Raw genomic sequence first — 230,686 nt, 5'->3', positions numbered from 1 at the left:
TTCCAAAAGCCACGATCGCCAAACTCACCGACCAAGTTAACGTTTTTCATATTTCCTAGCCACGCATTCGGAATAGGCACGCCCATTAAGCTCACGCCAACTAGCGCAACAACTGGACGACGATTAGCATCAAGATGAATATCAAGCCCAGTATTCACGCGTAAAATCTCCCCAGCCATAATCGGAAAGTCGTCTGGGATCGGGATAAGCATTTTGGCACTGGCTAAGTTATTAGAAAAATCAATTGCGACACGCTGAGCAAAATCAGGATTACGACCAATCATCGAATTCACTTCTTTCTCACTAAATGTCACTTGCCGATCAGCGTCAAACTCACGATACGCTTCAGGGGTTAACTCATCACTATCTGCACTAGCATTATTAGCTGCACGGGAATCACCACTTGATGCAGTAACCGTTGAGCGAGGTTCAACTTGCCAACCTAACTGAGTCAACTTTTGATCCAATTGTTGCTCTTCTTTAGCATTTAAGCTGACTGGGGTAAGCGGTGACGGGAAGATATAAGTGCGGATAATAAAAAATGTCAGCCCTGCTGTAACAAGCATTGTTGCTGCAATAATCAGTAACAGTTTGGCTCCAGAGGCTCCACGTTGCAGACTGAGTGGTGGTGATCCATTGATTGATAAAGCTCGCATGATATGCCCTTTGCTATTCTCTTATTGTGCATCATGGTAATGCCCTGCTCGACTAAACAGCAAATAAAAATCAGTTTTATGGTTAGATCTAAAATACACATGGTTAATAATTTGTTAATTAAGTGGGTTTTATGTTACAAAATAAATGTAGAAATAGTTTAACTGCTGAAGACTAAGATCCAGAGATGTGATCCAGAGATGTCTATAAAGCAGAGTTAACAACCACAAAATAATAACAAATAGGAATGCTTACTCTATGAAACTATCAACCATTTCAATGTCACTATTAGCTCTTGGACTTACAGCAACGGCCCATGTACAAGCAAGCGACGACCGTTATGTCATTCAAGTTGACCCGCAAAAAAAAGGGATTGTAAAAGCTCTTGCCAAAAAATTAGGTGCACAAATTAATGTTGATGGTGAAGGTTTTATCGCCGCGACATTTACCGGCAAAGATTTAGATCAAGTTAGGGGATTACTCAATAACCCACACGTTAAGTTAGTTGAAGAAGATCAACGACGTCATTTAATGGGTTTTGCTGACGACATTGGTAACCCAATGGCAACCCAAATAACACCTTATGCAGTTTACCAATCGCAAGCAAATCAGGTCACCTTTAACCCTAATGCAGGCATCAAGGTATGTGTAATCGACTCAGGTCTCGATCGCAGTAATGCTGATTTTGTGTGGAATAATATTACCGGTAACAACGACAGCGGTACGGGCAACTGGGACGAAAATGGTGGCCCACACGGCACACACGTAGCCGGAACCATTGGCGCTGCAGATAACGGTTTTGGCGTTATTGGCATGGCTCCTGGTGTTGATATGCACATCATCAAAGTCTTTAACGCCGACGGATGGGGTTACTCATCTGATTTAGCTCAAGCTGCAAATCTTTGTTCACAAGCGGGCGCCAATATCATTAGCATGAGTTTAGGTGGCGGCGGTTCAAACTCAACAGAATCAAATGCATTCCAAAGCTTCAGCGATGCAGGTGGACTCGTCATTGCCGCTGCAGGTAACGATGGCAATAATGTACGTTCATACCCTGCAGGTTATTCGTCAGTGATGATGATTGGTGCCAATGATAGTAATAACGTTATTGCAGATTTTTCTCAGTTCCCGACATGTACATCGGGTAAAGGTCGCAGAGTCACAACTGATGAAACCATTTGTGTTGAAGTTTCTGCCGGCGGTGTAGATACCCTTTCAACCTATCCAGCAGGACAAGCTACTGCGTCAAATTTATCAGCAGACGGATTTGCACTTTCGTCATCGGCAATGGAAAACGCCGGTTCAGTTGTGGGTAACACTTTTTATATGGGTACCGCTGAGTCAACTAACTCAGGTGCTAACGGCAATATATGTGTGATCGACCGTGGTGTAATTTCGTTTTACGATAAAGTCGCTAACTGTGAAGCATCTGGTGGTGTCGGTGCCATTATTATTAATAACGAACCAGGCATGTTATACGGGACATTAGGCGATACTAATGCCACAAGTATTCCTGCTGTTGGGGCTGCATTTGAAGACAGATCAGCCTTAGTGAATGCGGCAACTGCAAATATTGATATTGGTACATCGGACTTTGGCTTTATGAGTGGTACTTCAATGGCCACTCCTGCTGTGTCGGGAATTGCAGCTTTAGTATGGTCACAACATAACGAATGTACGGGCAGTGAAATCCGTGCAGCACTTAAAGCCACAGCGTTAGACGCCGGAGCATCAGGTAAAGATGACTACTTTGGTTATGGTATTGTGCAAGCTGCTGCTGCAGATGCTTATTTATCAAGTAATGGCTGTGCAGGCGGTGGGGTAACTCCGCCACCAACGGGCGGCGATATTACATTGTCACTTAATGGTTATAAATCGAAAGGCGTTAACCAAGTTGATTTAGCCTTTGGCGGTGCAAGTTCAGCCAATGTAGACATTTTCCGCAACAACAGCAAAGTAACCACTACGGCAAATGACGGTAGCTATACAGATAGCATTTCAGCAAAAGGCGGTGGAACATACACTTATCAAGTATGCGAATCATCTACAGCCACTTGTAGTGCAGAAAAAAGTGTCACGTTTTAATTAGCTAGAAACAATCGTTATTAATGAGGCTATAGCTTAAATAATCCGAACAAAAAATCATCTCAATTTGAGATGATTTTTTATTTTTAAACCACTAAATGTCACACCTCAATTGTGCTTTGCTGATCCTATAAAAGCCCCATTAACATCACGTTAATAGTCATAACCCTGCATAACATAACAAGTACCAAGCGGTAATACCAAGCCCTTATTGCAAGCATGTTAAATCGTAGAAACAACCTTAAAAACGCAGTGCAAAACCCAACATTCACCACAAAATAATCTAGCTTTTTTATATCCCTTTCTTGTCATTAGGCGTATTGAAATGCTAGTACAACATCGGCAGCTGAATAATGAGCTTTATGCTGAGTAAAGGCTAACCAAACAACCAAGCTCCACCTTTGATCAACAGACAAACTCCTGCACCCATCATAAATAAATAGCCAAAAATAAAACCAACGGCCCCACTAGAAGGACCGGTCCCATCTAAGCGAATAATTATTCCACTGATATAAAACAAGATAAAAAAGTTTAGCATCATACTCAACATAAAATAGTCGCCCATGACGGGAAGCGCGCCACCGATAACACTACAAATGAGTAGCAAAAAGTCGCTAAATTTTTCTTTGGTTATATATTTTTTCTCTAAGACTCGGACAAAAAATACCACCAGCATAATCGCTAAATAAAGCAGTGAAATTGATAATGCGGAGTACATTCCTTGTTGTATTGTTACCGCCGTAACTTCTGGTGTTACAGCGATGTCTGGACTTGAGTCTGTAAACAAACTTGCAATAAAATGACCTATGCCGAATATTATCAACCACGCAATACCGAATGAGATGAGATCATCTCGAACAATAGGATGACTTGCCTTATGATTAACCATTTTGGCCAATAGCAGACCGAATAACGTGACTGCAGCCAGTAAACTTAACGCATACCAATATTGGTCTAGATAGAAGAAAGCAAAGCTGGGGGGAATAACTAAAAAGGATTGATAAAACTCGTTTTTTTTCGTTGTCAGACCGGTATCTTTATAAAATGCCAAATACACAATTAACGGTTGAGAAATAACAACGGTAATACAAAGGGTAACAATATCCATATAAAACATCCGTGTAGTTAAACAAAACATACAGCACCATGCCATACCGGGCTTAGTATAAACGCCAATATTGTAAACTCAATCAATAATTCATCGCCGTTAATATAGGCATGATGAACTATCACTATAATCCCTCAACTCAACACCAAGCAGGCATGAATAAGCCTATGAATTATTACAGATCTTTATTCATGTAGTTATTTCAAGTAGTTGATATTTTGTAGAGTAATAAGACAGAGCAATTAAGATAGAGTCATGAAGCATAGAGACGAGACTGAATCACTAGACTGACGTTAATAGTAGCGGCTGCTCAGAGGCCTTAAACATTACATCAATCATATCGACAGTTATCATGAATAGATAATGAGGCTTGCACCAGTATTGTGAAAACGTGATAAAATCACAACTTAGTCCATTAACATTACAAGGTATAGCAATGAACCCGATTCTTGCCATCTTCAAAGAACACAATATCAGTGACGTACAAATTAATGAGTTGTTCCAGACGTTAACTGAAAACCCATTCGCAGCAATGGCAACTATTGGTCAATTAGGTATTCCTGCAGAAAAGCTACAACAGTTGATGGGCATGGTGATGCAAAACCCAGCCTTAATCAAAGAAGCAGTTGAAGAGTTAGGACTAGATTTTTCTAAAGTTGAAGCAGCAAAAGCGCAGCTACAACCATAAGTACTAAGCCATTAAAAATGCACAAACAACAACGGCCAGTATCTTAAGATGCTGGCCGTTTTTGATTTATCCGATCACGACTGCTATTGATTACCTTCAAAGCCTGCTAACCAGGTTTTGAATAATTGGTTAAGCTCGGGCTGTTCAATGTCAGAAAGATTTGCCACCAGTTGGTGTTGAACCTTTACATGCTCCTCAATCGCTTCATCTATTGTGGCAAGACCTTTTTTAGTCAAAGCTACCGATACACTGCGCCTGTCTTCAGTGCTGTGTACACGGGCAATTAAGTCTTTAGATTCAAGCTTATCTAAGCGATTTGTCATCGCGCCAGAGGTTAACATCATCGACGATAATAACGCTGAAGGGGTTAAGGTGTAAGGTTTACCATTACGTCTTAATGTCGCCAGCACATCAAACTCACCCATGGTCAGGTCAAACTGCTTATGACAAGTTGATATTTCAGCCTCAATATGTTTTTGCAAACGCAAAAAACGCCCAAGAATCGCCATTGGCTCGGTATCTAAATGCGGCTTTTGTTCGCCCCATTGCGCTACGACTCTATCAATATCCTCCATACCTCACCCTTATCATTTTGCACTCAAAACATAACTTAAAAACTTAACGTAAAGATACTTCATAAAAAGGTACTTTACAAAAATAACTTATCAGTCCAGAATTAGCACTTATCTTTACATGAAGATATTTAATATAAAGGTAGTTTATGAATATTTTACTGGCCATGATCCCTGCATTTTTTTGGGGTACCACCTATGCGATGACCCAGCTTACTTTGCCAGACTGGCCACCATTATTACTCGGTGCCCTTCGTGCGCTGCCTGCTGGGCTTATCTTACTGGCGATTAAACCGAGCCGACCGCACAAAACCGACTGGTCTATTTTAATTAAACTCGGTGCCATTAACATTGCAGTGTTTTTCAGTTTGATTTTTATCATGGCACTGACGCTGCCATCGGCTATTTCTGGTATCGGGATGATTTCAGTACCGGTTTTTGCGATGTTATTTCATTGGGTAGTCAGTAAAAAACGTCCTAATTTGCTACAAGCACTTTCTGGTGCGGTGTTAATTGGCTTAGCTTGGATGCTGTTTGACCCTAGCTCCATTAGCTTAAACCCCATAGGATTAGTCGCAATGTTTGCCGCAATCAGCTGCATAATTATCGGCAGCACAATGACCAAAGCGTTAGGGTCGCGCATTCATTGGTGGACGATACTCACCTGGCAATTGATTATCGGCGGTACATTGCTATTCGTTGTCGCTGGTATTCAGGCGCTATTTTCACCACAACAATATCTCAATGTGGTCAGCCAATTTAGCCTGACCAATGGCTTCGGTATAAGCTGGATAATATTGCTCAACACCGTACTCGGTTACAGTATGTATGTGTGGTTACTGCAACGTATGTCTGTGGTCGACTTCACATTTGGCGGCATTGCCAATCCGATAGCGGGCATCGTCTGTGGCCTAGTATTAATAGGCGAATCATATACATCACACCAATATTTATTAATGAGTGGGATGATTTTAGCCTCTATCGCGCCAACATTAATTCAGCTACTGCGCCCAAAAAAGCTCAGTACTACCGCGAGCGATTAACTGAGCCTATGGGCGAGTCATTGAGCTAATAACTAAAGCAGAGCTCTTAACTGATTGAGCGCATCGACAGAGAAGCCTTGGTCATAAAAGTAAATGACTTTACCTTGCGCATTGAGCAACACGACTCGAGTATTATTTGGATTTTCATTACCGGTAAAGGCTTGTACTTGGTCGCCATCTTTATAGATGGTGACCACACCTTTCCATAATGGTTTAGGTATGCCTGCACGCATGCCATTATTAATCAGAGGACTGAACATTCTAGGAAACAATCCCTGAATAGTCGGAACTTCATATACCGACACTTGAGTTTGAGTCATGTCTAAGCCAATCAACCAGCGATCAATATCAAACTGTGAATCTTGCTTGTAACCAATCAACAACAGCGACAATTTACCTTGTAAATCCTCAGGTAAAGCCATCGACTCGTTTTCAAGTGTTTGACCTGTTACCGATGGAAAATCTTGCCCTGTAATAGACTGATTGGGATAACTGGTGCTACAAGCACTCAGCAGTAAAACGGCAATAATCATTAAAAAACGCATCTGTAATCCTTGTTTATAAATATCCGATTCTTTTATACGCAGCCAAATGGCAAAAGGATTGCTTGTTGCCAAATTCAAATAATAATTCACAGCATTAAAAAGCTAATGTGATTACTGTACCCTCATTTTACCCAAAGCAAAATACCATAAGCATCTCATTAGCTAGCTATTCTCTAGCTGCCATTCCTCGATGGCTTCTTTAGCAGCCCGAAAAGCCTCAATACCAGACGGCATGCCGCAATAAACGGTTGAATGCAGCAATACTTCCTGAATTTCTTCAATAGAACATCCATTACGTAATGCCCCTCGAACATGGCCCTTTAATTCAGTTGGCGCCTTTAATGCTGCCAATGTTGCAATAGTGATTAGGCTGCGCGTTTGCTTAGAAATAACATCACGCACCCAGACTTCACCCCAACAATTTGCAGTGACTAACTCTTGCAATGGTTGAGTAAAATCAGTGACATTACTAAGCGCTTTATCGACATAAGCGTCCCCCATCACCTGGCGACGTACCTCAAGCCCTTTTTGGTATTGTTCATCATTCATCTGTGGCCCCTTCTATTTTCACTTTTGGTCAATTCATTAAAAATAATCCTGCCTATATACACGTTAAACTTAATCTTAAATAACACCACGCTTTTGTTGTAGCCAGTTGATAATTTGCCCAAGTAGATATCAGTTCAGTTTTTACCTTAGCAGGTAAGCGTAGCGGATATATTTTATGACTCTATCTATAAACTCAATCAAATTACTGGCTAAAACACTGCAGTTATAGGTATTATGTTACTGATTTAAAAGCATGATTCTACATCATGATTTTTATTAACTTAATGACTATCAAGGATATGGTATCGCCATGGAAAGAGGCACGTTAGTTCGTTGGAATACCGAAAAAGGCTTTGGTTTTATCAAGCCAGAAACCGGTGAAAATCAAGATGTCTTTATTCACATCTCAACCCTAAAGCACATGGCCAGAAAGCCTATTGTTGGCGATGAGATACTATTTCATCGCGAGAACCAACCCGATGGCAAAGTCAAAGCAGTAAAAGCCAGTATTGAAGGCGTGGCTGTTATGTCTAACACAACCCGTCCAGCTTCTCACACTGGTCAACATCATCGAAACAGCCCATCTCATCAAGACGAAAACTACCGTTCAAGCCCCGTACTTGGCCGCGTAATCATGCTTATTATCCTACTTGGGGTTGGTATTTTCGGTTATAAACAATATCAAAAAATGACCGCTACGCCAGTGCTGACCAATGAGAATGTTGAACAGATGGAGTGGACACCAACCGTATCAAAACCAAGCTCAATCAATCTACAACCACAGTTCAGATGCGAAGCCGGTAAAACACACTGCAGCCAAATGCGCTCATGTGCAGAAGCAACCTTTTACACCCGCAACTGTCCAGGAACTGAAATGGATGGTGATGGGGACGGAGTCCCATGTGAAAGGCAGTTCTGTAATTAAACATTAAGGAATAAGTCATAGAAAGCAGGTTTTGGCTAACCGCTTGCTTGGGCACTAGAGTGCTAAATCCTAGACCCTAGGTATGAGTCTTTAGATTCTAGGCTGAGGCATAAAGTTCCAGCTAGCCTTTATCTATTTGGCACAGGCGGCTATCGTTATTTTTTCGCCTGCTTTCGATACTGGCTTGGGGTCATATTTTTACAGCGTTTAAAGCTGTGACTAAAATTAGCCCCATCACTAAAACCAAGGCGTTCGGCTATTTCATCAAGTTGCATCGGCGTTAATAATAGCGCTTCGGCTATGCCAAAACGCACATCGTCACGCACTTGGCGCCAACTGGTTTGTTCTAGTGTGAGTTGACGATGTAAAGTGCGAGTCGTTCGAGCTAAATGCTGGGCGATATCTTCCATTGATGCTGTTAAGCCTAAGTGTACTAAGGTGTCTTTAACCAACTTAGCGATAGGTTTCCAGTTTTGCTTTTGTTGCAGTAGCTGGTTGCATTGCGCCTCACATAGTCTGGCGGTGGCTTCATTGGCTTTTAATAATGGCATATCTAATAGCGGTGCTAATCCAGTAAAACCGTTATAGCTGGCATTAAACTCAATCTCAGCACCCAGTCTTTGCTTTATATCCTCGAGTGACAAGCCTGCGGGCTGAGGCGACGTAAACTGCAATTTTATCGGTAAGCTGTTACTTTCAAATACTTCTCGTTGGATCATCGCAGCGCCCAACATGTCTCTGACTAACACCAGTTCACCTAACTCACCAGGAATGTCGCATGAGAACCTTAGAGATAAATCATCTTTAAGCTCAGTTAATGTTATCTGTGAAAAAACATAGGTTAAATCTAGATAACGTAAGCCTAATTCAATCGCCTTTCTCGCAGTGCTGCTCGCCAATAGAGCATAACCCATGATGCCATAACTGGTCAGGTGATAACGGCAACCTAACTCCATTCCGACCTTAAATGGGCATGAAGTATTGAGCATGAGGTTATTTAACACCTGTAATTCTTGTTTTTCTTCAACCAATTGCTCGTGATCGGTTAATTGGGCCTCCACCAAACCAGACCCTTGCAGCAACCGCTCTTGCTCAATGCCCAGCTCAATACCATAGGACACAATAATTTGCACACTGGTAATGCTGCGAAATGTCATAACTGAGGGCTGCTATGTCTTAAAATCACAAATATACGTCCCTTTAGCGCGTAGATCAATGAACAATAGTTTCCTATGCTGGATAGATAATACAATTTATTAACAACGTTTGAATGATCCGTTATCCAGAAAGAATGCTCAACGTAACAAGTAAAAATAGCGATGGCTAATAACAAAAGCTAACAACAAAAGCTAACAACAAAAGCTAATCACAACAACCAAGCTCGTTGATAAATAACCATAACAAGAATAGAGGGCATCATGACCCAAGTGAAACGAAATCCTACAGTGGTGATCATTGGTGCAGGTATGACGGGCATCTTAATGGACATTAAACTGCGCCAAGCTGGCATCACCGATATTGTAGTACTGGAGAAAAAAGACTGCGTGGGCGGAACGTGGCGAGAAAATACCTACCCTGGAGCTGCCTGTGATGTACCCGCTCACATGTATACCTATTCATTTGAACCTAATCCAAATTGGAGCCGCTTTTTTGCCCATGGACCAGAGATTAAACAATACTTTGAGCACGTAGCAGATAAATATGATGTTAAACGAGACATTCGCTTTAACGAAGCCGTTACCGATGCACAATATGCCAATGGCAAATGGACGGTAAAAACCAGCCAACAGCAAACCTACATCGCTGATTTTATTGTGTGCGCCACCGGCATTTTGCATCATCCACAATTTCCAGATATTCCCGGATTAAAAGATTTTAAAGGTACAACATTCCATACCGCCCAATGGAACCACAATGTCGACATATCCGCCTCAACCCGTGTTGGAGTTATCGGTACTGGGTCAACGGCCGCACAGGCCATACCCGAATTGATTAAAACCGGTGCTAAGGTGTCAGTTTTTCAGCGCACACCACAATGGCTAATGCATCTGCCTGATTTTACTTTTTCAAAAACCAACAGAAAGTTAATGGCTCGCTTTCCCATCATCACCAAAATTCATCGCAATATGGGCAAGTTTTTTCTAGAACATTTTTTTACCAAAGCAGTCACGGGACACTTTATCCAAAAGCATGCGTTAAATTTTTTGTGTAAAGCCAACTTACGATTAAGCATTAAAGACAAAACCTTACGCGAAAAGCTACGACCTCATTATCAAGTAGGCTGCAAACGGGTCATTATCAACACCACCTTTTATAAAGGCATTCAAAAATCCAATGCTGAGTTAATAACAGAAGGCATTGAGCACATAACTGAAACAGGCATTATCACTAAAGACGGTAAACATCACGACCTCGATGTATTGGTATTATCGACCGGTTTTAATGCATTTAATTTTATGCGCCCAATGAATCTCATTGGGCGCAACAATTTGCACATTGATAAAGCCTGGGCTCATAAAATCAAAGCCTATCGATCAATGTTACTCAGCGACTACCCTAACTTTTTTTTAATGCTCGGCCCCAACACACCTATTGGTAATTTTTCAGTTATCGCCATGAGCGAGGTTCAAACTGACTACGTTATTAAACTGATCGATAAATGGCGTGAGCATGAATTTGATGAGTTTGAAGCCAAGCAACAAGCCATTGACGACTTTAATGCCTACGTAAAGGAAGGGTTAAAAGACACTAGCTGGGTTGGAGGATGCCAAAGCTGGTATTTAGATGCCGATGGCGACCCAATTTTATGGCCCTACACCTGGCAACGATGGGTTGATGAAATGAAACAGCCGCAGATGGAACACCTTAATACCCGATCATTTTAGTTGGCTTATCCACCTTTCACCCTTACATATCCACCCGTATTGATTCACTCGTGCTGATTGACTCATACTAGAAACAACCAGGTTTATGATGAATAAAAACACTATATTTATTACCGGCGCAGCTTCCGGCATTGGCTTAGCGACGGCAAAACACTTTCACAAAAAGGGCTACTGGGTCGGTATGGCCGACATCAATTTGGCGCAATTAACACAAGCCACCGATATATGGGATAGAACTCGAATAAGGTTGTTTCAACTGGATGTCAGTGATTTTTCACAAGTACAACACGCTATGGCTAAATTTTGTGCTGAACATAATAACTGCCTGGCCATATTAGTTAATAATGCCGGCATATTGGAGATAGGCCCCTTTGAAGAAATCCCTATCGAACATCATCAGCGCACATTAAGTGTCAATGTCATTGGAGTAATGAACCTATGCCATGCTGCATGGCCATATCTACACAACAATGGCACAAGTACGATTATCAATATGTCATCAGCCAGCAGCGATTATGGTGTACCAGAATTAGCCAGCTATTCGGCCAGTAAGTTTGCCGTAAAAGCACTGACCGAGGCGCTGGAACTTGAGTGGAAAAAGTATGGCATCAGCGTATGCGATGTCATGCCGCCCTTTGTGGCAACCAATATGCTTAAGGCACAGAAAAACAGCGCCAAAGTCATGCAACGACTCGGCGTGAATATCACTGCTGAACACGTAGTCGCTGTGATTGATAAACAAGTGAAACACCCTAAAACCCATAGAACAGTCAGTGTTTTTTATGGCCTATTTCATAGATTAAGTAACGTATCACCGGCATTTATCAATCGCCTAGCGATGAAGTGGCTAAGTCGATAAAACATGTGGTTCTAATCAGTTAACAATAATAAAAGGCCATAAAAATGGATAACATTAATAAGCCAACACCATTGTCACAAGACACATCATCATCTGACAAACCGTCACTAAACGAACCACTGCAAGGCGAACCGCTACAAGGCAAACGTCTACAAGCGCCCAAGCTTGAAGCGAAACAATTAATGGTCGCCAAGTGGTTGTCATTAGCGCCGTTATACAAGTTACCAGTCACATTATTCAGATATGTATTTCTAGCGATGGACCGAGTACTTGGGCTGACTAAAATTGAAATGGATAAGGTGATTAATTTAACGGTTCCAGTGAGCGCTGGCGCTCCTTTTATGGGCACTATTCCTTTGAACGAACATAGCGCCAGCGATAGCAGCCATACCATCGCTAACAGAATAAACCTTCGCATCTACCATCCTAGCGCCACCAAGCCTCAAAAAACCTTAGTGTACTTTCACGGTGGCGGCGGCGTTATTGGCAGTATTAACACTCATGACCACTTTTGCCGCTATCTGGCGAAACATGGCAACATGAACATTATCTCAGTCGATTATCGACTGGCTCCAGAACATAAATTCCCCATCCCGATTTGTGATGCTATCGAAGCGTGGAACTATATCAATGCCAACCATCAACAACTTAATATTAATCCACAGCACGTAGGCGTGGGTGGTGACAGCGCAGGCGGATATCTAGCGTGTATCATCGGTTTACATTCACTGCAAACATCACTACCAGTACAGGCAAAAGTAACACCCGCATTTCAGTTTTTGATCTACCCAATGGTAGATTTACAAGGCTTAACCGAGTCTTATCGCCGTTTCAATAAACAGTTAATACTCACCCGCGATTTAATGGATTATTTCAGGTTAAAATATTTACACTCTCTCGACGAAGTCACTCTGCCATTAGTGAGTCCACTACAAGCAGCAGACATTAGCGAATCGCCAAAAAGCTACATCTTAACCCTTGGGTTCGATCCATTAAGGGACGATGGCATTGCATATGCCCAGCGCCTAAAAGCGGCAGGCATCAATACACAACATCAGCATTTTGATGATTGCATGCATGGCTTTATTTCAATCACAAAACTCAGCCCGCGCGCCAAACAAGCCACTCATAACATCGCAATGGCATTAAACAGCTTTAATGAATGATCGTTATAGGTAACTGACAGCAAAACCGACTCTAGAAATCGCCAACAGATGATAAAGTTTACTCAGACGCCATGTATTACAGGCTAACAAGCCAACTTATGCTAAAATGCGCCGATCAGCTTTATGAATGTGCAATTCTCATTTGTTTGACTGAGCGTAGTGAACCCTACCGTGATTAACTAATGAGGATACACCAATGAGTAAGTTAAATGCCGAAGAGCGTAAAGCTCGAGATAACGATCGTTTTTCAAAACGAGTGGATGAACGCAGAGTAAAAGGCGAAGATGTCGTTGCGTATGCACTTGCCAATGAAAAAGCGTTTAAGTTTCTGACCAAAGATGAGAAACACAGTCTTAAAGAAAGACAAGCGGCACTTGTAGAAGAAGTCAGTATTAAAAAACAGCAACAAGTTGAGCTTAAAAATCAGCAAGAATTAGACAAGGTTCAAGCTGAATTTACTGATACCGCTCAGTAAAACCCCATCAACAGCCATTGTTAATGATGATGGCTGACCACATTCAAATACCGATTTTTATACATTCTAGCCTATAAAAATCGGTATTTGAAAGCTGGTGAAGTTCCACAGGCATGCGACTAAATTGAATCCACTCACTCCAATTCGACTTTCGCAGTTTAATGGTCCATGTTTAAAAGTATTAGTCTGAACCACTTATTTATAGTCTAAAGATCAACGTTTCATTCCGGCTTATCAGCATTATCGCTTAAAAACCTTAGTAAATAGCAGCTAAAAACTTAACCACTAAATCTCACGTTTCGTACACACAAACAAGGCATTGCCAGACGCTAAATCCCAAGGGATGATTTTGTCGTAATCGTGTTCAAATATTTGAATATCGAAATACGGGCTTAACAATGCTTCAAGTTCAGTAAAACTAGTGGCGACCATCGCATGCGAATCTTGCCATAACTGCGTCGCATCAGACTGAGTTTTACCAATACTTAGATTGAGCGACTGCATCTCACCTTCACCGCTATAATGCCAACCCGATTCAAACACAAACTGACTATCTTCAAATTCGGCACTGTGTCTCACTAACGCCTTGTTATTGATTTTATGTTTATCAACGGTGTTAAAACAAAACAAGCCGCCGGTATTTAATGCCTTATGCACACTGGCAATACAGGCTTTAAGTGCCTCGATACCTGGAGAATAGTGAATGGAGTACAAAAAGCAGGTAATCAAATCGAGTTTTTCTTCTACATAAAACTCAGTCATATTTTGCAAACTAAACTGCGCTTCAGGGCAACGACGCATAGCAATATCGAGCATGGGTTGATTGATATCGAGGCCACTACTTTGAAAACCTAAATCGATAAAATGCCTAACATGAGGCCCAGTTCCACAGGCTAAATCTAAATGCTGTTTACCACTGTTACCCAAAAACTGATGCAAGCGCACTATGCTATTGCTTTGCTGCTGGTAATTAATGTCACAACACATTAAATCGTAATAAGCGGACAAATCGGTGTAAAGGGCATTGGTAGACATAAAAAGGGATCGGCGACATAGGCAAATTTAGGGTGGCGCATCATATATCAAATCGTACAATTGAGAAATAAGGAGTGAGAAATAAAGAGTGAGAAATAAGCAATCAGAAATGAAAATTCGCTAACAGCTATAATCTAGCAAGCCTTCACTCACTAAAATACTTAAAGAAGCCGCTACGCCGTTTAATAACAGGGCATTTAGGGTAATCATCAATGAATAAAAATCTTGTACTGAACAGTTTAGAAAATAGTTTATTGGGATCTCGCATGCCCCAAAAAAGTGTACTTACATACACTTTCCAGGGCGCAAAGCCGTCAACTAGCCATAAAGTGTAGCTTCATACACTATTGATTAGTTCAGCTATTAAAAAGCCTCAATACAATTAAATATCGAGGCTTTATAAAATAGTGTTGAAGCAACGCAGTTATTGCGGCTTTAAGTCAGATGAAACGTTTAAGCAGACCCACTGACTCTCTCCACTGACTCCCTCACTTAATCTCTCGCTAATCACAGATGGCGATCACGCTAAAATGACTAGCGTACCCACCGCATCAGCTCATTCGCATCTATCACCGCACGCTGTCTTTTAATTAGGCTTCCTGCTGAGTCAAAGAGTAATAGTTCAGTTACGCGTGCGTTATGCTTGGCGATAAACGCATCGCCCTCAGGCGTTGCTGTTCTAGCAAGCAGAAAGTACACGTTATCACCAAGATGAGACCGAGCTTCATTCATCTGCTCTGTTTGGGTGATACTTGAAACAAGGTTAGGATCATAGACAAATACTACCGCAGGTTTGCCCGTACCAATTTGTTCAAGATTAGACGTAAACCCCTTGGGCATCAGCATTAACAACAGCCCAAACAGCAATACTATGGATGCTATGACACTTATCGCAACCCAAGGCATTTTACGAGGCGCGTTGGTAGGTTTATCCATAATGACAGATCTCTCTTTTAAGTGTTGAAATACATACCCAAGCAAAACAGTATAATCAATAAACCTGAGGCTTAGATTAAAAACGTCTGGGATGAATAGACAATAGGTGATTTAGACGGCAATAACGTTTACTCTGCCCTCACTAAATATCTACCACTAAGAACATAATGCAATACACTGTGCATTATGCAAAGTGTACAGGCAACACATCATCACGTGTGCCAGTGCATGTCGGCGCAGTTAACGTTAATTTTGTTATTGTTTTAGAATGAGTGACTTGAGTTATTTTTACGTATTTTATCTGAAGGATTAATTTTTAATGGAAAAAGTGTTTGAAAGATTGATGTATGCATCACGCTGGATCATGGCGCCGATTTATTTGGGATTAAGCCTAATCTTATTCGCCTTAGGCATAAAGTTCTTTCAAGAGATCTTTCATATTATCCCCAATATTTTCTCGATAAAAGAAGTCGATTTGGTGCTAATCACCCTATCGTTAATCGACATCACTTTAGTCGGTGGTCTACTCATCATGGTGATGTTTTCAGGTTACGAAAACTTCGTCTCACAACTCGATGTGGGTGAAGGTAGTGAAAAACTCAACTGGCTTGGCAAGATGGACGCAGGCTCGCTAAAAAACAAAGTAGCAGCGTCTATTGTGGCGATTTCGTCTATTCACTTACTCAAAGTATTTATGAATGCCGAAAATATCGCTAACGACAAAATCATGTGGTATTTGCTCATCCACATCACCTTCGTGTTATCAGCCTTCGCCATGGGATATTTGGATAAAATCACCCGCAAGTAATAGCAGATTTACGTCCTAGAAATAGCATAGACAATATCGTGGGGCAGAAACCTTACTCTGCCTCACTGATTTAGAATGAAACCCCAAACGAAGTGCATAAAATAGCCAGTTGGGAGATCCAACAAGCTTAATAAAAATCATCAACCTATTTTAGGAGCAAATATTTACCTTACTCGGGCAAATACCTAACAAAGTCACCATCATCTAGAACATTTTGCAATACCGAGGGTGAGATTGGGATCAAACCTACGTTTAAACCAAAAGGCTTAAACACTTTATTCAAAACCACAACGCTTGGGTTGCTTCTATTATTTTCTATATCAGAAAGCTTTTTACGAGAAACGTTAACTAACTTTGCATATTTTTCTTGGTTCAAACCGAGCACCTGTATGCGTAACTGAATTAAGGCATCTCCTTGTGTAATGTTAGAAAATAGTAATTTAGTTATAACATTATTAATAACTGCCCTACGTAACTTAGCATCCTTAATAGCCGTTTTCGTAGACGAACGTTGCCTAGTTTGAGTTTTATCACTAGTTGTTACGTCGCTTGCAAATGACTTACCTCTAGGAGCTCCCTCCAATCTAGGGTGCGGGCCTCTCTGAACAACAACAGGTTTTCCAGCATCTCCAACAGTCATATGGACAACGCTGTTATCAACTCGATTCGTTATAATTTGGTCGCTTCTAGTCTGTATACGTTCCCCCTCGCTGTTAAATTTCATATTGCTATCAGAATTATGTTTTTTTAAGAAGTTAACTGTATTCGTTAAATTTTTCTTTTTCATAATAATTCCCATTGTTTCAATTTTTCATCTAGAAAATCAAACCCAAATGTTGGCATATTCACTATTTGATCAGGAACACCACGATCGATTAGCCTTTGCTTTAAACCGACTAGTTGATGTGCTGTTGTCCTTAGTTCATTTATCAATAGTTCTGGATCAATTAAATCACTTAAGGAGTAAGCAATCTCAATAAAATTAAATTTACCACCAAGTTCAAGATCTGGAGCAGCCCATTTCGTTGTTCTTGGTATACCATCTGGATCAGCTTTCATAGGCGCAAAGTCATAAATGGGGGTTAACCTTATACCCTTGTCATCTTTATAGAATGAAGTATTTCGTCCGTGGTTATCGCTATTACCAAACGCAATATTTAATAAGTCACGGCGAACCCATTCAATAATAAATGCCTCAACATCAAAATGCAGGTGCTTCTCTTTGACTGTATTACTCTGAGTGATCAGGTCAACCAACTCACGTATTGTCTCGCCATGATCTAGAATAGTAGCTGGCGGTTTTTTTAACATTGAGTACACAGATTCCATACCATAACGTTTGGTAGTCCCATCTACTTGAGTCTCTATATCGAACCTTGGCAACCAAAGTGAATGATAGTTTTCACCTTTTTCTAGTTTCATGTCTGCTACAGGTATAGTACTAAAACCCATAGCGGTTAACTCATGATAATAGTGGTATTCGGCAACTAGCACCGCATCATTAACTCCCCTTCTATTCCCTCTTGGGAATTTAACGAGGTAATACATATCATCAATATTTGTATTGTCTTGATAGGTATCTATCCACACGACATCGTTTTTGCTACGTCTTAGTAGCAGTTTTGGGGCTTCTCCACCTGCTCCAGTAGCTCCACCAGCAGCGGCCCCCCGAGTTTGTGCGTAACTCAAAAAGTCTGCACCTCTACTTGCTACGTCTGAAACTTCAAAGTATTGATTAGGAACTCTATTAACTGCTTCTATAGATTCTTTGATACGCAAATTTCCAATGGGAGAAATAGTGCCATATGCTAGCAACACGAACTTTTGTTGATTGGCTGACATCCCATCTGTATCTATTTGAGTCAGCCAGTACTTTCGGCTTGAGCCACTAGGGATGATGTCGTCAATGAACTTCAACCAACCTTGTTGTCCATTGTCATCAAAATAAAATTCAACAGGGTGATTTATAGATACTGCATGGTGATCATCCGCAGAAAGATTAGCAATTATATAGTCAAGTTCATAATCGACTTCGGTAGCGTCAAATGTGTAATCAGCATTATTCGGGAATGTAATCGTCGCAATATCCTTCCATGAGTTATCAATGAAAGCTTGTACAGTTAGTTCATTTAAATTTTCAAGATTAATATCTTCCATTGAATACTCTTTTTTATACTTAATGAATACTATTGTACTCAAAAACATGTAAACTCTCAATAAAAGTAACTTATAGTACTCAATAATTATTATCACCTTCAATTACTGAGTACTATAAGACTCATTTAGTTGTTTGTTCTTGTCGTTAATTTGGATAATTAGAAGATTGCTACGCTGATAGCTAATACGTCTTATAATACTCAAAAGCTATCGGGCCGGTTTATTATTGAGTTGTATAATACTCAGTAATGAGCCATAACACTACGTATTGAGCATTATATAACTCAATAATCGCATGTTTACATAACATCCTTTAAATGCTTGGCTGACTAAACTTAAATAAAACGCCAAACAACAAATTGAACGCTTATTTAAGAAAAATAAATTCGACCTACACTTATGAATACGAGATAAATATCAGTCTTATCGGTATTCGTCATTGGATATTTGGATAAAATTACCCGTAAATAACAATCCATCACAAAATAAAAAGCCCCGATACATAACAGCATCAGGGCTTTTTATTTACTATCGATTAGTACCACACTTTAGGATCAGCGTTATGATTCTGCGCGACATCAATACTAATCCCCAGACCATTAAGAATTTTAAACACTGTCGAGATATAAACATCATTACCTTTTTCGACACGAATTAACGTCTTTTTGGTCACGCCACACAGCATCGCCGCCACATCTTGAGTCAATGCCGCATTGTTTCTGGTTTCTTTAATGAGTAAGCCCAAGGATTGTTGATTGAGTGCAGATGCCATAACGTTAGTCCAAAGTGTCTAGGTTGTTAAATGAGTTAAAGTGTAAGTTGTTACACTATACGATTATTTCGTGATTTGCTGATTAAATGTAATCACTACAGACTGTGAAATTGACCCGAAGATTGATAGAAATCAATATCGCTAACGACAAAATCATGTGGTATTTGCTCATCCACATCACCTTCGTGTTATCGGCCTTCGCCATGGGATATTTGGATATTTAGGCAGAAATTTTGATCTGACCCTACTTGTTACAGCATACAGGCTCGCCATGACCTATTTGTTTCATTAGAAGTCGTCGACACGCAGCGCTTTTGATTTAAATCAGAGTCATCCGCGGCTCTTGATTTCAAATACAGTCGAACACCCCGTCGATGGGTCGGACGGTCATCTCGCAAACATTCATGCCTCACCTTCTCAGCATCAGCGTAACCTGCTGACTTTAGAGCTTACCTCCAAGATTTAACAATGCGTGGCACTGTTAAATTCGTTACTGAAATAGCCTTGAAACACTATCTAATAATTGTGGCGCACCAAAATAAGTCATTATAAAAAAACCATAGCTTCTAACAGTTTTTGTAAGGCTATAGAGTTCTTTGATTACTATTTTTAGCTGCCGTAAATGTGCTGCCCAACGCTCACCCCAATCGGGAGTTTTATTAATTTGCTTTCGTAATGTCATTATATTCGCCCATCTATGGGTTAACATACAACCTGATAAAAATCAGGAGCGAAAGCAGTATTTGTAAATAAAGCACGGCTTTACCCACTGTCACGGACAAGTTGATTAAACAAATTCTGCAAAAGTGTAGCGAGGTACGACCTCAAAAGAGTTTACAGGCACGGCCTGTAGCTAAAGCACGGCTTTAGACTTGAAAGGGGCGAAGTACGACTTCTTTTTGTGATTATACTCGGGCTAATTTTTTATGCAACTTGTGGGCAATTACCAGCCAAAACTATGGATAAAGTAGGCTGACTCCATACTTATCGCGCATACCTCAGTTTCAAATCATTAATCGATTTTCCGGCATTTTCTTTCTTCATAGATAAGCCTTCATAACGAGAGCTCATTTCAAAATTGCTCATTTTCGGTGTGAAAACTCGAGCATTTTTCGGTGTTTTATCTGCTGTTGAATTTGCCATTATACCCTCCGCAATAAGCCTATATTATAACCTAGTCTAGCCTACTCTTCTATATAGCATAGCCCAGTCTTTATCCATGAGATAAACGCCCTTCCCCAGAACAACAAAAAAGCCTCGATACCGTTAGGTATCGAGGCTTTCTCTTTTCTTTTACAAGAAGTTTGGCTTTAAGCTTTTAGGCTTGAAACAACACTTGATCTAACGCAGGAAAAATCAGCTTAGAGCAAGGCTTTTTGTCACGAAGCGTAGTGTTTTTCTACGTGAGTGGCAAAGTAACGCCGCTATAACTGATTTTAACCAGTTAGATTACATCATGCCGCCCATTCCGCCCATACCACCCATTCCGCCCATATCTGGTGCAGAATCTTGTGGTACATCAGCAATCATCGCTTCTGTTGTGATCATAAGACCAGCAATAGATGCGGCGAACTGTAGCGCACTACGAGTCACTTTAGTTGGGTCTAGGATACCCATCTCTAACATGTCACCGTAAGTGTCGTTACCGGCGTTGTAACCGAAGTTACCGGTGCCGTTTTTAACAGTGTTAGCCACAACTGAGGCTTCTTGACCTGCGTTAGTAGCGATTTGACGAAGTGGCGCTTCCATAGCGCGTAGGGCAATAACCACACCGTGCTTTTGATCTTCGTTTAACACGTCAATGTCTTTGATCATGCTTGCTACGCGAACAAGGGCAACACCACCACCGGCGACCACACCTTCTTCAACCGCTGCGCGAGTTGCATGCAATGCATCTTCTACGCGCGCTTTTTTCTCTTTCATTTCAACTTCTGTTGCTGCGCCAACTTTGATTACTGCAACACCGCCAGCTAACTTAGCCATACGCTCTTGAAGCTTTTCTTTGTCGTAGTCTGAAGTTGAATCTTCAACTTGTTGTTTGATTTGCGAAACACGTGCAGAAATTTGCACTTGGTCGCCACTACCATCGATGATTGTAGTGTTATCTTTAGTGATGATTACGCGCTTAGCTGTACCTAAATCTTCTAGAGTGGCTTTTTCAAGTTCTAGACCGATTTCTTCAGCGATAACAGTACCGCCAGTTAGGATAGCAACGTCTTGAAGCATTGCTTTACGACGGTCGCCAAAACCAGGAGCTTTAACAGCAGCAACTTTAACGATGCCACGCATGTTGTTCACAACGAGTGTCGCTAAAGCTTCGCCTTCAACGTCTTCTGCAACGATAAGCAATGGCTTACCTGTTTTAGCTAGACCTTCAAGGATTGGCAACAATTCACGGATATTAGAAACTTTTTTGTCTACTAATAAAATGAATGGGCTGTCTAATTCAATGCTGCCAGTTTCTGGCTTGTTGATGAAGTATGGTGATAAGTAACCACGGTCAAACTGCATACCTTCAACAACGTCTAATTCGTTTTCAAGCGCTTGGCCTTCTTCAACGGTGATAACGCCTTCTTTACCGACTTTTTCCATTGCTGTTGCAATGATGTCGCCGATTGACTCGTCAGAGTTAGCAGAAATTGTACCTACTTGAGCAATCGCTTTAGTGTCTGAACATTCTTGAGAAAGCAATTTAAGTTCAGCAACGGCTGCAATAACCGCTTTGTCGATACCGCGCTTAAGGTCCATTGGGTTCATACCCGCTGCAACTGCTTTTAGGCCTTCAACAACAATAGCTTGTGCTAATACTGTTGCAGTAGTGGTACCGTCACCGGCAGCATCATTGGCTTTAGAAGCAACTTCTTTAACCATTTGTGCGCCCATGTTTTCGAACTTGTCTGTTAGTTCGATTTCTTTAGCAACTGACACACCATCTTTGGTGATCATTGGCGAACCAAAGCTTTTATCTAAAACAACGTTACGACCTTTAGGGCCTAAGGTTACTTTAACTGCGTTGGCTAGGATGTTAACGCCTGCAAGCATTTTTACGCGTGCGTCGTTACCAAATAAGACTTCTTTTGCTGCCATTTTTTGATGTTCCTTTAAATTTAATGATTAATTGGAAAGTCGATTGATGCGTGAGGCTTAGCCTACGACTGCCATCAGGTCAGCTTCTGACAGGATTAACACTTCTTCACCGTCAATTTTTTCTTTCTTCACGCCGTAACCTTCATTGAAGATCACTACGTCGCCCACTTTAACGTCAAGTGGTGTAACTGTGCCATTTTCTGAGATACGACCGTTGCCTACTGCAAGGATTTTACCGCGAGTTGATTTTTCTGCTGCGCTGCCTGTAAGCACGATACCGCCTGCAGATTTAGATTCAACTTCTAAGCGTTTAACGATAACGCGGTCATGTAATGGACGAATATTCATCTATGAACTCTCCTAATGATTTGATGCCCAAAAAGCGAGGCTATTGACTAACAAATAAGGGTTTCCCCCTTGATGCATGTGATATGGGGGTGACTGGTCACAGATCCAAGGGGAATTTTAAAAATAATTGCACTTTTTTTACGTCTGTTTTATTAAAGCAATGCTAATCCTGATAGAATTCGGCTCCTTTGAAACACCAAACGTTTGAGAATAGATGAAAGACAGACACGGGTTGCTCAGCGCACCTATTGGTCGTGTACTGCTTAACATGACTTTGCCTAACCTGATTGGGATTATGACCATTCTAGGTGGCAGTCTGGTGGACATTTTTTTTATTAGCCAGTTGGGTACAGATGCACTGGCAGCAGTGAGCTTTACGTTTCCGGTAACCTTAGTGATTACGAGCATCGGCATTGGCATTGGCGCGGGTGTGTCTACCAATCTTGGTCGTTTGATTGGATCTGGGCATGCGCCCGAATCCAGAGTGTTTTTATTTGATGCCTTGTGCATGACACTGCTTATTATTTGGGGCTTGTCGATACTCGGCTGTGTGTTTATTGAACCTATTTTTAGTTTGCTTGGTGCTAACGGTGCCAGCTTGCCATTAATTAATGACTACATGTGGTACTGGTATTTAGGTGCGCCTGCCTTGGTGCTATTAATGGTGGGTAATCAAGCATTACGTGCCACAGGTGACACTCACTCACCGGCTAAAATTATGATGCTGGCCGCCATTATAAACCTGGTTCTCGACCCGTTACTTATCTTCGGCATTGGCCCTTTTCCGCGTTTAGAAATTCAAGGCGCTGCTATTGCGACCACACTCTCTTGGGTAGTGGCAATGTCATTTGCTGGCCACTTGATTATTGTCAAACGTAAACTGGTTCAGTTTGCTGAGTTTGATGTGGGTCGATTAATTTTACATTGGAAAGTCTTATCCCATATCGCCCGCCCAGCGGCGTTAATGAATGTAATAAATCCTATTGCCAACGGCATTATAATGGCCATGTTGGCACGGATTGATCATGCGGGTGTGGCTGCCTTTGGCGCCGGAATTAGGCTTGAGTCGGTATTATTGATTGTGGTGATGGCGCTGTCGTCGAGTTTAATGCCGTTTATTGCCCAAAACCTAGGTGCCAGCCAACCTGAACGCGCCAAAAAAGCCTTATTGATGTCGTTGCGATTTGCTTTTGTATTTCAAACAATCTTGTTTATTCCGCTGTATTTTTATGCCGAACCTATCGCAAGATTGTTTACTCACGACCCACTGGTTATTGAGTGGTTGAGTTTTTATATTATGGTGTTGCCTGCCTCTTATGGGCCACTTGCCATTGTTATTATGGTTGCGACTAGCTTAAATGCTTACCATAGGCCGTTGAGTTCACTGGTGATTAACTTGTGCCGCTTAATGTTATTAATGTTACCGCTGGCGGCGCTAGGCTCGTATGTTGGCGGAGTGAAAGGGATTTTATTGGCGTTACCCATTGCGAATACATTGATGGGGATAGCTTGTTATTACCTGGCTACTCAAATTAGTGAGCCAAAAGAGATTAAGCACACGGTGCCTTGTTCAGATAACTCATTAGCCACTGACGGCGAGCAAGACGACACTAATAAACCAACCTCTCGCCTGGGCGAATATTAAACTGTGTTAATAATGGCAGCCACACTTGCTTTTTAATCTGTGTCAGTGGATTAATAACACTATATTACTTGCAATAAATCTTGGTTTAACATGAAAAAATCCATTTACGCCGCCATGCTCTCTGGCATTGTTTGCCCTGGCAGTGGCCAGATTTGGTTGGGTAAAAAGCTACTCGGCTGGGGATTTATCAGTGTCAGTATGGTGTGTATTTTGGTGATAATGGATCAAATTATTAGCCGTGCACAAGTGATTGCGGAGCAAATTTTAGCAGGCAATATCGGCAACGATTTAACTTCTATTTATGCTGCGGTATCCAACGTTGCCATCGACAGTAGCTCAACCATGCCGATACTCACTTGGATATTTTTAGCCAACTGGGGATTAAGTATCATCAGTGCATTTTGGTTTGGTGCTCAGCAAGATAAGCAACTCCAGCGGCAAGCCGATTCCGAGACAGGCGCAAAAACAAAAACAGCCAAGTAATGCATCTGCACTAGTCGGCTGTTTACGTTATATTTGATCAAGTGCTAAGCGCGGCGCTTAACAAAACACGCTCTACACATCACGGCAAATCACAGATCAAACTTGGTTTGTTAAATAAGCTGGTATTACCATAATGTGTATTAAGATGGTGTCATAAATGGTGCGTATTAAGACGGCTTGTCGTCATCTTTGGGCTTAATAGGCTCTACATCTATAATATCGTCGCGATTGTCGTCATGGCGCTTATCTTTAATGTCATCATCACGATCATTGTTAATGTCATCATCAAGATCAACTACTTCAATTTGATGGCTACGTGGACGATCATTTTTATGTTCAAAATCACCGTCGAAAGTGTTGCCCTGTTGATCAAATGGCTTTTGCCCTGCAAATGGACCGGACTGTCCAAAAGGACTTTGTCCGCCACCAAAGCCAGGGGGAATACCACCATTAGCCACAACACGAAGTTGCATACGTTTATATAAAAACGCCGCGATAGGAGCACGGGTAAATGGGGTTAATAAAATTAAGCCAATAAAGTCGGTGACAAAACCAGGAATAAGTAATAACACCCCAGCGGCAGCCAACATCATACCTTCAACAATTTCTTGCCCCGGTGCCTCACCTCGGGCTAATTTTTGTTGCACACTCATTAAAGTACTAAGGCCTTGGCTGCGTACTAATGACACTCCAACAACCGCGGTAAATAACACTAACGCGACCGTGGTCCATGAACCAATTGAGCTGGCAACTTCAATGAGTACATTGAGTTCAATAACCGGTATTAAAACAAATATTAACAATAAAATAAAAAACATATTGGCCTCTAAGGATCGCTTTTTGATAGAGTGACGACTTATAAGATAACAGAGTGGCGACCTGTAAAAAAACTGTTGCCGATGAAACTTAAATGGGGGTGAACGGGTCTCTTTTCAAGACGCGTCACGAATATCACCTCAGTTTAATGAAAATGCGTTTAAAAAAGCGTACTGTGATGACCTTGTGCATGATAACAGCATTAGCTTAAGTAAACTTTAAGACAACTTATGTATAAACCTGAACTGCTATTGATATTAACCACTTGCCCAGATGCTGACATTGCAGCCAGTATTGCGACTGCATTAGTAGAGGCAAAGTTAGCGGCATGTGTACAAATAGGCCAAGCCGTTGAGTCAATTTATTATTGGGACAATAGCATTTGTCAGTCACACGAAGTGCCAATACAGATAAAATGCATGGCAATTGATTACCATGCAATTGAACAGCTCGTGATCACAATGCATCCTTATGAAGTACCAGAATTCATTGCCACTCCAATTACCGGTGGTTTTGGCCCTTATTTACAATGGATAAAAGACAACTCACCATCATGAAAAAACTCGTCGCCATATGCCTGACATCATTGTTAATGATGTCATCAATGATACTCGCGCCAGCAGCACACAGCGCTAATGTATTGAGTAATAAATTCAGCTTTTTAAGCAGCGAACCTGAGTTAATGAAGGTTAACGATGCTTTTGTGTTTGATTACCAACAACAAGGTAATCAGCTCAAAATCAATTTTGTCATTGCAGAGGGCTATTATTTATATCGCGACAAGCTGCAGTTTTCGGTCGACGGTGCGGTGATTGGTGATATTGAATTACCTCATGGTAAAAACCATCATGACGAATACTTTGGCGACCAAGAGGTGTTTTACTCGTTTGTTGAAATCCCTATTGCGTTTAAAGAAGCGCAAGCCGATGCGGTATTTCATGTCACCTTTATGGGTTGTGCAGAAGGTACCTTGTGTTATCCGCCAACCAAGCACGATGTAACGTTAGCAGCGATTGAAGCAAATGACGGCACGTTAAGCAGTAAAAAAGTGATTGGCGCACCTGATGATGCGCAAGCATCAACAACGGCAACCGATGCACCAGCGGCACCGATTACTCAGCAAGACACGTTAAACCAAATGCTCCAAAACGATAGCCTATTATGGACTTTAGTTATTTTCTTTGGTTTAGGTATTGGCTTAGCATTAACACCGTGTGTGTTTCCGATGTACCCTATTTTGTCGGGCATTATTGTTGGTCAAGGCAAGAAGCTCTCTACCGCTAAAGCCTTCACCCTATCAATGGCCTACGTGCAAGGCATGGCCATTACCTATTCATTATTAGGATTAGTGGTTGCCTCTGCCGGACTTAAGTTTCAAGCGGCATTACAACACCCTGCTATTTTGATTTTCTTGGCGGTGATGTTTGTGCTGCTGAGCTTATCGATGTTTGGCATGTACGATTTAAAGCTGCCATCGAAGTGGCAAGAAAAAATGAACTCGATGTCGAACAATCAAAAAGGTGGCAACCTTATTGGTGTGTTTATGATGGGGGTGATTTCAGGTTTAGTCGCTTCGCCTTGTACCACGGCGCCGTTATCTGGCGTGCTGATTTACGTGGCGCAGTCTGGCGACTTACTGCAAGGCTTTTTAGCGCTGTATGTACTCAGCATGGGTATGGGTTTACCGTTATTAGTGATTGGGACTTCGGGTGGCAAAATTTTACCGCGCGCAGGAGCGTGGATGGACATTATTAAAACCATCTTTGGCTTCTTACTGATTTCAGTTTCTATTGTAATGATTGGTCGTATTTGGCCTGGTTTAGTGTCCGATTTACTTTGGTCAGTATGGGCAATAAGCTTAATCGCTTACTTAATGCATCAAAACAGGTTGTCAGAATTTAACTGGAAACAAAGCACTCGTGGGGTGTTGTTATTACTGGCTTTGATGGCAAGTTTCTCATATGGTTTCCAAGCATTAATGAGCAGCTTTGGTCATCAATCCTCAAATATGACCCAAACCAGTATTGATGGCAAAACCAACACCGAAGCCAATCACTTTATCCGTATTAAGTCGCTGGAAGACTTAGAAGTTGAATTGGATAAAGCCAGTATTAGCGGTAAAACGGTGATGTTAGATTTATACGCCGACTGGTGTGTGGCGTGTAAAGAATTTGAAGCCATTACCTTTAAAAATGCCGACGTGGAAACGCGTATGAACCAAATGGTGTTATTGCAAGCTGACGTGACTGCCAGCGATGACATTGATATCACCCTTTTAGAGCATTATGGCGTGTTAGGTTTACCGACATTGTTAATGTTTAATAGCGACGGTGAGCAGCGTGAAGACTTGCGGGTTACCGGCTTTATGGGACCAAAAGACTTTGCTGCTCATTTAGATATACTGTTAGCAAAGTAACGTAAACCAAGGCATTAGCGGCCTGATATAGTCCGCTAATGCCGTCCGCGTATTGCAGTAATCTGATTACGTACTCTCATGCACTACTCTATTCAAATAGCGATATTTTTAGGCTCTCCCCCATCAAAACCAACAACCAAAGACAACCTAAATAAAATCGACATTGAATACATTAAAGATAATAAATCAGCCTTTGATTAATGAGCTTAATTAGCCAATATAGTTTTGTCGATTAATGTCATAGCGTTTTAATTTTGATGTTAATGTTGTTGGTTTTAACCCTAATAGTTGAGCCGCACCATCATTAGCATATATTTTGCCTTTGCAGTGAATTAACGCGTTCACTAAATTCTGCTTTTCCATCAACTTATGTTGTTGGGCACTGAATAACTGCGATTGGTTAGGTGAGTTAATAGCAGTATTATCACTTGTGTTATGAATTAGGGATCTTTTGCTGTTGACTGTTAGAGCGGTACTTTGAGTAATTAAAAAATCAAAATTAACTTTGTCACTATTGGCTAAAATAATTTGTCGCTCAATAATGTTTTCGAGTTCTCGTATATTGCCGGGCCAAGTATATTGCTGCAAAATTTGCATTTGACCTAACGTGATTGTTGGTTGTGGTTGGTTTACGCGTCGACAGACTTTATCGAGAAAATGCTTTACGAGTAAAGGTAAGTCATCAATACGTTCACGTAAAGGCGGTGACTGCAGTGGGATAACGTTTAGTCGGTAGTATAAATCTTCTCGGAATTTGTTTTGCTCTACTAGTTTTTTTAAATCTTTATTGGTTGCCGATATCACTCTAATATCAACATTACGTGTTATCGACTCGCCCACTCGTTCAAATTGTTGTTCTTGTAATACTCTTAATAACTTGCCTTGCAGTTGTAATGGAATTTCACCGACTTCATCTAAAAATATAGTGGCGCCATCAGCAAGTTCAAAACGGCCGACTCTATCTGATATTGCCCCTGAGAAAGCCCCTTTAACATGTCCAAAAAATTCACTCTCAAATAGTTCAGCAGGAATGGCAGCACAATTGACTCTAATTAATGGCCTCGCTTTACGTGCGCTGACTTCATGCAATGCACGGGCAATCAATTCTTTACCTGTACCGGATTCTCCAATAATTAATACGTTAGCATTGGTAGGGCCCACCAACTCAATTTGATGCACCATGTGTTTTACTTTGGTACTTTGTCCAATAATTTGATGATGATTAAAATCAGCATTAAGCTCTTCTAATAAATAGGCTTTTTCCATTTCTAGGCGCCGCTTTAGTGCATCAACTTGTTCCAATGCATTGATCAATTCATTTTGAATTTTCTTACGTTCGGTAATATCACGAAAAACAACAACTGCGCCAATTAATCGGCCATTATCAGTCAACGGTGTGCTGGTATATTCAACCGGGATGGCTGTTCCCGCTTTAGTCCAAAAAAATTCGATATCAACACTGTGTATCGCTCCATCATTAAAAGCAGCATAAATGGGGCAATCTTGTGCATGGTATTGGCTGCCATCAAGGTGGGAATGGTGAATAACCTGATGCATATTTTTACCGGTTAATTCTGATTTACCCCAGCCTAATATTTTTTCGGCGGCTTCATTCACAAAAGTCGTATTACCTTGAGCGTCTACGCCATAAATGCCATCTCCTACTGCTTTTAACAATAGCTGATTTTGTCTTTCTATTTCTTCGAAAATGGTTTCATTTTTATTCCAATGGTCAAAACCTGCTCGATAGTTTGCTTCGCATATAGACTGATAATGACGGGCAAATGTCACCTTGCTATTTTGACAATTTAGTAAAATATTGTCTTCTATTTTTACCGCATCAACATCTAAATACGTTACTTCATTTTCGATAAGAATACTTAATTCGCTCGACCAAGCAGCACCATGATCCAATATTTCTTGAGTAAAATTAATAAGCTTATCAACACACTTTGGAAAAAGTTCTGTTGCAGCATAATCAGATAAATTGCCTTTATTTAACGTAAATAAAGATATCGCCTGCAGATTGGCTTGCAGCACTTTATTATTTAATGGATCAACTAATATCATTGCACTTGGGGCATTCAGAAACAGGTTATTTAACATAACAACTTCTTTTTGTATTTTAATCATTCACAATCAGGAGTGATGACTGAATACAATAATCGCGCCATACCACGAAAAATCGTTACAACTGCAACGACAAATCGTTATCAACGAAAAATCGTTATCACGTAAATAGTAGTAAAAATAAAAAATCATTAAATTACAATGCATTAAAAAAACAAATTGATTGGCATAGTTCTCGCAATGTTAAATACAAATCGAATTAACCAGAATCATTAACTCGTCTTAATTGTGCACTACTCAGTATATTCGCACCAATTCAGCGCACAGATTCATCCGGAAATTCAAAATTGATTGGTATTAACTAACGTGGAGAAAGACATGAATAAACTAGATGTGACCGAAGCTATATTTGCCATTAAAAAAGAAAAAGATCTCACCTGGGAAAGCATTGCTGACGCCGTTGGCATGTCAATGGTTTGGGCAACATCAGCTTGCTTAGGTATGAACAGTTGTTCTGAAGAGTGTGCGACAAAACTGGTTGAGTTTATTGGTTTGCCCATTGAAGCAAAAAAAATATTGATGGAGTACCCAACAAAAGAATGGGACCAAGCTATTCCACAAGATCCACTCATTTATCGATTATACGAAGTGGTGGGTGTTTATGGAGATACCCTAAAAGAAGTGATTCAAGAAAAATTTGGTGACGGAATTATGAGTGCTATCGATTTCTCCATGTCGGTAGATAAAGAAGAAAACCCTAAGGGCGACCGCGTAATTTTAACCTTAAACGGTAAATTTTTACCTTACAAAGCGTGGTGATCACTCATGGTGCAAAAGACACATTAGTTTACAACAATTGGCTACACACTTTTTAAACAATACAAATATAAACAATTACTTACTTATCTGGCGCTGTTTTTGCTACTACAGAAGTAATGTTAACTTAATACCTAATCAACCTTTAACTTTAATTACCAGGAAAATTTATGGCTTATATAGAACCTAGTGAATTTGTGACCAAGATGGTCGATGCTGGTGAACAAAAAGTTTACATGTCGACAAAAGATACGTTAATTCGAGCCTTTATGGCGGGCGCTATTTTAGGTCTTGCTGCAATATTTGCCATTACGGTGGCCGTAAAAACCGATAGCCCTTTAGCTGGGGCAATTTTATTCCCAGTGGGCTTCATTATGTTATACCTAATGAAGTTTGACTTATTAACGGGAGTATTCACCTTAGTCCCTTTAGCGCTTATAGATAAGCGTCCAGGTGTCACCTTTGCTGGCGTTATGCGCAATTGGGGCTTAGTTTTTGTTGGTAATTTTGCCGGCGCTCTAATGACCGCCTTCTTTATGTCCTTTATCTTAACCTATGGTTATTCCACTGATGGTGGTGCAATAGCTGCAAAGGTGAGCACAATAGGTGAATCGCGAACCTTAGGCTATCAATCACATGGTTTAATGGGTTGGATAACTATTTTTATTCGCGGCATGTTGTGTAACTGGATGGTTTCTATGGGGGTTGTTGGTGCGATGATTTCAACCTCTGCTGGCAGCAAAATGGCGGCCATGTGGATGCCTGTTATGTTGTTCTTCTATATGGGTTTTGAGCATTCAATTGTCAACATGTTCTTATTTCCATTCTCTATGATCATGGGCGGTGACTTTACTGTTACTGATTATTTGTTATGGAATGAATTGCCAACTGCACTAGGCAATTTAGTCGGTGGTCTATGTTTGGTTGGCTTGCCGTTATACTTCACACATGTGAAAACATCACCTGAACGTAAGATTAGTTAGGCAAATTTACAGCCATGATTTAAGACTTCACAATGCTGATTGTGAAGTCATTTTTATTGGCTGACTAAACTCTTAGGAAATACCACAATGAGTGAACCGCTTAGCGTCAGTATTGGCGGTGCAACAAATAAAGGCATAAAAGCTGTTAATCAGGATTTCATCGGTAGTATTGTGCCTAAAGAACCGCTACTCAGCGCTAAAGGCATTGTGTTAGCGATGGCTGATGGCATAAGTTCAAGCAAGGTGAGTCAAGTTGCAAGTGAAGCCGCGGTATCCTGTTTTCTCGAAGATTATTATTGCACCTCTGATTCTTGGTCGGTCAAATCCTCGGTACAAAAAGTTGTACAATCGATTAATTCTTGGCTTTGTGCCCAAACACGTAATAGCTCGTACCGCTTTGATAAAGATAAAGGTTATGTTTGTACCTTTAGTGCTTTAGTCCTTAAATCTAACTCTGCTCATATTTTTCATTCTGGTGATACACGCGTTTATAGCGTAGTAGACCAGCAACTCGAACAGTTAACAGAAGATCATCGACGCATTTTATCAACAGATGTGACCTACTTAACCCGTGCCCTTGGCATAGAGCAAACCTTAGAAATTGATTACCAACACCACACTATTGAACAAGGCGATATTTTCGTTTTAGCAACCGATGGTGTTTATGAGTTTATTAATGGATTGCAAATAACTCAACAAATAGCGACCGCAGACTCTTTAGACATTGCCGCTCATAATATTATTCAACAAGCGCTAGATTTAGGCAGTAATGACAACTTAAGCATTCAAATAGTGCGTGTGGACCATGTACCTGATTACCAGCTAAATGAAGTACATCAAATGACTAGCTTGCCTTTGCCGCCAAGACTAGCACCAAGGATGGTATTTGATGGTTACGATATTCTACGAGAAATTTATATTAGCAGTCGGAGTCATGTTTTTTTGGCCAGGGATAATGACAGCCAACAAACGGTGGTGATTAAAACCCCCTCAACAGAGGGCTGTAATGATAATGACTACCTTGAACGTTTTATGCTTGAAGAGTGGATAGCAAAACGAATTAATAATCCCCATGTTGCTAAAGCCATTATCCCTAAACGTAAACGTAATTATTTATACCTTGTTTCTGAATATATTGAAGGCTGTTCGCTCAATCAATGGATGTTAGACAATCCTAAACCCACATTAGAACAAGTACGTGCCATTATTGAACAAGTTGCCAAGGGATTGCAGGCTTTTCATCGACAAGAAATGATTCACCAGGATTTGCGACCAAACAATATAATGATCGATAAATCTAATACGGTGAAAATTATTGATTTTGGTTCGACCTTCATAGCAGGTGTTACTGATATTGCGACAGAAGAAACTATGCGTGGCACAATTCGCTTTTCTGCGCCTGAGTATTTTTTAGGTAAGGTTGGTACACAGCAGTCTGATATTTATTCTTTGGCCGTTATCACCTATCAAATGCTATCTGGAAAATTCCCTTATAGCGCAAAGATAGCTCAAGCGACCAGCATTGCTGCACAACGAAAACTAATTTACCGAACTTTAATCGATGATAACTCCAACACTCCACATTGGGTAGACTACGCCCTACAACGCGCATTAAAAATTAATCCCTTACACCGCCCTCAAGTATTATCTGAATTTATTGCCGACTTGCGCCAACCCAGTAAGGTATTTTTAACACAAACAAAACCGCCCTTAATCGACCGCGAACCCGTTAAATTTTGGCAAGGCATTAGCTTAGTGTTATTTGTTCTGATGATTATCCAACAGGTTGTGCTGGGTGGATTAGGGTAAAAGAGGGGTAGCAAAAATATTGCAATAAGTTGGATAAATTTGATAACCATCGATTAGCAATAATTGCTTTTTATGCTATTGATAATGCATTTGCTAACGCTATTTTTTGTTATCTGAACCCTTTATATTCAACAGGCTATTACGCTAACTATCACCTTGACTATTTTAGCTAAATAGCCAAATTTAATAGACAAACCAGCAGATAAAAACATGCAGTGAATCAGCATCTTTAGCCACTAAAGATGCTGTTTTTTGCTTTTAGGCTATTAAAGTCATCGAAAGTTAACTTTTTTCTTATACAATAAGATTTTGTATCCCTCATTCAAGGCGCTTTATGGAACCCGCTATCCTGATTATCACCCTACTTTGCGGAATGCTGGTCAGCCGAGTGGGTTTACCGCCGCTGATTGGTTATCTTGCTGCTGGTTTTGTATTGTTCACCTTAGGCATTGAAGACACTAGCTTACCTATTTTGCAGCAACTTGCTGACTTAGGTGTCACCTTACTGTTGTTTTCTATTGGCCTTAAACTTGACCTTAAAAGCCTGTTTAAAGCCGAAGTGTGGGCGGGTTCAAGCTTACATTTAATTGGTTCGATTCTATTTTTTGTGCCAGTGCTGAAGTTATTGGGCTTTTTAGGCATTGAACAGCTCGACGGATACAGCTTCAATCAACTGATGCTAATTTCCTTTGCATTAAGTTTTTCCAGTACCGTATTTGCGGTAAAAGTGCTTGAAGATAGCGGTGATATGCAGTCGCTTTATGGCCGAGTCGCGATTGGTATCTTGATTATGCAAGACATCTTCGCGGTGATATTTTTAACCATTTCTAAAGGTAACATCCCGTCGGTTTGGGCATTTGCATTGTTATTACTACCGCTTGCAAGACCGCTTATTTATAAAATATTTGATCGGGTCGGCCACGGCGAAATGTTGGTATTGTTTGGCCTTGTTATGGCATTAGTGGTGGGGGCATGGTTATTTGAAGCCGTCGGTTTAAAACCCGATTTAGGCGCATTGATTGTGGGTATTTTACTCGCTGGGCATGCTAAATCATCTGAATTAGCCAAATCTATTTATTTCTTTAAAGAGTTATTCTTAGTCGCATTTTTCTTAACTATTGGGTTAAATGGATTGCCGACCTTAGCCGATATTGGTTTAGCGGCGATTTTAGTTGCGCTAATTCCAGTGAAAATTTTGATGTTTGTCTATCTGCTAACTCGCTTTAAGCTGCGGTCGCGAACCTCGCTGCTCGCCTCGTTTAACTTAGGTAACTACAGTGAGTTTGGTTTAATCGTAGCCGCAGTCGCGGCACACAAAGGTTGGTTACCACCAGAATGGCTGATCATTATTGCTGTGGCATTAAGTATTAGTTTTTTATTTGCAGCGCCGTTTAATAATAACGTCAGTAATATTTATCAGCGTTTCCAGTCTAAATTAACCAAACTCGAACGCCACCCATTACACCCAGAAGACAGACAAATCCGCATTGGTAATCCACGCTTTTTGATCTTGGGTATGGGCCGTATTGGTTCTGGGGCATATGATGAATTACGCGCCAAATACACCGGCGAAATTTTAGGGATTGAACACAAACAAGAATTGGTTGATTTTCATCGAAATGAAGGCCGTAATGTTGTGCAAGGTGACGCTAGCGATACTGACTTTTGGGTCAAGCTTGAACGAGCGCCACACTTAGAGTTAGTACTATTGGCAATGCCACATCACGCGGGTAATTTGTTTGCAGTGCAACAACTGCAAAAGCTTAATTACGAGGGGAAAATCAGCGCGATTGTGCAATACGCTGAAGATGCCGAGTCATTAAAAGAATCTGGTGTTAATACTGTGTATAACTTGTATGAAGCTGCAGGTGCCGGTTTTGTAGACCATGTGATTAAAGAGCTACTCGATTCACCGCCAGAACTGGTTCCAAGTTCAGTTGCTGCTAGTAGTGATAAGCCAGATCAATCGGCAATAAATGAAACGACATCTGAGTTGCCATCATAAAACTAATCAACAATTGCAAACGCCTAGATAACTCTCTAGGCGTTTTTGTTTACTACCGCATATTTTCAATTTTGCTTCAGATAAAAAAATCTCAGTTACAGACACGGTTAAGTCATGCTATAACTCAAGTAACAAGTCTTTCCATGTCACCCTTTGTTGGATTTTTTGAAGTATGTCAAACCCTGCTCAACGCGCGACTAAATTATTTGTTCGTACATTTGGCACCAAGCCAGATGATTTATACCAGGCGCCCGGGCGAGTTAACATTATGGGCGAGCATACCGACTATAACGAAGGCCTCGCATTACCCGCCGCAATTAATTTTCATACTGTTATTGCTGTTAAGCATCGCGATGATAATTTATTTCGCGCTGTAACAACGGCGTTTCCTGGGGAAATTAAGCAATGGCACTTTGGTGAAGAAGGCCCCGTTGCTGCAGGCGATGATTGGAGCCACTATCTAAAAGGCGTTACCGCCGCCATGAACCAATCGGGGTTACGAGCCAAAGGCTTAGACTTAGCCATTGTGGGTGACGTGCCGCTGGGAGCAGGTTTATCATCGTCGGCAGCGCTTGAAATCGCTTTTGGTACTGCTATCAGTTATGCCAGCCAGCTAAACTTATCACCTATCGCTATTGCCCAATTGGCTCAGCGTGGCGAAAGCCAATTTATGCTGTTAGATTGCGGCATGATGGACCAAATCATTAGCGCGATGGCAGAGCCTGATCACGCCTTATTGATTGATTGCTTAGAATTAGAAAGCGAATCAGTGCTATTACCTGAAGAACTCAGCTTAATCGTAATCGACTTAAAACAAGACCGTCATGGTTTTACCCAACAATTTGAGCAACGCAAACAAGAGTGTAATCAGATAACCAAGTTACTTGGTCTCGATTCTCTGCGTGATTTATCATTAAGCTTACTCACAGCAGATAAAGACTTACTCAGCGATGTCCAATTTCGTCGAGCGCGCCATATCATCACCGAAAATCAACGTACGAGTAATGCCGCCAGAGCTTTGCAACAAAACAATATTGCTCGTTTTAGTCAGTTAATGGCACAGTCTCAAGCATCTATGCGCGATGATTTTGACATTATCACTGCCGACATTGACACCTTAGTGAGCATGATTGCCACTTTAATCGGTGAGAAAGGCGGCGTGCGTATGAGCGATGGCTGCGTATTGGCGCTGGTTAATCATGACCTCACCGATGAGGTGATTAACCTGGTTGAAAACCAATATTTTAAGCAAACTGGCATCGAAGCAACAATATACTTATGTTCAGCAAGTGGCGGTGCAGGACGCATCGGTTAACAATTTACAAATTAGAGAGGCATAAATGGTACGTTTTAGTGTGCTGGAACCTTGGCAAGATCCTCGTGGTGGTGAGATTGAACGGGTTAGAATTGATAATGGCATCATCGCACTTGAAGTATTAAGTTTAGGCGGCATCATTCGATCATTATGGACTCCAGATCGTAACGGTGAACGCAAAAATATCGTCTTAGGCTGCGACAATGTCGAAGATTATCTAGCTCAACAAGCCTATTTAGGCGCGATAGCAGGACGTTATAGCAATCGAATTGCCAATGGTAAAACCCAATATGATGGTCATCAATATCAACTTAGCGTAAATCAAGCGAGCAATTGTTTGCACGGTGGTGTTGAGGGCTTTAATCGAAAATTGTGGCAACTCGGTACCTTAAGTGATGGCGTTCGCTTAACCTTAACAAGCCCTGACGGCGACATGGGATTTCCGGGTAATTGTACTGTGCAACTCGATTACCGTTTAGTGGGTAATAACTTGTACATTGAAATGCTGGCCAGCACAGATAAAGCCTGCCCCATTAGTTTAACCCAACACAGCTACTTTAATTTAGACGGTAATCGCAGCGACACTAATAAGCAACATACGCTGCAAGTGGATGCTAAAAAGTACCTCACAATGAATGATGTTGGCGTACCTACCGCAATGCAACCTACCGCAGGTAGCGATTTAGACATGGCAAAAGCCACGCCGATGTCGGTACAAACCGAGCGCCCAGCATTAGCTGCAACCAAGGGTTTTGACCATTGCTATGTGTTAGATAATCCCGGTGCAGATTTACAACGATTTGGTTGTTTAGCCAGCCCGAATAGCGGCCGTAATATGACGGTTTATACTAACCAGCCTGGGGTGCAGGTTTACGGCGCAAACTTTTTGCAAGGCACTGTAGGCAAAAAGCAGCGAGTATTAAGCGATCATCAAGCTGTGTGTATTGAACCGCAAATGCTACCCGACTCGCCGAATCAACCTGACTTGCCCGGCGATGTGTGGGTAACACCTGGCAAGGTTTATCACCACATCACTCGATATCAGTTTGATGCAGAATAATCAGCCAGTAAAATCCAGTTTTAATGCCGAAGATATTGGTCAAATTGCTGTTGGGGCTTTTGCCCTGTCGGTGCCGATTGCATTTTCTGAAGAAGCATGGAGATTGTCGGCCAGTTTGCCTGCATTAAATTTGGTATTGGTGGTGGTATTGTCGCTGGCATTTATTACTCTGTTTGCTTATCAGAGTGTGTTTCAGGCAAATATTGTTAAGCGCAGACGAGCATTTTTGTTGCGGGTAATTGCAGCGTATATATTAACGTTATTGGTGGTCAGCATTGTGCTATTGGCATTAGATAAATTGCCATTAATCACCGACCCAATTTTAGCGTTAAAACGGATTATTTTAATCGCGATGCCCGCGTCCATGGGTGCGATTATTGTCGACAGTTTCGACAAGGAATAAACCACATAAGGAATAATAAATTATTCCTTATGTGGTCAGTTATCTATAGCAGATATAAGCAGGATAATAACATAGACCACGCAATACACTGAGCCAGAGACTCAATGTTATCTGCAGGTTTAATCGTCTACGCTATCACCCATGTCATCAAAGCTATCATTGTCATCATCTGAATCATCAAATTCTGGAATGTCATCATCGGCGTTAATCGGTTCATCTGGCTCTGGAGCCGGTTTAGCCTTACGCGGTGGCGCTGTATCGGGTACTTTTGATAAATCAATTCGTAACTGATGCTTTGCCATAAACTCACTACGTGCCACCTTCCAAGCATCGCCAAACTCAGCCATAGCGGCTTTTGTTTGTTGCTCGTCTAAGTCGTGTAAGTTAACTTTAACGATGTCTTCTACGTACTCCACAATCGTATTACGGATAGTGTTGTACATGAAAATGCGCCCTGGTGACGCTTCTGGCAATTGATTATCATGAACGACGATAGTGTTACCTTTCGATGTTCTTAATTCACCAAACCAAAGTTGTTTTTTTGCAGTGTTATACATATATGCTAACGCCCTTAATCAACACATATTCTAAAAATGATGCAGGATTATTGAAGATAACATCTTCATACTGCGCCACGATTATCTGTTCTGTATTTGTGTGGGTATTTAAACAGAATATTTCTGAGAATCAATGCCTAAAACGATGAAATTTTCGAGTAATCGCATAAAAATGTTGGTTGTCGTCAATTTTTAACACTTTATCGTCATTTTTCTCACAAAATAAACGCCTCACAAAAGTGATTAACCCGTTTCAGGCCAATCACTTTGTGATCACGACTTTAGCTTAAAAACATCAAGCTTCAAGTTTTTTATCAAAATATATCGCTGATTAAAACCACAATATTAATATGTGTATTGATAAGGGTATTCATTTACTTAACGAGGATCAGCTTGTAGATCTAACACTATCTTGCCTTTGTGTGTGCCCGACTCCATTAGTTCATGTGCCTGCACCACTTGCGAGAATGGGAACACACTATCAATTGGAATGCTCATTTTACCGCTATTTAATAACGGCCATACGAACTCTGCCAAACCTTGAGCAATAAGGGCTTTATTCGCCACGCTTTGTGGTCGTAACGTTGACCCTGTCCAAATCACTCGCTTAGCCATAATACGGAAAATATCCACGTTTGCCTGTGGACCACGTTGCATGGCAACCGACACCATACGTCCGTCGGTTGCAATCGCTTTGAGGTTTTCGTTAATAAAGTCACCACCTGCAATATCCATAATCACGTTAACGCCTAATCCATTTGTTGCTTCTAAAATCGGCTCAACAAAGTGCTGCTCGTTATAGTTAATCGCTACACTAGCACCTTGATCAAGACAGTATTGGCATTTCTCTGCACTGCCAGAGGTCGCAAATACCGTTGCGCCTAAACGACTCGCCATTTGAATTGCGGTCGTACCGATACCGCCAGAACCGCCATGAATAAGCACCGTTTCACCCGCGTTAAGTCCACCACGAATAAACAAGTTACCCCACACGGTAAAAAAAGTTTCTGGCAACGCGGCAGCTTGTACAAAACTGTAACCGGTAGGAATGGGTAAACAATGTGCTGCGTAAGTATTCACTAACTCGGCATAGCCGCCACCAGGCACTAAGGCACACACTTTATCGCCCACTTTCCATTGGGTAACATCGTCTGCCACGGCAACAATTTCACCAGCCACTTCTAGCCCGATAATCGGGCTGGCATCTGCTGGCGGTGGATAAGCGCCAACGCGCTGTTTAATGTCAGGCCCATTAACTCCAGCGGCATGCACCTTAATCGTCACCTGGCCTTCTGTCGGCATCGCAAGTGTCGATTTAGTCATGGTCATCGCACTGGGTTCGCCAGGCTGCTCAACTACTACATGGGTAAATGTTCTGTTTAAAATTGCCATAAAAATATCACCTTGGTTAATTGTTATTAAAATGTAACTATAATGAATAGCCTGTTACTGGCACCGGTTACCTGTTTACAAAATCGGCATGTTTGTTAGCAAAACATAAAGTAGTATTTTTTTTAATCAAAAAAGATTGCCTATACTCTTTAAACCATTAATATACCCGCCCGTTCAACACATGGAGCAAAATACTTGTTAAAGTACCTGTTCGTTTTACTGTCTATTTTCAGTATTCACGCCCATGCTACACCTATCCGTATCGCATCTGATATTTGGTGTCCTTATATCTGCAACAACCAAACAGGCTACGTTGTAGAACTCACAAGTCGCGCTTTTGAAATCCAAGGCCAACCGATTGAATTTCAGATTCTTCCTTATAAACGCGCACTGATTGAACTGCAAAGAAACAACATTGATGCTGTACTGGCATTGACGCCGAACGCCATTGCCGAAAACCAATTGATTAATGCTGATGTGATTGTCGGCTATAACAGCAATGACTTTTATACTCTTGTTGATAGTAATGAAACATTTGAGCAGATTACCGACCTTAATAGCACTCAACAAGCTGCTGTCGTCAGTGGCTATGACTATGGTGTTGAGCTCGATGCTTGGTTTGCTGCACATTCTAATACCTACTTTGCCTCGGGTAGAGATCCATTAGCGATGAATATTATTCGGCTGGTAAAAGGACGTCATTCGGTCATCATCGACAACAAAAATGTCATTGAGTACACCGCGAGTCAATTAAACTTAACCAAGCAACTTCGCTATGCAGGCACTATTGGCAAACCGGTGCCGTTATATGTTGGCTTTAATCCACGTAATAAAGCTTATGCCGTCACCTTTGCTAAAGGCATCGACATGCTAAAAGCCAATGGCGAATATCAACAGATTATGAGTAAATACAAAATATTACCGGCACTGACCTCAGATGAGGCCCGTCATAAAAACCTGCAAAAGTTCCTGCCTAGCTTTAATTAATCTTGCTTACAGTTGTTATGCCATAGGGAATTGGCATCAGTAAAGTGCAAAACTTCGTAACACTCTTATCACTGCATAACAGAGTCAATTTAGTTACACTCCGCCTACAAAAAATATAACAAATCATCATTTTGGGATTATTGGCATCAGCTTGCTGACGTCAAAGGAGTATTTATGCGCGTGTATCGTCAGCTGCTGTTACTGGCATTAACCAGTTCAGTTATTATTACCAGTTCGGCTTCTGAAATTGTCCAAAGCAAAGGTCATTTTGTAGACAAGTTTCGTCAACTTGAAGAGAGCCTCCCAACACCAAACGATTACCGCAATGCTGCTGGCGAACCAGGTAAAGACTACTGGCAACAACAAGTTGATTATAAAATCGATGTCACTCTGGATGAAAAAAAGCGTCGCATTCAAGGCGAGCAAGTGATTACTTATCACAACAACTCACCGTATACGCTTAAATATCTATGGTTACAGCTAGAACAAAATCGTTTTAAATCAGATTCGATATCTGAACGCAGCGCCGCATTTAATGGCGTGGATGGTAGTGTTAGTGCTAACAACACTTACGGTGATAATGCCTTTGCCAAAATCAGTTTAGGTGATCTTCGTCGCCAACAATTTTTAGCTGACAATAACTTGGGTTATCAAATAGCGGCTGTTACTGACACTAATAATAAGCCTTTAAAATACACTATTGTCGGCGCCCAAATGCGCGTCGATTTACCCACCCCGTTAAGCCACAATAAATCGACGCAGCTACACATTAATTATGGCTATAACATTTTAGAAGAAGACGCCGTTGGCGCGCGTTCGGGTTACGAGCACTTCCCTGACGACAAACGTAAAGGCGGTAATGACATCTTCTTATTAGCGCAGTGGTTTCCGCGAGTTGCCAGCTATTCCGACTACGAAGCGTGGCACAATAAAGAGTTTTTAGGCAGCGGCGAGTTTACCCTCGAGTTTGGTAATTACGATGTCAGTATGACCGTACCCAGCGACCACATCGTCACAGCCACTGGCGTATTACAAAACAGCAAAAAGGTGTTATCACCTGAACAAATCAAACGTTTAGATAAAGCTAAAACAGCCAAAAAGCCTGTATTTATTGTCTCAGAAGACGAAGCACTTACTAATGAGTCAAGCACTGCTAAAGGCAATAAAACCTGGCATTTTAAAGCTGAAAACGTACGCGACTTTGCTTGGGCATCTTCACGTAAATTTATTTGGGATGCTCAAGGTTACCAACAAAAAGGCAGCCAGAACCCACAAGTGATGGCGATGTCGTTTTATCCTAAAGAAGGTGGAGAACTTTGGCAGCGTTATTCAACTGCATCGGTTATTCACACCCTTAAAGTCTATTCGCGCTTTACCTTCGATTATCCCTACCCTGCGGCCATTAGTGTAAACGGCCCTGTTGGCGGCATGGAATACCCGATGATTAGCTTTAATGGTCCACGCACCATTTGGCACGATGATGAAAGCCGTACTTATACCTTGTCGGAAAAACAATTCTTAATCGGCGTAGTAATCCACGAAGTCGGCCATAACTATTTCCCAATGATTGTGAACTCAGACGAGCGCCAATGGACGTGGATGGACGAAGGCTTAAACAGCTTTTTAGACGGCATAGCCACTCGCGAATGGGACCCATCGCTACCGTGGGGGCGTGAGCCAAGTGACGTTATTGAGTACATGAAGTCTAACGTGCAAGTGCCGGTGATGACGCAGTCAGACAGCGTGTTACAGCTTGGTCCAAACGCCTATATTAAACCTGCTGTGGCACTCAACATTTTACGTGAAGTGGTATTAGGCCGTGAGCTATTCGATTTTGCCTTTCAAGAGTACAGCCGTCGCTGGATGAACAAGCGCCCTACTCCAAGCGACTTTTTCCGCACCATGGAAGAAGCCTCTGGCGTCGACTTAGATTGGTTTTTCCGTGGCTGGTTTTACACCACAGATCATGTTGATATCTCGCTAGATCGCATTTATAAACTGCGCTTAGACAGCAATAATCCTGATATTGATTTTGATCGTCGTCGCCAAGATTATAAAGACAAACCCATGCCTTATTCGGTTGAGCGTAACCAACAAAGTGGCCTAAAAACCTGGGTAGAACTTAATTCAGATAACGTTGATTATCATGACCAATATGATCAATTTAGCGTGACCAATAAAGAGCGCAACAAGTACAACAAAAAACACGCCGAGCTAGACCCGTGGGAGCAACAAACACTCGCACGCGCACTCAAAGAAGATAAAAACTATTATGTGTTTAACTTTGCCAATTTAGGTGGCTTAGTGATGCCAATTTTACTCGAACTCACGTTTGAAAATGGTGATACCGAGTCATTGGTGCTGCCTGCAGAAATTTGGCGACGTTCACCGTTTGAAGTCAGTAAGCTCATTGTTACCGACAAAGACAAAATCTTAGTGTCTGCCGTAGTTGATCGTCGCGGCGAAACAGCCGATGTCGATATTGAAAACAACTATTACCCAAGACAAATTATTCCCTCACGCATTGAAGCCTTTAAAGAAGAGGAACGTAAGGGCAATAAGTATCGCGACATTATGCATGACAATAAAGAAGCCCTGAAAGAGCCTGAAATAAAAGTGAAGAAGAAATAATGCGTCTATCATTTTATGCAGGATTCATGGCTATCGCGTTAAGTTTGCTGGCGGGCAATGTCACGGCCCACCAGCAAAAAGAAGCTTACACCAGTATTGTATTTAATCAGCGTAGCGGCATGCTAGAAGTCCAGCATCGGTTTTATTTACACGATGCTGAACACGCAGCCCAACAAGTGATCGATAAAAGTACCGATCTGATCGGCGATCCCGTTGGCCGTGAAGCGTTTGCTTATTATGCTATTTCGACGTTTTCGATGCAGAATCAGCAGCAACATCCGTTAACGCTGACCTATGTTGGCACCGAGTTACAGGGCAAGTATTTGTGGGTTTATCAGGAAACGCCGATCACCACTAATATGGACGGTTTTTATCTTAAGATGACCGCACTGCAAGAGTTGTGGTCAGAGCAAACTAACCACATTAATGTTGAGCGGAATAAACGTGTGACTTCAGCAAGGCTGCACATTGCAGACTCTTGGCATTATATTGAAGTGGCTAAACCAGCCCAATAACTGACAAAACGTTATCGCAGCTAGTTTATCGAAAACACCATACTGGTTTGTCAGCCTTTATGGTGTTTTTAAGCTCCAGCGACCACATCGTCTAGCGCACCTGCCAAGGTTGAATACGTCACGCACTGCACGCCGTCAGGCTTAAAGCCTGCTTTGGCCAAGGTTTTAAGTGGCTGAAATTGAAAATCGGCCAACAATACCCGAGTATTATCATGCTTACATTTAGCAATAAACTTATACAGCGCCGAGACACCACCAGAATCTAAAAGCGATACCCCATCAAAATACAACACCACCCCATCTTGGTCGCCACTCAAATGCGCCAACTCGCCAAAGACACTGTCGGCGGCAGCAAAAAATAATGGTCCATTGATTTTAAACACTTTCCAACGCGGCGGTAATTCAACATGAATGTGTTTCTTCTGCTCGCTAATGTCTTGCACCTTGGTCATATCAGCCACTTGCTTCATGAATAATAACGACGCCAAAATGATCCCTGCACTGATCGCAATCACCATATCGAAGAATATAGTCAGTAACAAACACACCATCAACACTAACACTTCGCTGGCAGGGGCTTTTTTAACCAGATGGACAATTTTAGGCGCTTCGCTCATGTTCCATGCCACCATGATAAGCAGCGCCGACATGCCCGCCATGGGGATATAAGCTAAAACAGTACTGAGCGATAATAAAGACACTAATACCACCACCGCATGGATCATGGCCGCGATTGGGCTTACCGCGCCCGACTTATAGTTAGCTGCCGAACGAGCAATAGCAGCAGTCGCGGTAATACCGCCAAAAAATGGCGCGATAATATTACCGATACCTTGGCCAAGTAATTCGCTATTGGCGCTGTGTTTTTTACCTGACATGCCGTCTAACACCACTGCACACAGTAACGATTCAATGGCGCCTAACATGGCAATCGCAAAGGCGGCAGACAATAGGTCACTGGCTAATTGCCAAGTGAGTACCAATGGCACTTCACCGGATTGCGCGCGAAGCCAAGGCCATTCAAAGTCAGGCAGCATAGAGGGAATGCCCGCCCCGATTGAGCCGTCGGCTAAGGTAAAGCTGAACGTAGAACCAATGGTCGCCACATGAAAACCGAGTTGATTTAGTACCAGCGCCACAATGCTCGCAACAACCACGGCAGGAAGATGTGCGGGTACCGCCAACTTGAGTTTGGGCCACAGAATAAACACTACTAAGGTGCTTAATCCCACCAGCAATGTTGGCCCAGAAAACCCTGGTATTTCTTGAACCAAGGTAGCCACCTTACCGACAAAACTTTCTGGCATTTCGCTAATGCTTAAGCCAAAAAAATCCTTCACTTGTAATACTGCGATAACAACAGCAATACCACCGGTAAAACCCAACGTGACCGACTCGGGAATATATTGAATAAAACGGCCTAAGCGAAACAACGCCATGATAATCAACATTAGCCCGGATAACAGGCTGGCAAGCAATAACCCTGACAAACCATATTGATGCACTATGGGATAAAGGATCACCACAAACGCGGCGGTAGGGCCAGACACGCTGTAACGCGAGCCACCGGTGAGCGGAATAACAAACCCAGCAATAATGGCGGTATATAACCCGTATTGCGGCGCGACCCCAATGGCAATCGCAAGCGCCATTGCTAATGGAATAGCAATAATGCCAACGGTTAAGCCGGCTAATAAATCTTTAGTGAATGCATTGGCATTGTAGGGAGCGTCTTTTAAAGACTCTCGGAGTGCATGCCCGATACGAAGAGAAAATAAATGTGTGCGGTATTTCATTGCGGCGATCCCATAACCTAGTACGGCGTCAAGATACCCCTCATTATAGGCCGATTACCTTACAGTACAATCGAATTAAGTTAACACCTGATGATAATATAATTATCATCATATTATAATGCACGGTTTATCTAAATCCGTTAATCAAACTACAAATTGCATCGGCGCATCTTGAGTATTTGATGCAGCCAATAACGGCTCAATCAAACGCTGACTCGTATCCGCCTCAGCTTGACTGGCTCGGTCGGCGTAATTGACATTATCGACAGCGCTACAGCCCAACAGGCTTATGACCATCAGTGCCAGCATCGCCTTTCGTAAGGTCGGTTTTACCATCATCAACTGCATCTCCAAACGTGTGTGTTACACCATATTGGAACAAGCATACTGATGGACGGGTTTAGGAGAGGTTAAGGTGGGAATAAATAGTGAAATTGAATACAGAGATAAAATGTTAGAATTAAACATCAATATGGTTCAATAAAACCATAAGCTAATCATGATAAATAGCAGCTATATGCCCTCTACAGAACATATAGCCACCAAGATAAGCATGTTAATAATGGATACCATTATTATTACTAAGCAGTTATCGAACTTGGCTAAAGGGCGCGTTAACGATTATCAGCAATAAACTTAACCACAACCTCGGCTAGCACCTCACCTTGCTCTTCTTGTAAGTAATGACCAGCATTGATAATCGTTGTATGTTTTTGCCCTTTTGCACCCGGTATTATTTGTTGCATCATTTTATCTCCGCCAGCAGTGATAGGATCTGAGTCGCTAAACGCTGTCAAAAAAGGTTTTTCCCATTGAGATAATACTTTCCATGCTGCACGGTTTTTCAGTGTTGCTGGATCATCAGGCGTAATAGGCACTAACAAGGGAAATTCACGAGCACCAGCTTTGTATGTTTCATCAGGGAATGGCGCGTCATATGCAGCAATAACTTCATCTGATAAATTTGAAACAGATGCACCATTTATCATCTGTCCTGTAGGGAAATGTACTACTTCTTGCGAGTAATTAAACCATTGCATAAATGCATCATTAGTTCCTTCATCACCTGTGGGTAACATGGTGTTTGCTGCAACAATACCGGTATAGCGCGGAATATCTTCAGCTGCCATACGCAGCCCGATTAAGCCGCCCCAGTCTTGGCATACCAAAGTAATGTTGGTTAATTCAAGTTGTAAAACGAATGATTTTATCCAATCTACATGACGTTGATAGGTATAATCAGAACGTTGACTTGGTTTATCTGAACGGCCAAATCCAATAAGATCTGGGACAATAACTCGATGACCTGCTGCAACAAGGATCGGGATCATTTTACGATATAAAAAACTCCATGAAGGTTCTCCATGTAGTAATAATATTGGCGCAGCATCTTTGTCTCCTTCATCAAGATAATGAATCCGTAACTGGCCTCCTTCACTATCGTCCACTAATAGGTAATTAGGTGTAAACTGATAGCCTGGTAAATTAACAAAGTAACTATCATCAGTTCGTAAAAATTCCATAATTTTCTATTTCCTATTTTTTATAAAATGCATCAACTCTATGAGTCAGCTTCTAATTGCATGCACTTCAACACTAATAATTAAGTAACGAAGAGTGATTGAGATTTCTAACACTAATTGAACTTAAATGACTTTCGTGTTTTATTAACTACACGAAACTTCTATCGTAGAAAAGTTTTTTATGACTAAGTAAAAAGATCAACTTCAACCCATATTACATTGTGATTTACGATGTTCTTTACGAACTATTTCAAGCCGAGACATTGCTGTAATAATATGAGCACTCTTTTGAAGATCACTTATATCAACATTGTCTGGTTGTTGATTTATCTTATTGGCGAAATAAACTGAAATAGATAGAATTAACTGTTCAGCTTGGGTCAAACTGTGATGTTCAACTTCTTTAATAAAAAGCAAATGAAAACATTGAAAAAAACAATCGAAAATTGAATTTTGATCTATTTTATATTTTTCATCATGTAGTTTTATCGGTGACTCAATCATGGCTGCAATAATATTACATATAGTAGCTTTATTTGTCGCACCCACGAATAAATCGTTGATAACTTGCTCTTGACTTAAATAGATATGTAATTGGTGAGCAAACTCTGCTTTATGCCATTGTTCTGAAACAGACCTAATCACATTCATATTAAACACCTTATTTAACGAAATAAACGCATTGGCATAGGCACCACATTCATGGTGGAAGCAAGTACTGATTCAAAATCTTGGGAAAGCAGAGCAATAGCCTTATAAAAATCAGTTTGTGCATATTCAATTGCTAACTCATGGCAGCGCCCAGACCATGGCAGCATATGTTGCTGTAATAATATGATTAATGCTTCTTTTGCCAATTTGTTATTGGGTTCATCTAATAATTGCTGTAACAGCTGATCGATTACTGAATAGAATAGAGAAATATGATCTATTGGTTGGTTGTACTTTAAGTCAAAGCTAATACCAAACTTTTTATAAAAATTCATCAATTGAATGGTGGATTGATCATTAAGAATTTGTTGTTCACCTAAATATACCGAGCCCCATGGCATTGCATTAGGTTCTCCGGGTCCAAAATATAATTGGCCATAATCCAGTTTCACTTCGTTAATTTGGTCTGGTTGCCATTGCGATATAAATTGACTTAATAAAACCTTACCTTTTTGGTTCGCTTCAGATCCTATCAATACTGGCCAGTTTTGATCAAGCTGGTTATCATTGAAATACTGGATAGAATCTACAGTCGGATAATCTAAAAACACATTATGTAATAAGCGAGCAATAGCATGAAGTTCAAGATATATATTCGTTGTTGTGTCGGTCATTATGCCTTCCTTTATATAGTATGATGCCCATGGGGGCATCATACTTAATGATTAGTATTAAACTTCAGAGTAGTTCAACACTTCACCTTGGCGGCCACCGTTCTTGTTTGCTTTTATGATCAAGTTTGGTGAAGTAATACTTTGTGGTGGTAGTGGTGCTATATGTCCGTCGCCATTACCATACTTAGCACGTAAGTTTTCCATCGTATCAAAATCCAATGCACGTAATGGGCATGAACCGACACAAATGGGCTGCTTTCCTTGTGCTAATCTATCGTAACAACCATCACACTTAGTCATTACTTTCCGTTGGGGATCTAATTGTGGAGCGTCATATGGGCAAGCCTCAGCGCAACTATTACAACCAATACATAAGTCTGTATGAACAAGGACTAACCCATCCTCACGACGCTTATGCATGGCACCAGTAGGACATGCTTTTACACATACAGGCTCGTTACAATGATTACAGCTAATAGAGGTGTAATAAGAGAAAACATTTTGCTCGAAACTACCGTCAGCATTTGTTGACCAATCTCCTCCACCATATTCATATACTCGGCGCCAGTTAATACCTTCTAATGCCGGTACACCTTGTTCAATTGGATTAGTTTTGCGAATAATATCACCTTGTCTATCTTTACAAGATATGTGACACGCTTTACAACCTGTGCACTTGGTGGTATCTAAATAAAAACCATATTGAGTTTGTTCTGTCATTTTTAATTACTCCATCAAGCGCTAGCAATTTGTACGCGATTTGTGTGCTGTGGATTACCTTTTGCCAAAGGGCTAGGCTGGTAACGGGTAAGAGTGTTAATACATCCACCAATATCAATAATATGGCCAGATGGACCGACTCTTCCTGAAGGATCTGGTGTGTACCAAGCTCCTTGGCCAAGAGCGAGAACACCTGGCGCAACACGAGGAGTTACTCTGACTGGGAGTTCAATAGTACCGCGTTGACTCCAAATAAGGGCTTTTGATCCTTGAGTTAAGCCTTGCTTGTAGGCATCTGCAGGATTCATCCAAACGGCATCTTCAACAGCTTCACGTAACCAAGGAACATTATGATAACTAGAGTGAGTACGACCTTTTGTATGATAACCCACTAATTGAAATGGATAATCCTCTGATGTTTCACTGTCCTCATAACCTTCCCAAGTCGCTTGGTACATAGGTATGCTAGTAATGTAATTGCCTTTTACTGTGCTATCAAATTCCCAGTCTGTACCCTTTTGAGCTAACTCAAGTGAGAAAATTTCGATTTTCCCTGATGGAGTATTTAGCGTATCGGTGCCATTTATATAGTCTTCTAATGCAACGACAGTTTTACCATCAAATGCACGGAAGACGCCTTGTGCTTGTGCTTCTTCATACGTACTAGGAAGAGGAGGAATTGCATTAGCATTATTACTATTTGTACGCGTTTTTTCATAAAGCTCAGTTAACCATCCGGCCTCATCTTTACCTTCTGTGTACTCGCCAAGTTTACCCATTTTCTCAGCAATCAAAGCACACATATCGTACATTGATTTACATTCCCATAACGGCTTAATGGCGGCTTTCATCGCAACTAAGTAGCCCATGATGCCCGAAGCATAACTGTCATTCACTAAATCGTTTGACTCTAACCAAGAGGTATCTGGGAGTAGAATGTCAGCGAATTTAGCTGATGATGTCATCCAACAGTCACAAACGACGATGAGTTCACATTTAGTTTCATCTTCAAGAATTTTAGCTATGCCATTAGAATCTGAATGTTGATTAATTAACGCATTAGAATTAATCGCGAAAATTGCTTTTGTATCAGCGCCCAATGGCGTATCTAAGTCAGCAGTTCCTCTAATCCCGTCTTTTCTAGTGGTCATTTCATGACCACGTTCTATTGCGTCAGGAAAAGTGAAGCAAGAAATGGATTCTTTGATCGGGTTAGATAAGCCAGACATTCCACTTCGGCTGAGACTTCCTTGACTTGGAAGAGCACCATTACTTACACCTGGTTGACCAACCTTACCCGTTAAGAAAGATAACATGTAGCAAGATCGCATGGCTTGTTCACCATTCGCATGTCGGTTTATACCTGCACCAGCAACAATGAATGGGGCACGAGCATTCATCAATTTTGTCGCAATTGATTTAATATGTGTTTCAGAAATACCACAGATCTTAGCTGCCCAGCTCGGTGTTTTAGGGCCAGTTGAAATAAACGTACCCTCACCTAAAATATAATCTTTGTAATTATCATTAGGATTAATGTATGGGATATATGCTTTTTTTTCAGGATCTTCAGAGATTTCGAATTCAGCTTTTAAATTAATTAAGGATTCTTTATCGTAACCAACACAGAATTTATCTAGAAAGTTTTTAGAATGGTTATCTACCCAACCAGAGCTAATCATTTCATAGGCAATACCTTCACATAGCGCTGCATCAGTACCTGGACGAATTGGGAACCAGTTATCCTCCTTCCCAGCCATTGAGTCGGTATATCGAGGATCAATCATGATCACTTCTAAACCATTGTTCTTTTGCAGTGCATTTAAAAAGTCATAACCTTCACCAGATCCAGACTGACGCATCTCACTGGGGTTATAGCCTAAGCCAATAAATAAATCACTATCATTTAGTGCTAGCAAGTTAGAGCCTGAAGTACTACTAAACCCTGTTGCAGCGGCAGCTTCAGTTTGTTGTGCCCACGAATAGTTACCATAAATATTCAGGAAACCACCATTGATATTTAACACACGATTAAAACAACTTGAGCTAGAGAATCCATAATAAGCACCTGTACCATATATCTTTAATATGGACTTATTGCTGTATTCATTTGCAATACGTTGTAATTCACTTGCAATAGTGGATGCTGCTTCATCCCAGCTTATGGGTACAAATTTTCCTTCACCACGCTTACCAACACGTTTCATCGGTGTTTTTAAACGATCGGCAGCATAAGTGCGTTGTCGTAAAGAACGTCCACGAGCACAAGCGCGAATTTGATGATTAACACCATACTCGTCAGTCGTTTCGTTATCCGCTTCAACACGCGTGATAATCCCATCGCTGCTAAATACCTTAACAGGACAATTTGAACCACAGTTAACTAAACACGCAGACCAAGTAATGGTTTCATCACTGACTGGCGGTGTCGGAGGTATGACATTGGCATCATCAGAACTTGTGTTACAACCAGTAACAGTTGCAACACAGCTCAGTGCGGCACTTGCTTTTAAAAAACTTCTACGTTCCATAGATATATCCTCTCGTAGCATGAACGATGCGTCTTAGCGCAATTTGTAGGTAAACGCCAACATCACCTGGTGTGCGTTGTAGTTATGATTGATATCACCCAAGGTAATCATCCCTGCAATATCATTGACCCCTACGTTGGCTGCATCAGTATCGAAATAGCGTTCATAGCGGTAAGTTAATTTAAGTGCCATTTGCTCATTTAGGGCATAATCTGCATACATGCTGGCACTGTGACTATATGAATAATAATCGCCGTAAGTGCTACGCGTATCTGTAGAGCCAACGTAGCTGTGAACTAGGGTGTCACTAATGGAATTACTGAATAGATAATCGATCCCTACTATCAGACGGTCTTGCATTAAACCGCTGTAGCTTAAACCCGTACCTATATTGATAAATTCATCTTCAATATCGTCTTGCCAATCAGATGAACTAAAGCTTTGACTGCCTGCTTGATTAGAGTTAATCCATTGCTGACTCCCAAACAAATAACCATCTATATACTGATTAAATTGAATATTTACATTAACGTCATATCCGTAATCTTCTGATTCAGTTAATCCAATTTTAGTATCGTCATATTCGTCTTTGGCATAACGAGTTGTGATACCCAGATTCATCCAATCAGTTGGGTTATGCACAATCTTGAATTCGAGTGCATTGCGGTCACGATCTGCTAAGTAGTATTTACGCAATAAGCTGTTGTTTTCAGATGAGGTTAGGTCGCTTGCTTCATACTCAGATCCACTGCGATTGGCATGCTCAACTTTAAGATTAACGTTAACGTTATCTAGTGCGCGAACATTGAACTTCATCCATAAGTTATCGTCATTGGTTTGTTCTCTGTCACTAAAAGTACGATCAACGTCTTTGCGATCATAACCAGCTTGCAAGCGATAACCGCTGGCGATGCGATAGCTTGCGTTGACTTTATAAGTATTACGTTCCAAATCACGAGGGGTATTTTGTCTAAAAGCGCCGGTTAAACTATTAAAGTTATATTGAGCAAACTCGGCGGTAGAGCTTTGATTATCTCGCTTGGTGTAATCAATACTGCCACCTAAACGTAATCGATTAGTTATCATTGAGGTCAGAGCGAAACGACCATCTAGCGTATCGATTTGACCATCCCAATTTTGCAGTGGATTACCCGCCATTTGGATAAGATCTTCATCTTGGATCATACGTCCTGCGACAATACGTCCATTCATCACAGTGCGGTGGAGCTGATATTGACCTGATAACGACACTTGATGAGCTTGATTATCTGGTGTCGCCGAATACACGTCATTAACGTATGGAAGGCTTAGATTGTCGATGTTGTTTTCATAATAGCTGCCAAAGTAGCTCAGTTCAGTTAACCAGTTATCACCCGACAAGTGGATGCCAGCATCCAATTGTTGAGTGGTAGAATCTGTCGGTAAACCAAAATTTATTGGACTGGGTGATACGAGACTACTAGACTTGTAACCCGTTTTATCTTCTTGGCTATATTTAACAAATACACCATAGAAATCTTGATCAAATTCAAACCCTAAACCGACTTTTTCACGTTGTTGATTTAGGTCAAATTCATTAAGACTGTCACTAGGCGTCAACATACCGTTGTTGTGCCAAAGCGAACTTTGAACATCGCCAGCTTGATAGGTTTTGATAGAATCAATATCTAAGTTAAATTCATACAAGCCAGCTTGACCGCCAGATAGATGAGCAAAACCATTATCCATACCTAACTGATAAGCTTGAATCTTCGCTTCATAGCCTGACTCACCTTGGTATTTGATATTTCCACTCACTGCCGCAATACCGCCGTTATTGTCAGTACCTAAGGCATTAGCCGCATGAATATCATTAATGTCGTTATAACCCGCAGCAAGCGTTACCTCACCTTGGTACCCCGCAGAACTTATACAACGATTACACTCATAATTTTTTGTATTCACCGAATCCATGTTTGCGTTACCAACTGCAAAATTAGCAGCCATAACAGGTGATGACATGGCTATCATGGATATGGTGATCAGATTCAATTTAAATGACATAAACTTGCTCTCCATTAACGTTGTAGCAAACTGCCAGCAGGATGATTAGAACCATGAATTTTGCTATGACAATTCAAACAACTTTTGCCGCCACCAAATGAATCAATACCAGGTTCTGGGACAACACGGCTAGCATGACCGTCATTGGCATGACATTGCTGACATAATTGTGGTGCTCGGCTTTCAAGCATATTGTCATTGACACTGCCATGAGGGTTATGACAAGAGACGCAGTTTTCTGTTACAGGAGCATGTTCCCACAAGAAAGGTCCACGTTTTTCAGCATGGCAGCTATAACAAGTGTCATTTACCGTTGGTTTATTGAGTGCGCTTTCGCTCATTGAGCCATGAGGAGAATGACAATCAATACAGGTCATTTGGTCCCACTTCATTGGATGCGATGAGCGCTTGTTCATATCCGCTTTTTGTTGGGTATGGCATGAGGTACATGTGTTATTCACACTCAATTTATCTAGTGCGGGGTCTTTCGCTGTATGAATGGTATGGCAATCACTACAAGCAATTTCTTCTAAGTTATGAGTGCTGGTATGCCACGCCATTTGTTTAGGGTCATTATGACAACCTTGGCAAACAGTATTTTGGGCTGGAGCAGATAGCTTGCTGTCTTTACCAAAAGCTATCATCGGCTCTTTACCACCGCGATTATGATTACCTTGTGGGCCATGACATGCCTCACACTGTAAGCCCGCCATTGGAGATGCCTCTGAAATGACCTTTCCGTGAGTTCCCTTAAATAAATCCATCACCTTTTCATTTTTTTTATGACACATAAGACAAGAGTCTGCCCCTTTAGGAGAATATTTCCCGTCAGTAAATTTTTGTTGTAATGTTGTATCTAACTGCTCTGCGGTTAAATCGTCCCACGGTAATGCATGAGCACTTTGCATTACCAATAATCCGCAACCAATGAGCATGGCGAGTTGATAGAGAGACCTCATTGTTAAATACCTCCTTAAATCTGAGTTTTTTACCTTCATGTCTTTACCTGTTGAATAATTACTTCATTAAAGTAAGTTTCTATATTTATTGTAGAAAATAAAATCGTAAACTTATTTTTCATTCTTAAGATCCAAAATAAACAATACTAACTAGCCGGGACTCTATTTGGTTTTCAGTTAACATCTATAAATCTATTGAGCCAATTTAATCAGAACATGCGTTCAAATACCTACATATAGGTATAAACAATGATAAATAACATGTGATTTACTTAACAAAAAAACAAACCTTATTTGCTTATCAGTCACGCATCACAACTAAAATAAATATGTGACAAACACCACATAAGTTGGATATAAATAGGGTTTGAACTTGTTATATAATGTTTGGTTTTAAATGTTAGAATGTTAGAATGTCAGCTTAATACAATGGAAATTTAAGGTATTACTTTATGGCTTTTGCTATGTCTCTAAGTTCTGAAAAAAAAAGCAGGTCTACTATATTCTTTCCTGACGTAGTCAAAACCGACATAATGAATTTCATTAAAGAAAATGGTGAGCTAAAAACGTTAAAGAAAGGAGAGTTGATTTCTAAAGATATTTTACTTAATAATTTTATATATTTAAAATCTGGATTGTTATTTTATATAAAAAGGACCAACAACTACACCAAACCTAAATTTGTGAATGTCATCATCCCTAATAGGTTGACTGATTATCATTTATTATTAGAAGACAATTGTACTTGCTGTAAAAGCATTAAAGTTGCTCGCGATAGCGAGATAATCCTTATCGATAAGTCTTTGATTAAAGGCTTAATAAAAAAAGATATTGAGCTTTTTACTCATTTTATGTTTGATGCCAACTATTTTACAGAAAGACAAACTGCATTGGCTATTTTTTTATTAACATCATCACCAGAAGATAAACTGATTAAGTTTCTATTCGATATTCTCGTCGCTTTAAAGACAGCGTTTTCATCAAAGTGGCTTACGATCAATTTAAAATTAACCCGCGAAGAAATTGCTGACATATTACATATTAGCGTTATAAAGTTAGACTTAATGCTGGGAAGCTTAAAGAAAAAAGGCATGTTAGCCAAAGAAAAAGGGGTTTTTAATATTAATACAACATTATTTAATGAACTTTCTCCTTGTCCTTTAGGTAGGGAAGATGCGCAAGGATGCAAATCGAATAATATGTCAAAATTTAAAGTAAAAAATATGATTGAAATCAAAATTTATTAATTAAAAACTTATAGATAAACGTTAAAACTAGCGCCTTAATTAGAAACATCACAACTACTTAAATGAAACATAAAAACTACTTCAATGAAATATCAAAACTACTTCAATGAAACAATAATAACACAACCACTAACTAGTATGAGTTGATAGATTATGATGTAATCGGGTTTTATGTAAATAAATTAAAATTGGGATTAATTGAAGACACCTATAAAGTAGAATAACACATACATTTGATCATTTTCCCTTCTCGATTTACAACGAGGTTTGATATAGTTGTAAAAATCGCTTTTCAACTAGATATCCGCTCACATATTTTAATAATAAATAAGTTGTATTTAAATTAACATCTAATGCCCTTTAAGTCGCCTACTTAATGCACTTTGGCTGATACCCAGTATTTGCGCTGCTGCAGTTTGGTTATTAGCGGTACGGCTCATGGCTTCGTCCATTAACGCTTGGTTCATCTGTGCAATGGTGGGCAGTTGTTTGGGAAAAATAATTCGGTCTTGCGGCGTTGCAGTCAATGACTTGTGTTCATTAATGGCTTCCATAAAAGCAGAGGTGTTAAGCGCTATGCCATCGCTGCGGCTTACAGCATCAAAGACCATGCCTTTAAGTTCATGTAGATTACCGGGAAAGTTGTAACTGGCGAGTTTTGACGCTAAGTCGCTTGGTTGAATCGGCGCAGGCAGATTCATTTCTGCTGCGGCAAGGGCGATGAAATGATTGATCAACATAGCAATATCTAACTGCCTTTCAGCTAACAGCGGTAATTTAATTTTATGTGCCCGTAAACGATAGAGTAGATCGCTCCTAAACTTACCTGCTTGATGAAGCTTGAGTAAATCATCTTGAGTTGATACCACAAACTTACATTTTACCGGATAGGCAGTGTCGCTACCTAAAGGGTAATATTGTTTGCTTTCTAACAGCGCTAATAACTTAATTTGGGCATCCAGTGGTAGCGTGCCAATGTCGTTAAGATAGAGTACCCCACGGCCAACTTGATGCAATAAACCTGCAACCGCTTCTAGCTCGCCATTATTGTGATGATACAGTTGGCCACACATTTTTTGCTCAAATGACTCGCAACTAATACCAGCAAGATTAATACTAACGAAGGGTTCATTAGGGCTATAAAGCGCATGGCAAGATTGAGCAAACTCGCTTTTACCGGTTCCGCTGGCGCCATAAATTAACAAGGGTTCAGGGCTACACGATACGGCTTCAAGATAACGAAACTGATCTAATAGCTGTGGCTCGCAAGTTAACATGTTATTGAATGCATGCGGATTATCTAAGGTTCGGCTTAAAAATTTCTCTTTGATGTAAAGGTAGTTTCTTTCAAGCCCGACTACTTCAAGTGCGCGGCGAACTGTACGAGCAAGTTCATCGACATTGTCTGTTTTAATAAAGTAGTCATAAGCACCATTTTTAATGCAACGAACTGCTGTATCAACCTCATTTACCCCTGTCACTATAATGACTCGAGTGTTAGGGAAATCACTGCGGATCATCGCTAATAACTCTTCACCGGAGTGAAATGGCATGGTGAGATCGACTAGCACTAGCGCATAGTCGCCAACCTGTAAGCGACTACTCACCTGGCGACTGTCGACACAAGTGTCAATTTCAGCTTCGGGAACTAGACGGTTCAGAGTTATCGCGAGTGTGCGTAACCATGCTGCTTCGTCGTCGATTAACAGAATATTTCTGGCTAGTTTCATGGGCTAATCCTGTTGTGCTAATGCAAAAATAAGTCGAATTTGCGTGCCTTTGCCTAAGGTAGACTGAATCTGCATTTCGCCTTGATGTTCTTTAATTATTTTACTGCACACCGATAACCCTAAGCCGCTACCACCTTCGTTGCGCCTAGTGGTAAAAAAGGGTTCGGTAATACGCTTTAATGTGGCACTGCCCATCCCGCAGCCATTATCTTGGATACTCAAGATGGCCATATTGTTTGCAACATGTGTGTCTATCACTATTATCCCTAGCTGAGTTGAGCAAGCATTACACGCATTTTGAATGAGGTTAATTAACACCTGATGTAACTGTTGAGCATCGCCTGTAATGCTAGGGCTGGGTTGACATAACAGGGTGCTGATCTGATGAGATTTTGTTTGATTCGCGGTGAGGCGCTGGGCCACTTGAACCACATCATTTAAGCTCACTCGGGTATATTGATCGGCAATATGCGGCATGGCGTAACGTTTTAGGTCATTAACAATTCGACTGATACGTTTAGCACCCTCTTCTATAGAGCCACAACTATACTGTAACTCTTCTATCGCAATGTCTGGATTTAGCCCTGCAATTAACCAGAAAGGATTTTGTTTCTGATACTGCTTAGCGGCAGGCGTTAAGTCTTTCATGGCCGCGGTAAATAGTGATACAGCATGCACAATAAGTCCGGTTGGATTATTGATTTCATGGGCAATTCCCGCAGACAACTCTCCCAATGAAGCTAAACGACTGGCTTCTTCATTAGCTTGGCGTAATCGATGCTGCTCGGTTGATTCTTCAAGTAGAATCACCACCTGATTGTTGGCAATGGGATGAATTTGTAATTGCCAAAATTGCTGCTGATACCGCATGTCGGCAGTAAGCGATTTTTGGGTCGATAACACCTCCAATACTGCGGCTTTAAGCTTAAAAACATCGTTGTCGACATAGTAAAATCCATCTGAATCTAGCAGGTGAATATTGTTATCGTTACTCCATAAATGCTGGAGTTCCTGGTTTACTATGGTCACGCCATTAGGAAGCCCATCGAGAACGGATTGGAACTGTTGCGACAATTCAGATATTTCAACTTCAATCCGCTTTCGTTGAATTAATTCGGCATCGAGCGCTTTAGTATGACGGCGTAAACTAGCGCTTATAAATCCGGTGAAAATCATCCCAATAGCAGACATAATCGCCACTAAAATTGCGAGGGCAAACATGCGCTTTTCGGAAGAGGTTAAATCAACTTTTTCACGCCCGGTGCCAAACCATTTATTAACCAGTTTGTCGTATTCGCCCGATAATTTTAACTGCCTAAGCGCCTCGTTAATTTGGTACATCAGTTCGGTTTTTGTCTCATTCGCGACAAAATTAAATGCCCCGAAAATTAACGCATCACTGGAACTTCGCACCGATGGATATAGCGGAAGTAAGCGCCGCGCAACAAAACTCTCGGCAATAACCACGTCGACTTGGTTTTTTATCAGTAATTGAAAACCGGTTTCATACAAATCAACATCCACGCGGTCGAAATTTTGCAGATGGTCAGATAAAAACACATCAACAAAGGCACCATTTTTAATAGCTACCCGCTTACCAACAAGATCTGCCCAATTGTTTATTAACGCCTTACCCTGCAAGGTATAAGCTTTAGCATGGGTTGCATATATAGGATCAGATTGAGCTAACTTGCGATCCATGTTCACCGGGCTAACCACAGTAATCACATCGATATCGCTGTCAGGATCATGAACATCTTTTACCAATTGTTGAAAACTCTTTCGGCGTACAATAATGCGCTTATTGGTCAGCTGGCCAATTCTATCCATCAACTCGATATTAAAGCCTTGATCAACACCGTTATTACGCCACTCTAATGGCGCTGTTTTTGAGTGTACGCCAAAGACAATGCTGTCTTGCGCGAGCACAGGCATAGTGATGATGATAAGTAATAGCAATAGAGTTTTCATGCCGCGATATTACCTATTTTCTCCACTTGAAACTGTGCAGCAATACCCGAATTAGCAAATCATTATGTACGTTTTCTTATGATGTTAACTCGATGTGATCTACCTCTACATAAGCTATGCAAAATTGCATATACCCCTTTATAGCTATGCATGTTTGCATAGCGCATTTTTAGGCTTGTGATTGAGTTGTCATTTCTGCCCTCTATTCTGGTTATCTGGTTGTTGATTGCGCCCCCTTAGGCAAAGATTACATTGAGCGAAAATAATAGCTGATCAACTCGATGCTAATTTGGACCGTATTTTTAAAGTGAAGTGAAGTCAGTTTCACTTCAGCCTAACTAAAACAATAAGAGGCTTCTATAGTTAATGAATAAACCGTCATTACGTATAGAAGGGGGAGCAAAAATGAAAAAGATCAATCTTGCAGTCTGTATTGCTACATTAATGGGCACAGCAGGCCTAATGGGCAATGCTGTTGCCGCTGATAACTTAGCTGAATTCCATGTACAAAACCAAGAGTGTGATAGCTGTCATACACCAGATGGTGAACTGTCAAATGACAGCTTAACCTATGAAAATGCCCAATGTGTATCTTGCCATGGCACACTTGCTGAAGTAGCTGAAACCACAAAACATGAACATTATAATGCTCATGCTTCCCATTTCCCTGGCGAGGTAGCCTGTACCTCATGCCACAGCGCCCACGAAAAATCGATGGTGTACTGTGATTCTTGCCACAGCTTCGATTTCAACATGCCTTATGCTAAAAAATGGCTACGTGACGAGCCGACTATTGCTGAATTGGCCAAAGACAAATCAGAACGTCAGGCTGCTCTTGCTAGCGCCCCACACGACACTGTTGACGTAGTGGTTGTCGGTTCTGGCGGCGCAGGTTTCTCTGCTGCAATATCTGCAACAGATAGTGGTGCTAAAGTCATTCTTATAGAGAAAGAGCCTGTTATTGGCGGTAATGCTAAGTTGGCTGCAGGTGGCATGAACGCTGCTTGGACTGATCAACAAAAAGCTAAAAAAATTACTGATAGCCCTGAGTTAATGTTCGAAGACACCATGAAAGGTGGCCAAAACATAAACGATCCTGCATTGGTTGAAGTGTTAACTTCGCACTCTAAAGGCTCTGTTGATTGGCTGACCGCGATGGGTGCCGATTTAACCGATGTTGGCATGATGGGTGGCGCATCTGTTAACCGTGCACACCGTCCAACTGGTGGTGCTGGTGTTGGTGCCCATGTTGTTCAAGTACTTTATGATAATGCAGTGAAACGCAATATCGACTTACGCATGAATACCCGCGGTATTGAAGTGCTTAAAGATGATAAAGGCACTGTTAAAGGTATTCTGGTTAAGGGTATGTACAAAGGTTACTACTGGGTGAAAGCCGATGCGGTAATCTTAGCAACGGGTGGTTTTGCTAAAAATAACGAACGTGTCGCTAAACTCGATCCTTCGCTAAAAGGCTTTATCTCTACTAACCAACCTGGTGCAGTAGGTGATGGACTGGATGTGGCTGAAAATGCGGGTGGCGCATTGAAAGACATGCAGTATATCCAAGCTCACCCAACACTATCTGTTAAAGGTGGCGTAATGGTCACTGAAGCGGTACGTGGTAATGGTGCGATTTTAGTTAACCGTGAAGGTAAGCGTTTCGTTAACGAAATTACTACTCGTGATAAAGCATCTGCCGCTATCTTAGCGCAAACCGGTAAATCAGCTTATTTGATTTTTGATGATTCTGTGCGTAAGTCACTGTCAAAAATTGATAAGTATATTGGTTTAGGTGTTGCACCAACGGCAGATAGCCTAGCTAAATTAGGTAAAATGGAAGGTATTGACGGCAAAGCACTGACTGAAACTGTCGCGCGTTACAACAGCTTAGTGAGTAGCGGTAAAGACACTGATTTTGAGCGTCCAAACCTACCGCGCGCACTTAACGAAGGTAACTACTATGCAATTGAAGTCACACCTGGTGTTCACCACACTATGGGTGGCGTGATGATCGACACTAAAGCTGAAGTCATGAATGCTAAGAAGCAGGTTATCCCTGGCTTGTATGGTGCTGGTGAGGTGACTGGCGGTGTTCATGGTGCTAACCGCTTAGGTGGTAATGCTATTTCAGACATCATCACCTTCGGTCGCTTAGCGGGTGAAGAAGCTGCAAAATATTCTAAAAAGAACTAATCGATTTAGAATTCACTGACTCGCTAGTATCAGTAAGCCACAGTTCATTGCTGTGGCTTTTTTTATGCGTCTATATCTCCATACCTATCGAATTAACCTCAACTAGGGGTAGAGATGAGAATAGAATGATAAAGATATTAAGCTTAGCCATTAACCGCTCTCAAACTTGTCATTTGTTTTACTAACAAGGCGAATTAACCCGTCAATAGCTGGTCTATTGCAAGTCTTCTCATGTAAAAAATAACACAGTTAGCAAGGCAAAAGGCTGTTTGCGAGGCGTTTGTTATCCCGAGTTCTGGTTAATTAATGCATAATCGACGGCACAGTAAATTTGCATTAACTCACTAGCTAACTCAATGGCTAATTCAATGGCTAATTCAATGGCTAATTTACAACGCTATCAAAGGATAATAATGAAACAGTCTATAGTTCACATCGCGCTAGTAGTGAATGATTACGATGAAGCCATTGATTTTTATGTTAATAAATTGAAGTTTGATCTAATTGAAGACACCTATCAAGCAGAACAAGACAAACGCTGGGTTGTGGTGTCGCCTCCGGGGTCAAACGGAGTGTCGTTGTTGCTAGCTCGTGCATCTAAACCGGAGCAGCATGATTTTATTGGTAACCAAGCCGGCGGACGGGTTTTTCTTTTTTTGAATACCGACGATTTTTGGCGCGACTATAACCGCATGCAACTCGATGGGATTAAATTTGTGCGCCCACCTCAAGAGCAAGACTACGGCACAGTTGCGGTTTTTGAAGATCTGTACGGCAATCTTTGGGACTTACTGCAGTTAAATGATAAGCAGCCAATATCAATTAGAGCATCAATATAGCGCTGTTTGTTATGTATTTTTTGATAGCTTTTTAGGCAAGTAAAATACTGATGAAAAGCTTTATACACTTTCACATTATGGCCATCAAGCGCGATACCGACTGATTGATGGCTACAAACAATGGCAGTTCTGCTAAAGAGCTAATTTAAAAAGCTGATTTAAAGTCAGAAATATCTCGCATCACAAAACTTAGCATAATAATCGTTAGCAGCTGTATCTTCGATTAAGCATTTAAGTTAATTAACCGTTTTGTCGTCATTAATAAAAAGGAGCATTTTATGCTCCTTTTTATTGGTTAAAACCTGCTGCATAATTTATTCAAGACTCAGACTATTCAGCAAACCGCTGACTAAATTCTTGAATGCGTTTTGCGTTCACACCAGCATCGCCAATACCAATCCGCGACACGCTGCGTAAATCAATACGACTGCCCTGTTCTAGTGTAGACACGACGATAACGACATCATCTGCAAAATTGAAAAAAGGTGTTGTTGCCGTACTTTCAAAGCGCAGTGCTTTTGGGTCTTGAGCGACAATGGTCCAGCCCATGGCTTTAGCGACAGTTAATGCTTTTTCATAAGCCGCCTCTACCGATAAGTCTGACGCAATTGGTTGAATATTTGGAAAAGCTTGCAGTTGCTGCGCGGCAATCTCTTCTCCGCCATATACCAAACTATTTTTAGCGCCAACCCGGCTGTCAGTTAAAAACTCAAACTGCGGTGGTGATTGAGTGTTGGTAGTAATATCGTGAATAGGTGGATATTTCACTGGTTTGATAACCAACGCCATAATGCTTGGCGACAATATAGCTAAGCCCAGTAATAGCGCTATTGTAGAGGTTAATATGCCTTTGCCCTTAGCGTTACTGTCTTGCTTAATGGTAAAGCTGGTCACTAATGCCAGCACCGCAACCACCACCACTAAATAACCCAACAGGTTATTGTAATTACGACTGGCCATAAAGCCGACAATCGGGTCCCACAATCCCAGTGACGAGCCAAAAACCATCAAAGCAGCAATCGCGACTGCGACGATGGCAACCACCAACGAAATATGACCTACATAACCTTTTTGCATAACATTAATCCTTTAGGAAACTCTAATTAATCCAACTTCACTCAGTATATATAGACCAGAATTTTTCGGAATATATTACTGAAATAACAAAATATATTCTAATTAAACTCAAATCGTCATTACTGCAGAACGAGATGACTTCAGACGAGACAATTAGCCGCACACGTCACGGCTTCTTTGGATATCATTCTTAGTATGCCGCGTTAGGATCAAGCCCTAAACGACGCATGGTGCGGATTAAATTGCTTCTATCCAGCTGTAAACTTCTGGCAACAGCGGCTAAATTACCTCTTTCGGTCGCTAATACCGTCTGTATTATTTGTCGTTGGTACTCATCGGTTGAATCACGTAGTCCAAGGGTTAACACCTGCGATAATGCGGCTGCGACATTACTGTCGCTGATATTATCAACCTCGGCTATTGCTGGTGCTACTGTATGGCTCACAACAAACTCTGAACCGAGATGAACACGACTTATGTTAATGATACTGGCATGACGCCCTTGCTCGCTAATAGCCCTTAACGCAGCACGGCTAAGTAAGTGTTCTAACTCTCGCACATTGCCAGGCCAATGGTATTGGGTTAACTGATCAATGGCGGTTTGCTGTAACCTCAGTTTCGCGACGCCAAGCTGATGTTGGTTTTTTTCTAAAAAATAGCCAGCCAGTAAAATAACGTCTTTACCACGATCCCGTAATGGTGGCACAGGTAAAGGATACACACTCAAGCGATGATATAAGTCAGCCCTAAAGCGACCTTCTTTGACTTCTAACTGTAAATTACGGTTAGTAGCGGCAACAATTCTGACATCCACCACGATAATATTATCGCTGCCGACTCGTTGAATTTCACCGTTTTGCAACGCACGTAGTAACTTAGCTTGCACCGCAAGTGGTAACTCACCCACTTCATCTAAAAATAATGTCCCACCATCAGCCAATTCAAAGCGGCCGCGACGGTCACTTACCGCACCAGAATACGCGCCTTTTACGTGACCAAATAATTCACTTTCAACGATGCTTTCTGGCAATGCTGCACAGTTAATTTGTACTAGTAGTTGCTCGCTGCGACGTGATTGCTGATGAATACTTTTGGCAACCAGCTCTTTACCCACGCCAGTTTCGCCAGTGATTAATACCGATAGATCGCTGGCTGCAACGGTATTTATCTCAGACAATAAATCCGTAATTGCGACACTGTTTCCAATAATACTCGACGGTCCAGCAGTCGCTAACATGCACTGCGCCACTTGATGATTACGTTCAACTTGCACTTCTAACGCTTCAATATGTTCACTGGTACTAATCGCAGCGGCCACAGCTGCAATATAAGCACGGGTTTCGGTTGGGTTAAGCGCATCAAAGCTACCGGCTTTCATGGCGTCTAAGGTTAAAACGCCCCACGCTTTACCATCGATATAAATGGTACTGCCCATGCAGTCATGCACGTGCAATTGTTCACTACCATCATCGACTAAACCGTCGTAGGGATCGGGCAGTGTTGAGTCGGCATCAAAGCGGGTAATATGTGGGTTAGCTAAAATTTGCTGTAAGCGTGGATGGTGGTTGATCGAAAACTGTCTAGCGAGGGCTTGTTGCTTTAGCCCTACAACAGCCACAGGGACTAAATAGTCATGTTTAAGTTTCAACAAGGCCACTACGTCACATGGTATAGCGCGCTGAATCGCTAAAATCAGTCGTAAGTATCGTTCCGATTTTATCAGGTCACGATTTAAGTCTTCTACAATATCGATAAAGGGAACAATATTCATAATATGTCCAATTAACCCAATTTAGGTTAATTTGACATATATATTGATCTAGGTCAAATTAACCCTTATGAAAATTATACCTGCTAAATCAGCTAGATAAATATTGGCGTGTTCTGTGCAATGTATGGGTAGACAAGGTAATTGATTGAAGCTTATCGCTATTTTACTCCCTAGAAGGAAATCATTAATGTTAGACACTGCAACTGTTCAAATTATTAAAGCCACCGTTCCGGCTCTGCAAATTTACGCTAATGACATCACCAGCCATTTTTATCCATTACTGTTTGCACAGCATCCAGAAGTATTACCATTTTTCAATCAAACTAACCAAGCCAAAGGCACTCAGCCTAAAGCACTGGCAAATGCGGTTATTGCTTACGGTGCCAATATTGATGAATTGGGCAATTTAAGTGATGCCGTTAGTAAAATCGTTCAAAAGCATGTTGCATTAGGCATTTTACCTGAACAATATGACGCTGTTGGCAGTTGTTTAATACAAGCCATTAAAGCCGTACTCGGTGATGCTGCAACAGATGAAGTGATTGATGCTTGGACCAAGGCTTACGGCCAATTAGCCAACATATTGATTGCGGCGGAAGAATCAATTTATATAGCTAAAGAGCAACAACAAGGTGGTTGGCGTGGCGAGCGTGACTTTATTTTAGTCAAACGTGTAGATGAAAGCTCAGTGATTACCTCATTCTACTTTCAACCTTTTGATAATAAAGGCTTACCAAACTTTGACGCTGGGCAATTTTTGACCTTAGTATTTGATGATATCGACGGTGTATCAATGCGTCGTAACTACAGTCTATCTGACGCGGCAGGCAAAGATTACTTAAGAATTAGCGTCAAGCGTGAACCTAATGGCGTGGTTTCAAATCACTTACATAACAATATTCAGTTAGGCGATAAAGTGAAATTACATGCACCCAGTGGCGATTTCATCTTACGAAAAAACACCAAGCCGTTAATATTATTGACTGGCGGTGTCGGTATTACTCCTGCGATTAGTATGCTCAATACTGAAGCGGGTTCAGGACGCGATATTCGCTTTATTCATGCGGCCATAAATAGTGATGTCCATGCGTTTAAACACCATGTCGATCAACTTGCCTCAACACATGACCACATCAAACCTTTGTATGTTTACAGCCAACCAGAACAACACTGCCAACCTCATGCCACTGGGTTTATTGATGCATCAATCATTGCAGAGCAACTCCCTGCAGACCGTGATGTAGAATTTTACCTGCTTGGCCCTACCGGTTTTATGAAAGCAGCATTGGCCATCGCCACCAGCTTAGGTGTACCAGAAAGCCAAATTCATTATGAATTCTTCGGCCCAGCTGAAGCATTAACCGCTTAATAGCCCAACAAACCAGTGAGATAAAAAAAGCCCTGAGCGTTAACTCAGGGCTTTTTAGTTATTGATAAAAACAATTAAACCTGTGACTGGAGATGTCCTAGAACGGGATATCGTCATCCCAATCTTCATCTTCTCAATGATTAAATACTCAATTAGCTTAAATAAACTGGATTGCGCACATGGTCAAATCATCCTGAAACTCTGAAAAACCGCAAAACTGTTTCATTTGCTGCTCCAGATACTCCAGCATAGCTTCGGGTTCATCGGGTGCTGCGCTGATGGCTTTTTCTAAGCGATCGAAACCAAATAATTCTTTGTGGGCATTTTGCGTTTCGATGACCACATCGGTATACACAAATAAGATATCACCTACATCAACACTAACCCGGTAGGTATCCCAATTTTGCTCACGCAGTACCCCAATAGGAATGCCACCTTGATCTAAGGCAACCAGCCTGTTGGCTTTTTTCAAATAGGCGTGAGGATGGCCTGCATTAGCATAAATAAGTTCTTTCTCTTGGAAGTTATAACGCATTACTGTAGCGGTTAAAAAGCTGCCACGAGGCTTTTTAGTGAAAAAATGTTGATTGATATAATTAAGCACTTCAGAAGAACTACTGTTTAAATCTTTCGGTTCAAAGGTGCGTAAGATGGCATCTATCATGGCGGTTTCTACTGCCGCGGCAGGGCCGTGACCCGATACGTCAGCAATAATCATTCCGATATCACCCTGGATATCCGGGCGACTTTTACCAAGGTCGACAATGTCTAAATAATCACCACCAGCACCTTTCATCGCTTTATAGGTATAAGCCATTTTAACAGAGCTAAGTACGATACCTTTGTCTGGCAACATCAATTGCTGCAAGCGCGAAATTTCTTCTATCTCATCGCGGATCCACACCTGGGCAGCGTTAAGTTGTGATGACGCTTCGGAAAACTGGAAGCTTTTTAGCTGGTACAAAAGCCTAAAATACAACGAGCTAACATGATGCGATTCAGTTCCTGCAGGTAAATTAAGCAGAATAATACAGTCAAATAAGCTCGATTCTTTACCAAAAGGCAGCACCCAACACATTTTTCCATCGTCCTTTAGAGGCACAATTTCCGTAATACTGTGTTGTAACGACAATGCTTTAAATTGTTGATAGAGCCGGGTGTAATGCTCATCACACAAGGATGAAAAATTACAGCTGACTTGGCCATTTTTTTTAATTAAGTAATAATTAAACTCACTTAATGTGACTGCCAAATTGGTTTTAAACCATAAGGTTTCATCAATAATGCTGTTAGCTAATGCTCTATCAATATTCAAGGGTAACCTTACTTTTGGGCTAATTTAGCAGCAAGGGCTTCATTCAAACCAGTGACACCGCTTTTTTTCAAAGTACTTTTATAGTCGTTACTAAAGGTACGGATCATCGATAAACCTTCAGCAACAAAATCGTAAATTTTCCATTCATTATTACGTTGATAAAGCTGATATGAAACCGGAATGATATTTTCTTTGGTATGAATTTCAGTATCGACTGATGCATACACTTTTTTCTTGATTGTTTCATTGGTGTAATCAACCGTTTGATTATCATACTGTTCTAGCAACACAATATAGGTATCGACTAATACGCCTTTTAACAACACCATAAATTGACGTTTCTCGGTATCGCTTGCCTGTCTCCAATACTTACCTAACACTCGTTGTGCAGAGGCTTGTATGTCGACGTGTTTTTCAATCACATCACTGAGTGATTGTTTTTTCTGTTCGACTGACAAGGCGCTATTTGATGCGATACTAATGATATCTGTCACACCTAATTTAACGCGTTCTGTTGGTTCTTGTGCCGCCAAAGCTAGAGATGGCATCACTAGCATCATGATTAAAAAAATTATTGATTTCATTATTTATCCTGGCTAAACATATATTTGCTTATTAACTCTTCGATGCTGATTGATGATTCTGTTTCAATAAACTCTTCACCATCTGCCATGTTTATTTCTGAACCACCGGTAGATATTTTAACAAATCTGTCGCCAATAATACCTGATGTACGAATAGAGGCTATCGAATCATCAGGTACGGTAATCGCATTATCTAATGATATTTTAACGACTGACTCATACGCTTTAGGGTCGTAATTAATCGATTGAATTAATCCAACACGTACACCTGACATTTCGACAAAGGCACCTTCTTTTAAACCTGAAGAATTTTCAAATTTAGCCACTAAGGTGTAGTTACCACTATTAGTGACCGATGCTCCACCAATGGTAATTGACATAAATACCAAGGCCCCAATCCCGAATAATACAAACAGGCCGACGAGAAAATTGACGTAATTGTTTTTCATTGAAACCTCTAGTTATAGCGCTAATGAGCTAACGATATAGTCACTAAATAACATAATAATTGCACTCATTACCACCGCCTGAGTGGTGCCATTGCTGACGCCTTCAGCGCCCATATTTTTTTGATTTAAGTGTAAATAAAAGCCGTAATATAAAGGTATCCACATAATAAACAAACCAAATACCAATGACTTTATTTGACCAACCAGCACATCTTTAAAGCTAATTGTATCCATTACACCTTGAATATATGCACCAGGACTTTCTCCTTGAATGTGTACTCCAACGATATAGCCACCGCCAATGCCCACCAAGTCAAAAACGGCCGTCAGCATAGGAACACAAAACAACGCCGCTAATAGTCTTGGCAGCATCACATAGCGGTAACTGTTAATAGCCATGCAATCAAGCGCATCAAATTGTTGCTCGTTACGCATAATACCAATTTCTGAACAGGTCGCAGAGCCAACTCGTGCTATTACCATTAATGCTGTCATCACCGGTCCTAATTCTTTAATCAGGCTCAAGGCAACTGCCGAACCCAATAAATCCACTGAACCAAATCGCACTAAGGTATCGTAAAACTGCAGTGCCACAACCATACCGGTAAAGAGCGCCGCAACAATAATGACAATTAAAGACCGATTACCAATAAAATATATCTGCTTAATCACTTGCTTAAATGACACCAGCCCAGTGAATAGGCTGCTGACGATACGCATTAAAAATAATGTTGCTAGGCCAACACTTTCAATATTTTTACGCGTTGCGGCACCTAAGTTACTGACTGAATTAAACAAGGCATTCATTATTTTTCATCCTTATTTAACAAACGATTGAGATAAACCTCACCATCATCTCTGTAAGTGTTCGGTTGACGGTTGATCATGTTTTGAATGCGTTCATCTGGCGAGTTTTTAATCTCATCAACGGTGCCATTCGCCACCACTTCACCCGCAAACAATACCACCACGCGATCGGCAATTTTAAACACACTTTCTAGCTCATGAGTGACCACCACTATGGTCATGTTCATGGCATCTCTCAAAGTGAGAATAAGCTCGTCAAGTTCAACTGCAGTTGTGGGATCAAGCCCTGCTGAAGGTTCATCAAAAAATAGTAATTTAGGGTCCATAATAACGGCCCTAGCCAGTCCTGCTCGTTTTAGCATGCCGCCTGATAATTCCGAAGGCATTAGATGGCCTGTTCCAGCCATGTTCATTAATTCAAGCTTCATCCGCACCATAATATCAATGGTTTGGGTATCCAATGAAGTGTTGTGCTCTAAAGGTAACCTGACATTATCTGCCACCGTTAATGAACTCAGTAGAGCGCCGCCTTGGAAAGCCACGCCCATTTTTTTGCGTAAGTTACGTAATTGCTTATTTTTAGCCGTAAAAATATTCACACCATCAATCATGATAGTGCCTGAAGTAGGGGTTTTAAGCCCAAGCATATGGTTAAGCAAGGTACTTTTACCAGAACCAGATCCGCCCATCACCACCAGAATTTCGCCGGGGTTGACCTCTAAATTGACGTCTTTGAGTACATGGGTATCGCCATATTGGGCAAACAAATGCTCTACAGTAATGATAGGGTTAACCATTGTTACTCACAGCACTTACTGAATCAGCTAAGTTAAACACCGTGTTTAAACGGGTTAGTTGCAGTACTTGAAGCGGTGAACCATTGGCACCAACGATATGAAATTCAGTGTCATTTTCTCTGGCTTCATTGAAGGCCTCAACCAGTGAAGCCATCCCTGAGCTATCGATATATTGCAGGTGGGTGAAATCGACAATGATGTTATTTTTACTCTTAATTAACTTTATGATGTCGAGTTTGATACTGCGAGAGTTGCTCAGATCGACCTCTCCATAAAGCTTAACCACTTGGTAATTGTTATGTGTCTCAATTTCAATATTCATTTTATATCACTCAAATTTAACCGTCAGTTCTAACCAATTACCTTTGCCTTTATGTGGGATAAGTCTTACTTTTTCAGCCACATAATGAATGAGGCAAAGGCCTAATCCACCTGGTTTACATAAATTATTTTCTGCCGGTATTAATTGCTTGTCAGTAATCTGCGAACACACATCTTTAATCACAAATAGCGCATGCTCATCATCACTGCTGACCACGATTTCTATACAGCCCTTTTTCGACATGTGATAACCATGACGAATAACATTGGCACAAGCCTCATCAACGGCCAATACGATTTCATTGACTTTACCTTCGCTAAAAGGAAAATCGCGGCATGCATCTACCACAAATTCGCGAATATTTTTTAATTCACTCGTACAAGATGAAAACGTTTTGATGTTTGACATTGGCTAGTCCGTTACCTTGTAATCAGTGTGATCGTCTGATTTGTCGTCTGCAGGTGCGTCATTTAATAGCTCATCATCTAATAGTTCGTCATCAAACTCTAGATCAAATTCGTCAGATTCAGTCTCAGCCACTTTACCGTCACTGACCAAGTGAGCATCTCGCTGCAAATAGACATCTTTAACATAGCCATAAGGATCTAACGATCCGTCTAATATGGGTTCATATTGCTGAAAATCAATCCGACTGTCTAAACCTTCCAACACAAACTTTCCGGCCCTTTGTTCAAACGACAGAATAGATAAGGGATACACAAAAACATCAACAAAATCGCCGACGGTATTACGTGCAGTACTGGCGCCATAAACAGGCCACATAATGAAAGGCCCATTGCCAATACCCCAAACACCAAAGGTTTGCGCAAATGTTTCTTCTTTTTTCACTAATCCCATATCGGTAGCAGGATCAAAAAGACCCACAAGGCCGATTGTCGTGTTGACGACAAAACGTAAAACACTGCTACCGCTGTCGGTCACTTTCCATTGTAAGAGGTTATTTACTGCGTAAAGAGGTTCACTTAGATTTGATAGCAGATTTGTCACACCTTGTCGGATCGGCTTAGGGACTGTTTCATAGCCTTCAGCTGCTGGTTTTAAAGCATATTTATCCATGACCTGGTAATTAAAGTCCCAGCTTTTTCGATTAACCGCTTCGAATGGATCACCCGCTGTTGAGGTGCTAGCGCAGCCACTAAAAAATAGTAAAGTGGCGCCAATAACTAACAGTCGACCAATTATTCCCACTCATTCCTCCGGCTTTTTTCAAAAAAAATCTGCTAACTATATCGGTATTAAGCACGACATTTAATATCGTTAATGTCACTCAAGAGTGAAAATATAACATTAAAACGGTCAAAACTATTAGTACAATTTTGATTGATCGTTCAAAAACGACTTGTGTCATCTAAAAACCCGTTAAGCGATTAAGCTTAATCATTAAGGCATGACTTAATCTATATATCGGTTACTTATTGAATATTGGTCAGTATTGCTCCGCCGCACATAATTTATTCAGACTATTACAAGCCATTATGAATCATTTGTTTAATTTTGTGGGCCTTCACAAAATGATCCAATTGGTGTGTTTGAATCCACCATGTTGCCGCTTCCATCAGTAATTGAGGATTATCATTTTTGTTGGCAAAAAATGCATAAAATGACAAACCGACGTTATCGCCTTTCGCCGCAATGTTTTTATCACACACGGCAATAATTTTCGCTCTTAACTCATCTCTCATTATTCAGCCTCAACTCGGGTTAAGAAGTGGAATATATAAGGCAAAGTGACAACATTCGGCCTATTTCATATCAAATGCCTTACAACATCGTTAATATCATGTGCGGCCGATTGGCTCACTACAAATGCCGGAAAACAGCCATGTATAACGCCAAGGCATCTTCGACAATATGCCTCAATACCTGCTGCAAGTAATCAACAAAAGTGATCATAGAGAAAGCCCAGTTAACAGCGTAGACTTGATGCCTACTGTTTTTGATTCAGAGAACGAGACTCGCCATGAAATTCCTTGTTGATATTCACGCGCATACTATAGCGTCAACTCACGCTTATAGTACCTTCCATGATTACCTTTGTGTTGCGAAAGCCAAAGGTATCAAGTTATTCGCCATTACCGATCATGGCCCAGATATGGCTGATGCGCCCCATTTTTGGCACTTTGTAAATATGAGAGTGTTACCTAGAATTGTTGACGGTATTGGCGTGCTGCGCGGCATTGAAGCGAATATCAAAAATGAACATGGCGAGATTGATTTTTTTGGTGATTATTTAAAAGAGCTCGATATTGTGTTGGCAGGGTTCCATGAACCCGTGTTCCCACCATCGACTAAAGAAGCTCACACTACAGCACTCATCAACTGTATTGAAAGTGGTAATGTCGACATTATTACTCACCCAGGCAACCCTGCTTATCCAATCGATATTAAGCGCGTCGCCGCTGCCGCTGCCAAACATAACGTGGCGCTAGAGATAAATAACTCCTCTTTTTTGACGTCGAGAAAAGGCAGTACATGTAACTGTATTGAAATAGCTAATGCAGTAAAAGCAGCAGGTGGACTGCTCGTTATGGGTTCTGACTCGCATGTTGCTTTTAGCTTAGGCGAGTTTGAAAAAGCCATTGAGGTCATTGAAACAGTGGGGTTTCCAATTGAACGCTTACTGAACCGTAGCCCCGAAGCGTTGTTGAGCTTTCTGACGGCAAGAGGTCATAAGTCACTTGATGAATACTCTGTTTTAATTGAATAAAACATTTTATATCCTAAAACTGCCACAGTGATATTTACACCATAAAAATACTGCTGGCAGAGTCAGTCTCGTTGCTTCTCTAACGTAGAAAACAAAAAGGCCTGCAAAAGCAGGCCTTAAAAGTTTTAATCAACACATTGGATTATGTAATCTCTAGTGAAGATTAGAACGGAATATCGTCATCCCAGCCTTCATCTAAATCTGGAGTGAAGTTTTGTTGTGGCTGTGGTGCTGGACGCTGTGCAGGAGCATTTTGTGGTTGGAAATTACCCTGAGGTGCAGCGGCTGGCTTTGGTGCATAAGCAGGTGCAGCTTGTTGCGCTGGCGCAGATTGTTGCTGGTAACCACCACCTTGCTGGCCAGCATTAGGCTGAGCCTGGTAAGCTTCATTACCTGCAGCAGGCGCAGTTTGATTGTATTGCGCTTGTGGCTGACGAGCTTGAGGTGCTGGTGCAGGACGAGACTGTTGTTGTCCCATATTTTGTCCGGCGTTTTGCCCAGAGCTTTGACCTTGCCCTTGATACTGACCACCACCGGCATTATCACCTGAGTTGCGGCTGTCTAACATTTGCATTTCCATAGCGTTGATTTCAGTCTTATAACGGTCTTGACCGGTAGTCTGATCTTGCCACTTACTGGTTTGCAATTTGCCTTCTAAATAAACTTTAGAGCCTTTCTTTAAGTACTCGCCAGCAATTTCCGCAAGACGACGATACATCACAATGTTGTGCCACTCGGTACGTTCTTGCATTTGACCTTGTTGGTCTTTCCACGACTCACTTGTCGCTATAGTAAAGTTGGCAACAGCATTGCCGTTTGGCATGTAACGAACCTCAGGGTCTTTACCTAAGTTACCGACCAAAATCACTTTATTCACACCACGACTAGCCATCGAAATCTCCTGAGATTTTTATCTGTTTACTTTAACTGAATACTAAGCTGAATGATCTACACGATCTAATTCACAGAGCCTAACACAGCTCGCGCTTCGCTTAAATTGAATTTATCATCGACCTTTAAATAAGCCACTTTCTCTTCGAGCACCACAATGGCCTCTACAACACCGATTAACTGTGACAATTTACTGGCCATATCTTGTGCATCGCTTCTATCTTTTACTGTAGCTTCAAGCGTATAGCTTTTCAATAACACAGGCTTTTGCATGCCGAGGGTCAAAAATAACCACACACACATTAGCCCTAGCGCAACAAAAAACACCCCAGATGCGCCAACGAGCTGATAAGCTCCGCCGCCTAACATGCCGCCACAAAATGCGCCTAAAAATTGACTAGTTGAATACACGCCCATAGCCGAACCTTTATCGCCGACAGGACAAAACTTAGCAATCAAACTTGGCAATGATGCTTCAAGGTAATTAAAGCCGGTGAAAAATAGCACTACAGCCCCACTTAACACCCAAAGGTTATCGGCATACAGCCCCATCGCGGCAAGTGACACCATCATGATCATTAACGACAACTGGAACATGGTTTTGGTGTTGTTGCGTTTCACCCCAATGATAATTAACGGCACCATTAAGAAAAATGCACCAACAAAAGCGGGGAAGTACAACATCCAATGCTTTTCTTTGACTAAACCTGCATCCACCAAATCGAGCGGCAATGCAACAAACACCGCGGTTAGCACTAAGTGCAGAATAAAAATACCGGCATCTAGGCGAAATAACTGCGGGTCTAACAACATACGCTTTAATTTTGTCGGAGTGGCGACCGTATCGCCTTTAGGCGCTTGGCTAATAGGATTGGGAACAAAAAACTGCACAATTAACATGCCCAATACTGCCAGAACTGCGGTTAATAAAAACAACCCCGTTAAGCCCATGTATTGCGCCACAATAGGCCCGACCAATAATGACAAGGCAAATGAAAAGCCAATACACATGCCGATAATCGCCATGACTTTAGTGCGTTGCTCGTCTCGAGTTAAATCGGCGGCAAGCGCTAACACGGCGGCAGCTATTGCGCCCATACCTTGGACTGCGCGACCAAACACTACCCCGTAAATGTGATCCGATGATGCGGCAATTAAACTACCAATGGCAAACAATACCAAGCCACCTAGAATAATCGGCTTACGTCCGTATTTGTCGGACAAAATGCCCATTGGGATCTGTAAAAAAGCCTGGGTTAATCCGTAAGCACCAATGGCAATACCCACCCATAGCGGTGAAAAGCCTTCAAGGTGCTGACCATACAGCGCGAAGACAGGCATAATCATAAACAATCCCATCATTCGTAAACCAAACACACTGGCTAACGAAAATGCGACCTTTTTCTCCATACCCGACAGTCCATTACTGGCCATGCTGTTGCCCTTCGATAAGTAATTCAACAATATTATAAGGTGCGCATATTATCACAGCGCCAGAAATTAGCTCAAAAGGAAATCACAGTTTTTGATATAAGGTGTTTTATCTGCGCATGTTAAACTTTAGCTGAGTTTTATGCGTACCATGAAACCAACATAGTCAAAATTGATATGAAGTCCCCCAACAAACTATGCGATACTGATCGCTGTTTTGTTTTACATAAGTCATAGAGTGATATAGATGGATAAAATTGAAATACGCGGTGCCCGAACCCACAATCTTAAGAACATCAATCTAACCATTCCCCGTGACAAACTTATTGTGATAACTGGGTTATCCGGTTCAGGAAAATCATCATTAGCCTTCGATACTTTGTATGCAGAAGGCCAACGTCGTTATGTCGAATCGCTGTCGGCGTATGCGCGTCAATTCTTGAGCTTAATGGAAAAACCCGATGTAGATCATATTGAAGGCCTTAGCCCTGCCATTTCAATTGAACAAAAATCAACCTCGCACAATCCGCGATCGACCGTCGGTACCATTACCGAAATCTATGACTATTTACGCTTGTTGTTTGCCCGTGTGGGCGAACCTCGCTGCCCAACGCATAATCAGCCGTTGTCAGCGCAAACAGTGAGTCAAATGGTGGATAAAGTGTTGGCGATGCCGGCAGATAGCCGTCAAATGCTGCTTGCGCCAGTGGTTAACGACCGTAAAGGTGAGCACGTTAAGTTGCTGGAAAGCTTATCGGCACAAGGCTACATCCGCGCCCGTATTGACGGTGAAGTATGTGACTTAACCGATCCTCCAACATTAGATTTACACATCAAACATACCATTGAAGTGGTTGTCGATCGCTTCAAAGTACGCGAAGACATGAAACAGCGCTTGGCTGAGTCGTTTGAAACCGCTTTAGAATTATCTGGTGGCATTGCAAAAATTGCCAGTATGGATGATAGCAAAGCCGAAGAACTGATATTTTCAGCTAATTTCGCGTGTCCGCATTGTGGCTATTCGATGGCCGAACTTGAGCCGCGTATTTTCTCGTTTAACAATCCGGCCGGTGCTTGTCAAACTTGTGATGGTTTAGGTGTGCAGCAGTTTTTTGACCCTGAACGAGTCATTGCTAATGATGAACTATCGTTAGCTGGCGGCGCGATTAGAGGCTGGGACCGACGCAACTTTTACTATTTCCAAATGCTCAGCTCTCTAGCCGAACATTATAAGTTTGATGTTGAGAAGCCATATGCCGAACTAAGTGACAAAGTTAAAAAGATTGTCTTATATGGTTCAGGCAAACAAAATATTGCCTTTAAATACATTAATGACCGCGGCGACGTAGTGATCCGTAATCATCCGTTTGAGGGCATTTTAAATAATATGGATCGCCGTTATCGTGAAACCGAAAGTAACTCGGTACGCGATGAGCTGTCTAAATTTATTAATATGCAGCCTTGTAATAGTTGTGGTGGTTCGCGCTTACGTGAAGAAGCCCGTAACGTATTTATTGGTGAGTTAAACCTACCGCAACTGACCATTTGGTCGATTGGCGAAGCTAAACAATACTTCGACACCGTAGTGTTTGAAGGACAACGCGCGCAAATTGCCGAGAAAATCTTAAAAGAGATCAGTCAACGCCTTGGCTTCTTGGTCAATGTGGGGCTTAACTATTTAAGCTTGTCGCGCTCAGCCGAAACCTTATCAGGTGGCGAGGCGCAACGTATTCGCTTAGCCAGCCAAATTGGAGCGGGGTTAGTGGGCGTGATGTACGTGCTTGATGAGCCTTCAATTGGTTTGCATCAACGCGATAACGAACGTTTATTACAAACCTTGATCCACCTGCGTGATTTAGGCAATACCGTGATTGTGGTTGAACACGATGAAGATGCGATTCGCTTAGCGGATCACATTATCGATATTGGCCCAGGAGCCGGTGTACATGGCGGTGAAGTCATTTGTGACGGTACGCTAGAAGATATTCTTAACTGTGAAGAGTCGGTTACGGGCCAATATATTTCCGGTAAAAAGAAAATACACATTAGTGACCAGCGCACCCCTATCGATCCGAAAAAGGTGATTCAGTTATTTGGCGCATCGGGTAATAACCTAAGAGATGTTGATTTAACCATTCCAGTTGGATTGTTTACCTGTGTTACTGGCGTATCGGGTTCAGGTAAATCGACACTGATTAACGACACTTTCTTTAAAATTGCCCATCGGATGCTCAATGGCGCTACCGTGGACGAACCTGCGCCTTACAGAAGTATTGAAGGCATGGATCATTGCGACAAAGTAGTCGATATTGATCAAAGCCCTATTGGCCGCACGCCACGCTCGAACCCTGCCACCTATACGGGTATTTTCACCCCAATACGTGAACTGTTTGCTGGCACACAAGAATCGCGCACCCGTGGTTATCAGGTGGGTCGCTTCTCGTTTAACGTCAAGGGCGGTCGTTGTGAAGCCTGCCAAGGTGATGGCTTAATTAAAGTGGAAATGCACTTTTTACCTGATGTTTATGTGCCTTGTGATTCGTGTAAAGGTAAGCGTTATAACCGCGAAACCTTAGAAGTAAAATACAAAGGCAAAAACATTCACGAAGTGCTGCAAATGACTGTTGAAGATGCTCGTGGTTATTTTGATGCAATTCCATCTATTTCACGTAAATTGCAAACCTTAATGGATGTCGGCTTGTCGTACATTCGCTTAGGACAAAGCGCGACAACCTTATCTGGCGGTGAAGCTCAGCGCGTTAAACTGGCCAAAGAGCTGTCTAAACGTGACACAGGTAAAACCTTATACATTTTAGATGAACCCACTACAGGGCTTCACTTTGCCGATATTCAACTATTGTTAGAAGTACTGCATCGCTTAAAATCTCATGGCAACACTGTTGTGGTGATTGAGCATAATTTAGATGTGATTAAAACCGCAGACTGGATTATCGATTTAGGCCCTGAAGGTGGTGCTGGCGGCGGCATGATTTTAGCTGCAGGCAGCCCAGAAGAAGTAGCAGAGCACCCAGAGTCTCATACCGCGAGATTCCTAAAGCCGATGCTGGCGCTTCACAATAAACGTGTAAAGGCTAAAAAAGCCAAATAACAAGCTGAGATAAAATACCAAACCTTAGGTGAATAAGAGGAGAGCACATTATGTTTACTACTCAAATTCACCTCAAGGTATTGGCTATGATGTTATTGTGCTGCTTACTCAATGCCTGCAGCCAAACACCTCAGCAATGCTCGTCAGCTATTATGACCACTTGGTCTAGCGCCCATAGCCAAATTACTGAAGATATCACCACACTGAGTTCCACTGAATTTCAAGGCCGCAAGACAGGCACCGAAGGCGCCCGCCTCACTCAAGCGTATTTAATCACACGATTTACAGAGATGGGCTTACAACCCTGGCAGCAAACTTTTGCCGTCCCGTTTAGTTTTCAACATCAATTTTCGACCGTCTCTGGGGTCAATATTATTGCCACTATTGCGGCAAAAAATAGCTCAAACCGATGGCGAGTGATTACGGCTCATTATGATCACTTAGGTCAAACGGCCAGTAAAATGTATCCAGGTGCTGATGATAATGCCTCAGGCATTGCCGGAATGATGGCAATTGCAGCCCAATGGCAGGAAAGTCCACCGTTAGATGATGTTAATTTGATGATTGTGGCAACCGACGCTGAAGAACCAGGTTTATATGGCAGCTATGAATTAGTGACGTTATTGCAACAATACCCACAGATGGACATTGAGCTAAGTGTAAACTTGGACATGATAGGTCACCCAGATCGCCGCAGGGCAATCTACATGGAAGGGCAAAAAAATCTGCCAGATTTTGAATCTATTAAGCCGTTGTTGATGCAACAGACCCAATTATGTATTCGCACTCATCACACAAATTTACTAAGTGGGCGGATGAAAAAAAGTGACTGGCTCAGAGCGTCAGACCATTACCCATTTCATAAAGCTGGCTACTCCTGGGTGTATTTTGGCGTACCACCCCACACGCAATATCATACGGCCGACGACACAATAGCCACGTTAGACATCGACTTTATTGTGGCGGTTGCTGAAACAGTATATCAAATGCTCAGCATCGATAAGCTGACCAAGGCCCCATAAACAGCCTAATTCACGCCAACAAATGTTCATTTTTCAACCAATTAACAAATCTTAAAAATCAAGAATCAGGCCAATCTTAAACTAGAATAGGCAATTTAATGTTTATTTTCAGTTTTTACGTGGTCAACTAGCATTGTTGCTGCTATAATACGCCCCCTTATCGGCGCGGGAAATCGACACGGGGTTGATTTTCTGTCTGTGAAACTTTAGCACGAGCTTCCGAACTTCGTGCGCATCCACAAGGCTACAACTCAATGTCATCTGAAAGAACTTTCCGCGAACTCGGCCTGTCTGAGTCTTTGTTGCGTTCGCTTGACGAGTTAGGTTATGAAAACCCAACTCCTATTCAAGCTGCTAGTATCGACCCGCTTATGGCTGGTAAAGATATTATCGGTCAAGCACAAACCGGTACCGGTAAAACAGGCGCGTTTGCCCTGCCTTTACTAAACAAAATCGACATGAAAATCAATGCTCCACAGATTTTAGTGTTAGCACCAACCCGCGAATTAGCGGTTCAAGTTGCCGAAGCATTTGGTAGTTATGCCAAATTCATGAAAGGCTTCCACGTACTACCGATTTACGGTGGTCAAAGCATGCAACAACAATTAAACGCCCTTAAGCGTGGACCACAAGTGATTGTTGGTACTCCTGGTCGTGTAATGGATCACATGCGTCGTGGCACATTAAAGCTAGATAATCTAAAAGCCTTAGTATTAGACGAAGCCGATGAAATGCTAAAAATGGGCTTCATCGATGATATCGAATGGGTATTAGAGCACAAGCCTACTGACAGCCAACTTGCATTATTCTCTGCCACTATGCCTGAGCAAATTAAGCGCGTTGCAGCTAAGCACTTAACAAACCCAGTGAACATCAGCATAGCGTCTAGCCAGACAACTGTTGAGTCTATCGACCAACGTTATGTGCAAGTATCACAACACAATAAACTAGAAGCGTTAGTACGTGTTTTAGAAGTTGAAAATACTGAAGGTATTATCATCTTCGTTCGTACCCGTAACAGCTGTGTTGAATTAGCAGAAAAATTAGAAGCCCGTGGTTATGCTTCATCTCCATTACATGGTGACATGAATCAACAAGCACGTGAGCGTGCTGTTGAGCAGCTTAAGCGCGGCAAGTTAGACATTTTAATCGCGACTGACGTTGCGGCACGTGGTCTTGACGTTGAACGTATTGGACACGTAGTAAACTACGATATTCCTTATGATTCAGAAGCCTATGTTCACCGTATCGGTCGTACAGGTCGTGCTGGTCGTACTGGTATGGCAATCCTATTTGTAACCAATCGTGAAATGCGTATGTTACGCACTATCGAACGCGCTACAAACAGCCGTATTTCGCCAATGAAAGTGCCTAGCCCTGAATCAGTTGCAGAGCGTCGTTTGTCTCGTTTAGGCGAGCAAATCCAAGAAACCATTAACGGTGACTTAGATTTCATGAAAAACGCTGTAGCTGAATTATGTCAACAGCTTGAAGTTGATACCGATTTACTGGCTGCTGCATTGTTACAACAAGTACAGCAAGAGCGTCCACTACAGTTACCAACGATTACCGAACGTCAACGTGATTCACGTGACGAACGTAGTGATCGTGGTAGTGACCGTGGTGATCGCAATAGTAGCAGCGACCGTCCACGTCGTGAACGCAGTGACCGTGGCGAGCGTAGTAGCCGTCCAGCACCAAATAGCTTTGGCGATGCAGAAGGCTTAAAAGATAACCCAGACGTTAAAATGAATCGTTATGTTATCGATGTAGGTCGTGAAAATGGTGTTGGTGTAGGTAACATCGTTGGCGCTATTGCTAACGAAGCAAACATCGATAGCCGTTTCATTGGTCAAATCCAATTGTTTGATCAAGTCACAACGGTTGATTTACCAGACGGAATGCCTAAAGACATCCTTTCGCACCTAAGAAAAGTGCGTGTGTGTGGTCGTCCTTTAAACATTCGTGAAGCAGGTGATGAAGTGTTTGCTGACACGACTCGCGGCGCAGGCGCTCCACGTCGTCCACGTAGTGATCGTGCTCGTAGTGACCGTCCACGTACTGATCGCCCAGCGGGTGATCGTCCGGCTAGTGACCGCCCTGCAAGTGCAGAGCGTCGTCCACGTAAGCCACGTGACAACGGTTAATCATTCAGTTGAATGACACAAAAAATGGAGCCTAAGGGCTCCATTTTTGTTTTCAGTTTTTATTCTCTATTCTACAAAATCAGTCTAAAAAATAATTAATACCCATTAACGTGGCGATTACCTGTTTAATATCACTATTTCTAGGTTCTAGGTTCTAGGTCGCTACGCGGCTAGATGCTATAGCAAGAGCCTAGATCGCTACGCTGCTAGGACGCTGCGCGGCTAGATGCTATAAAATCTTAGCAGCGAAGCTGTCCCTATTCCTGAGATAGCAAGCGGTGACGAGAGAGATTAAGAGATGACAAGCCGAGAGCCTAGGTGCTAGACCGCTTTATCCGTGAGCGCAGCGTTCGCTTGTTATCGCTTGTTATCATTTCCTAGCAGGACGCAGTCCGCCCTAGCAGCGAAGCGACCCTAGTGATAATCCGTTTGCACAAAAGTGTTACAATACAGTCCTGAACGCTTTGGCCTGCTTACGCTTTTGATACAAGGGGACAATTTGCACGGCAAACACCGAACACACAATCATAACGATGCCAGCAAATGACAACACATCAATATCGGCACCGACAAATACCCCGCTCCACCAACCAAGATTGACCACAACTTCTGTCGCAGTAAAACTCAATACCGGTGTTAATGCCAACATGGCACTGACTTGTGCCGTGGGCCAATATTGCATTGCTTGACCAAAACAGCCATACGCAATCAAAGTATTGGCGCCGCAAAAAAGTACTATCCACCATTGATCGAGCGTCATAGCTTCAAACTGACTAAAGTCACTAAATGGCGCCATAAGCACAATGCCTAATGCGTAAATAAATAACAGTACATTACTGGGTGACAGTCGTTGGCTCACCGACTTTTGTAACAAAGCATAGCTGGTCCACGACATCACCGAAAACTGCACAATCATAATCCCAACCAACACTTGATGATCACTTGCTTGATTTAAATCGAGCTGCGGATGGAAAAACATCAGCATGCCCAGTCCAAGCGTGGCAAAACAACTTAACTGAAATGCATTAAAACGCTCTTTGAAAAACAACACCCCACCAAATGCCAAGAAAAAAGGCGCAGTTTGGAAGTTAAGCTGTGCAGTGCCTGGAGCTAGATATCCCAACGAATAAACAAACGACACGTAATTGCACATCAACAGCACGCCAGCGAGCACCAATTTCAACCATACTAATGAAGGTAAACCGACAAATTGACGTAATGCACCTAAGCGCCATTGAATTAACAAGGTCACGACTAACGCCATGACAAACCGAAACCAGGTCAGAGTAACTGGCGTAATGAATCCACCTGATAGCTTTAATGCTATAGGCAAAATACCCCAGAAAAATACTGCTATAGAAACAAATATCAGTCCTAAACGGGCATTCGCGCTTTCTTGTTCACTGTTCACGTTGGTTTATCCATCACATCATTAAGGCGTGAATTCTGCCTGAATAACCCAATAAAGTCTTTATCAAGAAAGGTTAACCTTACCCTTGATTGTTCGCATAACAAAAAAGCCTATTTCAACCCCTCCTTTTATCGTGCAAACGCTTTGAATGCAGGTAAAATAGCCGCCATAAAAACCTATGTACCCTACTACCTAAGGAACACTCGCATGAATCTTGCCGATTCCGTTCTTGCCGTGAACAATGATTTACCTATCCGTACCGACAAGCCTGTCCACAGTGGCAAAGTACGCAGTGTTTACTGGTTAACCGACACAGACAGTCGCCGCTTAATCCGCGACAAAGGTTACGATGTACCTGAAGATACTCCGCTAGCAATTATGGTGATCAGCGACAGGATCTCGGCGTTCGATTGTATTTTTCATGGCGAAGGTAACTTGCAGGGTATTCCAGGTAAAGGCGCTGCACTGAATGCGATTTCAAATCATTGGTTTGGTTTATTCGCCGAAAATGGTTTAGCTGACAGCCACATTCTAGATATTCCGCACCCTTTTGTATGGATAGTGCAAAAAGCTCGCCCAATTAAAGTCGAAGCGATTTGTCGCCAATACATTACCGGCTCAATGTGGCGTGCTTATTCAAAAGGCGAACGGGTATTTTGTGGTATCACCTTGCCAGAAGGGTTAAGCAAAGATCAAAAACTGCCAGAGTTACTGATCACCCCGTCAACCAAAGGTATCTTAACCGGCATCCCGGGCGTGCCTGCGCAAGATGACGTTAACATTAGCCGTAGCGATATTGAAGCTAACTACCAAGCCTTTGGATTTGAAAAACCACAGGATATCGACTTGTATGAAACCTTGCTAAAGCAAGGCTTTAAAGTAATTTCAGATGCGCTAGCAAAGCTTGATCAAGTGTTTGTCGATACTAAGTTTGAGTTTGGCTACGTCAATGACAAAAATGGTCAATCAAAACTGATTTACATGGATGAAGTCGGTACGCCTGACTCATCACGCATTTGGGACGGAGCCGCTTATCGTGAGGGCAAGATTGTTGAAAACTCAAAAGAAGGCTTCCGCCAGTTCTTACTGAATCATTTTGACGATGCCGACATTTTGCTAAACAAAGACAGAATGCCAGAGCGTGAAGCACTTGCTCGTAACAACGACTTACCATTAGACGCGATGATGAATGTATCGCGCACTTATATTGGTGTGGCAGAAAAAGTCACTGGTTCAAGTATTCCATTACCAGCCAACCCAAAAGCGGACATTATTAAAGTGCTACGTGAGCAGTATGATTTAATTGTATAAATTAATTTAACTGGATAATAAATAAGGCGCTAATAGCGCCTTATTTATTATTAGCTGACCACATTAATACCAATAAAAAGAAGATTATCTTCGCCCCAAAATCATCATCAGTGAATAGCTACACGACAATCAAGAAGTCTTCAACTGCCAAACACTCAGCGACGGCATCTCCTAGCAATTAATTCCTAGCGATTGAATAGTTTAGCTACAAAAACTGACTTTGCTAACACCCAGAAAATGGATTCGTTCATCGCAGTACAAAATGATAACACCTTGAAATCAGAAAAATCACCTTAACCGTGTTATGTACTATCAGTTTAACTCAACAGGCCATTGCCGCCGAGACAGTGCCTGATGAAAAGACTAAAAAAGAAAATATCGAAACAATTGAAGTAAAAGGCAGTGACATTGCTAACTATATCGCTCAATCAGCTAGCGGCGAATCACGTTAAGATTTAGCCATCTCAGAGATTTTCTCAATCTGTTTCAGTTATAACCGATACGCAATTAAAAGACGTCTAGCGGCAAGAGATTATCTCAGCACTTGCAGGATTATCTTTAGCGAAACAAGCTATTTGTTCAGCGGTTACTCTTACGAGATTTTAGACAGCGTTGATAAACTTTATTTCGGTTTTTCCGGTGGATAATTCACGCGGAGCATTTGGTGTATTGTCAGCTTAATACTAATGACATTTGCTTTTACTGGGCTTTATCAGTACTGGCATCGCCGCAAAAAATAGGTTAAATAGATACAAAATCATCGCTACAAACATTTAATACTTTAAACAGTAGTGCTCATTCTGATGAAATGTGGCATCAATCAGTTAGTGAATTCAATTTCTGCAACGAATCGTCTATCCGTTTTACTTAGTAGAGTATTTGCTCAATATCTATTGTTTATTCAGTAGATTCTGCTAACGTGTTTATAGTGTTATCTTGCACACATACTGTGCAATTGTTTGCGCCAGCGCACAAAAATGGCCATACTAAATTTATAGAGACCCACAATAACAATAAAGAACATGGAAGCGTCGATGGAAAATTTAATTAAAACTCCTGTTGAGATGTTGTCTCATTGGGTAGATACGCAAGGTGACAAAGTTTACCTTCGCCAGCCGATTGACGGTAAATATGTTGATTTCACATGGCGTGAAGTTCAGCAAAAGATGCAACAAATTGCAGGTTCACTGCGTCATTTAGGTTTAGAACGTGGCGATAAAATTGCTGTGTTGTCGAAAAACTGTGCCGAGTGGTTTATTGTCGATTTAGCATTAATGTACGGTGGTTACATTAGTGTGCCTGTTTATCCAACCGCTAATGCAGAAACTATTCGCTATGTACTTGAACATAGCGGCGCTAAAGCCATTTTTACCGGTAAACTCGATCATTGGGCTGAACAAGAAGCTGCTGTTGGCGGTGAAATTCTCCGTTTAGCCATGCCATATGACACCATGCCAGCACAATATCATTGGGATCACTTGTTAAAGCTGGGTCAGCCGCTCGTTGACGAGCCGTTCCCAACTGCAGATCAAGTCATGACACTGATTTACACCTCAGGTTCAACAGGCAAACCCAAAGGCGCGATTCAAAGCTTTACCAGTTATGGTTGGGCGTGCGAAGCGGTGATTCGTGATTTACAAACCAATACTACTGACCGACTATTATCGTACTTACCGCTAGCACACATTACCGAACGTGTGGCTATTGAAGGCTCGTCATTTTATTCAGGGGCAACGGTTTCTTTTGTAGAAAGCCTCGACTCATTTGTTGATGACATTCAACGCTGTCGCCCAACGGTGTTTTTCTCGGTACCGCGTTTATGGACAGTATTCCAATTAAATATCATCAACAAGATTGGTGAGAAAAAACTCAAAACCTTACTCAAACTGCCCATCATTAGCAGTATTGTTAAGCGTAAAATTAAGAAAGGTTTGGGACTCGACCAATCTCGCTTGAACGGCTCAGGCTCAGCACCCATCCCACCATCATTGATTCAATGGTATTACAGCATTGGCATCGATATTTGTGAAGCGTGGGGAATGACCGAAAACTGTGCTTACTCGATAATTAACTTTCCATTCAACGCCAAGAAGATCGGCACGGTTGGCCGGCCAGTTGAAGGCTGCTTAGTACGTCAAACTGAAGAAGGTGAGTTATTAGTTAAAAGCCCAGGCTTGATGAACGGCTATTACTTACAAGAAGAAGCCACCGCCGCAGCATTTACTGAAGATGGCTTTTTCCACACTGGCGATTTGTGCGAAATTGACGCAGACGGTTACATCGACATTACCGGCCGCGTTAAAGACAATTTCAAAACCTCAAAAGGTAAGTATGTTGCTCCAGTGCCGATTGAACGTAAATTAGCTCAAGACACTCATGTAGATTTAATTTGTGTTATCGGTTCAGGTTTACCACATCCGGTCGCGTTAGTGCAGCTTTCAGAAGGTTCAAAACTTCAGCCTCGCGAAGAAGTAAGAACATCGTTAAAAGAGACTCTCGATGGTGTTAATCCACATTTAGAGTCACACGAACATGTTGATGCCATTATCGTTGTCAATGATGAGTGGACCATTGAGAATGACGTGTTAACCCCGACGTTAAAAATTAAACGTCACGTACTTGAAAAAGCGTTTACCGCCAAAGTAGACGGTGTTCGCGGCGCCAAAGTACGTTGGGAAGACGAGTTGTAATAATCAGCTAACGATTATCTATCTTCAAAAAATACACGCAATATGCGTGTATTTTTTTGACATATTCTGTCAATATACCCGCCATTAACTATGCAGCGTTAACAATATCGTTGTACACCATTTATTAGGCAGAAACTCGAATGTTCATTGCGTTATCCATTATCGGCGGTTTTATTATTTTAACCATTGGCGCTGAAGCACTTGTGCGCGGAGCCAGTGCCGTAGCGCTACGTTTGGGCATTGCCCCACTTATTATTGGCTTAACCATTGTGGCATTTGGTACCAGCGCCCCTGAATTAGCCGTTAGTGTTAAATCAGCATTAGCAGGTAATCCAGGTATAGCCTTAGGTAATGTCGTCGGCTCCAACATTGTCAACATTGGTTTAATTCTAGCTATCACCGCTCTTATTCGCCCTATTACAGTGCAATCTCAAATGGTGAAGCGCGACATCCCTATCATGATTGCCGCTTCAGTATTAATGTGGTTTTTGCTGCTTGATGGTGAAGTGAGCTTTATCGACGGTGCCATTTTATTCAGCGCGCTTGTTGGCTATTTAGTTTTTAGTTATGTTAGTGCCAAAAATAACCCAGAAGATCTGGATGTTGATGCCAGCCCGCAACACCCTGGCTTATCTATCGCATTAATCATTGTTGGTATCGCGATGTTAGTTGGTGGTGGCATATTATTTGTTGATGGTGCCGTCGATTTAGCCAAACAGTTTGGCATTAGCGAAGTCATCATCGGCTTAACCATTGTGGCTATTGGTACCAGTATGCCAGAGCTTGTCACCTCGGTGATGGCAGCTCTTAAAGGTCAAAGCGACATTGCCATCGGTAATGTTGTTGGATCAAATATTTTCAACGTACTCGGTATTTTAGGCGCAACAGCATTAATCCACCCAGTTTCCGCGGCCGGATTTAACGAAATCGATTTTATCGCCATGCTGATTTTTGCCTTCATGGTATTACCGTTTGCTTGGAGTGGCTTACGTATTGGTCGTCGTGAAGGTAGTGTTCTGTTAGCTGGTTACCTTGGCTACACCAGTTACTTGGTGATGCAAGTGGTTTAAGTTAACGACAATATTACTCATACTAAGGCCGAATATTGATTCGGTCTTTTATTAACAAGTTCTGAAACTGCACTCACATTTAAGATGTGCTGCTGAAAATAAATGACATTTGTCATCTTCAATTGATGACCTTTGTGTCTAAGAATATCCTCCGTCTATCGCCATACTACACCTATCCCAACAACATATTGATTGGGGAAAACGTAAATGGAGATAGCCATGAAAACTTTACTACTGATCACCAGCTTAACCTTAGTCAGCCACACTAGCTTTGCTAACATTAGCGATATTGATGCTGCAGCCAACACCATGAACATCACTGAACTGAGTCAATACAGTGAACAGGCTATTGATTATGAAAAAGCCTATGCTGATTATCGCCTAGCCATTACAGCCAACATCATCGGCCAACGTCAACTCGCTACAGATTCATTAAACAATGCCCAGCACACACTAGAATCCCTTTTAGTCCAAGATCCATCTGCAGACCAGCAAGCTCTACTGGCTGCGGTATACGGAATGCAAATCTCGTTTGATAATAGTAAAGGTACCGTATTAGGAATGAAAACGGCGCAATTACTGCAACAAGCAAACGATCTCGAACCTAACAATCCGCGAGTCAGCTTAGTGCGAGCAATTAATGCATTTTATACCCCAAGCGTATTTGGTGGCGGCCTCGACAAGTCGCAAACATTAGCAACCCAAGCAATTAGTCAATTTGAGCAGCCTTGTAACGAAATCTGTTGGGGACATGCAGAAGCCTATACTTGGCGCGGACTAGCGAAACAAGAACAAGGCGACTTAAAAGGGGCTTTACAAGATTGGCAAACCGCCATTGAGGTTGACCCTCAGTATGGTTGGGCAACATATCTGTTAAACCAACAAACAGTAAAGCAGTAATCGACCAGTTTATTATTACTCGCATAGGTTTTAGTTAGCGCGCAGTTACTCTATGATTAACTGCGCTAGGAGGCACAATGACATCTTGTTTATCATCTAATAATGAAAAAAGTTACGAGCAAAGAACCGCTTGGGTTTACCTCATAAACTTAGGTTTTTATTTTATTCCCTTGTATTTTATGGCCGGTCAATGGTTAAAAATCTCGATCGCGATCGGATTATTAGTGCCCTTTATTATTGGCTATTTCTGGGCTTATAACAGTAGCAAAGAGCAAGCCCTCAAACCCATTGGGTTAATGTTTCTGTCAGCCATAGCGTCGTCATTCGTCACCAGTGGTGCAATATCACTATTCAGTTTTTGCTGTTTTTTTATTGGTTTTTTCTACTCGCTTCGCACTGCAATATTGAGTTTTATCGGACTGAGCATTTTGCTTTTAGTCATCGATATTAGCATGGGTTACACAGGCTGCTTTTTTACTTTTTATGGTATGGGAATTTGTTTAGGGGTGGGAGTGTTTGGTGTGATTGAACAAAATCGCCAACGAATAAAACGCCAGCAACAACAATCAAAAGATGAAGTCGCCAATTTAGCCACCGCATTAGAGCGCGAACGTATTGGCCGCGATTTACATGATGTTATGGGACATCACTTAGCCGCCATCGCCTTAAAAGCAGAACTGGCAGACAAGCTCATTACCTCAGGTAAAATCGACCAAGCGCAACTGCAAATTCATCAAGTTAGCGTGATAACTCGAGACTGTTTAAGCCAAATTCGCCACACGGTATCGGGTTATAAACATCAAGGGTTAACCCAAACGTTAAACACCTTAGCCAGCACGTTAAGAGATAACGCTATTGCTGTCAGCATAGAAGGCACATTCCCTAAACTCAGTGAACTCATGGAATCGCAAATCAGCTTGCTACTAACTGAGTTGATTAATAACACCATAAAACACAGCCAAGCGACACATTGCACCTTGTGTATTGAAACAAGCCAAGACTGGCTCAAACTCAACTTTATCGAGAATGTGCCGGTTAAAATCATCACCAAAGGCAACGGATTAACAGGCATTCAAGAGCGAGTAAGCTTGCTACATGGCACAATCGACTATCAATTAATTCCCCATTATAAAGTGAGTATCCAATTGCCACTAAGTGAGCCCATTAGATGAAAATTCTATTAGCCGAAGATCAAGCGATGGTAAGAGGCGCCCTCGCCGCGTTGCTCACATTAGCGTGTGATAGCTTAAATGAAATAGAGATTGTCGAAGTCGAAGACGGCGATAAAGCGATGCAACAACTTAAAACAGATTCATTTGACCTGTTACTCACCGACATTGAAATGCCTGGAAAATCAGGTTTAGAGCTGAGCCAATGGTTACAACAACAGCGCAGCCAGACCAAAGTGATTATTTTGACCACCTTTGGCCGAGCCGGTTATATCAAACGCGCATTAGAATACGGTGTCGGTGGTTTTTTATTAAAAGACGCTCCGTCTGATGACTTAATTAATGCGATTAAACAAGTGATGGCGGGTAAACGGGTTATCGATCCAGAATTAGCTTTTACCGCTATTGGTGAAATAGACCCTCTCAACGACAAAGAAAGACGTGCATTGCGCCTGGCAAGCGAAGGCTTATCAACCAGCGATATTGCCAGTCAGTTGTTTATTGCAGAAGGCACAGTACGAAACTATTTATCGGAAGCCATCAGCAAACTCAATGCCAGTAACCGAATTGATGCTGCCAGAATCGCCAAGCAAAAGGGTTGGTTGTAATTAACGGCTTAATATTGCCTTGTATTCAAAGTCTGCTAAGATACCTTAAACATCTGTATATAATTACAGTGATTTGAGATTGATAGCTTGAAATCGCTATGGTTTTTACATCTTTGATAATCAATTTAGGTGAGCACAATTTGCTACGACTGGATCTTGTTCCGATCACCGACCTTAAAGGCGTTGCTAAAAAGGTTGCGGAAAAACTGGCTAAGTTAGGTATTAAAACAGTACAAGATGTACTGTTTCATTTACCGCTGCGTTATGAAGACCGTACGCAAATCCATCCTATTGCCGCATTACCTCCTGGCAGTTATGGCACCATCGAAGCAGAAATTCAGTCGACTCAAATCATGCAAGGTCGGCGGCGCATGTTAGTGTGTAATGTCCGTGATCACAGCGGAATGATGAGCCTGCGGTTTTTTAATTTCTCGATGGCGCAACGTAACGCCATGGAAAATGGTGCCAGCATTCGGGCTTACGGTGAAATACGCCGCGGCAATCATCATAAAGAGATTGTTCACCCAGAATATCAAATTATTCATCCTGGTGAATCGGTCACATTAAGCGACACGCTGACGCCTATTTACCCGACAACTGAAGGGGTAAAACAAGCCAGTTGGATAAAATTGACCGAGCAAGCCTTGGCAATGTTAGACCAAGGTGGATTACCCGAGTTACTTCCCAGTGCATTACAACCAAACAATATTAGCCTGCGTGATGCGCTGCATATTTTGCACCGTCCCCATAGCTCGGTGTCTCCTTTTGAATTAGAGCAAGGTCAACATCCTGCACAGCAAAGATTAATCCAAGAAGAACTGCTGGCTCATAATTTGAGCATGTTGCAACTGCGCCAGCGCAGTAATCAAGATGCTGCAGTGCCAATGCCTGCTACAGGACAATTGTTAAGCCCTTTTTTAGCGCAACTGCCCTTTAAGCCAACGGGAGCACAACAAAGAGTTGTCGCCGAAATCAACCAAGATCTTCAGCATCCAACCCCCATGATGCGTTTAGTTCAAGGCGACGTAGGTTCAGGTAAAACCTTGGTGGCGGCACTGGCGGCATTACAAGCAATTGAAAACGGTTACCAAGTAGCCATGATGGCCCCTACTGAATTATTGGCTGAACAGCACGCAGCTAATTTTGCTACTTGGTTTGAACCACTTGGGCTAAAAATCGGCTGGCTGGCTGGTAAACTAAAAGGCAAAGCGCGAGTTCAATCACTCGAAGATATCGCTTCTGGCGCAGCACAAATGGTCATTGGTACTCATGCGATATTTCAACAGGCGGTAGTGTTTAACAAGCTGGCATTAATCATTATTGACGAACAACATCGTTTTGGCGTTCATCAACGCTTAGGGTTACGTGAAAAAGGCGTCAGCCAAGGTTTTCATCCACACCAGCTAATCATGACGGCCACTCCGATCCCACGAACTTTAGCCATGACAGCTTATGCCGATTTAGACACCTCTGTCATTGACGAGCTTCCTCCAGGACGTACACCGGTCACAACGGTTGCGATTGCCGATACCCGTCGTGAGCAAGTTATTGAGCGAGTTAAACAAGCAGCTTTACATGATAATCGTCAAGCTTATTGGGTGTGTACGTTAATTGAAGAGTCTGAGGTGCTTGAATGCCAAGCCGCTGAAGACACAGCAGCAGAACTCACCATAGCACTACCCGAGCTCAAAATTGGCTTAATCCATGGCCGAATGAAAAGTGCTGAAAAACAGACGATTATGGCGCAATTTAAAGCGGGAGAGTTGAACTTATTAGTCGCGACTACCGTCATAGAAGTCGGTGTAGACGTACCCAATGCCAGTTTAATGATTATCGAAAACCCTGAACGATTAGGCCTAGCACAGTTGCACCAGTTAAGAGGCCGAGTAGGCCGAGGTGCTATTGCTAGCCATTGTGTATTACTTTATAAAGCGCCACTGTCACAAACCGCCACTAAACGTTTAGGTGTGCTGCGCAGCAGTAATGATGGCTTTGTAATTGCTCAAAAAGACTTAGAAATTCGAGGGCCAGGTGAAGTGCTTGGCACCAAACAAACCGGTTTGGCAGATCTTAAAATAGCTGATCTAATACGTGATCAACATTTAATTGCCCCAACCCAAAAATTGGCATCACACGTTTACCAGCAAGTGCCTCAAAACGTAGATGCTATCATTCAACGCTGGATAGGTGATAGACAGCAATATGTCCAAGCTTAAATAGATCTTAATATATTGTTCATTATCATCAGTTATCACTAGACAAGTCTGCTGAATATTGCAGAATGGTATACTAATCGTATTCGTTATCTGGTCGTGCAGCGGGAATTCAAATGGCTGTAATCAGGCGAAGGTTTGAAAGCATAGCCATTTTACGTTGAAAGGCTGCAACGCAGAGTTAAGTAATTAGAAACCCGTCCTTCGGAAGCGTTTCAAGCATTCAAGTACTGCGTTGCATTAACTTAAAAGGGAACAACCATTCCTATATTAATACGCCTTGAATTGAAAATCTTGAGACGCTCTGAACGGTTAAGATAACTGATGTGATTGATATTATGCAGTATTTTTCGACTCCACCAAGATATTTATATCGATTAGCAATAACCCCAAGGAATTGAAATGCAAGTTAATGAAGAAGACCGAATTACCCCACAAGCCGCTGAGAAACCAGGGTCTAACATGCTATTAATCGCTATCGCGGTAATCGCCCTGTTAGGCGCGAGCAGTTATTTCTATTTTACCAGTGATGACACTGAAGAATTTGAACCGGTTGTTATCACTCCAGTTGAGCTGCCAGAGTCAGTTCCAGAGACACCAATAGAACAAACGCCTATTGAAGAACCGCAAAACATTACCACCACAGATGATGTAGTACCCACAGGAGACTCTGAAACATCTACGGAAGCTGTAGTTGCAGAACCACTTCCTGCATTAGCTGAGTCTGATGATTTTGTTGAAGCAAAAACATTAGCTATAGCCAACGGTATGAAAATAGCGCCGATGATCTTGAAAAAAGATATTGCCCGTCAATTTGTGGTGTTTGTTGATAACCTAGCCCAAGGCGATATTGTGCGTAAAGCTAGCCCGTTAAAAGGCCCTGACACGCAATTTACCGTGAGTGAAATAACCAACAAAACATATCTTAATCCAGACGGTTATCATCGCTATGATTTGTATGCTAATTTTATAGCAGGCTTGAGTGAAAAAGACTTAGTGACTACTTACACTGAGTTAAAACCACTATTTGCCGAAGCCTTTACTGAACTCGGTTACAGTGATATTGATTTTGATAAGCGTATGCAACAGGCTTTTAGCATGATTGCTAGCGCGCCCATTATTGAAGACCCTATTGAGTTATCGTCAATCAGTGTTAACTATAAATATGTCGATCCAAACCTTGAAGCATTACCTAATGCTCAAAAATTGTTGATCCGTATGGGGCCAGACAACACGCGAAAAATTAAAGAAGCTGTCAAAAAATTGCAACAAAGCTTTGCGAACAAATAAGCTTTTACATCAAGCGGTAAAGCTATTTTAGTAAGCTATCTGTTATCAGCGCGACGGTTACCGTCGCGCTTTTTTATTTAATGGTCACTTTGTTGAATTAACAATCAGCTATTAGGCTTTTTCGTCCACACTGCTTCTTATCTACATTAACTTAGGTGTACAATTAGCAAGGTTAACGAATATTCATTATTACATAATTATTGTTAACACTTAGAAAAGGATAGCCAAGCCGTTATAGAGGGAATGTAGTGCATTTAGAATTTGAGCTTCTATCATGGGGCGCATGGTCGCCGGACTTTCAGACACCTGAGAGTTGGCTACAATGGCAGCAGCCTAACAGCAACCCGTCACCTAAGTCTGACTCGCCAGCATTGAAGCATATTCCTGCTATGCAACGTCGTCGCTTTAGTCGCTTAACCAAAATGATGCTTACGGCGGCATATCAATGCCAACCACAGAATAATTGCCGCAGTATTTTTTCATCTCGCCATGGAGAGCTCACGCGCACCTTGGGCTTGCTCAAAGATATCACTCAAAAACAGGCGTTATCGCCAATGGCTTTTAGCCAATCCGTGCACAATACTGCCAGTGGAATTTTTGGTATTGTTAATAACAATACCGCTTCGTCTACATCGATTGCCGCTGGAGAACAAACTCTCACTCAAGCACTCATTGAAGCCTACGCGCAATTAGCGCAATCGCCACAACCAGTATTAGTTGTTTTTGGTGATGATCCGGTTCCACCGGTATACAGTGAGTTTACTCACGAAGTCGAGCTGCCCCTGGCCTTAGGTTTGTACCTCGCGCCATTCAATAGCCGTGCCCAACAAGCTAAAAAACAGCTTGCAGACATCGTTTTACAACCTGCATCAGCTCAGCGAATAACCCTTAGCGTATCTGATCATCCGCTCGACAATCACAACCAAAACAACATCTGCTTGAGCGAATTAATTCACCATATTGCTAGTAAAAAGCATATCCAAGGTAAATTATGCCATTGGTATTGGTCGCTTGAACATCATGCCTAATCAACAACATACAGCACAAGCTGCTGACACTATTGAGCAAAAAAAAGCCTCAGCCCCAAAACTCAGCGGTTTACGTTATATACCTCGCTGGGTTGGTGGTGTGTGTTGTTATATTGCTTTTGGTTTAGGCGGCTTGTTGAGTTCATTCACTATTTTACCGCTATTACGATTTTGGCCGGGCGAGAAAACAGTGCGCGTAGCTCGGGCCCAAAAAGCCGTCAGCTGGATGTTTAAAGCATTTGTTGCCATGCTCAGTTTTGCTGGAGTGATAGCTGTGAGCACCAAAAATATTGAGGCACTACAGCAAACAAAAGGGAAAGTGGTCATCGCTAATCATCCGACATTAGTGGACGTGGTGGTATTGATTAGTCTTATGCCGAATGCGGGCTGTATTGTAAAACAAAGCTTATGGCGTAATCCGTTTATTCGCGGCGTGCTTGCCAGCGCTGGTTACATCCCTAATCGTGGCGCCGATTGGCTATTACATGACTGCCAGCAAGTGCTGCGCACCGATACTAATCTGATTATTTTCCCCGAGGGTACCCGAACATTAACCGGTAATATTGTTAACTCCTTTGCGCGTGGCGCCGCCAATATTGCCTTGCGCACTAAAACCGATATTTTACCTGTGGTGTTACGTACTGATGTTGCAGGCTTAACCAAGCAACAATCTTGGTACCAAATTCCACGGCAAACCATCAATATGTCAGTAGAAATTGGCACAAGCATGTCATACCTGCTGTATGATGCTAAACAAGGTAATGAAGCCAAAATGGCTCGACAGCTGACGCGCGACTTACAGCAATTTTACCTTGATACACTTAAACAGCCTATCAAGTCACATTGATAGCCATACTTATAAGAAAGACAAAAAATGAACTTACACAATCAAATAAAACAACTGATCATTGATTGCTTAGATCTAGAAGATGTCACTGTCGATGATATAGAAACCGATGCGGCCTTATTTGGCGAAGGTCTGGGCTTAGACTCGATCGACGCACTTGAATTAGGCTTAGCAATTAAGAAAGAGTTTGATGTCAAAATTGAAGCCAACTCTGATGCGACTAAAGCACACTTTTTCAGTGTTGCTAGCTTAGCTAGCTTTATTGAATCTCAACGTGTTTAGGAGTCAGCATGCAAAATCGTGAACAAATCCTTGAGATGCTAAGTGGCATTTTAATTGATGAATTTGAAATAGAGGCAGCAGATATCACGCTTGAAGCTTCTTTGTATGAAGATCTAGATTTAGACAGCATTGATGCGGTAGATTTGGTGATTAAATTGCAACAGCTGACCGGTAAAAAAATTCAGCCAGAAGCATTTAAAACCGTGCGCACAGTCAATGATGTCGTTGATGCCATAGAAGGCTTAATAAAAAGCTAATGCGGTTAATCCTGCATATTATTACGACCTTGGTGATTATTGCTTACCCTATTGCGGTGTACTTTGGTTTGCAGTATTTACCACCAGGCACAATCGCTTTGCTGCTGTGTTTGTTATTATTGCTACGGTTTATGGTCACTAAGCAGCAAGTAAAATCCATGACATTGCCAATACTGGTGGGCATAGGATTAACCGCGGCCAGTTTCATTACTCAACGTAACGACTGGTTACTGTTTTATCCGGTGGTGATAAATCTGAGCATGTTGGGATTATTCAGTTATTCACTGATTAATGGTCCAAGCATGATTGAGCGCTTGGCACGTTTAAAAGAGCCGGATTTACCAGACTCAGCTATACCTTACTTACAAACCATCACTAAACTTTGGTGTGGGTTATTTGTTGTTAATGGTGCTGTGGCTGCCTATACCGCCATAGCAACAAGCATTGAAATATGGACGCTTTACAACGGACTGATCGCATACCTGCTTATGGGGTTGCTGCTCAGTGGTGAATGGATTTATCGTCGCTTTTGGTTGAAAAAACATGAATAAGCTTTTACTCAATTGGTTATCAACAGGACCTGCCACGCAGCAGTTAATCAGCTTTGACCATCATGACATCATGACGGGATCGTTGTTTTGCGCGCAAGTGGCCCACTTACATGCTCAGCTGATTCAAAGTGATGCTCAGCGCTGGCTGCTTGCTGCAAAGCACAGTGACTTATTTGCCGCTGGTTTATGCGCAGCCTTGTTAGCCGGTAAACAAGTGATATTGCCTGCCAACACCCAAAGCGGCACCTTGAGTGAGCTCAACCATGAGTTTGATGCCATTATTGCCGACACGCCGTTATGTGAGGTGCGTGAGTATATCGCGCTCAAAAAAGAACTCAGTTTACCCGCAGCAACTTGGCCTAAAACCAAGTCATTAGGTGAATTAGTGTTATTCACCTCGGGCAGTAGCGGCCTGCCTAAAGCGATCAAAAAAACACTGCAACAACTGGATGCAGAAGTCAGTATTCTTGAGCAAACATTTGCCGAGCATTTGCCTCATTGTTCAGTGGTATCGACTGTTTCACATCAGCATATCTATGGTTTATTGTTTAAAATTTTGTGGCCTTTGGCCGCAAGCCGAGCATTCTTAAGTGAACAAATCGACTTTCCTGAAACCTTAAGCTATTACTTGGCCATCATGCCAAATTTGTGTTTAATCAGTAGTCCAGCTCAATTGACCCGCTTGCCTGATGCTCTAGAAAATCAAAAACAACAACGTATCCCAAGCTTAATTTTCAGCTCTGGTGGTCCGTTAAATTTTGATGCCGCCCAAGCGGTTAAACAATGCTTTAATCAGTTGCCCATTGAAATATTTGGCAGCACTGAAACCGGCGGTATTGGATATCGACGCCAACAGCAACCCATGCAACCATGGCAAGCATTTACCCAAGTGAATGTCGATATGGACCCGCAAGATGGCGCGCTGATGCTGCAGTCTGTTTATTTAGACAATCCAACTCAATGGTTAAAATGTGATGACAAAATTGAATTGTTAACAGATGGCCAGTTCCGTTTATTGCATCGCCTTGACCGCATTGTAAAAATTGAAGAAAAACGCTTATCGTTAGCGCAAGTGGAGCATTTACTGCAAACTCATCCTTTTGTCAGCGAAGCGGCCGTCACGGTTTTAGAACAACCGCGTACCATGTTAGGTGCTGCAGTCTGTTTAAGTGAATTAGGCCAGCAAACACTCAAAGCGGAAGGGAAATTAGCGGTTAATAATGCCTTAAAAAACCATTTATTGAGCCAGTTTGAGCGCATCACCCTACCACGACGCTGGCGTTACCCGGCACACTTGCCACTCAACAGCCAAGGCAAGCGTACCCAAGCAGAAATTGTCGCTTTATTTAGTCATGATTAAGTCAGAATTACCGCATATTGTTAGCCATGAAGGCGGTAACAATCTCTATCAATGGCGTTTATTTGTCAGTGCAGATTTAGCCTTTTTCGATGGCCATTTTCCTCAACAAGCCGTATTACCAGGTGTCACTCAATTAGATTGGGCGGTCAAACTTGGCTGTGAGGCGTTTGGTTATTCAGCCCAAGTGGCCACATTAGAAGTGCTTAAATTTCAGCAACTCATTTTACCCAACACCTATGTTGATTTGGTCATTGAACATCAGCCTCAAAAAGCAAAACTGATCTTTAGCTATCGGGATCAAGATAAACGGTTTGCCTCTGGCCGTATTGTGCTTAAGCCAGCAGTAGTGACTACTGCGCCGACAGTCAATGAGATCGCCTCATGAAACTAGCCTTGGTTATTCCCAATTACAATCATCATATTGCCATTGAACAAACCTTAACTGACTTGGCAAAATTCAATCTGCCTTGTTATTTGGTTGATGATGGTAGCCAAGATGAAACCCGTTATATTTTACAAGCCATGGCAGAAAAATTTAGCTGGGTAACGCTCATTAACCATCCTTTTAATCGTGGTAAAGGTGCGGCAGTAACCAGCGGCCTACGCCAAGCTTACCGCGATGGTTTTAGCCATGTATTACAGGTTGATGCTGATGGACAACATAATTTAGACGATATCCCGTTAATGATATCGACTGCAGAACAACAGCCACAGGCATTAATATCTGGCCAACCGATTTATGATGACTCGGTGCCTAAAGGGCGTTTATACGGGCGTTACATCACCCATTTTTGGGTATGGGTTGAAACCTTAAGTTTCGACATTCAAGATTCTATGTGTGGTTTTCGGGTTTATCCATTAGAGGCTACCGAACAGTTATTAAGCCAGCATGCACTGGGTGAGCGGATGGACTTTGATATTGAAATCATGGTCAAACTGCACTGGCAAGGCACTCCAGTGATTCATGTGCCGACCAAAGTCATCTACCCAGAAGACGGTATTAGCCACTTTCAAGGCTTGCAAGACAATGTACGCATTAGCTGGATGCACACTAAATTATTTTTTGCTATGTTGACTCGCTTGCCACAAATTCTGAATAAAAACACCCCCCATCAACATTGGTCATCAATGGGAGAACGTGGCAGTTATTGGGGCATAAAATTACTGGCAGAATGCTATAGATTAGGCGGCCACTGGTTGTGCCGAGCCATTATGTATCCGGTTATTGGTTATTTTTTTCTAACCGGTGCTTCTGCTCGTCACGCGTCGATGAATTTTCTTACCCGAGTGCAGCAACAAGTTCCAGATCATCCAGATTTACATCAACCCACCCATTGGCGCGACAGTCTAAATCACTTTATTGCTTTTGGTAATGCTGCTCTAGATAGAATTGATGCTTGGTGCGATCGTATCAAACTCAATCAAGTCGATTTTAACGATCGTCATATTCTGGCAAACCAAGTGGCTTCTGGTCGAGGAGCCGTGCTGATTGTGTCGCATTTAGGTAATTTAGAGTTATGCCGTGCAATTTCAATCCACCAGCAGAAAGTAAAAGTCAACGTTATGGTATTGACTCAACACGCCGAAAACTTTAACAAAGTATTACAACAGCTAAACCCACAAAGTCGCCTTAATCTTATTCATGTTAATGAACTTGATCCCAGTACTTCTATGCTGTTACAGCAAAAAATTGATATGGGCGAAATAGTGGTTATTGCAGCCGACCGCACCTCATCAAACAGCCAAGGTCGGGTGGTTTACCTCCCCTTTCTCGGTCATGAAGCGCCGTTTCCGCAAGGACCATTTATTCTTGCTAGCTTGTTAAATTGTCCGGTTTACACCATGTTTTGCATTCGCCAACAAGGCCGTTATAAAGTACATGTCGAACACTTAAGTGATAGTTTAAAAGGCCCGCGAGCAGGGCGCATTGCACGCTTAACTGATGCAATGAAATTGTACAGCCAACGCTTAGAGTACTTTGCCAAACAGGCACCATTGCAGTGGTTTAATTTTTACGATTTTTGGCATAAAGACGAATTGATTGATCGTCCGCTGTCGCGCCCCGCTAGTGCTGTCAATACGGGTACAGCACCTAATACTAGTAGTGCACCTAATACTGGTAGTGCACTTAATACAAGTGCTGCGTCAAATACAAATACTGCACCCGCTAACAGCACCACTTCACCTAGTCAGGATAACTAATTCAATGAGCAACACTTCTTCACAGTCATCAGCCGCCGAAAAAACGGTGCATTTAGGCCAAAGCTACCTGAGCCTTGAACAAGTGGTCGCAGTCGCCAAGGGCGCAACGGTCAAACTGGCGGATGCTGCAGACTATGTTGAATATATTCAAAAAGGCGCCCGTTTCATCGACAGTTTGCTGCATGAAGAAGGCGTGGTATATGGCGTCACAACAGGTTACGGCGACTCCTGCACAGTCAACGTCAGCTTAGACTTAGTCCATGAACTACCGCTACATTTAACCCGTTTTCATGGTTGTGGTTTAGGTGATGTATTTAGCCCAATGCAAGCCCGCGCGATTATGGCTTGCCGCTTAAACTCATTGGCTGTGGGTAAGTCTGGTGTCAGTTATCTGCTGCTGCAGCGCATTGAATGGCTACTCAATAATGATATTACCCCGGTAATTCCTCAAGAAGGTTCGGTTGGTGCCAGCGGCGATTTAACCCCGCTATCTTATCTTGCCGCAGTACTTGTTGGCGAACGTGAGGTGATATACCAAGGTAAACGCCAAGCGACCAAAGATGTTTATCTGAAATTCGGCATGATGCCATTAACCCTGCGCCCTAAAGAAGGCCTCGCGTTAATGAATGGCACCGCGGTGATGACAGCACTCGCCTGTTTAGCCTATGACAGATCGCAGTACTTAACTCGCTTATCAAGCCGTATTACTGCCATGGCATCGTTAACGCTTAAAGGCAACGCAAATCATTTTGATGAAATTTTGTTTGCCGCCAAACCCCACCCAGGACAAAACCAGATTGCCAGTTGGATCCGCGAAGATCTAAACCATCATGCGCATCCACGTAATTCTGACCGCTTACAAGACCGCTATTCTATACGCTGTGCACCGCACATCATTGGCGTACTGCAAGATGCTTTACCCTTTATGCGTCAGTTTATTGAAACCGAACTCAATAGCGCTAACGACAATCCGATTGTCGATGCCGAGGGTGAACATATCCTCCATGGCGGTCACTTTTATGGCGGCCACATTGCCTTTGCCATGGATGCGATGAAAAATGCGGTGGCCAATATCGCCGACTTAATTGATCGTCAAATGGCCTTAGTCATGGACCCTAAATTTAACAATGGTTTACCGGCTAATTTATCTGCCGCAGAAGGCCAACGTCGCGCCATTAACCATGGCTTTAAAGCGGTACAAATCGGTGTTTCAGCTTGGACTGCTGAAGCATTAAAAAATACCATGCCTGCCAGTGTGTTTTCACGCTCAACTGAATGCCACAATCAAGACAAAGTGAGCATGGGCACCATTGCCGCTCGCGACTGCATGCGGATATTACAACTGACTGAACAAGTCGCTGCCGCCGCATTACTGGCCATGAGCCAAGGTATTCAACTGCGGGTGATACAGAAAGAATTAGACCCTAATTCGCTAACACCTTCACTTGCCACCACACTGGCTCAAGTCAGTGAAGATTTTGAACTGCTTACCGAAGACCGTCCATTAGAAGCAGTACTACGCCAAACAGTAGACAAAATTCAACTGGGTCTGTGGGAGGTGTGCTAAATGAAAGGTTTATTACTCACAGAAATGGAAATGGTGATCCCGTTTCACGATGTCGACTCGATGGGCATTACTTGGCACGGTAATTACTTACGCTATTTTGAGGTTGTGCGTTGTCAATTACTGGATAAACTCGGTTATAACTATCGCACTATGCAAGAGTCCGGTTATGCATGGCCCATTGTCGATGTGCAAGTAAAGTATGTTAAAAGCAGCACCTTTGACCAAAAAATCAAGGTTATCGCCACCATTGTTGAATGGGAAAACCGCTTACGTATTAACTATCAAATTGTTGATGCCGACACCAACGCGCGCATCACCAAGGGCTATACCATTCAAGCCGCGGTTGAGATTGCTACCCAAGAATTATGCTTTGTTACTCCTGAAGTGTTTCAGCAAAAAATTCGCCCATTACTCGATGCGAGCAAAGTGTAATGAGTGCCCGCAGCAGAGTAATTGTTAGACTTTTTACTAGCCTATTTATTAGCGTATTGGCGCGAGTAAGCAGCATCATTCTGCTGTGTTGCCTGTGTATAGCAGCCACCTCGGCTAGCGAACATCCACCAGCAAGCAATAATCAAACACTTACTCCAGAGCTGACACAGCCAAAGCCTCAAGCTCTGACCAAAGATCAATTAGCAGATATTCAGACTCTGTATACTCAACCAGCCAGCACTGAGGCCCTCAGCGCGCTAGCGCAACGACTGAATCTACAACTTGATACTCGTGGTCAGTTTGTTCAATTACGCCATTTACAGGTGCTTAAAAAGCCCTTACTCAGCCAAGGACAGTTTATATTTAGTCCAACGCAAGGATTGGTATGGCAGCAGCAACGTCCGTTCAACACCTTGATGGTGCTTAAAGATCAGCAGTTGATCCAACAAAACAGCCAAGGCAAAATTCAACACTTTAGTTCTGGGGCTAATGGCAACCCGATTGCACAGCAATTACCGCGTTTATTACAAGCCATTATGGCGGGCGACATTGCTGCTTTAAGTGCCGATTTCAACTTATTTATGCCAGCAACTCAGTTAGCAACTCAGCCCGAAAATAGGTCATGGCAACTGGGCTTAAAAGCTAAAGACCCACAAGTGCAATCGTCTATGGGTAACATTACCCTCAGCGGCGACACGCTTATACGTTCACTAATGATGACAAGTAACCAAGCGGATGTTCGCGACTATACTCAAATTCAATTTACCCTGACCCAACAAGGGCCGCTGAGTGAAACTGAGCTGGCGTTTTTTAGTCTTGGAAATGAGTCCGCTAAATAATGCAGCCAATATCGCTAGCCGCTTTGTTATCTCCTATTGGGCGTTTTGTCTTATGGGTATTATTGCTACTGACAATGTTAGTCACTGGCTTAATACAATGGCAACAGGGCGCGCATATTCAAACTGATATTTTGGCGATGTTGCCGCATTTACAACAAGACAAACTCACTGAAACAGCATTAAACAGAGTTGAACAGCAACTCGCTAACCAAGTGTATATTGCAATAAAAGCCGATGACGACAACCAAGCTATCAATGCCGCACAGCAACTGATGGATGCACTAGATAAACAGCCACAACAGCCCTTTATTCACATTCGTAGCGGCGCGGATGATCATCTGCAAGACTTGGCTAAAGTGTATTTCGAACATCGCTTTACCCTACTCACTACCGAGCAAGCTAAAGCGATTGAAACAGATAATTGGCGCCAACTGCTTAACGCGGCCCAAAATCAACTTTATAGCGCATTTGGTTTTGCCAACAGCCAGCTGCTCAGCAATGATCCGTTACTGATGTTTCCAGCCAACTTACTGGCGTTATCACCTAATAGTGCGCTGCGTAGCCAACAAGGCATTTTACTCACCGATACTACCGATGGTGTGGCTGCGATTGTCATGGCCAAAGGGCGCGACAGTGCGTTTAGCCCGACCGCTCAGCAACAGCAAATTCAAGCATTAGATGCTGCATTTAGCCAAGTGACTCTGCATGTCCCTGATGTCAGTTTTCTTAAGGCTGGTGCGCTTTTTCATGCGATTGCCGCCACTGAATCTGCCAAACAAGAAATCAGCCGAATTGGCTTAATTTCCATGTTAGGGATCATCTTATTAGTCTGGTTAGCCTTTCGGTCGATTATGCCGTTATTTGCCGCACTACTGACGTTAACCACTGGGGTGGTGTTTGCGTTTGTCGCCACCTTAAGTATTTTCGGTGAGTTGCACTTACTGACACTAGTGTTTGGCACCAGCTTAATTGGTGTCGCCATTGATTACAGCTTTCACTTTTATTGTGAAAAACAAGCTCACCCTAATAACAACGCCAGTGACACCTTAAAGCAGATTTTTCCGGCGCTCACTCTCGCCCTTGCAACCAGTGCCAGTGCCTTTATCGTCATTGGCTTTACGCCATTCCCGGGGATGCAACAAGTGGCCGTCTTTTGTGCTGCTGGGTTAATTGGTGCATACCTAACGTTGTTATTGGTGTTTCCATTACTGGGTAACCATGCGCTTAAACCAACGCCAGGATTAACCCTCGCCCAAGGTTATTTGGCGCTATTACAACGTATTTTCACCCCTATTCAATTGTGGCAAAAAATAGCTATAGCGACTTTGCTCATTGGTTTGGCGACAATATTGTTTTTCGGTTTGTCACAAACGGATTCTAACGATGATATTCGTCAGCTGCAGCAAAGCCCTGCAGCCATCACCACCGAAGAGAACCAACTACGGCAACTGCTCAGCGGCGGCACCGACAATCAATTTATTTTAGTCAGCGGTCCCAGTGAACAAGCTTTATTACAAACGTTAGAGCAACTGGTACCAGTACTGGATAAAGCCATAACTGATGCTGAGTTAGACCAAGCAATCAGTCTCAGCCGCTTTATGCCCAGCATTGCCAAACAACAACAACACTATCAGTTACAGCAACAGCTTTATGGGCAACATTTAGACGAAATCATCAGTGAAATGGGTCTCGATGACAATATAAGCACCAGTCTAATGGCACAACTTAATCAAGCCGAATCACAATGGTTAACCCCAACCATGGTAATAGCCCAAGCCAATGATGATTTACAAACCTTATGGCTTGGCGCAATCACAACAACAGACAAACCCCTGCAATTTGGTGCCATAGTATTACTCGGTGGCATCCACTCATTAGCCTCTCTTGAACAACGATTGACTGAGCATAAATGGCCTTTAGGGCAAGTTCGGTTAATCGATAAGGTCGGTGATATATCCCATTTAATGGGCAAGTATCGCCAACTAACATTACAGCTATTGATGTGGGTATTTGCTTTAGCCAGCCTACTGTTTAGCATTAAATACGGTATTAAGTTGGCATTCGCTATCGTCGCTGTCCCCGCTTTATCAGTACTGCTCACGCTAGCTTGTTTAGGGCTTGTCGGCTCGAGCATTAGCTTGTTTCACGCCTTAGCGCTTATTTTAGTCTTAGGCATTGGTATCGATTACAGCCTATTTTTTGCCGAAGCCAAGCACACCAGTCGCGGAGTGATGATGGCAATCTTTATGTCAGCCTGTTCAACACTGTTGGCTTTTGGTTTACTGGCGCTGAGTCAAACCCATGCTATTCACTTTTTCGGTTTAACGCTTCTTTTTGGGATCAGTTTTTCATTTTTACTGGCACCGTTTATTTCATTTATTACTAGGAAAACTGTAAATGCCATCTAGTCATTCACATACAGTCAGCAACATGGACGTTGACGTTGCCATCATTGGTGCAGGCCCTTCTGGTGCCATTGCCGCAAGCCTATTACGCCAACAAGGGCATCAGGTTGTTGTTATTGAAAAACAGCATTTTCCACGTTTTTCGATTGGCGAAAGTTTACTGCCTTGTTGTATGCAGTTTCTCGAACAAGCAGGCATGCTTGACGCCGTTAATCAGGCTGGATTTCAATTTAAAAATGGCGCAGCATTTCAACACCAAGGACGCTACACCACCTTCGACTTTACCGATAAATTTACCCCAGGCCCTGGGACTACGTTTCAAGTTCAACGGGCGGATTTTGATAAACTTCTAGCCGACACGGCTATCAGCCAAGGGGTTGAGATCCATTTTGGTCATCAAGTTGATGCGATTGATTTGACTCATAATCCTCGCTTAACGGTAACGAATGACCGAGGTGCACAATATCAAGTGAATGCTAAATTTGTGCTCGATGCTAGTGGTTTTGGCCGAGTATTACCGCGATTACTGAATTTAGAACAACCATCAAATTTAGCGCCACGCAGCGCCATTTTCACCCATATTGAAGACAACATTAGCGATCCCCATTTTGATCGTAATAAGATCTTAATCAGTGTTCATCCTCAACATAAGGATATCTGGTACTGGTTAATCCCTTTTAGCAATAACCGTTGCTCAATTGGCGTGGTGGCTGAGCCACATTTACTCGAGCATTTATCCGGAAGCCTTGAACAACAATTGTTAGCGGTGATTAATGAAGAGCCAGAGCTACAGCAGTTACTGAGTAATGCCAATATTGTTCAGCCTTGTGCCACGCTCAAAGGTTATTCGGCTAATGTCACCACCTTAGCAACCAATAAGTTTGCTTTACTGGGTAATGCTGGCGAGTTCCTTGACCCGGTATTTTCATCTGGGGTGACAATTGCCATGCAGTCAGCATCAATGGCTGTCGCCAGTTTGAATAAGCAACTTAATGGCCAAACAGTTGATTGGGATAGCGAATACTCTGCGCCATTAATGCAAGGAGTTAACACCTTTAGAACCTATGTCCAAGCTTGGTATGACGGGCGCTTTCAAGATGTCATTTTCTATCAACAAGCTGACAACAAGATTAAACAAATGATCTGCTCAATTTTAGCAGGTTACGCTTGGGACATGAGCAACCCGTTTGTAAAAGAGTCCGAACGACGCCTCAATACCATTGTTGAATTATGTCAGGAGCCAAAGCCCAATGTTGCTTAATCTGCTGGGGCGTTCTGCGGGGATAATATTGCTTCGCGTGGTGGCGCTATTACTGCTAAGCCTATTAAGTGCTTGCAGCCAACAAATCGAGCGGCAAACTTGTGTCCCACTCGCCAGTGAAGCACAATATTGCCTAAGCTCAGCCTCTGCGCTGTTAACAACGTCACCGCAGCAAGATATCAGCTTAAGCCAAATGGTCAGCTTTACCCATGGGCAAGAAAATCATGAGTTATTAACCCAGCTGGAGCTTAATTCACTACAGATGACGTTAGTGGGATTAGCGCCACTTGGGCAAGCATTATTCACGTTAGTATACGATGGCCAAACCCTGCAAAGTCAGCAAAGTCTGTTATTAGGTGAGCAATTTAAAGCAGAGTATTTAATGGCAATAATGCAGTTAATTTACTGGCCAACGGAGCAAGTTAATCAACATTTAACCGGCGGTGAATTAGTCACTATGGCATGTGATATGCCGTTATGTAAGCAACTTATCGATGCCAGTGGTGCCTTAATCACGATAACGTATAGCGATATCGACCCGTGGTTAGCGCAAGTGAATGTAGACATCGACGCCGCCGATATTCATATGCAAATAAACCCAATTGACTAACTAATTAACTAACTGATTGAATAACAGATTGATAAACAAGTGCTCCAGCATAATCCAATAAACCGAGATAAATAGGCCATCAAACTAAACATGAACAGTCGCATAGCAATAACTCACATCGGATTGTGTACACCTCTGGGCAACTCGCCAGAAGAGGTGCTGCCGCGTCTCATTAGCGGTGATATCAGTGCTATGCAATGGCGCGATAATTTATTGTTCGATGCGCCTACATTAGTCGGTTGCGTCGATGACAAACGGTTAATAGAAATTGCCGATCATCTCAGTTTATTTGCTTGCCGTAATAATCGTTTATTAAACACTGCCGCCCAGCAACTTGTGCCCGCAATAGAGCAAGCTAAGCAGCGTTTTGGTTCCCATCGCATCGGAGTGGTTTTAGGCACCAGCACCTCTGGCATTTCCAAAGGCGAAGCGGCATTAAAATATCAGCTTGAACATGGCCATTTCCCCCCGAGTTACCATTACTCGCAGCAGGAACTGGGTAGCCCCAGTGATTATTTAAAACAGTTGTTTGAACTGTCAGGCCCTTGTTATACCGTATCTACAGCGTGTTCATCGAGTGCCAAAGTGTTTGCCAGTGCTCAGCGGTTACTCAATGCGAATATGTGCGATATGGTAATTGTGGGGGGTGTAGACAGCTTGTGTCAGTTAACCGTTAATGGCTTTGCCGCATTAGAATCGGTATCCAAAGGCCATTGCAATCCGTTTAGTCGCCATCGTGATGGAATTAATATTGGTGAAGGGGCTGCTTTATTTACTTTAGAGCGTGGCCAAAGTGACGTCATGTTGGCGGGGATCGGCGAGTCTGCCGATGCTCATCATATTTCAGCGCCACACCCGCAAGGATTAGGTGCTATTGCCGCTATGCAACAAGCCCTGGCAGAAGCCAACATTACGGCCGAAAAAATCGATTATCTCAACCTCCACGGTACCGCTACTCCCAAAAATGATGCCATGGAATCGCGTGCGGTCACCGCAGTATTCAGTCATTCATCACCAGCCTGCAGCTCAACCAAGCCGCTCACGGGCCATACTTTAGGCGCAGCTGGCGCGATTGAAGCTGCCTTTTGTTATTTGTTATTAAGCCCACTTAACCATGAAAAGCGTTTGCCGCCGCACATCTGGGATGGGCAGCAAGATACTAATGACCCGAATATCGCTCTCGTTAGTGCCAACAACAATACTGGCCTTAGCCAACTCAACTTTATTATGAGCAATTCATTTGCCTTTGGCGGCAGTAATGCCAGCCTGATTTTTTGTCGAAAGGATGCCTAGTTCCATGTCAATAGTCACTGCAACGCCGGCGATGTTAGCGCAAGATATAAGTACTTTTATTCCGCATCGAGCACCGATGATCTTGATTGATAATGTCTTAGAACATCGCCCAGACTGCTTAATCACCGCAACCCATATTAGCCCTAATAGTGCCTATTTCGACGCTCAACTCAATGGCGTGCCTAATTACGTTGGCATCGAGTATATGGCCCAAAGTATTGCTGCATTAGCGGGTGTTGAAGCCTTACTGTGCGACGATACTATCCGAGTCGGTTTTTTACTCGGCACCCGCAAACTGCAAATGCATATAGACACCTTTACCTTAGGTGAGTCTTATCGCACCAAGGTCACTCGGCTGTACCAGGAAGAGTCTGGATTAGCGGTATTTGACTGCCAAATTTATCATCACCAAACGTTAGTGGCGGCAGCTAATGTCAATGTATTCCAACCACAAGATACCCAGGCTTATATTGATGAAAGCCAAGCTGACGGCTAAGCATGATCAACAAACCTTTTGACACCCCATTGGAGTTCCTCGAATCAATCACGGAGAGACATTTTGAATAATAGAGTATTAGTTACCGGTTCAAGCCGAGGAATAGGCAAAGCCATCGCCATTAAATTAGCCGAGAATGGTTTCGATATTGCGCTGCACTTTCACAGCAATCATGCTGCCGTAGCGCAAGTACAAAAAACCTTATTAGATCTTGGTGTGCAGGTTAGTTTACTGCAATTTGATATTGCCGACCGCCAAGCGGTCAAGCTTGCTATCGAAACGGACATTGCCGAAAATGGTGCCTATTATGGCGTTATTCTTAATGCGGGTATTAATCGCGACACCGCCTTCCCTGCGATGACCGAAGATGAATGGGACAGTGTGATCCACACTAACCTTGATGGTTTTTATAATGTTATCCATCCTACAGTGATGCCAATGGTGCAAGCACGTAAAGGCGGACGTATTATCACCCTAGCCTCAGTGTCAGGCATTGCAGGTAATCGTGGCCAAGTGAACTACAGCGCATCAAAAGCGGGAATTATTGGCGCAACTAAAGCCTTGTCGCTTGAGTTAGCTAAACGAAAAATTACTGTCAATTGTATCGCACCAGGGTTGATTGAAACCGACATGGTCACAGATATTTCAACAGATATTGTCAACCAACTAGTGCCGATGAAGCGCATGGGCAAACCCAGTGAAATAGCCGGGCTAGCTAACTTTTTATTATCAGACGATGCCGCCTACATAACTCGCCAAGTGATCTCCGTTAACGGAGGCATGATATGAAGCGTGTAGTCGTTACCGGTATGGGCGGGATTTCCGCATTAGGCCAAGACTGGCAACAAATTAAAGCCAGCCTATTAGCCAAACACAACTGCGTTATTCGTATGGATGAATGGGATCGCTACCCAGGTCTAAATACTCGACTGGCAGCGCCAGTGACTGATTTTTCTTTACCTGCCCATTATTCACGTAAAAAGATCCGCTCTATGGGGCGAGTATCCATGATGGCGACACGAGCCAGTGAATTAGCGCTTGAAGATGCAGGTTTGTTGAACGACCCCATCCTTAATTCCGGTCAAGTTGGCGTTGCTTACGGTTCATCTACAGGCAGTACCGATCCCATTATGGGCTTTGGTGACATGTTAAAAACGGGCGAAATGTCGGGGTTAACCGCCACCAGTTATATCCGCATGATGGCCCACACTACCGCGGTTAATATTGGGGTGTTCTTTGGCCTGCAAGGCCGTATTCACACCACCAGCAGTGCCTGTACCTCTGCCAGTCAAGGCATTGGCTATGCTTATGAAGCGATTAAATATGGCATGCAAACCATTATGCTCGCGGGCGGCGGTGAAGAGCTTTGTCCTACTGAGGCGGTGGTATTTGATACTTTGTATGCCACCAGCACCCAAAATGAAACTCCAAAGCTAACGCCACGCCCATTTGACCAGAGCCGCGATGGTTTGGTTATCGGTGAAGGAGCTTGTACTTTGATATTAGAAGAGCTTGAACATGCTCAAGCCCGTGGTGCAAATATTTATGCTGAGTTGGTTGGTTTTGGCACCAACTCAGATGGCCAACACGTCACTCAACCCAATGCTAATACCATGGAAGTAGCGATTCGTTTAGCCTTAAAAGATGCCCAACTATCGGCACAAGACATCGGTTATATTAGTGCTCATGGCACCGCTACTGATCGCGGTGATATAGCTGAAACTGCCGCGACTCATGCAGTATTTGGCACAGAAACGCCAATATCGTCATTAAAGAGTTATACCGGTCATACCCTAGGAGCCTGTGGTTCATTGGAAGCATGGACTAGTATTAACATGATGAATGAAGGCTGGTTTGCACCAACACTCAATCTTAATCATGTCGACCCAGAATGCGCCCCGCTCGATTACATTAAAGACGATATTCGTCATATCGACACCGACTATATTATGAGTAATAACTTTGCTTTTGGTGGCATTAATACTTCATTGATTTTTAAACGTTGGCGTTAATCATATAAGGGTATAGCTCCTTTGCAGCCATATAATGCAGGCGAAAGCGATGCTTTCGCCTGTGTTTTTACACCTTGTAAGCCGCAGCTTTGGCTTGATAGTCTTGAGTAATCCGTTTCATTTCTACCGCGCCACCAGCCAGCTTTTGAACTTGCGCCGATAAAAGTACAACGGCTTGGGCGTTATCCAAAATCTCCGCACCTATTTGAGTCAATCTATCTGCTTGTTGTTGTGTACCATTTGCCACATTGTGGCTCAAGGTAGCCACTTGACCTATTTGAGCAGAACGTTGCTCAAGCCCTTGAGCAATGCTACTGGTGTGGACTACATTTTGCGTCGTACGTTGCTTGCCTTGATCCATCGACTCAACGGTTTTTAGCATGCTGACATTTAAACGACTCAGTACTTTTTCAATACCATCGGTAGACTGACTGGTACGCTTTGCTAAAGTGCGAACTTCATCTGCCACAACGGCAAAACCACGGCCACTCTCACCCGCTCTAGCCGCTTCAATCGCCGCATTCAACGCAAGTAAGTTAGTTTGATCTGAAATACTGCGAATGGCCTGCAACTGTGTGGTAATAGCACTAACATCAGTGGTTAAATCAGTCATTGATTCAGTTACTTCAGTCATATTAGTTTCTAGCGCCTGCATGTCTTTCATAATGCTTAATGCGTTCTGGCGATCGCCAAGACTTGAGGTTGCCCCCTCTCTTGCTTGATCCGCTGAAATTTGGCTGTCATGAGCCATTTGCTGAAAACTGTCAATAACATGTTGAGTCGATTCGGCAATCAATCGCGCTTGGTTATTTTGCTGTTGTACCGCATGTTGAGCTTGATCGCTCAGGCTCATTAAGTTGTCGGAAGTACTTGCCATTTTCACAGCAATATCGCGATAGTCGTTAAACAATTGCGACAACTCTTCCAGCATCAAATTAAAGGACATTTCTGCCTGAGTATCGGCTGAAGGTAACCGAATCGATAAATCTTTATGCTGTGAAATATGTTGAATTGCACCAGCAATACGTTGATTGGCAACTGAGTCTGCACGCATAAATAAGGCAATACGAATTAAAATACCGGTTTCAGTTACGGCAAACAGCGCATGAACGAGCATGATACTCCAGCTACACTCGCCAGCAAAAATCATCACTGGCGTATCAAATAGTTCAACACCTTGTAATTGGATATAAGTCATTAAGACGTGATGTATCGCCACGGTCAACAAAGCGGCCACTAACGGCTGCCAACGCAGGTAAATAAGAAATATCCCCATGGTAGCAAAGATATGAAAGTGCATTTCAATCATGCCCATTTGGCTTTGAACTAATAGTCCCGATACTGTCATCATAATCACAGCAGCCACAATGCCAAACAACTCAGTACCTTTTAGCAAAACATAACTGAGCTGTGATATTACCAATACTGCTATCGCGGCGGTGATACTAAATGTCAGCATTTTAGCGCCGATAAAACCACTCGCGGCTAGCAGTGGAGCCTGCAGCAACAATAATCGATATATATATGAATCATTTTTTTTAAGCAGTGTTACTGTTTGATTATCATTCATACATATCCCTAGTGTTGAGTTGAAATAATATGGTTTAGGTCGATGAGCATTTTGGATGTTGAAAGCTGCTTAGCAGTGTAAATACGCGCGATTTTTCCGTAAGGATCCAACAAAAATAGATTACCTACATGATTTATAGTTGCGAGTTGTCGATTGATATTGTCAGATAAGCGTAACTCAAGTTGATGTAAATCTGACTCGGACAATGACGCACTGACAAAACGTTTAGAGCGTGCATCGATCACCGCTTGGCGCACGGCTAATGTGTCGTTATCAGGATCGATAGTCACAAACATAAATTGAACCTCAGCTTTATTTATCGAAGCATCCTGCTGTATTCGTTGCTCAAGTTGATCTAATTGCTCAATGCGTATTGGACAAATTTCTGAGCACGACAAAAAGCCTAAAAATAAGTAGGTATATGTTCCCGCGGACGCAGGGTACTGGTGAACTTGTTGATTAACGTCTTGCCACCGAAAATGAATCTGTTGGCCGTCATTTCCGGTAATGCCATAAGCCTCTGTATCTGAAGCCCACTGATTGATCAGCATCAATATAGGCATAAGACTCAAAGCGAGCAAGATTAATACTGACGCGATGACAATTTTTCTGAGTTTCATAAAAAATAAATGACAGCATGACGGCTTTTCAACGGTAAACCCGTAGGCTTTTGTTAATGAAACTACATTTTTGAAAAGTAAAATTGGCATCAATCTAGATACTGGTTCTACTAATTATACGCAGTAAATACTTTTTTGGATTAATAAAATAACAACAAAACACAAAATAAAAAAACGCTTAATGAACCTTTAAATGTCAAAGGTTCATTAAGCGTTAACTATACGAATTCGTGGCGTTATCTAAACATCTATAAAATGATTAGAGTGCTATTGCATCAATATCAAGCTTAGCTTGGCTAATACCTGCTTCGGCTGCATCTGGGCCCATATTTAATGATTCAGCATAAATGGTTTCGACGTTGTTAATTCCAATGAAGCCCAACACAGTTGTTAAGTAAGGTACAACATGATCTGTAGACCCGCCTTTATGCGCTCCACCACGAGTCGTCACAATAATGGCACGCTTACCTTTGATTAATCCAACGGGTCCTGTATCGGTGTAAGTAAACGTTACACCGGCACGAGCAATAAAATCGATCCAATTTTTTAACGTTGTCGGTATGCCAAAGTTGTACATCGGCGCTGCGATAACAATGGTGTCATGATCGTTAATTTCAGCGACTAATTCATTCGATAGTGCCACTGCAGATAATTGACGTTCGGAAAGGTTATCGCCGCCACGTAAACCAGAAGCTAGCTCACCATCTAACATTGGCAAGGTATTTTTACCTAAATCACGCACTGTAATTTGTGCACCTTTACTGCTCCATTGCTGATTTAAATAATCAACTAATGCTGAAGACTGTGAATAACTGCCTAGAATGCTTGATTTTAAAATTAATACTTTTGCCATTGTTAAGTCTCACCCATATGTTTGTTGGGTCATATGCTATGTGCCTGACCAATGTAGCTAGTATATTGACCTATAAAAAAGAATAATAGCGCAATAATTATGCAATTATATTCGATAAAATCGAAACATATTTACTTGTTCAACGCGAATATGTTAATCAACGCGACCATTTTTTGGCGGTAAAGATACAAATTGGCCGGTAAACGTAGCACACATAATGTCATCACAATATAACGCCACTTCTAAGGTGATTTTGACTCGCCGGCCTCGGTTTAATGGGTTCAAATCAGTATAGGGCCAAATAACTTTGGCATAGGGCTGTTTAGTCACCGGTTTTAAATACCTGACTTTTGCATCAGCTAATACAATATCACCATGGGCTTGTGACAATTGCTGCTGTAACCACACCATTCCCCAGCCTGTTAATGTCATTAAGGTATAAATACTGCCAGCAAACATGGTGTGATGTAAGTTAACGTTGGGCTCTAAAGGTGCAGTGACTTGTAGGCTATCTCCATTAAACAACACTGGTTTAATGCCCATAAATTGACTAACAGGAATCGTACTATGCCAAGTTTCACACAAGGTCTGCAGTAAAGCATTGACCTTGGCATCTGATTGCGCTTCTGTGAATGAAATATCAAACATAACGGCATCTCTCCGATGATGACTGGTTAACCTCTACTGACAATAATAGAATGGTAATAAATTAAGGCCTTATACCTGCAGATTAAAGGTCACTGGGCCATCATTGACCAACTCGACCTGCATATCTGCACCAAATTGTCCTGTCTGTGTCATAACCCCTTGTTGGCGACAATATTCGACAAAAGCCAAATAAAGGCGATCGGCTTGTTCAGGAGTTGCAGCGCTCGAAAAACTGGGTCTTAAGCCTTTGCCGGTATCTGCTGCTAAGGTAAATTGCGACACCACCAATAATTGTCCACCGACTTGAGCCAGATTAAGATTCATTTTTCCGTTTTCATCACTAAACACCCGATAATTAATGACTTTTGTAGCTAACTTAACCATTTTATCAATATTATCTTCGCGCTCTATGCCTAGTAATACTAACAAGCCTTGGTCAATTTTGCCGACTATTGTATTGTCGACCGCCACTGACGCGCGTTTAACTCGTTGAATTAATGCAATCATAACTGCCTTAAACTATGCTATTTGATGATGCTTATTGAAGAAAATAAAACAAGGCCAACTGAGAGACCACAGGTAGCAACATAACTTGCTACTTGTGGCCCATACAGACTAGTTGTTACTGAATACATTGGCGTAGAACACCAATGCCACTTAAGATTTATCAGACGACGAAATGGATTTATCGACCACTAGAGGATCGTGCACATTATTGAGATTCTGGCTTTTAGTCTCAGTCTCTGTAAAAATTTCAGCTTTAAGATCATCCGCGATAACCGCTAAACTTTCCAGATACTCTGGCAGTGCGGCAGTAATTTCTGCACCGAGTAATACAATCATCCACGATAAATATACCCATACAAATAAAATCGGCACTACTGCCAGTGCACCATAAATGGCTTCATAACTCGGAAATTGGGTCACATAAAACGCAAAACCCTTTTTGCCTGCTTCAAATAATACCGCTGCTACAATCGCTCCCAATAGAGCATGTAAAAAATGGATTTTCTTGTTAGGCACGACCATATACAACAGTAATATAGATGCCACAGAAAACAGCAATGGTAGACGCTCAACAATCCACGGGACTAATCCAGACAACTCACTGCCAGTTACCACCTCTAATGAAACAACATAAGAGGTGGCCACTAGACTTGCACCAATGAGTACAGGACCTAGAGTTAACACCATCCAGTACATCGAAAATGACACCACGTAAGAGCGCTTTTCGGTAATTCGCCAAATGTTATTCAATGCTTTATCGATAGCTGAAATCAGCATAATGGCAACAAACACTAACGCAACAATACCGACAAAGGTGCCTTTAGATGCATTAGCGACAAACTCGTTGATATGCACTTGCACCGTATCACCCGCTGCAGGTATAAAATTATTATATATAAAGCCTTCAATATTGCCGCGAATACCTTTAAACACCGGAAAGGCCGATAACATCGACATGGTGACAGCCAACATAGGCACCAATGACAACAAGGTCACATAGGCCAAATGACCTGCTCGTATATTAATTTGGTCTTCAGCAAGCCGTTGTTTGAGATGGAGTAGAAACTGCCAAATCCCACTAAAAAAAGCCGCAATAGGGCTGTAATCAAACTTTTTGGGCATAATAATCCTTATTTCATACCACGTTAGTGGAGATAACATTTGTATTAAGTCACTAACTTCGTACAATGTTATAACATATTAGTCATCGAATAATGGAGCAAATTGATGTCACAACAAGGTTCGGCGGGTAATATACTCGCAGCTGTCGCGAGCTTATTTTTCCCAGGCCTAGGTCAGCTTTTACAAGGGCGTATATTAGCGGCTTTGTTATTCTTCTGCATTACTGCTGTTTGCTATTTCTTTTTTGTGTTGGTCATCCCAGCCATTATCGGTGGTTTATTCCATTTATGGAGCATCATCGACGCAGCAAAATTTAAATCAGGCAGTTAACTCATAAGGTAGTTAACCTCAACGAGGACACTTTTCGCCTCACACAATAAAAGAGACACATTGATGAAAAAATGGATATCACTGGCACTATTAAGTAGCAGTTTACTGTTGAGCGGTTGTCAAAGCGCCTATTACGGTGCAATGGAAAAAGTCGGCTACCACAAACGCGACATTATGGTCGATAGAGTTCAAGAGGCTAAAGAGTCGCAGGAAGAAGCACAAGAGCAATTTAGCTCTGCATTGGAAGAAATGCAGGCGCTTTTGGCATTTGATGGTGGCGATTTAGAAGATGCTTATAATAAAGCGAAAGATGAATATGAGTCTGCTCAATCTGCAGCAGATGAAGTGAGTCATCGCATCGAGAAAGTCGAAGATGTCGCGGATGCATTATTTGACGAATGGCAAACTGAAATCGAAGAAATCAGCAAAGCCAGTTTACGTCGTAACAGCACCAGCAAGCTCAATGAAACCAAGCGTTCATATAAAACGCTAGTGAGAAGCATGCGTCGTGCAGAAGCAAAAATGCCACCCATTCTAACTGCGATGAAAGATAATATGCTGTATTTAAAACATAACCTAAATGCGCAGGCTATTGGTGCAATTAAAGGTGAGTTTGCCAATTTACAGACTGATATCTCTAGCCTGATTAAAGAAATGAACAAATCGATTGCCGAATCGAACAAGTTTATTGCCTCAATGGAACAAGGTTAAACCTTACCTAACCTATCAACTTAACGCCCTTAGCGGTAACCTATGCTGTCATAGTCTATGACGGCCTAGGTGCTGCTTTTGGGTATTTATATGTGCCTATTTGCGTATTTGCGTATTTGCGTATTTGCGTATTTGTGCTTATTCGATCGGTGACTGATCCACTGGCAATGCCGTACGGCTAAATATTTGCTTCAAAACTACTGTAGTTTCAATGCTGGCGACAAACTTGAGGTTGCCGAGCGATTTTTTGATAAATTGCTCATAAGAAACCAAATCTTTGGCGACTATTTTGAGCATATAATCATAAGATCCAGTTACCACGGCGCATTCCATCACTTGAGGTAATTGTGCCATGGTTGACTCAAATAACGCTGTCGATTGATCAGTATGTTCCGTTAAGCGTATCGACGTATAAACCACAACATTGAGACCCACTTTAAAAGGGTCAACTTGGGCACCATAGCCTAAAATCACTTTATCTTGTTCAAGCTTTTTGACTCGTCGTAAACAAGGAGTATCCGACATATTAACCTTATCGGCTAATTCAGAAACAGCCATCCGGCCCTGACGTTGTAAAATCTCTAATAGCTTGAGGTCTTTCTTATCCATTGAACAAATCGCTTTTTAGTGAGTGATTAACGGTATAAATATCATATTCCTGAGTGAAATCCTCTACAAATTTACGTTAATCACAAATATTTCAAGCAAATGGGAGCCACAAAACAATAAATGCCATAAAGTTAACATGGCATTTGTCTAAAGAGGGTAATTTGAGGTGATACTCGCGAATAACAAGAGCACTTAACACTCGTCAATATCGACGACAACTAACGGTGACTCTCCTGCAACTTGTGGCTGAGAGTAACTAATTTCACATTTATTCGCAGCATAATCCGCATTGGGACGAATACGTAACCCGCTTCGATTATTAACATCGTATGTTGTGATGTTAAATTCACCACCGCTACCGTTGTCGGCAATGTTAATCATCCTGATGATACCTGCTGAGGTATGACGCGGATATCCGTAAGCTAACGTTACTGATTAGTCTCACATCTTTTGAGCAATAAAAAACCCGATAATCAATTATCGAGTTTTTTATTGGTTTGCTTGTTTAAGCAATTGTATTCAAAAATTACAAGCTGTAGTACATCTCAAACTCAAGTGGGTGAGTAGTACGTGCAACACGTTCTGCTTCAGCCGTTTTAAGTTGGATATAAGACTGGATAAAGTCTTCGCTGAATACGCCGCCTTTAGTCAAGAACTCATGGTCAGCTTGTAAATGTTCAAGTGCGTTTTCTAATGACGTTGCAACCTGTGGAATTTCAGCAGCTTCTTCAGGAGGTAAGTCATATAAATCTTTATCCATTGCTTCACCTGGGTGGATCTTGTTTTGAATACCATCAAGACCAGCCATAAGTAATGCTGAGAAACCTAAGTATGGGTTTGCATGTGGATCAGGGAAACGCGCTTCGATACGACGGCCTTTAGGGCTTGGTACCACTGGAATACGAATTGAAGCACTGCGGTTACGTGCAGAATATGCAAGCATTACAGGCGCTTCAAAATGTGGCACTAAACGCTTGTAAGAGTTAGTGCTTGGGTTAGTGAACGCATTCAATGCACGAGCATGCTTAATAATGCCGCCAATGTAATAAAGCGCTAAATCACTCAAACCAGCATACTTATCACCTGCGAATAAGTTTACGCCGTCTTTAGCTAAAGACTGATGCACGTGCATGCCGCTACCGTTGTCACCAACGATTGGTTTTGGCATAAATGTCGCTGTCTTACCATAAGCATGCGCCATGTTATGAACAACGTATTTTAGAATTTGAATTTCATCAGCCTTCTTAGTCAACGTGTTGAAACGTGTTGCGATTTCGTTTTGACCCGCTGTTGCTACTTCGTGGTGATGCGCTTCAACTACTTGACCCATTTCTTCAAGTACTAAACACATTGCCGAACGTAAATCTTGTGAAGAATCAACTGGTGCAACTGGGAAATAACCACCTTTCACCATTGGACGGTGACCCGTGTTACCTTCTTCATAGCTCTTAGCTGAGTTCCATGATGCTTCTTTTGCGTCAATCTTAACAAAACAACCTGACATGTCGGTACCAAAACGGACATCGTCAAATAAGAAGAACTCTGGCTCTGGACCAATCAATACTGTGTCAGCAATACCAGTAGAAATTAGGTAAGCTTCAGCTTTTTTAGCAATTGAACGTGGGTCACGATCATAACCTGTCATAGTACCAGGTTCTAAAATATCACAACGAATAAGCGCTGTTGTTTCTTCTGTGAAAGGGTCTAATACGAAAGTGGTTGGATCTGGCATTAGCACCATGTCAGATTCATTAATGCCTTTCCAACCTGTAATTGAAGAGCCATCAAACATTTTACCGTCTTCAAAGAAATCTTCATTTACTTGATGAGAAGGAATAGAAACGTGCTGCTCTTTACCTTTAGTGTCGGTAAAGCGTAAGTCTACAAACTTAACTTCTAACTCTACAAGTTGTTTTAAAACTGATTCAACTGACATTCTCAAGCCTCCGGTAGGGTAAAGGGTTGTCCCTTAAATAATCTTGCTATTCGCCAGATGATGCACCTGGAAAACGAATCTTTTCATAATTATCAGCAATAAAGCGATATTCATGCCAGATCGCTAACTAATTGATTTTATGAAGATGAGAAAGTTTCCAAATCTTCTAAACCATAACCTTGCACCAACCTCGTGCATCACTATGTTTCATCATGGTGCAAAAGTCCATAATGGTGCGTCATGTTAATGTTGCTGTTTTAGCCAATGTCACAGTTTTGTCTTACACCATGGTTATGCTTCATATATATACGTTTTATGCTGTTTATTAATCCATAGCAAGCGATAGATTTACAAGTGTTCAAAAATAATCCTATCTACAAAAGCTGCTGTGAAGTAGAATGGCACGCTTTTTTACAGTAGCTATAATCTATAACTACTGTTAGATCCTTTTTTTTTTATTTGCTGGTTTAGAGGTTTATCCGTGCTAGAGAATTTACGTAACATCGCCATTATTGCCCACGTTGACCATGGCAAAACAACCTTGGTTGACAAAATGTTGGCGCAGTCAGGAACCCTTGCATCTCGTGGAGAAGCTACTGAGCGGGTTATGGATTCTAACGATCTTGAAAAAGAACGTGGGATCACCATTCTGGCAAAGAACACTGCCATCCAGTGGAACGACTACCGTATTAATATCGTAGATACTCCTGGCCACGCCGATTTCGGTGGTGAAGTTGAACGCGTTCTATCTATGGTTGACTCAGTATTATTGTTGGTTGATGCAGTTGATGGCCCAATGCCACAAACTCGCTTTGTAACCAAGAAAGCATTCGCTCAAGGCCTTAAGCCAATTGTTGTTATCAACAAAATTGACCGTCCAAGTGCTCGTCCAGATTGGGTTATTGACCAAGTATTCGATTTATTCGTTAACTTAGGTGCCACTGACGAACAACTAGATTTCCCAATCGTTTATGCTTCGGCATTAAATGGTTTTGCAACGTTAGATCCAGATGTAGCAAGCGATGATATGACGCCGCTATTCCAAACTATCGTTGAGAAAGTAGCTTTCCCAGATGCTGATGCAGAAGCTCCATTCCAAATGCAAATTTCTCAAATCGATTATAACTCATACGTGGGTGTTATCGGTATTGGCCGTATTACTCGTGGTAGCGTTAAGACTAACCAACAAGTGACCATTATTGGCGCTGACGGTAAGACACGTAACGGTAAAATGGGCCAAGTATTAGGTTACATGGGTCTTGACCGTACTGAAGTGCCAATTGCAAATGCTGGTGACATCGTTGCTATTACAGGTTTAGGCGAGCTTAAAATCTCTGATACTATCTGTGCAGTGAATGCAGTAGAAGCAATGCCACCGTTAACTGTTGATGAACCAACACTAACGATGACATTCCAAGTAAACACTTCTCCGTTCGCGGGTAAAGAAGGTAAGTATGTTACTTCACGTAACATTCTTGAACGTTTACAGACTGAATTAGTTCACAACGTAGCACTTCGCGTTGAAGAAACAGAAAGTCCAGACCGTTTCCGCGTTTCAGGTCGTGGTGAATTACACTTATCGATTTTAATTGAAAACATGCGTCGTGAAGGTTATGAATTAGCCGTATCTCGTCCAGAAGTTATTCTAAAAACAATCGATGGTGAGCTACATGAACCATACGAAACTGTAACAGTTGACGTTGAAGAAGATCATCAAGGTACCGTAATTGAAAAATTAGGTGTTCGTAAAGGCGAAATGAAAGACATGCAGCTTGATGGTAAAGGTCGTGTACGTATCGACTTCGTTATCCCAAGCCGTGGCTTAATTGGTTTCCAAACCGAATTCTTAACAGCAACATCTGGTACTGGTCTAATTTATCATTCATTTGATCACTACGGTCCACACAAAGGTGGCGATATTGGTCAACGCGCTAACGGCGTATTGATTTCAAACGCAACAGGTAAAGCACTAACATTCGCTCTATTTGCTTTGCAAGACCGTGGTCGTATGTTTATTGGTCACGCTGCTGAAGTGTATGAAGGTCAAGTAGTGGGTATTCATGCTCGCTCTAACGATTTGACAGTAAACTGTTTGAAAGGTAAGCAGCTAACTAACATGCGCGCATCAGGTACTGATGAAGCACAAGTATTGACTACGCCTATCACATTGACTCTTGAGCAAGCTCTTGAATTCATCGATGATGATGAATTAGTTGAAGTAACTCCTAAGAACATCCGTGTTCGTAAGAGATTCTTAACTGAGAATGAGCGTAAGCGTAATAACCGCAGTTAATTACCATCAATGAGTGGCAACGTCTGCCACTCATTGAGATCTAAAAAGCCCAGATGCATGCATCTGGGCTTTTTGTTGTCTAGTCTATACAGAGGCTAAAAATATTGGTAGCAAGCGGTGACGAGCGAAAGAGCCTAGGACGCTGCGCTGCTAGTACGCTCCGCGGCTAGAGGCTATAAAGTCAACAGCTTAGCAGCGAAGCGACTCTAGCAGGACACTGTCCGCCCTAGCAGCGAAGCGACTCTAGCAGGACACAGTCCGCCCTAGCAGCAAAGCGACTCTAGCAGGACACAGTCCGCCCTAGCAGCAAAGCGAATCTAGCAGGACACAGTCCGCCCTAGCAGCGAAGCGACTCTAGCAGGACACAGTCCGCCCTAGCAGCAAAGCGACTCTAGCAGGACGCAGTCCGCCCTAGCAGCGAAGCGACTCTCGTGATACAACATGAAAACATTTAACTAGATATTTTACGTAAACGCAGATAGATTCAAACCAAGATCATTTTTAGGAAAAATATATGAGTATGTTGCAACAGGTAAGCGTCGCTAAAAAAGCCAATGTGTATTTTAACGGTAAAGTGATAAGCAGAAGCGTAGTATTAGCTGATGGTAGTAAACAAACTTTTGGTGTGGTATTGCCTGGTGAATATGAGTTTTCAACGGCTCAAGGTGAAATAATGCAGGTTATTTCTGGCAAGTTTGACGTGTTATTACCGGGTAAAACTGAGTGGGTTGCATATGCTGAAGCAAGCCAGTTTGAGCTTGCACCAAATGTGAGCTTCAGTATCCGAACAGATCAAATTTCAGAATACTGCTGCCAATACATCTAGTGTTGTTGCACCTAAATAAACAATAGCGGTTTAATATCGCCGCTTCGATTCAGCTTAACTAAACAGTTTAAGCTGATTTTTTTTATAAAAACGTCTACTCTATTAAAACTGTCGTTTTATGGAGTACATCATGCGCCTTATCATACTTATTAGTTTGCTATTATTGAGCGCCCAAAGTGTTGCTACCGTATACCGTTGGGTAGATGAAAATGGCAAAGTTCATTACTCAGATGAACAAAAAAATAATGCCGAAGCTGTTGAATTAAATGAAAACACCCAAAACAACATGACGATTGACACCCCAACAAAAATCAATGTCATCCCAACAACAGAAGCATCAATTAACTACACGATTTCGATTACCTCTCCCCAAGAAGAAGCTACTGTGCGTGACAATAATGGCGCATTTACCGTGTCAGTGAGCGTCACCCCTCAATTACCTCGTGGCGTGCTAATGACATTATTAGTCGATGGTATTATCGCAGCCCCAGCTCAAGCATCGAATATATTCCAATTAACGGGCATTAATAGAGGTGAACACTCGTTGGTTGTTAACGCTGTAACACAAAGCGGCAAAGTCCTTGCATCAAGCTCTCCTAGAAAGATATTCCTTCACCAAGCATCTGTATTTGGACCTGCAAAAAAGTCTAAATGATTAAGATAAAAATCAGTTTATTCATTAGCTTATGAAATTTTGCGTGACTATTTATCTTACAAAGTGCTTGTGTGTTCCGGGTTGTGATATGCACCAAAGTGGTGCATTATAATGGTGCAACCCTATACTAGGACGGCTAATGGACACAAATAACCTTCTCAATCACTTAGTCACCGCAGTGCTTGTTATTAATAACGAGCTCAAGCCGAGCTATGCTAATGCCGCGGCCGCACAATTATTGGGAGTAGGTAACCATAAGCTACTCGAGCAAACGCTTCCTGAGCTTTATCAACTGATGGGGGTTGAGCCACAATTACTGCGCGATGCCATTAATGCCGCCCAGGGACTCACGGTCAATACCGCCGCATTAATAACCCTAGACGGCCAACATCACACCATTGATATCACCTTGATGCCAATTGAAAATGACAATAACCTCAGCATTTTAGAATTACGTCAAGTAGACCAACAACGTCGCATTCATCAGCAGCTTAATATGGACGCCCAACAACAAGCTGCACAGTTTTTGGTACGTAACTTAGCCCATGAAATTAAAAACCCACTGGGCGGCCTTAGAGGCGCTGCGCAGTTGTTATCGCGAGAGCTCGACTCGCCCGAATTAAAAGAATTTACCAGTCTGATTATCGAACAAGCAGATAGATTACGTAATTTAGTCGACCGTTTACTTGGCCCGCAACGACCAACGCAGCATGCTGAACACAATATCCATCAAGTGATTCAAAAAGTGCTTAAGTTAGTCGAAATGGCACTGCCAGACAATATCTGCTTAAAACGAGATTATGATCCATCGATTCCAGATATTCAGATGGATCCAGATCAAATGCAGCAAGCCGTATTGAATATTGTGCAAAATGCGATACAAGCGTTAGAACATTGTGGTGGCGATATTGTCATTCGCACTCGCACTCAACATCAAGTCACCATTGGAACACAGCGCTATAAAGTGGTACTCGCCTTATCCATTATTGATAACGGCCCCGGTATTCCTGCTGAGTTAATGGATACCCTCTTCTACCCTATGGTCACCGGACGTGACGAAGGTTCAGGGTTAGGATTATCCATTGCGCATAACATTGCCCGATTACACGGCGGTCGCATTGATTGTGTTTCGGCACCAGGGCATACCGAATTTATTATTAACCTGCCATTACAATAACTAGCATGCCCTTTGTAGGCAGAATGAGGTAGTAACATGAACATTAGTGAACAAGTTTGGATCCTCGATGATGATAGTTCGATCCGTTGGGTACTCGAAAAAGCCCTTAAAGGCGCATCACTGTCAACGGCTAGCTTTGCTGCTGCAGAATCCTTGTGGCAAGCTTTAGAAGCATCACAACCTCAAGTCATCGTTTCAGACATCCGCATGCCAGGGACTGATGGCTTAACCTTGCTTGATCGCTTACAACTGCATTATCCGCATATTCCAGTGATCATCATGACCGCCCACTCAGACTTAGACAGTGCCGTGAGCGCATATCAAGCAGGTGCATTTGAATACCTACCAAAACCATTTGATATTGATGAAGCCATTAATTTAGTTGAACGCGCACTCACACATGCAACAGAGCAAGCACCACAACCCGTTATTGATACCACCATAAAAACCCCTGAAATTATTGGTGAAGCCCCGGCAATGCAAGAAGTGTTTCGTGCCATAGGCCGATTATCTCGCTCATCTATCAGTGTGCTCATCAATGGCCAATCTGGTACTGGTAAAGAATTAGTCGCTGGTGCATTGCACAAACACAGCCCGCGTAAGGACAAACCCTTTATTGCATTAAATATGGCTGCCATCCCAAAAGATTTGATTGAATCTGAACTCTTTGGCCATGAAAAAGGCGCCTTTACTGGTGCCGCCAACGTGCGCCAAGGTCGTTTTGAACAAGCCAATGGTGGCACGCTATTTTTAGATGAAATCGGTGACATGCCAATCGATGTGCAAACGCGATTATTACGAGTCCTTGCCGACGGCCAGTTCTATCGTGTCGGCGGTCATCAAGCAGTGCAAGTTGATGTACGTATTATTGCTGCGACGCATCAAAATCTTGAGGTGCAGGTGCAAAAAGGCACCTTCCGCGAAGATTTGTTTCATCGCCTCAATGTGATCAGAGTACACTTACCGCCGTTATCGCAGCGCCGTGAAGACATTGCCCAACTCGCCAATCACTTTTTAAGCACCGCAGCGAAAGAGATTGGCGTTGAACCCAAAATACTCACTAAAGAAACCGCGGTAAAATTGGCTAACCTTCCTTGGCCGGGTAATGTTCGCCAACTTGAGAATACTTGTCGTTGGTTAACCGTAATGGCGTCCGGACAAGAAATTTTACCGCAAGATTTACCACCAGAATTGCTTAAAGACCCAGTAGCAACCCAGCAGAAACAAGCTGGAGCAAGTGACTGGCAAACCGCATTAACTGATTGGATTGATGAAAAGCTGGCTGCAGGTGAAAGTGATTTACTCACTGAAGTGCAACCTGAATTTGAACGTATTTTACTTGAAACAGCACTAAGACATACTCAAGGCCATAAACAAGAAGCCGCTAAACGTCTAGGTTGGGGTCGTAATACCCTAACGCGTAAATTAAAAGAACTGTCGATGGACTAAAAACGAAACGACGCAGGGGAGCCATAATGATGTAATAACATTATGGCAATGACACTTTTATAAAAATGCTATGATCTTAACAACGGTAAGTGCGAAGATGATCTCATATTGCCGAGTTTACCCAGTTTACACATCACATCAGGGTACAAATAACCAAAAGCGCTAGAATATTTATCGAGTAAAAATGCTACATTAAAATATAACATTCAAACAAGGAACGATTTTGGATTTTGATGCTCATTATGGTGTAGTTATTCATCAAGATTTTATACCACTTTATGCCGATGATAATTATGCAAAAATCTTCGGTTATAATACAGCTCAAGATATTTTAGCGCTAAAGAGTGTTCTAGAGTTAATCGATCCCGAACTACAGGATGTAGCCACACACACTTACTACGCATTAATGAGTGGTATAGAAAAACCTCAGGTACGCAGCTACGTTAACCGTAACCGTTTAGGTTTGAAACTCAATATATTAGCTATTGAACATATAGTTGAATGGCAAGGACGATCAGCCCTACAAATCACGATTGTGGATTTAACTGAATCTACAACACTTAAACAAGCTTTAGTACAAAGTGAAAGTCGCTATCAGCAATTAGTCAATGGATCTGTACAAGGCGTATTAGTACATCGCAACTTTAGCCCGCTATATTGCAATCAGACATTAGCACAACTATTCGGTTACCCTAATACTCAAAGTATTATGTCACTCGCCTCAATTTTGGATGTGATTGAACCAAGCTATCAAGAACAGCGCCTAGACGCTAACGCTGCGTTACTCGCGAATAAAGTTAAACCTCATCCTGTTGAAATCAAATGCCTACACCTTAGCGGTCGTATCATATGGGTGAAATTAATTGAGACGGTGATCAGTTGGGAGCAGCAACCCGCTATTCAAGTTACCATGATCGATGTCACCGAATCTTATTTATTAAAAGACAAACTCGATAAACAAATCTATGTTGATTACCTCACAAAAGCCCTTAATCGACGAGGCTTAATCCATTTTAGTCAGCAATTAATGACCCATAGCACCCTTGTGCATGAACACCTTTATTGTGTCTTAATGGGTATAGATGACTTAAAGCAAATTAACCATTTGTTTGGCCATGATATGGGTGATAAAGCGTTGATTCACTTTGCTCAGCATTGCCAAAGTAAGCTTGCTGAAACTGACTTAATCGCCCGTTGGAGCGGTGATGAATTTATTGCCATCATTCAAGCTAGCAGCAAAAATATTGCACTAAAAATAGCCGAGAGTATTCGTCATAGTATCGAACATACGGAGCTAATCGAACCAGAAAGCGGTAAGCACATTCGCTTTAGTGCCTGTGTCGGGTTATCTAACTGGCAAGCTGACGACACTATCGACCGCCTTATTTTGCGTGCAGATTCAGCGTTAGAACAAGCCCGATCACAAATCACTAGCCAGCTAGTGTTTGCATAACCTAGAGTCATAAATACACTAAATTAAGCCAATATTCTGGCTAACAAAAGCCGCTATTGCGGCTTTGTTAGTATTAAAACGTCAATTCGTCACTGTTAATGATAACCGATTGATATTTAAAACAGTATGCTCAAGATACCAACAATGATAAAAGCTATGGTGCCGAGTAAAGTTTCCATCACTGTCCATGTTTTTAACGTGGTTTTCTCGTCCATTTCCATCAAACGCCCTACCAGCCAAAAACCGGAATCATTAAAGTGCGATAACACCGTTGAACCACCAGCAATGGCAATCACAATAAAACATAAATCAGCAGCGCTTAATCCAGCCGTTGCCGCAACCATGGGCGCAATTAATGCAGCTGTAGTGGTTAATGCCACAGTTGCAGAACCTTGCGCCACCCGCAAACAGGTGGCAATAACAAATGCGGCCACAATTAACGGCATACCGGTATCGGATAATGCATCCGCTAACGCTTGGCCTATACCACTGGCACGTAACACACCGCCAAACATGCCACCAGCACCTGTGACTAATATCACCGCACAAATTGGCCCTAATGAATCGCCACACAGTTTTTCAAGCGGTTGCATGCCGTAGTCTTTAGCAAAGACCACCAAACACACTAATAAGGTAATCAGCAATGCGATGGGCGTCTTACCCAGCATTCGCAGTAATTGAACTAATGGCAACTTACCATCAATAACTCCTGCTACCGCTAAGGTATTTAACCCCGTATCCATAAAAATGAGTATCACAGGTAACACCAGAATCGACATCACTGTAGCAAACTTGGGGATCTTGTCGACATCGATAATAGGTGCGGTGCTGAAGAAAACTTTCGATACGGGAATATCAAATTTTTTGCCTGCATATAAACCAAATAAGTAAGCGCCGATATACCATGTAGGGATTGCTACCATCATGCCAACAAATAGCAATAAACCAATGTTGGCGCCAAGTAAGTCTGCAGCTGCTACCGGTCCAGGGTGTGGCGGTACAAAAGCATGCATCACCGCAAATGCACCCGCTGACGGTAAAGCATACTTAAGTGGTGAGTCGCCAAAGCGTTTAGCCACGCTAAAAATAATAGGCATCATTACCATTAAGCCAGCATCAAAAAATATTGGAAAACCAAACAACAGCGAAGCGATACCTAACGCTAGCGGCGCTTTATCTTCACCAAAGCGGCTAATCAAGGTATCGGCAAGCACTTTAGCACCGCCAGTGACCTCTAAAATCTTACCTATCATAGCGCCAAGGCCGACTAATAAGGCAACTGAAGCCAAGGTGCCACCAAAACCCGCCATCATAGTCGGCACTACTTGATCACTGCTAATGCCACTTGCCAGTGCAGTGGCCACGCAGACTAATGTTAACGATACAAAAGCATGCAATTTCATTTTAATAATCAGGATCAATAACGCGATAATGGCGAGTGCAGCTATCATCAACAAGTAGGTCGGGTCTGCGATTTGTACCATTGTGTCCATACTATATTCCAAAGTGATTAATGAGAGTGCTCATTCGAATTCACAAACCTTAATGAGATCAGTAAACTCAAGTTATAAACTGAGTTACGAAAAAATAAGTCTTTAATTATATAAGCTTATATTAAGGAATGGTAAGAGAATGACAGGAAAATGCATTATTGTAATGGGTGTGTGCGCATGTGGTAAAAGCAGCGTAGGTGAACTGTTAGCAAAAATGATGAATGCCACTTTTGTAGACGGTGACGATCTTCACCCCCAGGCCAACATAGAAAAAATGGCCCGAGGAGAACCTCTAAATGATGCTGATAGAGCACCTTGGTTATCGCGTATTGGTGATCTAGCTTTAGAATTTAACAACCAAAATAAAACCGTGATTATTGGTTGTTCTGCACTAAAAAAATCCTATCGGGATCTAATTCGGCAAGGTAATCAACAGGTCGGGTTTTTATATTTGCAGGGTAGCTATGAATTGATTTTGGCACGCATAATAGCCAGAAAAGGTCACTTTATGAAACAAAACATGGTCGACAGCCAGTTTGCCACATTAGAAGAACCCACTAATGAGCCATTAGTGGTGACTGTCGATATTAACGCCAGTATTACAGACATAGTAAAGCAGGCTTTGGCGCAATTTAACGCTCTGGGATTTTAATCTCTATATCTAACCTGTGTCAGCTTAATCGCACGTATTGCTGAGCTGGCATTTGTCATCCCCATTCATCTCTATCACACCGGGTCTTGGTGAATAATCACTTCAGCATCATCAAACGCCGCTTTAATCGTCATACCCGCTTTATCTGCTATTTCATGAGCATCATGCAAAGACAAGTTACCGGCTAATTCCATGTGCAATTGAATAAATGTGGTTTTACCTGCTTGGCGAGTACGTAAATCGTGAATACCTTGAACTCGAGGGTCTTGCTTGGCCAAGGCTTTAATCTTGTCACGAGTCTCGTTGTCTAACTCGCGGTCAAGTAAACTCTGAATTGAACGATAACCTAAACCGAGTGCTTGATTACCAATAAACAATGCAATAAACACCGCAAACAAACCATCGGCCCACCACCAGCCATATTGCGCTAATATTAGCGCAAACAACACCGCTGCATTCAATAACAAGTCAGACTTATAATGCAATGAATCGGCTTCAACCAAAGAGCTATTGGTTTTTTTCAACGCATGTCGTTGCAGTAAAACGAGTGCAAATGTCAGCACAATGGCAATAATCGACACCACGATGCCACTCATAGCATTGGTGACTGCCACTGGATGAATAAGCTTTTCGCCGCCATACAATAATAATAACGACGCCGAACCTAAAATAAAGGCCGCTTGGGCTAACGTTGCTAATGGTTCAGCTTTGCCATGGCCATAACGATGATCTTTATCCGCGGGAACAATGGCATACCGAATAGCAATAAAGTTAACAATCGAAGCAAGTGCATCTGCAAATGAATCCGTTAATGAGCCCAACATACTGGCCGAGCCAGAGTACAACCAAGCGATTAACTTAATCACAATAAGACACAGCGCAGTAGCCACCGACGCGCGGCTAGCTAATTTGACCCAAAAGTCATATTCAGAAGAGGTACTCATATAAGAATTGTCGGCTCATTTAACTGATGATTTATCTGCTATTACTATAGCAAGTTCATTGCTCGATTAGGATAAAGTTTACTAAAGTCGCTGCTGGTCTTATGCAAAGTGTGACCATTAGCAAACTTGCATGAATAAAAAAGCCATTACCCCAAGGTAATGGCTTTTATCTATTTAACCTGATGTTGTATCAGTGAATCATTAACGGCGCGGTTTGTGGCCTTTGCCTAGCTTAAATTTATCTTGAAACGTTTGTTGCTGTTCAGGCGTTAATAATTGATAAATTTCGTTTTGCATTTTCAAATGCGTCAGCATCTTTTGTAAATGCTTTTGTTGCTGTGCTTCAGCCATTGCAGTTGCTTTTGCTTCGTCAAAACCAGCGGTAGTGATTAACGCTAACATTTCTGTACGGTGCTCAGCGCGCTGCTCTTTAGTTGGGCGCTCAGGACGGTTAGCATTGTACTTATCGAAGATGGCTTTTACTTGAACTTTTTGGGCATCAGTTAAGTCCAGTTTACGAAGCATTTTATGCATGCCACCTTTGTGACCATGATGTCGGTCACCTTTAGCGGCAACATTTTCAGTTTTTACAGTGTTATCAGCTGCATCAACTGCATATAACTGGCCAGCTAATAAAGCCGAACTTGCCACTAAGGCAACTAAACTCGTTTTGATGATTGATGATGTTTTCATTGTTAAGTACCTCGGTATGAATGGGATTTATTTTCTGCCTTAGCAGATTTGATACTCAGTTTACCGAATGCAATGTCAATGAGGGTTAAGACTGAGTAAACCTATGTAAAGAACGTTTTCATAGCACTTTAGCGCCAGTAATTCATGATCAAGTTGGCATATTGAATGATAAAAATCGCAGTAATGCGAGCCAGTTAACGTAATTCAGACTTGATCCTTACAGTATTCATATTAGGGCATAAAATCTAACTATTAGCGCTTTAATGGAATACATTATGAACCGATTGATTGGCCAATTACTGTTACTTCTTTGTGTACTGATATTGGCACCCAGCTCAATAGCCAGTACCGCGGCCTCAACAGACGACTCACTTTGGTATACTCAGCAAAACCAGCAGCCTGTGGTTAAACTGCATTTCTTTTGGTCTAAAACCTGTCCTCATTGTCGTGAAGCGCATCCTTTTATTGATGCTTTAGGCGAACGTTTTGACTGGATAGAATTACACGACTACGCCATTAGCGAACCCGGCAATGTCGATAAACTCATGGAAATGGGCCAACACACTGGTGTTGAACCTAAATCGGTGCCCTACTTTGCCATTTGTGGCGAGGCCGTTGTTGGCTATAACAGCCATGATGTCACAGGGCGTTACATCCTAGAGCGCTTAGTTAACTGCTATCAACGCCAAGGTGGTAAAGCTGACATTGGTAATAAGCTCGATGATTTCTTAGGCGCTACGCCAGTGGTAAGCGCACCACTATTTGAAACCTGTAGTGACACGAGTGACGACCCAGAAGCCGAAGGTTCGTGTGGCATGTCATTTGACCAAGCCAGTGACATTATCCCTATACCAACTGTTCAGCCTGTCGACATTCCACTCATTGGTGCTGTGCACCCTGAAGAAATGTCATTGCCAGTGCTCACCTTAGTACTCGCTGGTGTCGATGCTTTTAATCCTTGCGCATTTTTCGTATTGCTGTTTTTACTGAGCATTATGGTTAATGCAGGCAGCCGCAAACGTATGTTATTGGTAGGCGGTATTTTTGTATTCTTCTCAGGCTTTATCTACTTTATATTTATGAGCGCCTGGCTTAACTTATTCCAACTACTTGGTGGCGGTGATGGCGGTATCATTATCACTTGTGCGGGGGTATTGGCATTGATTGCGGCCATAGTGAATATAAAAGATTACTTTTACGGCCGTGGCGACGTCAGTCTATCAATGTCAGTTGAAAATCGTGGCTCGCTTATTAAACGTATGGGCAAATTATCCAAAGCCAGCTCGTTACCAACAATGATTTTAGGCTCAACGATTCTGGCTATTTTAGCTAACACCTATGAACTGCTTTGCACCGCAGGTTTCCCAATGATTTACACCTCTGTGTTGTCATTATCAGATCTCGATACCATGCAGCGTTACTTATACCTCATCGCTTATAATGTGGTTTACGTTATTCCACTTGCCGCTATTGTGATTGTATTCTCAATGACCTTAGGTAAACGCAAACTGACCGAAAAAGAAGGCGAAGTACTTAAACTGATGTCAGGTATTATGATGTTAGGTTTAGGCAGCATGTTAGTGTTTAACCCTAACTCACTGCAAAATGCGGTCTTTTCTGTAGGTCTGATTTTGGGGTCTATTGTACTGACCTTTATTATTGCCAGAATTAAACGCTACATAGTGCAAAATAAAGCAGGATAAATGTAAAACTGTGCAATGTTGATATGATTTAATCTTGGCATAAGATAAGCTTAATTGATCGAAAAATCTGTATGTTAGCTTCAACATACAGATTTTCTTTGTGCCAGAGGAAAGTTATGAATCGTATTTTACTGATCGACGATGATATTGGTTTATCCGATCTACTCAGCCAATTACTTGAGTTGGAAGGCTTTGTATTAACCCAAGCTTATGATGGTGAGCAAGGGCTGATGATGGCGCAACAGCAAGACTTCGATTTAATCCTTCTTGACGTGATGCTGCCTAAACTGAATGGTTTTGAAGTCTTGCGTGCTTTACGCCAACGCAAGCAAACACCGGTATTAATGCTAACCGCTCGCGGTGATGAAATTGACCGAGTTGTCGGCCTTGAAATTGGTGCCGATGACTATTTGCCAAAACCCTTTAATGACCGCGAGTTAGTGGCTCGAATTAGAGCCATATTACGTCGAGCACAAACCACTCAGCAAGATAGCCAAGCCAATGAAATGATGCAGTTTGGTGATTTACGTCTCGACCCTACCCGCCAAGAAACCTATTGCAATGAGCAACTAATCATTCTCACTGGCACCGAATTTTCACTGCTGTTTCATTTAATCGAAAAGTCAGGCGAACTGGTCACCAAAGAATCATTAAGCGAAAACGTATTAGGCAAAAAGTTAATGCCATTTGATCGTAGCTTAGATATGCATTTGTCTAACTTACGCAAGAAACTACCAGAGCGCCAAGATGGCCGTCCACGCGTCAAAACCCTGCGCGGTAAAGGTTATATTTGGATACCGTAATGCTAAAGAACAATCCATTTAACGGGCTATTTTTTAAATTATTGTTAGGCTTTTGGCTATGCAGTTCATTGATTATTGCACTGGTGTCTTTATTGCCATTACTGCAACAAAACCATGATCGTTCGCCATTACCTGCCAGCCTTGAGCGAGTGCTTAAAAACGTTGCAGAACGGATACAAGAGCAACCTCAATTGCTCGAAGGTAAAAACCTTCAACGTCTGCACCGTAGCCGCAATAAAGAAGGTGATAGAAACCATAATGGCGGCCCATTGCGTTTATATTTAACTGATGGCGAAGGCCAAGTATTAAATACCAAACGAGTATCGCGTGGATTTAGACGTTTTCAACTCATGGCAGAAGAAGCAGACCAACCGATCAGCCATCAATTTAGAGATGAGCTTATTTTTGGCCCGTATTCTTTTGAGGTCAACAGCAAACCGTATCAATTATTTGGTCGTTTCCCCGATAATCATCCACGGCCGTGGTTCTTCTTCTTTGCCGACAATAAATTACTGACCGCAGGCTTAGCCATATTATTGTCAGGCTTATTATGCGGTTTACTCGCATGGTATTTGGGTAAGCCATTACGTTCGCTAAAACACAGTGCCAATGCCCTCGCTAGAGGTGATTTATCTAGCAGAGTTGATGCAGCTACCGCAAATCGTCGCGATGAAATGGGCCAATTGGCACAGGCTTTCAACGGCATGGCCGATGCCGTACAAACCATGATTAACAATCAGCAAAGATTAATGGGCGACATATCTCATGAACTGCGCACACCACTCACTAGGCTGCAATTAGCCTTAGCGTTAGGCCGTAAAAAAGGGCAGCAAAGTGAAGAGCTAGAACGTATCGGCTATGAAGCACTACAACTTGAAGCGCTAATAAGCGAGTTGCTCACTCTATCTCGGGTAAGCTTGGCCAGCCATGAAAATAAAGTCGTACTCGAATTAGCAGAATCTTTAAGCCAAGTGTTAGATGACGCCGAATTTGAAGCCGAGCAGCAAGGCAAACTATTACAAATTGATATACCAGAGGCGCTGCTATTACCTTTTCACCCAAAGACACTCTCGCGCGCCATAGAAAATCTGCTGCGTAATGCGATTTACTATGCCAATAGTCAGATAACCATTAGTGCAGCCCAAGTTGGCAAGCACATATTGATAACGGTGGAAGACGACGGTCCAGGTATAGAGCCACAAGAACTCGAAGCTATATTTAAACCTTTCTATCGCCCCGACACTGCCAGAGACAGGCAAAGCGGCGGTTGGGGTTTGGGCTTGGCAATCACTCAAGCCGCCATTACGTTACACCAAGGCAGTATAGTGGCAGAAAACCTTATCGGCCCAACAGGAAAGCGCGAAGGCCTTAAGCTCAGTATCAGTTTACCGGTTAACTAGTCGATATAAAAAACATAAACTTCAACCACTTATATTCTAATCGGACTGAGTAATGGCATTGTCCATAACCCCTGCATACGCAGGGAAAAAACGAGTATCAATAAACAGCTAGCTCAGCTTAATAGACGACACAGCGTAAAGCACATTATTGATAAACATGTCATTACTAGGTAAAAATTACCCCTAACTGGCAACATTTTCCGATAAATGTGAGCAGCCTGAGCCGCTTCACCATTAGGGATAATCATCTTGGCAGCCACTAGCGCTTAGCAATCACCCATACCGCGTGCACTATCCCAGGAATGTAGCCTAGCAAGGTTAAAATTATATTTAATAATAAGGTCTTACTTAGCCCCACTTGCAGGAAAACCCCAAGAGGTGGTAGTAAGATTGCGATTAAAATACGTAATAAATCCATGATATTCTCCATTTTGAATGAGCCGAGGTTAGCAATTACCCCAGCGTGTATGAACTGATTTATATTCACTTTCATAATATACAAAGCAATTACCAGACCACTATTTCTAATGTTGCTGTTCTAGATCTTAATCAGCATCGGTTTTTAAGCAACTACACGACCCCATATATTGACCTATTAGTATGCCTTTAGAAGTGAAAAAAGCCCTTTTTGCATACTCTAAAACATTAGCAGATAACACTCATAACCTTTGGTGCCTTTGAAGTTTATTTGCTAATATTGAATAATGACAGGCTAATACCTTGCGGATAATCTTATGATTTGTCGATTTTTTTAAACCGTTTTTCTCGCTGCAATCAGCGATCATCCCCAAGATTAAGTCGATGGATTCTACTATGGAGTTTAGTCTCTGTTGGTTGCCTTACCAACTTTGTGTCTACTGATGCCCAGGCTGCGCCTTCGCCCAACACTGTGAAGCAACTGATACAGATTAACGACCCAAGCAGCGCAATAGACATTGAAATACAAGGCTCTGTCGTCAATCTAAACGGCTCTGCCACGGAGCAAGCGAGTAAAGAGCGCATACTGCAAACTATAGCCGCTTTACCTGGTGTAACTCAGGTTGTCGATAATATTCACTTGCAACCTATTGCGCCCTTATCTTTGGCTCCCCTGAAGCAAGATGCTGAGCAATTTTGGGCCAAAGCCTTACTCTATTTACCGCGTTTGGCTTTAGGGTTATCGATTTTCTTACTCCTATTTTGGCTTTCACATCCTTTAGCTCGCTTATTGATTAGTCCCTTAGCTTGGGTGACAAAAAGTGAGTTGATCCGCTTAGTGATGCAGCGCAGCATCAGTGTATTGATCATCTTATTGGGACTGTATATATTTTTGCGCCTCGCTGGCTTAACGCAGTTTGCGGTCGCTATTATTAGCAGCACTGGTGTCATTGGGCTGATTTTAGGTTTTGCCTTTAAAGACATCGCCGAAAACTTTATTTCCAGCTTATTACTCAGTGTGCAGCGTCCGTTCAAATTAGGTGATGTAATCTCCGTCGAAGGGAATTTGGGAGTGGTAAAGCAAGTCACAGCAAGAGCCACCACGTTAGTCGATTACGACGGAAATCATATCCAAATACCCAATGCCACTATCTATAAAAACGTGATTAAAAACCTTACCGCCAACCCGAGAATGCGTGGCAATTTTGTCATTGGCATTGGCTATGATGCAAGTATCCGTAAGGCTCAGGACATCGCTATGGAGATCATGGCCGATCATCACGGCGTACTCGCAGATCCCGAGCCGCAGGTGCTGATAAAAAACCTTGGTTCATCGACGATTAATCTACAAGTGTATTTTTGGGTCAATGCTGAAACTCACAGTGTTCCAAAAGTGGCTTCAATTTTAATGCGCTTGCTGGTGCGCGCTTATGAAGCGAATCAGATAAGCTTGCCTGACGATGCCCGCGAACGTATTTTCCCTCAAGGGATACAATTAGTCACCAATGGACATCAGCAAGGTGAAACACCTCTGAATTCGATACAGAGCACTGAGCACAACAGCATCAAAGCCCAAGAGTCATTAGAAGATGCCCATAATGAGACTAGCGATGACATCAGCAGCGATACCGATGATATACGTCAACAAGCGGCACAATCACGAGATCCTGAAAGTGGCGCCAATATTATCTAAACGCTTATGCCGGTAGATAAATAAACGTGGCCGTTTTACTTTTCAATATACTAACGATACCGTTAAGGCATTAACGAAGTGGCCTGTATTTTATGAGACTGTTATTGCCTATGTGTCAGCGCCCTACCAGCAATTACTATCAGGGCTGTATCGCCCATTTTGATAACGTCAGCATTGATAACGCCTCGCAGTCAAACCTTGGTTAGGGTATAATTTGCCACTCTTTTTATGCTTCGTACCTAAGGTTGCTATGTTTCATATTGCCCTTTATGAACCCGAAATCGCTCCAAATACCGGAAACATCATTCGTCTATGCGCCAACAATGGCTCGCAGTTACATTTGATTGAGCCGTTAGGTTTTGATCTCGAAGAAAAGAAATTACGTCGCGCGGGACTCGATTATTCGGATCTAACCAGTGTGACTCGCCATAAAAACTATGCCGCTTTTTTAGAGGCCATGGCAGGAAAGCGTATTATTGCTTGCACCACTAAAGGTAGCCGTCCTCATACGCAAATTGCTTTCCAAGAAAATGATGTATTATTATTTGGCCCCGAAACCCGTGGGTTACCAATGGATATTATTGATGCGACGCCACTTGCGCAGCGCTTACGTATCCCAATGACCGCCAATAGCCGTAGCTTAAACTTATCCAATTCAGTTGCCATTATTAGTTATGAAGCATGGCGTCAGCTGGGTTTTGCAGGCGCTGAGTAATGAAAAAGACGCTATCACCTGAAACCCAACAAGATGCTTTAGCCATTGCTAAAGCAACCCAAAAACCTGGGCAAGTTAAAGAACAAACCAAGCTGATTGCTGCGGGCGTTGAAAAGGGGATTGCTGAATACAAAAAACGTGAGAAGGCTAAGGCTCGCGAACGAGATAAAGCCCGTAAACAGCAGCAAAAATCTAAAAGCGCGACAAGCTCAAATGATGACGATTCTGATATGTCTTACATTGAACCAGAGAGTCGATTCAACCCTTTAACATGGTCGTTGCTGGGGTTACTGCTATTGAGTTGGGCATTGTTTGCCGCTTATTTGTTTTATCGCTAAGTCACTGTGGGTGTTAAGAAGCACTCATTTTATTCTGTCGGCAGAGTATTCTTTGCCGATGGTTTAAGCAGACTAATGGCTCTAATGACTTGATACTGCTCACTGTCGTCATCCAAATAGTGCGCGCTTTGCTGCCATTGCCATCCTGCTGTTGACGGTTTGGTATCACTCATCATGGGATCGAACTGCAATTGTACTAAGGCCGGACGTTGATTAATTTCCCCCTTGCCTAAAAATGAGTAACTGCCCGCTTGCTCATAAAGCGTTAACTGTTGCGAAATATCATCGGTAATCCCATTGGCATACACCAATAAAATATGATCTTGTTGTTGCCTAAACCACCAAGTTTCACTGTTCGAAAAGCGACTACCACGGCTAACACTAATGTATAAATTACGTTTATCTGCCGAGCACATCACCGAAGTGCTTACCTGCTTAGGCGCAACATTCGGATTGGCTGCACTGCCCTGCCACTCACCCGCTAGTTGGCTACAAAACGTATCTAAGGTTACTTTCGCAGCATAAGATGACGTTGAATGTGTCAGTAACAACATCGCCGTTAGCAGTAATATAAATCGGCATGTATGTATCATTAACCATCCTCTTATCGCAATCGCGTTTAACACTTAACGGATCACAAGCTCAACATAGCAATTGTACCTGCATCTATTCTGGCTTAGCGAGCTCATTGAATCACTGAGAGACACCATGATATCTATCCATAAAAATGGCCCACTTATGTGAGCCATCATACGATACTACAGTGCAATTAACAGACTAAGTCATTAACTGAATAAGCCATTAATTGCATAAGTCATTAACCCACTAATAACTACTGACCAAAACCCGTCGCAGTGATATCAACTTTAGTCACTTCACCGTATTGCGCCGCAATATCAGCAATGTTTTCAGCGTTGCCAATCAACACAAACTGTAAGTTTTGTTGTGGGAAATATTGCTTAATCAAACGTTGAGTGTCTGCAAGGGTAAGTCCATCTACTTTAGCTTGAAATTGATTAATAAAATCATCATTAAAGCCATACAGATACATGTCAGACAATAAACCGGCTAACTGTCCACTAGTCTCATACTTAGGTGGGAACTGGCCTTTAACATAGGCTTTGGCAGAATCTAAAGTTGCTTGATCAATGCCCTTCTCCCATAAACGAGCATAGGTTTTTAAGGCTAAATCAATGGCTTCTTTAGTGGTCGATGACTTAGTAAAAGTACTGATTTGGAATACCCCAGATTGAGCATAAGGGCTAAAACCAGAACGGGCACCGTAAGTTAATCCGGCATTGACGCGTAATTCATCATTTAACCATGAAGTAAAACGACCACCTAAAATGGTGTTCACTACAGTTAACCCAACATAATCAGGATTGTCATAACGGATCCCCACGCCACCAATTAAAAAGGTGGTTTCAATTGCGTCAGGCTTATCGACCAACAGTACGTGAGGTTGGGTTAATGTTGGTAAATGTTGGCTTAAATCTGGCTGAACCACGGTTTCAGTGGTCTGCCAATCACCAAAGGCTTTATTCAGTTTAGCGGTCATGTCGGCAACATCAAAATCGCCCACCACGTTAATGGTCATGTTGTTTGGTTGATAATAGCCTTTATGAAAAGCACGTAACTCCTCAACAGAAAGTTTACCAATGGTGTCACTATTGCCTGATACCGGATTGGCATAAGGATGATCACCAAAGACTAACTTATTGAAGTAGCGACCAATCACTGCTCGAGGACTTTCTTTTTGCTGTGATAAACCCACAATTTCGCGCTGTTTTAGTTTATCAAATTCAGCGCTATCAAAGTCTGGTTGACGCAATACGTGGCTAAAAATATCGAGCACGGTATCAACATCTTTGCTCATCATATTGGCACGAATATAACTGCCTTCTAAATCAGCGTTGGTGTCTATGCTGGCACCCATAAAATCTAACTGCTGCTCGATGTCGGCCTTTGATTGACCCGCTGCACCCAACATTAAACTTTGTGAGGTAATGTAAGCCATACCAGAAGTCATATCATTGACTGCTCCCGCTCTCACTACGGCATCAATGGTCACTAATGGCACTTCTTTTTGCACCATCAGCTTAACCTTTAAGCCATTGTCTAAGGTAACAGATTGGTAGCTTGGCATAACAAAGCTAGCGGTAACAGGGTTGGCGGAGTCGGCAGTGGTTTTCTGGGTCGTCGCACAACCACTTATCCCTAAGCTACAGGCCAATGCGATTGCTGATAATGATATTTTAATGCGTGTGTGAGTTACGGTTTTCATTTGTCTGACTCCTCAGTAGCAGCGAGCACACCGACAGTTCGATTCGCTTTAATTAAATAGGTTTGCGCCACACGTTGAATATCAGCAGGAGTGACCTTGTTATAGGCTTCTGGGGCGTTAAACAGTTTTGCATAGTCGCCAAAATACAGCTCGTATGTGCCTAAAGTATTGGCTTTACCATTAATGGTTTCCATCGTGTGGTAAAAGTCCATTAACTTAATATTTTTAACTTTTTCAAGTTCTTGCTGAGTCACACCTTGCTCGGAAATTAGATCAATCTGCTCGAGGAGAGCTTTTTCTAAAGTCTCGGCACTGACTCCCGCATTCGCTACACCCAAGATATAAAACAAGTTAGGGTCAAACGACATCGGCATGTAAGTGTCGGCAGCGACAGCTAATTGCTTGTCGACTAGCGCTTTATAAAAGCGTGAGCTATTACCTTCGCTTAACATCGACGTTAATAAATCCAATGCATAGTAATCGGCATGGCTAGTTGCAGGTACATGATAAGCCAACATAATGTTTGGCGTGCTTACCGATTCTTTTTTAACAAATACCCGACGTTCGCCATTTTGTTGCGGTTCAACCGTGCGTACGGCTTTCGGTGGGGCTTGGGCCGGAATTGGCGCAAAATACTGATTAGCCAAGGCTTTCACTTCGGCTAGCTTCACATCACCGGTAATCACCACTAGCGCATTGTTAGGGGCATAGTAAGTTTTATGGTATTGCTGTAAGTCTGCTAATGTCCAAGCTGCAATGTCTGACTCATAACCAATAACCGACCAGCTATAAGGATGCGCCGCAAAGGCGACACTTTTAAGCGCTTCTTGAATCGTACGCCAGTTAGAGTTTTCAAGCCCTGTGGTACGCTCTGACTGCACCACACCGCGCTCACTCTCAACCATTTCAGGGTTGATGTCTAAATTGGCGATGCGGTCTGCTTCTAAATCAAAAATAGTTTCTAGACCATTGGCTGGAAACCAGTCGGTATATACCGTTAAATCTTCACTGGTATAAGCGTTGTTGGCGCCACCAGCCGCTTCCATCGTGCGGTCAAACATTTTAGGGCCAAACTTTTTAGAACCGTTAAACATCATGTGTTCAAAAAAGTGCGAAATACCGGTAATGCCTGGTACTTCATTGCGCGAACCCACTTTCCAAAAAATGTACATATTGGCATTAGGGATAGAACTATCCTCCAACACCATAATCTTCATGCCATTATCTAAGGTAAAACTATTAATATCTTCAGCTTGTGTCGCTGACACATTAGGTGCACTCAGTACACCTAACGTCATCAGCAACGCCATTATCTTGCGGGTCATATCTCGCTCCTTTTGAGCTATCGTCCAATGGTTTATTAAAATTGGTTTTTTAAAAATGGATTATTAAAATTGGTTTTTAAATAGGGCTATTGTGCCGCGCTTAATGCGGTTAAAGCAATTTGGGTCATGGTTTGTACGCCAACCTTAAGGGCACTTTCATCAACATAAAATGCTGGAGAGTGATTACTGGCGACGTTATTGATATCTTGGTCAGCAGGAGTCACTCCTAAGAAAAAGAACATCCCAGGTGTTTCTAATGCGTAATAAGAAAAGTCTTCCGCACCGGTAATCAGTCCTGGCTCAATCAACATATTGTCACCCACTACAGAGGCGATAACCGGGCGCATTTTGCTGACTAATTCTGGGTTGTTAACCGTAACCGGATAACCAGGTTGGATCACGGTTACTGCAATGGCGCCAACTGTTTTAGCGGCATTAGCTGCCACTTCGGCCAATTTAACTTTAATGTCGGCGCGCATATCTTGATCGAAAGTACGAATAGTACCGATAAGCTCTACTTCATCAGGAATAATATTCGATCGAATACCACCATTAATGGCCCCAAAACTCACCACGGCGGGTGCTTTGGTGATATCCACCTGACGACTAATAATGGTTTGTACACTATTAATAATTTGTGCCGAGGCCACGATAGGATCAACACCACTCCAAGGACGTGAGCCATGGGTTTGCTTACCCATCACTTTAATCGTAAATGAGTCTTCACTCGCCATTGCAGGGCCGGAACGTAGACCAATCATACCTGTAGGCATGCTTGAAGTAACATGCATACCAAACACTTGCTCAGGCTTGCGCTTAGCAAATAAGCCTTGTTTGAGCATTAACTCCGCACCGCCTTGCTCACCTTCTGGCGCGCCTTCTTCGGCTGGCTGAAAGATAAACATTACATCACCGGCTAGGCTGTCTTTTACTTTTACGAGGTTTTCAGCCACGCCCATCAGCATGGCCACATGGGTATCATGACCGCAGGCGTGCATCACACCTACTGTTTGATTTCGATAAGTGTCAGTTACTTTAGAGGCAAAAGGTAAATCAACCACTTCGGTAACGGGCAGCGCATCCATATCAGCGCGTAAACCAATTAATGGCCCAGGCTTGCCGCCTTTTAGTATGGCGACCACACCGGTATGAGCAATACCCGTCTGCACTTCAAGTCCGAGAGATTTAAGATGTTTCTCAATCACTTTACTGGTGCGAAATTCGCGATTAGATAATTCAGGGTGTTGATGTAAATCGCGGCGCCATGCAATGACTTTGCTTTCAACTTGAGCGGTTAGTTCTGCAGCATTGGGCACGCTAGCCACGGTAGTCGTGCTGTAAACACTGGTGGCAAATACACTTGAAAGCAGTAAAGCAACAGACGTCAGGCGCATGTTTATTCCATTTATTATAGTAATTAGTGCAACAAAACTACCTTGAAATGACGCTTTTGTTAAATCTTTTACCGCTTTGCTAACAAGTCAATTGTATCTATTTATTAATACCCAACACTCACGACTAAACTGGCGACTTTGGAAGGTGAAAAAACACCACATCGCTGTCGATAATTTCAAGCTGCCAACCTTGCTGTAATGCTAACCATTGAAAGGTTTCTATAGAGTAGAAATTGATATGAGTTGGGTCAATTTTATAGTACCAATTGTTAAACTTATCTAAGCTGGGTACTTGTTTGGTCATTACTGCCAATATGCCGCCAGGCAACAATAATGTACTTAACTGCGTCATCAACGCCTGCGCATTGGCAATGTGCTCTATCACTTCAGTTAAGCAAACAAAATCATATTGCTGAGAGAGTACTTGAGTATCTGGGTGGTAAAATAAATCATAATTAACCACCTTAATACCTTGCGCTGCAGCCATTTGGCTTAATACAGCACCTTCTCCGCAGCCAAAATCTAACCCTGTTGCGTCGGGTTTAATACGGGCGATTAATGGCGTTAAAGTACGAGATAAAAATTGTTGATAACCCACATCGGCAACGTCATTATTGTGGCAATCATAATGGGCTTTTTCAGCTATTTGATCCAAATGAAATGCTGCAGGAACCGATACCAAAAAACATTGCGGACAACGGACATAGGGACGACTTTTATCTTGAGAAAAAGCAACTGTTTCATGGTGACACAAAGGACAAGACGACAAAGCGAACTCCAAAATAAACCGAATGGGTCAATCAACAGCAAGACTAATCAGATTGAACTGGCTCTATACTGGTGTCTTTAGGGATTTTACGGGTTTGAGTAGCGGCCTCTTGCGCCTGTTGTAAATACTTTTGCTGACGGGTTAAACGCTCATCCGATTGAGCACGGGCTTTTTCGAGCTGCTGCGCTTCCCAATCGTTTGGCTGCGACTTAGCTAATACTTCTTGCTCACGTTCCGAGGTAGCCTTGGCTGCCTCACGCGCTTTTTGCAATTGCGTTTGCTCAAGTTCAGCCGACTCTTGGCGCGCTTGCTCGCCTTTTTCAGCCAAGGTCATTGTTTTATGTGGCTTATCAGCAGCTACTGTAAAAAACGCCAATGAACTGGCAGTAACGAGCAAAATAAATGAGCCTATTAGCCGATGTTTCATCTTGTCTATCCTTTGATTTTATCGCCGTTATAACGCTCACGAACCACAGCAGGCATGGCCGTTAACTTATGTTGCACCATTGCGTTAAACACTGCAAATATTGGCGCGATTTCAGCAGCGGGATTTAACGCAATCAACGTGTGGGCAACCGCTTCCAGAGTCGACAAGCTGTCGCTACGTTTCGCTTTACGAATGATATATTGCGACTCATCTTCACATTCTAGATGCAGTGACGGGTAATTAAGTAACCACGGATTGAGCTGCAACATTCGGTATGCTTTACGCCAAGTACCGTCGACTAAAATAATTATCGCAGCCTCACTCGCTCCAGCCTCGGCTACAGTTTGACTGTGCTCATTTGGATAAACCACATAAATCGGCTTCGTTTGCGCAGCTAAATAATGTTGCAGCTCAATAAAGTCCGCGGCAGATTCACCCACGTAAATTTTCATCTGCGGCATCACCAGTTTCAATAACCTCACGGTGTTCTTAGCATGATCCACTTCAGATGGATGCTGCATCACCACAACCTCGGTATTTGACGTCACCGGTTTGAGCGCATGACACACGCAAGCCGACTGTGGGTATTGACAATGGATACAATAACTTCTGCTCATTTTTTGTCTTATTTTTGTTGCAAATCTGTTGTTGCAAATATGTAAAGTTGAGTTCAATATACTTCGCTCTACACCATAATACCTCAAGGAAGAACCATTACTATGACTAGAACAAAGATGTCTGTGGCATTAATGCTCGCATTGGCCACAATCCCTGCATATGCAGCCCAAGATAATACCTATCACCACGAAGCAGAAATCGGTTTTTTAGACTCATCAGGTGAAGCGGATGGCCTAGTTAACGCCAATTATCGCTATTACTTTAAAGCGGTTGAACAAGCAGATAAGCCATACGCATTGGCGGGATTCTTTAATCAAGGCTCAACTGTTTCTGCGCGTTATGCCACCACTGACTTCCAAGATTTATATCACATCGCTGGAGAATACGTTTTTGACTCAAAATGGTTTTTGGGGGCTGGAGTCAACCAGTTAAATGCAGATGATGCTGTATTTGACATCACAACATACGAGATTAGTGCTGGATATTTTTTTAGCGAACACTCAAAGTTATCCTTGAACTACACGACCAACTCAGAATCAGAATCTAACAATGGCGCATATTTAGAATATGAATTTGAATCATATTTTAGCCAAAATATTGATGCTATCACGTTAACTTACGAACATTTTATTCCATTACAATCAACCGCTGGAGTGTTTATAACTGGGGCTGTAGGTTATCAAAACCCACAATATATCAACAACGAAATGCTCACTCAAGTTGATGGCTCAACTCCGACTATAGTGCAAGATTCTAAAATAAACTTTGAAAATGACATTTATACTGTTGCAGTGTTTGCAGATTGGTATATCAATAACGCATGGTCAGTGGGTGCGACTTACTACCGGACAGATGTAAATACTGATTTCAGCAGCAGTAATATTGATGACTCAAATAAAAGTAGCCACAGCAACAACATCACTGAAACGGGTTTAAATACACGTTACTTCTGGCATTTTTCAGATGTATTCTCGGCTAAGTTTTCACTAGAACATTATTTCGATAATGGTGAGTATAATAGTGATTCAGAAACTAATGTTGGCATAGCAATTAACGCCCGTTTCTAAATTTCATCATATTGAGGCAAAAAAATACCCGCGGAATGTGGTTAGCATTCTGCGGGTTAAAGGTGATATTACTAAAGCTAATTAGTCATGTTGTAACTGTTCTTGATGCAGATGGCTTAAACGGTTCATTGCCATAATGATCAGCAATACTGCACTAAAGCCCCCCATAACAACCGCTATCGCATAAGGTGCAGGTATATCTGTTAGCTGGATCAACGCCGTCAGTATTGATGCCCCACTCATTTGAATGCAACCTAACATCGCCGTCGCGGTACCAGCGCGCTCACCGAAAGCCGACAACGCCATACTGGTTGCTGGGCCAAGCAAAATAGCAAAGCCAATACATAAAATCATCATCGGAGCCATAAAGGCTATTGCGGCGGCTAATCCTTCTTGAGGGCCAGCAAAGTACATCGCGGCTTCGATAACAGCAGCAATCAACATCAACGATAATGCCACTACTACTCCCGGACGGTTACCGATACGCTTAACCAACACTGGGGCAGCAAAACATGCGGCAATATTTACCGCAGCATTAAGGCCAAATAAACCGCTGAAAGTTAATTCTGAAATGCCTAAATGACCAATTAACCATACTGGTGAATAAGACACGTAACATAAAATTGATGCCATCGCGATCATGCAACAACTGGCATAAAACATAAAATGAGGGTCGCCAATAACCGGCTTATAGCGGCTCCAACGGTATAAAGGCCCTGTACTGTCGGTATTTAACGGACGTGTTTCCGGAAAACGGAACCCCACCAAAAACAACACAAAAATGGCATACAAAGCCATAAAAATGAAGGTAGAACGCCAGCCAAACTGTAATGCTAATAAGCCACCAAATGTAGGTGCCAGTGCCGGGACCACACAAATTGCACCATTTAGATAACTGTACATCGACACACTTTCTTTGCGCGAATAGCAGTCACGTACCGCACTAAATACCACAATAGAGGTGGAACAAGCCGCTAAGCCTTGAAACACACGGGCAACCTGCAACCATTCAAACTCAACCGCATAAGCCCCTAATAAACTGCTAATGCCATAAAGTACAATCCCAAATAATGCGACAGGTTTACGGCCAAAACGGTCCGCGAGTGGACCAATTAAAATTTGCCCTACGCCCATCGCAAATAAAAATAACACTAAGGTGGACTGTACTTCACTGTTTGATACACCGTACTCCAACGCCATTGCAGGCATAGACGGTAGATAAATATCAATAGCCAACGGGCTCAAAAGAACCATAAACATTAACAGTGGCAATAAGTTACGACGCATAAACTTCTTTCTCTCAAATTTTTAATGCACAAAGGTCACCCTTAATAGGGCGCTATAATAAGTCAAATGGAGGTATGAATGAAAATGATATAAAATCCGAAGTGAATTTCCATTTGAGAATATCACATGAATTTAGACAACCTTGCTCGAATCGATCTTAATCTATTAGTCATTCTACAAGTATTACTTGAGGAGCAAAGCGTCACTCGGGCTGCCCATCGCTTGCATGTGAGTCAATCTGCTGTCAGTAAAAGCTTAAATCGGTTGCGAGAAATATTAGACGATCCACTGTTTCAACGCACAGCACACGGCTTAAAGCCAACCGCACATGCTGATGCATTAAGACAACAACTGCCGTTAGTATTACAAAACTTGTATCAACTTACGCAACCGCCAACCTTTCATCCGGCGACCAGTAACCGCCAATTTTCATTCTCGATGGTCGAAAGTGCTTATGAAACCTTAATTCCCTATTTTATCGGACCATTATTACAACAGGCACCGTTAATAAAATTAGATTCCTATGTTTGGACCGAAAAATCCATGCAAGACCTACAGCAAGGACAAATAGATTTTGGCATTGCAGGTCGAGATATTCTGCCTCAAACCGACGTCAATATTGACAACGTACCTGAAGGCATTGAATCACAAGTCTTATTTAACGATCATCAAGTTTGCTTAGTGCGTAAAAATCATCCTATTTTACAGGCTGTAAAAGATGGTCGCTGGGATCAAGCTCACTACCTTAACATGTCTCATGTACAGGTAAGATGTGAAGGTAACGATTGGTGGGCACTAGATTACCACTTAGCCAACTTGGGCTTACATCGTAACCTATCGACCACAGTGCCAGATTTTTATGGTGCTGCCAGCGTTTGTGCCAATACCGATTTAATTTTTACCTTGCCCTCTAGCTTTGCTAACCATGCACAAAAACTATATTCGCTGGTGCCCATTCCCTTACCCTTTGAGTTTATGCCTATGGCTTATGTGTTTTTATGGCATGAACGAAATAATCAAGAGCCGGGACATCAATGGTTTCGCAATATTATTTTCAGCAGCGTCGATAAAGCCATCGCGAACCAACATATTAGTAAACACAACGGCTGACATTGAGCCTAAATTGAACTTTTAGCTCGCGCAACACTCAAATAAAACGACTAGATGACAAATAATCCATCAAGCCAACCTGATGGATTATGTAATAGGGTAAACCCTCGGAGACCAGAGGATGTTCAGTTCAATTTACACTCACAAAATAATGCAACATCTGCAAAAAATGCGACCATTGGCAGCATTAACAACGGTTGCCACAGTCTTGATCGGCGGCTTGCTATTATTACCGTTAATATTACTGTTTGTGTTTGTAGGTTTCATCGGTATGACACTGTTAAGCCGCCAATACATGCGCCAGCATCGTACTGCATCATCACCCCTTTCAACAGCTAATCCCAAAGATGATATTTATCATGATCATCCAAATATTGAACGAGAAAACTCGAATCAGAAATCTCGTTTGAGTCATGCCAAATCTGCAGGGCTACCATAACTAAAGTTGAAAAATAACAGGTTAGTATTGACTCACCTATTAACCATCATGCAGCCGTTATAACATGACAGCGAAAGTAACCATCACTAAAAGCATTTTATAAACAGTATGCCTAAATCTAGTCTCGATTAACCCTTTGGCATTGTCTGTGTGGGCAATAACTTTCGCTCTCAAACTTAACACATTAACTAGGTTTAACGTGACATATTATGTCAAAACGTTGCAAGCTGTATATTAAGTCATCGTTACTAATTTATAAGTAACGTCTTTAGACACCCATATTCAGACCAAGCGCATTCAGGAGCTACCATGAAATTTAATCAATCATTCCACACTGCCAATTTGAAAAGTCGATTCTCTGCTATGAACCCCATCTTGGCATTACTGATGTTTTTTAGCATCGCATTAACCACAATTGTGCTATTACCCTTTTTATTGTTACTAGGTTTATTAAGCTTTATTACTTTACAGCTATTAGGTAAAAAAATATTGCAGAGAAACCAGTCACAAGCCCAACAAGGTGATATCTACCAAGACCGCGCTGATGTTCAGCGCGAACAAGCAGCACCTTACGCAGATATGTTTAGCCGACCTAAATCGAATCAAACTCAACACACTGGTCGCACATTTGAGCATCAGGCAGATTAACTAACCGTTAGATGCGTATAGTGACAACCTTACCGATTCTAGCCATTTGTCCAAATTGGTATTGGCTTTGTTTATTATTTATGTAAAACATAAAGAGCGGCTAAACACTAGTCACCTCTTAGGCATTGAATCGCGCAGATCAAACCCCAATGTTATTAGAAGGCGGGCAAATAGAGTAGCAAACGATGCTGCCACATTTGCCAGTAATATAAGCCAAAAATTCGATACTGAGGAGAAGATAAAATGAACAAGACACTCATTTTAGGCGCAAGCGGACAGATCGGTAACATGGCGACAAAGCAGCTATTAGCAGATGGCCAATCAGTCATAGCGTTAGTGCGAGATAAAAATAAATTGGCTGATATCGCCAGCGATAAGAAGCTAGACATAGTTGAAGCGGATTTAGAACAGGACTTTAGCCAAGCATTTAACGATTGCGATCAAGTCATTTTCAGCGCTGGCTCAGGTGGTAAAACAGGTGCAGACAAAACTATGCTCATTGATTTATGGGCGGCCTGTAAAGCCATTGATTACGCAAAAGCGGCTAATGTGTCACATTTCATTATGGTCAGCTCTATCGGCGCTGACGATCCCGACCAAGGCTCAGAACAAATGAAGCCTTACTTAGTTGCCAAACACATGGCCGACGAATACTTGATCAGCAGTGGGCTTAACTACACTATATTTAGACCGGGTTCATTAACCGATGATCGTGCCACAGGTAAAGTCCAAACCCAACGGCCGAGCAGCAAAGAAAAAATGACCATTCACAGAGAAGATGTTGCTCGCGCACTGATTTACGCTGTAGGAAAACCACAGCTAGGCGGCAAAGTCTTTGAATTATTTAATGGCAGTAAATCCCTCACTGATGTCCTAAATTAATCCATTCAGTAGGCATTCGCCTAACAACACTATAAACACTGAAATAAAACGGCCAGCACAACGCTGGCCGTTTTATTTTTAGTATTTTTTCATAGTCTTAGATAAAACAAATCAGCTATATTCCGTGGTTAGGTGCACCACTATTTAGCCCTGAACTTTAAGCCTGAAATGACATTTTTAACCATCGTACACTGCTAGATTACCGAACTGACTGGCGATTATCTAGGTGTGGAAGAGTGACCATTGTGCAAATGATAAAAGCTAATACGCTTGCTGATTTTTGGACAAAAGTGTATTTAAGATATGGCCTGCGGCCACTAACGTCGTGGCGCTTCACCCACACCAGATTAACATCGCAAGGTTCCACCTTGCTCGGGCAAAAAAGGGATCAGCAGCGAACACATTGCGACGGAAATTGATCCAGCTTCTGACTGCGTATGTAACCATCTTCGACCCATCTTGTAATAAAAAGTGAAAATGCTAACGCTTTCGATGTTACATCCTGTACCGCGAAAGCTAGCCTGACGTCCTGTCAGGCTCACGCATTCTTTTATAAAGAGTCTTCAACGGCCACAAGTTCAGAGTTGAATTTATCCATTTTCAAGCAAGGTATTTGACGTATTTATGGACAAAAGTGCGTTAGATTCCTAACTCTAGTTCGTGAGTTTCGGATTAAAATTTCTATGGGTAACGTCCAAAGCACGCGCCAAATACCGGAGCTTTGTTTTTGTGAGAGCATTTTTCGGCACGAAAACGAAGTGAAGAGTATTTGGTCGCAGTGACTTTGTTTTTAACTTTATAGTAGCTCTCGAGAAAAATTTATTACATTTTCACCAAACTGAGTAATTGCTTGCTTCTTGAGAGGGTTTAGCAGCAGCCGAACCTCAATGAGGTCATTTCCAACATCAGCAACCTCATCTTCATCTGCAGAGGTTTCGCAGATGGCAGTCATCTTGGCTTCCATTTCTGTCAGAGCCTCAAGAATAATTTTGGCTTCAGAAGCGGTTAAATCGAGTTGAATACTACTCATGCAAATTTGCCTTCTTTTTTGAACACCCGAGTGGCAATCAATGCCATTTCTTCAAGTAATCCTTTGTATTTATCAACAGGCATATTACACGCCGGTGAAATACAATAGTGATGGGGTTTATCCTGAACCATCTTTAAACCAACCGGAGGCCTAGTGTTAGGAGCGAATCGCCACGCCCAACCTGTCATTGGCGATTCGTTGATCCCAACCTTATCAAAGACGCTAATGCCTTTACCGTTTGCGATAATAACCTTAATACCGTTAATTTCGATTATATCTACGTCTCTAGCGCGTACATTGGCAAGCTTTGGACTTGTGGAATTACCTAGTCGGAAGAGCTCTTCAGGGAGGATGTAAAATTCCATTGGAAACATGATGATGTCCTTTTCATGATTAAGAGTTAACGTTTTAGTATTTATGAGTTGCGCTGTTTGCGACGCATAAATCGCTTGTTGGACTTGGTCGAAGCCACATCCAAGTTAACGGGTAACTTTTTTCTTAACGTAAGATGCTATAGGAATTCGCTTTTTAACGGTAGTGGTATTTTGTACAATCTTTTGGCTAATTTCCTGTTCTGATTACACCTTTTAAGGTGGGTTTTGTTAGCTTTCATCTTTTTCAATTATTGCCTTTCCCTGATGTACCTTGCTAACTCACTTTACTGCATAAATGATTTACATAACTAGCTTTGAAGTGGTCAGAACCAACTACGTTAGTGGCCGTAGCCAATAAAGAATAAACAGCCACTTCAAAGATTACCAGCTAAGCGAATACATGACTGGCAGTAATAGCGATAAACTCACCCAAACGATAATCGTTAGTGGGACGCCCACTCGGACAAAATCGGTAAATTTATAGCCGCCAGCATGCATTACCAGTAGGTTAGTCTTATAAGCCATAGGGGTGGCATAACTCATATTGGCACCAAACAGCACAGCAATAACAAAGGGTTCGGGATCAACCTGCAGTTGCTGCGCAATGCTGATAGCAATAGGAGTGCCTATGACTGCAGCAGCATTATTAGACACAATATTGGTCATAATGGCCATTAACAACATCAATCCAGATACAATAACCGCCGGAGAAGCCCCTGCGGTTAACGCGACAAATACTTGTGCTAAATACTCTGCACCACCGGTTTTTAATAATGCCGCCCCCATCGCCAAACTCGCCGCCACAATCAAAATGACCTGAGTGCTTAGCGCCATAGAAGCATGGCGCCAGGTTAAGCAGCGTGTGACCAGCATAAGCAGCACACCCCCTACAGCACTTATCGCAATGGGAACATCCCCAAATGCAGACACAAGAATAATTGCCGCCATAATCAGTAAAGCCGTTACCGCTTTATCCGTGTACGGAAGATCTGCTGTTGCATCGAGCACTAATAGCTCACCAGCACGTTTGATTTCGCCTATGGTATCTTGATCTCCCTGCACTAAAAGAACATCACCAATGCGCAAACGGGCCTGTGCTATTTTTTCACGCAGCGTCTCTACTGAGTTTCCCTCTCGATGTATTGCCAGCACCATTAATTGATAACGATCATAAAAGTTAAGCTGCCTCAAGGTCATACCAAGTAAAGGTGAACCTTGCATGACAACTATTTCGGCAATCTGCTGTCCCTCACCGGATAATGGATGTTCTTCATCAACAGGCGTATCTCCAACATAGAGCATGGCATCCAGAGCACTTTCCAGTTCCTTCAAATTTTCCGGAGTGTCATTCACCATTAACCTATCTCCAGCCTGAATTTGCGCATCGGGCAACGGTACAACATAGGTTCCAGTACCCCGCATAATGCGTGATACTTCCAGCAAACCTGAGCTCTTTTCAATCAGTTCTGTCAATGTCTTACCGACTGCAAAACCGTCTTCCAATATAACCAGTTGGGCAGTAAATATTCTTGGGGAGGTATCGCTGAGTATGGCCTTACGAGTAGGCAGTAAGCGTGGCGCAATCAACCATAAATAAACAATAGCAATAGCGGCAACGATTGCTGCCGGTACAAAAAAATCAAACATCTGCAGTCTTCTTAAGCCCATATCTGCAGCAACTGAAACAACTAACAAATTCGTCGAGGTGCCAATACTGGTACTCATTCCTCCCACCAGAGTGGCAAATCCCATTGGCATTAACATCCCCGAAGGTGGCTCTCCGGTTCGCAGCGATACACTGATTAGAATAGGCAGCAGCAATACGACTATAGGTACATTATTAACAAATGCACTCAGAAAAGCGCCAACCAGCAAGGTCAGCAACATACTCAATGCGGGGCTTACAAGCCATAAGCGCGCCAGAATTCGACCAAGAGGTACTAGCGCTCCGGTGCGCACTAAACCATTTCCGGCAATCATTAAGGCACACACTGCCACCAGCGCTTCATGGCCAAAACCACTGAAAAACTGCAACGCCTCAAGATGTTGCCCCTGCGAATTGACGTAAGGAAAAACAGTAAAACCGATGCTCAGCATTGCCAGAATAAACAGACTCGACGTCTCAATGGCAATAGATTCTCTGGTAAATAGAAACAGGGCAAGCAACACAAGCAATAACACAGCCAGTGCATGCGCATCAGGAAGCGGTGGCAAAGTCGTTATATTAATTGCTGTCACCTGTCGTTAACCTTTTCTATTGGTATGAGCATGGTAAGGCTAGGCTTGCTGTGAAGTTTTTCCACAAAGCGCTTCAAAGCAGGTTGAGATATGTTGAATATATATCAGTTAAATATTAGGCATTGTTTCTAACTAAAGCGAATTGAAGAGACACGCTACACACTTATCTAGCGTGAGTCATCACTGAGTAACAACCCCAACTTAAAAACAACCATAACAAAGCAAATGTCATTTACGCGAGTAAGCACTTTGCCTGTTGCAAGGTAGTTAACTCATCTTCCGTTGGATTAAGCGCGATAACACTGTCAATTTGCATCAGTAACGACTGCCAAAGCGGTTCGATAACTTGGCGCTGAATCTCGTTGGCGTGCAAATTAGCTTGTTGTAATAAATACGCTGCTTGTACCACATCGATACGGCCTAAAATGCCGTCGGCTAAGGCGACACTCAGTTCAATCATCGCGGTGACATTACGGCCGTATTTAATCACTTCATGTAAATAGTGTTCAGCAATATTAAGTTGCTGTTGGCTAGCACCATCGTCGTGCAAAATATCACTGCCACAACGTAACATCGCATCTAATTGACCTTGTTCGGCGGCTTCTTGCATCCATTGCTGGCTCGTAGCGATATCAACCTGGCAGCCCTCACCTTGTTCAAGCATCAGCGCCAAATGATATTGTGCATGCGGGTAACCGGTTTGCGCGGCTTTATTTACCCATAAGTAAGCTTGTTCAAATTGTTGGTTTTGATAAAACAGCACCCCAAGGTTTGACATTGCTTCAGCATCTTCTGCATTAGCGGCTAATGTCAGCAATGTTTCGGCTTGATTAATATCCACTTCAAATTGATCACTGCCCACCAGATAAAAGAAACCTAATAAGGCCTGCGCATTAACAATACCTTGTGCTGCAGCTTGCGCAATAAACGCCTCGCCCGTCGCAGGATTTGCCGCACCACTATAGCCATGCAGTAAGCTCACGCCATGCTCAAACAATGCCGCTTGATGATGAACTGATGCAATATGAAACCAATGTGCTGCTTGGGCAAATACATCCGCTGACGTTTGCTCAACCGTGGTTGATATAAGGCTTGGAGTGTTTGATTCTGCTGAATTTGAACTTGAACTTGAACTTGAACTTGAATTTGAATTTGAATTTGCTAAGAGTGAACCGTCTGTGGTTTGCGCCAACGCACGCTCTTGCTCTTGTAGCATTAATCCTTTGGCTTTAAGTGACATCCCCACTAAATACTGTGCTTCGGGGTCATTCTTCATCACTGCGCGATAACATAAGTCGCGGCCAGCATATGAATCAAATGCTTCAAATTGATAATGCGGAGCAGCACCTTGATGCAGTGAAGGATATAGCTTTGCAATTATTTGCAGAATTTGATGGATCGACTTTTCTGCGATGCTAACAAGCTGAGTTTGAGTTAAATGATATTTTTCAGGATGCGCACCACGATTACCATCACTGCGCAATCGGTGTAACGCCCGCACTGCAGCAACATCAATAACGCGTCGAAGGTTTAGCTGCTCGATACGATCATACAAGTTTGCCGAGGTAAACGTTACATCATGCTGCACCGCTAATTGAGCGGCGAGTTTATGGGTAAAGCTGCGAATGTAAACTAACGCTTGGGTAGGAATATCGCGTACATAGCTTTTAGCTAAACGGTAATCATCGCTCAACTCAACAGAGAAACCATTAATAAACTCAATATCATTTAACAATGGTTTCTCCTTTTAGCATGTTGATTGAATATTTATCCCTCTGCTTTATCGGCATCCGGTGTTTTACGATTAACCATATACAATCTAAATAACGCAATATTAACAAACAAACCTAAGAACGAAAACGTTGCTTCAACCACCAGCTGCAATGGAAAACCAACTTGCATCGCGACTTGTGAAAACATGCCAGCTAATAGAGACAATGGCACGTACAGCATTAATACCGCAATGGTTTTAATCGTTATAGGGCCGCTAAATTTAAAGCTACTCTTAATCGCTTCTAAAGGTGTTAAACGTTCAACCACCACCATAAAGTTCACATAGGCGAGGCGAGAAAACAAGTACAAGCTCACGATTAAGCCAATCAACCATAGTGGGCCAAACGCAGCAAAGATCATCACCGGCGCTAAAATGGCTAAACCAGAAAATACTCCAGCCAGTAATAATGGCGGTACAAAAGGCAAACTAGCCTTTAATATTTGTGCCGGGGCAAGATCATGGCCTTGAGAGCGTAGCTCTAAATACAAAGTTAATGCGGCAATTAAAAACGAAAACACCAACAATAACACCATCATTGCTGCAGCGTGTACTGCACCGAATTGTGGGTTTTCAGCATCAGCCTGTAGCATTTCATTACCTAGCCAAAGTTGAATAGCGACTTGGATTAACAGTAATGGCAGCGTCAGTACGGCAAGCTGACGGATGTGGTTTCGAAAAAAGTTAAATGCTTCAGTCAAAATTGCAAACAATGACATGTGGGTTCCAGTAATCTATTAACAACGAATATTGCGCTTAGGATACCCAAAAAAAATGCATTTTGCACAAGTCTAATGTGTAAAAATCGCGATCATCTGTCGCATTTATGTAAATCAGGGTAAAATGATGCATAAGTTTAGACATTGAGCCACATCAAAGGACACTCATTATGAAATTAGCTTCTGCATTACCGGTACTGTTTACCGTCTTCGTATTCTCAGCGCCAGCATCTGCGGGCTGGTTAGACAACGTGGCTGAAATAACTAAAAAACCAGCAACTGAACAAGCCAAAACCATTGCACTGTCTGAAACAATAGAACAATCTGAAACAACTGAGCAATCAAGTGCTTTAGTGGGTAACGTTATGTCTCAACTTGGCTTATCTCAAACCCAAGCTGAAGGCGGGTTAGGCTCACTACTTAGCTTGGCTCAAACCAATTTAGGTGAAAATGATTTTAGCCAATTAAGCGACAGCATCCCAAATGCGGACGGTCTACTGGCTGCAGTTCCTGCTTTATCATCAGGCAATGGCATGTCAGGATTATTGTCACAAGCAGGTAATTTAGGTTCAGCGTTACAAGGTAGCGCAATGGTATATGATGCTTTTGAAAAGCTTGGTATCTCAAAAGAATATATTACCCCTATGGTTGATATCGCTAAAAACTATCTCCAACAGAGTGGTGGTGACGGTACGGTTGATTTATTAATGAAAGGCTTAGGTTCAGTCTTATAATCATTATTAAGACGGCTTAAAGCTACCCTAACACTCGCGTTAACATTATTTAATCCCAAGCCATTCGCTTGGGATTAGCATTTTTGCTAGCATAAAAATGAATAGTAACATTGGACAGAATAATTATGATCGCCAAACTAAAGCAATTTCTCCAATCGCATACTCAAGAAAGTAGCCCAGAAGAGAAACAGAAAAACCTCAACCTGGCCGCGGCAACCCTATTGCAAGAGGTTGTGTACGCCGACGAAAATTTGGCTGCTGCTGAAGCTGCTTTACTGCCCGAAGTGCTCATCAGCACTTTAGGCATTAACCCAGAAGAAGCGATAACCCTCATAGAAGAAGCAAATCAAAGCCGTAAAAATGCCACGTCTCTATTTGAGTTTACCGCCGAAATCAATGCTCAATTTAGTATTGATGACAAACAAAAATTACTGCTGTCAATGTGGCAATTAGCTTATGCCGATGGTGAATTGTCGCAATATGAAGACCAAATTATTCGCCGCACAGCTGATTTACTGCATTTAAAGCACAGTGAACTGATTCAAATGCGCAATATCGCCATGGAAACTCGCTAAATAATAGCCAATTAGCCTTGGCTATTATTGAGTAAATACTTACGCGTAAGATGAGCTTTTTGCCACCACATAAAAGGGGCGATAACCAACACCAATACAATGGCGTAAATCATATTACTGCCAAGCGCGATGCCCAAACCAACACAAAACAAACAACCTGCAATCACTAATGGTAGATACCGCTTGCTGAGTAACTTAGCTGCAGACAACATCGCCAATAAGTAAATAATCACAAACACGCCATTACTCCAAGCGATTAAGTCTTCTAATTCTTGAGTGCTATAAAAGGTCACGATGATCACCACCGCCATAGCCCCCAAAATGGCAAACAAGGCTCTAAAGGGCACACCGTGTGGGTTTAATTTATCAAAATAGCGCGGTAAAATGCCTTCTTTACTGAAGCTCCACAATAAACGCGCGGCACTAGCAGCATACACATTCACTGTTGCTAACCCGCTAGCGATGCCCAATACTCCGATGATATACGCGCCATATCCACCCAAAAAGGTGTTTGATAACAAATAATCAAATGCCGATATCATCGCTAAGCCGTCACCCTCGGTTGGTACCATTAGCAATAAAAAAGTACAGGCTAAATAAATAACACCCACTAATACGGTGCCCATCATCATTGCAGGCAGCAAATCTTTTTCGGGTTGGCGAAAGTCGCTGGCAAGATGTGTCATGGCCTCAATGCCTAGAAAACTCCAAAAACCAATACCCATTGCTAGCATCACCCCACTAAACTGCGGATGACTGCCATGCGCAAAGGTTTGTAGCTGATCGACATTTAACCCGCTGGCACCAAATAATATTGCGACTACCGATACAATCAACAAGGTTAACGCAAACTGTAATTTTGCCGACACCTGAATACCTTTAATATTCAGCAGCAATAACACAGCCACAATCAATAACTCTGCGACTAATTGACCTAGCCCAGAAATCGATATTAATGCTTCTAAAAATTGAAAGGTCATTAAAATTGCAGCAGGTGCACCAATGGGGATCACTAATAAAAAAATCAGCCCAATTGTTCGGCCTGCTGTAGCACCAAATGCTTTTTCAATAAAGTAAGCTGGACCCGCTGCATGCGGGAATCGACTCGCTAACAAACCAAATACTAATGCGACTGGGATAATGGCTACCGTTAATAACAACCATGCTAATAGCGAACCTGAGCCCGCTACCTCTATGGTCATTTGCGGTAAAATAAATACCCCAGTGCCTAGCAATGTGGTGGCCATTAAGCCAGCGCCTTGCCAGCGTCCTATTGTTGCGGTCATTTGATTCATTATCTTATTCTTACTGTGATATATTGCGATATTATAAGGCCAAACAGTAAAACATTCTGCGGGTTAATGAGCTCAATTTGCTTTGCTAAACCGACAATATGACGGATAAAAAGCAACTTTCCGTCATAATGACAGTATGTAGGTGTGACACACAATTATCGGGATATAAATCATTGGATAAATTTGATAAAGCGATTATAAACGAATTACGCCACAATGCTCGACAGAGTATTTCGTTTATTGCTGAGCAAGTGAATTTATCGCGCAGTGCTGTCACCGAGCGAATTAAGAAATTAGAACAAACGGGTGTTATCCGTGGCTATCAGGTTTTACTGAGTGAGTCGCAAAAACAAGGCGTGTCGGCATACTTTGAAATTCAGCATCGTTGCGCCCGTTGCGCCGAAGTCATCCATATTTTCACCACCATACCGGAAGTGATAACTTGCCAAGGCATTACCGGCGACATGGATTTATTGGTTTATGTGCATGCCAATTCTATGCAACGATTACATGAAATTCGCGAATTTATTGATGCTCAAGCTGACATCGTCAAAATTAAAACCCATGTAGTCATGAGCGAATGGATAAACAACCAAGCATAAAAAAGCTCTGTATAAACAGAGCTCAATGGTTAAGTGCCTTGACTAGGCTAATTGCTTACCTATTTCTAACCCTTTACCTCTTAACTCGATGAGCTTCTCGGCTAGCCCAGCCATATCCATTTTAATAATGCCCGCTTTGTGGTTAGTTATATCTGCCAACCAAGCGGTAAAAGATTCGTCATCTCGTTGATCATCCCAATGTTCAAACACCTCGTGCGACAAATAGATAACGGCAGCCAGCTTAGAAACCGGCTTGGCATTAAGCGGTGCGCGTTGATGCTCGATCCCTTGCACTAATGAAGGAGTAAATTTCCACGCTTTAGCTAATAGAGCACCAACAGAAGGTGAGTCGAAACCTAATAAGCTCGTTTCAAGCTGTTGCTTATCTGCCCCTTCAGCGACAGCGGCTCTGATTTGTGCTGCGACCGAAGGCTCAACAACGGCAATCAGTAAATCACCAATATTGTGTAAAATTGCGCACGTAAAAGCTTCATCTGGTGCAACGCCACAACGTTTGGCTACTTCTTGTGAATACAGGGCGACTTCAAAAGTCTCACCCCAGAATTGGGCGAGATCAATCCCTTCTGCATTAGGAATTGCACCAATAACCGCAGAAGCAATCACTAACGTCCGCAACGTTTGCATACCTAATCGAATCACAGCTTCGTCAATAGAACCCACTTCACGACTGCGACCAAAATGAGCTGAATTAGCTAACCTCAATACTCTAGCGCTAATAAGAGGATCTTGAGCCACTTTGGCTGCAATACTCTTTACGGTGGTATTTTCATTATTAACCGCATCTAACAATTCACTAACCGCTTTGGGTAAGCGAGGTAACTCATCAACTCTTTTTAATAATGCAGCAGATTCCATATTCCGAGAGTCCTTGTTATTATTTTTAATACAATAAATAAATCATATTAATAACATTAGCACAACATAAATAAAGCAAGAGAGGATGAGGCTGATATTTGATTGTAGCCTTAACAACTTATTTCGCAGATTTTGGATAAAAATCTGCGCTAAATCTTAGATATAACGCTAACTTGGCGTTACACTAATATTCGTTTATTTATTTGTAATATGAGCCAATATGCAACAACAGACCAGCGCCGATATGAATTTGTTATGGGGTCAATTGATCTTGGAAGAGCTTGCACGCTTAGGGGTTAAGCATGTGTGTATGGCACCAGGTTCTCGCTCAACTCCGCTAACATTGGCCGCTGCTAGTCAAACCCAGCTCACTCGTCATATTCATTTTGACGAGCGTGGTTTAGGGTTTATGGCCCTTGGATTGGCAAAAGCCAGCAATGCGCCAGTCGCCATCATTACCACTTCAGGCACCGCCGTGGCCAATCTTTATCCAGCCATTGTTGAGGCGTGGTTAACCCATGTGCCGCTGATTATTTTATCTGGTGACAGACCACCAGAGCTGATTGATTGTGGTGCGAATCAAGCGATTATTCAGCCCGCTATTTTTGCTCAATATGCTAAACAAGTTAACTTACCAACGCCTGATCTTGGTTATCCGGCTAATGCATTATTGAGTACTATCGATCATGCTGTAGCTAACCAACACCAGCCGGTTCACATAAACTGTATGTACCGTGAGCCGCTATACCCAACAGAATTGGTGACATTGGCTCACGTAAAAAAAACCGCGAGCTTTACAACTGCAACCTATCTTGCACCATTAAACCAGTGGTTTGAAAACACTAAACCACTGACGCGCTATGCTAGCCTAACGACTGCTGAGTTACCCACTACAGACACCTTAATGCGCTTTGTTCACGGTAAAGGGGTGATCGTGGTTGGTACCTTAGCTCCTGAAGATAATCCACAGCAAATCGTCGCGTTAGCACAAAAGCTTGGCTGGCCAGTATTAGTTGATGCACAATCACAATTGCGTCAGCATCCAGGCGTAATAGGCCACGTTGACCAGTTATTATTAAACCCGAAAGCCAACAAACAACTCGAGCAAGCTGAGCGGATATTAGTCTTTGGTGGGCGTTTTATTTCTAAACGTTTACTTCAATATATTGCCCAACAACCTTGGCATAGCTACTGGCATGTAGGTAAATACGGCGATCGTTTAGACCCGAGCCATCAATCTAAAGAATTTTATCAGGCAAATGTTCAAGCGGTATGCCAATTACCTTGGCCACGCTCATCACAAGCCAACTGGGCATTACAATTATTACCGCTAAATGAGTCATTGGAGTCGCTGTTTAAACAACAAATCGACAATACAACCTTTGGTGAAGCCCAAGTTGTGCGTGCCATAGCATTGGCTCAAACAGATCAACATATACTGTTTATCGGTAATAGTTTACCTATCAGGCTCTACGATATGTACGCACCAATTGCCACCAATACACCGGCAATTTATACCAACCGAGGGGCATCGGGCATTGATGGATTAATTGCAACCGCTTGTGGCGTAGCCGCAGACAAAAATGCACCTACAACCCTAGTGATGGGCGACCTATCCTGTTTGCATGATTTCAATTCTCTGGCACTGTTAAAACAAATGACTCAACCATTTGTGCTGGTTATTATTAATAATGATGGCGGTAATATTTTTAATCTATTACCTGTACCCAATGAAAGCCTGCGCAATGATTTTTATCGATTAAGCCACGGTTTAGAGTTTGGTTATGGCGCTGCTATGTTTGGTTTAGCCTATCGACAAGCAGATGATATTGAGTCGTTTAATCAAGCGTATCAAGAAGCCTTTGAGTTTAATTGTGCCTCAGTGATTGAAGTCAATGTCAGCCCAACTCAAGCCAGCGACCAAATAGCACAAATCAGTCAATGGGTGAAACAACACTAATGGTAATGATCCGTCGCTTTGGCCAACCACAATTACCAGCATTATTAATGCTGCATGGTTTTTTGGGTAGTAAAGACGACTGGTCTATTTTAATGCCACGTTTAAGCCAATATTTTCATTGTATTTGCATTGATTTACCAGGCCATGGCACTAACGTAGACACTTTAAACTCACCGGGATTACACCAAACGGCAGAGCTTATTGTGAGTAAAATGCATAGCATGGGTTATATGCAGTTTCATGTATTGGGTTACTCACTCGGCGGACGAATAGCGCTGCATATTGCAGATGATTATGCTGATTCGCTCTTGAGCTTAACGCTCGAATCCGCTCATCCTGGCTTGCAAGATGCTCAGCAACAAGCCGCGCGAGCTAAAAGCGATAGTATCTGGGCGAAAAAACTCCAGCATATGCCCATAGCGGACTTTCTCAGTCTTTGGTATCAACAAGCGGTTTTTAATGACTTGCGTCAATCTCAAAAGCAGCAACTTATTGCAATACGCCGCAGCAATGATCCACAACGCTTAGCCAATTGTTACATAACAACGTCTCTTAGTTTGCAGCAAGACTGCCGCACTGTACTTGAGTCGCTAACGTGTCCATGTCATTTTATGTATGGGGTTGATGACAAAAAATTTGCTCAGGTGGCTATAGATTGGCAGGCGACACTGGCAGAGTCTGGTTTAGGCACTTTGCAGTTACATCCTTTGCACGCCGCAGGACATAATATTCACAGCCTGCATCCTCAATTGTTTACCGACACCTTACTGGGGTTATTGTGCTTAGATCCGTTAACGGATCCAAAGGAGTAACAATGTCATCAGATAACTCAACGATAACCAGCTGTACTCTGTATCAATATCAAATTGAGCTCAACCCTAGTTTACCTGTAGGCATACAACGAATTGATTTTCGTAAAGGGTTAGTGCTTGCTATCCAGCTCAATAATCAACAAGTGGCTTGGGTTGAAATTGCCCCATTATCAGGCATCGATATTGATAGCCAACCAATAACAGGGTTTAGCCAAGAGTCGCTTGATGAGGTGACATCACAACTGTTGTCAATATTACCGAGTTTGATCGATCAACCCTTAGCGATTTTAGCCAATATTGCCGAACAGATGTCGCTGCCATCATTGGCATTCTCATTGAGCTTATTGGATGCAAAACTAACCCATCGATTGCCTGTTCGCATCGAAAATCCACAGACTCAGTTAGCTGTGGTGCCATTACTTTACGATGGAATGTCAGCACACGTTATTACTCAAAAGTTACAGACACTGACCAGCATCAACAGCGTAAAAATTAAAGTCGCTCAAACCAGTATGGAAAGCGAAATCCAATTTATTTATCAAGTGCTGGCAATCGCACCTCACGTAACATTACGCTTAGATGCTAATCGTGGTTTTAGTCTTGAACAGGCTATCGACTTTTTAGCGTGTTTACCAAAACACAAAATTGAATACATTGAAGAGCCATGTATTAACCCCAGTGATAATGCCCAAATACACCGGCAATTAGGAATAAAATATGCTTTAGATGAGTCATTAAATTCATCTCAATTTGATCTCGATTTAGCATTACAACAACCCGGCTTAGGCGCATTAATTATCAAACCCATGTTATTGGGTTCGCTGGAAAAATTGCAAAACATGATTAGCCAAGCTCATCTTGCTGGTGTGCGCGGTATAGTAAGTTCAAGCTTAGAAGCTGACCTCGGTATCAGCGACTTACGCATAGTGAGCCAGGCACTAACACCAGATGAACCACCAGGCCTTGATACATTAAGCGCCTTTGGCAAAACCTTGCTGTTAGCCACCTCTGGGTTATCTCCACGGCTAAATCATCAAGTGTTGCAATTACTGACTCACATCGGCCAACCACAAGACTCAGGCGAGGCTGATATATAATGATGTCACCTTTGCATCAAGCAGCATTAAATCATCCAGATGCTATTGCTATTGAAAGTAGCCATAAAGCCGTCAATCCGAGCATCACTACTGGTAATAAGACTTGCAACAATACTTGCCCCACGACTCGCGTCAGTTATGCTCAGTTAAGTGGTTTAGTTCACTGCGTAGTGCAACAATTGCAATCACAAGGTGTTAAGCATGGCGATATTGTAGCTTGTGTGTCACACAATAATATTGACATGATTTGCCTATATTGGGCATGCATTGATGCGGGATGGATATTTTTACCTTTGTCACCTCGATTGGCTGATGTGCAGATTAATCAGCTTATCAAACGCTTTGATCTCCAATGGTTATGGACCGATAACGTCAGCAGAAAAACCGCAATTGAGATTGCCTACTGGCTCGATATTGAACTGCCTCAAAAAGTAGATCAACTAAGCAACCAAGCTGTTGAGGTATCACCACATCAAGCTTCCAATATTATTCTCACATCTGGTTCAAGTGGAACACCCAAAGCTGCGGTACATTGCTTAACTAACCATTTGAGCAGCGCCAAAGGGGCTGCAACGTTTATTGCTTTAGCGCCGTCTGACGCTTGGCTATTATCGTTACCACTGTTTCATATTGGTGGGTTGGCCATTATTCATCGTTGCACTTTGGCTGGAGCCTGCATTGTATTGCGAGATCCCGCATTGACACTGGCCGAACAGCTAACAAGTAGCCATATCACCCATGTGTCATTAGTGCCAACCCAGGCGATACAGATACTCCAGCAACATCCCGCGGCGTTTACCAATGTAAGCGCATTACTGTTGGGTGGCGGAGCCATAGAACCGGCTCTTATTGATGCACTACAACACCTGCACATTAATGCTTACACCAGCTATGGTATGACAGAGATGAGCTCGCAAATTACCACCGCTAAAGCCAATTTATTAGGCCATCATGGTTGTCCTTTGCCTTCAAGACAACTGAGGTTGAAAGACGGGGTGATTTGGGTAAAAGGTGAGTGTTTATTTTTAGGCTATTTAACCGACCAGGGGTTAAGCTTGCCATTAGATGATCAAGGTTGGTTTTGTACCCACGACAAAGGACTGTTAGATCCAGAGGGACAACTGAGTATTTTAGGCCGCATGGATAACATGTTTATTTGTGGCGGTGAGAACATTCATCCAGAACAACTTGAAGCAGTATTATTAACTCATCCCAATGTCGCGCAAGCGATTGTATTTGCCCTAGACGATACAATTTTTGGCCACTTACCTGCTGCCATTATTGATTATTGTGTCGCAGACAATAGTACTAATGCAATTGAACTCGAAACCGTTAATGCCAATCCAGTTGATTTCGAGACCGTTAACATGGAGGCTGTTGACTTAAAGACTGTTGATTTAAGAGCCATTGATGTCGACAACATTAACCTGCAGCTGAGTCAGTTAGTTGAATCAACACTGGCGCGTTTCAAGCGGCCTAGACAATTTTTTGGTTGGCCAAAAGACGTCGTCACCAGTGGTTTAAAAGTGCCAAGAAAAAGCATCATCAACGCCATTCAAACCCAGATAGACGCAGCAAAAATAGCACCATAATAATATTGATTGCTCAACAACGCTTAACCATCGGTGGCTTCGGCCTATTTGATGGCACTAAATTCGCTTATTCGAAATTTGCCTATACGACACTGGCTAACTCTAAAGTGAATGGGTCTACATTGGATTGATCTCAGTTCAACATCAATTAATGCTGATAAAGCTTCGCAGCCAAATTATCAAATTATCAAATTCCAGCCATAAAAAAACCTGCCGTAGCAGGTTTTAATCTATCAAAATCGAATACGCTGGAGTGTTACTCCATACAAGATTTAAGCTTGTTCATGGCATTCTTTTCTAACTGTCTGATTCGCTCAGCAGAGACTTCATAAGTCGATGCAAGTTCCTGCAAAGTCACTTTAGTATCATCTAACCAACGCGCACGTAATATATGCTGACTACGTTCGTCTAAGGTTTTAATGGCCGATAATAAACGTGTTTGAGAGTCTGCTTCCCAATTGGCATGCTCAACCTGATCCGCCACATCTGAAGAATGATCTTCTAAATATAATGCTGGGGCAAAATCATGATGATCGTCATCGCTGTCATTGGTTAAGTCGAAGGCCGGATCTTGGGCTGCCATCCGTGATTCCATTTCGGTCACATCAGCTTTCGATACACCTAAATTCTCTGCAACCATGGTCACTTCAGCGTCACTAAACCAACCTAAACGCTTTTTAGACTTACGAATATTAAAGAATAATTTACGCTGTGCTTTCGTGGTCGCTACTTTCACGATACGCCAGTTTTTCAACACGTATTCATGAATTTCAGCTTTAATCCAATGCACCGCAAAAGACACAAGGCGAACACCAACATCGGGATCGAAGCGTTTAACCGCTTTCATCAAGCCAATGTTACCTTCTTGAATAAGATCTGCCTGTGGTAAACCGTATCCTGAATAACCTTTCGCAACATGCACAACAAAACGAAGATGCGACATAATTAATTGCTTTGCCGCTTGTAGGTCGCCATTTTCTTGTAAACGCTTGGCGATGTCGTACTCTGTATCGGCGTCCAGCATATTGATGCTGGTCACAGACTGGATGTACGCTTCTAGGCTACTAGCATTGTGCGGAACCGCCAGCGCCATTGATTGCGTTTGATAAGTCATTCGCTCTCCTACTACATTCAAAAATATATTTCAGCTAACTCGGTACGATGATTCTGTACGATGAATAAGGTCTCTTGGTTCACAACACAAGAGAGCTAACTCGATTTAGCCGATAAACTATCAACTATATGACATCATATGTCAAATAAGGTTCTACTAGATGAACATTTTTACCGCAAGGCTATCGCAATGCAAGTGAACAAACGTTCATTATTAAGGCTTAAGCTTCATTATACGCCTGCAATTATGACGGTTCAATGCTACGTAAGTGTTGTCGTACAGATAAATATGAGCCAAACCAGCCTAAGAATGATGCCAATAACACCAGTTTAATCAACTCTGAAAATGTTAATGACTGGATGGTTAATTCACTGCCATATAATCCCAGTAACTCTGCTAAGGCACCATCGAGATACCACACTAACACATTAATAATGAGCCAAGCCAAAATGCCACCGATGACCCCATACCAAATTCCAGTATATAAAAACGGACGTTGAATAAAGGCTTCGGTTGCACCCACTAGCTTCATCACTTCAATTTCGGTTCGACGGTTCATAATCGCAAGCCGAATGGTATTGCCAATAACTAATACCACCGCAAGAACCAGCAAGGCAGCAATGGCCAACACCGTTTTTTCAAGTAATTTAAGTAATGCCTGCAGACGCTCTAACCATTCAATATCTAAACGACCAAAGTTAACTTCGGATTCACGTTCTAATTTTACCAGTAACTCACGCGCCCCTGTGGGACTAGAATACTTAAGCGAAGGCGTTACCGTAACGACTGCAGGTAGTGGGTTTTCATCTAAATATGACAACGCCTCACCAAAACCAGATAAGCGTTGAAACTCTTCTAATGCTTGATCGCGACTAATATAAGTGACCGATTCAACCTCGCGGAATGCTTTGATACGCGACAACAAACTTTGAATGGATTGCTCACTGCGGCCTTTATTAATAAATAACGAAATTTCAGCGGCACTGTTCCAAGATTGAGTGATGTTTTCAGCATTTTTTACCAGTACCTGCAATGCCGCCGGTAAACTTAAACTCACGCCCAATACTGCCATGGTCATAATGGATGAAACAGGGCTGCGCCAAAGTTCTCCCATACTCGACATGCCTTGTTGCACATGGCGAATAAAAAACATCACAATACGACCGCTTAAAGGTAATTTACTCTGAGTAATATTCACTTTTTTACTCATCGTATTGTCTCCCCACCAGCAGTAGAACGTTCTCCACCGAGCATACGTCCTTCACGCAGAGTAAAAGTGCGATATTTCATGCGCGCAATAAGGCCTAAATCATGGGTGGCAATTAGCACGCTAGTACCCGAGTCATTAAAGGCTTCGAATAAGCGTAAAATATCCATCGATAATTTTGGGTCTAAGTTACCCGTAGGTTCATCGGCCAACAGCAGTGGTGGCTTGTTAACAATAGCGCGGGCAATGCCGACTCGTTGTTGTTCACCACCCGACAGCATTATCGGCAAATGCCGTTCTTTGCCATATAAACCCACCATGTCGAGTGCGCCAGCAACACGCTTACGAATTTCGCCATGGGTGAAACCTTCGATCACTAACGGCAAGGCAATATTGTCAAATACGGTTTTATCCATCAACAAGTGATGATTTTGGAAGATCACCCCAATATTGCGACGTAAATAGGGCACATGTTTTGGCCCTACATTGGCAATGTTATGCCCATTAATAGACACCTTACCTGCCGTAGCACGTTCAATAACCGTAATAAGTTTGAGCAAGGTACTTTTACCCGCACCAGAATGGCCGGTTAAAAAAGCCATTTCACCTTGTCGAAGGTGAAAGTTGACATCCATAAGGGCCTTTTGGCCTCCAGCATAGATTTTACTGACCTGCTCAAATTGGATCATAAATTATTGGTCCGTTTTATCCTGGCTAAATAATGCTTCAATAAAGTCATTGGAGTTAAAAGTACGCAAATCATCAATTTGCTCACCGACACCAATATGACGAATAGGAATAGAAAACTTATCGGCAATCGCAAAAATCACCCCACCTTTGGCGGTACCATCTAATTTACTGATGGTAATCCCCGTCACGCCAACCGCCTCTTTAAACAACTGTGCTTGGCTAATAGCATTCTGGCCAGTGCTGGCATCTAACGTTAGCATGACTTCATGGGGCGAATCTGGGTCGAGTTTTTTCATCACTCGCACGACCTTCTTCAACTCTTCCATTAAGTGACTTTTGTTTTGCAAACGTCCTGCTGTATCAGCAATTAATACGTCTACTTTACGCGCTTTAGCGGCTTGCAAGGCATCAAATATGACTGAAGCACTGTCTGCGCCAGTATGTTGGGCCACGACCGGAATATTATTGCGTTGTCCCCACACTTGTAACTGCTCAACGGCTGCTGCGCGGAAGGTATCACCGGCTGCTAACATGACAGATTTACCCTGGCTTTGGTACTGTTTAGCCAGTTTACCAATTGTGGTGGTTTTACCCACACCATTGACACCAATCATAAGAATGACAAACGGGCCATTGGCGTTATCGGGAACTAAAGGAATGGCTACCGGATCGAGCATTTTTTGCATTTCTTCACGCATTAAATCATAAAGTGCTTCTGCATCTTTAAGTTGCTTACGTGATGCATGCTCGGTCAGGCTTTTAATTAATTTATTGGTGGTTTCGACACCCACATCAGCGATTAACAATTGTTCTTCGAGTTCTTCAAATAACTCATCATTAATTTTTTTACCGAGGAATAAGCCAATGAAACCAGAACCAATATTCTCGCTGGTGCGCATTAAGCCACGCTTTAAGCGGGCAAACATACCCTCTTTTTGTGGTTTAGCTTGCGGTTCATCTTGTTGTGCTAACTCAATAGACTCTATCGGTGCTTGTTGCTCGGCTACTTGTTGCTCGGCAGCCTGTTGTTCTGCTAATTGCTGCTCTGCTAATTGCTGTGCGGCTAGTTCTGTAGCTAAAGCTTCGGTTGCTAAGGCTTCAGCTGCTAACGTTTCTGCAGCAATACGTTCAGCATCGACACGGGCTTGTTCTGCTCGTTCATTGTCGATACGCTCTTGCTCAAGACGCTTCGTTTCTAGATGAAGCTGTTCCAGACGCAGTTGTTCAACACGTTCGGCTTCTAAGCGTTCAGTTTCTAAACGCTGAATTTCTTGTGCTTGCTTTTGTTGCTCTGCCTGCTCAGTGGCTAGCTTTTCTGCAGCAATACGCTCAGCATCGATACGGGCTTGTTCTACTCGTTCACTGTCGACACGCTCTTGCTCAAGACGCTTATTTTCTAGATCAAGCTGTTCAAGACGAAGTTGTTCAACACGTTCAGCTTCTAAACGTTCAGTCTCTAGTGCTAGCTTTTGTTGCTCTGCCTGCTCAGTAGCTAGCTTTTCTGCGGCGAGCTTTTCTGAGGTTAAAACATCAGCAGCCAACTTATCCGCAGCAATACGCTCAGCGTCGATACGGGCTTGTTCTGCAAGCTCAGTTTCAAGACGTTCTTGCTCAAGACGTTCAACGTCTAGGCGCGCTGTTGCTTCAGTTTGCTCTAGCTGCTCAGCTTGTTGAGGTTGCTCTGCAGTCTCTGTTACAACTTCATTCTCCGCATCAACATCGAGTTGCTGCTGTTCTTCAACTTCAGGGACGGGCTTATCTTTACGAAACCAGGAAAAAAAACCTTTCTTTGCCATGTTTGCTACCAGTATTTATATGCTTAAAAATTCAGTTGAAGCCGTTTGTTGCATCTCTCACCAGTAAAATGATGAATACTCACATTTAATCACAAGTTTGATATAAAATAACGGCGGTTCAGATTGTGGCATAGTCTACCACTTTCTATTTTCTTTGTTCAGGCAAAATCACGAGGGTGAGATGGCTAAAAAAAATACCAGCAGCGGTCAGGTGCGGATTATTTCAGGTCAATGGCGATCTCGTAAGCTACCGATCCATGATCTTGAAGGTTTACGCCCAACAACTGATCGCGTCCGCGAGACCTTATTTAATTGGCTTGCCAACGATATCCGTGGTGCCAGAGTACTCGATTGCTTTGCCGGCAGCGGTGCTTTATGCCTTGAAGCTTTATCCCGTTATGCCAGTTTTGCTACCATAATTGAACTGCAAAAAAATGCTGCTAATCAGTTGAAACAAAACCTTGCCACCCTGCAATGTCAAAATGCACAGGTTATTAATGCCGACAGTTTACAAGTGCTTGCTAAAGGCACACCCAGTGGTTTTGATATTGTGTTTATCGATCCACCATTTCGTAAAGATTTAGTAAACAAAACCATTGAGTTATTGATGCAACATCAATGGTTAAACCCCAATGCACAAATTTATCTCGAAACCGAATCAGAATTAACCTCAGTCAATGTGCCAGCAACCTGGGTTGCCTTAAAAGAAAAAAAGGCAGGTCAAGTATGTTATCGACTGTACCAATATCAGCCGAACAATACCGAATTATCGGCCGATTAAGTTAATGCCTATATCAATACACGATATTATACTAATTGGTAAAACGGCCACTTTGTCGATGTGGTGTTTGGTGGCTTACGGCTTGTTTATTTTCAGCCCTGATGTATCGCTGTTTATTAATACGTTTGCCTTTATCACCGCGGCAATGCACATGTTATTTGTGCTACTCACACGCTTAAAAAATTTCCGAAACAGTATACCTGCGGCACATTATCGGGCGATTTTGCTGTGGGGAGTATTTGCACTATTTGAGCAACATCATTCACAGTACGCTAGCCCGCTTGTTAACCGCAGCAACAAATAATAAAAATGACGATTATCTGAGACATTGGCATAAAAAAACCTCGTTATTTAACGAGGTTTTTTAGTTAACAACATCGGCACATTACTTTTTAGGGTAAGGATGCGCGACACCTTTATGACAATCGACACAGGTCTTTCTGTCTTCTGGTGCTTTTTTAAAGTTCATACTGTGCATTCTTACGGCCATTTTCTTCATCGTATCAGGCTGATCTTCATAAATACGAGTGTGGCAATGCTGACAGTTAGCCGAATCATTACTGCGGAAGTATTCTAATGCTAAATCAGCTTGTTCTTTACGGTTTTCATCTAACCATTCTTGCGTCATAAAGCCATCAATGGTCATCAAGCCAATAATGTCCTTAGAAACAATGATTTTTTTAACTAAATAATCAAATGGGCCATGTGGTAAGTGACAATCTTGACATTGTACTGTGACACCTGCTCTACCACCACCATGGGCTGACGCCATAACCTCTTCTCTTAACGAGTGGTCACGGTGACATGTCATACAAAAAGCATCGCTACTTGTTGCATGTAAAGTTTGTTGTGTTGCGAAATAACCTACGACACCCACAATTACACCAACCACAATAAGGGCAATAATCGAGTACTTCGCGCTTGGTTTAAATAGTGCACGCCAGTTCATTGTTCAATCTCCGTAATAGCAAAAAAGGAATTTCTAATATTTATAAGTCTAGTTTAGGATTATTCGAAATTATAAAATTGATTTTAGTCGCCATTTTGAGAATTGTTTATCTAAAATATGTCTAAAATGCGAGCTAGATCTCGACTTTTGCACATGCCGTACCGAAATAATGATCAATTACTGGATCAGGTCAACGAAGTGGCCAATAAAGATAACGTTGAGTAAAAGAGTGAACTTGTCAGTGTCCAAATTTGTTTTTGATTTTAAATTTGATTTTGAATTTAAGTATTTGCCTTCACCCTTCACTAGTGGCTAACAACACTGAAGAGCAAAAATTAACAACAGCGGTGGTAGATAAATGTATCTTCTTTGATAAAAGCAGGAGATAACATTTATCTCCTGCCAAATATTAGCGAAATAATCACTCACGGCCCGCTAATTGATTCGGCGTTAGCGCTGACGACTAATGTTGAATGTGATGCGACTCCATTGCAGGCATCGCATTGTTAGCCACTAATTGCAGCTAGTGATGCTATTAGTGCTAGTAATGCTATTGGCGTCCGTTGACAGCTCTTCTTTAACTTCACGATTAACATAAATTGCTGCAAACTATGAGTCACTTAACAGATAATGGTATCTCGATGGTCATTTATAGCTTGATTTACTAGCCTAAAACACCTTTCTAACTAAACCAATAATAAAAATAATAAGGTTAATTTGAATGCATAAAACCGCAAGAACACTCCATAAATGGTTGATGCTGTTTCTCGGGCTACAGTTTGTGATTTGGTCAGTAACTGGAACATATATGGTGTTTATGCATATTGACTATATTCATGGGGATTCGCTCATCAGTAACCCCCAAACAAAAATCAATCCCGATAAAATGCAGTATTCATTGGCAAAACTGTTACAAACTTATCCTGAAGCAGAGCAAATAAGTGTCGGTAAACTGATGCAACAAGACGTATACCGCTTCTCTATCCCGACCATAAATACGACCATAAAATCGACTCAGCAGGTACTGCTAAATGCGCAAACAGGTGAACGTTTATCGCCACTTAATCAAACGGCAGCCATAGCATTAGCGCAATATTATTACCTTGGTAATGAGCCCATTACCGAAGTGAGTTTACTGACCGATAACCCACCTTTTGAACTCAGTACTCGTCACTTACCGGCGTGGCGAATTAATTTCGACCACTTTTCCGCACCATCACTTTATATCTCAGCTGACAGTGGATTATTAGTAGGCAAGCGCCATGCATTTTGGCGTTTATTCGACTGGGTGTTTCGTTTTCATGTGATGGATTATGGCGATGCTGAAGAAATCGATAATCAATTATTATTCTGGATAGCGTTGTTCTCAACTTTAGCTACCGTTAGCGGGTTAATATTAGTGTATTTCAGGGTATTATGTCGTACTAAAAACAAACGCAAACCTATGTTCAGCAAGCGTAAACACAGTGGGGTTGCTTAATGTTTTGGGTCAGAAAACTGCATAAATGGGCATCAGTCATTGTAGGGGTTCAGTTACTCCTTTGGTTAATCAGCGGGCTGTATTTTAATCTTATGGATCACAATAAAGCCCAAGGACTTACCCACCTTAACGACACTCACACTGAAGTGGTAATAGAGACTCATCGTTTGCGTGAACCTAGTACTATTGTGGCCGCCTTTAAACCTAGCGTATCGCTTAACATTATTACTTTATTAGATAAACCTTACTACCTATTAACCCATGAAAAAGGCTTATACAATCATCTTAACAATGACTACACCTTGGTTGATGCTTATGACGGTAACCAAGTAATAATTAATACCACAATGGCGCAACGGTTGGCCAAAGCATCTTACTCTGGAGAGGCTATAATAAGTTCAACTCTCTTACTCACTCCGCCATTGGACGACTTTCCAAAACAGCGCAATGACACTTGGCAGATAAACTTTGCTGATAACATTGGCACCAGTGTTTATATTGAAGCACAGTCGGGTCGACTCGTCGGCCACAGTGATGAACATACACGTTTAGCCGATATATTTTTTATGCTGCACTTTATGGATTACACCAGTGAAGGCAGCTTTAATAACATCCCTATCAAGATTTTTGCGTTTATAACGTTATGGTTAACCTTTAGTGGATTGATTTGGGTGATTGATATGCTTAAGCGCAACAGGTATCGGCCCAAACTAAAGCGCAAATAATGGCGATTTAAACGTAAGTTGACCCTAAATTAATGAAATGGAATGTGTATCACACGATACTGATCATAAAAGCGTTATCATCATTTTCAGATTAATAAATTTAATCTGTTATTACTTGAAAGATTTTTACTTAAGTAAAGGTCTGTTAAGCTAACCCCTAATAAACGACTTGGTTAAGGCTAAATGAGAGCAAAGCAGTCAAACTATTGGATCATCGTAATCACTTTGTTCGCACTTGTCGGACAGGGGTTGCTGACTAATGACAGTTTGATGGTGCCAATGGCCCATGCAGAAATGGCTCAAGCAATGTCCGCTCAAACCGACAAAACAACCAACACCACATCAGCCATGTCGCATAAGGCAATGAAGAATTGCCACGATAATATGCAAAATATCGTCAATGATATGGATGAACCTATTGCCGCAAAGTTACCGCAAACCAGCTGTTGTAATGGTTCAGGATTTTGCAGCTTAGATTGTAACCACTGTTTGACTATTTCGTTTACCGCCAACCTAATTGATATTCCATTGGCAACGACCAATATTCCCGTTTACTCTGCACCGCTTGCGATGGTTGTTAACCATGTGTCAATCGCATTCCCTCCTGCGTTCCGCCCTCCTATCGCTTAATTCAATTGATCATTCTTGTGCGTTAAGCACATTCAATACTATTGTTTTTTAGCGTTTATCATCATGCCGGTTATCAGTATTGTCATGATGAATATCGAGGTTATTATGAAAAAATTGCCATTTTTTAATGTGCTATTAAGTGCATTCGTTGGGGTCATCATCCCCGCAGCTCTCACATCAACGGTTGCTTATGGTGCAGAGCACGATCATGCCCAGCATCAGTCGCAAGCCACTAAAACCTATACCTGCCCGATGCACCCTGAAGTGATCAGCGATAAAGAGGGAACCTGTCCCGTCTGTAATATGTTTCTCGTCGTCAAAGATGAGCAACAAGAGTCCAGTGCTGGCGACACTCAACATCCAATGGCTAACATGCATGGCGCTATTCAAAAAGAACCAAGCCTAGCAGACAAGTTTAATTGATCATTCTTGAGTGTTGAGCACATTCAACATTATTGTTTTTAGCGTTTATCATCATGGCAATCTTCAGTATTGTCATGATGAATATCGAGGTTGTTATGAAAAAATTCCCACTTTCTAGTGTGCTATTAGGCGCGTTTGTTGGGGTAATGATCCCCGCGGCTTTCACATCACCTGTCGCTTATGGCGCAGAGCACGATCATGCCCAGCATCAGTCACAAGCCAGTAAAACCTATACTTGCCCGATGCACCCTGAAGTGATCAGTGATAAAGAGGGAACCTGCCCCATCTGTAATATGTTTCTCGTCGTCAAAGAGGAGGAAGAAGAGTCCACCGTTGACGGCACTCAAGATCCAATGGCAAACATGCAAAGTGCGACTCCTGTAAAACAAAGCCAAGCAGATAAGGTATTTAGCCAACCTAAACCTACATTAATGCCGACAGCAAATCAGAGCGATAGCACCAATGTAAAATATGTCTGTCCAATGCATCCACATGTAGTGTCCGATGCTCCTGGTACCTGCCCTATTTGCGGGATGAATCTAGAGAAAGTCACTGTTACCGATGCAAGCCAAGAAATTGTTGTCGGTGTTTCTGGCGGGATGCAACAAGCTTTGGGTATGCGAAGCCATGTAGTTGAAAAAACCAGTTTGTCGCGCCAAGTGAATACCATAGGCACAGTGCAATATAATGAAAATGCGATTGGCCATGTACATACACGCGCAACCGGATGGATCGAAACGCTCACGGTACATAACGTGGGACAACAGATAAAAAAGGGCCAACTTTTATATGAGCTTTACTCGCCCGAACTCGTCAATGCCCAAGACGACTATTCCCAAGCTCAAGACTACCTTTTGCAAGATAAAAAACGAGGTAGCAGTTTATTACTTAAAGCACGTAAACGCTTAGAGTTGCTTGGCGTCGATACCTCGATAATTGATCGTTTAGAAAAAACCGGCGAAACCATTTTTAAAGTGCCTTTTTATGCCCCACAAGATGGCTTTATCAGTAAGCTAACCGTGCGTGATGGCATGTATATTCAGCCTGGAGATACCTTGTTTGAAATCGTTAATTTAGACAGTGTATGGGTCATTGCTGATGTATTTGAAAATGAACAAAGCTGGCTACAACAAGGCCGTAAAGTCACTGTTAGCGCTGCAGCACAAGGGCTGTTTGATATTGACTCGACAATTGACTATATCTACCCAGAATTAGACCCTGTCACCCGAGCGATGCGGGTGCGGATCAAGCTTAACAATCATAACGACAAACTCAGACCAGGCAGTTTAGTTGATGTGACCTTATTTGGTCTGCCTAAGAATAATGTGCTCACGGTACCAACTGAAGCACTGATCCTTACCGGACGTGAAAACCGTGTGGTGGTGCAACGCAGTGATACCAGCTTTGCTTCCGTGCCAGTCAAAATTGGTATGATGGCAGACGGTAGAGCCGAAATCTTAGAAGGACTGAATGAACATGACAAAGTGGTTATTTCAGGGCAGTTCTTATTGGACTCAGAAGCCAGTATTCAAGGCAGTTTACAGCGTTTAAGTAATGCGCCAACGACCAAAGAATCAACCACTACCGATGCTCACCAGCACTAAGGAGCACTACAATGTTAGCAAAAATTATCAGTGCTTCAATAAAGCAACGCGTTATGGTGTTGATACTCACGGCCGTTATCGCGTTAGTGGGTTATCAAGCCATGCGCATGACCCCACTGGACGCGCTACCTGATTTATCAGACGTACAAGTTATTGTAAAAACCTCTTACCCAGGCCAGGCACCGCAATTAGTTGAAGACCAAATTACCTATCCATTGTCATCGGCCATGCTGGCCGTGCCAGGAGCCAAAACAGTACGTGGCTTTTCAATGTTTGGTGACTCGTTTGTGTATGTCATTTTTGAAGATGGCACCGATATCTATTGGGCGCGTTCACGGGTGCTTGAATATTTATCGCAAACACAAGACCAACTGCCAGCGGGTGTCACACCCAGTATTGGCCCAGATGCATCGGGAGTGGGTTGGATTTTCCAATATGCCTTAGTCGATCGCAATGGACAGTATGATTTAGCCCAACTGCGTTCATTACAAGATTGGTTTTTAAAACTAGAATTACAAAGTGTTGCCGGAGTATCAGAAGTTGCCACCGTTGGCGGTATGGAACAAACATATCAAGTGGTCGTCGACCCACATAAGCTAGCACTGTATAAAATCGACTTAATGACCATTAAAAACGCCTTAGATAATTCCAATAGCTCGACAGGCGGCTCGGTGATTGAAATGGCCGAAGCAGAATACATGATCACTTCAAGTGGTTATCGCCAAACCATTGCCGACTTTGCTGAAATCCCACTGGGCATTTTATCGGAAACTGGTACGCCGGTATTAATGAAAGACGTTGCCCAACTACGAACCGGCCCAGCGGCGCGTCGTGGTATTGCCGAACTCGATGGTAAAGGCGAAGTTGTCGGCGGTATTGTGGTGATGCGCTATGGTGAAAATGCTCTTGAAACCATTAATAATGTTAAGCAAAAACTCAAAGAGATCAGTAATGGATTACCTGATGGGGTCGAATTAGTCACCACTTATGATCGCTCTGATTTAATCTTACGCTCAGTCGATAACCTTAAGCATAAAGTGCTAGAAGAAATGCTGGTTGTCGGACTTATTTGCCTACTATTTTTACTGCATGCCCGCTCAACGTTAGTCGCGATAATTACCTTACCTATTTCGATTTTAGTCAGCTTTATCGCCATGAATATCATTGGTGTCAATGCCAATATTATGAGCTTAGGCGGCATTGCCATTGCCATAGGAGCGGTGGTTGATGCGTCAATTGTGATGGTCGAAAATACCCATAAACATTTGGAACATTATCGCCAAAAACACGGTAAAGCTCCTGAGGGAGAAGACCATTGGCAACTCGTCAGAGAAGCCTCTATCGAGGTCGGCCCTGCATTATTTTTCAGCTTGTTGATTATCACTTTAAGCTTTACGCCGGTATTTGCCCTTGAAGCGCAAGAAGGGCGTTTATTCCACCCGCTAGCCTTTACCAAAACCTTTGCTATGGCGGCATCTGCCATTTTAGCAATCACCTTAATTCCGGTGTTAATGGGTTATTTTGTCCGCGGAAAAATCCCTGATGAGCGTAAGAACCCCATTAGCCGAGTATTAATTGCCATATACCAACCATTGTTAAAATGGGTACTGCATTTTCCTAAAATCACCATCGGATTAGCCATCATTGTGCTATTCAGTGCTTACTACCCATTAAGCCAAATGGGCTCAGAGTTTATGCCCACCTTAGAAGAAGGTGACCTACTTTATATGCCCACCACGCTACCCAGTGTAAGTGCAGGCAAAGCAGCAGAAATATTGCAACAAACTGACCGACTGATAAAAACAGTACCCGAAGTGAAACGAGTATTTGGCAAAGTGGGCCGGGCCATGACAGCAACAGACCCTGCGCCGCTAACAATGCTAGAAACCACCATAATGCTCAAACCGCCTGGCGAATGGCGTGAAGGCGTAACCTTAGAGAGCATTATTGCTGAACTGCAAAAAACCGTGCGTATACCAGGGATGACCAATGCTTGGGTGCAACCGATTAAAACCCGTATCGATATGCTATCTACCGGCGTGAGAACCCCTGTCGGCATAAAAATATCGGGCGCAAATGTTGAAGAACTACAACGTATTGGTGCAGAAATAGAAGCGGTAGTAAACCAATTACCGGGAACTGAGTCGGCATTTTCACAGCGCAGTAGCGGCGGCCGCTATATTGATATCACACCAGACCTTAAAAATGCTGCACGTTATGGCATGACCTTAAAAGATATCCAAGATGTGGTAAAAATTGCCATTGGCGGCATGACCGTTGGTGAATCAATACAAGGTCAAGAACGCTATCCAATCAATATCCGTTACCCGCGAGAGTTACGTGACAACATCGAGAAGCTCAGAAATTTACCGGTACTGACTAAAACGGGTAAGTACTTACCGTTAAGTTATTTAGCCGAACTGAAAATCACCGATGGTGCCCCCATGCTAGCCAGTGAAAATGGTCGCCTTATCTCGTGGGTGTTTGTCGATCTAAAAGACATTTCTATCGGTGAATATATCGTTGCAGCAGAAAAGGCGCTTAAGCAACAAATTACCCTTCCTCCACGCTACAACTATAGTTTTGCTGGACAATACGAGTATATGCAACGCGTAGACGCCAAAATGAAAATGGTGATCCCATTAATGATCGCGGTGATTTTTATGTTGCTGATGATGACTTTCAATTCAGTAATACAAGCATCGGTGATCATGTTAAGTTTACCTTTCTCATTGGTGGGTAGTGCATGGCTACTTTATGGGCTGGACTTTAATTTTTCAGTTGCCGTATCTGTCGGCATGATTGCCTTAGCTGGGGTTGCCGCAGAGTTTGGCGTGGTGATGCAGGTGTACCTTAATAATAGTATTAAGGCCTATAAAGAAGCCGACAACTACCACAGTAAAGCGGATTTAACGGCTGCATTAGTGGAAGGTGCAGTGATGCGAATTCGCCCTAAAGCCATGACCGTCGCAACCATCTTTTTTGGTTTACTGCCGATCATGTGGGGCAGCGGTACGGGTAATGAAGTGATGCAAAAAATTGCTGCACCTATGGTCGGCGGTATGGTCACGGCGCCGCTACTGTCGCTATTTGTTATCCCAGCAATTTACTTACTCATATACGGCCGCAAGTTGCCCAAGCAATAATTCACTTAAATTTATTTACTTTTTATCTCTATAAATAAAAAATCCCAAACGATTAATCGTTTGGGATTTTTTATGTGCTAATCACAGCGTTATTTACGCTTAAGTGACTCATTAAGTTGGTCGGCTTCATCTTGTTTCTTTTTACGGCAAGCCGCAATATCGTCAGGATGCCCATATTTGCATGGATCGCTGGCTAAAATAGCCCTAGGGACATTCAGTATCATGTAATCTGTGTCATTTTTATTGTCATCTGCATTGCCACTATTACCAATATTGATGATATCGGTACCACGGCATCCCGTGAGTATCACTAAGCTAGATAACAAGCTTAATTGGATTATCCGTTTTTTCATTGTTGTAATATTCCTTGTTTTTGACGCGCAAGCAGCATCATGCGGATAATCCCCCATAGCATAATAATCGCACCGATAATCAACATAATAATGATGATCAAAGGGTTGGCTAACATAGGCAAGAAATCTTGGTCAAACCCTACAAGGATACCGTAGAGCCCAAGACCAAATAATATCGTGCCAGGAAAATCGATCAGTGCCACTAACAACATACTGCGATGAATACTGGCTAATGTGATTTGGGTGTTTTCCGGTGTCATTCACTCATCCTTGGTTAAATACACTAACTCTTACCAACAACTGATAATAACATTTTACTAACAACTCACTATGACATTACTTAATAATCAAGGTTCAATCGCCACTCTATGTTAAATCGGCACTCTACATTAAACGATACTCTAGCTTCAATCAGCAACACTGCGAATAGAAATAATCAACATTCATTATGTAAAAACATAATTTTCAAATCTATTTATTCTGCAGTAAATAACGCAATAATTGAAAACACCCCACCTTGTGGATCATTGAGTACAGAAAAACGACCTACGTTAGGAATATCAGTTGCAGGCACACAAACTGAAGCCCCCAAGGTTTGTGCTTTAGTCACTGATAAATCACAGTCATCAACGGCAAAATAGCTCATCCAATGAGCAGGAGTATCGCCCCATTCTGCAGTCATTTCCATCAATCCACCAATGGCTTGTTCCCCCACATACCATTCGGTGTATTCAAAATCAGCTACATCATTAAGCTGAGTTTGATAACCTAATACTCGGCTATAAAACTGTTTCGCCGCAGCGGTATCACGACAAGCAAGCTCAACCCAACACAGGGTATTTGATTCTTGTGATCGCTTAATGCCAATATGGTCTTGACCTTGCCACAATGCAAAACGACAGCCTTCTGGATCTGTGCATAGCGCCATTCGGCCAGCATCTCCGACAGAATGAGGCCCTGCAATAATCTCACCTCCAGCTTGAGTCACAGCCTTAGAGGTAGCATCAACATCATCGACCGCAAAATAAATTGTCCAATGAGTCGGTAAGGCTTCCATTTCTGCTGGCATTGGGTACATTGCCGCAATGTCATCACCATCGATTTGCAGCATAGTATAATGCCCTTCTGGCATAGGCATATCATCTGCTCCCCAGCCAAATAGCGCCTGATAAAATGCTTTACCTGCCGCCCAATCATGAGTTGCTAATTCAATCCAGCAAGGCTGTCCTTGTTGATACTGTTGTACCTTCATTATCCTAATCCTTTATAAAATAGTTGCCTTGATATAGCCAACATGAAACTTGTCTCATAAGTTAAGTCGATATCAGCAGAAAAGCAAAAAGCCTTCAAACGAAGGCTTTTTGGCTAAAAGTTGTTTCACCGGAATTTGTGCGTCTATTTAAACACCGGCAATATATCGGCCATGGCCAGCAAATGACATGTGGCAGTGATAACTCCAAACAACACCACAATAGCAATTAACGGGGTTCCACCAGGGACTTTAAATCCCTTTGAGTCAGGATATTGTTGTCTTACTTTATAGGCTAATAACGCTGGTACAATAACAGCCCAAATAGTGGCAGCTAGCGCAGCAAAACCAATCGCTAAAATAAATCCATTCGGAAATAACAAACCAAGGATTGTTGGTGGCACAAACGTGACCGTTGCCGTTTTAATTCGTCCTGATCGCGAGTCGTCAAACCCAAATAAATCAGCAAGGTAATCGAACAAGCCTAGTGTCACACCTAAAAATGATGAGGCGACGGCAAGATTAGCAAATAGGGTTAACATGTTATCCAGCCATTGGCTGGCAATAACCCCAGACAACGCACCCACTAACACACCTATATTGCCACCTTGAGCAATAATATCGGCAAACTGGCTTCGTTGAATATTACCCATCGTTGCCACTAACCAACATATATAAATCACCAATGCGATAGTGGTTCCGGTAATAATCGCCTTAACGATGGTTTTGGCATCTTTACCATAATATTTGACTAAACTTGGCACATTACCGTGATAACCAAAACTGGCCAATCCAAAAGGGATAGCGGCAAGTAAATAAGGCAGGTAACGCGATTCACCATCAGGCGATACTAGCTTTATGGTATCAATGTCGATTAGTAAGTTACCGATAGCCAAAAAGAAAGTAATCACCATGCCACCAAGCATGATTGTGGTGATACGGTCGACCGCTTTAGTACTAATAAATACCACCAAAGCCAAGACTACCGCAAACACCAATCCGGCCACACTCTGGGGTAGGCTCACGCCCAATGCTGACAGACTGTGATTCACAATCGAACCACCACCACTGATGTAAGCATAGGTTAAAATATATAACACAAACGCAATCGAAACGCCGTTAATCACCCGCCAGAACTGCCCAAGAGTCACCCGAGTTAAGGTGTCAAAACTGTCGCCTGGTTCAAAATGCAAATTGGCTTCTAATAACAATAAACCCGACATTAGCATGCAAAACCAAACGCCGAGCAACATCGCGATAGAATAGCCAAACCACATTCCAGCACCAACAACGGGTAACGAAAACATGCCCGCACCCACAGTGGTTCCGGCAATAATCATCGCCCCACCCAATACAGATTTACCGCTGGTACGATGCTTGGCAGCATTCATATGATTAGCCATTATTGTCCGTGCTCCGCTTCCACACTATCAACAATGGTTTGTCTTACTAAAGAGCTGAGTAATTTATTAGCGTTATCACGAATTCTGATCACTTCAGCACGATGTTCGTCGCTGCATAAATAACCCAATTCTTTCAGTTTCACACTCAGGGTGTTATATAATTTTTTGTCATAAAATTCTGGTGCGGTAATGCCATGCAGCGCGCCTAATCGTTGGGCTAACAAATGGCTATCGCGTTCCAGTTCTGAGCGCTCAAGATCAGGTTTTATTGCGAGTAAATTGAAGATAATCGCATAACGTTGCAACGTTTCACTGATAGTTTCAGCAAGCAGTAACACTTGGGTAATATGACGAGGCGTTATCTCAAACTGATCGCTACCGGTCAGTAAACCTTGTTCAACCATGAAATCTAAAATGCTGTCCACATGTTGAGGCACGTCATCAATGCTCATAAATAGCTCAGCTTTAAGTAATGGATAAAAGTCCATTACAATGCCATGAATTCGCTGGCGATCGCACACGTCATAATGCACTAAACAACTGGCAATTAATGACGGCAACGCCATCAAATGAATAATATTATTACGGTAATAACTCATGGTGATGGCAATTTTTTCATCAACTGAAATAATTTCACCAATAAGGTCTTTGGTACTAACAAACTTATTTAACGACAGACAGTGATCAATAATTGACTTGCCATTACCTTCGGCCACAGAGGTATAATCGGTATAAGGCACTGTTTTAAGTAAGGCTAAATACAAATCAAGCTGACGTTCTAACTGGCTTCTTTCTAACGCATTTTGCTCTGACGCTAATAACACTAAACTGGTCAATGTTACCGAACTGGCTGCGGCCGCTCCATTGATATTAGTCATTACGCGGTTAGCTAACAAATTAACTGAGGGCGTAAACCAAGATGGTTTTTGGTCAGGATCTTTAGCTAGCTCATCACGCCACTCTGGCGCCTGCTGATTTAAGAACTGTTGTAAATTAATCGGCTCACCAAAATTCACATAACCTTGGCCAAAATTGCCTAACTTACGAATAGCACCAAATACCTGCCATACAGATTCTTTTTTCTTTTTCTTACCGCTTAATTCTTTGTGGTACGTCGCCACTTCCATCACATGGTCATAACCTAAATACACGGGTACTAAGGTTACTGGGCGCTCTATCCCACGTAGCACACTGTTAATTGTCATAGCCAACATACCGGTTTTAGGCGCTAGCAAACGTCCTGTACGCGAACGACCTCCTTCAGTGAAATACTCGACCGCATAACCCTTAGCAAATAACTGATCTAAATATTCACGAAATACTGCGGTATAAAGTTTATTACCATTAAAACTACGACGGATAAAGAATGCCCCACCACGGCGGAACATCGGCCCTGCTGGCCAAAAATTAAGGTTAATACCGGCAGCAATGTGCGGCGGAACCATGCCCTGATAATACAAAATATACGACAGTAGCAAGTAATCCATATGGCTACGATGGCAAGGAACGTAAACAATTTCATGGCCATCATGATGTAACTGTCTTACTTGCTCGGCACCTTTGATATTGATGCCACTGTATAATTTGTTCCATAACCAAGTCAGGAAACGTTCGGCAATACGCACCAAACTATCAGAATAGTCGGCGGCAATTTCATCAAGGTATTCAATGGCGGTTTCACGCGCTTTCTCGACTGTTACTTTCTTATTTGCAGACTCTTCTTCAATGGCTTTTTTGATAGATTCTGATTTTAATAAAGAGGCAAACAACGCTTGTCGATTCGGTAATTGTGGCCCCGTCATCACTTTGCGTTGACGGCGGAAATGCACACGGGCGACTCGGGTCAATTTGTGAGCAATTCTTTTATCAGTACCATGTTCATCGGCCATATGACGAAGCGATAATGCATTAGAAAACTGGACGAAATTATGGCGTCCTAAAAATAAAATCATTAACCATTTACGTAACCACGTAGGGTTTTCACGTTCAAATACAGCAGCTTTCATGCTGTCTTCTTCTTTACCTGGGGTACGTCCCCAATAAAGGCAAACAGGAACCAACTGTATATCTAATTCAGGGCTCTCACTGTGAAGTGACAATAAGCTGGTAAAATAATTAAGGAATTTGTCACCACTTTCACGTTTACCAAATAGTGGTTTGCGGCCCTCTAAACAGACCACACGAGGCACGGTTAAGCCATCAAGCTGTAATGGCTCATAAGGACTGGGCAGACCAAAGCCCTCGGTGATTTCGCTCAACGCGGCAATATCGCTAATAGATTCCGTTTTCATTAAATAAACCAAAGGTTTAGTTGGATCTATATTGAGGTCATCAAAAGGATCGTGAGGGACCACAATGGTCTGTACCATCCACTTTTGAATCCATCTTAATGCTCGTAAAAATATTGAATCTGGTTTTGACATGGTTATTTTCGCAACATAAGCCACTGTAATATTGTCGTATAGGATACCAGAAACCACCCTGCTTACACTATCAGACCGATCTATCTTTACGTTTAAGCTCTCACTATCAGAAATAACATAAGACAGAACATTAGTAATAGTTAATTAAAACATATTGTTGAGTGATACTTAATCAACAAAATACAAAAAATAGTTGGTTAATACTTGCGCGAACACAAACACTGTATATAATGACAGTCACTGTATAAAAAGACAGGAATCATCATGAGACCGTTAACGCCGCGCCAAGCAGAAATTTTAGACTTAATTAAAAACAATATCGCCGAAACAGGTATGCCACCCACTCGTGCTGAAATTGCGAATCGTCTTGGCTTTAAAAGTGCTAATGCCGCCGAAGAGCATTTAAAAGCATTAGCCAAAAAAGGCTTTATCGAGATCATGCCTGGTACCTCAAGAGGCATTCGTTTACCTCATGAAGAGCAGGTTGAAACCGGTCTGCCACTCATTGGACAGGTTGCTGCTGGTGAACCAATTTTGGCCCAAGAGCATGTAGAGCAATACTATCAAGTCGATCCAAACATGTTTAAGCCCGCCGCAGATTTTTTATTGCGAGTGCGTGGTGACAGCATGAAAAACATCGGCATTTTAGAAGGTGACTTACTCGCTGTACATAAAATGCAGCAAGCACGTAATGGCCAGGTTGTTGTGGCACGTGTTGATGATGACGTCACCGTAAAACGATTTGAACAAAAAGGTAATGTGATTTATCTGCATGCCGAAAATGAAGATTACAATCCGATAAAAGTAGATTTAAGTTGCCAAAGCCTAACCATCGAAGGGCTTGCCGTTGGCGTTATCCGTAATGGAGATTGGTTATGAACAAACTAATGGGCATCGCGCCACGCCACCCGGGCTTATGGGTAGATTTAACTGAAACAGAACTGCATGGCACCCAAACCATTCAAACATTACAAACTGTCACCCAAGGTGAAGCTGAACTGAGCCAATTGTGCAGCCAGTTAGCAATATTGAGCCAGCAAGGCAGATGGATTGTATTAATTAGCCCGCCCCATATTGGCTATAAACATATGCTGGCAAGTGCTGGTGTAAGAATGGATCGCATTTTACTGGTACACACCAAAGATGAAGTCGAAACATTATGGGCCATGGAGAAAGCGCTCACTAGCGGTACATCGAGCGCAGTAGTAACTTGGACAAGCTCACTTGATGCTCGCGATAGTCGCCGTTTAGAAATTGTCGCCAAAAGTGCACGTGCATTAGGGGTGGTAATTGAAGATGTGAATGCTCACTTACCTCACAAACATCAACTTGTTAGCCCTACTTTAACAAATGGAACAAGTAATTTTTGCTCATTTCACTAAGCACGAACCCTTCATTACCAAGCCCTGTATTGAATTCAGGGTTTTTTTTCATCTTTTTTCAGCCTATTAGCCAACAAAGTGATCTTGATCAATGTTTAATCTACAAGTAATGTGGTTAACAAGGATGAAACATTTTTTATCTTTAATTGGACGTGAATGGCAGTAATCAAGATTACTTTCAGACAAATGAGCCAAATCAAAATTGATAAGTTCAGTAGTAGGTACAAGCGTGGTGCACAGCTAACAATAAAACCGTAGACCGTATGTTTACAGCCACCAAAGTACTTTGAGGTCATCAAACTTTTTTCGGGAACCGAAGAGTTTGCATAGAGCAGAGAATTACTGTGTGACTCTTCTTTGTAGTTGCTATTTGCAATTAGCAGAGGAGTAGTCTTGTGAAGCAATGGTTGTATTGTTTACTGGTGGTGTTTGTAGCACTTCCGCTTGGGGCATCAGAAATGCCCCTCAACATGACTCAAGGCGTGACAGATATCAGTGGCAAGGTTTATGACCTCCACATGACGATTCTTTACATCTGTTGTGTAATTGGGTTAGTGGTGTTTGGGATCATGATTTACTCAATGATTTATCACCGCAAATCAAAAGGCGCTGTCGCGGCCAATTTTCACGAAAGTACCAAAGTGGAAATTGCTTGGACCGTCATCCCTTTCATCATCTTAATCGGCATGGCTATTCCAGCCACCAAAACCTTGATTGCTATGGAAGATCCCAGTGATGCTGATCTCACCATAAAAATTACCGGGTCGCAGTGGAAGTGGCATTACAGCTATTTTGATAAAGACATCGAATTTTACAGCACATTATCCACTCCCAGAGCACAAATTGATGGCAGTGAGGCCAAAGGCGAGCATTACCTCCTTGAAGTCGATAAGCCATTAGTACTGCCCATTAACCAAAAAGTGCGCTTCTTGATGACATCTGATGATGTTATTCATTCATGGTGGGTACCCGCGTTTGCCGTTAAAAAAGATGCCAATCCAGGCTTTATCAACGAAGCCTGGACTCGTATTGATAAGCCTGGAACGTATCGCGGCCAATGTGCCGAGTTATGCGGTAAAGACCATGGTTTCATGCCGATTGTGGTGCAAGCATTATCGGAGGCCGATTTTGATAATTGGTTAGTGGAGCAAAAAAAACTAGCAAGCAATGCAGCTGCAGCCGCTGCGGCATCAATGTCTAAAACCTTGTCTCTTGAGGAGCTAACCTCACAAGGTGAACAAATCTATATTGCTAGGTGCGCCGCTTGTCACCAACCCAATGGTGCGGGTCTTCCTGGTGTATTCCCATCATTAATTGGCAGCCCTATCATAAAAGGCCCTGTTAACGATCACCTGAATATCGTCTTAAACGGTAAACCAGGTACTGCAATGCAAGCCTTTGCAAAGCAACTTAGCGCCCAAGAAATTGCCGCAGTCATTACCTTTGAGCGTAATGCGTGGGGCAATAATAGCGGTGATGTAGTTCAAGCTGCTGATATAGGAAACTTTTTAGGCAGTAACGAGGCAAGCACCGAACCAAGTAAAGCAGTAACCGATGCAGCAAATACTATTGCAGCAACGACAACTGACATTACCGATGCGGTTACCGACAAAGCCAATCAAGCTGTCGAAGCCGTAGCAGAAGCTGTTGTACCGGAGGATCTGCCCACGTTAACCTTGGAGCAATTAATTGCTGAAGGTGAGCAGGTTTATGCTACGACATGTGCTGCATGTCACCAAGCCACTGGCGCTGGATTACCAGGCGCTTTCCCTTCACTTATTGGCAGCCCTGTTGTTACTGGACCGGTTAGCGGACATATCGATATCGTTATGCACGGAAAACCAGGTACCGCAATGCAGGCATTTAGTAGTCAACTTAGCCCGCAAAAGATGGCGGCGGTGATTACTTATGAGCGCAATGCGTGGGGCAATAATTCTGGCGAAGCGGTGCAACCTGCCGATGTCGCTAGCCATGGACAGTAGGGGAAAACAATGAGCACAACAACGCACGATACACTGGCTACCGCTCATGATGATCATCATCACGGCGCTCCGAAGGGGCTAATGCGCTGGCTACTCACCACTAACCATAAAGATATCGGCTCGCTGTATTTATGGTTTAGTTTCATTATGTTTCTTACTGGCGGTGCGATGGCAATGGTGATTCGAGCTGAATTATTTCAGCCTGGATTACAGCTAGTAGAACCTAACTTTTTTAATCAGATGACCACAGTTCATGGCCTCATCATGGTGTTTGGGGCGGTGATGCCCGCTTTTACCGGGTTAGCAAACTGGTTAATTCCAATGATGATTGGTGCCCCAGATATGGCACTACCGCGAATGAACAACTGGAGTTTTTGGATTTTACCCTTCGCCTTTACCATTTTATTAGGTTCACTCTTTATGGAAGGCGGCGGCCCTAACTTTGGCTGGACATTCTATGCTCCGCTCTCAACCACCTATAGTCCTGACAGTACCGCCCTATTTGTTTTCTCCATTCACATAATGGGAATAAGTTCGATAATGGGCGCAATTAACGTCATTGTAACCATTGTAAACTTGCGAGCTCCTGGCATGACCTGGATGAAGTTACCTTTGTTTGTGTGGACTTGGCTCATTACCGCATTTTTACTGATTGCAGTAATGCCGGTGCTCGCAGGTGCGGTCACCATGGTATTAACCGATAAGTTTTTTGGTACTAGCTTTTTTGATGCTGCAGGTGGTGGCGATCCGGTGATGTTCCAGCATATTTTCTGGTTCTTTGGCCATCCCGAAGTTTACATCATGATTTTACCATCCTTCGGTATTATCTCCGCGATAGTACCAACCTTTAGCCGTAAAAAGCTGTTTGGTTACTCCTCGATGGTTTACGCCACTGCCAGTATTGCCATTCTGTCATTTTTGGTATGGGCACATCACATGTTTACTACTGGTATGCCTGTTTTTGCCGAATTGTTTTTCATGTATTGCACCATGTTGATTGCCATTCCAACCGGGGTGAAAGTGTTTAATTGGGTCGCCACTATGTGGCGCGGTTCAATGACATTTGAAACTCCAATGCTGTTTGCAGTGGCATTTATCATCCTGTTTACCATTGGTGGCTTTTCGGGCTTGATGTTGGCAATTACCCCTGCTGATTTCCAATACCACGACACTTACTTTGTCGTGGCTCACTTCCATTATGTACTGGTGACTGGGGCGATATTCTCCATTATGGCGGCGGCTTACTATTGGCTGCCTAAATGGACCGGCCATATGTATAACGAAACTTTAGGTAAGTGGCACTTTTGGTGTTCGGTAATATCCGTCAACGTGTTGTTTTTCCCAATGCACTTTCTAGGCTTAGCAGGTATGCCGCGTCGGGTTCCCGACTACGCGGTACAGTTTGCCGATGTGAATCAAATTGTGTCGATTGGTGGCTTTGCATTTGGTTTATCTCAGCTAATTTTCCTTGTTGTAGTTCTCAAATGTATCAAGGGTGGCAAACCCGCTGGAGATAATCCTTGGGAAGCAGCCGAAGGCTTGGAATGGTCGATTGCCAGCCCTGCGCCATATCACTCGTTTACCACTCCACCGGAGATTAAATGAGATGACACAGCCAACAAAATCAAATCGTAAGCTATTAATCATCCTGATTGCCGGGTCAATTGGTATGTTTGGGTTTGGTTTTGCGCTGGTACCGCTTTATGACGTGCTCTGCGATACATTGGGGATTAATGGCAAACCCCAAAATAGCGCCAGTAGTTATGAAGCGGTGGTGGTTGATAAAAACCGGACCGTAACCATTGAATTTGTGACTCAAGTTCAATCAGGTATGCCATGGGAATTTAGCCCTAAAGTTAACCAAATAAGCGTACATCCTGGGGAGCTCACTCACGCACAATTTTTGGTTAAAAACCTATCGACACGTGACACGGTAGGCCAAGCAATACCTTCGGTATCGCCAGGGCAAGGGGCGGCATACTTCAATAAAACGGAATGTTTTTGCTTTAATCAACAACCTTTGGCTGCAGCAGCAACAGCAGAACTACCACTGATTTTTTACGTGGACCCTGATTTACCAGCGTCCATTAACACATTGACTCTCTCTTATACCCTTTATGACATCACCGATAGACAGGCGATCGTCATGGAGCAAGGAGCAGCAAAATGACAACAAAGTATCAAACTTATTATGTGCCAACCCAAAGTGCTTGGCCAATAATCGGTGCTATCGGTTTATTTTTAATTGCGTTTGGCGCAGGTAATTATGTACAACAATTAACCACTGAAAAAACCTCTGGCGGTTACATTTTAATAACCGGCTTGGCCGTGATTATCTTTATGATTTTTGGCTGGTTTAAGACCGTTATTGATGAATCCATGGCTGGACTGTATTCACCGCAAATGGATCGTTCATTTAGGCAGGGAATGAGTTGGTTTATTTTTTCAGAGATTATGTTTTTTGGGGCATTTTTCGGCGCGCTATTTTATGCCCGAATGATTTCAGTACCTTGGCTTGGTGGCGCATCTAACAATGCCATGACCCATGAAGTGTTGTGGCCTGCATTTGAAGCTATGTGGCCATTGGTTAAAACACCTGATGGCACCGCAACAGAAGCCATGCCATGGACGGGTTTGCCGTTAATTAACACTATTATACTGCTAACCTCGTCGGTTACCTTGCACTTTGCTCATACCAATCTCGAAAAAGCCAATCGTAAACCTTTGATAATCTGGTTAGCGTTGACGGTAATTCTGGGTATTGCGTTTCTCAGTTTACAGGTTGAAGAATATAGCCATGCATACCAAGAAATGGGGCTTACGCTCTCTTCTGGTGTCTACGGCAACACCTTCTTTTTGTTAACCGGTTTTCACGGCATGCACGTAACGATTGGCACCCTGTTCTTGATTATTTTATTACTCAGAATTGTAAAGGGCCACTTTAGCCCCGACAAGCATTTCGCTTTTCAAGCTGGGAGTTGGTATTGGCACTTCGTTGATGTGGTGTGGTTATGTTTATTCATTTTCGTATACGTACTATAAAACCACGTATTAACGACTAATAAGGTCTGGGGTTAGGTTGAATGTAACCAAGCCCCAAAGCCACCAGCAATACCATTATAACGACAACAGAAAACAATACGCGCCGGCCGAGAAAACGACTCATTGATTGTTGATGCTCGCCCTTAACCATAATAAATAAGGCCCTACCTAAGTTAAATAATATGAATACAAGCAACGAGACTAAAACTAACTTAACGATGAAAGGTGTTGTCACAGGCAATCCTTTTAAAAGTGTGGGGATGTCTCGGGTATTATTCGTAATCATTACTTTGGTCGTGTTTAGCTTGTTGGTCAAGTTAGGATTATGGCAGTTATCACGAGCAACCTTTAAACAAGAGTGGCAAAGCACACTTATCCAGCGCCAACAGCAACAAGCACTCACTTATGAGGAAATGTTGACAATAGTTGAAACGTCAGAAGCCTCAACAAGCTCTCAACCGGAGACGAGATTACTCACGGGTTATCGTCTGAAGATCTCAGCTAAACCCGTCAATAACATGATGCTGTTATTAGACAATCAAGTGTTTCAGGGTCAAGTAGGATATTTAGCGTATCAAATTTTTGAAATAACCCCTGAACAACCTTGGATAATGGTCGAGCTAGGCTTTGTGCCTGCAAACAAAGACCGTCGAATTTTACCTGAACTAACCCCCTTAAAAACAAATTACTACACACTGTTTGGCCGAGTTTATCAAAAACAACCCAACCCATTAAGTGACCGACTAGATCCAGAGCAATTAGCCGATACTCATGCTCCAGTACGTTTTCAAAATATCAATATACCCGCACTCACTGACATGCTTGGCCATACACTGACGCCTGTGGTGCTGCAACCCGACAATGTTCCAAATTATCACCTGCCTCAACCTTGGATACCCATTCCATTGTCGGCACAAAAACATCAAGGGTATGCCTTGCAATGGTTCACCATGGCAGCAGTATTTTTAGGACTAATGAGTTGGATAGCATTTCGACAATTTCGACGCTAAGCACCGTCGTTCATAATTAACTTAACAATAATATCAAATGATAAAGAGGAGATGGAATGAACTCCCTACCGAAAAAAAGCAATAAAGCACTACTGGTCTTACTGCTGGTATTTATTTTACCGGTTGCCTTAGCCAAATTAGTGTTAAGCCTAGAGCTGTATAACGGAGCAGCAACCAACAAAGGGGCGCTGATCGCTCCCGACATAAACTACACCAACTTAGCCATGGAAAACCCTAAACCTCATGCATGGCAAGTACTGTTTTTTCTACCCGAAACCTGCAATGAGCAATGCCAAGAACGGCTGTACATTTTACACCAAAGCTATATTGCCCTGGGCAAAGATAGGGATCGTGTTACCCCAATCATTGTAGTAAACAGCCACAGTGACACCAAAATTCTCAAGCAATTAAATATCTCATTTGACCAAGCAAACGCCAATGACGCACTTGCTGCACTATTGATCAATCAACAGCTTATTATTGTCGACCCTCTCGGTAGCTTAGTCATGCAATATGACAACGTAATAGGTCACGACGCCAATATTGCTCAGGGCAAAGCCATGATTGCCGATTTACGCAAAATGCTTAAGTTGTCGAGGGTTGGCTAATGGCAATACAGCGATTAATCAAATTCACTTTAGTGTTTACCTTGGCCGTTATTTTAATGGGCGCCTATACACGTCTGTCTGATGCTGGATTAGGTTGTCCTGACTGGCCAGGCTGTTACGGCCATTTAGCGGTGCCGAGTGCAAGCCATGACTTAGCCAATATTGAAAGTCGATTTCCTGATGCTCAAATTGAGCCAGAAAAAGCTTGGCTTGAAATGATCCATCGCTATATTGCTGGTACTTTAGGGTTAATGGTTTTAGCCATTCTAATTATGTGTCTTAAACAGCCGCAAGCACCCAAAAAACTGCCCGTTTTTATTGCGGTACTCATTGTGTTTCAAGCCGCATTGGGAATGTGGACTGTCACCATGAAATTAATGCCTGTTGTAGTAATGGCGCACCTTATAGGCGGTTTTAGTTTATTCGCCTTGTTACTGCTGTTATATCTGCGGCTTAAACCATTAAGGATCCCCGGAGGTGATACCTATGCGCGTAAGCTCATTCCTTTAGCACTAGTCAGTTTTGGTGTATTAGTCATTCAAATTATACTCGGTGGCTGGACCTCATCAAATTACGCCGCGCTTGCCTGTACCACCCTGCCCATATGTGAAGGTAATTGGGTCGATAATTTACGTTTAGCCGATGCTTTTTCACCATTCCAAGGCGATCACCCCAGTTTTGAATTTGGCGTTTTAGACTATTCCACCCGCATGACCATTCATGTCAGCCATCGAATTTGGGCAGTGGTAACCGCCATAACGCTAATCGTACTTGCACTCAAATTACGCTATGCACAATCACATATAATGCGTAACAGTGGTTACTTATTAGTGTTACTGGTCATCGCTCAAGTCGGACTGGGTATTAGTAATGTGGTGATGAATTTACCTTTAGGCATCGCAGTATCACACAATGGAGGCGCAGCCTTATTGCTGCTTACCTTAGTCTTTATTAATTACGCCCTGTTGCGTAAAGCATAAGTGAGGATCAACCATGACAAAACCTCTTACTATTAGTCAGGTTCAACCTAAGATAACTCTACAATGGCGCGCCTATTTTGAAATGACCAAACCCAAAGTCGTAGCACTTATGCTGCTTACAGTGTTGGTCGGCATGTGTTTATCTGTGCCTGGCATTGTACCGTTACAACCTTTGGTTGCGGGAATGGCAGGCATTGCGATGATGGCAGGCTCTGCGGCGGCGTTTAATCACTTAATTGATCGTAAAATCGATGGTTTGATGGCTCGAACTTATAATCGTCCGCTGCCTAAAGGAAAAATCTCCAGCATTAAAGCGGCAACCTTTGCGGTGTCGCTCGGATCACTCGGCTTTGTGGTGTTATATACCTTAGTTAATCCCCTCACAGCTTGGTTAACCTTTGCCAGTTTAATTGGTTATGCCTTGGTGTATACCGCCTATCTTAAACGGGCGACCTCACAAAATATTGTCATTGGTGGATTAGCCGGCGCTATGCCGCCATTATTAGGCTGGACCGCAATAACCAATGAACTGCATGGCTACGCCTTGTTACTGGTTATTATTATCTTCACTTGGACTCCACCGCATTTTTGGGCATTAGCCATTCATCGCCGTAAAGAATATGCCAAGGTCGATATTCCAATGTTACCGGTGACACATGGGGTAGAATTTACCAAAACCTGTATTTTGCTTTACACCATTTTATTAGCCATTGCCTGCCTGCTACCCGTTTTAGTCGGCATGTGTGGTCCAATATATTTGGTGGGTTCAACGTTATTGAGTTGTGGTTTTATCTATAAAGCGTGGCAGTTAAAGTTTCATGACTATCCAGAGCTGTCTATGCAAGTCTTTAAATTCTCAATTTATCATTTAATGGTGTTGTTTATAGTATTATTAGTTGACCATTACTTTTGGGTAAACGCTTAAATTAGAAAGGAAAATATATTGAAAATAATGATAGCGGTAGGGCTAATGTTATTAGCCCTAGTGGGTGGTGTCGTTTATCAACAGACGCAAACAGAGCCTATGCCATTGGCGACCAGTTATGTATTTGAGCAGCAGCGCCCATTAGCACCATTTACATTAGCAGACCAATACGGCAATGCGTTTACTAACCAAACGTTACAAGGTAAATGGAGTTTGTTCTTTATTGGTTACACCGCTTGCCCGGATGTATGCCCTACCACTCTGAATAAACTCGCAGCGGCATATCCACAACTGCAAAAAATAGCCAGCAATGTACAAGTGGTGTTTGTGTCAGCAGACCCTAAACGTGACACTCAAGCTAAACGATTAGATTACATAAATTTTTTCAATAAAGACTTTAAAGCGGTCAGCGCAGAACACACCGACTTATTTCCGTTTAGTCGTGACTTCGGCTTTGTGTATGCCATGGTGGGAGAGGACAGTGATTACCAAGTAGACCATAGCGCATCGTATGTGTTGGTTTCGCCAAGAGGGGAAAAAATAGCAGTATTTAAACCCAAACCACAACCTGGGCAGCTCGCACAAATTCTTAATGCTGAGCTCATTGCTGACTTTAGCCAAATCGTTCAATCTTGGCACTAGCCATTTACGTAATATCGTTACTCTTCGAGCCATTGACCATTATCTTGCGGGCGGATCCACGCTTGTGAAAACCAATAATAGCCCGTTTTTGTTTTGCTGGGCGCTGTGCAGTTATAGCGTGAACGCCCGGGTGCCAAATCTGATGATGCTTGGATAGATAAGCGATTTTCACTTAACCAAATAGGTTTCTTCGGTCCTTGGCCTTGAATAAAACACATCACTTGATGTGGATAAATATCTTGCGTATCAATAGTTAACTCTAATTTAGGTCGCCACTTACCTGATACCAATAATGGATCGCTGATGTTCTGCTTAATCACCGGCATCGGTAAACTGGAAAACTTAACCGTTAAACTCGCTAAATCAGCATAAGCATTGGCAACCGGAAAGCGCGGTAATGCCGTTAGTGAAGCATATTCCCCTGCGGCACCAGATTGCTGACCAAAGCCAACAAAGCCCTGTTTCGTCAAAATTGCTTCTAATTTGTTAGTGTATTCACCATACGGGTAGGCAAACATTTTTACACTTTGGCCAGTACGTTTTAATATTTCAGCTTCTGTCGATAAGATATTATCTTCGACACGGGCTTGCCATTGGGCTTGGGTTTCTTTGCCTTGACGACGAATTAAATGTTCGTGTCCCCAGCTGTGGTTGGCAATCGTCACGCCTTGATCGGATAAGGCAGTAATGTCTTTCCAACTCATCATGCCCTTGAAACCGGCATCGATGGGGGCAACAGAAATAAACACAGTGTACGGAAATTGATGTGAGGCTAGAATGGGCGCAGCATTGTTGATAATGCTGTCATAACCGTCATCGAAAGTAATCACAATACGTCTATCGGCTATTGGCGTGTTATGCTTTATTGAATCAACAGCTTCAGCTAATGAAATCACGGTAAAATCATTATCAGCCAAGTACTGCATCTGTTCAGCAAACTGACTTGGCGTCACACTCGTGCTTTTGGGGGTATTTTCCGACACGTGGTGATATTGTAAAATGACCACCGCATTGGCATCAAAATGCAATACACTCAAGCTGAACAACACCAACAATAAAGCTATTTTTTTAACCATGATTATCCATACCTATGTCAGTTAGCGCATTACTATTAAACCGCCAAAAAAATCGTCAATTATTGGCTTTAGCGACACCAATGATACTGTCGAATATCACCATTCCGCTATTAGGATTAGTTGATACTGCGGTAATTGGTCATCTTGGACAAGCTTACTATCTTGGTGGCGTAGCACTAGGCAGTACCATTATCACCTTAATGATTTGGTTACTCGGCTTTTTACGCATGTCCACCACCGGGTTAGTCGCACAAGCCTACGGTGCTAATGATACCTCAACTCAACAACAATTACTGATACAAGGTTGCAGCCTAGCATTAACCTTGGGAGTAGCTTGTGTAATATTACACTCTCCCATACTTGATTTAGCATTAAGCCTCAGCGATGCCAGCGAACAAGTGATGTTCTACTGCCGCCAATACGTCGAAATTCGAATCTGGTCACTGCCTTTTGCTCTCGTCAACTTAGTGTTATTAGGCTGGTTACTCGGACGCCAAGCGCCGAAAGCAGCCATGTGGCAATTAATTATCGCTAACAGCGCTAATATTATTCTCGATATTGTATTTGTCATCATCTTTAAATGGAATGTCCAAGGCGCTGCATTGGCATCGGTTATTGCTGATATCAGTGCTTTTTCAGTGGCATTGATTATGGTCAAACGCCAGCTAGTACTTACTGGAGGGCTTAATTTAAGCCAAGTTATCGCCCATTTATCATGGCGCGGATATGCTCGTTTACTCACCTTAAACCGTGATATTTTTATCCGCAGTTTGTGCTTGCAAGCCGCCTTTAGTTTTATGACCTTTTATGGTGCCGGTTTGGGCGACAATACGATTGCCGCCAACGCAGTGCTGCTTAATTTACTCATGCTGATATCTTATGCGTTAGATGGTATAGCTTATTATGCTGAAGCCGAAGTGGGCCGCGCATTTGGTCAAAAAAATCCAACATTACTGCATGACAGTGTCGTATTGGCATTTTGCTGGTCGGCAATGGTTGCGGTATTATTTAGCCTGCTTTTTTGGTCGGCAGGACCATGGATAATTCAGCTATTAACCAATATTGAAGCGGTACAAAACGCTGCAAACAACTACTTAATCTGGCTCATTTTTATGCCTATCTTGGCATTTGGCTGTTACCTGTTTGATGGTGTGTATATTGGTGCAGCGCACGGGAATATTATGCGAAACAGCATGATAATTGCTACCTTTGGCGTTTACTTTCCGAGTTGGTACCTATTGCAAGATTGGGGCAACCACAGCCTTTGGGCTGCGATGTCAATATTCATGCTATGCCGAAGCTTGACTCTTGGTTGGCACTATTACTACAAACTCAGATATCAACTGGCGGCCGTATAATATATTGAAGACCTTGATATAAAAATGTAACATCCAAATAACATTTTTATATCGCATTACATGGACCTTTAATGAAACGGATTTTATGGCTTGTTGTTATTAGTTTATGTCTATTTTCGCTTAGCTCATTTGCCAAATCTCTGCCTATAGAAGCCTTTGCCAGCATCCCAGATGTCCGCTTTGTTAGCTTATCTCCAGACGGTAAAAAAATTGCGTCGCTCGTACGAGTCAGTACTAATGAGCTTGAAGGCCAAGTACTCACTATTCGCGATATTCAAACCAATAAAGATATTTATCCATTGCAAACTGACAATCATAAATTTGTCATTTTATCGTTAACGTGGGCAAATAATGATGTCATCTTAATCGAGTCTAAATATCCCGCCATCCGTCGAGGTGTTCCCACAACCGAAACACGGTTAATAAAATACTCACTGAGCGACAATAAAACCTCAAGTGTGTTTTCTAATCGTTCTCTATCGCGTTTTGTCGATTTACCGCAATTACAAGCATCGGTTATTGATTATCTTGACAACGATCCAGATCATATCCTCATGCAAATTCAAGGTTTAGGTTCTAAACCACAATATGAAAGCGTCGTTAAAGTCAGTTTAAAAACAGGCGGTATCAAGACTTTACAACCAGCACGTATGCACATTGGAAACTGGTTAACCGATAGGCAGCACAAAGTGCGTATTGGCATTTATCGCGATGACACTACCTACCGTATTTACGAGCAAAAAGGAGCGGGTGAAGATCTCCGTAAGTTATGGGAGTTCGAGGCTTTAGCAGAAGACGTAATTTGGCCTATCGGTTTTGACCATGATCCTAATATCTTATATATCAGCGCCTATCATCAAGGTTTTAAAGCCATCTTTAAAGTCAACTTAACTGACCCGACATTGACTAAAGAACTCGTTTCTCACAATGAAAATTACGATGTTGAAGGCTGGCTAGTGTATTCCGCGCTAAAACAAAAGGTCATTGGTTTAAGCACCGACATTGAAGGTGAATATCTGTTCTGGGACCAAGATTATATCAAGTTGAACAATGGTCTTACAACTGCATTACCAGAGTCACATAATGTGATCACTCAGTTCAGTGATGATGAACGTCGTTACATCGTTTATGCTACTGGCCCTATTGAATCTGGTGCGTATTACTTTGGAAATAGAGATCAAAAAGCACTTTACCCTATCGCTTACCGTTACAGCCAATTACCACCAGAAGTGTTATCTCAGCCACAAACAGTCCATTATAATGCTCGTGATGGTTTAGCCATTGAAGCCTTTCTCACTACTCCAAAAGACACTGACGCCAAAAACTTACCGACCATAATTTTCCCCCATGGTGGACCTATTAGCTACGACTCAACCACGTTTGATTATTGGGCGCAGTTTTTAGCTAATCGTGGCTATGCTGTGCTACAAATGAATTTTCGAGGATCGTCAGGCTATGGCTTCAATTTCATGAGTTCGGGTCTTAAAAACTGGGGCCTAGAAATGCAAACCGACATTGAGGATGGTACTCACTGGCTTATCGAACAAGGTATTAGCGATCCTAAACGCGTGTGTATTGTCGGTGCCAGTTACGGTGGTTATGCAGCATTAATGGGCGTAGCTATCACCCCCGATCTGTATCAATGTGCCATTAGTGTCGCGGGCGTAACTGACCTTGAATATTTAGTTAAATCATCGCGTCGGTACGACAATAGCAAAATTGTAAAAAAACAAATTGGTGATGATTACGACGATTTGTATCAGCGCTCACCTATTAGCAAAGTAGCCAATATTAACGTGCCGGTATTATTAATCCACGGCACTAAAGATCGCGTGGTGCGAGTGCAACACAGTGAAGAAATGTATGATGCGCTTAAGGATTTACATAAACCCGTAAAGTATATCGAACTGGAAAATGGCGATCATTACTTAAGTAATAATGAACATCGTCTTACAACATTCATTGCAATAGAACACTTCTTAGCGACCAATCTTGGGGTAAAATAACCTCAAATAGCCCAAGTCGTCACATACGAGAATACTATGACTCAAGAATTGATTATTACCGACATTGAAGTTGGCAACGGTAAAACCGCAGTTAAAGGCGCGCTAATTACCACTCGTTATAGCGGTCGATTAGCCGACGGAAGTCAGTTTGACGCTTCAGATGCGTTTCAGTGTGTCATTGGCACGGGCAGAGTCATTAAAGGCTGGGATCAGGGTATTATTGGTATGAATGTCGGCGGCAAGCGACAACTATCAGTTCCGGCTCATTTAGCTTATGGAGAACGCCAGATTGGTGAGCGAATTCCAGCACACTCAGATTTATTTTTTGATATTGAATTACTTGAAGTACTCACTCGAGACGACTAAAGCCACTAGATGGCGAAAACCTAATCGACACCAACAAAAAACGCGACCTCATAATGAGGTCGCGTTTTTGTTTATTAGCTTTGCTAGTAGCAGTAATTCGTCACGCGATTAAGCGTAAGAATGCTCGCCATGCTCATGCTCTGTCACGTCACGAACACCAGTCAATTCCGTTGGGAACATATCTAACAATTGCTTCTCAATACCATCTTTTAAGGTGATATCAACTTGCGAGCAACCGTTACACCCACCGCCAAACTGCAATACTGCAACACCAGCTTCGGTAATTTCTACCAGCATGATGTTACCGCCGTGGCTAGCAAGTTGTGGATTAATCTCTGACTGAATAATATATTCAATACGTTCAACTAATGGCGCATCTCCAGACACTTTGCGCATTTTTGCGTTAGGTGCTTTTAATGTTAGTTGCGAACCAAGCTGGTCGGTTACAAAGTCAATGCTGGCATCATCTAAAAATGGTGCGCTCTTTTCATCGACCATAGCACTAAAGCCATTAAATGGAAGTTCTACATCATCAGCTTCAGCGGCATCAGGTGGACAATAAGACACACCACACTCTGCTTGTGCAGTACCTGGGCTGATAACAAACACACGAATGTGCGTACCTTCCGGCTGGTCGGCCAATAGTTTGACGAAATGGGCCTGAGCTGTATCGGTAATGGTGATCATAAAAACCTGCTCCGTCAGGGAATACCTGAGTAAATTAGTAAGAATTAGACCTATGATACTCTGTGTTGCATTGGCTTTGTAGTGTCAGTGGGATTTGATCTCGAAAAAATGATCCAGTTCAACTTTTTTTTACCCTAAAAAAACTGCAATGCCCCATATACCAAGCGTTACAAGACATATTAATTAATTGTTTTTATTTACAAAAAATCTTGTTATTACTCAAATCGAATTAATCTAACCTCAACCTAGATTAATCTACCCTTAAAAAGATTTAATCTAACAATCCCGGCGCTTCAGCACGCGCAAGGCACCAAGTTTGCACATGGACAAACTGCAGGCTAAATAAACCTGCAATTTCATCTACGGTTGTTCCAGTAGTAACAACATCATCAATCAACGCAACACGCTGATACGTCATGCTTGGTTGTAGTGCAAATGCACCATGGCAGTTTTTACGCCTCTGCTTACCCGCAAGTCCCGTTTGTGGCAACGTATCAACAATCCGAATTAAACAACGGTCATCTAGAGGAATATTCGTTAATAGGCTTAACTCTTTAGCAATGAGCCAAGCTTGATTAAAACCTCGCTGACGTAAACGATTGGGATGTAACGGAACGGGGATTAACACTTGTGGTCGCCTAATAATGCCATGCTTAATTAACAATGCGATTCGACAGGCTAGTTGCTGAGTTATCGCGTTAAGCGGTGCACATTGCTGTTGATATTTAATGGCGGCAATAACAGGTCCCAGCCCTTGATGATAACTACAAGGGGCTACCACCCAATTAGGAGTGTGTTTATTGCATTTACCACAATAAGCCTGCAGCAACGCTATTTCGCGCCCACAACCTAAGCACACTTCGTGCTGATACAAACTTGCCGCTAAACACACTTGGCAAACACCTGTGAGCACTTGATTAGGGAACAATTGCTGATAACCCGTTTGATCTATCCTTTGCTGGCACAGCAAGCAACGGTTGGGTAAACTGCCTAGTAAAATGACCCTGGCACGCTGAAGGCGCTTGACGCATAAACGTAAGATATGGGTGATATCGATTGAATTATTGATTGGCGGCATTGGCTATTCATTCCATTAAATAGACTCAAAAGAGGTGTTAACCGTGAGTTTTCCTGCATTGCATATTGATACCGTAGGCTCACAAGGCCAAGACATCGTGCTATTACACGGTTGGGGTGTGAATAACCAAGTCTTTAGTCCATTAAAAAACGCATTGCACCAGTATAGAGTGCATTATGTTGATTTGCCGGGTTTTGGGTTAAGTCCCAATATCGACGGAGACATAACGCAATGGTCACAAGCACTTGCAGAGCAACTTCCACAACAGGCAATTTGGATTGGTTGGTCGTTGGGAGGGTTAATCGCTAGCCAAATTGCCATCGATTACCCAGAGTCAGTGGCTGCATTAGTCACTATTGCCTCATCACCATGCTTTATGGCCCGCGAAAGTGTTATGGCTCACGAAAAAGACGACTCAACCCTATCTTGGGCAGGTATTCAACCTGATGTATTGGCACAATTTTCAAGTCAATTAAGTCGCGATTTGTCTCGCACTGTTGAACGGTTCCTGGCAATTCAAGCCATGGGAAGTGATAATCCAAAATCTGATATCCAACAAATAAAAAGCTTAGTGTTAAGCAAACCATTGCCGACACAACAAGGCTTATCACAAGGATTGGATATGTTAGCGCAAGTAGATTTACGCGCCACGATCACTCAAATACAGCAGCCATGGTTACGAATTTGGGGAAAGTTAGATAGTTTGGTGCCGAGAAAGATTATCTCGTCATTACCAAGCAGTGACAACATTGAAGATGTGCTGGTCCACAAAGCATCCCATGCACCGTTTATTTCGCATCCCGATGCATTTTTAAACCATTTATTACCGTGGATCACAAAATACCGCTAAAAATATCTTAATAGCACTTTGGCCTTAGCCAAATGTTGTCTATAATTTAGTCAAGGCGTCGTATTGACAAGGTCAACATGATAATTACCACTCATTATCCACAAGTACCGTTAGCAACTTCGAATGTTGCGACGGATCTTGCACGAGTGGACAATCAACAAAAACCGCCGATTATCCCGCCACAAGAACCGACAAAAGAACATGCTGAACGGTCATTAAACCAACAAAATGAACGCGCTACGCCTTACATTGTCGCGGAGAAAAAACAGCAGCAAGAGCAAGCTAAACGACAACAGCAAAGTGTCACACAACAAGCGGTAGAGTCTAAAGCAATTGCCTCGCCAGTCATTCGGCCTCAAGTCATTAGAATCATGGCTAGCCAAACCCCAGCGCTGCAACGTAAAGATATTCAACTAAAAACACAATCGACAAATGCTAAAACAACACCAGAACCCCGTCAACGTCAAGCGCTAGACACTGGCATATCCAAAGCGACCTACCAACAATTCGGTCAACGGATTGGTCAATTTTATCAACAGCAATCCGCCCCAAATAATGAGTCTCAACTACAAATATTAGCGTGATACTTCTTTGGTAGCCATATCAGACAGTGTCGGTTTTACCTCTGAATTAGCCGAACGATACAACATTTTGTTGTACGCTAAACTCCCCCACAATGCCCAACCTAACGCGGCTTCTGCTTGCGGTTCATTCAATGTGGTCGGAGTCAATTTTTCAGTAACAAAATTATAGGTAACACTTTCCGGTGGTAATTCAGGTTGTAAAATAGTCATTTTATTCCCCTCCAATAAACCAAAGTTTTTATCATATTGCATCATTGCTCGACCCGGCCAAGAGTCTGGCATTGTGGTTAAATCACGGCCTAGCATTGGATAGCTATCCGAAATACCCAGCAACGAAATTAACGTCGGCGACATATCAATTTGGCTAACAACACGTGGATCGCGCTTCGCATCAATCCCATCACCTAATATAAGCCCAGGAATACGAAAACGTGACACAGGTATTAGTGCTGCGCCACCCACTCGACTGTCATGATCGGCCACAACGAGGAATAAGGTATCTTTCCAGTAATCTGATTTTTTAGCTTTTTTGAAAAACTCACCCACGGCATAATCGGCATATTTCACCGCGTTATGCATGGTATATTGCGGCTGTTCGTACAACTCAATACGGTCATCTGGGAACTCATACGGATCATGATTACTTGAGCTAAACACTAGACTAAAGAACGGCTTACCCTCTTTGTGCATCCGCGAAAACTCTTCATCCGCTCTAAACAATAAATCCTCATCAGACACCCCCCAAGACGCTACAAACGCGGGGTCTTTATAGTCACCTTGATCAACTATATCGGTAAAACCATTGCCTAAAAAGAAGCTGCGCATATTATCAAAATGGCTTTCACCACCATAAATAAACTGCGTGGTATAGCCATGTTGCTTCAATAAATCAGCAATGGTAAAAAAGCCTGTTTGACTCTTCCCTAGTTTCACCACGGCGCGTGCTGGCGTTGGCGTAAAACCGGTTGTTACCGCTTCAATACCTCTTACCGAACGCGTACCAGTTGCGTATAAATTTTCAAAAAACCACCCTTGTTTAGAGAGTTCGTCAATATTAGGCGTTAACGGTAAACCACCTAAACTCCCCACAAAGCGCGCACCTAAGCTTTCTTGTAAAATGATCACAAGGTTCTTTGGTTTACCGGTATAGCTGGCTTGATTAAATGACAACGTCGGTATGGTTGATGAGGTAAATGCACTCAGTGGCCGACCGCTTTCACGACGCACAATATCGATCACTTTTGCGTCCGCTAACTTGCCATACACTTTCGATGCATCTTCTTCATTACTCATTTGCTTAATCGCAAAGATTAATGAGAAAGAGGAATTCAACACCAAAGAATTAACTAAAGGATCGTCAGAAAATGCCACTAATGAAGGATTAAGTGGTCGATGCCCCAACGATGAACGCGCACCTAGCACCGTAATAGCAATGACGATAACGGCAAGCACTGGACGCCAATACCATTTAGGAAAACGAACATATTGCGTTAATTTGCCACTTAACCACCAGCCACCCCATAAGGTACCCACGGTGATTAGCGCCGATAAAATAAGCTCGCCTTTACGCCCAGCCCATAACATCGATAACACTTCTTTTGGATAAACAAGATATTCAACATATAAACGGTTAGGTCTAAAACCATATTCAGCAATAAATGACGGCGATGACGCCTCAAGAAAAACCACCACCCATAAACCTAGTGTGAGCCATACGCGTAATATCGTCAGCCAAACACGGCCAACTAAATGCTCACCGGCAAACACTACGGTTCCGAGCGCTGCAATACCCCACAACCAACATAAAGAGGCAAAATCTACCCGTAAACCTTGCAATAAAATGTAGCCCCAACCTTGGGCATCGGATACTCGCTCAGCTTGCCATAAAGACATGCCAATACGGCTCAAACTCATAATAAGCAGAGAGATAACACTAAATATAACAATTGCTTGAAATAAATTATGCGAGGTCTTTTGTGTACCGAGTTCACTTGAACTACTACCAAGACCAAAGAAATTGACAGCCATTTATTGCTCCAAAATTATTATTATTTTTAGGCTTCATATGCAATTAAGTCCGCAACAAGCTACCCCAAATGTAATAACATAATTACTGGGTAATAGACTAGTATGTGTATCTTAAGGGCAACTTAAGCTTATCGTGTTACTGAAAACCTTGTTTACTCAACGATTTTAAACAAGATTTTTTGTTATATTTTCAATATCATCATTGTAAACGAGCTACGAGAAGACACAGTAACAAAAACCATCTGAGCCTAAGACCTTAGCGAAGATATTAAGTTCAGGGCGTAATAACATATATTAACATCTTATTTACAGTCGGTTAAATTCTGTTTTTTAAAAAGGTTTTTTGCATCGACTTACACCATCGCCGCATGGTCACTCGGAATCAACACAGTAAACATAATTTTGTCTTCCGAAACCAATTCAAAACTAAACTTAAATCCATTCACTTTGGCAATATTTTCAACGATGGCCAATCCTAATCCATGCCTTTCGCTATTTGATCGCGATTGTTCAGCCTGGAATAACGGTAGCGTAAGTCGCTCTAAATCATTCGCATTAATACTGGTCACTAATTGATTTTCAACACTGAAACTTAATCCTTTATTATCAGAAGCTAACCTTATTTTAATCGATGACTTTGGCGGACTGTAGTACAGTGCATTATCAAATAAATTGGTCAAGATAAGGTGCAAAGAAAACTCATCGACAAGGCAGTTTTGATCCAAATCACTATTTTCAATATTCAAACGAGAATGAATAGTCGAGTACTTAAATGCCAACTCATCAATAACCTGGCCCATCAAGGTTTTGATATTGATATGCTGGCGATGTAGATTAATATTTTCAGATGTGGCTTGTTGCAATAGTAGTAAATTATTGACTATGGTTTTCATCCGTAAACTAATGCTGAGTACATCTTGTTTATAGCTCACGCCAATACGCTGATCATCCGGATAACGAATATAAATTTCACTTAAACTAATCAACTCACTGATTGGCGTTTTCAGTTCATGAGCGATATCGGCAGTAATGCGCTTTTCTGTTTGTAAGTATTGTTGGCTAATTTTGACAAATTTATTCAGTTCATTACGAATTGGTTCAATTTCGAGATAACGTTCAGACTCATTAGACAGTGGGATGTATTTTTTAGTGACATCGACGCTTTTTAGCGACATGTTTAATTCGTTCAACGGGGTCAAACCACGATGAATAACCTTCACTACGGCCCAACGGATCAACACAATCACCAGTAGTAAGCCAATGGCTAAACTAGAGTCGATGATCACCAAAATTTGCGACAAATCTTCAGTGGTAATGGCTATGGTTAACCACATGGGTTCGACTGTATCCATCATTGACCGATTAGTTTTAGGCACTTGCGGCTCAAAATACGACACCATCGCCCTGCCGTCTCGACCATCTGGTAACACCACATCGGCAAAAAAAGCACTGTTGAGTGGAATGTCTTTTTTAAGTAAATCTACACCCTCGAAATTACGCAACGACTCAGAACGTTCAAACACGCTTGAGCCTTGCCACAATTGAAAAAAGCTTGCTTTAGTCGAGATGCCAAATTCAGGCATAAACTCGCCAGCAAAATCAAACTCGGTGCCTTCTGGAGTCACTTTAACTAAGGTCTTTAGGTAGTTAGACTTGTCTGTTAACGCGCTATCAAACTCAACATCGACCCAATTATCGATACTGATATCAATCGCCAAAAACACCAAAATCAACATGGCTGATACCACATAGGTCATGGTATTGACTAAATTGGTGGTTAACGATCTCATTAATGTTCACCCACAAAATAGCCAAAACCACGTTTGTTTTTTATCGGTAGCGTCACCCCTACGGCTTTAGCTTTTTTACGCACGGACGATAAATGAGCCTCGATGGTGTTTTTTGATAAATGATTAAATGAACCCACGACTGCTTCACTGATTTGTTCAGGATTAAGTACTTGCTTAGGGTTACTAAATAAATATTCAACAATTTTGAATTCGTTTTTAGTCAGATCGATATAATGGCCATCTGCATGAAGTGATTTATTACTTGTGTCTAAAACAAAATTAGCAATACAAATAGTTTTAACTTGTTGATTGAGTTCACCACGGCGACCAAGCGTCACAAGTCGGGCTTGTAATTCGTCAAACGAAAATGGTTTACACAGATAATCATCGGCACCCGCCAATAAGCCAGTAACACGATCTTCAGCTTGTGATTTAGCCGATAAAATAATGACCTTAGATTGATTACCTAATTTACGAATACTCTTAAGTAAACTCAGACCATCTACATTAGGCAGCATGAGATCCAAAATAATGAAATCATAAGAATTAGTGAGCGCCATACTTAAGCCCTCAGAACCATCACCGGTTTCATCAACGGTATAACCTAAATGATCCAAACCAACTCTAATGCCGCGACGCAGCGCTTCAGAGTCTTCAATTAACAACACTTTCATTGAGTGTCCTTTATCATAATTGCGCCTATATCCATATTACGAGTGATGCAGTCCAAACGGAAAAAAGTAACCTAAACTCGGGATAACAAACTACCATGAGCAAACTTATCTCTATGCTATCCATAGCGATAAGTTAACAGCCGACACGTTGCGGGCAGATTAACCGTTTACGAGTCAATTATGCCCATAAAACAACCCACCAAACAATCGCTGCCATCAGCATACTGAGAAACACAAATGCAGAAGCAATATCTTTGGCGAGCCCAGATAACTCATTAAACTCCAGGCCAATACGGTCAACCACCACTTCTACAGCAGTGTTAACCAGTTCAGCAAACAATACAAATAGTAACGCCAGCACTAACATGGCAGATTGCGCTGCACTAATATTTGCCATACAAGCAAATACAGTTAATGGAATAAACAGCATTAACTCTTGCTGAAATGCCGCTTCATTACGGCACATCCACTTTAAACCATTAAAGGTATGTTTACAGGTATACAGCAAGCGCATAATGCCATGGCGTTTCACCACAATTTTGGGTTGCTTTGCTGTCGCGTTCTTTGTCACACTCTTTGTAACATTATCATCAGACGTAGACGATGAAACTGAAATTGTCATGAGTATATCCCTAGTTCATTTTACAATCGGTGGTGATATCTAACTTAGGATCACGTACCGAGCTACTGACGCCGTAAAGCCCTAACAATGTATGGAACAAGTTGTCATGTGAGTACGAACCACTTAATGCATGCTCGGCAACACATTCACGGTCAATGTCTTTAGCTTGTGTGTAGTCTTGTGGTAACCACATAAACCAAGGCACATGAGTTTGCTGGCTCGGCGCAATGCTGTAAGGCGTACCGTGTAAATACATTCCACTTTCACCCAATGATTCACCATGGTCAGATAAATACACCAGCGCGACGTTATATTTGTCTTGATATTGCTTAAGTACATTAATCGTTTCTGCCAACACAAAATCGGTATAAGCAATAGTATTGTCGTAAACATTAACAATCTCTTGGTCGCTACAGTTTTCAATGTCGCTGCGGCTACAAGCTGGCGTAAATAACGCCTTATCGGCTGGGTAACGCTGCCAATATGTTGGTCCGTGACTGCCAATAGTATGCAAAGCGATAAATTGGTTATCTAAGCCTTTACCCGACAGTGCACTGGCTTCACTGTCTTGTTGTAATTTTTGGCTGAGTTTTTCAACTAAAATCTCGTCATAACAACTTAAGCCATCACATAATGGATTTGGCTCGCTCGGCGAAATATCAATCTTATTAATGCGGGCTCCTACGTCTTTATCGCCGCCATCGTTTTCAAACCATGTCACGTTAACACCAGCGGCGTTAATCACATCAAGTACGTCATTTCGAGCATCGGCAACTTCACGATTGTAATTATCATGAGTGAGGTTTGAGAACATACACGGTAATGAATGCGCGGTAGCCGTGCCACACGATGACACATTTTGTAAGGCAATCATGTCAAGGTTTTCTGTGTACGGGTTGGTATTACGTTGATAACCGTTATACGCCATATTTTCTGCACGGGCAGTTTCACCGACAACAAGCACCATAAGAGTCGGTTTGCCATTCGTGCTAGGGATTAACTGTGCATCTTGACCAATAGGGTCAAAGGTTAATTTTTCAGTAAAGTAACGGTTGTTTAGGTATTTAACCGTATTATAAATATGTGCAGGAATAATCATCTTATTCAGATAATTATTATTGCGCCCCACTGACGCATAGTCTTTGTAAAAAAACAGCACCATCAACCCGACTAACACCACGCTGAATATTGTAAAGCCAGCGCGACGAAGCACTATTTTGGCCAGTGACGGACCACTCGATAATTTAGTGCGGTATAACAAAACAGAAGGTATTACCCCTAACACCATCACATAGCTAATTGAAGGTAAGCTTATATATGAAAAAGCTTCACCAGAATTGGTTTCAAAAATATTTTCAATCATGCCGTAATCAAACATCACGTTGTACTGCAACATCGCATACATGGCCGCTGACGATGTCAGTAACAACACAATCATCACGGGTTTAAAAACAAATTTAAAAGCAAATAAGCTAAAAATAAGCATAAAACAACTGCTTAATAACAATGCCGGTGACAAAGAAAACAGCACATGACCATCTGCTGATAACTGATAGATTTTACGGATTATCGGAAAATTTAATACCAAGCCAAAATAGACAGCGATAATGCAGGTCATCGCCTCGTAACTGATGCTCTTTGGGGTGATACTGGATAATGTTTTCGTTAGTAATTTCAATTTTGCCACTCGCAATAAACTCGACTGGCGCTGATATTCAACTAAAACACTTAAGATCCACTGAATAAAAACTGAATTATTGCTGTGTGGTTATATTCAGTTTCAAAATATAAAAATGAGCTAAAAAAAAGCCCTTACACATAAGTGCAAAGGCTTTATAATCAATATATTAGCTAAATGTGTTTTACCACACCGTATAATTGATTATTTTTTTATCTTGGCAAAGGCATCAGCAAACGCATTACCCATAGCCGCATTTTGTGGTGCCTTAACCGGTTTACTGGCTGGTTTATTATGACCAGAACTCTTGGTATTGACTGAAGATTTACCCGCAGCAGGCTTTTTCTGGTAACTGTTTTGTGGCTTACCCTGCGACTGTCTGGTTGCTTTTTCGGTATCAATTTTTTCATCAAGACGCATGCTTAACGCAATACGACGACGCTCAATATCCACTTCCATCACTTTCACTTTAACCACATCACCGGCTTTAACCACTGTATGAGGATCACTAACAAACTTGTCGGTTAACGATGAAATATGCACTAAACCATCTTGATGCACACCCACATCAACAAAGGCACCAAAGTTGGTCACGTTGGTGACCACACCTTCTAAAATCATCTCGACTTTAAGGTGCTTCAATTCTTCTATACCGTCTTTAAAAGTAGCCGTTTTAAACTCACCACGAGGGTCGCGTCCGGGCTTGTCTAGTTCGGCTAAAATATCATTAATGGTCGGTACGCCAAATGCGTCGGTAACAAAATCGGCAGCATTAATCTGTTTTAACAAATCGCTATTACCAATCAGTTCAGTTAATGGCAATTGCTTAGCACCAGCAATCGACTCAACTAAACTGTACGCTTCTGGGTGAACAGATGACGAATCCAATGGATTATCACCATTACGGATGCGTAAAAACCCCGCAGCTTGCTCATAAGCTTTAGGCCCTAAACGAGCCACACTCAATAGCTGCTTACGATTGGTAAATTGACCATTCGCGTCACGAAAATCAACCACATTTTTAGCTAAGGTTTTGGTTAAACCAGCAACTTGAGCTAATAACGGCGCCGATGCCATATTTAAGTCAACACCTACGGCATTAACACAGTCTTCAACGACGGCATCGAGCGACTGCGATAACTGGCTCTGGCTTACATCATGCTGATACTGTCCTACGCCAATCGCTTTGGGTTCAATTTTTACTAGCTCTGCCAACGGATCTTGTAAGCGACGTGCAATTGATACCGCGCCACGAATTGACACATCAAGATTAGGAAACTCATTAGCGGCAAACTCAGAGGCCGAATATACCGATGCGCCCGCTTCACTCACAATCACTTTGGTCAGCGTCGGATGCGTTTCTTTTACGGCAGCGATTAACTCGCCAGTTAGCTTGTCTGTCTCACGCGAGCCAGTACCGTTACCAATCGCAATAATTTCAACTTTATGCATGGTCACTAAATTACTTAGGGTACGAATCGATTTGTCCCATAAGTTTTGTGGCGCATGCGGGAAAATAGTGGTGTGGGCCACCAGCTTACCGGTGTTATCAACAATCGCGACTTTCACGCCAGTACGGATACCAGGATCGAGTCCCATTGTCGCTTTAGCACCAGCAGGAGCCGCCATTAATAAATCGCCCAAGTTACGGGCAAACACTCTAATGGCTTCTTCTTCCGCGCTTTCACGCATCTTAGCGATAAACTCGGTTTCCATTTGCAAAGCAACTTTAATGCGCCAAGTCGAGGTCACTACCGTTTTCAACCATTCATCAACGCTAGAGTTAGTCAGTTCTAACTTAAAGTGATCGCTAATAATCACTTCACAATAACTGCCTTCTGTCGCTTGAGTATCGGGATCGGCGTTCATCGACAGGCTTAACATGCCTTCGTTACGGCCGCGCAACATGGCTAAAGCACGGTGAGATGGGATTTTGCTCATCAGCTCATTATGCTCGAAATAGTCGCGGAATTTAGCGCCTTCTTTCTCTTTGCCTTTTACCATGCGGCTTTCAAGCACAGCTTGCTGTAATAAATGCTGGCGCACTTTACGCAGTAACTCTGCATCTTCAGCAAAGCGCTCCATTAAAATGTAACGCGCACCATCAAGCACTGCTTTAGTGTCGGCAAAACCTGCATCAGGATTAATAAACTCTGTTGCTTTGCTTTCTATATCTAATTGACGATTGGCTAATACTGAATCTACAAGCGGCTCAATACCCGCTTCGATGGCTATTTGGCCCTTGGTACGACGCTTTGGTTTGAATGGCAGATATAAATCTTCAAGACGGGTTTTGCTGTCGGCGTCATTAATCGCTTGAGTTAACGCTGGGGTTAACTTGCCTTGCGCATCAATGCTCGACAATACCACTTGGCGGCGGTCGTGTAACTCACGTAAATAACCTAAACGAGAAAACAAGTTACGCAACTGAGTGTCATCTAAACCACCGGTAGCTTCTTTACGATAGCGCGCAATAAACGGCACGGTGGCGCCATCATCTAATAGCGCAATGGTCGCTGTGACCTGTTGTTCACGGACATTAAGTTCTTGAGCGATAATCTGGGCAATATTATGCATAATCAATCGAATTCGACATGGTTTAAAATAAAATTATGCCAAAGATACCATAAAGACCACCAGTTCGCTGCTAGTACGAAAGGCTTTATGATGTCTTTATAGATAATCGATAAAAAGAATGCATCATCGGGCATGAAGTGCTAAAACACAGATGATAATATTACGGCTTATAGAAAACCTCACCGTTCTTCGACCACATTAAGAGTAAACCGCGTGAAAACTAAGTTAATCACTTTAGAAGGCTACAATAAACTCAGAATTGAGCACGACTACCTGTGGAAAGAACAACGTCCTGAAGTCACTAAAATTGTCACTTGGGCGGCAGGTTTAGGTGATCGCTCCGAGAACGCTGATTATACTTTTAATAAACGTTTATTAAGGCAAATTGATCGCCGAGTTCGCTATTTACGCAAGTTATTGCCAGAACTCAAAATCGTTTATTACGCACCGGAGCAAGAAGGCAAAGTGTTTTTTGGCGCAACGGTTGAAATTGAAAACGATGCCGGTGACATTAAAATCTTTAAAATTGTCGGCCCAGAAGAAATTTACGACGAACGTAAAGACTACATCTCTATCGACTCGCCCATGGCCCGCGCGTTACTCAAAAAACAAGTCGACGATGAAGCGGTAGTGAGCACACCTCAGGGCGATAAAACCTGGTACATCAATAAGATTAGTTACAAACTAGAACAGAAATAACTTATCCAAGGAAAACGGAATCAAAAGCGTTAATTGCTATGGTTTTGTTCCGTTAAAAAGAAGCATTGAACAGTTAAGCTTTACTGCTAGCACTGGGCATGGTGACTCCAACACCACAAAGATATTGTTTCCTTATAGGTTGAGCTTTGAAAGACCATGTTGACCCATGAACCATCAATATTAGGAGCCATTTTGACTATAGCAAAATTGATTATGTGCGAGGTTGATGACGGTAAACAGGAGGCTTTTTCACAAAGTCAGAGTGCCTGGAGTCAGCTGTCGACGTGTAACGGTTTTGTAGGGCAAACAGGTGGATGGGAAGCATCGTCAAGCACAGCCATTATTTTAGGTTTTTGGGAATCACAGTTTCACGTGAGTGAATTCATGAGCACAACCCACGATGAGATTTATTTAAATAATAAACAACAATCCACTTACCGTCATTGTTCAGTGAATTACTTCGAACTGATTTCAACTATACCTGGCTCAGAGATTGATTTTTCAGGTGCTGGAGTATTAAGAATCGCTTACTGCTCAAGAGTACTGGACATTGATAGGTTTAATCGAGATCAACAGCTGCTCTGGAACCCTCAACTGTCAACGCAACCTGGATTGCTAGGCGGTCACGTTTGGCGCCATATTGAACACCATGACTGTTACTTGGTGGTAACGCATTGGGAATCACCAGCAGCTCATGAAATATACGCAAACAATGTATTGCCAAAATTACGGAAGATAGCCCACACTTCGGAGTACATTGAACAACTATTAGGTAAGGTTGTTGTTCTCGATAAAAAGTGGAACGTCACACCCTATAACGGTTGATCACCCAGATGACATTCCATCTAACCAGTTTAAACCGGCATAATCATATTGTAGTTTCCCCCAATAAAACATTATCAATTCCTGAAGATTTGCTCACCCGTTTATGGGCGACAGTGTATTTAAGATATGGCCTTCGGCCACTAATGTCGTGGCGCTTCGCCCACACCAGACCAAGAGAAAATCAACGGCTATTCCTTCTTGAAACTCCCAGTCGCTACATCAAATTTATTTGAATTACCTACAAACTAATGGCCAGTTTTACTCATTCACTACATTCTGGGATTAAGCAGTGTAAGTGAATAGCGAGGTTAAAATTTGCCCCCAAGTATGCAGAACCGCCGTGCACCCAAGCTGACTTTGTAAGTGTTTTCGGGTGATCCAAAATTAACTTAACATTTGCCATACTGCTTCAAACTGTGCGCGGTACAATTACTTCGCTTGCTCATCAAAGCCGATAATTTAGGGGGCCATATTTACTTGGCAGAGGTTAGTCTCTAGCAAGTGCATCAACCGGATTCAATTTAGCCGCATTCCGGGCGGGCAGATAACCAAACACAATACCGATTAAGGTCGAGCAGGCAAAAGCTGCCACTATTGACGTACTCGAATAGATCATCTGAAAACTGCTGCCTGTGTAGGTAAATATCATACCGATAAGATAAGCAAGTCCAATCCCCAATGCGCCACCACAAAAACATACCAATACAGCTTCAATCAAAAACTGACGCATAATATCGGTTTGCCTGGCACCAACGGCCATACGAATGCCTATTTCGCGCGTTCGCTCTGTTACCGATACCAGCATGATATTCATTACCCCAATCCCGCCAACTAACAAAGAGATAAACGCGATAGCTGATATCAGTAACGTCATGGTTTCAGATGTTTTTTCAATACTTTTGCGTATCGTATCTGTATTAATAGTGAAAAAATCAACTTTGCCGTGGCGCATAGTCAATAAGCTAATAATGCCTTGCTCTGCCACATCGCTTGATACATTGGCATCTATCCTTACGGTAATATCATTAACATAATTTTGTCTAAGAATACGTCCTGACACCGTGGTATACGGCAACCAAACATTCAGTTCATCACTGTTGTCGGACACACTTTCAATTGGCTTTGTTACGCCAATAACACGAACAGGAAGGCGGCCGAGAAAAATGACGCTACCTAATGCACTGCCGTCAGAAAAAAGCGTTTGCTCAGTATTGGCATCAATGACGGCAACCTGTTCTAACGCATCGATACTGTCATCGGCAAAATATTGTCCTTTGGCCAACGCATAACCGCGCACCCGAAAATACTCAGTACCCACGCCTTGAACTGAGCCTGTGACGGTTTCACTTGCATAACGTATGGCAACATTGGTCCTAACGGTTGGGGTAACGCTGTCCACATAGGGCAATATTTTAAGCGCATTGGCATCGTCTGCCGTGAGCGACTTAACCCGTTCAGAGCGGCGATCTCCTCGCCCTGTGCCTGGTTTTATTTCAATGGTATTGGTGCCCATTGAGGCAATATTATCCAAAATAGATTGCTGCGAACCGGCACCTAACGCAACCACGGACACCACTGAAGCAATGCCAATAATAATGCCGAGCATCGTCAGAAACGTACGCAAACGATGATTGGACATGGCAATTAACGCCATTTTTAACGCTTCAAGGTATCGCGACCAGTTTATCTTCATACTTGCTTGGGAAGATTGTCTGTCTGCGATTAACGAGCTCGTTTCTGCTGGGATACGTTTTTGGGTATCGGCAATGATTTCGCCGTCTTTTAGCTCGATGACGCGATCGGCAAATTCGGCAATATGTGGGTCGTGTGTCACCAAAATAATCGTGTGGCCGTCGCGATGCAGTTCTTGAATGAGTTTCATCATTTCTTCGCCGCTACTGCTATCTAAAGCACCGGTGGGTTCATCGGCCAGAATAATATCGCCACCATTGATTAAAGCTCTGGCCACACTGACACGTTGTTGTTGGCCGCCACTTAGCTGACTTGGTTTATGATCTAAACGATCGCTCAACCCCAGACGAGTCAGTAATTTTTTAGCTTTTTCGTGTCGGGTTTGCGGCCCCTCATTGGCATACAATGCCGGTACTTCCACATTACCAAGCGCAGTTAAATCTCCCAAAAGATGATAGCGCTGAAAGATAAACCCAAAATATTCACGTCGCAGGGCGGCCAATTCATTGTCATCCATACTGGATGTGTCCTGACCATTAATGAAATAACTGCCTGTATTGGGTTTATCCAGACAGCCAAGGATGTTCATTAATGTAGATTTACCGGAACCAGACGCGCCGATAATGGCAATCAATTCACCACGACAGATTTGCAGGTTAATGTTGTTAAGTACCGTCAGCTCCTGCTCTCCGGCGGTAAAAGAACGACTAACACCTTTAATATTTAACAGAACGTCAGCCATGGGTTATAACCTCATCTCTTTGCCAAGACCTGGTGTACGTTGTCCAAGCTTATTGCCTGTAGCTAAACCGGTCATCGAAACTGCGCTGTCTTTAGCTGAAGATTGACTAAGCATGATTTGATCACCTTCGTTAAGCCCAGAGAGGATTTGAGCGTAGATTTTATTGTTAATGCCCACTTCAACATCGCGGTATTCAATGTGGTTGTTTATGATCACTGGCACTTGATACGAAGTACTCGAACCTAATTTGGTGACCAATACCTGTGATGGGACCAGCAAGGTATCTTGCGCATTGGCTAAAATAATCGATACCTGCGCTGTCATGCCAAAGCGCAATAGGTTGTCAGGGTTTTCAACATCAAACAGAGCGTTGTAGTAAATCGCTTCATCATCACCAATCATCAATGAGCTGTCGGCGCCGCTAAGCAAAGTTGGCCCTGGTTCAATAGTGCGTAATACACCACGGTACTTTTTCGCTGTCGCGCCCAAAATACTAAAATACACGTCTTGCCCAGCACTCACATTGATAATGTCAGCTTCAGATACTTGCGCTTTAATCGTCATTACGTCTAATTGCGCCAGCTCAATAATACTGGGGGTGCCTTGATTGTTATTAACGGTTTGCCCCTCTTCGACCGACACATAAATCACGGTGCCATCAATAGGTGAACGAATAGTTGTGTAACCTAAATTGAGCTTGGCGTTATCGACACTGATGATTGCTTTGTCTTTTTCAGCACTGAGTTCATCAAGCTCAGCCAGATAAACCGCCAATATCGATTCTGCCGAGTCAAAATCTGATACCGACGCAGCGCCATTAACCAGCATCTTTTTATTACGAGCATATTCAGACTGTGCAACTTTTATTTGAGCCTGCTTTGCCCGATATTGCGCATCAATACTTTGCAGTGATGCTTGGGCTTCTTTAAGGGCATTTTGTTGAGTTAAGTTATCGATTTGAGCAATCAAGTCGCCCTGTTTTATATTTTGGCCAACGTTCACGTCCATTGTTTCGATTAACCCCGATACTTGAGCACCGACACTGACTAATTTAGACGGATAAAGTACGCCATTGGTCAGTACTACTTTTTCGATGTTGCCGCGTTTAACCACATCGGAGGTAAAGATAGGTTGGTCTTGTTGTGCTTGAGTGTACTTGTAGCCTACAACGGCAACGATTGCGCCAAGAGTAAGAAGCAGCAAGGTGTTTTTAATGTTCTTTTTCATGTGGATCTCTTAATGTCTTTTTAGTGACTGATCTGCGCTAACAATCTTGTAATAACGGATTTGCGTTTACTTACTATCAATAACAGCAGAAGTCGTATTCAAAGTGGGTTTACACAATGGCAGTGTTGACAGCGGATCCATGCTGTCATTATGTGGCGGTGCTTGTTCCGGATGAGCTTCTTGCGGATGAGCTTGTGGTGAATGAGCCCGTTGCGGCGTTTGACAGTGTCGCTCAAAACTCACAGTCAAAGAGTCTGAGTCCAGTATGAAGCCTTGCATGCTTTGTCGAAGCATTATTGCAGACACAGGGGCTGACACAGAGGCAGATACTGGGGCTGACACTGGGGCTGACGAATCGATATCTAAAAATTTGGATAGCGCATACAAATGAAAAGTATACACTTTTTGACCAGGCCCTTTAGAGCATGGCGGTGCATACTCGTTACGATCATTCACCGTATTACTGCCAAATGAACCAACAGATTGATTTTCTTTACTGCCAGAACCAATGCCAAAACCAATACCAGAAGCTTGCGCCGGAATATTGTACACAGTCCAATACCACTTGAGTTCTTCAGGCTGGTTTAGTTTAGGTGCCTTAGTGTCACCTTGAGGTGGAGTGCCTTTGTTATTGTCAGTCGAGTCAGCCTTTGATGTATTTTGTTCATTGTTTGTGAAATGAGGATTAGGCATGTGGTCCATGATCACTACCAATGATTGGGTTCCGTCTGGTACTCCGCGCCAACTTAATGGTGGTGAAATGCCCTCTCCCTCACAGGTAAATTCAACTGGCAATGTCCCCTTATCGGAAAATGCAGGACTGGTGAGTTCAATTGACGGCTTGGCATTAACGGCGGTTGCACTGAGCAACGTCAAAGATAAAATGGCGCCAATAATGTGGGTATTCATGGCCTAATCTCCAATACACTTAAGTTAACGATTAATGAGTTAACTTAAGTGTATCGATTAGGCTTCGCTGATGGATGACAATGTTGTCATTTAACGATGGGTAACAACAGCCGCATCGTCACAACCTCAATATCACTGGGCTCAAGCGTAAGATCGCCACCATGCGCGCGAGCGATTTCTCTGGCTAAACTTAACCCTAAACCACTGCCGGATATGCCTTGGGTATGAGCAGGCTCTCCGCGGTAAAAACGATCAAACAGTTTGGCCCTGACCTCGTGAGATATCGGCAGACAAAAATTGCTAATAACCACTTCTATAGCAGACTCGTTTTGGCGAGCGTGGATAGTGACACCTTTGTGATGAAGGCTATAACGCATTACGTTTACGAGCAGATTATTTAACAGCTGCTTCAGCAACACAATATCGCCTTTAGTGATTAACCCTTTTTCAATAACACAATCAAGCTCCAGTTCATCTGACAGCAAGGTCATATCGGCAATCAACTCATCGACCAATTCAGTGATATTTATCGGTTCAAAATGCAACGCCATAGAGCCAGAATCCGCCTGTGATAGCAGCAACAATTTACGGGTAATAGCCGACAAATGCCCTACTTCATCAAGAATGGCATTGAGATCCAATAGCGATGGGTTTTCAGACAACACAGCTTGTTCAAGCTTACCTCTTAGCACTGTAAGTGGTGTTTTTAGCTCATGAGCGGCATCAGCCGTAAAACGAGAAACTTGTTGAAAACTGTCCTCTAGGCGATCGAGCATCATATTGTATGCATCAATCAACATTTTGAATTCTTTGTCTTCTTTATGCTCAGGCAAGCGATGGCTAAGATCTTTTTGGGTCACCTTATCCATGGCTTTATGTAATCTGTTTATTGGTTTAATGGTATTGGTCGAGATAATCCATGCGCCTAGAATACTGAGCAGTAATGAAAAAGGAATAACCACACCCAACGCGGTCAGCAAGGTATTCGTTAACTGATTTGTGGTGGCTGCAATATCCACAGCGATAAAACTTTGTTGGTTTGAGGTTTGAAATAAGCTGGCTCGCCATCGGTTTTGCTGATGTTCAAAAAAGGCCAGCTGACAAACCGCGTCGGCTTTATTGTTGTGGGGTAATATGAGTGACTCAGCGCGTAGCCAATTTAAGCGACTTATCACGCCTTGTACGTCTACACCGTCTGGCGCGGTTAAAAAACCTTGCTCAGCAGAACCGACAGACAGCATTAATTGGCTAGGTGAATTGACTCGTAACTTGTCCGCTAAATCAGTCATTAACCGATCACCCGAAAGGGGTGTATCGTCTGAATCTCTTATATTCATTGCAGAATTATTGACATCATGCAATGTACGTTTGCGTATTAAGCGTTTTGCTTCCATACAAAGGCGAGAATCAAGGTTAGTCAATTCTACAGTCATAATACGCGACCAACTTAAGCTGATAACCAGCGCAAGCACAGCGGTTACCGTTAAAATTGATATGGCAAAAATACGAGTACGAAAATACATATTAACACCTTATCGAATGCTCAGGCGATAGCCTGTGCCGCGGACAGACTCAATGGCGCCGACCATTTTACCGGCCTTCTCTAATGAAGCCATTTTACTGCGGATGCGTTTAATGCACACATCAACAACATTGGTACAAGGATCAAAGTCGTATCCCCAAACATGCTCCAGCAACTGCCCCCGGGTTAATACTTGGTTAGGTGAACGCATTAAGTGTTCAAGCAAACTAAATTCTCGGCTAGTAAGCTCGACCGATTGTCCCTGACAATTAAGGCTGCGATTAATACAATCAAGCTGCAATGCGCCTACCTCAACGACATGCTGTTGTGTGCCGCCATGGCGTCGTAATAAGGCTTGAATGCGAGCATGCAACTCTTCAACATAAAATGGTTTAGCTAAGTAATCATCTGCGCCCATGTCTAACCCTTGAACGCGATCGCCCAACTCATTACGTGCTGTAAGCAAAATAATGGGCGTATCGACACCTTGTTGACGCAGCGAACGAAGAATATCCAAGCCATTTCTGCCCGGAAGCATAATGTCGAGAATAATCACATCATAAGTATTGTTGCTTGCCGCCTGATAACCTTGATTACCATCGGCACAATGAGTGACATCGAAATTTTTGGCGCGCAAACCTTCACAGATAAAATCTGCAATTTTTTGTTCATCTTCGACAAGCAATACGTTCATTGAGTTTTATCCTTGGGAAACACTTAAAAGTATCTCACCTGACGCATCGCACTCGCAACCTATATGACAACATTGTCATTTAACAGATTAAGACTGGCCATACAGGATAAAATTTCAACAACCTAATGAGAGCGGAGTAGATAAACAGCATTGATGTTCGAAGGGTGATTCAATTTTTATCTAGCATGCTAATTAGATATTAAAGGTATTGACCGAAGGAGAGCGGTTACACACCCTGATGATGTTGACCACTGATTAGTGTAGTATTTTCAAACTAAAAGCATGATATCTAAATGCTCCTCACTAATATTGAAAGGTCATTCTTAGAGATTAAACATGTTTAATTTTCAACCATTATGCTGACTCGAATTGATCTACATCTAATTTTATTGCTCTACGTCCTTGTAAACTGATCATTCAATCGTTATCTGGAAGGCTATAAAAAGGTCTTCCTTATCTATTATCAAAAAGGAGTCAGATATGTCATTACAAGGAAAAGTCGCGCTAGTCACTGGCGCAGCTCAGGGCATAGGACGTGCCATTGCACTTCGTTTAGCAAAAGATGGAGCAGATGTTGCCATCGTTGATCTAAACGAAGAAAAAATGCTCGCTGTATCTCTTGAGGTCGAAGCCCTAGGTCGAAAATCAACTACTTTTAAAGCTGACATTAGCGACCGAAAACAAGTTTATGCCGCTATAGACCATGTAGAAAAAGCCTTAGGTGGATTCGATATTATGGTGAATAACGCAGGTATTGCGCAAGTTCAAGCCATAGCAGATATTACTCAAGAAGAAATAGATAAAATCCAAAAGATCAACGTAGACGGAACCCTTTGGGGTATTCAAGCCGCGGCAAAAAAATTCATCGAGCGCAAGCAAAAAGGCAAAATTATCAGTGCCTCTTCCATTGCGGGCCATAACGGGTTTGCTTTACTGGGCGCATATTCGGCGACTAAATTTGCAGTGCGTGCGTTAACTCAGGCTGCAGCACAGGAATATGCTAGCGCAGGTATTACAGTCAATGCTTATTGCCCTGGTGTGGTCGGAACCGATATGTGGGTCGAGATTGATAAACGCTTTTCTGAAATTACTGGGGCCCCAATAGGTGAAACCTATAATAAATACGTGAAAGGCATTGCCCTTGGTCGTGCGCAAACACCTGTAGATGTCGCCAACTTTGTTTCATATTTAGCGGGTCCAGACTCTGATTACATGACAGGTCAGGCGCCGCTGATCGATGGCGGTATGGTTTACCGTTAATAATAACCAAATGGTCCCGAAATGCAGGATTGTGTATTTTGATCTGTCTTGGGTATATGGTTTAAAAATTGTGGGCTCATATTGAGAGTAACAACATAGCCTGCAGTTTTTAGCTCTGTGATTAACAACCATGTGAACATAGGCTGGACTCTAATCAGTACCCATCTTAGGTGAGCATGTCTATTGCTAGGCAAGTTGCACACTAGGGCTTTAATTTCCTGCTTAATATTCTTTATTTTTTACTGTTAAACTTAATGTCCATTGTTCTCGAAAGTCTTTCTGAATACGTGAATGGATAAAAAGGGTTATCGCCATCGCTATAAAACCGCCAAGACTTGCCAGGGCCATATCTTTATGTGCATCCCAAACATCTCCCTGTGTACCTAAATACGCCATTCCTAGCTCGCCACCAAATGCCTCTGCGGCGCCCCACTCAATCAATTCATATAGCATCGATGTTGCCATAATAAGATTTAAAGGCGTTAAATAGCTCCAAAAGCCTTTCAAACCAGCAATCCGACAATACAAATCTCTAACAGGATATGCCAATAAAAGACCGTATGCCAAATGAATCAATCTATCAAAATTGTTCCTGGTCCAGCCCATATATTCATTAAGGCTAAAGTTAAAGTACGACGTTAAAAATGCATCATAGGGAACATTGGAATAAGTATAATATGAACCTATTTCATGCAAGCTCATAAAGGCAAATATCAAACTATAAGAGAGTCGCGATAATGGGCATTTCTTATACGTAAAAAAAATGAACATGGCAGATAAGACAACGAGTACATTTTCAAGCGCCCAATCGGCTCGATCATAAGGCGATATAGAAATAACTAGGAATTCAATACCAAAGATGACTGACAGAATGAGAAAGTATCGTTTATGTTCCATAATATTTTTAGCCATTGTGAATTAACGGTAATCTTACAGGAGTCCAAAAGTCTGCTGTAGATGTCTTCTCATCCATAGCATGTGGAGCTCAATCACGTCTAATCACACCACAAAAGGGAGGACAACAGACGCCGACTGCGACTTACAAATTGATTATTTTAGTCCGACATCATGCATTTATAGATTAATAATGAAGATAATACGCTTTATTTTTCTACAATAACCCTATACACAACATTCTCCCTATTTACTTCACAATCACGCACTGAACTTATTTGCGCCCAAGTATTCTTAAGATACGAAGGAACAAGTTGATGATGTCCATGTACAACGCAGCTGCGCTATCAATCGCATTATCGAGTGTTTTGGGTATCTGATTAGCTCGCCCCCAGTCATAACCAATATAGCCACAGAAAATCAGCACCACTATCCAATCAATAATCCCATGGTGGATCCCAAAAACAAATATCTCAATCAACTCCACAACAATAACAAGCAGCAGGGCGATACTGAGTGCACCAGATATTTTTTTAAAAAAAGCAGGAAACATAGACCCTAAGCACATCATGCCAATGGTCACTAAGCCAGTAATCCGAATCGCTTCAGATACAATGGAGGCATCGTAGCCACTCACCACCAAGTTAATAATTAAACCAAAGGGAATAACGACAAAATTGTAACCAATAAAACTCACCAGTGGATTACTAGATTTATTAAACAGATACAGACCAAAAAAGCATGAAGCAAAGTACCCAATAAAGAAAATCCAAGGATTAACATCCGCTATCAATTGAGGATCGATATTTGTGACCATCAACCAGTTCATAGCAAAACCCCAACAAAGGGTTAAACCGATAGCAAAATTATAGGCTGTCGCACTAATGATGGGATCAGTAGTACTGCTTCTTTTAAATACATTTACTTCCATGTTACTTCCTCGTAGCTGTTGGTAAAACGCTTTACTAATAGACCATTGACAGTAAGCTATACCAATTTACAGCGTAGCCAACTGTTTTGTGTCTTTGCTGAGTTTATTGCCAATTGAAGTTACGCCAATAACAATTCAAATTGTCGCGATTAATCCTGAATAAACGGCAATAATGTCAAACACAACCAAATCCCTTTTGTAACTTCCTTGTGTAAATTCCCTTTGTAAATTGACTTCCAAGTCAGTACGTTATGTTAACTTAAAGATGGACTACAATACCTTAGCGTTTAAAATCTAAAATAAGTCAACGTTAGCGTTATTGCCAGTGAGTCAACAGGACAAATTCACTGAGCTTCAGCACGAAAACTGATGTTAACAAGCGAGCATAATCGAAGCGTAAGGATAAAGATAACCCTTAATAGAGATGACGATAATGATTTTAAACGAAATGATGACTAGACAATATTTGCACGAAATATAAGCAAAACTAAATCGTGAAAGGTGTAGTATTCTAAGCCAAAGATACTGGTGATTTTTAACAAGCAAAACAGGGGTTTCAACTTGTTAATGTCTCAGTTTGAACAACATAATAATTAAACTTATTGCGAGTGCATTATGATCAATCAGCTGCAGGAAAAATATCAACTGTCACTATTGTTGCTACTCAGCGCCGTGGCTGTATTGGGGATTTCTCCTTTTGTGGTGATACGTTATCTTGCTGGTAACTTCACGGCTGCAATTATTGATATTACGCTGATATTGGGCATCATAGCGTTAGTTACTTATGCACATTATGTAAAAAAAATCCGCATCGTAAGCGCGGTGATAGCAATATTCATTAATGTCGGTGTTGTCGTTATTGTTATTGCTAACGGAATAGATAGTTTTTTGTGGATTTACCCTGTTTTCGCCAGCACTTTTGTTCTGGTAAAGCCAATTGAAGCCCTTGGTATTAATGCTGTCGCCGGCGTTGCTGTAGTAAAACTATCTAACATTTTTGCCACCATATCAGAGGACTCCTTCATTGTGACAAACTTGATGTTGTCATTGTGTGTTTTCGTTTATGCCAGCCACAGTGCCAAGCAATTTCGCTTGCTGGAAGATCTCAATACGATAGACCCACTCACAGGTGCATTTAATCGCCGCGCCATGAGCTCAGATATGAATGAGGTGTTATCCAACGCCGATAGCCACAGTATTAGGCAGTGGCTAGCCATCCTAGATTTAGATTACTTTAAGAGGGTTAATGATAAATTCGGTCATGCTGTGGGCGACCAAATACTTAAAAATTTTGTGACAATTACCACTTCGCACATTGGTAAATATGATCGGCTTTATCGCTTTGGCGGGGAGGAGTTTGTGCTATTAATTCCCGAGAGCAGTAATCAACAACCAGCGTTTTTTGACAGCCTGAGAACGGCGATTAAAAAAGAATTGAAAAATCCAGATGGCGAAGAAATAACCGTGTCATTTGGTGTCGCACTCTGGGTTCCAGGTACAACTGCAGACACATGGCTACAACGCGCAGATGAAGCACTTTATCTCGCAAAAAACAGAGGTCGTGATGATGTCGTCTTCAGTGACTAATACATAGGCACGAAAGGCTTTACCCTCACAGATTAATGTATCGAAAATTAATCTAAAAAAAATGGGAAGTAGTAACCTCTCTTGCTCGTAGTGGGCATAAATGAGTTTACAAAGCTTGCGCCACATAATCCCTAAATCAACATAAGCAAACAACTTATCTTCCCGTCGTAGCAGCTCATTTTTTCACTCAAAAAAATAGGCTCAAGTCGTTAAACTTGAACCTATTTACGGGTTATTTAAAACAGGTCATAACCTTAGGTTAAAACCAAGCGACTGAGCGAGAAGACTTAACTAAATTACCTCGCTAAATTACGTAATACATAATGCAAGATGCCGCCATGTCGGTAATAACTAAACTCATTAGGGGTATCAATGCGGATTTTAGCTTCAAACGAATGTTGCTTACCCGCTTTGTCGGTCACTGATACATTCACGGTTTTCTGCTCGGCACTTACCGCAGGAATACTAAATTGCTCTTCACCTGTGAGGTTTAGCGATTCTGCACTGTCATCAGGCATAAACTGCAGTGGCAAGATACCCATTCCAACCAAATTAGAACGGTGAATACGCTCATAACTTTGCGCGATAACCGCTTTTACCCCCAACAATGCAGGCCCTTTGGCCGCCCAGTCTCGTGAGCTACCGGTGCCATATTCTTTCCCTGCCAGCACAATACAAGGCGTACCTTGTTGCTGATACTGCATAGCGGCATCAAATACTGTCATCGACTCACCGTTAGGCATTGAACGTGTCCAACAGCCTTCGGTTCCCGGTGCCAGCAGGTTTCTTAGCCTTACATTGGCAAAGGTGCCGCGCATCATTACTTCATGGTTGCCACGGCGTGAACC

Annotated in this window: 213 protein-coding genes and 2 pseudogenes (2 of these 215 only partly in view); 114 read left to right on the top strand and 101 right to left on the bottom strand. The window is 42.3% G+C overall.

Annotation, left to right across the window (positions count from 1 at the left end):
• Positions 1-656, bottom strand: partial view of an arginine N-succinyltransferase gene (locus tag AAEY94_RS04690; RefSeq protein ID WP_350977613.1) — the 5' portion only. Its footprint begins 70 nt before the window's first position; only the first 656 of its 726 coding nucleotides appear in the window; it begins with the start codon at positions 654-656; the stop codon falls past the left edge of the window.
• A gap of 256 nt (positions 657-912) precedes the next feature.
• On the opposite strand from AAEY94_RS04690, the gene AAEY94_RS04685 reads away from it, so the two are divergent.
• Complete coding sequence (locus tag AAEY94_RS04685; protein ID WP_350977610.1) at positions 913-2,739, top strand: S8 family serine peptidase; 1,827 nt, start codon at positions 913-915, stop codon at positions 2,737-2,739.
• 376 nt (positions 2,740-3,115) lie between these two features.
• Here the strand turns inward: AAEY94_RS04685 and AAEY94_RS04680 are convergent, their stop codons facing one another.
• Positions 3,116-3,847: a hypothetical protein gene (locus tag AAEY94_RS04680; RefSeq protein ID WP_101085034.1), complete on the bottom strand. Its 732-nt coding sequence runs from the start codon at positions 3,845-3,847 to the stop codon at positions 3,116-3,118.
• Between the two features lie 436 nt (positions 3,848-4,283).
• On the opposite strand from AAEY94_RS04680, the gene AAEY94_RS04675 reads away from it, so the two are divergent.
• Positions 4,284-4,535 carry a DUF2999 family protein gene (locus AAEY94_RS04675; RefSeq protein WP_101085033.1) on the top strand — a complete coding sequence of 84 codons (252 nt, stop codon included), beginning with the start codon at positions 4,284-4,286 and terminating at the stop codon, positions 4,533-4,535.
• A gap of 83 nt (positions 4,536-4,618) precedes the next feature.
• On the opposite strand, the gene AAEY94_RS04670 is transcribed toward AAEY94_RS04675, so the two are convergent.
• On the bottom strand, positions 4,619-5,110 hold the full coding sequence (locus tag AAEY94_RS04670; protein WP_101085032.1) for a MarR family winged helix-turn-helix transcriptional regulator: 492 nt from the start codon (positions 5,108-5,110) through the stop codon (positions 4,619-4,621).
• A 146-nt stretch (positions 5,111-5,256) separates the two neighbouring features.
• On the opposite strand from AAEY94_RS04670, the gene AAEY94_RS04665 reads away from it, so the two are divergent.
• A complete protein-coding gene (locus AAEY94_RS04665; protein WP_101085031.1) occupies positions 5,257-6,150 on the top strand; it encodes a DMT family transporter in 894 nt (297 codons plus the stop codon).
• Between the two features lie 32 nt (positions 6,151-6,182).
• Here AAEY94_RS04665 and AAEY94_RS04660 read toward each other — a convergent pair whose 3' ends face one another.
• Complete coding sequence (locus AAEY94_RS04660) at positions 6,183-6,695, bottom strand: hypothetical protein (RefSeq protein WP_101085030.1); 513 nt, start codon at positions 6,693-6,695, stop codon at positions 6,183-6,185.
• Positions 6,696-6,857: 162 nt separating this feature from the next.
• Positions 6,858-7,244, bottom strand: coding sequence for a carboxymuconolactone decarboxylase family protein (locus tag AAEY94_RS04655; protein ID WP_350977604.1), 387 nt, complete (start codon positions 7,242-7,244; stop codon positions 6,858-6,860).
• Between the two features lie 310 nt (positions 7,245-7,554).
• Here AAEY94_RS04655 and AAEY94_RS04650 point away from each other — a divergent pair, with 310 nt between their 5' ends.
• On the top strand, positions 7,555-8,169 hold the full coding sequence (locus AAEY94_RS04650) for an excalibur calcium-binding domain-containing protein (protein ID WP_101085028.1): 615 nt from the start codon (positions 7,555-7,557) through the stop codon (positions 8,167-8,169).
• A 155-nt stretch (positions 8,170-8,324) separates the two neighbouring features.
• Here AAEY94_RS04650 and AAEY94_RS04645 read toward each other — a convergent pair whose 3' ends face one another.
• A complete protein-coding gene (locus AAEY94_RS04645) occupies positions 8,325-9,326 on the bottom strand; it encodes an AraC family transcriptional regulator (RefSeq protein ID WP_335692239.1) in 1,002 nt (333 codons plus the stop codon).
• Positions 9,327-9,587: 261 nt separating this feature from the next.
• On the opposite strand from AAEY94_RS04645, the gene AAEY94_RS04640 reads away from it, so the two are divergent.
• The 4 genes from AAEY94_RS04640 to AAEY94_RS04625 all read left to right on the top strand — a co-directional run bounded on the left by AAEY94_RS04640 (position 9,588) and on the right by AAEY94_RS04625 (position 13,554).
• The gene (locus AAEY94_RS04640) at positions 9,588-11,054 is read left to right on the top strand and encodes a flavin-containing monooxygenase (RefSeq protein WP_335692238.1); all 1,467 of its coding nucleotides are present in this window, start codon (positions 9,588-9,590) and stop codon (positions 11,052-11,054) included.
• An 85-nt stretch (positions 11,055-11,139) separates the two neighbouring features.
• Entirely contained in the window at positions 11,140-11,913 is a 774-nt protein-coding gene (locus AAEY94_RS04635) for an SDR family oxidoreductase (RefSeq protein ID WP_335692237.1), read from the top strand.
• A gap of 44 nt (positions 11,914-11,957) precedes the next feature.
• The gene (locus tag AAEY94_RS04630; RefSeq protein ID WP_335692236.1) at positions 11,958-13,079 is read left to right on the top strand and encodes an alpha/beta hydrolase; all 1,122 of its coding nucleotides are present in this window, start codon (positions 11,958-11,960) and stop codon (positions 13,077-13,079) included.
• 196 nt (positions 13,080-13,275) lie between these two features.
• On the top strand, positions 13,276-13,554 hold the full coding sequence (locus AAEY94_RS04625) for a hypothetical protein (protein ID WP_011639067.1): 279 nt from the start codon (positions 13,276-13,278) through the stop codon (positions 13,552-13,554).
• A 285-nt stretch (positions 13,555-13,839) separates the two neighbouring features.
• Here the strand turns inward: AAEY94_RS04625 and AAEY94_RS04620 are convergent, their stop codons facing one another.
• Together AAEY94_RS04620 and AAEY94_RS04615 are read right to left on the bottom strand one after the other, a co-directional pair.
• The gene (locus tag AAEY94_RS04620) at positions 13,840-14,589 is read right to left on the bottom strand and encodes a class I SAM-dependent DNA methyltransferase (RefSeq protein WP_350977596.1); all 750 of its coding nucleotides are present in this window, start codon (positions 14,587-14,589) and stop codon (positions 13,840-13,842) included.
• A 534-nt stretch (positions 14,590-15,123) separates the two neighbouring features.
• Entirely contained in the window at positions 15,124-15,525 is a 402-nt protein-coding gene (locus AAEY94_RS04615; RefSeq protein WP_350977593.1) for a hypothetical protein, read from the bottom strand.
• Positions 15,526-15,844: 319 nt separating this feature from the next.
• Between AAEY94_RS04615 and AAEY94_RS04610 the strand changes: the two genes are divergently transcribed.
• Positions 15,845-16,333 carry a TIGR00645 family protein gene (locus AAEY94_RS04610; RefSeq protein WP_162024000.1) on the top strand — a complete coding sequence of 163 codons (489 nt, stop codon included), beginning with the start codon at positions 15,845-15,847 and terminating at the stop codon, positions 16,331-16,333.
• Between the two features lie 169 nt (positions 16,334-16,502).
• On the opposite strand, the gene AAEY94_RS04605 is transcribed toward AAEY94_RS04610, so the two are convergent.
• The 3 genes from AAEY94_RS04605 to AAEY94_RS04595 all read right to left on the bottom strand — a co-directional run bounded on the left by AAEY94_RS04605 (position 16,503) and on the right by AAEY94_RS04595 (position 19,262).
• Positions 16,503-17,120: a helix-turn-helix transcriptional regulator gene (locus tag AAEY94_RS04605; protein WP_350977590.1), complete on the bottom strand. Its 618-nt coding sequence runs from the start codon at positions 17,118-17,120 to the stop codon at positions 16,503-16,505.
• Positions 17,117-18,490, bottom strand: coding sequence for a type II toxin-antitoxin system HipA family toxin (locus tag AAEY94_RS04600; protein ID WP_101085017.1), 1,374 nt, complete (start codon positions 18,488-18,490; stop codon positions 17,117-17,119). The genes AAEY94_RS04605 and AAEY94_RS04600 overlap by 4 nt, the downstream gene beginning before the upstream one ends.
• Before the next feature lie 535 nt (positions 18,491-19,025).
• Positions 19,026-19,262 (bottom strand): helix-turn-helix domain-containing protein, encoded by a 237-nt coding sequence (locus AAEY94_RS04595; RefSeq protein WP_162024003.1) that lies wholly within the window; start codon positions 19,260-19,262, stop codon positions 19,026-19,028.
• 134 nt (positions 19,263-19,396) lie between these two features.
• Here AAEY94_RS04595 and AAEY94_RS20875 point away from each other — a divergent pair.
• A pseudogene (locus AAEY94_RS20875) lies at positions 19,397-19,486 on the top strand (TIGR00645 family protein); the annotation flags it as partial.
• 266 nt (positions 19,487-19,752) lie between these two features.
• On the opposite strand, the gene AAEY94_RS04590 reads toward AAEY94_RS20875, so the two are convergent.
• The 4 genes from AAEY94_RS04590 to AAEY94_RS04575 form a co-directional block, all read right to left on the bottom strand.
• Positions 19,753-19,944 (bottom strand): hypothetical protein, encoded by a 192-nt coding sequence (locus tag AAEY94_RS04590; protein ID WP_350977586.1) that lies wholly within the window; start codon positions 19,942-19,944, stop codon positions 19,753-19,755.
• 302 nt (positions 19,945-20,246) lie between these two features.
• A complete protein-coding gene (locus tag AAEY94_RS04585; RefSeq protein ID WP_350977583.1) occupies positions 20,247-20,405 on the bottom strand; it encodes a hypothetical protein in 159 nt (52 codons plus the stop codon).
• A gap of 306 nt (positions 20,406-20,711) precedes the next feature.
• Positions 20,712-22,349, bottom strand: a complete 1,638-nt coding sequence (gene groL / locus AAEY94_RS04580) for a chaperonin GroEL (protein ID WP_101085014.1) — start codon at positions 22,347-22,349, stop codon at positions 20,712-20,714.
• 57 nt (positions 22,350-22,406) lie between these two features.
• Positions 22,407-22,697 (bottom strand): co-chaperone GroES, encoded by a 291-nt coding sequence (locus tag AAEY94_RS04575; protein WP_011639076.1) that lies wholly within the window; start codon positions 22,695-22,697, stop codon positions 22,407-22,409.
• Between the two features lie 214 nt (positions 22,698-22,911).
• Between AAEY94_RS04575 and AAEY94_RS04570 the strand changes: the two genes are divergently transcribed.
• Positions 22,912-24,342 (top strand): MATE family efflux transporter, encoded by a 1,431-nt coding sequence (locus tag AAEY94_RS04570; protein ID WP_182743804.1) that lies wholly within the window; start codon positions 22,912-22,914, stop codon positions 24,340-24,342.
• A gap of 90 nt (positions 24,343-24,432) precedes the next feature.
• Positions 24,433-24,825: a hypothetical protein gene (locus tag AAEY94_RS04565; protein WP_162024015.1), complete on the top strand. Its 393-nt coding sequence runs from the start codon at positions 24,433-24,435 to the stop codon at positions 24,823-24,825.
• A gap of 167 nt (positions 24,826-24,992) precedes the next feature.
• Here the strand turns inward: AAEY94_RS04565 and AAEY94_RS04560 are convergent, their stop codons facing one another.
• Positions 24,993-25,643 (bottom strand): FxsA family protein, encoded by a 651-nt coding sequence (locus tag AAEY94_RS04560; protein ID WP_162024016.1) that lies wholly within the window; start codon positions 25,641-25,643, stop codon positions 24,993-24,995.
• A gap of 228 nt (positions 25,644-25,871) precedes the next feature.
• Here AAEY94_RS04560 and cutA point away from each other — a divergent pair, with 228 nt between their 5' ends.
• A complete protein-coding gene (gene cutA / locus AAEY94_RS04555) occupies positions 25,872-26,198 on the top strand; it encodes a divalent-cation tolerance protein CutA (RefSeq protein ID WP_101085010.1) in 327 nt (108 codons plus the stop codon).
• Positions 26,195-28,057, top strand: coding sequence for a protein-disulfide reductase DsbD (locus AAEY94_RS04550; RefSeq protein WP_162024416.1), 1,863 nt, complete (start codon positions 26,195-26,197; stop codon positions 28,055-28,057). The genes cutA and AAEY94_RS04550 overlap by 4 nt, the downstream gene beginning before the upstream one ends.
• Before the next feature lie 210 nt (positions 28,058-28,267).
• Here the strand turns inward: AAEY94_RS04550 and AAEY94_RS04545 are convergent, their stop codons facing one another.
• Positions 28,268-30,163: a sigma-54 interaction domain-containing protein gene (locus tag AAEY94_RS04545; protein ID WP_182743802.1), complete on the bottom strand. Its 1,896-nt coding sequence runs from the start codon at positions 30,161-30,163 to the stop codon at positions 28,268-28,270.
• A 342-nt stretch (positions 30,164-30,505) separates the two neighbouring features.
• On the opposite strand from AAEY94_RS04545, the gene cynS reads away from it, so the two are divergent.
• From cynS to AAEY94_RS04510, 7 genes are all read left to right on the top strand, one after another.
• Positions 30,506-30,946 (top strand): cyanase, encoded by a 441-nt coding sequence (gene cynS / locus AAEY94_RS04540; protein ID WP_182743801.1) that lies wholly within the window; start codon positions 30,506-30,508, stop codon positions 30,944-30,946.
• A 167-nt stretch (positions 30,947-31,113) separates the two neighbouring features.
• On the top strand, positions 31,114-31,926 hold the full coding sequence (locus tag AAEY94_RS04535) for a formate/nitrite transporter family protein (RefSeq protein ID WP_182743800.1): 813 nt from the start codon (positions 31,114-31,116) through the stop codon (positions 31,924-31,926).
• A gap of 87 nt (positions 31,927-32,013) precedes the next feature.
• Positions 32,014-33,735, top strand: a complete 1,722-nt coding sequence (locus AAEY94_RS04530) for a bifunctional protein-serine/threonine kinase/phosphatase (protein ID WP_350977572.1) — start codon at positions 32,014-32,016, stop codon at positions 33,733-33,735.
• A 334-nt stretch (positions 33,736-34,069) separates the two neighbouring features.
• Positions 34,070-35,740 carry a cation:proton antiporter domain-containing protein gene (locus AAEY94_RS04525; RefSeq protein WP_350977569.1) on the top strand — a complete coding sequence of 557 codons (1,671 nt, stop codon included), beginning with the start codon at positions 34,070-34,072 and terminating at the stop codon, positions 35,738-35,740.
• A gap of 172 nt (positions 35,741-35,912) precedes the next feature.
• On the top strand, positions 35,913-37,055 hold the full coding sequence (galK, locus tag AAEY94_RS04520; RefSeq protein WP_101085007.1) for a galactokinase: 1,143 nt from the start codon (positions 35,913-35,915) through the stop codon (positions 37,053-37,055).
• 25 nt (positions 37,056-37,080) lie between these two features.
• Entirely contained in the window at positions 37,081-38,115 is a 1,035-nt protein-coding gene (locus AAEY94_RS04515; protein WP_182743798.1) for an aldose epimerase family protein, read from the top strand.
• Complete coding sequence (locus tag AAEY94_RS04510; RefSeq protein ID WP_335692222.1) at positions 38,105-38,518, top strand: DUF2391 family protein; 414 nt, start codon at positions 38,105-38,107, stop codon at positions 38,516-38,518. Before AAEY94_RS04515 ends, AAEY94_RS04510 begins: the two co-directional genes overlap by 11 nt.
• 119 nt (positions 38,519-38,637) lie before the next feature.
• Here the strand turns inward: AAEY94_RS04510 and AAEY94_RS04505 are convergent, their stop codons facing one another.
• A complete protein-coding gene (locus AAEY94_RS04505) occupies positions 38,638-39,075 on the bottom strand; it encodes a hypothetical protein (protein ID WP_101085004.1) in 438 nt (145 codons plus the stop codon).
• Positions 39,076-39,453: 378 nt separating this feature from the next.
• The gene (locus AAEY94_RS04500) at positions 39,454-40,467 is read right to left on the bottom strand and encodes an NAD(P)H-quinone oxidoreductase (protein WP_182743797.1); all 1,014 of its coding nucleotides are present in this window, start codon (positions 40,465-40,467) and stop codon (positions 39,454-39,456) included.
• Between the two features lie 195 nt (positions 40,468-40,662).
• Between AAEY94_RS04500 and AAEY94_RS04495 the strand changes: the two genes are divergently transcribed.
• The 3 genes from AAEY94_RS04495 to AAEY94_RS04485 all read left to right on the top strand — a co-directional run bounded on the left by AAEY94_RS04495 (position 40,663) and on the right by AAEY94_RS04485 (position 44,600).
• Positions 40,663-41,454: a substrate-binding periplasmic protein gene (locus AAEY94_RS04495; RefSeq protein WP_350977565.1), complete on the top strand. Its 792-nt coding sequence runs from the start codon at positions 40,663-40,665 to the stop codon at positions 41,452-41,454.
• Between the two features lie 180 nt (positions 41,455-41,634).
• A complete protein-coding gene (locus tag AAEY94_RS04490) occupies positions 41,635-44,085 on the top strand; it encodes a M1 family metallopeptidase (RefSeq protein ID WP_350977680.1) in 2,451 nt (816 codons plus the stop codon).
• Complete coding sequence (locus tag AAEY94_RS04485) at positions 44,085-44,600, top strand: DUF6702 family protein (protein ID WP_350977563.1); 516 nt, start codon at positions 44,085-44,087, stop codon at positions 44,598-44,600. The genes AAEY94_RS04490 and AAEY94_RS04485 overlap by 1 nt, the downstream gene beginning before the upstream one ends.
• A gap of 68 nt (positions 44,601-44,668) precedes the next feature.
• Here the strand turns inward: AAEY94_RS04485 and dauA are convergent, their stop codons facing one another.
• The 9 genes from dauA to AAEY94_RS04440 all read right to left on the bottom strand — a co-directional run bounded on the left by dauA (position 44,669) and on the right by AAEY94_RS04440 (position 55,473).
• Entirely contained in the window at positions 44,669-46,396 is a 1,728-nt protein-coding gene (gene dauA / locus AAEY94_RS04480) for a C4-dicarboxylic acid transporter DauA (RefSeq protein WP_350977560.1), read from the bottom strand.
• A 144-nt stretch (positions 46,397-46,540) separates the two neighbouring features.
• Entirely contained in the window at positions 46,541-46,735 is a 195-nt protein-coding gene (locus AAEY94_RS04475; protein ID WP_350977557.1) for a hypothetical protein, read from the bottom strand.
• A gap of 275 nt (positions 46,736-47,010) precedes the next feature.
• Positions 47,011-47,919, bottom strand: a complete 909-nt coding sequence (locus tag AAEY94_RS04470) for a haloalkane dehalogenase (RefSeq protein ID WP_350977554.1) — start codon at positions 47,917-47,919, stop codon at positions 47,011-47,013.
• A 204-nt stretch (positions 47,920-48,123) separates the two neighbouring features.
• Positions 48,124-48,570, bottom strand: a complete 447-nt coding sequence (locus tag AAEY94_RS04465; protein ID WP_350977551.1) for a hypothetical protein — start codon at positions 48,568-48,570, stop codon at positions 48,124-48,126.
• A gap of 14 nt (positions 48,571-48,584) precedes the next feature.
• Positions 48,585-49,244: a TorD/DmsD family molecular chaperone gene (locus AAEY94_RS04460; protein WP_350977548.1), complete on the bottom strand. Its 660-nt coding sequence runs from the start codon at positions 49,242-49,244 to the stop codon at positions 48,585-48,587.
• A 57-nt stretch (positions 49,245-49,301) separates the two neighbouring features.
• Positions 49,302-49,964: a DMSO/selenate family reductase complex B subunit gene (locus AAEY94_RS04455; protein WP_011639098.1), complete on the bottom strand. Its 663-nt coding sequence runs from the start codon at positions 49,962-49,964 to the stop codon at positions 49,302-49,304.
• A gap of 14 nt (positions 49,965-49,978) precedes the next feature.
• Complete coding sequence (locus AAEY94_RS04450) at positions 49,979-52,495, bottom strand: DMSO/selenate family reductase complex A subunit (protein WP_350977545.1); 2,517 nt, start codon at positions 52,493-52,495, stop codon at positions 49,979-49,981.
• A gap of 33 nt (positions 52,496-52,528) precedes the next feature.
• Positions 52,529-54,538 carry an MtrB/PioB family decaheme-associated outer membrane protein gene (locus AAEY94_RS04445; RefSeq protein ID WP_350977542.1) on the bottom strand — a complete coding sequence of 670 codons (2,010 nt, stop codon included), beginning with the start codon at positions 54,536-54,538 and terminating at the stop codon, positions 52,529-52,531.
• A gap of 14 nt (positions 54,539-54,552) precedes the next feature.
• A complete protein-coding gene (locus tag AAEY94_RS04440; protein WP_392342885.1) occupies positions 54,553-55,473 on the bottom strand; it encodes a DmsE family decaheme c-type cytochrome in 921 nt (306 codons plus the stop codon).
• Between the two features lie 476 nt (positions 55,474-55,949).
• Here AAEY94_RS04440 and AAEY94_RS04435 point away from each other — a divergent pair, with 476 nt between their 5' ends.
• Entirely contained in the window at positions 55,950-56,744 is a 795-nt protein-coding gene (locus AAEY94_RS04435) for a Crp/Fnr family transcriptional regulator (protein ID WP_350977540.1), read from the top strand.
• A gap of 350 nt (positions 56,745-57,094) precedes the next feature.
• On the opposite strand, the gene AAEY94_RS04430 is transcribed toward AAEY94_RS04435, so the two are convergent.
• Both AAEY94_RS04430 and AAEY94_RS04425 read right to left on the bottom strand, forming a co-directional pair.
• Positions 57,095-58,474 carry a sigma-54-dependent transcriptional regulator gene (locus AAEY94_RS04430; protein ID WP_350977538.1) on the bottom strand — a complete coding sequence of 460 codons (1,380 nt, stop codon included), beginning with the start codon at positions 58,472-58,474 and terminating at the stop codon, positions 57,095-57,097.
• 3 nt (positions 58,475-58,477) lie between these two features.
• On the bottom strand, positions 58,478-60,445 hold the full coding sequence (locus AAEY94_RS04425; protein WP_350977536.1) for an ATP-binding protein: 1,968 nt from the start codon (positions 60,443-60,445) through the stop codon (positions 58,478-58,480).
• A gap of 405 nt (positions 60,446-60,850) precedes the next feature.
• Between AAEY94_RS04425 and AAEY94_RS04420 the strand changes: the two genes are divergently transcribed.
• Both AAEY94_RS04420 and AAEY94_RS04415 read left to right on the top strand, forming a co-directional pair.
• Positions 60,851-62,641, top strand: a complete 1,791-nt coding sequence (locus AAEY94_RS04420) for a flavocytochrome c (RefSeq protein WP_350977533.1) — start codon at positions 60,851-60,853, stop codon at positions 62,639-62,641.
• 413 nt (positions 62,642-63,054) lie between these two features.
• Positions 63,055-63,480, top strand: a complete 426-nt coding sequence (locus tag AAEY94_RS04415; protein ID WP_350977530.1) for a VOC family protein — start codon at positions 63,055-63,057, stop codon at positions 63,478-63,480.
• 330 nt (positions 63,481-63,810) lie between these two features.
• On the opposite strand, the gene AAEY94_RS04410 is transcribed toward AAEY94_RS04415, so the two are convergent.
• Together AAEY94_RS04410 and norR are read right to left on the bottom strand one after the other, a co-directional pair.
• Positions 63,811-64,557, bottom strand: coding sequence for a DUF1499 domain-containing protein (locus tag AAEY94_RS04410; protein WP_350977527.1), 747 nt, complete (start codon positions 64,555-64,557; stop codon positions 63,811-63,813).
• 190 nt (positions 64,558-64,747) lie between these two features.
• Complete coding sequence (gene norR / locus AAEY94_RS04405) at positions 64,748-66,328, bottom strand: nitric oxide reductase transcriptional regulator NorR (RefSeq protein ID WP_350977524.1); 1,581 nt, start codon at positions 66,326-66,328, stop codon at positions 64,748-64,750.
• 187 nt (positions 66,329-66,515) lie between these two features.
• Between norR and hmpA the strand changes: the two genes are divergently transcribed.
• Complete coding sequence (gene hmpA / locus AAEY94_RS04400; RefSeq protein WP_350977522.1) at positions 66,516-67,697, top strand: NO-inducible flavohemoprotein; 1,182 nt, start codon at positions 66,516-66,518, stop codon at positions 67,695-67,697.
• Between the two features lie 157 nt (positions 67,698-67,854).
• On the opposite strand, the gene AAEY94_RS04395 is transcribed toward hmpA, so the two are convergent.
• From AAEY94_RS04395 to AAEY94_RS04355, 9 genes are all read right to left on the bottom strand, one after another.
• Positions 67,855-69,012, bottom strand: coding sequence for a PP2C family protein-serine/threonine phosphatase (locus AAEY94_RS04395; RefSeq protein WP_350977519.1), 1,158 nt, complete (start codon positions 69,010-69,012; stop codon positions 67,855-67,857).
• An 8-nt stretch (positions 69,013-69,020) separates the two neighbouring features.
• Positions 69,021-69,596, bottom strand: coding sequence for an MlaC/ttg2D family ABC transporter substrate-binding protein (locus AAEY94_RS04390; protein ID WP_101084988.1), 576 nt, complete (start codon positions 69,594-69,596; stop codon positions 69,021-69,023).
• The gene (gene mlaD, locus AAEY94_RS04385; protein WP_101084987.1) at positions 69,596-70,045 is read right to left on the bottom strand and encodes an outer membrane lipid asymmetry maintenance protein MlaD; all 450 of its coding nucleotides are present in this window, start codon (positions 70,043-70,045) and stop codon (positions 69,596-69,598) included. Before mlaD ends, AAEY94_RS04390 begins: the two co-directional genes overlap by 1 nt.
• A 12-nt stretch (positions 70,046-70,057) precedes the next feature.
• On the bottom strand, positions 70,058-70,852 hold the full coding sequence (locus AAEY94_RS04380; protein WP_162024038.1) for an MlaE family ABC transporter permease: 795 nt from the start codon (positions 70,850-70,852) through the stop codon (positions 70,058-70,060).
• Positions 70,852-71,649, bottom strand: coding sequence for an ABC transporter ATP-binding protein (locus tag AAEY94_RS04375; RefSeq protein WP_101084985.1), 798 nt, complete (start codon positions 71,647-71,649; stop codon positions 70,852-70,854). Before AAEY94_RS04375 ends, AAEY94_RS04380 begins: the two co-directional genes overlap by 1 nt.
• The gene (locus tag AAEY94_RS04370) at positions 71,642-71,971 is read right to left on the bottom strand and encodes an STAS domain-containing protein (RefSeq protein WP_011639120.1); all 330 of its coding nucleotides are present in this window, start codon (positions 71,969-71,971) and stop codon (positions 71,642-71,644) included. The genes AAEY94_RS04375 and AAEY94_RS04370 overlap by 8 nt, the downstream gene beginning before the upstream one ends.
• Positions 71,972-71,977: 6 nt before the next feature.
• The gene (locus AAEY94_RS04365; protein WP_101084984.1) at positions 71,978-72,379 is read right to left on the bottom strand and encodes an ATP-binding protein; all 402 of its coding nucleotides are present in this window, start codon (positions 72,377-72,379) and stop codon (positions 71,978-71,980) included.
• Between the two features lie 3 nt (positions 72,380-72,382).
• Positions 72,383-73,180: an MlaA family lipoprotein gene (locus AAEY94_RS04360; RefSeq protein WP_350977514.1), complete on the bottom strand. Its 798-nt coding sequence runs from the start codon at positions 73,178-73,180 to the stop codon at positions 72,383-72,385.
• A 275-nt stretch (positions 73,181-73,455) separates the two neighbouring features.
• The gene (locus AAEY94_RS04355; RefSeq protein WP_350977512.1) at positions 73,456-73,674 is read right to left on the bottom strand and encodes a DUF6500 family protein; all 219 of its coding nucleotides are present in this window, start codon (positions 73,672-73,674) and stop codon (positions 73,456-73,458) included.
• A 278-nt stretch (positions 73,675-73,952) separates the two neighbouring features.
• On the opposite strand from AAEY94_RS04355, the gene AAEY94_RS04350 reads away from it, so the two are divergent.
• Positions 73,953-74,699, top strand: coding sequence for a phosphatase (locus AAEY94_RS04350; RefSeq protein ID WP_350977509.1), 747 nt, complete (start codon positions 73,953-73,955; stop codon positions 74,697-74,699).
• Positions 74,700-74,862: 163 nt separating this feature from the next.
• Here the strand turns inward: AAEY94_RS04350 and AAEY94_RS04345 are convergent, their stop codons facing one another.
• Both AAEY94_RS04345 and AAEY94_RS04340 read right to left on the bottom strand, forming a co-directional pair.
• Positions 74,863-75,591, bottom strand: coding sequence for a single-stranded DNA-binding protein (locus AAEY94_RS04345; RefSeq protein ID WP_162024042.1), 729 nt, complete (start codon positions 75,589-75,591; stop codon positions 74,863-74,865).
• Positions 75,592-75,656: 65 nt separating this feature from the next.
• On the bottom strand, positions 75,657-77,024 hold the full coding sequence (locus AAEY94_RS04340; RefSeq protein WP_101084979.1) for an MFS transporter: 1,368 nt from the start codon (positions 77,022-77,024) through the stop codon (positions 75,657-75,659).
• A gap of 244 nt (positions 77,025-77,268) precedes the next feature.
• Here AAEY94_RS04340 and uvrA point away from each other — a divergent pair, with 244 nt between their 5' ends.
• From uvrA to AAEY94_RS04325, 3 genes are all read left to right on the top strand, one after another.
• On the top strand, positions 77,269-80,130 hold the full coding sequence (uvrA, locus tag AAEY94_RS04335; protein ID WP_350977505.1) for an excinuclease ABC subunit UvrA: 2,862 nt from the start codon (positions 77,269-77,271) through the stop codon (positions 80,128-80,130).
• A 50-nt stretch (positions 80,131-80,180) separates the two neighbouring features.
• The gene (locus AAEY94_RS04330; RefSeq protein ID WP_350977502.1) at positions 80,181-81,152 is read left to right on the top strand and encodes a M20/M25/M40 family metallo-hydrolase; all 972 of its coding nucleotides are present in this window, start codon (positions 80,181-80,183) and stop codon (positions 81,150-81,152) included.
• Positions 81,153-81,406: 254 nt separating this feature from the next.
• Positions 81,407-83,299: a DEAD/DEAH box helicase gene (locus AAEY94_RS04325; protein WP_101084976.1), complete on the top strand. Its 1,893-nt coding sequence runs from the start codon at positions 81,407-81,409 to the stop codon at positions 83,297-83,299.
• 442 nt (positions 83,300-83,741) lie between these two features.
• Here AAEY94_RS04325 and AAEY94_RS04320 read toward each other — a convergent pair whose 3' ends face one another.
• Complete coding sequence (locus tag AAEY94_RS04320) at positions 83,742-84,710, bottom strand: DMT family transporter (protein WP_350977498.1); 969 nt, start codon at positions 84,708-84,710, stop codon at positions 83,742-83,744.
• Positions 84,711-84,917: 207 nt separating this feature from the next.
• Between AAEY94_RS04320 and AAEY94_RS04315 the strand changes: the two genes are divergently transcribed.
• The 27 genes from AAEY94_RS04315 to AAEY94_RS04185 all read left to right on the top strand — a co-directional run bounded on the left by AAEY94_RS04315 (position 84,918) and on the right by AAEY94_RS04185 (position 113,403).
• A complete protein-coding gene (locus AAEY94_RS04315; RefSeq protein ID WP_350977495.1) occupies positions 84,918-86,021 on the top strand; it encodes a phosphoribosylaminoimidazolesuccinocarboxamide synthase in 1,104 nt (367 codons plus the stop codon).
• Positions 86,022-86,320: 299 nt separating this feature from the next.
• Complete coding sequence (locus AAEY94_RS04310) at positions 86,321-86,473, top strand: hypothetical protein (protein WP_350977493.1); 153 nt, start codon at positions 86,321-86,323, stop codon at positions 86,471-86,473.
• 582 nt (positions 86,474-87,055) lie between these two features.
• Positions 87,056-88,711 (top strand): AMP-binding protein, encoded by a 1,656-nt coding sequence (locus tag AAEY94_RS04305; RefSeq protein WP_101084973.1) that lies wholly within the window; start codon positions 87,056-87,058, stop codon positions 88,709-88,711.
• A gap of 140 nt (positions 88,712-88,851) precedes the next feature.
• Positions 88,852-89,781 (top strand): calcium/sodium antiporter, encoded by a 930-nt coding sequence (locus tag AAEY94_RS04300; RefSeq protein ID WP_101084972.1) that lies wholly within the window; start codon positions 88,852-88,854, stop codon positions 89,779-89,781.
• A gap of 219 nt (positions 89,782-90,000) precedes the next feature.
• Positions 90,001-90,681, top strand: a complete 681-nt coding sequence (locus AAEY94_RS04295; protein ID WP_342860080.1) for a tetratricopeptide repeat protein — start codon at positions 90,001-90,003, stop codon at positions 90,679-90,681.
• Positions 90,682-90,758: 77 nt separating this feature from the next.
• A complete protein-coding gene (locus AAEY94_RS04290; protein ID WP_350977489.1) occupies positions 90,759-91,853 on the top strand; it encodes a sensor histidine kinase in 1,095 nt (364 codons plus the stop codon).
• Complete coding sequence (locus tag AAEY94_RS04285; RefSeq protein WP_162022132.1) at positions 91,850-92,458, top strand: response regulator transcription factor; 609 nt, start codon at positions 91,850-91,852, stop codon at positions 92,456-92,458. The genes AAEY94_RS04290 and AAEY94_RS04285 overlap by 4 nt, the downstream gene beginning before the upstream one ends.
• A 140-nt stretch (positions 92,459-92,598) precedes the next feature.
• Positions 92,599-94,674, top strand: coding sequence for an ATP-dependent DNA helicase RecG (recG, locus tag AAEY94_RS04280; RefSeq protein ID WP_350977486.1), 2,076 nt, complete (start codon positions 92,599-92,601; stop codon positions 94,672-94,674).
• Between the two features lie 399 nt (positions 94,675-95,073).
• Positions 95,074-95,961: a DUF3014 domain-containing protein gene (locus AAEY94_RS04275; RefSeq protein ID WP_350977483.1), complete on the top strand. Its 888-nt coding sequence runs from the start codon at positions 95,074-95,076 to the stop codon at positions 95,959-95,961.
• Positions 95,962-96,209: 248 nt separating this feature from the next.
• Entirely contained in the window at positions 96,210-96,989 is a 780-nt protein-coding gene (locus AAEY94_RS04270; protein ID WP_101084967.1) for a beta-ketoacyl synthase chain length factor, read from the top strand.
• Entirely contained in the window at positions 96,982-97,836 is an 855-nt protein-coding gene (locus AAEY94_RS04265) for a lysophospholipid acyltransferase family protein (protein WP_350977480.1), read from the top strand. The genes AAEY94_RS04270 and AAEY94_RS04265 overlap by 8 nt, the downstream gene beginning before the upstream one ends.
• Before the next feature lie 27 nt (positions 97,837-97,863).
• Positions 97,864-98,118: a phosphopantetheine-binding protein gene (locus AAEY94_RS04260; RefSeq protein WP_101084965.1), complete on the top strand. Its 255-nt coding sequence runs from the start codon at positions 97,864-97,866 to the stop codon at positions 98,116-98,118.
• A gap of 8 nt (positions 98,119-98,126) precedes the next feature.
• Complete coding sequence (locus AAEY94_RS04255) at positions 98,127-98,375, top strand: acyl carrier protein (protein ID WP_101084964.1); 249 nt, start codon at positions 98,127-98,129, stop codon at positions 98,373-98,375.
• On the top strand, positions 98,375-98,926 hold the full coding sequence (locus AAEY94_RS04250) for a COG4648 family protein (protein WP_350977476.1): 552 nt from the start codon (positions 98,375-98,377) through the stop codon (positions 98,924-98,926). Before AAEY94_RS04255 ends, AAEY94_RS04250 begins: the two co-directional genes overlap by 1 nt.
• A complete protein-coding gene (locus AAEY94_RS04245) occupies positions 98,919-100,286 on the top strand; it encodes an AMP-binding protein (protein ID WP_101084962.1) in 1,368 nt (455 codons plus the stop codon). The genes AAEY94_RS04250 and AAEY94_RS04245 overlap by 8 nt, the downstream gene beginning before the upstream one ends.
• Positions 100,279-100,671, top strand: a complete 393-nt coding sequence (locus AAEY94_RS04240) for an ApeI family dehydratase (RefSeq protein ID WP_101084961.1) — start codon at positions 100,279-100,281, stop codon at positions 100,669-100,671. The genes AAEY94_RS04245 and AAEY94_RS04240 overlap by 8 nt, the downstream gene beginning before the upstream one ends.
• Complete coding sequence (locus tag AAEY94_RS04235) at positions 100,668-102,488, top strand: glycosyltransferase family 2 protein (protein WP_350977472.1); 1,821 nt, start codon at positions 100,668-100,670, stop codon at positions 102,486-102,488. Before AAEY94_RS04240 ends, AAEY94_RS04235 begins: the two co-directional genes overlap by 4 nt.
• A gap of 4 nt (positions 102,489-102,492) precedes the next feature.
• Positions 102,493-104,055, top strand: coding sequence for an HAL/PAL/TAL family ammonia-lyase (locus tag AAEY94_RS04230; RefSeq protein WP_350977469.1), 1,563 nt, complete (start codon positions 102,493-102,495; stop codon positions 104,053-104,055).
• A complete protein-coding gene (locus AAEY94_RS04225; RefSeq protein WP_350977467.1) occupies positions 104,056-104,487 on the top strand; it encodes an acyl-CoA thioesterase in 432 nt (143 codons plus the stop codon).
• The gene (locus AAEY94_RS04220; RefSeq protein WP_350977465.1) at positions 104,487-105,326 is read left to right on the top strand and encodes an outer membrane lipoprotein carrier protein LolA; all 840 of its coding nucleotides are present in this window, start codon (positions 104,487-104,489) and stop codon (positions 105,324-105,326) included. Before AAEY94_RS04225 ends, AAEY94_RS04220 begins: the two co-directional genes overlap by 1 nt.
• Positions 105,326-107,734 carry an MMPL family transporter gene (locus tag AAEY94_RS04215; protein WP_350977462.1) on the top strand — a complete coding sequence of 803 codons (2,409 nt, stop codon included), beginning with the start codon at positions 105,326-105,328 and terminating at the stop codon, positions 107,732-107,734. The genes AAEY94_RS04220 and AAEY94_RS04215 overlap by 1 nt, the downstream gene beginning before the upstream one ends.
• On the top strand, positions 107,724-108,992 hold the full coding sequence (locus tag AAEY94_RS04210) for an NAD(P)/FAD-dependent oxidoreductase (protein WP_350977460.1): 1,269 nt from the start codon (positions 107,724-107,726) through the stop codon (positions 108,990-108,992). The genes AAEY94_RS04215 and AAEY94_RS04210 overlap by 11 nt, the downstream gene beginning before the upstream one ends.
• The gene (locus tag AAEY94_RS04205; RefSeq protein WP_101084954.1) at positions 108,982-109,602 is read left to right on the top strand and encodes a DUF3261 domain-containing protein; all 621 of its coding nucleotides are present in this window, start codon (positions 108,982-108,984) and stop codon (positions 109,600-109,602) included. The genes AAEY94_RS04210 and AAEY94_RS04205 overlap by 11 nt, the downstream gene beginning before the upstream one ends.
• Positions 109,603-109,692: 90 nt before the next feature.
• On the top strand, positions 109,693-110,895 hold the full coding sequence (locus AAEY94_RS04200; protein WP_350977456.1) for a beta-ketoacyl-[acyl-carrier-protein] synthase family protein: 1,203 nt from the start codon (positions 109,693-109,695) through the stop codon (positions 110,893-110,895).
• 4 nt (positions 110,896-110,899) lie between these two features.
• Positions 110,900-111,391 carry a hotdog family protein gene (locus AAEY94_RS04195; protein WP_350977453.1) on the top strand — a complete coding sequence of 164 codons (492 nt, stop codon included), beginning with the start codon at positions 110,900-110,902 and terminating at the stop codon, positions 111,389-111,391.
• Positions 111,392-111,454: 63 nt separating this feature from the next.
• Positions 111,455-112,180: a 3-ketoacyl-ACP reductase FabG2 gene (locus AAEY94_RS04190; RefSeq protein ID WP_350977450.1), complete on the top strand. Its 726-nt coding sequence runs from the start codon at positions 111,455-111,457 to the stop codon at positions 112,178-112,180.
• Positions 112,177-113,403 (top strand): beta-ketoacyl-ACP synthase, encoded by a 1,227-nt coding sequence (locus tag AAEY94_RS04185; protein WP_350977448.1) that lies wholly within the window; start codon positions 112,177-112,179, stop codon positions 113,401-113,403. Before AAEY94_RS04190 ends, AAEY94_RS04185 begins: the two co-directional genes overlap by 4 nt.
• 67 nt (positions 113,404-113,470) lie before the next feature.
• Here the strand turns inward: AAEY94_RS04185 and AAEY94_RS04180 are convergent, their stop codons facing one another.
• From AAEY94_RS04180 to AAEY94_RS04155, 6 genes are all read right to left on the bottom strand, one after another.
• Positions 113,471-114,973: a methyl-accepting chemotaxis protein gene (locus AAEY94_RS04180; protein WP_182743299.1), complete on the bottom strand. Its 1,503-nt coding sequence runs from the start codon at positions 114,971-114,973 to the stop codon at positions 113,471-113,473.
• Between the two features lie 8 nt (positions 114,974-114,981).
• The gene (locus tag AAEY94_RS04175; RefSeq protein ID WP_350977443.1) at positions 114,982-115,593 is read right to left on the bottom strand and encodes an SCO family protein; all 612 of its coding nucleotides are present in this window, start codon (positions 115,591-115,593) and stop codon (positions 114,982-114,984) included.
• 259 nt (positions 115,594-115,852) lie between these two features.
• Positions 115,853-116,446, bottom strand: coding sequence for an FMN-dependent NADH-azoreductase (locus AAEY94_RS04170; RefSeq protein ID WP_101084948.1), 594 nt, complete (start codon positions 116,444-116,446; stop codon positions 115,853-115,855).
• A gap of 153 nt (positions 116,447-116,599) precedes the next feature.
• Complete coding sequence (locus AAEY94_RS04165; RefSeq protein ID WP_101084947.1) at positions 116,600-117,094, bottom strand: thioesterase domain-containing protein; 495 nt, start codon at positions 117,092-117,094, stop codon at positions 116,600-116,602.
• 69 nt (positions 117,095-117,163) lie between these two features.
• A complete protein-coding gene (dtd, locus tag AAEY94_RS04160) occupies positions 117,164-117,601 on the bottom strand; it encodes a D-aminoacyl-tRNA deacylase (RefSeq protein ID WP_101084946.1) in 438 nt (145 codons plus the stop codon).
• Positions 117,602-117,751: 150 nt separating this feature from the next.
• Positions 117,752-118,723 (bottom strand): virulence factor BrkB family protein, encoded by a 972-nt coding sequence (locus AAEY94_RS04155; protein ID WP_101084945.1) that lies wholly within the window; start codon positions 118,721-118,723, stop codon positions 117,752-117,754.
• A 105-nt stretch (positions 118,724-118,828) separates the two neighbouring features.
• On the opposite strand from AAEY94_RS04155, the gene AAEY94_RS04150 reads away from it, so the two are divergent.
• Both AAEY94_RS04150 and AAEY94_RS04145 read left to right on the top strand, forming a co-directional pair.
• On the top strand, positions 118,829-119,053 hold the full coding sequence (locus AAEY94_RS04150) for a hypothetical protein (RefSeq protein WP_101084944.1): 225 nt from the start codon (positions 118,829-118,831) through the stop codon (positions 119,051-119,053).
• Between the two features lie 63 nt (positions 119,054-119,116).
• The gene (locus AAEY94_RS04145; protein WP_011635819.1) at positions 119,117-119,764 is read left to right on the top strand and encodes a DUF2959 domain-containing protein; all 648 of its coding nucleotides are present in this window, start codon (positions 119,117-119,119) and stop codon (positions 119,762-119,764) included.
• 138 nt (positions 119,765-119,902) lie between these two features.
• Here AAEY94_RS04145 and AAEY94_RS04140 read toward each other — a convergent pair whose 3' ends face one another.
• From AAEY94_RS04140 to glnA, 3 genes are all read right to left on the bottom strand, one after another.
• Positions 119,903-120,373: an Lrp/AsnC family transcriptional regulator gene (locus AAEY94_RS04140; RefSeq protein WP_101084943.1), complete on the bottom strand. Its 471-nt coding sequence runs from the start codon at positions 120,371-120,373 to the stop codon at positions 119,903-119,905.
• Between the two features lie 192 nt (positions 120,374-120,565).
• Positions 120,566-120,754, bottom strand: coding sequence for a hypothetical protein (locus tag AAEY94_RS04135; RefSeq protein ID WP_350977435.1), 189 nt, complete (start codon positions 120,752-120,754; stop codon positions 120,566-120,568).
• 145 nt (positions 120,755-120,899) lie between these two features.
• On the bottom strand, positions 120,900-122,309 hold the full coding sequence (gene glnA, locus AAEY94_RS04130) for a glutamate--ammonia ligase (RefSeq protein WP_101084941.1): 1,410 nt from the start codon (positions 122,307-122,309) through the stop codon (positions 120,900-120,902).
• A gap of 481 nt (positions 122,310-122,790) precedes the next feature.
• Here glnA and typA point away from each other — a divergent pair, with 481 nt between their 5' ends.
• The 6 genes from typA to AAEY94_RS04100 all read left to right on the top strand — a co-directional run bounded on the left by typA (position 122,791) and on the right by AAEY94_RS04100 (position 130,162).
• A complete protein-coding gene (gene typA, locus AAEY94_RS04125; RefSeq protein ID WP_101084940.1) occupies positions 122,791-124,602 on the top strand; it encodes a translational GTPase TypA in 1,812 nt (603 codons plus the stop codon).
• Positions 124,603-125,116: 514 nt separating this feature from the next.
• On the top strand, positions 125,117-125,428 hold the full coding sequence (gene ppnP / locus AAEY94_RS04120; protein WP_011635813.1) for a pyrimidine/purine nucleoside phosphorylase: 312 nt from the start codon (positions 125,117-125,119) through the stop codon (positions 125,426-125,428).
• Between the two features lie 130 nt (positions 125,429-125,558).
• A complete protein-coding gene (locus AAEY94_RS04115) occupies positions 125,559-126,083 on the top strand; it encodes a DUF4124 domain-containing protein (RefSeq protein ID WP_162022110.1) in 525 nt (174 codons plus the stop codon).
• Positions 126,084-126,222: 139 nt separating this feature from the next.
• Positions 126,223-127,260, top strand: coding sequence for a nitrogen regulation protein NR(II) (glnL, locus tag AAEY94_RS04110; RefSeq protein ID WP_192114037.1), 1,038 nt, complete (start codon positions 126,223-126,225; stop codon positions 127,258-127,260).
• A 36-nt stretch (positions 127,261-127,296) separates the two neighbouring features.
• Complete coding sequence (glnG, locus tag AAEY94_RS04105) at positions 127,297-128,709, top strand: nitrogen regulation protein NR(I) (RefSeq protein WP_101084937.1); 1,413 nt, start codon at positions 127,297-127,299, stop codon at positions 128,707-128,709.
• Positions 128,710-128,932: 223 nt separating this feature from the next.
• The gene (locus tag AAEY94_RS04100; protein ID WP_182743305.1) at positions 128,933-130,162 is read left to right on the top strand and encodes a sensor domain-containing diguanylate cyclase; all 1,230 of its coding nucleotides are present in this window, start codon (positions 128,933-128,935) and stop codon (positions 130,160-130,162) included.
• Between the two features lie 116 nt (positions 130,163-130,278).
• Here AAEY94_RS04100 and AAEY94_RS04095 read toward each other — a convergent pair whose 3' ends face one another.
• Complete coding sequence (locus AAEY94_RS04095; RefSeq protein ID WP_162022108.1) at positions 130,279-131,655, bottom strand: GntP family permease; 1,377 nt, start codon at positions 131,653-131,655, stop codon at positions 130,279-130,281.
• 139 nt (positions 131,656-131,794) lie between these two features.
• Between AAEY94_RS04095 and AAEY94_RS04090 the strand changes: the two genes are divergently transcribed.
• Complete coding sequence (locus AAEY94_RS04090; RefSeq protein ID WP_101084935.1) at positions 131,795-132,307, top strand: gluconokinase; 513 nt, start codon at positions 131,795-131,797, stop codon at positions 132,305-132,307.
• Positions 132,308-132,381: 74 nt separating this feature from the next.
• Here the strand turns inward: AAEY94_RS04090 and fieF are convergent, their stop codons facing one another.
• Together fieF and AAEY94_RS04080 are read right to left on the bottom strand one after the other, a co-directional pair.
• Positions 132,382-133,251 carry a cation efflux pump FieF gene (fieF, locus tag AAEY94_RS04085; RefSeq protein ID WP_101084934.1) on the bottom strand — a complete coding sequence of 290 codons (870 nt, stop codon included), beginning with the start codon at positions 133,249-133,251 and terminating at the stop codon, positions 132,382-132,384.
• Between the two features lie 201 nt (positions 133,252-133,452).
• The gene (locus tag AAEY94_RS04080; protein WP_350977424.1) at positions 133,453-133,944 is read right to left on the bottom strand and encodes a Spy/CpxP family protein refolding chaperone; all 492 of its coding nucleotides are present in this window, start codon (positions 133,942-133,944) and stop codon (positions 133,453-133,455) included.
• A 275-nt stretch (positions 133,945-134,219) separates the two neighbouring features.
• Here AAEY94_RS04080 and AAEY94_RS04075 point away from each other — a divergent pair, with 275 nt between their 5' ends.
• From AAEY94_RS04075 to AAEY94_RS04065, 3 genes are all read left to right on the top strand, one after another.
• On the top strand, positions 134,220-135,647 hold the full coding sequence (locus AAEY94_RS04075; RefSeq protein WP_335692098.1) for a thioredoxin family protein: 1,428 nt from the start codon (positions 134,220-134,222) through the stop codon (positions 135,645-135,647).
• A 116-nt stretch (positions 135,648-135,763) separates the two neighbouring features.
• Positions 135,764-136,450, top strand: coding sequence for a response regulator (locus AAEY94_RS04070; RefSeq protein WP_059745835.1), 687 nt, complete (start codon positions 135,764-135,766; stop codon positions 136,448-136,450).
• Positions 136,450-137,850 carry an ATP-binding protein gene (locus tag AAEY94_RS04065; protein ID WP_182743313.1) on the top strand — a complete coding sequence of 467 codons (1,401 nt, stop codon included), beginning with the start codon at positions 136,450-136,452 and terminating at the stop codon, positions 137,848-137,850. Before AAEY94_RS04070 ends, AAEY94_RS04065 begins: the two co-directional genes overlap by 1 nt.
• 259 nt (positions 137,851-138,109) lie before the next feature.
• Here AAEY94_RS04065 and AAEY94_RS04060 read toward each other — a convergent pair whose 3' ends face one another.
• Positions 138,110-138,268, bottom strand: coding sequence for a YqaE/Pmp3 family membrane protein (locus AAEY94_RS04060; RefSeq protein WP_011635799.1), 159 nt, complete (start codon positions 138,266-138,268; stop codon positions 138,110-138,112).
• A 432-nt stretch (positions 138,269-138,700) separates the two neighbouring features.
• Here AAEY94_RS04060 and AAEY94_RS04055 point away from each other — a divergent pair, with 432 nt between their 5' ends.
• The 3 genes from AAEY94_RS04055 to AAEY94_RS04045 all read left to right on the top strand — a co-directional run bounded on the left by AAEY94_RS04055 (position 138,701) and on the right by AAEY94_RS04045 (position 141,013).
• Positions 138,701-139,960 (top strand): mechanosensitive ion channel domain-containing protein, encoded by a 1,260-nt coding sequence (locus tag AAEY94_RS04055; RefSeq protein ID WP_350977418.1) that lies wholly within the window; start codon positions 138,701-138,703, stop codon positions 139,958-139,960.
• 250 nt (positions 139,961-140,210) lie between these two features.
• Positions 140,211-140,675: a tRNA (uridine(34)/cytosine(34)/5-carboxymethylaminomethyluridine(34)-2'-O)-methyltransferase TrmL gene (trmL, locus tag AAEY94_RS04050; protein ID WP_059745837.1), complete on the top strand. Its 465-nt coding sequence runs from the start codon at positions 140,211-140,213 to the stop codon at positions 140,673-140,675.
• Positions 140,675-141,013 carry a DUF2956 domain-containing protein gene (locus AAEY94_RS04045; protein ID WP_101084929.1) on the top strand — a complete coding sequence of 113 codons (339 nt, stop codon included), beginning with the start codon at positions 140,675-140,677 and terminating at the stop codon, positions 141,011-141,013. Before trmL ends, AAEY94_RS04045 begins: the two co-directional genes overlap by 1 nt.
• A gap of 29 nt (positions 141,014-141,042) precedes the next feature.
• Here AAEY94_RS04045 and AAEY94_RS04040 read toward each other — a convergent pair whose 3' ends face one another.
• From AAEY94_RS04040 to AAEY94_RS04010, 7 genes are all read right to left on the bottom strand, one after another.
• Complete coding sequence (locus AAEY94_RS04040) at positions 141,043-141,606, bottom strand: hypothetical protein (RefSeq protein ID WP_101084928.1); 564 nt, start codon at positions 141,604-141,606, stop codon at positions 141,043-141,045.
• A gap of 239 nt (positions 141,607-141,845) precedes the next feature.
• Complete coding sequence (locus AAEY94_RS04035) at positions 141,846-143,297, bottom strand: M16 family metallopeptidase (RefSeq protein WP_350977413.1); 1,452 nt, start codon at positions 143,295-143,297, stop codon at positions 141,846-141,848.
• Positions 143,294-144,607, bottom strand: a complete 1,314-nt coding sequence (locus tag AAEY94_RS04030; protein WP_502959381.1) for a M16 family metallopeptidase — start codon at positions 144,605-144,607, stop codon at positions 143,294-143,296. Before AAEY94_RS04030 ends, AAEY94_RS04035 begins: the two co-directional genes overlap by 4 nt.
• 101 nt (positions 144,608-144,708) lie before the next feature.
• Complete coding sequence (locus AAEY94_RS04025) at positions 144,709-146,016, bottom strand: amidohydrolase (protein ID WP_182743321.1); 1,308 nt, start codon at positions 146,014-146,016, stop codon at positions 144,709-144,711.
• Between the two features lie 124 nt (positions 146,017-146,140).
• Positions 146,141-146,785, bottom strand: coding sequence for a class I SAM-dependent methyltransferase (locus AAEY94_RS04020; RefSeq protein ID WP_192114028.1), 645 nt, complete (start codon positions 146,783-146,785; stop codon positions 146,141-146,143).
• 43 nt (positions 146,786-146,828) lie between these two features.
• The gene (locus AAEY94_RS04015; RefSeq protein WP_192114027.1) at positions 146,829-147,212 is read right to left on the bottom strand and encodes a hypothetical protein; all 384 of its coding nucleotides are present in this window, start codon (positions 147,210-147,212) and stop codon (positions 146,829-146,831) included.
• Positions 147,213-147,217: 5 nt separating this feature from the next.
• Positions 147,218-147,829: a tRNA-uridine aminocarboxypropyltransferase gene (locus tag AAEY94_RS04010; RefSeq protein WP_192114026.1), complete on the bottom strand. Its 612-nt coding sequence runs from the start codon at positions 147,827-147,829 to the stop codon at positions 147,218-147,220.
• Between the two features lie 102 nt (positions 147,830-147,931).
• Here AAEY94_RS04010 and AAEY94_RS04005 point away from each other — a divergent pair, with 102 nt between their 5' ends.
• Entirely contained in the window at positions 147,932-148,897 is a 966-nt protein-coding gene (locus tag AAEY94_RS04005; RefSeq protein WP_192114025.1) for a putative porin, read from the top strand.
• 81 nt (positions 148,898-148,978) lie between these two features.
• On the opposite strand, the gene AAEY94_RS04000 is transcribed toward AAEY94_RS04005, so the two are convergent.
• Positions 148,979-150,184 carry a multidrug effflux MFS transporter gene (locus AAEY94_RS04000; protein WP_101084920.1) on the bottom strand — a complete coding sequence of 402 codons (1,206 nt, stop codon included), beginning with the start codon at positions 150,182-150,184 and terminating at the stop codon, positions 148,979-148,981.
• A 126-nt stretch (positions 150,185-150,310) separates the two neighbouring features.
• Between AAEY94_RS04000 and AAEY94_RS03995 the strand changes: the two genes are divergently transcribed.
• From AAEY94_RS03995 to AAEY94_RS03980, 4 genes are all read left to right on the top strand, one after another.
• A complete protein-coding gene (locus tag AAEY94_RS03995; RefSeq protein ID WP_350977403.1) occupies positions 150,311-151,294 on the top strand; it encodes a LysR family transcriptional regulator in 984 nt (327 codons plus the stop codon).
• Positions 151,295-151,415: 121 nt separating this feature from the next.
• On the top strand, positions 151,416-151,733 hold the full coding sequence (locus AAEY94_RS03990; protein ID WP_350977401.1) for a hypothetical protein: 318 nt from the start codon (positions 151,416-151,418) through the stop codon (positions 151,731-151,733).
• A 309-nt stretch (positions 151,734-152,042) separates the two neighbouring features.
• Complete coding sequence (locus tag AAEY94_RS03985; protein ID WP_350977398.1) at positions 152,043-152,381, top strand: hypothetical protein; 339 nt, start codon at positions 152,043-152,045, stop codon at positions 152,379-152,381.
• Positions 152,382-152,624: 243 nt separating this feature from the next.
• Positions 152,625-153,263 carry an SDR family oxidoreductase gene (locus tag AAEY94_RS03980; protein WP_350977396.1) on the top strand — a complete coding sequence of 213 codons (639 nt, stop codon included), beginning with the start codon at positions 152,625-152,627 and terminating at the stop codon, positions 153,261-153,263.
• Positions 153,264-154,059: 796 nt separating this feature from the next.
• Here the strand turns inward: AAEY94_RS03980 and AAEY94_RS03975 are convergent.
• The 5 genes from AAEY94_RS03975 to AAEY94_RS03955 all read right to left on the bottom strand — a co-directional run bounded on the left by AAEY94_RS03975 (position 154,060) and on the right by AAEY94_RS03955 (position 159,395).
• Complete coding sequence (locus AAEY94_RS03975; protein ID WP_123778767.1) at positions 154,060-154,293, bottom strand: hypothetical protein; 234 nt, start codon at positions 154,291-154,293, stop codon at positions 154,060-154,062.
• Positions 154,290-154,667, bottom strand: coding sequence for a Tse2 family ADP-ribosyltransferase toxin (locus AAEY94_RS03970; protein ID WP_011635781.1), 378 nt, complete (start codon positions 154,665-154,667; stop codon positions 154,290-154,292). Before AAEY94_RS03970 ends, AAEY94_RS03975 begins: the two co-directional genes overlap by 4 nt.
• A gap of 381 nt (positions 154,668-155,048) precedes the next feature.
• Positions 155,049-156,905, bottom strand: coding sequence for an SLC13 family permease (locus AAEY94_RS03965; RefSeq protein ID WP_350977392.1), 1,857 nt, complete (start codon positions 156,903-156,905; stop codon positions 155,049-155,051).
• Positions 156,906-157,137: 232 nt separating this feature from the next.
• Positions 157,138-158,640: a tetratricopeptide repeat protein gene (locus AAEY94_RS03960; protein WP_350977389.1), complete on the bottom strand. Its 1,503-nt coding sequence runs from the start codon at positions 158,638-158,640 to the stop codon at positions 157,138-157,140.
• Positions 158,641-158,672: 32 nt separating this feature from the next.
• Complete coding sequence (locus tag AAEY94_RS03955) at positions 158,673-159,395, bottom strand: hypothetical protein (protein ID WP_101084911.1); 723 nt, start codon at positions 159,393-159,395, stop codon at positions 158,673-158,675.
• A 170-nt stretch (positions 159,396-159,565) separates the two neighbouring features.
• Between AAEY94_RS03955 and AAEY94_RS03950 the strand changes: the two genes are divergently transcribed.
• Both AAEY94_RS03950 and AAEY94_RS03945 read left to right on the top strand, forming a co-directional pair.
• Entirely contained in the window at positions 159,566-160,129 is a 564-nt protein-coding gene (locus AAEY94_RS03950) for a DUF2780 domain-containing protein (protein WP_101084910.1), read from the top strand.
• A 125-nt stretch (positions 160,130-160,254) separates the two neighbouring features.
• Positions 160,255-160,704: a tellurite resistance TerB family protein gene (locus AAEY94_RS03945; protein ID WP_101084909.1), complete on the top strand. Its 450-nt coding sequence runs from the start codon at positions 160,255-160,257 to the stop codon at positions 160,702-160,704.
• Between the two features lie 11 nt (positions 160,705-160,715).
• Here the strand turns inward: AAEY94_RS03945 and yjeH are convergent, their stop codons facing one another.
• Positions 160,716-161,999: an L-methionine/branched-chain amino acid transporter gene (yjeH, locus tag AAEY94_RS03940; RefSeq protein ID WP_101084908.1), complete on the bottom strand. Its 1,284-nt coding sequence runs from the start codon at positions 161,997-161,999 to the stop codon at positions 160,716-160,718.
• 173 nt (positions 162,000-162,172) lie between these two features.
• On the opposite strand from yjeH, the gene AAEY94_RS03935 reads away from it, so the two are divergent.
• The gene (locus AAEY94_RS03935; protein WP_101084907.1) at positions 162,173-162,601 is read left to right on the top strand and encodes an Lrp/AsnC family transcriptional regulator; all 429 of its coding nucleotides are present in this window, start codon (positions 162,173-162,175) and stop codon (positions 162,599-162,601) included.
• A 42-nt stretch (positions 162,602-162,643) separates the two neighbouring features.
• On the opposite strand, the gene AAEY94_RS03930 is transcribed toward AAEY94_RS03935, so the two are convergent.
• Entirely contained in the window at positions 162,644-163,477 is an 834-nt protein-coding gene (locus tag AAEY94_RS03930) for an HDOD domain-containing protein (RefSeq protein WP_101084906.1), read from the bottom strand.
• 220 nt (positions 163,478-163,697) lie between these two features.
• Between AAEY94_RS03930 and menD the strand changes: the two genes are divergently transcribed.
• Genes menD through menE form a run of 4 tightly spaced genes read left to right on the top strand, consistent with a single transcriptional unit; the run spans position 163,698 to position 168,938 of the window.
• The gene (menD, locus tag AAEY94_RS03925) at positions 163,698-165,437 is read left to right on the top strand and encodes a 2-succinyl-5-enolpyruvyl-6-hydroxy-3-cyclohexene-1-carboxylic-acid synthase (RefSeq protein ID WP_350977383.1); all 1,740 of its coding nucleotides are present in this window, start codon (positions 163,698-163,700) and stop codon (positions 165,435-165,437) included.
• On the top strand, positions 165,419-166,249 hold the full coding sequence (menH, locus tag AAEY94_RS03920; RefSeq protein WP_350977380.1) for a 2-succinyl-6-hydroxy-2,4-cyclohexadiene-1-carboxylate synthase: 831 nt from the start codon (positions 165,419-165,421) through the stop codon (positions 166,247-166,249). The genes menD and menH overlap by 19 nt, the downstream gene beginning before the upstream one ends.
• A gap of 2 nt (positions 166,250-166,251) precedes the next feature.
• Positions 166,252-167,346, top strand: a complete 1,095-nt coding sequence (menC, locus tag AAEY94_RS03915) for an o-succinylbenzoate synthase (protein WP_350977378.1) — start codon at positions 166,252-166,254, stop codon at positions 167,344-167,346.
• Entirely contained in the window at positions 167,346-168,938 is a 1,593-nt protein-coding gene (gene menE, locus AAEY94_RS03910; protein ID WP_101084902.1) for an o-succinylbenzoate--CoA ligase, read from the top strand. The genes menC and menE overlap by 1 nt, the downstream gene beginning before the upstream one ends.
• A gap of 256 nt (positions 168,939-169,194) precedes the next feature.
• Here the strand turns inward: menE and rpoH are convergent, their stop codons facing one another.
• The 4 genes from rpoH to ftsY all read right to left on the bottom strand — a co-directional run bounded on the left by rpoH (position 169,195) and on the right by ftsY (position 173,745).
• Complete coding sequence (gene rpoH / locus AAEY94_RS03905; RefSeq protein ID WP_011635768.1) at positions 169,195-170,052, bottom strand: RNA polymerase sigma factor RpoH; 858 nt, start codon at positions 170,050-170,052, stop codon at positions 169,195-169,197.
• A gap of 244 nt (positions 170,053-170,296) precedes the next feature.
• Positions 170,297-171,262, bottom strand: coding sequence for a permease-like cell division protein FtsX (gene ftsX / locus AAEY94_RS03900; RefSeq protein ID WP_101084901.1), 966 nt, complete (start codon positions 171,260-171,262; stop codon positions 170,297-170,299).
• Positions 171,259-171,948, bottom strand: a complete 690-nt coding sequence (gene ftsE, locus AAEY94_RS03895) for a cell division ATP-binding protein FtsE (RefSeq protein WP_101084900.1) — start codon at positions 171,946-171,948, stop codon at positions 171,259-171,261. The genes ftsX and ftsE overlap by 4 nt, the downstream gene beginning before the upstream one ends.
• 3 nt (positions 171,949-171,951) lie before the next feature.
• Positions 171,952-173,745, bottom strand: coding sequence for a signal recognition particle-docking protein FtsY (gene ftsY, locus AAEY94_RS03890; RefSeq protein WP_350977372.1), 1,794 nt, complete (start codon positions 173,743-173,745; stop codon positions 171,952-171,954).
• Between the two features lie 181 nt (positions 173,746-173,926).
• On the opposite strand from ftsY, the gene rsmD reads away from it, so the two are divergent.
• Both rsmD and AAEY94_RS03880 read left to right on the top strand, forming a co-directional pair.
• The gene (gene rsmD, locus AAEY94_RS03885; protein WP_182743353.1) at positions 173,927-174,526 is read left to right on the top strand and encodes a 16S rRNA (guanine(966)-N(2))-methyltransferase RsmD; all 600 of its coding nucleotides are present in this window, start codon (positions 173,927-173,929) and stop codon (positions 174,524-174,526) included.
• A 4-nt stretch (positions 174,527-174,530) separates the two neighbouring features.
• Positions 174,531-174,830: a DUF1145 domain-containing protein gene (locus tag AAEY94_RS03880; RefSeq protein WP_101084897.1), complete on the top strand. Its 300-nt coding sequence runs from the start codon at positions 174,531-174,533 to the stop codon at positions 174,828-174,830.
• An 81-nt stretch (positions 174,831-174,911) separates the two neighbouring features.
• On the opposite strand, the gene AAEY94_RS03875 is transcribed toward AAEY94_RS03880, so the two are convergent.
• Entirely contained in the window at positions 174,912-175,475 is a 564-nt protein-coding gene (locus tag AAEY94_RS03875) for a NapC/NirT family cytochrome c (RefSeq protein WP_162022081.1), read from the bottom strand.
• 721 nt (positions 175,476-176,196) lie between these two features.
• Between AAEY94_RS03875 and AAEY94_RS03870 the strand changes: the two genes are divergently transcribed.
• From AAEY94_RS03870 to AAEY94_RS03845, 6 genes are all read left to right on the top strand, one after another.
• On the top strand, positions 176,197-176,955 hold the full coding sequence (locus AAEY94_RS03870; RefSeq protein ID WP_350977367.1) for a PepSY domain-containing protein: 759 nt from the start codon (positions 176,197-176,199) through the stop codon (positions 176,953-176,955).
• Positions 176,955-177,680 carry a PepSY-associated transmembrane domain-containing protein gene (locus AAEY94_RS03865; protein WP_350977365.1) on the top strand — a complete coding sequence of 242 codons (726 nt, stop codon included), beginning with the start codon at positions 176,955-176,957 and terminating at the stop codon, positions 177,678-177,680. The genes AAEY94_RS03870 and AAEY94_RS03865 overlap by 1 nt, the downstream gene beginning before the upstream one ends.
• A gap of 183 nt (positions 177,681-177,863) precedes the next feature.
• Positions 177,864-178,310, top strand: a complete 447-nt coding sequence (locus AAEY94_RS03860; RefSeq protein ID WP_335692076.1) for a CopL family metal-binding regulatory protein — start codon at positions 177,864-177,866, stop codon at positions 178,308-178,310.
• A 105-nt stretch (positions 178,311-178,415) separates the two neighbouring features.
• Complete coding sequence (locus AAEY94_RS03855; protein WP_502959380.1) at positions 178,416-178,733, top strand: heavy metal-binding domain-containing protein; 318 nt, start codon at positions 178,416-178,418, stop codon at positions 178,731-178,733.
• Positions 178,734-178,828: 95 nt separating this feature from the next.
• Positions 178,829-180,337 (top strand): efflux RND transporter periplasmic adaptor subunit, encoded by a 1,509-nt coding sequence (locus AAEY94_RS03850; RefSeq protein WP_101085353.1) that lies wholly within the window; start codon positions 178,829-178,831, stop codon positions 180,335-180,337.
• A gap of 11 nt (positions 180,338-180,348) precedes the next feature.
• Complete coding sequence (locus AAEY94_RS03845; RefSeq protein ID WP_350977361.1) at positions 180,349-183,483, top strand: efflux RND transporter permease subunit; 3,135 nt, start codon at positions 180,349-180,351, stop codon at positions 183,481-183,483.
• Between the two features lie 89 nt (positions 183,484-183,572).
• Here the strand turns inward: AAEY94_RS03845 and AAEY94_RS03840 are convergent, their stop codons facing one another.
• The 5 genes from AAEY94_RS03840 to plsB form a co-directional block, all read right to left on the bottom strand.
• Positions 183,573-183,836 (bottom strand): hypothetical protein, encoded by a 264-nt coding sequence (locus AAEY94_RS03840; RefSeq protein WP_059745864.1) that lies wholly within the window; start codon positions 183,834-183,836, stop codon positions 183,573-183,575.
• Complete coding sequence (locus AAEY94_RS03835; RefSeq protein ID WP_101084891.1) at positions 183,833-184,096, bottom strand: hypothetical protein; 264 nt, start codon at positions 184,094-184,096, stop codon at positions 183,833-183,835. The genes AAEY94_RS03840 and AAEY94_RS03835 overlap by 4 nt, the downstream gene beginning before the upstream one ends.
• A gap of 215 nt (positions 184,097-184,311) precedes the next feature.
• Entirely contained in the window at positions 184,312-185,088 is a 777-nt protein-coding gene (locus AAEY94_RS03830; RefSeq protein WP_350977356.1) for a VOC family protein, read from the bottom strand.
• Positions 185,089-185,231: 143 nt separating this feature from the next.
• Complete coding sequence (mtr, locus tag AAEY94_RS03825) at positions 185,232-186,488, bottom strand: tryptophan permease (protein WP_162022074.1); 1,257 nt, start codon at positions 186,486-186,488, stop codon at positions 185,232-185,234.
• Complete coding sequence (gene plsB / locus AAEY94_RS03820) at positions 186,488-188,911, bottom strand: glycerol-3-phosphate 1-O-acyltransferase PlsB (protein WP_101085352.1); 2,424 nt, start codon at positions 188,909-188,911, stop codon at positions 186,488-186,490. Before plsB ends, mtr begins: the two co-directional genes overlap by 1 nt.
• A 264-nt stretch (positions 188,912-189,175) precedes the next feature.
• On the opposite strand from plsB, the gene lexA reads away from it, so the two are divergent.
• The 6 genes from lexA to AAEY94_RS03790 all read left to right on the top strand — a co-directional run bounded on the left by lexA (position 189,176) and on the right by AAEY94_RS03790 (position 195,317).
• Positions 189,176-189,790, top strand: coding sequence for a transcriptional repressor LexA (gene lexA, locus AAEY94_RS03815; protein ID WP_059745867.1), 615 nt, complete (start codon positions 189,176-189,178; stop codon positions 189,788-189,790).
• Positions 189,787-190,293 (top strand): cell division inhibitor SulA, encoded by a 507-nt coding sequence (locus AAEY94_RS03810; protein WP_059745868.1) that lies wholly within the window; start codon positions 189,787-189,789, stop codon positions 190,291-190,293. Before lexA ends, AAEY94_RS03810 begins: the two co-directional genes overlap by 4 nt.
• Before the next feature lie 395 nt (positions 190,294-190,688).
• Entirely contained in the window at positions 190,689-192,275 is a 1,587-nt protein-coding gene (gene coxB / locus AAEY94_RS03805) for a cytochrome c oxidase subunit II (RefSeq protein ID WP_182743369.1), read from the top strand.
• A 9-nt stretch (positions 192,276-192,284) separates the two neighbouring features.
• Positions 192,285-193,880 carry a cytochrome c oxidase subunit I gene (gene ctaD / locus AAEY94_RS03800; protein WP_101084886.1) on the top strand — a complete coding sequence of 532 codons (1,596 nt, stop codon included), beginning with the start codon at positions 192,285-192,287 and terminating at the stop codon, positions 193,878-193,880.
• Position 193,881: 1 nt separating this feature from the next.
• Positions 193,882-194,445 (top strand): cytochrome c oxidase assembly protein, encoded by a 564-nt coding sequence (locus AAEY94_RS03795; protein WP_182743371.1) that lies wholly within the window; start codon positions 193,882-193,884, stop codon positions 194,443-194,445.
• Entirely contained in the window at positions 194,442-195,317 is an 876-nt protein-coding gene (locus tag AAEY94_RS03790; RefSeq protein ID WP_162022070.1) for a cytochrome c oxidase subunit 3, read from the top strand. The genes AAEY94_RS03795 and AAEY94_RS03790 overlap by 4 nt, the downstream gene beginning before the upstream one ends.
• Positions 195,318-195,333: 16 nt before the next feature.
• Here AAEY94_RS03790 and AAEY94_RS03785 read toward each other — a convergent pair whose 3' ends face one another.
• The gene (locus AAEY94_RS03785) at positions 195,334-195,552 is read right to left on the bottom strand and encodes a DUF2909 domain-containing protein (protein ID WP_041412724.1); all 219 of its coding nucleotides are present in this window, start codon (positions 195,550-195,552) and stop codon (positions 195,334-195,336) included.
• Between AAEY94_RS03785 and AAEY94_RS03780 the strand changes: the two genes are divergently transcribed.
• Genes AAEY94_RS03780 through AAEY94_RS03760 form a run of 5 tightly spaced genes read left to right on the top strand, consistent with a single transcriptional unit; the run spans position 195,500 to position 199,482 of the window.
• Entirely contained in the window at positions 195,500-196,327 is an 828-nt protein-coding gene (locus AAEY94_RS03780; RefSeq protein WP_101084882.1) for an SURF1 family protein, read from the top strand. The genes AAEY94_RS03785 and AAEY94_RS03780 overlap by 53 nt on opposite strands.
• 56 nt (positions 196,328-196,383) lie before the next feature.
• A complete protein-coding gene (locus tag AAEY94_RS03775) occupies positions 196,384-196,935 on the top strand; it encodes a redox-active disulfide-containing membrane protein (protein ID WP_101084881.1) in 552 nt (183 codons plus the stop codon).
• The gene (locus tag AAEY94_RS03770) at positions 196,935-197,915 is read left to right on the top strand and encodes a COX15/CtaA family protein (protein WP_101084880.1); all 981 of its coding nucleotides are present in this window, start codon (positions 196,935-196,937) and stop codon (positions 197,913-197,915) included. Before AAEY94_RS03775 ends, AAEY94_RS03770 begins: the two co-directional genes overlap by 1 nt.
• Before the next feature lie 13 nt (positions 197,916-197,928).
• Positions 197,929-198,840: a heme o synthase gene (cyoE, locus tag AAEY94_RS03765; RefSeq protein WP_101084879.1), complete on the top strand. Its 912-nt coding sequence runs from the start codon at positions 197,929-197,931 to the stop codon at positions 198,838-198,840.
• Positions 198,841-198,867: 27 nt separating this feature from the next.
• The gene (locus tag AAEY94_RS03760) at positions 198,868-199,482 is read left to right on the top strand and encodes an SCO family protein (protein ID WP_101084878.1); all 615 of its coding nucleotides are present in this window, start codon (positions 198,868-198,870) and stop codon (positions 199,480-199,482) included.
• Positions 199,483-199,499: 17 nt separating this feature from the next.
• Here the strand turns inward: AAEY94_RS03760 and AAEY94_RS03755 are convergent, their stop codons facing one another.
• Positions 199,500-200,558, bottom strand: coding sequence for a polysaccharide deacetylase family protein (locus AAEY94_RS03755; RefSeq protein ID WP_101084877.1), 1,059 nt, complete (start codon positions 200,556-200,558; stop codon positions 199,500-199,502).
• A gap of 14 nt (positions 200,559-200,572) precedes the next feature.
• Here AAEY94_RS03755 and dinF point away from each other — a divergent pair, with 14 nt between their 5' ends.
• The 3 genes from dinF to AAEY94_RS03740 all read left to right on the top strand — a co-directional run bounded on the left by dinF (position 200,573) and on the right by AAEY94_RS03740 (position 204,288).
• Entirely contained in the window at positions 200,573-201,916 is a 1,344-nt protein-coding gene (gene dinF / locus AAEY94_RS03750) for an MATE family efflux transporter DinF (RefSeq protein ID WP_101084876.1), read from the top strand.
• Between the two features lie 71 nt (positions 201,917-201,987).
• Positions 201,988-203,922: an alpha/beta hydrolase family protein gene (locus AAEY94_RS03745; RefSeq protein WP_101084875.1), complete on the top strand. Its 1,935-nt coding sequence runs from the start codon at positions 201,988-201,990 to the stop codon at positions 203,920-203,922.
• A gap of 36 nt (positions 203,923-203,958) precedes the next feature.
• Entirely contained in the window at positions 203,959-204,288 is a 330-nt protein-coding gene (locus tag AAEY94_RS03740) for an FKBP-type peptidyl-prolyl cis-trans isomerase (RefSeq protein ID WP_011635735.1), read from the top strand.
• A gap of 108 nt (positions 204,289-204,396) precedes the next feature.
• On the opposite strand, the gene nfuA is transcribed toward AAEY94_RS03740, so the two are convergent.
• Both nfuA and AAEY94_RS03730 read right to left on the bottom strand, forming a co-directional pair.
• Positions 204,397-204,975 carry a Fe-S biogenesis protein NfuA gene (gene nfuA, locus AAEY94_RS03735; protein WP_101084874.1) on the bottom strand — a complete coding sequence of 193 codons (579 nt, stop codon included), beginning with the start codon at positions 204,973-204,975 and terminating at the stop codon, positions 204,397-204,399.
• A gap of 271 nt (positions 204,976-205,246) precedes the next feature.
• Positions 205,247-206,053: a ComF family protein gene (locus AAEY94_RS03730; protein WP_101084873.1), complete on the bottom strand. Its 807-nt coding sequence runs from the start codon at positions 206,051-206,053 to the stop codon at positions 205,247-205,249.
• A gap of 43 nt (positions 206,054-206,096) precedes the next feature.
• Between AAEY94_RS03730 and bioH the strand changes: the two genes are divergently transcribed.
• Together bioH and AAEY94_RS03720 are read left to right on the top strand one after the other, a co-directional pair.
• On the top strand, positions 206,097-206,903 hold the full coding sequence (gene bioH / locus AAEY94_RS03725; protein ID WP_101084872.1) for a pimeloyl-ACP methyl ester esterase BioH: 807 nt from the start codon (positions 206,097-206,099) through the stop codon (positions 206,901-206,903).
• Positions 206,904-206,980: 77 nt separating this feature from the next.
• Entirely contained in the window at positions 206,981-207,487 is a 507-nt protein-coding gene (locus tag AAEY94_RS03720) for a hypothetical protein (protein WP_101084871.1), read from the top strand.
• Here AAEY94_RS03720 and AAEY94_RS03715 read toward each other — a convergent pair.
• The 6 genes from AAEY94_RS03715 to AAEY94_RS03690 form a co-directional block, all read right to left on the bottom strand.
• Positions 207,479-209,515, bottom strand: a complete 2,037-nt coding sequence (locus AAEY94_RS03715) for an LTA synthase family protein (RefSeq protein ID WP_101084870.1) — start codon at positions 209,513-209,515, stop codon at positions 207,479-207,481. The genes AAEY94_RS03720 and AAEY94_RS03715 overlap by 9 nt on opposite strands.
• Positions 209,516-209,868: 353 nt before the next feature.
• Entirely contained in the window at positions 209,869-211,305 is a 1,437-nt protein-coding gene (locus AAEY94_RS03710; RefSeq protein ID WP_101084869.1) for a sensor histidine kinase, read from the bottom strand.
• Positions 211,305-211,979 carry a response regulator transcription factor gene (locus AAEY94_RS03705; protein WP_101084868.1) on the bottom strand — a complete coding sequence of 225 codons (675 nt, stop codon included), beginning with the start codon at positions 211,977-211,979 and terminating at the stop codon, positions 211,305-211,307. Before AAEY94_RS03705 ends, AAEY94_RS03710 begins: the two co-directional genes overlap by 1 nt.
• 178 nt (positions 211,980-212,157) lie before the next feature.
• The gene (locus AAEY94_RS03700) at positions 212,158-212,601 is read right to left on the bottom strand and encodes a diacylglycerol kinase (RefSeq protein ID WP_242445074.1); all 444 of its coding nucleotides are present in this window, start codon (positions 212,599-212,601) and stop codon (positions 212,158-212,160) included.
• Positions 212,602-212,611: 10 nt separating this feature from the next.
• Positions 212,612-214,279 carry a phosphoethanolamine transferase gene (locus tag AAEY94_RS03695; protein WP_242445073.1) on the bottom strand — a complete coding sequence of 556 codons (1,668 nt, stop codon included), beginning with the start codon at positions 214,277-214,279 and terminating at the stop codon, positions 212,612-212,614.
• Between the two features lie 204 nt (positions 214,280-214,483).
• On the bottom strand, positions 214,484-216,856 hold the full coding sequence (locus tag AAEY94_RS03690) for a Tex family protein (RefSeq protein WP_350977338.1): 2,373 nt from the start codon (positions 216,854-216,856) through the stop codon (positions 214,484-214,486).
• 213 nt (positions 216,857-217,069) lie between these two features.
• Here AAEY94_RS03690 and greB point away from each other — a divergent pair, with 213 nt between their 5' ends.
• Positions 217,070-217,555: a transcription elongation factor GreB gene (gene greB, locus AAEY94_RS03685; RefSeq protein ID WP_335692065.1), complete on the top strand. Its 486-nt coding sequence runs from the start codon at positions 217,070-217,072 to the stop codon at positions 217,553-217,555.
• Between the two features lie 192 nt (positions 217,556-217,747).
• The gene (locus AAEY94_RS03680) at positions 217,748-218,380 is read left to right on the top strand and encodes a DUF4937 domain-containing protein (RefSeq protein WP_350977335.1); all 633 of its coding nucleotides are present in this window, start codon (positions 217,748-217,750) and stop codon (positions 218,378-218,380) included.
• A 277-nt stretch (positions 218,381-218,657) separates the two neighbouring features.
• On the opposite strand, the pseudogene AAEY94_RS03675 reads toward AAEY94_RS03680, so the two are convergent.
• The 6 genes and pseudogenes from AAEY94_RS03675 to AAEY94_RS03650 all read right to left on the bottom strand — a co-directional run.
• Positions 218,658-218,809 (bottom strand): annotated as a pseudogene (locus AAEY94_RS03675) (transposase); the annotation flags it as partial.
• A gap of 58 nt (positions 218,810-218,867) precedes the next feature.
• Positions 218,868-220,814 (bottom strand): MacB family efflux pump subunit, encoded by a 1,947-nt coding sequence (locus tag AAEY94_RS03670; RefSeq protein ID WP_335692063.1) that lies wholly within the window; start codon positions 220,812-220,814, stop codon positions 218,868-218,870.
• A 3-nt stretch (positions 220,815-220,817) separates the two neighbouring features.
• Positions 220,818-222,041: an efflux RND transporter periplasmic adaptor subunit gene (locus tag AAEY94_RS03665; protein WP_350977331.1), complete on the bottom strand. Its 1,224-nt coding sequence runs from the start codon at positions 222,039-222,041 to the stop codon at positions 220,818-220,820.
• 66 nt (positions 222,042-222,107) lie between these two features.
• A complete protein-coding gene (locus AAEY94_RS03660; protein WP_350977328.1) occupies positions 222,108-222,950 on the bottom strand; it encodes a YbhB/YbcL family Raf kinase inhibitor-like protein in 843 nt (280 codons plus the stop codon).
• Positions 222,951-223,036: 86 nt separating this feature from the next.
• Positions 223,037-224,473 (bottom strand): ATP-binding protein, encoded by a 1,437-nt coding sequence (locus AAEY94_RS03655; protein ID WP_350977324.1) that lies wholly within the window; start codon positions 224,471-224,473, stop codon positions 223,037-223,039.
• A 9-nt stretch (positions 224,474-224,482) separates the two neighbouring features.
• Positions 224,483-225,166 (bottom strand): response regulator transcription factor, encoded by a 684-nt coding sequence (locus AAEY94_RS03650; RefSeq protein ID WP_350977322.1) that lies wholly within the window; start codon positions 225,164-225,166, stop codon positions 224,483-224,485.
• Between the two features lie 480 nt (positions 225,167-225,646).
• On the opposite strand from AAEY94_RS03650, the gene AAEY94_RS03645 reads away from it, so the two are divergent.
• A complete protein-coding gene (locus AAEY94_RS03645) occupies positions 225,647-226,426 on the top strand; it encodes an acetoin reductase (protein ID WP_350977319.1) in 780 nt (259 codons plus the stop codon).
• Between the two features lie 222 nt (positions 226,427-226,648).
• Here the strand turns inward: AAEY94_RS03645 and AAEY94_RS03640 are convergent, their stop codons facing one another.
• Together AAEY94_RS03640 and AAEY94_RS03635 are read right to left on the bottom strand one after the other, a co-directional pair.
• The gene (locus AAEY94_RS03640) at positions 226,649-227,323 is read right to left on the bottom strand and encodes a DUF2238 domain-containing protein (RefSeq protein ID WP_254439849.1); all 675 of its coding nucleotides are present in this window, start codon (positions 227,321-227,323) and stop codon (positions 226,649-226,651) included.
• Positions 227,324-227,594: 271 nt separating this feature from the next.
• Positions 227,595-228,251, bottom strand: coding sequence for a Bax inhibitor-1 family protein (locus AAEY94_RS03635; RefSeq protein WP_350977315.1), 657 nt, complete (start codon positions 228,249-228,251; stop codon positions 227,595-227,597).
• 615 nt (positions 228,252-228,866) lie between these two features.
• Here AAEY94_RS03635 and AAEY94_RS03630 point away from each other — a divergent pair.
• On the top strand, positions 228,867-229,838 hold the full coding sequence (locus AAEY94_RS03630) for a GGDEF domain-containing protein (RefSeq protein WP_350977313.1): 972 nt from the start codon (positions 228,867-228,869) through the stop codon (positions 229,836-229,838).
• A gap of 296 nt (positions 229,839-230,134) precedes the next feature.
• Here AAEY94_RS03630 and acnA read toward each other — a convergent pair whose 3' ends face one another.
• Positions 230,135-230,686: the 3' portion of an aconitate hydratase AcnA gene (acnA, locus tag AAEY94_RS03625; RefSeq protein ID WP_350977310.1), read on the bottom strand. 2,175 nt of this gene lie beyond the right edge of the window; 552 of the gene's 2,727 nt are visible here — the last part of the coding sequence; its start codon lies beyond the right edge, outside the window — the gene reads right to left on this strand; it ends in the stop codon at positions 230,135-230,137.

Source organism: Shewanella sp. AC34-MNA-CIBAN-0136 (assembly GCF_040309945.1).
Lineage (GTDB): Bacteria > Pseudomonadota > Gammaproteobacteria > Enterobacterales > Shewanellaceae > Shewanella.
The sequence above is the reverse complement of the archived record's forward strand: the minus strand, read 5'-3'. Positions and strand labels throughout refer to the sequence as shown.

Bases quoted from the DNA above. Each gene is read 5' to 3' on its own strand.
- AAEY94_RS04685 (WP_350977610.1), top strand. From the start codon at position 913: ATGAAACTATCAACCATTTCAATGTCACTATTAGCTCTTGGACTTACA.
- AAEY94_RS04680 (WP_101085034.1), bottom strand. From the start codon at position 3,847: ATGGATATTGTTACCCTTTGTATTACCGTTGTTATTTCTCAACCGTTA.
- AAEY94_RS04675 (WP_101085033.1), top strand. From the start codon at position 4,284: ATGAACCCGATTCTTGCCATCTTCAAAGAACACAATATCAGTGACGTA.
- AAEY94_RS04670 (WP_101085032.1), bottom strand. From the start codon at position 5,110: ATGGAGGATATTGATAGAGTCGTAGCGCAATGGGGCGAACAAAAGCCG.
- AAEY94_RS04665 (WP_101085031.1), top strand. From the start codon at position 5,257: ATGAATATTTTACTGGCCATGATCCCTGCATTTTTTTGGGGTACCACC.
- AAEY94_RS04660 (WP_101085030.1), bottom strand. From the start codon at position 6,695: ATGCGTTTTTTAATGATTATTGCCGTTTTACTGCTGAGTGCTTGTAGC.
- AAEY94_RS04655 (WP_350977604.1), bottom strand. From the start codon at position 7,244: ATGAATGATGAACAATACCAAAAAGGGCTTGAGGTACGTCGCCAGGTG.
- AAEY94_RS04650 (WP_101085028.1), top strand. From the start codon at position 7,555: ATGGAAAGAGGCACGTTAGTTCGTTGGAATACCGAAAAAGGCTTTGGT.
- AAEY94_RS04645 (WP_335692239.1), bottom strand. From the start codon at position 9,326: ATGACATTTCGCAGCATTACCAGTGTGCAAATTATTGTGTCCTATGGT.
- AAEY94_RS04640 (WP_335692238.1), top strand. From the start codon at position 9,588: ATGACCCAAGTGAAACGAAATCCTACAGTGGTGATCATTGGTGCAGGT.
- AAEY94_RS04635 (WP_335692237.1), top strand. From the start codon at position 11,140: ATGATGAATAAAAACACTATATTTATTACCGGCGCAGCTTCCGGCATT.
- AAEY94_RS04630 (WP_335692236.1), top strand. From the start codon at position 11,958: ATGGATAACATTAATAAGCCAACACCATTGTCACAAGACACATCATCA.
- AAEY94_RS04625 (WP_011639067.1), top strand. From the start codon at position 13,276: ATGAGTAAGTTAAATGCCGAAGAGCGTAAAGCTCGAGATAACGATCGT.
- AAEY94_RS04620 (WP_350977596.1), bottom strand. From the start codon at position 14,589: ATGTCTACCAATGCCCTTTACACCGATTTGTCCGCTTATTACGATTTA.
- AAEY94_RS04615 (WP_350977593.1), bottom strand. From the start codon at position 15,525: ATGGATAAACCTACCAACGCGCCTCGTAAAATGCCTTGGGTTGCGATA.
- AAEY94_RS04610 (WP_162024000.1), top strand. From the start codon at position 15,845: ATGGAAAAAGTGTTTGAAAGATTGATGTATGCATCACGCTGGATCATG.
- AAEY94_RS04605 (WP_350977590.1), bottom strand. From the start codon at position 17,120: ATGAAAAAGAAAAATTTAACGAATACAGTTAACTTCTTAAAAAAACAT.
- AAEY94_RS04600 (WP_101085017.1), bottom strand. From the start codon at position 18,490: ATGGAAGATATTAATCTTGAAAATTTAAATGAACTAACTGTACAAGCT.
- AAEY94_RS04595 (WP_162024003.1), bottom strand. From the start codon at position 19,262: ATGGCATCTGCACTCAATCAACAATCCTTGGGCTTACTCATTAAAGAA.
- AAEY94_RS04590 (WP_350977586.1), bottom strand. From the start codon at position 19,944: ATGACATTACGAAAGCAAATTAATAAAACTCCCGATTGGGGTGAGCGT.
- AAEY94_RS04585 (WP_350977583.1), bottom strand. From the start codon at position 20,405: ATGGCAAATTCAACAGCAGATAAAACACCGAAAAATGCTCGAGTTTTC.
- groL (WP_101085014.1), bottom strand. From the start codon at position 22,349: ATGGCAGCAAAAGAAGTCTTATTTGGTAACGACGCACGCGTAAAAATG.
- AAEY94_RS04575 (WP_011639076.1), bottom strand. From the start codon at position 22,697: ATGAATATTCGTCCATTACATGACCGCGTTATCGTTAAACGCTTAGAA.
- AAEY94_RS04570 (WP_182743804.1), top strand. From the start codon at position 22,912: ATGAAAGACAGACACGGGTTGCTCAGCGCACCTATTGGTCGTGTACTG.
- AAEY94_RS04565 (WP_162024015.1), top strand. From the start codon at position 24,433: ATGAAAAAATCCATTTACGCCGCCATGCTCTCTGGCATTGTTTGCCCT.
- AAEY94_RS04560 (WP_162024016.1), bottom strand. From the start codon at position 25,643: ATGTTTTTTATTTTATTGTTAATATTTGTTTTAATACCGGTTATTGAA.
- cutA (WP_101085010.1), top strand. From the start codon at position 25,872: ATGTATAAACCTGAACTGCTATTGATATTAACCACTTGCCCAGATGCT.
- AAEY94_RS04550 (WP_162024416.1), top strand. From the start codon at position 26,195: ATGAAAAAACTCGTCGCCATATGCCTGACATCATTGTTAATGATGTCA.
- AAEY94_RS04545 (WP_182743802.1), bottom strand. From the start codon at position 30,163: ATGTTAAATAACCTGTTTCTGAATGCCCCAAGTGCAATGATATTAGTT.
- cynS (WP_182743801.1), top strand. From the start codon at position 30,506: ATGAATAAACTAGATGTGACCGAAGCTATATTTGCCATTAAAAAAGAA.
- AAEY94_RS04535 (WP_182743800.1), top strand. From the start codon at position 31,114: ATGGCTTATATAGAACCTAGTGAATTTGTGACCAAGATGGTCGATGCT.
- AAEY94_RS04530 (WP_350977572.1), top strand. From the start codon at position 32,014: ATGAGTGAACCGCTTAGCGTCAGTATTGGCGGTGCAACAAATAAAGGC.
- AAEY94_RS04525 (WP_350977569.1), top strand. From the start codon at position 34,070: ATGGAACCCGCTATCCTGATTATCACCCTACTTTGCGGAATGCTGGTC.
- galK (WP_101085007.1), top strand. From the start codon at position 35,913: ATGTCAAACCCTGCTCAACGCGCGACTAAATTATTTGTTCGTACATTT.
- AAEY94_RS04515 (WP_182743798.1), top strand. From the start codon at position 37,081: ATGGTACGTTTTAGTGTGCTGGAACCTTGGCAAGATCCTCGTGGTGGT.
- AAEY94_RS04510 (WP_335692222.1), top strand. From the start codon at position 38,105: ATGCAGAATAATCAGCCAGTAAAATCCAGTTTTAATGCCGAAGATATT.
- AAEY94_RS04505 (WP_101085004.1), bottom strand. From the start codon at position 39,075: ATGTATAACACTGCAAAAAAACAACTTTGGTTTGGTGAATTAAGAACA.
- AAEY94_RS04500 (WP_182743797.1), bottom strand. From the start codon at position 40,467: ATGGCAATTTTAAACAGAACATTTACCCATGTAGTAGTTGAGCAGCCT.
- AAEY94_RS04485 (WP_350977563.1), top strand. From the start codon at position 44,085: ATGCGTCTATCATTTTATGCAGGATTCATGGCTATCGCGTTAAGTTTG.
- dauA (WP_350977560.1), bottom strand. From the start codon at position 46,396: ATGAAATACCGCACACATTTATTTTCTCTTCGTATCGGGCATGCACTC.
- AAEY94_RS04475 (WP_350977557.1), bottom strand. From the start codon at position 46,735: ATGATGGTAAAACCGACCTTACGAAAGGCGATGCTGGCACTGATGGTC.
- AAEY94_RS04470 (WP_350977554.1), bottom strand. From the start codon at position 47,919: ATGGAATTTTTACGAACTGATGATAGTTACTTTGTTAATTTACCAGGC.
- AAEY94_RS04465 (WP_350977551.1), bottom strand. From the start codon at position 48,570: ATGAATGTGATTAGGTCTGTTTCAGAACAATGGCATAAAGCAGAGTTT.
- AAEY94_RS04460 (WP_350977548.1), bottom strand. From the start codon at position 49,244: ATGACCGACACAACAACGAATATATATCTTGAACTTCATGCTATTGCT.
- AAEY94_RS04455 (WP_011639098.1), bottom strand. From the start codon at position 49,964: ATGACAGAACAAACTCAATATGGTTTTTATTTAGATACCACCAAGTGC.
- AAEY94_RS04450 (WP_350977545.1), bottom strand. From the start codon at position 52,495: ATGGAACGTAGAAGTTTTTTAAAAGCAAGTGCCGCACTGAGCTGTGTT.
- AAEY94_RS04445 (WP_350977542.1), bottom strand. From the start codon at position 54,538: ATGTCATTTAAATTGAATCTGATCACCATATCCATGATAGCCATGTCA.
- AAEY94_RS04440 (WP_392342885.1), bottom strand. From the start codon at position 55,473: ATGCTCATTGGTTGCGGATTATTGGTAATGCAAAGTGCTCATGCATTA.
- AAEY94_RS04435 (WP_350977540.1), top strand. From the start codon at position 55,950: ATGGCTTTTGCTATGTCTCTAAGTTCTGAAAAAAAAAGCAGGTCTACT.
- AAEY94_RS04430 (WP_350977538.1), bottom strand. From the start codon at position 58,474: ATGAAACTAGCCAGAAATATTCTGTTAATCGACGACGAAGCAGCATGG.
- AAEY94_RS04425 (WP_350977536.1), bottom strand. From the start codon at position 60,445: ATGAAAACTCTATTGCTATTACTTATCATCATCACTATGCCTGTGCTC.
- AAEY94_RS04420 (WP_350977533.1), top strand. From the start codon at position 60,851: ATGAAAAAGATCAATCTTGCAGTCTGTATTGCTACATTAATGGGCACA.
- AAEY94_RS04415 (WP_350977530.1), top strand. From the start codon at position 63,055: ATGAAACAGTCTATAGTTCACATCGCGCTAGTAGTGAATGATTACGAT.
- AAEY94_RS04410 (WP_350977527.1), bottom strand. From the start codon at position 64,557: ATGCAAAAAGGTTATGTAGGTCATATTTCGTTGGTGGTTGCCATCGTC.
- norR (WP_350977524.1), bottom strand. From the start codon at position 66,328: ATGAATATTGTTCCCTTTATCGATATTGTAGAAGACTTAAATCGTGAC.
- hmpA (WP_350977522.1), top strand. From the start codon at position 66,516: ATGTTAGACACTGCAACTGTTCAAATTATTAAAGCCACCGTTCCGGCT.
- AAEY94_RS04390 (WP_101084988.1), bottom strand. From the start codon at position 69,596: ATGAAATCAATAATTTTTTTAATCATGATGCTAGTGATGCCATCTCTA.
- mlaD (WP_101084987.1), bottom strand. From the start codon at position 70,045: ATGAAAAACAATTACGTCAATTTTCTCGTCGGCCTGTTTGTATTATTC.
- AAEY94_RS04380 (WP_162024038.1), bottom strand. From the start codon at position 70,852: ATGAATGCCTTGTTTAATTCAGTCAGTAACTTAGGTGCCGCAACGCGT.
- AAEY94_RS04375 (WP_101084985.1), bottom strand. From the start codon at position 71,649: ATGGTTAACCCTATCATTACTGTAGAGCATTTGTTTGCCCAATATGGC.
- AAEY94_RS04370 (WP_011639120.1), bottom strand. From the start codon at position 71,971: ATGAATATTGAAATTGAGACACATAACAATTACCAAGTGGTTAAGCTT.
- AAEY94_RS04365 (WP_101084984.1), bottom strand. From the start codon at position 72,379: ATGTCAAACATCAAAACGTTTTCATCTTGTACGAGTGAATTAAAAAAT.
- AAEY94_RS04355 (WP_350977512.1), bottom strand. From the start codon at position 73,674: ATGAGAGATGAGTTAAGAGCGAAAATTATTGCCGTGTGTGATAAAAAC.
- AAEY94_RS04350 (WP_350977509.1), top strand. From the start codon at position 73,953: ATGAAATTCCTTGTTGATATTCACGCGCATACTATAGCGTCAACTCAC.
- AAEY94_RS04345 (WP_162024042.1), bottom strand. From the start codon at position 75,591: ATGGCTAGTCGTGGTGTGAATAAAGTGATTTTGGTCGGTAACTTAGGT.
- AAEY94_RS04340 (WP_101084979.1), bottom strand. From the start codon at position 77,024: ATGGCCAGTAATGGACTGTCGGGTATGGAGAAAAAGGTCGCATTTTCG.
- uvrA (WP_350977505.1), top strand. From the start codon at position 77,269: ATGGATAAAATTGAAATACGCGGTGCCCGAACCCACAATCTTAAGAAC.
- AAEY94_RS04330 (WP_350977502.1), top strand. From the start codon at position 80,181: ATGTTTACTACTCAAATTCACCTCAAGGTATTGGCTATGATGTTATTG.
- AAEY94_RS04325 (WP_101084976.1), top strand. From the start codon at position 81,407: ATGTCATCTGAAAGAACTTTCCGCGAACTCGGCCTGTCTGAGTCTTTG.
- AAEY94_RS04315 (WP_350977495.1), top strand. From the start codon at position 84,918: ATGAATCTTGCCGATTCCGTTCTTGCCGTGAACAATGATTTACCTATC.
- AAEY94_RS04305 (WP_101084973.1), top strand. From the start codon at position 87,056: ATGGAAAATTTAATTAAAACTCCTGTTGAGATGTTGTCTCATTGGGTA.
- AAEY94_RS04300 (WP_101084972.1), top strand. From the start codon at position 88,852: ATGTTCATTGCGTTATCCATTATCGGCGGTTTTATTATTTTAACCATT.
- AAEY94_RS04295 (WP_342860080.1), top strand. From the start codon at position 90,001: ATGAAAACTTTACTACTGATCACCAGCTTAACCTTAGTCAGCCACACT.
- AAEY94_RS04290 (WP_350977489.1), top strand. From the start codon at position 90,759: ATGACATCTTGTTTATCATCTAATAATGAAAAAAGTTACGAGCAAAGA.
- AAEY94_RS04285 (WP_162022132.1), top strand. From the start codon at position 91,850: ATGAAAATTCTATTAGCCGAAGATCAAGCGATGGTAAGAGGCGCCCTC.
- AAEY94_RS04275 (WP_350977483.1), top strand. From the start codon at position 95,074: ATGCAAGTTAATGAAGAAGACCGAATTACCCCACAAGCCGCTGAGAAA.
- AAEY94_RS04265 (WP_350977480.1), top strand. From the start codon at position 96,982: ATGCCTAATCAACAACATACAGCACAAGCTGCTGACACTATTGAGCAA.
- AAEY94_RS04260 (WP_101084965.1), top strand. From the start codon at position 97,864: ATGAACTTACACAATCAAATAAAACAACTGATCATTGATTGCTTAGAT.
- AAEY94_RS04255 (WP_101084964.1), top strand. From the start codon at position 98,127: ATGCAAAATCGTGAACAAATCCTTGAGATGCTAAGTGGCATTTTAATT.
- AAEY94_RS04250 (WP_350977476.1), top strand. From the start codon at position 98,375: ATGCGGTTAATCCTGCATATTATTACGACCTTGGTGATTATTGCTTAC.
- AAEY94_RS04245 (WP_101084962.1), top strand. From the start codon at position 98,919: ATGAATAAGCTTTTACTCAATTGGTTATCAACAGGACCTGCCACGCAG.
- AAEY94_RS04240 (WP_101084961.1), top strand. From the start codon at position 100,279: ATGATTAAGTCAGAATTACCGCATATTGTTAGCCATGAAGGCGGTAAC.
- AAEY94_RS04235 (WP_350977472.1), top strand. From the start codon at position 100,668: ATGAAACTAGCCTTGGTTATTCCCAATTACAATCATCATATTGCCATT.
- AAEY94_RS04230 (WP_350977469.1), top strand. From the start codon at position 102,493: ATGAGCAACACTTCTTCACAGTCATCAGCCGCCGAAAAAACGGTGCAT.
- AAEY94_RS04225 (WP_350977467.1), top strand. From the start codon at position 104,056: ATGAAAGGTTTATTACTCACAGAAATGGAAATGGTGATCCCGTTTCAC.
- AAEY94_RS04220 (WP_350977465.1), top strand. From the start codon at position 104,487: ATGAGTGCCCGCAGCAGAGTAATTGTTAGACTTTTTACTAGCCTATTT.
- AAEY94_RS04215 (WP_350977462.1), top strand. From the start codon at position 105,326: ATGCAGCCAATATCGCTAGCCGCTTTGTTATCTCCTATTGGGCGTTTT.
- AAEY94_RS04210 (WP_350977460.1), top strand. From the start codon at position 107,724: ATGCCATCTAGTCATTCACATACAGTCAGCAACATGGACGTTGACGTT.
- AAEY94_RS04205 (WP_101084954.1), top strand. From the start codon at position 108,982: ATGTTGCTTAATCTGCTGGGGCGTTCTGCGGGGATAATATTGCTTCGC.
- AAEY94_RS04200 (WP_350977456.1), top strand. From the start codon at position 109,693: ATGAACAGTCGCATAGCAATAACTCACATCGGATTGTGTACACCTCTG.
- AAEY94_RS04195 (WP_350977453.1), top strand. From the start codon at position 110,900: ATGTCAATAGTCACTGCAACGCCGGCGATGTTAGCGCAAGATATAAGT.
- AAEY94_RS04185 (WP_350977448.1), top strand. From the start codon at position 112,177: ATGAAGCGTGTAGTCGTTACCGGTATGGGCGGGATTTCCGCATTAGGC.
- AAEY94_RS04180 (WP_182743299.1), bottom strand. From the start codon at position 114,973: ATGAATGATAATCAAACAGTAACACTGCTTAAAAAAAATGATTCATAT.
- AAEY94_RS04175 (WP_350977443.1), bottom strand. From the start codon at position 115,593: ATGAAACTCAGAAAAATTGTCATCGCGTCAGTATTAATCTTGCTCGCT.
- AAEY94_RS04170 (WP_101084948.1), bottom strand. From the start codon at position 116,446: ATGGCAAAAGTATTAATTTTAAAATCAAGCATTCTAGGCAGTTATTCA.
- AAEY94_RS04165 (WP_101084947.1), bottom strand. From the start codon at position 117,094: ATGTTTGATATTTCATTCACAGAAGCGCAATCAGATGCCAAGGTCAAT.
- dtd (WP_101084946.1), bottom strand. From the start codon at position 117,601: ATGATTGCATTAATTCAACGAGTTAAACGCGCGTCAGTGGCGGTCGAC.
- AAEY94_RS04155 (WP_101084945.1), bottom strand. From the start codon at position 118,723: ATGCCCAAAAAGTTTGATTACAGCCCTATTGCGGCTTTTTTTAGTGGG.
- AAEY94_RS04150 (WP_101084944.1), top strand. From the start codon at position 118,829: ATGTCACAACAAGGTTCGGCGGGTAATATACTCGCAGCTGTCGCGAGC.
- AAEY94_RS04145 (WP_011635819.1), top strand. From the start codon at position 119,117: ATGAAAAAATGGATATCACTGGCACTATTAAGTAGCAGTTTACTGTTG.
- AAEY94_RS04140 (WP_101084943.1), bottom strand. From the start codon at position 120,373: ATGGATAAGAAAGACCTCAAGCTATTAGAGATTTTACAACGTCAGGGC.
- AAEY94_RS04135 (WP_350977435.1), bottom strand. From the start codon at position 120,754: ATGATTAACATTGCCGACAACGGTAGCGGTGGTGAATTTAACATCACA.
- glnA (WP_101084941.1), bottom strand. From the start codon at position 122,309: ATGTCAGTTGAATCAGTTTTAAAACAACTTGTAGAGTTAGAAGTTAAG.
- ppnP (WP_011635813.1), top strand. From the start codon at position 125,117: ATGAGTATGTTGCAACAGGTAAGCGTCGCTAAAAAAGCCAATGTGTAT.
- AAEY94_RS04115 (WP_162022110.1), top strand. From the start codon at position 125,559: ATGCGCCTTATCATACTTATTAGTTTGCTATTATTGAGCGCCCAAAGT.
- glnL (WP_192114037.1), top strand. From the start codon at position 126,223: ATGGACACAAATAACCTTCTCAATCACTTAGTCACCGCAGTGCTTGTT.
- glnG (WP_101084937.1), top strand. From the start codon at position 127,297: ATGAACATTAGTGAACAAGTTTGGATCCTCGATGATGATAGTTCGATC.
- AAEY94_RS04095 (WP_162022108.1), bottom strand. From the start codon at position 131,655: ATGGACACAATGGTACAAATCGCAGACCCGACCTACTTGTTGATGATA.
- AAEY94_RS04090 (WP_101084935.1), top strand. From the start codon at position 131,795: ATGACAGGAAAATGCATTATTGTAATGGGTGTGTGCGCATGTGGTAAA.
- fieF (WP_101084934.1), bottom strand. From the start codon at position 133,251: ATGAGTACCTCTTCTGAATATGACTTTTGGGTCAAATTAGCTAGCCGC.
- AAEY94_RS04080 (WP_350977424.1), bottom strand. From the start codon at position 133,944: ATGAAAACATCATCAATCATCAAAACGAGTTTAGTTGCCTTAGTGGCA.
- AAEY94_RS04075 (WP_335692098.1), top strand. From the start codon at position 134,220: ATGAACCGATTGATTGGCCAATTACTGTTACTTCTTTGTGTACTGATA.
- AAEY94_RS04070 (WP_059745835.1), top strand. From the start codon at position 135,764: ATGAATCGTATTTTACTGATCGACGATGATATTGGTTTATCCGATCTA.
- AAEY94_RS04065 (WP_182743313.1), top strand. From the start codon at position 136,450: ATGCTAAAGAACAATCCATTTAACGGGCTATTTTTTAAATTATTGTTA.
- AAEY94_RS04060 (WP_011635799.1), bottom strand. From the start codon at position 138,268: ATGGATTTATTACGTATTTTAATCGCAATCTTACTACCACCTCTTGGG.
- trmL (WP_059745837.1), top strand. From the start codon at position 140,211: ATGTTTCATATTGCCCTTTATGAACCCGAAATCGCTCCAAATACCGGA.
- AAEY94_RS04045 (WP_101084929.1), top strand. From the start codon at position 140,675: ATGAAAAAGACGCTATCACCTGAAACCCAACAAGATGCTTTAGCCATT.
- AAEY94_RS04040 (WP_101084928.1), bottom strand. From the start codon at position 141,606: ATGATACATACATGCCGATTTATATTACTGCTAACGGCGATGTTGTTA.
- AAEY94_RS04035 (WP_350977413.1), bottom strand. From the start codon at position 143,297: ATGAAAACCGTAACTCACACACGCATTAAAATATCATTATCAGCAATC.
- AAEY94_RS04030 (WP_502959381.1), bottom strand. From the start codon at position 144,607: ATGGCGTTGCTGATGACGTTAGGTGTACTGAGTGCACCTAATGTGTCA.
- AAEY94_RS04025 (WP_182743321.1), bottom strand. From the start codon at position 146,016: ATGCGCCTGACGTCTGTTGCTTTACTGCTTTCAAGTGTATTTGCCACC.
- AAEY94_RS04015 (WP_192114027.1), bottom strand. From the start codon at position 147,212: ATGAAACATCGGCTAATAGGCTCATTTATTTTGCTCGTTACTGCCAGT.
- AAEY94_RS04010 (WP_192114026.1), bottom strand. From the start codon at position 147,829: ATGAGCAGAAGTTATTGTATCCATTGTCAATACCCACAGTCGGCTTGC.
- AAEY94_RS04005 (WP_192114025.1), top strand. From the start codon at position 147,932: ATGACTAGAACAAAGATGTCTGTGGCATTAATGCTCGCATTGGCCACA.
- AAEY94_RS04000 (WP_101084920.1), bottom strand. From the start codon at position 150,184: ATGCGTCGTAACTTATTGCCACTGTTAATGTTTATGGTTCTTTTGAGC.
- AAEY94_RS03995 (WP_350977403.1), top strand. From the start codon at position 150,311: ATGAATTTAGACAACCTTGCTCGAATCGATCTTAATCTATTAGTCATT.
- AAEY94_RS03990 (WP_350977401.1), top strand. From the start codon at position 151,416: ATGTTCAGTTCAATTTACACTCACAAAATAATGCAACATCTGCAAAAA.
- AAEY94_RS03985 (WP_350977398.1), top strand. From the start codon at position 152,043: ATGAAATTTAATCAATCATTCCACACTGCCAATTTGAAAAGTCGATTC.
- AAEY94_RS03980 (WP_350977396.1), top strand. From the start codon at position 152,625: ATGAACAAGACACTCATTTTAGGCGCAAGCGGACAGATCGGTAACATG.
- AAEY94_RS03975 (WP_123778767.1), bottom strand. From the start codon at position 154,293: ATGAGTAGTATTCAACTCGATTTAACCGCTTCTGAAGCCAAAATTATT.
- AAEY94_RS03970 (WP_011635781.1), bottom strand. From the start codon at position 154,667: ATGTTTCCAATGGAATTTTACATCCTCCCTGAAGAGCTCTTCCGACTA.
- AAEY94_RS03955 (WP_101084911.1), bottom strand. From the start codon at position 159,395: ATGTCATTGTTTGCAATTTTGACTGAAGCATTTAACTTTTTTCGAAAC.
- AAEY94_RS03950 (WP_101084910.1), top strand. From the start codon at position 159,566: ATGAAATTAGCTTCTGCATTACCGGTACTGTTTACCGTCTTCGTATTC.
- AAEY94_RS03945 (WP_101084909.1), top strand. From the start codon at position 160,255: ATGATCGCCAAACTAAAGCAATTTCTCCAATCGCATACTCAAGAAAGT.
- yjeH (WP_101084908.1), bottom strand. From the start codon at position 161,999: ATGAATCAAATGACCGCAACAATAGGACGCTGGCAAGGCGCTGGCTTA.
- AAEY94_RS03930 (WP_101084906.1), bottom strand. From the start codon at position 163,477: ATGGAATCTGCTGCATTATTAAAAAGAGTTGATGAGTTACCTCGCTTA.
- menD (WP_350977383.1), top strand. From the start codon at position 163,698: ATGCAACAACAGACCAGCGCCGATATGAATTTGTTATGGGGTCAATTG.
- menH (WP_350977380.1), top strand. From the start codon at position 165,419: ATGGGTGAAACAACACTAATGGTAATGATCCGTCGCTTTGGCCAACCA.
- menC (WP_350977378.1), top strand. From the start codon at position 166,252: ATGTCATCAGATAACTCAACGATAACCAGCTGTACTCTGTATCAATAT.
- menE (WP_101084902.1), top strand. From the start codon at position 167,346: ATGATGTCACCTTTGCATCAAGCAGCATTAAATCATCCAGATGCTATT.
- rpoH (WP_011635768.1), bottom strand. From the start codon at position 170,052: ATGACTTATCAAACGCAATCAATGGCGCTGGCGGTTCCGCACAATGCT.
- ftsX (WP_101084901.1), bottom strand. From the start codon at position 171,262: ATGAGTAAAAAAGTGAATATTACTCAGAGTAAATTACCTTTAAGCGGT.
- ftsE (WP_101084900.1), bottom strand. From the start codon at position 171,948: ATGATCCAATTTGAGCAGGTCAGTAAAATCTATGCTGGAGGCCAAAAG.
- ftsY (WP_350977372.1), bottom strand. From the start codon at position 173,745: ATGGCAAAGAAAGGTTTTTTTTCCTGGTTTCGTAAAGATAAGCCCGTC.
- rsmD (WP_182743353.1), top strand. From the start codon at position 173,927: ATGGCTAAAAAAAATACCAGCAGCGGTCAGGTGCGGATTATTTCAGGT.
- AAEY94_RS03880 (WP_101084897.1), top strand. From the start codon at position 174,531: ATGCCTATATCAATACACGATATTATACTAATTGGTAAAACGGCCACT.
- AAEY94_RS03875 (WP_162022081.1), bottom strand. From the start codon at position 175,475: ATGAACTGGCGTGCACTATTTAAACCAAGCGCGAAGTACTCGATTATT.
- AAEY94_RS03870 (WP_350977367.1), top strand. From the start codon at position 176,197: ATGCATAAAACCGCAAGAACACTCCATAAATGGTTGATGCTGTTTCTC.
- AAEY94_RS03865 (WP_350977365.1), top strand. From the start codon at position 176,955: ATGTTTTGGGTCAGAAAACTGCATAAATGGGCATCAGTCATTGTAGGG.
- AAEY94_RS03860 (WP_335692076.1), top strand. From the start codon at position 177,864: ATGAGAGCAAAGCAGTCAAACTATTGGATCATCGTAATCACTTTGTTC.
- AAEY94_RS03855 (WP_502959380.1), top strand. From the start codon at position 178,416: ATGAAAAAATTGCCATTTTTTAATGTGCTATTAAGTGCATTCGTTGGG.
- AAEY94_RS03850 (WP_101085353.1), top strand. From the start codon at position 178,829: ATGAAAAAATTCCCACTTTCTAGTGTGCTATTAGGCGCGTTTGTTGGG.
- AAEY94_RS03845 (WP_350977361.1), top strand. From the start codon at position 180,349: ATGTTAGCAAAAATTATCAGTGCTTCAATAAAGCAACGCGTTATGGTG.
- AAEY94_RS03840 (WP_059745864.1), bottom strand. From the start codon at position 183,836: ATGAAAAAACGGATAATCCAATTAAGCTTGTTATCTAGCTTAGTGATA.
- AAEY94_RS03835 (WP_101084891.1), bottom strand. From the start codon at position 184,096: ATGACACCGGAAAACACCCAAATCACATTAGCCAGTATTCATCGCAGT.
- AAEY94_RS03830 (WP_350977356.1), bottom strand. From the start codon at position 185,088: ATGAAGGTACAACAGTATCAACAAGGACAGCCTTGCTGGATTGAATTA.
- mtr (WP_162022074.1), bottom strand. From the start codon at position 186,488: ATGGCTAATCATATGAATGCTGCCAAGCATCGTACCAGCGGTAAATCT.
- plsB (WP_101085352.1), bottom strand. From the start codon at position 188,911: ATGTCAAAACCAGATTCAATATTTTTACGAGCATTAAGATGGATTCAA.
- lexA (WP_059745867.1), top strand. From the start codon at position 189,176: ATGAGACCGTTAACGCCGCGCCAAGCAGAAATTTTAGACTTAATTAAA.
- AAEY94_RS03810 (WP_059745868.1), top strand. From the start codon at position 189,787: ATGAACAAACTAATGGGCATCGCGCCACGCCACCCGGGCTTATGGGTA.
- ctaD (WP_101084886.1), top strand. From the start codon at position 192,285: ATGAGCACAACAACGCACGATACACTGGCTACCGCTCATGATGATCAT.
- AAEY94_RS03795 (WP_182743371.1), top strand. From the start codon at position 193,882: ATGACACAGCCAACAAAATCAAATCGTAAGCTATTAATCATCCTGATT.
- AAEY94_RS03790 (WP_162022070.1), top strand. From the start codon at position 194,442: ATGACAACAAAGTATCAAACTTATTATGTGCCAACCCAAAGTGCTTGG.
- AAEY94_RS03780 (WP_101084882.1), top strand. From the start codon at position 195,500: ATGAATACAAGCAACGAGACTAAAACTAACTTAACGATGAAAGGTGTT.
- AAEY94_RS03775 (WP_101084881.1), top strand. From the start codon at position 196,384: ATGAACTCCCTACCGAAAAAAAGCAATAAAGCACTACTGGTCTTACTG.
- AAEY94_RS03770 (WP_101084880.1), top strand. From the start codon at position 196,935: ATGGCAATACAGCGATTAATCAAATTCACTTTAGTGTTTACCTTGGCC.
- cyoE (WP_101084879.1), top strand. From the start codon at position 197,929: ATGACAAAACCTCTTACTATTAGTCAGGTTCAACCTAAGATAACTCTA.
- AAEY94_RS03760 (WP_101084878.1), top strand. From the start codon at position 198,868: ATGATAGCGGTAGGGCTAATGTTATTAGCCCTAGTGGGTGGTGTCGTT.
- AAEY94_RS03755 (WP_101084877.1), bottom strand. From the start codon at position 200,558: ATGGTTAAAAAAATAGCTTTATTGTTGGTGTTGTTCAGCTTGAGTGTA.
- dinF (WP_101084876.1), top strand. From the start codon at position 200,573: ATGTCAGTTAGCGCATTACTATTAAACCGCCAAAAAAATCGTCAATTA.
- AAEY94_RS03745 (WP_101084875.1), top strand. From the start codon at position 201,988: ATGAAACGGATTTTATGGCTTGTTGTTATTAGTTTATGTCTATTTTCG.
- AAEY94_RS03740 (WP_011635735.1), top strand. From the start codon at position 203,959: ATGACTCAAGAATTGATTATTACCGACATTGAAGTTGGCAACGGTAAA.
- nfuA (WP_101084874.1), bottom strand. From the start codon at position 204,975: ATGATCACCATTACCGATACAGCTCAGGCCCATTTCGTCAAACTATTG.
- AAEY94_RS03730 (WP_101084873.1), bottom strand. From the start codon at position 206,053: ATGCCGCCAATCAATAATTCAATCGATATCACCCATATCTTACGTTTA.
- AAEY94_RS03720 (WP_101084871.1), top strand. From the start codon at position 206,981: ATGATAATTACCACTCATTATCCACAAGTACCGTTAGCAACTTCGAAT.
- AAEY94_RS03715 (WP_101084870.1), bottom strand. From the start codon at position 209,515: ATGGCTGTCAATTTCTTTGGTCTTGGTAGTAGTTCAAGTGAACTCGGT.
- AAEY94_RS03710 (WP_101084869.1), bottom strand. From the start codon at position 211,305: ATGAGATCGTTAACCACCAATTTAGTCAATACCATGACCTATGTGGTA.
- AAEY94_RS03705 (WP_101084868.1), bottom strand. From the start codon at position 211,979: ATGAAAGTGTTGTTAATTGAAGACTCTGAAGCGCTGCGTCGCGGCATT.
- AAEY94_RS03700 (WP_242445074.1), bottom strand. From the start codon at position 212,601: ATGACAATTTCAGTTTCATCGTCTACGTCTGATGATAATGTTACAAAG.
- AAEY94_RS03690 (WP_350977338.1), bottom strand. From the start codon at position 216,856: ATGCATAATATTGCCCAGATTATCGCTCAAGAACTTAATGTCCGTGAA.
- AAEY94_RS03670 (WP_335692063.1), bottom strand. From the start codon at position 220,814: ATGGCTGACGTTCTGTTAAATATTAAAGGTGTTAGTCGTTCTTTTACC.
- AAEY94_RS03665 (WP_350977331.1), bottom strand. From the start codon at position 222,041: ATGAAAAAGAACATTAAAAACACCTTGCTGCTTCTTACTCTTGGCGCA.
- AAEY94_RS03660 (WP_350977328.1), bottom strand. From the start codon at position 222,950: ATGAATACCCACATTATTGGCGCCATTTTATCTTTGACGTTGCTCAGT.
- AAEY94_RS03655 (WP_350977324.1), bottom strand. From the start codon at position 224,473: ATGTATTTTCGTACTCGTATTTTTGCCATATCAATTTTAACGGTAACC.
- AAEY94_RS03650 (WP_350977322.1), bottom strand. From the start codon at position 225,166: ATGAACGTATTGCTTGTCGAAGATGAACAAAAAATTGCAGATTTTATC.
- AAEY94_RS03645 (WP_350977319.1), top strand. From the start codon at position 225,647: ATGTCATTACAAGGAAAAGTCGCGCTAGTCACTGGCGCAGCTCAGGGC.
- AAEY94_RS03640 (WP_254439849.1), bottom strand. From the start codon at position 227,323: ATGGAACATAAACGATACTTTCTCATTCTGTCAGTCATCTTTGGTATT.
- AAEY94_RS03635 (WP_350977315.1), bottom strand. From the start codon at position 228,251: ATGGAAGTAAATGTATTTAAAAGAAGCAGTACTACTGATCCCATCATT.
- AAEY94_RS03630 (WP_350977313.1), top strand. From the start codon at position 228,867: ATGATCAATCAGCTGCAGGAAAAATATCAACTGTCACTATTGTTGCTA.